Annotated in this window: 220 protein-coding genes, 2 tRNA genes, 2 other RNA genes and 1 riboswitch (1 of these 225 cut by a window edge); of the genes, 105 read left to right on the top strand and 119 right to left on the bottom strand. The window is 57.7% G+C overall.

Going from position 1 to position 228,226, the window contains the following annotated elements:
• Positions 1-572: the 3' portion of an outer membrane permeability protein SanA gene (sanA, locus tag ACCC84_RS01120; RefSeq protein WP_004965313.1), read on the top strand. Its footprint begins 175 nt before the window's first position; only the last 572 of its 747 coding nucleotides appear in the window; the start codon falls outside the window, past its left edge; it ends in the stop codon at positions 570-572.
• A 78-nt stretch (positions 573-650) separates the two neighbouring features.
• On the opposite strand, the gene mglC is transcribed toward sanA, so the two are convergent.
• The 7 genes from mglC to ACCC84_RS01085 all read right to left on the bottom strand — a co-directional run bounded on the left by mglC (position 651) and on the right by ACCC84_RS01085 (position 9,072).
• Positions 651-1,661, bottom strand: a complete 1,011-nt coding sequence (mglC, locus tag ACCC84_RS01115) for a galactose/methyl galactoside ABC transporter permease MglC (protein ID WP_088499630.1) — start codon at positions 1,659-1,661, stop codon at positions 651-653.
• A gap of 12 nt (positions 1,662-1,673) precedes the next feature.
• Positions 1,674-3,182 carry a galactose/methyl galactoside ABC transporter ATP-binding protein MglA gene (mglA, locus tag ACCC84_RS01110; RefSeq protein ID WP_004965317.1) on the bottom strand — a complete coding sequence of 503 codons (1,509 nt, stop codon included), beginning with the start codon at positions 3,180-3,182 and terminating at the stop codon, positions 1,674-1,676.
• Positions 3,183-3,344: 162 nt separating this feature from the next.
• Positions 3,345-4,334, bottom strand: coding sequence for a galactose/glucose ABC transporter substrate-binding protein MglB (mglB, locus tag ACCC84_RS01105; protein WP_004965318.1), 990 nt, complete (start codon positions 4,332-4,334; stop codon positions 3,345-3,347).
• Between the two features lie 254 nt (positions 4,335-4,588).
• Positions 4,589-5,626 (bottom strand): HTH-type transcriptional regulator GalS, encoded by a 1,038-nt coding sequence (gene galS, locus ACCC84_RS01100; RefSeq protein WP_004965320.1) that lies wholly within the window; start codon positions 5,624-5,626, stop codon positions 4,589-4,591.
• Between the two features lie 122 nt (positions 5,627-5,748).
• The gene (gene yeiB / locus ACCC84_RS01095; RefSeq protein ID WP_371901468.1) at positions 5,749-6,936 is read right to left on the bottom strand and encodes a DUF418 domain-containing protein YeiB; all 1,188 of its coding nucleotides are present in this window, start codon (positions 6,934-6,936) and stop codon (positions 5,749-5,751) included.
• 66 nt (positions 6,937-7,002) lie between these two features.
• Positions 7,003-7,668, bottom strand: coding sequence for a GTP cyclohydrolase I FolE (folE, locus tag ACCC84_RS01090; RefSeq protein WP_004965325.1), 666 nt, complete (start codon positions 7,666-7,668; stop codon positions 7,003-7,005).
• A 237-nt stretch (positions 7,669-7,905) separates the two neighbouring features.
• Positions 7,906-9,072 carry a YbfB/YjiJ family MFS transporter gene (locus tag ACCC84_RS01085; RefSeq protein ID WP_273867183.1) on the bottom strand — a complete coding sequence of 389 codons (1,167 nt, stop codon included), beginning with the start codon at positions 9,070-9,072 and terminating at the stop codon, positions 7,906-7,908.
• 105 nt (positions 9,073-9,177) lie between these two features.
• Here ACCC84_RS01085 and ptrR point away from each other — a divergent pair, with 105 nt between their 5' ends.
• From ptrR to fghA, 3 genes are read left to right on the top strand one after another with little or no spacing between them, the layout of a single operon-like run.
• The gene (gene ptrR / locus ACCC84_RS01080) at positions 9,178-10,071 is read left to right on the top strand and encodes a putrescine utilization regulator PtrR (protein WP_198772799.1); all 894 of its coding nucleotides are present in this window, start codon (positions 9,178-9,180) and stop codon (positions 10,069-10,071) included.
• A 26-nt stretch (positions 10,072-10,097) separates the two neighbouring features.
• Positions 10,098-11,222 (top strand): S-(hydroxymethyl)glutathione dehydrogenase/class III alcohol dehydrogenase, encoded by a 1,125-nt coding sequence (locus tag ACCC84_RS01075; protein ID WP_004965331.1) that lies wholly within the window; start codon positions 10,098-10,100, stop codon positions 11,220-11,222.
• Between the two features lie 19 nt (positions 11,223-11,241).
• A complete protein-coding gene (fghA, locus tag ACCC84_RS01070; RefSeq protein WP_371901467.1) occupies positions 11,242-12,084 on the top strand; it encodes an S-formylglutathione hydrolase in 843 nt (280 codons plus the stop codon).
• 351 nt (positions 12,085-12,435) lie between these two features.
• Here fghA and gsiD read toward each other — a convergent pair whose 3' ends face one another.
• The 6 genes from gsiD to ACCC84_RS01040 all read right to left on the bottom strand — a co-directional run bounded on the left by gsiD (position 12,436) and on the right by ACCC84_RS01040 (position 19,527).
• Positions 12,436-13,341 (bottom strand): glutathione ABC transporter permease GsiD, encoded by a 906-nt coding sequence (gene gsiD / locus ACCC84_RS01065; protein WP_004965334.1) that lies wholly within the window; start codon positions 13,339-13,341, stop codon positions 12,436-12,438.
• 9 nt (positions 13,342-13,350) lie between these two features.
• Positions 13,351-14,271, bottom strand: coding sequence for a glutathione ABC transporter permease GsiC (gene gsiC, locus ACCC84_RS01060; protein WP_004965336.1), 921 nt, complete (start codon positions 14,269-14,271; stop codon positions 13,351-13,353).
• 57 nt (positions 14,272-14,328) lie between these two features.
• Positions 14,329-15,861: a glutathione ABC transporter substrate-binding protein GsiB gene (gsiB, locus tag ACCC84_RS01055; RefSeq protein WP_198772800.1), complete on the bottom strand. Its 1,533-nt coding sequence runs from the start codon at positions 15,859-15,861 to the stop codon at positions 14,329-14,331.
• A 20-nt stretch (positions 15,862-15,881) separates the two neighbouring features.
• On the bottom strand, positions 15,882-17,759 hold the full coding sequence (locus ACCC84_RS01050; protein WP_004965340.1) for a dipeptide ABC transporter ATP-binding protein: 1,878 nt from the start codon (positions 17,757-17,759) through the stop codon (positions 15,882-15,884).
• Between the two features lie 19 nt (positions 17,760-17,778).
• A complete protein-coding gene (locus ACCC84_RS01045) occupies positions 17,779-18,741 on the bottom strand; it encodes an isoaspartyl peptidase/L-asparaginase family protein (protein WP_004965341.1) in 963 nt (320 codons plus the stop codon).
• 249 nt (positions 18,742-18,990) lie between these two features.
• On the bottom strand, positions 18,991-19,527 hold the full coding sequence (locus ACCC84_RS01040) for a DUF924 family protein (protein WP_039992302.1): 537 nt from the start codon (positions 19,525-19,527) through the stop codon (positions 18,991-18,993).
• Between the two features lie 191 nt (positions 19,528-19,718).
• Here ACCC84_RS01040 and moeA point away from each other — a divergent pair, with 191 nt between their 5' ends.
• The gene (gene moeA / locus ACCC84_RS01035) at positions 19,719-20,957 is read left to right on the top strand and encodes a molybdopterin molybdotransferase MoeA (RefSeq protein WP_004965346.1); all 1,239 of its coding nucleotides are present in this window, start codon (positions 19,719-19,721) and stop codon (positions 20,955-20,957) included.
• A 2-nt stretch (positions 20,958-20,959) separates the two neighbouring features.
• The gene (gene moeB, locus ACCC84_RS01030) at positions 20,960-21,715 is read left to right on the top strand and encodes a molybdopterin-synthase adenylyltransferase MoeB (protein WP_039992303.1); all 756 of its coding nucleotides are present in this window, start codon (positions 20,960-20,962) and stop codon (positions 21,713-21,715) included.
• A gap of 47 nt (positions 21,716-21,762) precedes the next feature.
• On the opposite strand, the gene ACCC84_RS01025 is transcribed toward moeB, so the two are convergent.
• Together ACCC84_RS01025 and ACCC84_RS01020 are read right to left on the bottom strand one after the other, a co-directional pair.
• Positions 21,763-23,355, bottom strand: coding sequence for an ABC-F family ATPase (locus tag ACCC84_RS01025; protein ID WP_071586689.1), 1,593 nt, complete (start codon positions 23,353-23,355; stop codon positions 21,763-21,765).
• 142 nt (positions 23,356-23,497) lie between these two features.
• Positions 23,498-24,433: a LysR family transcriptional regulator gene (locus ACCC84_RS01020; protein WP_004965354.1), complete on the bottom strand. Its 936-nt coding sequence runs from the start codon at positions 24,431-24,433 to the stop codon at positions 23,498-23,500.
• Between the two features lie 98 nt (positions 24,434-24,531).
• Here ACCC84_RS01020 and ACCC84_RS01015 point away from each other — a divergent pair, with 98 nt between their 5' ends.
• From ACCC84_RS01015 to ACCC84_RS01000, 4 genes are all read left to right on the top strand, one after another.
• Positions 24,532-24,972: a DMT family transporter gene (locus ACCC84_RS01015; RefSeq protein ID WP_004965356.1), complete on the top strand. Its 441-nt coding sequence runs from the start codon at positions 24,532-24,534 to the stop codon at positions 24,970-24,972.
• A complete protein-coding gene (locus tag ACCC84_RS01010; RefSeq protein ID WP_371901466.1) occupies positions 24,969-25,454 on the top strand; it encodes a DMT family transporter in 486 nt (161 codons plus the stop codon). The genes ACCC84_RS01015 and ACCC84_RS01010 overlap by 4 nt, the downstream gene beginning before the upstream one ends.
• A 213-nt stretch (positions 25,455-25,667) precedes the next feature.
• On the top strand, positions 25,668-25,928 hold the full coding sequence (locus ACCC84_RS01005) for a biofilm development regulator YmgB/AriR family protein (protein ID WP_004965360.1): 261 nt from the start codon (positions 25,668-25,670) through the stop codon (positions 25,926-25,928).
• Between the two features lie 118 nt (positions 25,929-26,046).
• Complete coding sequence (locus tag ACCC84_RS01000) at positions 26,047-26,295, top strand: hypothetical protein (RefSeq protein ID WP_004965363.1); 249 nt, start codon at positions 26,047-26,049, stop codon at positions 26,293-26,295.
• Between the two features lie 48 nt (positions 26,296-26,343).
• On the opposite strand, the gene ACCC84_RS00995 is transcribed toward ACCC84_RS01000, so the two are convergent.
• Both ACCC84_RS00995 and ACCC84_RS00990 read right to left on the bottom strand, forming a co-directional pair.
• Entirely contained in the window at positions 26,344-26,688 is a 345-nt protein-coding gene (locus ACCC84_RS00995; RefSeq protein WP_004965364.1) for an antibiotic biosynthesis monooxygenase family protein, read from the bottom strand.
• Positions 26,685-27,659: a cytochrome P450 family protein gene (locus ACCC84_RS00990; protein WP_371901465.1), complete on the bottom strand. Its 975-nt coding sequence runs from the start codon at positions 27,657-27,659 to the stop codon at positions 26,685-26,687. Before ACCC84_RS00990 ends, ACCC84_RS00995 begins: the two co-directional genes overlap by 4 nt.
• A 75-nt stretch (positions 27,660-27,734) precedes the next feature.
• On the opposite strand from ACCC84_RS00990, the gene ACCC84_RS00985 reads away from it, so the two are divergent.
• From ACCC84_RS00985 to ACCC84_RS00965, 5 genes are all read left to right on the top strand, one after another.
• On the top strand, positions 27,735-28,418 hold the full coding sequence (locus ACCC84_RS00985; RefSeq protein ID WP_004965367.1) for an ArsR/SmtB family transcription factor: 684 nt from the start codon (positions 27,735-27,737) through the stop codon (positions 28,416-28,418).
• Between the two features lie 76 nt (positions 28,419-28,494).
• Positions 28,495-29,199: a glutathione S-transferase N-terminal domain-containing protein gene (locus ACCC84_RS00980; protein WP_004965368.1), complete on the top strand. Its 705-nt coding sequence runs from the start codon at positions 28,495-28,497 to the stop codon at positions 29,197-29,199.
• A 50-nt stretch (positions 29,200-29,249) separates the two neighbouring features.
• Positions 29,250-29,654, top strand: coding sequence for a hypothetical protein (locus tag ACCC84_RS00975; RefSeq protein ID WP_127913611.1), 405 nt, complete (start codon positions 29,250-29,252; stop codon positions 29,652-29,654).
• A gap of 464 nt (positions 29,655-30,118) precedes the next feature.
• Complete coding sequence (locus ACCC84_RS00970; RefSeq protein WP_004965370.1) at positions 30,119-31,696, top strand: malate:quinone oxidoreductase; 1,578 nt, start codon at positions 30,119-30,121, stop codon at positions 31,694-31,696.
• Between the two features lie 197 nt (positions 31,697-31,893).
• Positions 31,894-32,352, top strand: a complete 459-nt coding sequence (locus ACCC84_RS00965) for a helix-turn-helix domain-containing protein (RefSeq protein WP_004965371.1) — start codon at positions 31,894-31,896, stop codon at positions 32,350-32,352.
• 67 nt (positions 32,353-32,419) lie between these two features.
• Here ACCC84_RS00965 and ACCC84_RS00960 read toward each other — a convergent pair whose 3' ends face one another.
• From ACCC84_RS00960 to ACCC84_RS00945, 4 genes are all read right to left on the bottom strand, one after another.
• On the bottom strand, positions 32,420-33,451 hold the full coding sequence (locus tag ACCC84_RS00960) for a fimbrial protein (RefSeq protein ID WP_004965372.1): 1,032 nt from the start codon (positions 33,449-33,451) through the stop codon (positions 32,420-32,422).
• Complete coding sequence (locus ACCC84_RS00955) at positions 33,448-35,997, bottom strand: fimbria/pilus outer membrane usher protein (protein WP_371901464.1); 2,550 nt, start codon at positions 35,995-35,997, stop codon at positions 33,448-33,450. The genes ACCC84_RS00960 and ACCC84_RS00955 overlap by 4 nt, the downstream gene beginning before the upstream one ends.
• Before the next feature lie 76 nt (positions 35,998-36,073).
• Entirely contained in the window at positions 36,074-36,802 is a 729-nt protein-coding gene (locus ACCC84_RS00950) for a fimbrial biogenesis chaperone (RefSeq protein ID WP_198772804.1), read from the bottom strand.
• 64 nt (positions 36,803-36,866) lie between these two features.
• Positions 36,867-37,424, bottom strand: coding sequence for a fimbrial protein (locus ACCC84_RS00945; protein WP_004965375.1), 558 nt, complete (start codon positions 37,422-37,424; stop codon positions 36,867-36,869).
• Between the two features lie 471 nt (positions 37,425-37,895).
• On the opposite strand from ACCC84_RS00945, the gene ACCC84_RS00940 reads away from it, so the two are divergent.
• The 3 genes from ACCC84_RS00940 (at position 37,896) to ACCC84_RS00930 (ending at position 41,200) form a co-directional block, all read left to right on the top strand.
• Positions 37,896-38,612: an EAL domain-containing protein gene (locus ACCC84_RS00940; RefSeq protein WP_088499629.1), complete on the top strand. Its 717-nt coding sequence runs from the start codon at positions 37,896-37,898 to the stop codon at positions 38,610-38,612.
• Between the two features lie 22 nt (positions 38,613-38,634).
• On the top strand, positions 38,635-39,225 hold the full coding sequence (locus ACCC84_RS00935; protein ID WP_039992817.1) for a LuxR family transcriptional regulator: 591 nt from the start codon (positions 38,635-38,637) through the stop codon (positions 39,223-39,225).
• 349 nt (positions 39,226-39,574) lie between these two features.
• The gene (locus tag ACCC84_RS00930) at positions 39,575-41,200 is read left to right on the top strand and encodes an FMN-binding glutamate synthase family protein (RefSeq protein ID WP_004965384.1); all 1,626 of its coding nucleotides are present in this window, start codon (positions 39,575-39,577) and stop codon (positions 41,198-41,200) included.
• Positions 41,201-41,306: 106 nt separating this feature from the next.
• On the opposite strand, the gene betA is transcribed toward ACCC84_RS00930, so the two are convergent.
• The 3 genes from betA to betI form a co-directional block, all read right to left on the bottom strand.
• The gene (betA, locus tag ACCC84_RS00925) at positions 41,307-42,971 is read right to left on the bottom strand and encodes a choline dehydrogenase (RefSeq protein WP_273867137.1); all 1,665 of its coding nucleotides are present in this window, start codon (positions 42,969-42,971) and stop codon (positions 41,307-41,309) included.
• 210 nt (positions 42,972-43,181) lie between these two features.
• Positions 43,182-44,654 (bottom strand): betaine-aldehyde dehydrogenase, encoded by a 1,473-nt coding sequence (gene betB, locus ACCC84_RS00920; protein ID WP_004965388.1) that lies wholly within the window; start codon positions 44,652-44,654, stop codon positions 43,182-43,184.
• Between the two features lie 23 nt (positions 44,655-44,677).
• The gene (gene betI, locus ACCC84_RS00915; protein WP_039992306.1) at positions 44,678-45,274 is read right to left on the bottom strand and encodes a transcriptional regulator BetI; all 597 of its coding nucleotides are present in this window, start codon (positions 45,272-45,274) and stop codon (positions 44,678-44,680) included.
• Between the two features lie 337 nt (positions 45,275-45,611).
• Here betI and ACCC84_RS00910 point away from each other — a divergent pair, with 337 nt between their 5' ends.
• On the top strand, positions 45,612-47,651 hold the full coding sequence (locus tag ACCC84_RS00910) for a choline transporter (RefSeq protein WP_039992307.1): 2,040 nt from the start codon (positions 45,612-45,614) through the stop codon (positions 47,649-47,651).
• 45 nt (positions 47,652-47,696) lie between these two features.
• Here ACCC84_RS00910 and ACCC84_RS00905 read toward each other — a convergent pair whose 3' ends face one another.
• The 8 genes from ACCC84_RS00905 to ygbI form a co-directional block, all read right to left on the bottom strand.
• Positions 47,697-48,359: a fimbria/pilus periplasmic chaperone gene (locus ACCC84_RS00905; RefSeq protein ID WP_039992308.1), complete on the bottom strand. Its 663-nt coding sequence runs from the start codon at positions 48,357-48,359 to the stop codon at positions 47,697-47,699.
• Positions 48,360-48,369: 10 nt separating this feature from the next.
• Positions 48,370-50,004, bottom strand: coding sequence for a fimbrial adhesin EcpD (ecpD, locus tag ACCC84_RS00900; RefSeq protein ID WP_004965397.1), 1,635 nt, complete (start codon positions 50,002-50,004; stop codon positions 48,370-48,372).
• Positions 49,994-52,489: a CS1-pili formation C-terminal domain-containing protein gene (locus ACCC84_RS00895; RefSeq protein WP_273867993.1), complete on the bottom strand. Its 2,496-nt coding sequence runs from the start codon at positions 52,487-52,489 to the stop codon at positions 49,994-49,996. Before ACCC84_RS00895 ends, ecpD begins: the two co-directional genes overlap by 11 nt.
• Before the next feature lie 105 nt (positions 52,490-52,594).
• On the bottom strand, positions 52,595-53,263 hold the full coding sequence (locus ACCC84_RS00890; RefSeq protein ID WP_039992309.1) for an EcpB family pilus assembly chaperone: 669 nt from the start codon (positions 53,261-53,263) through the stop codon (positions 52,595-52,597).
• 82 nt (positions 53,264-53,345) lie between these two features.
• On the bottom strand, positions 53,346-53,933 hold the full coding sequence (ecpA, locus tag ACCC84_RS00885) for a common pilus major fimbrillin subunit EcpA (RefSeq protein ID WP_088499628.1): 588 nt from the start codon (positions 53,931-53,933) through the stop codon (positions 53,346-53,348).
• A 687-nt stretch (positions 53,934-54,620) separates the two neighbouring features.
• The gene (locus ACCC84_RS00880) at positions 54,621-55,193 is read right to left on the bottom strand and encodes a helix-turn-helix transcriptional regulator (protein ID WP_050763135.1); all 573 of its coding nucleotides are present in this window, start codon (positions 55,191-55,193) and stop codon (positions 54,621-54,623) included.
• A 194-nt stretch (positions 55,194-55,387) separates the two neighbouring features.
• Positions 55,388-56,209: a winged helix-turn-helix domain-containing protein gene (locus ACCC84_RS00875; protein ID WP_371901463.1), complete on the bottom strand. Its 822-nt coding sequence runs from the start codon at positions 56,207-56,209 to the stop codon at positions 55,388-55,390.
• A gap of 485 nt (positions 56,210-56,694) precedes the next feature.
• Positions 56,695-57,459 carry a DNA-binding transcriptional repressor YgbI gene (gene ygbI, locus ACCC84_RS00870; RefSeq protein ID WP_039992312.1) on the bottom strand — a complete coding sequence of 255 codons (765 nt, stop codon included), beginning with the start codon at positions 57,457-57,459 and terminating at the stop codon, positions 56,695-56,697.
• 282 nt (positions 57,460-57,741) lie between these two features.
• Here ygbI and ltnD point away from each other — a divergent pair, with 282 nt between their 5' ends.
• From ltnD to ACCC84_RS00840, 6 genes are all read left to right on the top strand, one after another.
• A complete protein-coding gene (gene ltnD / locus ACCC84_RS00865; protein ID WP_004965412.1) occupies positions 57,742-58,656 on the top strand; it encodes an L-threonate dehydrogenase in 915 nt (304 codons plus the stop codon).
• Positions 58,656-59,921: a 3-oxo-tetronate kinase gene (otnK, locus tag ACCC84_RS00860; RefSeq protein ID WP_004965414.1), complete on the top strand. Its 1,266-nt coding sequence runs from the start codon at positions 58,656-58,658 to the stop codon at positions 59,919-59,921. The genes ltnD and otnK overlap by 1 nt, the downstream gene beginning before the upstream one ends.
• The gene (gene otnC / locus ACCC84_RS00855; RefSeq protein WP_004965416.1) at positions 59,918-60,568 is read left to right on the top strand and encodes a 3-oxo-tetronate 4-phosphate decarboxylase; all 651 of its coding nucleotides are present in this window, start codon (positions 59,918-59,920) and stop codon (positions 60,566-60,568) included. Before otnK ends, otnC begins: the two co-directional genes overlap by 4 nt.
• 2 nt (positions 60,569-60,570) lie before the next feature.
• Entirely contained in the window at positions 60,571-61,347 is a 777-nt protein-coding gene (locus tag ACCC84_RS00850) for an HPr family phosphocarrier protein (RefSeq protein ID WP_004965418.1), read from the top strand.
• Positions 61,348-61,460: 113 nt separating this feature from the next.
• Positions 61,461-62,831: a GntP family transporter gene (locus tag ACCC84_RS00845; protein ID WP_039992319.1), complete on the top strand. Its 1,371-nt coding sequence runs from the start codon at positions 61,461-61,463 to the stop codon at positions 62,829-62,831.
• A 64-nt stretch (positions 62,832-62,895) separates the two neighbouring features.
• Positions 62,896-63,426, top strand: coding sequence for a GNAT family N-acetyltransferase (locus ACCC84_RS00840; protein ID WP_371901462.1), 531 nt, complete (start codon positions 62,896-62,898; stop codon positions 63,424-63,426).
• Positions 63,427-63,587: 161 nt separating this feature from the next.
• Here ACCC84_RS00840 and ompX read toward each other — a convergent pair whose 3' ends face one another.
• Positions 63,588-64,106: an outer membrane protein OmpX gene (gene ompX, locus ACCC84_RS00835; RefSeq protein ID WP_004965424.1), complete on the bottom strand. Its 519-nt coding sequence runs from the start codon at positions 64,104-64,106 to the stop codon at positions 63,588-63,590.
• Positions 64,107-64,504: 398 nt separating this feature from the next.
• On the opposite strand from ompX, the gene rhtA reads away from it, so the two are divergent.
• Positions 64,505-65,389 carry a threonine/homoserine exporter RhtA gene (gene rhtA / locus ACCC84_RS00830; RefSeq protein ID WP_273867119.1) on the top strand — a complete coding sequence of 295 codons (885 nt, stop codon included), beginning with the start codon at positions 64,505-64,507 and terminating at the stop codon, positions 65,387-65,389.
• A 54-nt stretch (positions 65,390-65,443) separates the two neighbouring features.
• Here the strand turns inward: rhtA and ACCC84_RS00825 are convergent, their stop codons facing one another.
• A complete protein-coding gene (locus ACCC84_RS00825) occupies positions 65,444-66,649 on the bottom strand; it encodes an aldose 1-epimerase family protein (RefSeq protein ID WP_198772811.1) in 1,206 nt (401 codons plus the stop codon).
• Positions 66,650-67,430: 781 nt separating this feature from the next.
• Here ACCC84_RS00825 and dps point away from each other — a divergent pair.
• The 5 genes from dps (at position 67,431) to glnQ (ending at position 70,958) form a co-directional block, all read left to right on the top strand.
• Positions 67,431-67,934 carry a DNA starvation/stationary phase protection protein Dps gene (gene dps / locus ACCC84_RS00820; RefSeq protein WP_004965432.1) on the top strand — a complete coding sequence of 168 codons (504 nt, stop codon included), beginning with the start codon at positions 67,431-67,433 and terminating at the stop codon, positions 67,932-67,934.
• A 141-nt stretch (positions 67,935-68,075) separates the two neighbouring features.
• A complete protein-coding gene (locus tag ACCC84_RS00815) occupies positions 68,076-68,342 on the top strand; it encodes a DksA/TraR family C4-type zinc finger protein (protein WP_039992323.1) in 267 nt (88 codons plus the stop codon).
• Between the two features lie 390 nt (positions 68,343-68,732).
• Entirely contained in the window at positions 68,733-69,473 is a 741-nt protein-coding gene (gene glnH, locus ACCC84_RS00810) for a glutamine ABC transporter substrate-binding protein GlnH (RefSeq protein ID WP_039992324.1), read from the top strand.
• Between the two features lie 106 nt (positions 69,474-69,579).
• Entirely contained in the window at positions 69,580-70,239 is a 660-nt protein-coding gene (gene glnP / locus ACCC84_RS00805) for a glutamine ABC transporter permease GlnP (RefSeq protein ID WP_004965440.1), read from the top strand.
• Positions 70,236-70,958 carry a glutamine ABC transporter ATP-binding protein GlnQ gene (gene glnQ / locus ACCC84_RS00800; RefSeq protein WP_004965441.1) on the top strand — a complete coding sequence of 241 codons (723 nt, stop codon included), beginning with the start codon at positions 70,236-70,238 and terminating at the stop codon, positions 70,956-70,958. The genes glnP and glnQ overlap by 4 nt, the downstream gene beginning before the upstream one ends.
• A 74-nt stretch (positions 70,959-71,032) precedes the next feature.
• Here the strand turns inward: glnQ and ACCC84_RS00795 are convergent, their stop codons facing one another.
• The 3 genes from ACCC84_RS00795 to rlmF form a co-directional block, all read right to left on the bottom strand.
• On the bottom strand, positions 71,033-72,337 hold the full coding sequence (locus ACCC84_RS00795) for a methyl-accepting chemotaxis protein (protein WP_273867113.1): 1,305 nt from the start codon (positions 72,335-72,337) through the stop codon (positions 71,033-71,035).
• Between the two features lie 380 nt (positions 72,338-72,717).
• Entirely contained in the window at positions 72,718-75,333 is a 2,616-nt protein-coding gene (locus tag ACCC84_RS00790) for an autotransporter outer membrane beta-barrel domain-containing protein (protein WP_371901461.1), read from the bottom strand.
• Positions 75,334-75,532: 199 nt separating this feature from the next.
• Positions 75,533-76,519: a 23S rRNA (adenine(1618)-N(6))-methyltransferase RlmF gene (rlmF, locus tag ACCC84_RS00785; protein WP_182646454.1), complete on the bottom strand. Its 987-nt coding sequence runs from the start codon at positions 76,517-76,519 to the stop codon at positions 75,533-75,535.
• A 117-nt stretch (positions 76,520-76,636) separates the two neighbouring features.
• On the opposite strand from rlmF, the gene ACCC84_RS00780 reads away from it, so the two are divergent.
• Positions 76,637-77,272, top strand: a complete 636-nt coding sequence (locus ACCC84_RS00780) for a flavin reductase family protein (RefSeq protein WP_371901460.1) — start codon at positions 76,637-76,639, stop codon at positions 77,270-77,272.
• Positions 77,273-77,305: 33 nt separating this feature from the next.
• Here the strand turns inward: ACCC84_RS00780 and ACCC84_RS00775 are convergent, their stop codons facing one another.
• The 3 genes from ACCC84_RS00775 to ACCC84_RS00765 form a co-directional block, all read right to left on the bottom strand.
• A complete protein-coding gene (locus ACCC84_RS00775; RefSeq protein ID WP_039992325.1) occupies positions 77,306-79,159 on the bottom strand; it encodes a M3 family metallopeptidase in 1,854 nt (617 codons plus the stop codon).
• Between the two features lie 49 nt (positions 79,160-79,208).
• Positions 79,209-80,162, bottom strand: coding sequence for a DNA-binding protein YbiB (gene ybiB / locus ACCC84_RS00770; RefSeq protein WP_273867104.1), 954 nt, complete (start codon positions 80,160-80,162; stop codon positions 79,209-79,211).
• Between the two features lie 233 nt (positions 80,163-80,395).
• Positions 80,396-81,001, bottom strand: a complete 606-nt coding sequence (locus ACCC84_RS00765; protein ID WP_371901459.1) for an NAD(P)H-dependent oxidoreductase — start codon at positions 80,999-81,001, stop codon at positions 80,396-80,398.
• Between the two features lie 79 nt (positions 81,002-81,080).
• On the opposite strand from ACCC84_RS00765, the gene ACCC84_RS00760 reads away from it, so the two are divergent.
• The gene (locus ACCC84_RS00760) at positions 81,081-81,695 is read left to right on the top strand and encodes a TetR/AcrR family transcriptional regulator (RefSeq protein ID WP_004965459.1); all 615 of its coding nucleotides are present in this window, start codon (positions 81,081-81,083) and stop codon (positions 81,693-81,695) included.
• Positions 81,696-81,714: 19 nt separating this feature from the next.
• Here ACCC84_RS00760 and ACCC84_RS00755 read toward each other — a convergent pair whose 3' ends face one another.
• Together ACCC84_RS00755 and ACCC84_RS00750 are read right to left on the bottom strand one after the other, a co-directional pair.
• Complete coding sequence (locus tag ACCC84_RS00755) at positions 81,715-82,341, bottom strand: LysE family translocator (RefSeq protein WP_004965461.1); 627 nt, start codon at positions 82,339-82,341, stop codon at positions 81,715-81,717.
• A gap of 36 nt (positions 82,342-82,377) precedes the next feature.
• Entirely contained in the window at positions 82,378-83,322 is a 945-nt protein-coding gene (locus ACCC84_RS00750; RefSeq protein WP_371901458.1) for a DMT family transporter, read from the bottom strand.
• A 131-nt stretch (positions 83,323-83,453) separates the two neighbouring features.
• Here ACCC84_RS00750 and ACCC84_RS00745 point away from each other — a divergent pair, with 131 nt between their 5' ends.
• The gene (locus ACCC84_RS00745; RefSeq protein ID WP_004965465.1) at positions 83,454-83,885 is read left to right on the top strand and encodes an Lrp/AsnC family transcriptional regulator; all 432 of its coding nucleotides are present in this window, start codon (positions 83,454-83,456) and stop codon (positions 83,883-83,885) included.
• 3 nt (positions 83,886-83,888) lie between these two features.
• On the opposite strand, the gene dinG is transcribed toward ACCC84_RS00745, so the two are convergent.
• The 4 genes from dinG to ACCC84_RS00725 all read right to left on the bottom strand — a co-directional run bounded on the left by dinG (position 83,889) and on the right by ACCC84_RS00725 (position 87,677).
• Complete coding sequence (gene dinG, locus ACCC84_RS00740) at positions 83,889-86,090, bottom strand: ATP-dependent DNA helicase DinG (protein WP_004965467.1); 2,202 nt, start codon at positions 86,088-86,090, stop codon at positions 83,889-83,891.
• Between the two features lie 116 nt (positions 86,091-86,206).
• Positions 86,207-86,578, bottom strand: coding sequence for a tautomerase family protein (locus tag ACCC84_RS00735; protein WP_371901457.1), 372 nt, complete (start codon positions 86,576-86,578; stop codon positions 86,207-86,209).
• A gap of 3 nt (positions 86,579-86,581) precedes the next feature.
• Complete coding sequence (locus tag ACCC84_RS00730) at positions 86,582-86,914, bottom strand: carboxymuconolactone decarboxylase family protein (RefSeq protein WP_004965471.1); 333 nt, start codon at positions 86,912-86,914, stop codon at positions 86,582-86,584.
• A gap of 109 nt (positions 86,915-87,023) precedes the next feature.
• The gene (locus ACCC84_RS00725) at positions 87,024-87,677 is read right to left on the bottom strand and encodes a glutathione S-transferase family protein (protein WP_004965473.1); all 654 of its coding nucleotides are present in this window, start codon (positions 87,675-87,677) and stop codon (positions 87,024-87,026) included.
• Positions 87,678-87,918: 241 nt separating this feature from the next.
• On the opposite strand from ACCC84_RS00725, the gene ompC reads away from it, so the two are divergent.
• Both ompC and ACCC84_RS00715 read left to right on the top strand, forming a co-directional pair.
• Positions 87,919-89,016 carry a porin OmpC gene (gene ompC, locus ACCC84_RS00720; protein ID WP_004965475.1) on the top strand — a complete coding sequence of 366 codons (1,098 nt, stop codon included), beginning with the start codon at positions 87,919-87,921 and terminating at the stop codon, positions 89,014-89,016.
• A gap of 179 nt (positions 89,017-89,195) precedes the next feature.
• The gene (locus tag ACCC84_RS00715) at positions 89,196-90,038 is read left to right on the top strand and encodes a GNAT family N-acetyltransferase (RefSeq protein WP_371901456.1); all 843 of its coding nucleotides are present in this window, start codon (positions 89,196-89,198) and stop codon (positions 90,036-90,038) included.
• 18 nt (positions 90,039-90,056) lie between these two features.
• On the opposite strand, the gene ACCC84_RS00710 is transcribed toward ACCC84_RS00715, so the two are convergent.
• The 6 genes from ACCC84_RS00710 to ACCC84_RS00685 all read right to left on the bottom strand — a co-directional run bounded on the left by ACCC84_RS00710 (position 90,057) and on the right by ACCC84_RS00685 (position 94,609).
• Complete coding sequence (locus ACCC84_RS00710) at positions 90,057-90,575, bottom strand: GNAT family N-acetyltransferase (RefSeq protein ID WP_004965480.1); 519 nt, start codon at positions 90,573-90,575, stop codon at positions 90,057-90,059.
• Between the two features lie 2 nt (positions 90,576-90,577).
• On the bottom strand, positions 90,578-91,147 hold the full coding sequence (locus tag ACCC84_RS00705) for a helix-turn-helix domain-containing protein (protein WP_004965482.1): 570 nt from the start codon (positions 91,145-91,147) through the stop codon (positions 90,578-90,580).
• A gap of 65 nt (positions 91,148-91,212) precedes the next feature.
• Positions 91,213-91,527, bottom strand: coding sequence for an AzlD domain-containing protein (locus ACCC84_RS00700; RefSeq protein ID WP_004965484.1), 315 nt, complete (start codon positions 91,525-91,527; stop codon positions 91,213-91,215).
• Complete coding sequence (locus ACCC84_RS00695; protein ID WP_039992326.1) at positions 91,524-92,225, bottom strand: AzlC family ABC transporter permease; 702 nt, start codon at positions 92,223-92,225, stop codon at positions 91,524-91,526. The genes ACCC84_RS00700 and ACCC84_RS00695 overlap by 4 nt, the downstream gene beginning before the upstream one ends.
• 69 nt (positions 92,226-92,294) lie before the next feature.
• The gene (locus ACCC84_RS00690) at positions 92,295-93,137 is read right to left on the bottom strand and encodes an AraC family transcriptional regulator (RefSeq protein WP_004965488.1); all 843 of its coding nucleotides are present in this window, start codon (positions 93,135-93,137) and stop codon (positions 92,295-92,297) included.
• Positions 93,138-93,163: 26 nt separating this feature from the next.
• Entirely contained in the window at positions 93,164-94,609 is a 1,446-nt protein-coding gene (locus ACCC84_RS00685; RefSeq protein WP_039992826.1) for an MFS transporter, read from the bottom strand.
• 103 nt (positions 94,610-94,712) lie between these two features.
• Here ACCC84_RS00685 and ACCC84_RS00680 point away from each other — a divergent pair, with 103 nt between their 5' ends.
• The 4 genes from ACCC84_RS00680 (at position 94,713) to yedA (ending at position 97,790) form a co-directional block, all read left to right on the top strand.
• Complete coding sequence (locus ACCC84_RS00680) at positions 94,713-95,366, top strand: helix-turn-helix transcriptional regulator (RefSeq protein ID WP_004965492.1); 654 nt, start codon at positions 94,713-94,715, stop codon at positions 95,364-95,366.
• A 115-nt stretch (positions 95,367-95,481) separates the two neighbouring features.
• The gene (locus ACCC84_RS00675) at positions 95,482-96,249 is read left to right on the top strand and encodes a MerR family transcriptional regulator (RefSeq protein WP_039992327.1); all 768 of its coding nucleotides are present in this window, start codon (positions 95,482-95,484) and stop codon (positions 96,247-96,249) included.
• A complete protein-coding gene (locus ACCC84_RS00670) occupies positions 96,246-96,740 on the top strand; it encodes a DUF2878 domain-containing protein (RefSeq protein ID WP_004965495.1) in 495 nt (164 codons plus the stop codon). Before ACCC84_RS00675 ends, ACCC84_RS00670 begins: the two co-directional genes overlap by 4 nt.
• 138 nt (positions 96,741-96,878) lie before the next feature.
• Positions 96,879-97,790 carry a drug/metabolite exporter YedA gene (gene yedA, locus ACCC84_RS00665; RefSeq protein WP_004965498.1) on the top strand — a complete coding sequence of 304 codons (912 nt, stop codon included), beginning with the start codon at positions 96,879-96,881 and terminating at the stop codon, positions 97,788-97,790.
• Positions 97,791-97,817: 27 nt separating this feature from the next.
• On the opposite strand, the gene ACCC84_RS00660 is transcribed toward yedA, so the two are convergent.
• Positions 97,818-98,753 carry an aromatic alcohol reductase gene (locus ACCC84_RS00660; protein ID WP_371901455.1) on the bottom strand — a complete coding sequence of 312 codons (936 nt, stop codon included), beginning with the start codon at positions 98,751-98,753 and terminating at the stop codon, positions 97,818-97,820.
• A gap of 83 nt (positions 98,754-98,836) precedes the next feature.
• Between ACCC84_RS00660 and ACCC84_RS00655 the strand changes: the two genes are divergently transcribed.
• Positions 98,837-99,244, top strand: a complete 408-nt coding sequence (locus ACCC84_RS00655; protein ID WP_004965503.1) for a winged helix-turn-helix transcriptional regulator — start codon at positions 98,837-98,839, stop codon at positions 99,242-99,244.
• A gap of 135 nt (positions 99,245-99,379) precedes the next feature.
• Positions 99,380-99,553: a YohO family small membrane protein gene (locus tag ACCC84_RS00650; RefSeq protein ID WP_004965504.1), complete on the top strand. Its 174-nt coding sequence runs from the start codon at positions 99,380-99,382 to the stop codon at positions 99,551-99,553.
• 13 nt (positions 99,554-99,566) lie between these two features.
• On the opposite strand, the gene ACCC84_RS00645 is transcribed toward ACCC84_RS00650, so the two are convergent.
• The 6 genes from ACCC84_RS00645 to ACCC84_RS00620 are packed head-to-tail and all read right to left on the bottom strand — an operon-like array spanning position 99,567 to position 105,314.
• A complete protein-coding gene (locus tag ACCC84_RS00645; protein ID WP_371901454.1) occupies positions 99,567-100,346 on the bottom strand; it encodes a phosphate/phosphite/phosphonate ABC transporter substrate-binding protein in 780 nt (259 codons plus the stop codon).
• Positions 100,347-100,356: 10 nt separating this feature from the next.
• A complete protein-coding gene (locus ACCC84_RS00640; RefSeq protein ID WP_004965509.1) occupies positions 100,357-101,154 on the bottom strand; it encodes an ABC transporter permease in 798 nt (265 codons plus the stop codon).
• Positions 101,151-102,086 (bottom strand): ABC transporter ATP-binding protein, encoded by a 936-nt coding sequence (locus tag ACCC84_RS00635; protein WP_004965510.1) that lies wholly within the window; start codon positions 102,084-102,086, stop codon positions 101,151-101,153. The genes ACCC84_RS00640 and ACCC84_RS00635 overlap by 4 nt, the downstream gene beginning before the upstream one ends.
• Positions 102,083-103,273, bottom strand: a complete 1,191-nt coding sequence (locus ACCC84_RS00630; protein ID WP_050763136.1) for an ABC transporter permease — start codon at positions 103,271-103,273, stop codon at positions 102,083-102,085. The genes ACCC84_RS00635 and ACCC84_RS00630 overlap by 4 nt, the downstream gene beginning before the upstream one ends.
• A 39-nt stretch (positions 103,274-103,312) precedes the next feature.
• Entirely contained in the window at positions 103,313-104,245 is a 933-nt protein-coding gene (gene osmF / locus ACCC84_RS00625) for a glycine betaine ABC transporter substrate-binding protein OsmF (protein ID WP_198772822.1), read from the bottom strand.
• A 16-nt stretch (positions 104,246-104,261) separates the two neighbouring features.
• The gene (locus ACCC84_RS00620) at positions 104,262-105,314 is read right to left on the bottom strand and encodes a fatty acid desaturase (protein WP_273867068.1); all 1,053 of its coding nucleotides are present in this window, start codon (positions 105,312-105,314) and stop codon (positions 104,262-104,264) included.
• A 149-nt stretch (positions 105,315-105,463) separates the two neighbouring features.
• Here ACCC84_RS00620 and ACCC84_RS00615 point away from each other — a divergent pair, with 149 nt between their 5' ends.
• Positions 105,464-106,504 carry an NAD(P)-dependent alcohol dehydrogenase gene (locus tag ACCC84_RS00615; protein ID WP_273867066.1) on the top strand — a complete coding sequence of 347 codons (1,041 nt, stop codon included), beginning with the start codon at positions 105,464-105,466 and terminating at the stop codon, positions 106,502-106,504.
• A gap of 144 nt (positions 106,505-106,648) precedes the next feature.
• Positions 106,649-108,130 carry an MFS transporter gene (locus ACCC84_RS00610; RefSeq protein ID WP_273867064.1) on the top strand — a complete coding sequence of 494 codons (1,482 nt, stop codon included), beginning with the start codon at positions 106,649-106,651 and terminating at the stop codon, positions 108,128-108,130.
• 79 nt (positions 108,131-108,209) lie between these two features.
• On the opposite strand, the gene ACCC84_RS00605 is transcribed toward ACCC84_RS00610, so the two are convergent.
• Complete coding sequence (locus tag ACCC84_RS00605; protein ID WP_004965525.1) at positions 108,210-109,115, bottom strand: LysR family transcriptional regulator; 906 nt, start codon at positions 109,113-109,115, stop codon at positions 108,210-108,212.
• 141 nt (positions 109,116-109,256) lie between these two features.
• On the opposite strand from ACCC84_RS00605, the gene ACCC84_RS00600 reads away from it, so the two are divergent.
• Genes ACCC84_RS00600 through ACCC84_RS00590 form a run of 3 tightly spaced genes read left to right on the top strand, consistent with a single transcriptional unit; the run spans position 109,257 to position 112,392 of the window.
• Positions 109,257-109,901 (top strand): hydrolase, encoded by a 645-nt coding sequence (locus ACCC84_RS00600; RefSeq protein ID WP_004965527.1) that lies wholly within the window; start codon positions 109,257-109,259, stop codon positions 109,899-109,901.
• A gap of 53 nt (positions 109,902-109,954) precedes the next feature.
• Positions 109,955-110,500, top strand: a complete 546-nt coding sequence (locus ACCC84_RS00595; RefSeq protein WP_004965529.1) for an antibiotic biosynthesis monooxygenase — start codon at positions 109,955-109,957, stop codon at positions 110,498-110,500.
• Positions 110,501-110,520: 20 nt separating this feature from the next.
• Entirely contained in the window at positions 110,521-112,392 is a 1,872-nt protein-coding gene (locus ACCC84_RS00590; RefSeq protein ID WP_004965531.1) for an amidohydrolase, read from the top strand.
• Positions 112,393-112,586: 194 nt separating this feature from the next.
• On the opposite strand, the gene ACCC84_RS00585 is transcribed toward ACCC84_RS00590, so the two are convergent.
• Complete coding sequence (locus ACCC84_RS00585; RefSeq protein WP_004965532.1) at positions 112,587-113,717, bottom strand: Gfo/Idh/MocA family protein; 1,131 nt, start codon at positions 113,715-113,717, stop codon at positions 112,587-112,589.
• 376 nt (positions 113,718-114,093) lie between these two features.
• On the opposite strand from ACCC84_RS00585, the gene ACCC84_RS00580 reads away from it, so the two are divergent.
• On the top strand, positions 114,094-114,609 hold the full coding sequence (locus ACCC84_RS00580) for a 2-thiouracil desulfurase family protein (RefSeq protein WP_004965534.1): 516 nt from the start codon (positions 114,094-114,096) through the stop codon (positions 114,607-114,609).
• Here ACCC84_RS00580 and ACCC84_RS00575 read toward each other — a convergent pair.
• Positions 114,591-115,010: an NUDIX hydrolase gene (locus ACCC84_RS00575; RefSeq protein ID WP_004965535.1), complete on the bottom strand. Its 420-nt coding sequence runs from the start codon at positions 115,008-115,010 to the stop codon at positions 114,591-114,593. The two genes, ACCC84_RS00580 and ACCC84_RS00575, sit on opposite strands and share 19 nt — an antisense overlap.
• Before the next feature lie 147 nt (positions 115,011-115,157).
• On the opposite strand from ACCC84_RS00575, the gene sseA reads away from it, so the two are divergent.
• The gene (sseA, locus tag ACCC84_RS00570) at positions 115,158-116,003 is read left to right on the top strand and encodes a 3-mercaptopyruvate sulfurtransferase (RefSeq protein WP_004965537.1); all 846 of its coding nucleotides are present in this window, start codon (positions 115,158-115,160) and stop codon (positions 116,001-116,003) included.
• Here sseA and ACCC84_RS00565 read toward each other — a convergent pair.
• Entirely contained in the window at positions 116,000-116,869 is an 870-nt protein-coding gene (locus ACCC84_RS00565; protein WP_371901453.1) for a LysR substrate-binding domain-containing protein, read from the bottom strand. The two genes, sseA and ACCC84_RS00565, sit on opposite strands and share 4 nt — an antisense overlap.
• Positions 116,870-116,974: 105 nt before the next feature.
• Here ACCC84_RS00565 and ACCC84_RS00560 point away from each other — a divergent pair, with 105 nt between their 5' ends.
• Positions 116,975-117,538, top strand: coding sequence for a DUF4865 family protein (locus ACCC84_RS00560; RefSeq protein ID WP_004965540.1), 564 nt, complete (start codon positions 116,975-116,977; stop codon positions 117,536-117,538).
• A gap of 20 nt (positions 117,539-117,558) precedes the next feature.
• Here ACCC84_RS00560 and urtE read toward each other — a convergent pair whose 3' ends face one another.
• The 14 genes from urtE to ACCC84_RS00490 all read right to left on the bottom strand — a co-directional run bounded on the left by urtE (position 117,559) and on the right by ACCC84_RS00490 (position 135,080).
• On the bottom strand, positions 117,559-118,257 hold the full coding sequence (gene urtE, locus ACCC84_RS00555; RefSeq protein WP_004965542.1) for an urea ABC transporter ATP-binding subunit UrtE: 699 nt from the start codon (positions 118,255-118,257) through the stop codon (positions 117,559-117,561).
• Between the two features lie 24 nt (positions 118,258-118,281).
• Positions 118,282-119,079: an urea ABC transporter ATP-binding protein UrtD gene (gene urtD, locus ACCC84_RS00550; RefSeq protein ID WP_371901655.1), complete on the bottom strand. Its 798-nt coding sequence runs from the start codon at positions 119,077-119,079 to the stop codon at positions 118,282-118,284.
• An 8-nt stretch (positions 119,080-119,087) separates the two neighbouring features.
• Complete coding sequence (gene urtC / locus ACCC84_RS00545) at positions 119,088-120,161, bottom strand: urea ABC transporter permease subunit UrtC (RefSeq protein ID WP_004965547.1); 1,074 nt, start codon at positions 120,159-120,161, stop codon at positions 119,088-119,090.
• Positions 120,161-121,741 carry an urea ABC transporter permease subunit UrtB gene (urtB, locus tag ACCC84_RS00540; RefSeq protein ID WP_039992334.1) on the bottom strand — a complete coding sequence of 527 codons (1,581 nt, stop codon included), beginning with the start codon at positions 121,739-121,741 and terminating at the stop codon, positions 120,161-120,163. Before urtB ends, urtC begins: the two co-directional genes overlap by 1 nt.
• A gap of 93 nt (positions 121,742-121,834) precedes the next feature.
• Positions 121,835-123,103, bottom strand: a complete 1,269-nt coding sequence (urtA, locus tag ACCC84_RS00535; protein ID WP_004965553.1) for an urea ABC transporter substrate-binding protein — start codon at positions 123,101-123,103, stop codon at positions 121,835-121,837.
• A gap of 39 nt (positions 123,104-123,142) precedes the next feature.
• Positions 123,143-123,832, bottom strand: a complete 690-nt coding sequence (locus ACCC84_RS00530; RefSeq protein WP_004965556.1) for a GntR family transcriptional regulator — start codon at positions 123,830-123,832, stop codon at positions 123,143-123,145.
• Between the two features lie 58 nt (positions 123,833-123,890).
• On the bottom strand, positions 123,891-127,514 hold the full coding sequence (uca, locus tag ACCC84_RS00525; RefSeq protein WP_198772830.1) for an urea carboxylase: 3,624 nt from the start codon (positions 127,512-127,514) through the stop codon (positions 123,891-123,893).
• A gap of 79 nt (positions 127,515-127,593) precedes the next feature.
• Positions 127,594-129,456, bottom strand: coding sequence for an allophanate hydrolase (gene atzF / locus ACCC84_RS00520; RefSeq protein WP_273867045.1), 1,863 nt, complete (start codon positions 129,454-129,456; stop codon positions 127,594-127,596).
• 226 nt (positions 129,457-129,682) lie between these two features.
• A complete protein-coding gene (locus ACCC84_RS00515; RefSeq protein WP_371901452.1) occupies positions 129,683-130,147 on the bottom strand; it encodes a YehS family protein in 465 nt (154 codons plus the stop codon).
• 105 nt (positions 130,148-130,252) lie between these two features.
• A complete protein-coding gene (phnE, locus tag ACCC84_RS00510; RefSeq protein WP_088499916.1) occupies positions 130,253-131,149 on the bottom strand; it encodes a phosphonate ABC transporter, permease protein PhnE in 897 nt (298 codons plus the stop codon).
• Positions 131,149-132,012, bottom strand: a complete 864-nt coding sequence (phnE, locus tag ACCC84_RS00505) for a phosphonate ABC transporter, permease protein PhnE (RefSeq protein WP_004965566.1) — start codon at positions 132,010-132,012, stop codon at positions 131,149-131,151. Before phnE (ACCC84_RS00505) ends, phnE (ACCC84_RS00510) begins: the two co-directional genes overlap by 1 nt.
• Positions 132,013-132,114: 102 nt before the next feature.
• Positions 132,115-133,047 carry a phosphonate ABC transporter substrate-binding protein gene (gene phnD / locus ACCC84_RS00500; protein WP_198772831.1) on the bottom strand — a complete coding sequence of 311 codons (933 nt, stop codon included), beginning with the start codon at positions 133,045-133,047 and terminating at the stop codon, positions 132,115-132,117.
• Positions 133,048-133,064: 17 nt separating this feature from the next.
• Positions 133,065-133,898, bottom strand: coding sequence for a phosphonate ABC transporter ATP-binding protein (phnC, locus tag ACCC84_RS00495; protein WP_004965570.1), 834 nt, complete (start codon positions 133,896-133,898; stop codon positions 133,065-133,067).
• 156 nt (positions 133,899-134,054) lie between these two features.
• The gene (locus ACCC84_RS00490) at positions 134,055-135,080 is read right to left on the bottom strand and encodes a zinc-binding alcohol dehydrogenase family protein (RefSeq protein WP_273867037.1); all 1,026 of its coding nucleotides are present in this window, start codon (positions 135,078-135,080) and stop codon (positions 134,055-134,057) included.
• 140 nt (positions 135,081-135,220) lie between these two features.
• Here ACCC84_RS00490 and ACCC84_RS00485 point away from each other — a divergent pair, with 140 nt between their 5' ends.
• A complete protein-coding gene (locus ACCC84_RS00485; protein ID WP_004965574.1) occupies positions 135,221-136,126 on the top strand; it encodes a GntR family transcriptional regulator in 906 nt (301 codons plus the stop codon).
• Between the two features lie 228 nt (positions 136,127-136,354).
• Entirely contained in the window at positions 136,355-137,644 is a 1,290-nt protein-coding gene (locus ACCC84_RS00480) for an MFS transporter (RefSeq protein ID WP_164844338.1), read from the top strand.
• A gap of 56 nt (positions 137,645-137,700) precedes the next feature.
• Here ACCC84_RS00480 and ACCC84_RS00475 read toward each other — a convergent pair whose 3' ends face one another.
• Positions 137,701-138,621 (bottom strand): LysR family transcriptional regulator, encoded by a 921-nt coding sequence (locus ACCC84_RS00475; protein ID WP_371901451.1) that lies wholly within the window; start codon positions 138,619-138,621, stop codon positions 137,701-137,703.
• A 122-nt stretch (positions 138,622-138,743) separates the two neighbouring features.
• Here ACCC84_RS00475 and ACCC84_RS00470 point away from each other — a divergent pair, with 122 nt between their 5' ends.
• Positions 138,744-139,493, top strand: coding sequence for an SDR family NAD(P)-dependent oxidoreductase (locus tag ACCC84_RS00470; RefSeq protein WP_004965581.1), 750 nt, complete (start codon positions 138,744-138,746; stop codon positions 139,491-139,493).
• Positions 139,494-139,526: 33 nt separating this feature from the next.
• On the opposite strand, the gene ACCC84_RS00465 is transcribed toward ACCC84_RS00470, so the two are convergent.
• A complete protein-coding gene (locus tag ACCC84_RS00465; RefSeq protein ID WP_371901450.1) occupies positions 139,527-140,054 on the bottom strand; it encodes a cysteine hydrolase family protein in 528 nt (175 codons plus the stop codon).
• Positions 140,055-140,080: 26 nt separating this feature from the next.
• Complete coding sequence (locus ACCC84_RS00460) at positions 140,081-141,184, bottom strand: suppressor of fused domain protein (RefSeq protein ID WP_371901449.1); 1,104 nt, start codon at positions 141,182-141,184, stop codon at positions 140,081-140,083.
• Positions 141,185-141,500: 316 nt separating this feature from the next.
• Between ACCC84_RS00460 and ACCC84_RS00455 the strand changes: the two genes are divergently transcribed.
• Complete coding sequence (locus ACCC84_RS00455; protein ID WP_371901448.1) at positions 141,501-141,941, top strand: GNAT family N-acetyltransferase; 441 nt, start codon at positions 141,501-141,503, stop codon at positions 141,939-141,941.
• A gap of 40 nt (positions 141,942-141,981) precedes the next feature.
• On the opposite strand, the gene ACCC84_RS00450 is transcribed toward ACCC84_RS00455, so the two are convergent.
• Entirely contained in the window at positions 141,982-142,626 is a 645-nt protein-coding gene (locus ACCC84_RS00450; RefSeq protein WP_004965590.1) for a TetR/AcrR family transcriptional regulator, read from the bottom strand.
• Between the two features lie 173 nt (positions 142,627-142,799).
• Here ACCC84_RS00450 and bhsA (ACCC84_RS00445) point away from each other — a divergent pair, with 173 nt between their 5' ends.
• The 4 genes from bhsA (ACCC84_RS00445) to ACCC84_RS00430 all read left to right on the top strand — a co-directional run bounded on the left by bhsA (ACCC84_RS00445) (position 142,800) and on the right by ACCC84_RS00430 (position 146,343).
• Positions 142,800-143,057 (top strand): multiple stress resistance protein BhsA, encoded by a 258-nt coding sequence (gene bhsA / locus ACCC84_RS00445; protein WP_004965593.1) that lies wholly within the window; start codon positions 142,800-142,802, stop codon positions 143,055-143,057.
• Positions 143,058-143,258: 201 nt separating this feature from the next.
• Positions 143,259-143,516, top strand: coding sequence for a multiple stress resistance protein BhsA (bhsA, locus tag ACCC84_RS00440; protein ID WP_039992337.1), 258 nt, complete (start codon positions 143,259-143,261; stop codon positions 143,514-143,516).
• Between the two features lie 377 nt (positions 143,517-143,893).
• Complete coding sequence (gene amyA, locus ACCC84_RS00435; RefSeq protein ID WP_004965599.1) at positions 143,894-145,384, top strand: alpha-amylase; 1,491 nt, start codon at positions 143,894-143,896, stop codon at positions 145,382-145,384.
• A gap of 113 nt (positions 145,385-145,497) precedes the next feature.
• On the top strand, positions 145,498-146,343 hold the full coding sequence (locus ACCC84_RS00430) for a PA4780 family RIO1-like protein kinase (RefSeq protein WP_004965600.1): 846 nt from the start codon (positions 145,498-145,500) through the stop codon (positions 146,341-146,343).
• A 20-nt stretch (positions 146,344-146,363) separates the two neighbouring features.
• On the opposite strand, the gene ACCC84_RS00425 is transcribed toward ACCC84_RS00430, so the two are convergent.
• A complete protein-coding gene (locus ACCC84_RS00425; protein ID WP_004965602.1) occupies positions 146,364-147,275 on the bottom strand; it encodes an O-acetylserine/cysteine exporter in 912 nt (303 codons plus the stop codon).
• 105 nt (positions 147,276-147,380) lie between these two features.
• Entirely contained in the window at positions 147,381-147,674 is a 294-nt protein-coding gene (gene lsrG, locus ACCC84_RS00420) for a (4S)-4-hydroxy-5-phosphonooxypentane-2,3-dione isomerase (protein WP_004965604.1), read from the bottom strand.
• Positions 147,675-147,855: 181 nt separating this feature from the next.
• Between lsrG and lsrK the strand changes: the two genes are divergently transcribed.
• From lsrK to ACCC84_RS00390, 6 genes are all read left to right on the top strand, one after another.
• The gene (gene lsrK, locus ACCC84_RS00415) at positions 147,856-149,421 is read left to right on the top strand and encodes an autoinducer-2 kinase (RefSeq protein WP_004965606.1); all 1,566 of its coding nucleotides are present in this window, start codon (positions 147,856-147,858) and stop codon (positions 149,419-149,421) included.
• Between the two features lie 152 nt (positions 149,422-149,573).
• Entirely contained in the window at positions 149,574-150,758 is a 1,185-nt protein-coding gene (locus ACCC84_RS00410) for an MFS transporter (RefSeq protein ID WP_039992339.1), read from the top strand.
• Positions 150,759-150,812: 54 nt separating this feature from the next.
• The gene (locus tag ACCC84_RS00405; protein WP_088499624.1) at positions 150,813-151,706 is read left to right on the top strand and encodes a LysR family transcriptional regulator; all 894 of its coding nucleotides are present in this window, start codon (positions 150,813-150,815) and stop codon (positions 151,704-151,706) included.
• A 71-nt stretch (positions 151,707-151,777) separates the two neighbouring features.
• Complete coding sequence (yajD, locus tag ACCC84_RS00400) at positions 151,778-152,119, top strand: HNH nuclease YajD (protein ID WP_004965614.1); 342 nt, start codon at positions 151,778-151,780, stop codon at positions 152,117-152,119.
• 332 nt (positions 152,120-152,451) lie between these two features.
• Complete coding sequence (locus ACCC84_RS00395) at positions 152,452-153,087, top strand: AAA family ATPase (RefSeq protein ID WP_004965616.1); 636 nt, start codon at positions 152,452-152,454, stop codon at positions 153,085-153,087.
• Positions 153,084-153,386, top strand: coding sequence for a hypothetical protein (locus ACCC84_RS00390; protein WP_004965617.1), 303 nt, complete (start codon positions 153,084-153,086; stop codon positions 153,384-153,386). Before ACCC84_RS00395 ends, ACCC84_RS00390 begins: the two co-directional genes overlap by 4 nt.
• Positions 153,387-153,557: 171 nt before the next feature.
• Here the strand turns inward: ACCC84_RS00390 and bglX are convergent, their stop codons facing one another.
• Both bglX and ACCC84_RS00380 read right to left on the bottom strand, forming a co-directional pair.
• Positions 153,558-155,858, bottom strand: coding sequence for a beta-glucosidase BglX (gene bglX, locus ACCC84_RS00385; protein ID WP_004965619.1), 2,301 nt, complete (start codon positions 155,856-155,858; stop codon positions 153,558-153,560).
• Positions 155,859-156,155: 297 nt separating this feature from the next.
• Positions 156,156-157,085, bottom strand: a complete 930-nt coding sequence (locus tag ACCC84_RS00380; protein WP_371901447.1) for a LysR substrate-binding domain-containing protein — start codon at positions 157,083-157,085, stop codon at positions 156,156-156,158.
• 114 nt (positions 157,086-157,199) lie between these two features.
• On the opposite strand from ACCC84_RS00380, the gene ACCC84_RS00375 reads away from it, so the two are divergent.
• Both ACCC84_RS00375 and ACCC84_RS00370 read left to right on the top strand, forming a co-directional pair.
• Positions 157,200-158,354 (top strand): methionine aminotransferase, encoded by a 1,155-nt coding sequence (locus tag ACCC84_RS00375; RefSeq protein WP_273867011.1) that lies wholly within the window; start codon positions 157,200-157,202, stop codon positions 158,352-158,354.
• Between the two features lie 33 nt (positions 158,355-158,387).
• Positions 158,388-159,170 (top strand): transporter substrate-binding domain-containing protein, encoded by a 783-nt coding sequence (locus tag ACCC84_RS00370; RefSeq protein ID WP_004965626.1) that lies wholly within the window; start codon positions 158,388-158,390, stop codon positions 159,168-159,170.
• 43 nt (positions 159,171-159,213) lie between these two features.
• Here ACCC84_RS00370 and ddlA read toward each other — a convergent pair whose 3' ends face one another.
• Positions 159,214-160,320, bottom strand: a complete 1,107-nt coding sequence (gene ddlA / locus ACCC84_RS00365; RefSeq protein WP_004965627.1) for a D-alanine--D-alanine ligase — start codon at positions 160,318-160,320, stop codon at positions 159,214-159,216.
• A 170-nt stretch (positions 160,321-160,490) separates the two neighbouring features.
• On the opposite strand from ddlA, the gene ACCC84_RS00360 reads away from it, so the two are divergent.
• The 5 genes from ACCC84_RS00360 to ACCC84_RS00340 all read left to right on the top strand — a co-directional run bounded on the left by ACCC84_RS00360 (position 160,491) and on the right by ACCC84_RS00340 (position 166,063).
• Positions 160,491-160,694: a ParD-like family protein gene (locus tag ACCC84_RS00360; protein ID WP_004965629.1), complete on the top strand. Its 204-nt coding sequence runs from the start codon at positions 160,491-160,493 to the stop codon at positions 160,692-160,694.
• Entirely contained in the window at positions 160,691-161,485 is a 795-nt protein-coding gene (map, locus tag ACCC84_RS00355; protein ID WP_004965631.1) for a type I methionyl aminopeptidase, read from the top strand. Before ACCC84_RS00360 ends, map begins: the two co-directional genes overlap by 4 nt.
• A 35-nt stretch (positions 161,486-161,520) precedes the next feature.
• Complete coding sequence (gene dld / locus ACCC84_RS00350) at positions 161,521-163,239, top strand: D-lactate dehydrogenase (protein ID WP_198772839.1); 1,719 nt, start codon at positions 161,521-161,523, stop codon at positions 163,237-163,239.
• A gap of 165 nt (positions 163,240-163,404) precedes the next feature.
• Positions 163,405-164,778 carry an NAD-dependent succinate-semialdehyde dehydrogenase gene (locus tag ACCC84_RS00345; RefSeq protein ID WP_273867005.1) on the top strand — a complete coding sequence of 458 codons (1,374 nt, stop codon included), beginning with the start codon at positions 163,405-163,407 and terminating at the stop codon, positions 164,776-164,778.
• A gap of 433 nt (positions 164,779-165,211) precedes the next feature.
• On the top strand, positions 165,212-166,063 hold the full coding sequence (locus ACCC84_RS00340; RefSeq protein WP_004965637.1) for a DMT family transporter: 852 nt from the start codon (positions 165,212-165,214) through the stop codon (positions 166,061-166,063).
• A 59-nt stretch (positions 166,064-166,122) separates the two neighbouring features.
• Here ACCC84_RS00340 and ACCC84_RS00335 read toward each other — a convergent pair whose 3' ends face one another.
• Positions 166,123-166,713 (bottom strand): Yip1 family protein, encoded by a 591-nt coding sequence (locus tag ACCC84_RS00335; protein WP_004965639.1) that lies wholly within the window; start codon positions 166,711-166,713, stop codon positions 166,123-166,125.
• A gap of 203 nt (positions 166,714-166,916) precedes the next feature.
• Here ACCC84_RS00335 and ACCC84_RS00330 point away from each other — a divergent pair, with 203 nt between their 5' ends.
• The 6 genes from ACCC84_RS00330 to ACCC84_RS00305 all read left to right on the top strand — a co-directional run bounded on the left by ACCC84_RS00330 (position 166,917) and on the right by ACCC84_RS00305 (position 171,652).
• Positions 166,917-167,384, top strand: a complete 468-nt coding sequence (locus ACCC84_RS00330) for an acyltransferase (RefSeq protein WP_004965641.1) — start codon at positions 166,917-166,919, stop codon at positions 167,382-167,384.
• Positions 167,384-167,923: a GNAT family N-acetyltransferase gene (locus ACCC84_RS00325; protein ID WP_004965644.1), complete on the top strand. Its 540-nt coding sequence runs from the start codon at positions 167,384-167,386 to the stop codon at positions 167,921-167,923. Before ACCC84_RS00330 ends, ACCC84_RS00325 begins: the two co-directional genes overlap by 1 nt.
• Positions 167,924-168,032: 109 nt before the next feature.
• Positions 168,033-168,857, top strand: coding sequence for a DUF1460 domain-containing protein (locus ACCC84_RS00320; RefSeq protein WP_371901446.1), 825 nt, complete (start codon positions 168,033-168,035; stop codon positions 168,855-168,857).
• 114 nt (positions 168,858-168,971) lie between these two features.
• Positions 168,972-169,784 carry a MetQ/NlpA family lipoprotein gene (locus ACCC84_RS00315; protein WP_198772842.1) on the top strand — a complete coding sequence of 271 codons (813 nt, stop codon included), beginning with the start codon at positions 168,972-168,974 and terminating at the stop codon, positions 169,782-169,784.
• Positions 169,785-169,919: 135 nt separating this feature from the next.
• Positions 169,920-170,948 carry a MerR family transcriptional regulator gene (locus ACCC84_RS00310; protein WP_371901445.1) on the top strand — a complete coding sequence of 343 codons (1,029 nt, stop codon included), beginning with the start codon at positions 169,920-169,922 and terminating at the stop codon, positions 170,946-170,948.
• Between the two features lie 152 nt (positions 170,949-171,100).
• Positions 171,101-171,652, top strand: a complete 552-nt coding sequence (locus tag ACCC84_RS00305; RefSeq protein ID WP_039992344.1) for a GNAT family N-acetyltransferase — start codon at positions 171,101-171,103, stop codon at positions 171,650-171,652.
• Between the two features lie 36 nt (positions 171,653-171,688).
• Here ACCC84_RS00305 and ACCC84_RS00300 read toward each other — a convergent pair whose 3' ends face one another.
• The gene (locus ACCC84_RS00300) at positions 171,689-172,606 is read right to left on the bottom strand and encodes a DUF808 domain-containing protein (RefSeq protein ID WP_004965652.1); all 918 of its coding nucleotides are present in this window, start codon (positions 172,604-172,606) and stop codon (positions 171,689-171,691) included.
• A gap of 367 nt (positions 172,607-172,973) precedes the next feature.
• The gene (pbpG, locus tag ACCC84_RS00295; protein ID WP_371901654.1) at positions 172,974-173,903 is read right to left on the bottom strand and encodes a D-alanyl-D-alanine endopeptidase; all 930 of its coding nucleotides are present in this window, start codon (positions 173,901-173,903) and stop codon (positions 172,974-172,976) included.
• Positions 173,904-174,195: 292 nt separating this feature from the next.
• Here pbpG and ACCC84_RS00290 point away from each other — a divergent pair, with 292 nt between their 5' ends.
• Positions 174,196-174,762: a DedA family protein gene (locus ACCC84_RS00290; protein WP_004965659.1), complete on the top strand. Its 567-nt coding sequence runs from the start codon at positions 174,196-174,198 to the stop codon at positions 174,760-174,762.
• 75 nt (positions 174,763-174,837) lie between these two features.
• On the opposite strand, the gene ACCC84_RS00285 is transcribed toward ACCC84_RS00290, so the two are convergent.
• Positions 174,838-175,719: a LysR family transcriptional regulator gene (locus tag ACCC84_RS00285; RefSeq protein WP_004965661.1), complete on the bottom strand. Its 882-nt coding sequence runs from the start codon at positions 175,717-175,719 to the stop codon at positions 174,838-174,840.
• A 134-nt stretch (positions 175,720-175,853) separates the two neighbouring features.
• On the opposite strand from ACCC84_RS00285, the gene ACCC84_RS00280 reads away from it, so the two are divergent.
• Both ACCC84_RS00280 and ansP read left to right on the top strand, forming a co-directional pair.
• Entirely contained in the window at positions 175,854-176,291 is a 438-nt protein-coding gene (locus ACCC84_RS00280) for a PACE efflux transporter (protein ID WP_004965664.1), read from the top strand.
• A gap of 558 nt (positions 176,292-176,849) precedes the next feature.
• Positions 176,850-178,316 (top strand): L-asparagine permease, encoded by a 1,467-nt coding sequence (ansP, locus tag ACCC84_RS00275; RefSeq protein WP_039992830.1) that lies wholly within the window; start codon positions 176,850-176,852, stop codon positions 178,314-178,316.
• 36 nt (positions 178,317-178,352) lie between these two features.
• On the opposite strand, the gene dusC is transcribed toward ansP, so the two are convergent.
• Together dusC and rhlE are read right to left on the bottom strand one after the other, a co-directional pair.
• Positions 178,353-179,288, bottom strand: coding sequence for a tRNA dihydrouridine(16) synthase DusC (dusC, locus tag ACCC84_RS00270; protein ID WP_198772843.1), 936 nt, complete (start codon positions 179,286-179,288; stop codon positions 178,353-178,355).
• A gap of 122 nt (positions 179,289-179,410) precedes the next feature.
• Positions 179,411-180,754: an ATP-dependent RNA helicase RhlE gene (gene rhlE / locus ACCC84_RS00265; RefSeq protein ID WP_004965671.1), complete on the bottom strand. Its 1,344-nt coding sequence runs from the start codon at positions 180,752-180,754 to the stop codon at positions 179,411-179,413.
• Between the two features lie 307 nt (positions 180,755-181,061).
• Between rhlE and ACCC84_RS00260 the strand changes: the two genes are divergently transcribed.
• From ACCC84_RS00260 to ACCC84_RS00235, 6 genes are read left to right on the top strand one after another with little or no spacing between them, the layout of a single operon-like run.
• Positions 181,062-181,760: a transcriptional regulator gene (locus tag ACCC84_RS00260; protein ID WP_004965672.1), complete on the top strand. Its 699-nt coding sequence runs from the start codon at positions 181,062-181,064 to the stop codon at positions 181,758-181,760.
• 18 nt (positions 181,761-181,778) lie between these two features.
• Complete coding sequence (hlyD, locus tag ACCC84_RS00255; RefSeq protein ID WP_371901444.1) at positions 181,779-182,774, top strand: secretion protein HlyD; 996 nt, start codon at positions 181,779-181,781, stop codon at positions 182,772-182,774.
• A 17-nt stretch (positions 182,775-182,791) separates the two neighbouring features.
• Positions 182,792-184,540, top strand: a complete 1,749-nt coding sequence (locus tag ACCC84_RS00250) for an ATP-binding cassette domain-containing protein (RefSeq protein ID WP_371901443.1) — start codon at positions 182,792-182,794, stop codon at positions 184,538-184,540.
• Complete coding sequence (locus ACCC84_RS00245) at positions 184,537-185,709, top strand: ABC transporter permease (protein WP_198772844.1); 1,173 nt, start codon at positions 184,537-184,539, stop codon at positions 185,707-185,709. Before ACCC84_RS00250 ends, ACCC84_RS00245 begins: the two co-directional genes overlap by 4 nt.
• Positions 185,710-185,718: 9 nt before the next feature.
• Entirely contained in the window at positions 185,719-186,825 is a 1,107-nt protein-coding gene (locus ACCC84_RS00240; protein ID WP_004965679.1) for an ABC transporter permease, read from the top strand.
• A 56-nt stretch (positions 186,826-186,881) separates the two neighbouring features.
• Positions 186,882-187,199, top strand: coding sequence for a hypothetical protein (locus ACCC84_RS00235; RefSeq protein ID WP_039992349.1), 318 nt, complete (start codon positions 186,882-186,884; stop codon positions 187,197-187,199).
• Between the two features lie 51 nt (positions 187,200-187,250).
• Here ACCC84_RS00235 and ACCC84_RS00230 read toward each other — a convergent pair whose 3' ends face one another.
• The 7 genes from ACCC84_RS00230 to moaA all read right to left on the bottom strand — a co-directional run bounded on the left by ACCC84_RS00230 (position 187,251) and on the right by moaA (position 191,440).
• Positions 187,251-187,679 (bottom strand): DUF2628 domain-containing protein, encoded by a 429-nt coding sequence (locus ACCC84_RS00230; protein WP_004965682.1) that lies wholly within the window; start codon positions 187,677-187,679, stop codon positions 187,251-187,253.
• A 200-nt stretch (positions 187,680-187,879) separates the two neighbouring features.
• On the bottom strand, positions 187,880-188,590 hold the full coding sequence (locus tag ACCC84_RS00225; RefSeq protein WP_039992351.1) for a Bax inhibitor-1/YccA family protein: 711 nt from the start codon (positions 188,588-188,590) through the stop codon (positions 187,880-187,882).
• Positions 188,591-188,711: 121 nt separating this feature from the next.
• On the bottom strand, positions 188,712-189,164 hold the full coding sequence (gene moaE, locus ACCC84_RS00220; RefSeq protein WP_039992833.1) for a molybdopterin synthase catalytic subunit MoaE: 453 nt from the start codon (positions 189,162-189,164) through the stop codon (positions 188,712-188,714).
• 2 nt (positions 189,165-189,166) lie between these two features.
• The gene (gene moaD, locus ACCC84_RS00215; RefSeq protein ID WP_004965690.1) at positions 189,167-189,412 is read right to left on the bottom strand and encodes a molybdopterin synthase sulfur carrier subunit; all 246 of its coding nucleotides are present in this window, start codon (positions 189,410-189,412) and stop codon (positions 189,167-189,169) included.
• Positions 189,405-189,887 carry a cyclic pyranopterin monophosphate synthase MoaC gene (gene moaC, locus ACCC84_RS00210; protein ID WP_004965692.1) on the bottom strand — a complete coding sequence of 161 codons (483 nt, stop codon included), beginning with the start codon at positions 189,885-189,887 and terminating at the stop codon, positions 189,405-189,407. The genes moaD and moaC overlap by 8 nt, the downstream gene beginning before the upstream one ends.
• 4 nt (positions 189,888-189,891) lie before the next feature.
• Entirely contained in the window at positions 189,892-190,404 is a 513-nt protein-coding gene (gene moaB, locus ACCC84_RS00205; protein WP_371901442.1) for a molybdenum cofactor biosynthesis protein B, read from the bottom strand.
• A gap of 49 nt (positions 190,405-190,453) precedes the next feature.
• Entirely contained in the window at positions 190,454-191,440 is a 987-nt protein-coding gene (gene moaA / locus ACCC84_RS00200) for a GTP 3',8-cyclase MoaA (protein ID WP_039992353.1), read from the bottom strand.
• A riboswitch (molybdenum cofactor riboswitch) is annotated at positions 191,427-191,569 on the bottom strand. (Overlaps the previous gene by 14 nt.)
• A 382-nt stretch (positions 191,570-191,951) precedes the next feature.
• Between moaA and yvcK the strand changes: the two genes are divergently transcribed.
• A complete protein-coding gene (gene yvcK, locus ACCC84_RS00195) occupies positions 191,952-192,869 on the top strand; it encodes a uridine diphosphate-N-acetylglucosamine-binding protein YvcK (protein WP_004965696.1) in 918 nt (305 codons plus the stop codon).
• On the opposite strand, the gene ACCC84_RS00190 is transcribed toward yvcK, so the two are convergent.
• Positions 192,866-193,111 carry a VF530 family protein gene (locus ACCC84_RS00190; RefSeq protein ID WP_004965697.1) on the bottom strand — a complete coding sequence of 82 codons (246 nt, stop codon included), beginning with the start codon at positions 193,109-193,111 and terminating at the stop codon, positions 192,866-192,868. The two genes, yvcK and ACCC84_RS00190, sit on opposite strands and share 4 nt — an antisense overlap.
• A 107-nt stretch (positions 193,112-193,218) precedes the next feature.
• The gene (uvrB, locus tag ACCC84_RS00185) at positions 193,219-195,231 is read right to left on the bottom strand and encodes an excinuclease ABC subunit UvrB (protein WP_004965698.1); all 2,013 of its coding nucleotides are present in this window, start codon (positions 195,229-195,231) and stop codon (positions 193,219-193,221) included.
• Between the two features lie 1,173 nt (positions 195,232-196,404).
• On the opposite strand from uvrB, the gene ACCC84_RS00180 reads away from it, so the two are divergent.
• Positions 196,405-197,115: an ATP-binding cassette domain-containing protein gene (locus tag ACCC84_RS00180; protein WP_004965699.1), complete on the top strand. Its 711-nt coding sequence runs from the start codon at positions 196,405-196,407 to the stop codon at positions 197,113-197,115.
• Between the two features lie 29 nt (positions 197,116-197,144).
• Here ACCC84_RS00180 and bioD read toward each other — a convergent pair whose 3' ends face one another.
• From bioD to bioB, 4 genes are read right to left on the bottom strand one after another with little or no spacing between them, the layout of a single operon-like run.
• On the bottom strand, positions 197,145-197,834 hold the full coding sequence (bioD, locus tag ACCC84_RS00175) for a dethiobiotin synthase (RefSeq protein ID WP_004965700.1): 690 nt from the start codon (positions 197,832-197,834) through the stop codon (positions 197,145-197,147).
• Positions 197,824-198,591, bottom strand: coding sequence for a malonyl-ACP O-methyltransferase BioC (gene bioC / locus ACCC84_RS00170; RefSeq protein ID WP_004965701.1), 768 nt, complete (start codon positions 198,589-198,591; stop codon positions 197,824-197,826). Before bioC ends, bioD begins: the two co-directional genes overlap by 11 nt.
• Positions 198,566-199,726, bottom strand: a complete 1,161-nt coding sequence (gene bioF, locus ACCC84_RS00165; RefSeq protein ID WP_004965702.1) for an 8-amino-7-oxononanoate synthase — start codon at positions 199,724-199,726, stop codon at positions 198,566-198,568. The genes bioC and bioF overlap by 26 nt, the downstream gene beginning before the upstream one ends.
• The gene (bioB, locus tag ACCC84_RS00160; protein ID WP_004965703.1) at positions 199,726-200,763 is read right to left on the bottom strand and encodes a biotin synthase BioB; all 1,038 of its coding nucleotides are present in this window, start codon (positions 200,761-200,763) and stop codon (positions 199,726-199,728) included. The genes bioF and bioB overlap by 1 nt, the downstream gene beginning before the upstream one ends.
• Before the next feature lie 89 nt (positions 200,764-200,852).
• Here bioB and bioA point away from each other — a divergent pair, with 89 nt between their 5' ends.
• The gene (gene bioA / locus ACCC84_RS00155) at positions 200,853-202,127 is read left to right on the top strand and encodes an adenosylmethionine--8-amino-7-oxononanoate transaminase (RefSeq protein ID WP_004965705.1); all 1,275 of its coding nucleotides are present in this window, start codon (positions 200,853-200,855) and stop codon (positions 202,125-202,127) included.
• Between the two features lie 2 nt (positions 202,128-202,129).
• Here the strand turns inward: bioA and ACCC84_RS00150 are convergent, their stop codons facing one another.
• Both ACCC84_RS00150 and ACCC84_RS00145 read right to left on the bottom strand, forming a co-directional pair.
• The gene (locus tag ACCC84_RS00150; RefSeq protein ID WP_004965707.1) at positions 202,130-202,531 is read right to left on the bottom strand and encodes a YkvA family protein; all 402 of its coding nucleotides are present in this window, start codon (positions 202,529-202,531) and stop codon (positions 202,130-202,132) included.
• Between the two features lie 2 nt (positions 202,532-202,533).
• The gene (locus ACCC84_RS00145; RefSeq protein WP_004965709.1) at positions 202,534-202,809 is read right to left on the bottom strand and encodes a metal/formaldehyde-sensitive transcriptional repressor; all 276 of its coding nucleotides are present in this window, start codon (positions 202,807-202,809) and stop codon (positions 202,534-202,536) included.
• A 78-nt stretch (positions 202,810-202,887) separates the two neighbouring features.
• Here ACCC84_RS00145 and dmeF point away from each other — a divergent pair, with 78 nt between their 5' ends.
• Together dmeF and ACCC84_RS00135 are read left to right on the top strand one after the other, a co-directional pair.
• The gene (gene dmeF / locus ACCC84_RS00140; RefSeq protein WP_081445088.1) at positions 202,888-203,874 is read left to right on the top strand and encodes a CDF family Co(II)/Ni(II) efflux transporter DmeF; all 987 of its coding nucleotides are present in this window, start codon (positions 202,888-202,890) and stop codon (positions 203,872-203,874) included.
• Between the two features lie 48 nt (positions 203,875-203,922).
• Positions 203,923-204,405, top strand: coding sequence for a kinase inhibitor (locus tag ACCC84_RS00135; protein WP_004965713.1), 483 nt, complete (start codon positions 203,923-203,925; stop codon positions 204,403-204,405).
• A 223-nt stretch (positions 204,406-204,628) separates the two neighbouring features.
• Here ACCC84_RS00135 and pgl read toward each other — a convergent pair whose 3' ends face one another.
• On the bottom strand, positions 204,629-205,633 hold the full coding sequence (gene pgl, locus ACCC84_RS00130) for a 6-phosphogluconolactonase (protein WP_371901441.1): 1,005 nt from the start codon (positions 205,631-205,633) through the stop codon (positions 204,629-204,631).
• Between the two features lie 176 nt (positions 205,634-205,809).
• Here pgl and ACCC84_RS00125 point away from each other — a divergent pair, with 176 nt between their 5' ends.
• Positions 205,810-206,631: a pyridoxal phosphatase gene (locus tag ACCC84_RS00125; RefSeq protein WP_004965715.1), complete on the top strand. Its 822-nt coding sequence runs from the start codon at positions 205,810-205,812 to the stop codon at positions 206,629-206,631.
• Positions 206,632-206,661: 30 nt separating this feature from the next.
• Here ACCC84_RS00125 and modC read toward each other — a convergent pair whose 3' ends face one another.
• The 4 genes from modC to ACCC84_RS00105 all read right to left on the bottom strand — a co-directional run bounded on the left by modC (position 206,662) and on the right by ACCC84_RS00105 (position 209,509).
• Positions 206,662-207,729, bottom strand: a complete 1,068-nt coding sequence (gene modC / locus ACCC84_RS00120; RefSeq protein WP_004965717.1) for a molybdenum ABC transporter ATP-binding protein ModC — start codon at positions 207,727-207,729, stop codon at positions 206,662-206,664.
• A 1-nt stretch (position 207,730) separates the two neighbouring features.
• Positions 207,731-208,420 carry a molybdate ABC transporter permease subunit gene (gene modB, locus ACCC84_RS00115; protein ID WP_004965720.1) on the bottom strand — a complete coding sequence of 230 codons (690 nt, stop codon included), beginning with the start codon at positions 208,418-208,420 and terminating at the stop codon, positions 207,731-207,733.
• On the bottom strand, positions 208,417-209,190 hold the full coding sequence (gene modA / locus ACCC84_RS00110; protein ID WP_039992836.1) for a molybdate ABC transporter substrate-binding protein: 774 nt from the start codon (positions 209,188-209,190) through the stop codon (positions 208,417-208,419). The genes modB and modA overlap by 4 nt, the downstream gene beginning before the upstream one ends.
• A gap of 175 nt (positions 209,191-209,365) precedes the next feature.
• Positions 209,366-209,509, bottom strand: coding sequence for an AcrZ family multidrug efflux pump-associated protein (locus ACCC84_RS00105; RefSeq protein WP_004965725.1), 144 nt, complete (start codon positions 209,507-209,509; stop codon positions 209,366-209,368).
• Positions 209,510-209,707: 198 nt separating this feature from the next.
• On the opposite strand from ACCC84_RS00105, the gene modE reads away from it, so the two are divergent.
• The 9 genes from modE (at position 209,708) to gpmA (ending at position 218,917) form a co-directional block, all read left to right on the top strand.
• Positions 209,708-210,502 (top strand): molybdenum-dependent transcriptional regulator, encoded by a 795-nt coding sequence (gene modE, locus ACCC84_RS00100; protein ID WP_004965730.1) that lies wholly within the window; start codon positions 209,708-209,710, stop codon positions 210,500-210,502.
• 90 nt (positions 210,503-210,592) lie between these two features.
• Positions 210,593-212,065, top strand: a complete 1,473-nt coding sequence (modF, locus tag ACCC84_RS00095; protein WP_039992355.1) for a molybdate ABC transporter ATP-binding protein ModF — start codon at positions 210,593-210,595, stop codon at positions 212,063-212,065.
• Positions 212,066-212,181: 116 nt separating this feature from the next.
• Positions 212,182-212,754 carry a cysteine hydrolase family protein gene (locus ACCC84_RS00090; protein ID WP_371901440.1) on the top strand — a complete coding sequence of 191 codons (573 nt, stop codon included), beginning with the start codon at positions 212,182-212,184 and terminating at the stop codon, positions 212,752-212,754.
• Positions 212,755-212,939: 185 nt separating this feature from the next.
• Positions 212,940-213,761, top strand: coding sequence for a CPBP family intramembrane glutamic endopeptidase (locus ACCC84_RS00085; protein WP_198774143.1), 822 nt, complete (start codon positions 212,940-212,942; stop codon positions 213,759-213,761).
• A 297-nt stretch (positions 213,762-214,058) separates the two neighbouring features.
• On the top strand, positions 214,059-215,108 hold the full coding sequence (gene galT / locus ACCC84_RS00080) for a galactose-1-phosphate uridylyltransferase (protein ID WP_004965741.1): 1,050 nt from the start codon (positions 214,059-214,061) through the stop codon (positions 215,106-215,108).
• A gap of 11 nt (positions 215,109-215,119) precedes the next feature.
• Positions 215,120-216,271 (top strand): galactokinase, encoded by a 1,152-nt coding sequence (gene galK, locus ACCC84_RS00075; protein ID WP_004965743.1) that lies wholly within the window; start codon positions 215,120-215,122, stop codon positions 216,269-216,271.
• Positions 216,265-217,308: a galactose-1-epimerase gene (galM, locus tag ACCC84_RS00070; protein WP_198774142.1), complete on the top strand. Its 1,044-nt coding sequence runs from the start codon at positions 216,265-216,267 to the stop codon at positions 217,306-217,308. Before galK ends, galM begins: the two co-directional genes overlap by 7 nt.
• Positions 217,309-217,622: 314 nt before the next feature.
• Positions 217,623-217,964, top strand: a complete 342-nt coding sequence (locus ACCC84_RS00065) for a PsiF family protein (RefSeq protein ID WP_004965748.1) — start codon at positions 217,623-217,625, stop codon at positions 217,962-217,964.
• A 200-nt stretch (positions 217,965-218,164) separates the two neighbouring features.
• On the top strand, positions 218,165-218,917 hold the full coding sequence (gene gpmA, locus ACCC84_RS00060; protein WP_004965750.1) for a 2,3-diphosphoglycerate-dependent phosphoglycerate mutase: 753 nt from the start codon (positions 218,165-218,167) through the stop codon (positions 218,915-218,917).
• A 60-nt stretch (positions 218,918-218,977) separates the two neighbouring features.
• Here gpmA and aroG read toward each other — a convergent pair whose 3' ends face one another.
• Complete coding sequence (gene aroG, locus ACCC84_RS00055) at positions 218,978-220,033, bottom strand: 3-deoxy-7-phosphoheptulonate synthase AroG (RefSeq protein WP_004965752.1); 1,056 nt, start codon at positions 220,031-220,033, stop codon at positions 218,978-218,980.
• 229 nt (positions 220,034-220,262) lie between these two features.
• On the opposite strand from aroG, the gene ACCC84_RS00050 reads away from it, so the two are divergent.
• The 4 genes from ACCC84_RS00050 to zitB all read left to right on the top strand — a co-directional run bounded on the left by ACCC84_RS00050 (position 220,263) and on the right by zitB (position 225,433).
• Positions 220,263-220,592: a protein YbgS gene (locus ACCC84_RS00050; protein ID WP_004965756.1), complete on the top strand. Its 330-nt coding sequence runs from the start codon at positions 220,263-220,265 to the stop codon at positions 220,590-220,592.
• Positions 220,593-220,670: 78 nt separating this feature from the next.
• Positions 220,671-221,276, top strand: coding sequence for a response regulator (locus tag ACCC84_RS00045; protein ID WP_004965759.1), 606 nt, complete (start codon positions 220,671-220,673; stop codon positions 221,274-221,276).
• Entirely contained in the window at positions 221,276-224,479 is a 3,204-nt protein-coding gene (locus ACCC84_RS00040; protein ID WP_371901439.1) for an ATP-binding protein, read from the top strand. The genes ACCC84_RS00045 and ACCC84_RS00040 overlap by 1 nt, the downstream gene beginning before the upstream one ends.
• 3 nt (positions 224,480-224,482) lie before the next feature.
• The gene (gene zitB / locus ACCC84_RS00035; protein ID WP_371901438.1) at positions 224,483-225,433 is read left to right on the top strand and encodes a CDF family zinc transporter ZitB; all 951 of its coding nucleotides are present in this window, start codon (positions 224,483-224,485) and stop codon (positions 225,431-225,433) included.
• 33 nt (positions 225,434-225,466) lie between these two features.
• On the opposite strand, the gene pnuC is transcribed toward zitB, so the two are convergent.
• The 6 genes from pnuC to ACCC84_RS00005 all read right to left on the bottom strand — a co-directional run bounded on the left by pnuC (position 225,467) and on the right by ACCC84_RS00005 (position 228,199).
• On the bottom strand, positions 225,467-226,192 hold the full coding sequence (pnuC, locus tag ACCC84_RS00030) for a nicotinamide riboside transporter PnuC (RefSeq protein WP_004965765.1): 726 nt from the start codon (positions 226,190-226,192) through the stop codon (positions 225,467-225,469).
• Between the two features lie 27 nt (positions 226,193-226,219).
• Positions 226,220-227,281, bottom strand: coding sequence for a quinolinate synthase NadA (nadA, locus tag ACCC84_RS00025; protein WP_371901437.1), 1,062 nt, complete (start codon positions 227,279-227,281; stop codon positions 226,220-226,222).
• A 376-nt stretch (positions 227,282-227,657) separates the two neighbouring features.
• Positions 227,658-227,788, bottom strand: a non-coding RNA gene (locus tag ACCC84_RS00020) — RtT sRNA.
• Positions 227,789-227,860: 72 nt separating this feature from the next.
• A tRNA-Lys gene (locus ACCC84_RS00015) sits at positions 227,861-227,936 on the bottom strand.
• Positions 227,937-227,942: 6 nt separating this feature from the next.
• Positions 227,943-228,018: transfer RNA gene (locus tag ACCC84_RS00010), tRNA-Val, on the bottom strand.
• 58 nt (positions 228,019-228,076) lie between these two features.
• Positions 228,077-228,199, bottom strand: a non-coding RNA gene (locus ACCC84_RS00005) — RtT sRNA.
• Positions 228,200-228,226 lie beyond the last annotated feature (27 nt).

The raw sequence follows: 228,226 nt of genomic DNA, 5'->3' as shown, positions 1-228,226 counted from the left end.
CCGGTGTGATCAATCAGTATTACCGCTACCGCATTCAGGGAGCGATAAATGCCTACAACAGCGGCAAGGTAAAATACCTGCTGCTGAGCGGCGATAACGCACTGCAGAGCTATAATGAACCGATGACCATGCGGCGCGATCTGATCGCCGCCGGCATCGCGCCGAGCGATATCGTGCTTGATTACGCCGGATTCCGTACCCTGGATTCAATTGTACGCACCCGCAAAGTGTTCGACGCCAATGATTTCACCATCATTACCCAGCGTTTTCACTGCGAGCGCGCGCTGTTCATTGCCCTGCATATGGGCATCCAGGCGCAATGTTTCGCCGTGCCGTCGCCAAAAGACATGCTGACGGTGCGGGTGCGCGAGATTTTCGCCCGTCTGGGGGCGCTGAACGACCTGTATATCCTGAAACGCGAACCACGCTTCCTCGGCCCGCTGATACCGATTTCCTCGATGCACAAGGTGCCGGAGGATGCACAGGGCTATCCGGCGGTGTCGCCGGAACAGCTGGTAGAGCTGGAACATAAACTGGCCGCAGAGAAACAGAAAGCGCGCGGCAAATCATAATCGCACGCGCGCCATCGGCGCGGCACAAACAACAACGGCCAGCAATTGCTGGCCGTTGTGTTGTTACTGCGCAATTGATTACTTTTTCTTGGCGTACTTGAGCGAATCCAGCGCCACGGCGAAAATAATGATGCCGCCCTTGATAATGTATTGCCAATACGGATTGACGCCGATATAGGTCAAACCGTAGTTGATAACGGTGAAAATAATAACCCCGGTCACAACCCCCAATACCGTGCCGACGCCGCCGGCAAATGACACCCCGCCGACCACGCAGGCAGCAATGGCATCCAGCTCATACATAAAGCCCAGATTATTGGTAGCGCTGCCGATACGCCCGGCCTCCAACATGCCGCCGAAGGCATAGAACACCCCGGACAAGGCATAAATCAGGATCAGGTTAAGCGGAACGTTAACGCCGGAGACTTTCGCCGCCTCGGGGTTACCGCCGATGGCGAAGATGTTTTTGCCAAAGCGGGTCTTGTTCCACAGGATCCAGACAAAAACGATGGCGATCAACGCATAAAAGGTGATGTACGACAGTTTGAAATCGCCGAACTTCAAGAAGCCCTGCGCAAAGCTGGAAAAACCGGGATCAAAGCCCGCCACCGGCGACGCACCGACCGAATCGTAATACAGCGAGTTGATGCCGTAGACGATGATCATGGTGCCCAGGGTAGTAATGAACGGCGTCACGTTCAGGTAGGCAATAATCAGGCCGTTAACCAGACCGATCAGCGCACCGATGGCGCAGACCAGCAAAATCACCAATGGAATCGACCAGGTCTCCATCTGCGGGAACACCTTGTTGACGTTATCCATCGATTGCAGCAGCGTTGCTGCCACCACCGCCGCCAATCCCACCTGGCGACCGGCCGACAGATCGGTACCCTGGGTAACAATCAGCCCCGCCACGCCCAGGGCGATGATAATACGTACCGAAGATTGGGTCAGGATATTGCTCAGGTTCATCAAGCTGAGAAAGGTCGGATCCTGAATAATGATGATTGCCAGTAAAACCAGCAACACCATATAGATGCCACCCTCTTTAAAATAGGTGAATAACGTTTTTTTGTTTAGCGCGCTCATAATTCGTTTCCCTTAAAGATGCAAGGAGGCTAAGCGTAAGATTTCATTTTGCGAGGTCTGTTTGGTATTAACGATGCCCGCAACCTGACCATTACTCATCACCAATATTCTGTCGGTAATCCCCAAAAGCTCCGGCATTTCGGACGAGATGATAATGATCCCCTTGCCCTTTTTCGCCAACTCGGTCATCAACTGATAAATTTCAAACTTTGCGCCAACGTCAATACCGCGCGTCGGTTCATCCAGCATCAATATTTCCGGCTGGGTCAGCAGCCAGCGACCAATAATCACCTTCTGCTGATTACCGCCAGACAGGGAACCGATATTGGTACGATGCCCCGGCGTTTTTACCCGCATCGCGTCGATCACCCATTGGGTATCGCTTTTCATGCGCGCATTATCCAGCAGGCCGATCTTATTTTTATAATTGCGAATATTGGAAATCAGCGAGTTAAAACCGATATCTAGAAAAGCATAAATACCGGTCGAACGCCGCTCCTCGGTTACCAGGGCAAATCCGTGGTTGATTGCTTCGTTGGCGCTGTGGTTATTAATCGCTTTGCCGTGCAGTGTGATGGTGCCGCTCACTTTCTCGCGAATACCGAACAGGGTTTCGACAATATCGGTACGCTTGGCGCCAACCAACCCGGCGATACCCAGAATTTCACCCTGGTGCAAATCAAACGACACGTCGCGGATCGACGGTTGGCGCAGTGATGTCAGGTTCTTCACCTGTAAAATCACCTCTCCCGGCGTATTCTGGCGATCGGGAAAACGCTGGCTCAGTGAACGTCCGACCATCATGGCGATGATCTTGTCCATATCCAGCCCTTCCAGCGGCTGGGTAGCAATCCATTGGCCGTCGCGCAGGATGGTTATTTCGTCGCACAGCTGGAATATCTCCTCCATCTTGTGCGAGATATACACGATGCCGCAGCCGCGCTGTTTCAATTTACGGATAATGGTGAATAAATGATTGACCTCCTTTTCTGTTAATGACGAGGTTGGCTCATCCATAATCACTATTTTTGCGTCATAGGAAAATGCCTTGGCAATTTCAATCATCTGCATCTGCGACACCGACAGCGTACCGACCTTGGCGCGCGGATCAATATCAATATCCAGCTCGTCGAAAATGCTTTTGGTATCCTGGTACATCTTGTGCTGATCGACAAACAGACCTTTGGTGGGGTAACGCCCCAGCCACATGTTGTCCATGACGGTACGCTGCAATACCAGATTCAATTCCTGATGTACCATGGAAACGCCATGCTCCAGCGCTTCTTTGGAACTTTTAAAATCGACTTCCTTCCCCTGAAAAACAATGCTGCCCGAATCTTTTTTATAAATGCCAAACAGACATTTTAATAACGTCGATTTACCGGCGCCGTTTTCTCCCATTAATGCATGAATGGAGTGTGGACGAACGCGTAGATTGACATTATCCAATGCCTTGACGCCGGGGAATGACTTATTGACGTCGGTCATTTCCAGCAGATATTCGCGAGAACTGTCGGCCATAGATATACCTTAATGTACTGAAATTCCCCGCCGCACGGCCAATGGGTGTTGGCGTCAGGTCGCCGCCGGCGGGGAACGCTAGTCTCTACCCGTGCTCGTTTACGCTGCATCCTGGCCCTGGCCGATCGATGCAACGCGCATAAGCCCGGGTATAACCGAAGTTTATTTAACGAATTGTGACAGGTTGTCTTTATCTACGCCGACGTAAGGAATACGCACCACTTTATTGTCGATCTTGTAATTGGTGCCTTCAGCGGCCGGTTTGCCCGCCGCCAGATTCTTCGCCAGTGCAAAGGTAGCTTTCGCCTGGTTGTCGGCGTCGTTCAGCACGGTACCGGCCATCGCTCCCGATTTCACCAGCGCCAGCGCTTCTGGCAGCGCATCCACGCCGAACACCGGAATAGCCGACTTGTTATGCGCCTTCAGCGCCTCAATGGCGCCCATTGCCATGGCATCGTTGTTGGCGATGACCACTTCAACCTTGCTGGCGTTCGGGCCCGACATCCAGGCATCCACCTTGTCTTTCGCCTGGGCGGTATCCCACATGGCGGTGTCCATCTGCAGCTGCTGGGTCTTAATGCCCTTTTCATTCAGCGTCTTCACTACGTAAGTAGTACGCGCTTCGGCATCCGGGTGGCCCGGTTCGCCTTTCAGCAACACGTATTGAATTTGGCCGTCTTTGTTCAGATCCCAGTTCGGATTGGCCTGCCAATGCTTGGCAATCAGCTCGCCCTGGATAACGCCGGATTCTTTGGAGTCGGTGCCGACATAATAGGCTTTGTCATAGCTGTCGAGCGCCTTGCGCGAAGGTTCCTTGTTGTAAAACACCACGGGAATGTCGTTGGCACGCGCCTTGTCGATCACCACCGGCGCCGCGGCCGGGTCAACCAGGTTGATCGCCAGCGCTTTAACCCCCTTGGCAATCAGCACATCGATCTGATCGTTTTGCTTGGATTGGTCATTCTGCGAATCATTCATCAGCAAAGTGATATCCGGTGCCGCCTTGGCATCTTTTTCCAACGCCTTACGCACCACCGACATAAAGTTATCATCGTATTTGTAAACGGTAACGCCAATGCGGGTATCTGCGTGCGCAGCGCCAAACAGCATGCTGGCGGCCAGTGCGGCCAGGGTGAAAACCTTCTTATTCATTGTGTGTCTCCGGTTTATAGAGGGTCGTTCTCGATGTAATAAGCCAGATTTCACGGCGTGCGCACACGACCGAGCCTGGCAGGATCCCTGTCATCCTTGAATCATGTTATTCCTGAAAATGCTGTGTCAGCGCGCGGATAAATAATCGGTGGCAAGAGCCTTTGCGCCGGAAAACGCCTAGAGCATAAACGGCACTATGTTAATAATCTGTGAATTTTCTCACAGATTGAAAACGGTTACACAAGATTAAATGTTCAGAGAGTGACCACCGCCTCACTTTGCCACGGCGCCACCGAATGGCGTCGTACCAGCGTCGGCATGAACAGATGGCTGGCCTGGGGTTCCAGCTGCCCGGCGGCCCCCTTGAGCGCCAGCTCGGCCGCCAGAGTGGCCATGGATACAATGGGATAGCGTACGGTAGTGAGTTTGGGACTGGTGTAACGCGCAATCGGAATATCATCAAAGCCGATCAGCGAAAATTGCTGCGGTACCGTGATACCGTTTTCTTTTAGCACCGCCATGGCGCCTGCGGCCATGGCGTCATTGTAGGCGAACACCGCGCTTAAACGCAGATTGCGCCCCAGCAGCTCGACCATCCCCGCTTCGCCACCCTGCAAGTCCGGCGAATTAAAGGCGCACCAACTTTCCCCCACCTGCACCCCGGCTGCCGTCATGGCCTGCAGATACCCTTGCTGGCGCAGCGGGCCGTCCTCGATGCCATGGTTGGAGCCCAGGTAGCCGATACGCCGGTGCCCTTGCGATAACAGCAACCGCAGCGCCATTTCCGCGCCGCAGACGTTGGCCAGCCCCACGCAGCGGTGCTCGTAACCGGCCACGATACGGTTAACCAGCACCATGCCGGGCACCTGGTCCATAAACGCCGCCAGTTCGTCGTCATCCAGCGCTTTTGCATGCACTATCAGCGCATTGCAGCGCTGGCGCAGCAACACTTCAATGGCATGTCGCTCTTTTTCCGCCTGATGATAACTGTTGCCGATCAGCAAATATTTGTGATGCTGCTGCGCAACGGTATCAACCGCTTTCACCAGCGCGCCGAAGAACGGATCCGACACGTCCATCACCACCACGCCAATGGTTTCGCTGTTCTGCGTCGCCAACGCCTGGGCATTGGCATTCGGTCGATAACCCAGCGCCGCTGCCGCCTGCAACACTCGCTCGCGCGTCTGTGGGCTGGCCACCGCGCTGTTGTTTAATACGCGAGAAACGGTCGCCACCGAAACGCCGGCACGTTCGGCAACGTCACGAATAGTGATGAGATGGGCTGGACGCATCAAGGATCCTGGTTCGGGGTAAGCTACGTGTGGCGCTATCCTACCCCGAGATCCCGCTCTCCCTACGCGAATTGCGTCACATAAAAGAAAACGTTTACATACATTTTTTTAACTTAACCAGTTTACATCTCGCTTTGCCGCCGGCGATCGCTGTTACCTGCACCAAGCGCTGTCAATTTACGCCATAACCATTCCATCGGTCCCTGGCTAAAATAACGTAGCCACAGGGTAGAAAACAGCAGATTGATTACCCATACCAGCGGTACCAGTGCCAGCAGCTGCAGGCGATCAAACTGCTGATACCAGCCGAAACGGTAGAACAGCGTGGTGCACACCAGCGTTTGCAGCAGGTAGTTGCTCAGTGCCATGCGCCCTACCTGCGTCAGCCAACGGCCAAGCGACAGCCGCGCCAGCTGCGGCCAGAAACCGTAGCACAATGCCAGATAGCCCATCGCCTGCAACGGCGCGCCCAGTTCGCGTGGCACTTGCAGCAGGAAGCCGCTCCAGCGGTAATCCCACTGCAAATGCCATTGCAGCACCACTGCGGGCAGTTGGATCGCCAGCGCCAGCGGTATCAGCCAGGCGGCCTGCCGGCGATAATACCCCGGCGAGAAATGACCACGCAGCCAACCGCTGCGCATCAGGCCCGCACCGAACAGCATCATGCCAGCCAATTCCCAACCGTACTGCGCGCCAATCGCCAACAGGCTGGAAGAGAGTAGATCGACACGATTACGCCAGGCCTCCATCCCGCCCTGCAACTTCCAGAACTGCTCATATTGCAGAACCGCCGGGCCAGGCTGCCAAAAGCTGCCGGGCTCTCCGCGGCTGATAATCCCCAGCAGCAACAGCACCGCGACGCCGATCAGATACAGCACTACGCCGGTTTTCAGCAGCGTAAACGTATCTTTCGCCTCACGGATCATGCGCCAGCACACCAGCCCGATCAGACCATAAGCCAGCAAGATATCACCGTCCCACAGGAAAATGGCGTGCCCCAGGCCAAACAGCACCAACCAGCTCAAACGTGCACGCATCCAGCCCTTGCCGCGGTGCAGCAACAGCTGCAAACCGGCACCAAACAGCAGCGCAAACATCGCCAGAAACTTGGCCTGTGCCAGCAGATCCAGCAACGCCCAGGTCCAGGCGTCATGGAGTGCCGGCAGCCCGGCATAGGCCGGGTTGAGATAGGCTGCTTTTGGCAAGCCAAAGGCGCTGATATTCAGCAACAGAATGCCGAGAATGGCGATACCGCGTACGCAATCCAGGGTTGCGATACGCGGCAAGGGGGCTGTCGATTGGTTATTCATCTGTTTCGCCGTATTTCGCTCATTAAAAAGGCGCCCGCAGGCGCCTGTCGCGTAACGCTGTAACCCTTACCCCTGATGATGGCGTACCGCACGCAGGAATTCCTGACGGGTATTCTGGCTGGACTTGAACAGTCCGCCCAACGAGGTGGTGGTCGTGGCGCTGGTCGCATCGCGGATACCGCGCGCCTTGACACAATAATGGACCGCATCGATAGATACCGCCACATTATTGGTGCCCAGCAGCGTTTGCAAAGCCACCAGGATTTGCTGCGTCAAACGCTCCTGCACCTGAGGGCGCTGGGCGAAGAACTGCACAATACGGTTGATTTTCGACAGGCCAATCACCGCATCTTTCGGAATATAAGCCACGGTGGCCTTGCCGTCGATGGTGACGAAGTGGTGTTCGCAGGTGCTGGTCAATGTGATATCACGCACCGTCACCATTTCATCTACCTTCATTTTATTTTCAATGACGGTGATTTTAGGGAAGTTGGCGTAATCCAGGCCGGAGAAAATCTCGTCGACGTACATTTTGGCGATACGATGAGGGGTTTCCGCCAGGCTGTCGTCGGTCAGATCGAGGTTCAGCAGTTGCATGATTTCCGTCATGTGCTCCTGAATACGACGCTTGCGCGTTTCACGATCCAGCATTTCGCCGCGTAACGGGGTTTCCAGACCGCGCGATTCCAGCGCGGCATGAACCAATGCCGCTTCTTTACTTAATGTAGTCATTTTGTGTGTGTCTCCAGCAGGCTACCCTGATTACCCGTCCAGACTGTTGCCGTAACGTTGAATGATGGAGCAGGGATTGATTCTTGTCTCCGACCGACATTTAACGCCAACAGCGTGAAGCCGATCAAGATTTTGCCCACTGTAAATGAGAGTGAGTCGTTTATCCAGTGATTGTGTTTCAACCAGTGGTGAAAAATCCGCATATAGCACGATCGGGCTGGTTGCGGATTTTTGTTGCTATTTTGTACAATTGCGCGACAAATTGCCCACTGCGGCACGCGCCGGGGTGTTCACCACCAGCAAACCGGCCACCATCAAGCTGACCACGGCGACATACAATGCTGGCTCCAGACGTTGGGTCAGCGCGCTGGACAACGCCGACAGCATCGGCCCCACCAACTGACCGACGGCATAACCGGTAGTCAGCAGGCCGGCCATGTAGCGCGCATGGTTTGGCGCCAGTTCACGGCCATGCTGCAACGCCAGCTGCACCACGCTGAGAAAACCGCCGCCGGTGAACAACGCCCCCAACGCCAGACCGGTGACGCCCGGTACTACCTCCGCACACAGCACCCCCAGCGCCTGTACCCATAACGTCAGCGCCAGACGGGTCTGGGTGGTCAATCGGTGGCGAGTCAGAATACCCAACACAATTCCCAACACCGCCGCGCCGCCAAACACCGGCCAGACAAACTGGGCAAATACGCTGCCCGGGAAACGCTCGCTGGCCATTTGCGACAGAAACGTCGCCGGCAGAATATAGCCGAAGCCGGCCAGGCTGTAGCTCCACACCAGACGTTTCAGCGCCGGCGTCAACACCAGTGGCTCCGGCGTCAGGTTCGGTCGATGCAGTTCCCCAGCGCGCGGTAAATTGACGCTGATGGCGCCAATCAACAGCAATGCCAATACGCCGTACACCAGCCAGGCCTGGCCGGCACTCAGTGCCAACCCGTGGATGCCCACCGCCAGCATGCCGCTGATAAAGATCCCCGCACCGGGGCCGGCAAATACCGCCGCACTCAGCGCCGGACGGCCGTAATGCGCCAAACGCTCGTTGGTCCATGCCGCCACCAGCACCATCGCCCAGCCGCTGGCCCAGCCAATGGCAAAACGCACCGCGCCGTGCCACCACGCGCCTTCTACCCAGGCGGACAGCAGCGTCAGCGCTACCGCACCCCATACGCCCAGCCACAGCCGACGTTCGACATGTCGGCTGGCGCGCATCGCATCGTAGGCTCCGCACAGATAACCCAGGTAATTCAGCGCCGCCACCAGCCCGGCGCTGGTCAGCGTAAACTGATGTTCGGCAATCATCAGCGGCACCTGCGGCGTAAACGCGAAGCGGCCGATCCCCATCGCTACAATCAGAGCCACAAATCCACTCAATGCAATTCTCAATGCCATTTGGCCATCCCAACGGTTAAAAGAAAGTTGCCAGTATCATGCCGCAGTATTACACTCACAAAAACTGAATAATTATCACAAAGTTCATCACGAAAAGAGAAAGGCATGGATCTGACCCAACTTCGCATGTTTTGCAGCGTCGCCGAAACCGGCTCCGTCGCGCGTGCCGCCGAACAGCTGCATCGGGTGCCGTCGAACCTGACCACCCGTCTACGCCAGCTCGAGCACGAGCTGGGTGCCGATCTGTTTATTCGCGAAAAACAGCGCCTGCGTCTTTCGCCGATGGGCCATAATTTTCTGTGTTACGCCAACCGCATTCTGGCGCTGAGCGAAGAGGCGATGAGCATCACCCACGCTGGCGAACCGGCGGGTAACTTTGCGCTAGGCTCGATGGAAAGCACCGCCGCGACGCGCCTGCCCACGCTGCTGGCAGCCTATCACCAGCGTTTCCCTCGGGTTTCCCTGTCGTTGATCACCGGCACCTCCGGCGAAATCACCGAACGCGTGCGCGCCGGTACGCTGGCGGCGGCGCTGGTCGATGGTCCGCTGCAGCACGACGAACTGAACGGTTGTGTCGCCTTCGAGGAACGCATGGTGGCGATCTCCTGTCTTGACCATGCGCCCATCCACAGCGCGCAGGATGCCAAGGGCGAAACGCTGTTTGCCTTCCGCCCCAGCTGTTCCTATCGACTACGGCTGGAATCGTGGTTCAAGCGCGATGGCGCATTGCCCGGTCAGATCATGGAAATTCAGTCATATCACGCCATGCTGGCCTGCGTCGCCAGCGGTTCCGGGCTGGCGATGATCCCCCATTCGGTGCTGACGCTGTTGCCGGGGCATGAACGGGTCAGCATCCATCCCTTGCCGCCCGACATTGCCGAAACCGCCACCTGGCTGCTGTGGCGTCGTGACGCCTTCGGCCCCAACGTACGCGCCTTGAAACAACTGATTATAGAACAGGCTGAAACCCCAGCCGTCGCACACAGCGAACTCGCTTAAAAATCTATACCACTGAGGAGAATGTAATGGAAATGATCAAAACCCGCGCCGCCGTCGCCTGGGGCCCCAACCAGCCGTTGAAGATCGAAGAAGTCGATCTGATGCCGCCGCAAAAAGGCGAAGTGCTGGTGCGTATCGTCGCCAGCGGGGTATGTCATACCGATGCCTATACCCTCTCGGGCAAAGATCCGGAAGGCGTTTTCCCAGCGATCCTCGGCCATGAAGGCGGCGGCGTGGTGGAAGCCGTCGGCGAAGGTGTCACCAGCGTCGCGATCGGCGATCACGTCATTCCGCTATACACCCCGGAATGCGGCGAATGCAAGTTCTGCAAATCCGGCAAGACCAACCTGTGCCAGGCGATCCGCTCCACCCAGGGCAAAGGCCTGATGCCAGACGGCACCACCCGCTTCTTCAAGGACGGTCAGCCGATTTTCCACTATATGGGCACTTCCACCTTCTCCGAATACACCGTTGTCCCGGAAATTTCGCTGGCGAAAATCAGCAAGGAAGCGCCGCTGGAAGAAGTTTGTCTGCTCGGCTGTGGCGTCACCACCGGCATGGGGGCGGTGATCAATACCGCCAAAGTCCAGGCCGGTGATACGGTAGCGATTTTCGGACTGGGTGGTATCGGCCTGTCGGCGATCATTGGCGCGCAAATGGCCGGCGCAGGTCGTATTATCGGCATCGATATCAATACCAGTAAATTCGATCTGGCACGCAAGTTGGGTGCCACCGATCTGATCAATCCGCGAGACTACGACCAGCCGATCCAGGAAGTCATCGTCGAGCTGACCGATGGCGGCGTCGACTTCTCGTTTGAGTGCATCGGTAACGTTAACGTGATGCGTTCCGCGCTGGAATGCTGTCACAAGGGTTGGGGCGAGTCGGTGATCATCGGCGTTGCCGGCGCCGGTGAAGAGATCGCTACCCGCCCGTTCCAGCTGGTAACCGGCCGCGTCTGGCGTGGTTCCGCCTTTGGTGGCGTCAAGGGGCGCTCACAGCTGCCGGGCATTGTTCAGCGCTATCTCGACGGCGAGTTCGCCCTGAACGACTTTATCACTCATACCATGGGCCTGGAGCAGATTAACCAAGCGTTCGATTTAATGCATGAAGGCAAATCGATTCGTTCTGTAATTCATTTCGATAAATAAGCAGGGAGGCAAATCCGGCATGAATACGTCACTTGAACTTCTCGAAGAGCACCGCATGTTCGGCGGCTGGCAACAGCGCTACCGCCACGCGGCGCAAAGCCTGAACTGCAATATGACGTTCAGCATCTATCTGCCGCCACCGCGTGATGATAACCCGCCGCCGGTGCTGTACTGGCTGTCCGGTCTGACCTGTAACGACGAAAACTTCACGTTGAAGGCCGGCGCACAGCGCATCGCAGCCGAACTGGGACTGGTGCTGGTGATGGCCGATACCAGCCCGCGCGGCGATGAGGTGCCGGATGACGAAGGTTACGATCTCGGCCAGGGCGCGGGATTTTATCTCAACGCCACCCAGGCACCGTGGAACCGGCATTTCCGCATGTACGACTACATCAATGACGAGCTGCCGGCGCTGATCGGCCAGCATTTCAGCGTCAGCGATCGCCAGTCGATCTTTGGCCACTCGATGGGCGGCCATGGGGCGCTGATGATGGCGTTGCGCAATCCGCAGCGTTACCGCTCGGTGTCGGCGTTTGCGCCGATCGTCAATCCGTGTCAGGTACCCTGGGGGCGCCGAGCCTTTAGCGCCTATCTCGGCGACGACGAAAGCCAGTGGCTGCAATACGATAGCTGTCACCTGCTGGCCAGCGGCGCGGAAAAAATGCCGGTGCTGGTCGATCAGGGCGATGACGATCAGTTCCTGGCCGATCAGCTGCAACCGGCCAAGCTGGCCGAACTGGCGCGCCAGCGCGACTGGCCGTTAACGCTGCGCATACAGCCGGGTTACGATCACAGCTACTTCACCATCGCGACCTTTATTGAAGACCATTTGCGCTTCCATGCGGAACACCTGTTCCGCTGATAGCCAGACCGCTGCTTGCGCTAAGGATGGTCGCAAGCAGTTATTACCGATAGCGACAATTTTCGGCGCTTTAATCCATAATAATTGTTGTGGCATAACCTCCGTAACCCCAGCGCTCGTCACCCTGTAGCTATAATTTATCTAATGACGCCAATGAAAAAGCTACGCTCATCCGTCACAAACGCGGCTTACTGCGGTGGAACGTCTGAATACCAACGATAAAAATTGACAAACAATAACAGCTTGTTATTGATTACGACGCGTTGCGCCGGGTGACTGACGCTGAACATCAATCGGTTGCTTATCCTGCCAGGCGGCACGCTTATCGCTCATGCCTTTGAATTATCACCGTTAACCCTTCAATTTTGGATCCAGCGCATCGCGCAACCCGTCCCCCAGCAAATTAAACGCCAGTACGGTCAGGAAGATCGCCAGACTCGGAAAGATCGCCACGTGCGGTGCAATCACCATATCCGCACGCGCTTCGTTGAGCATCGCACCCCACTCCGGCGTTGGCGGCTGCGCCCCCAGCCCGAGAAACGACAGGCTGGCGGCGGTAATGATCGAGGTGCCAATCCGCATGGTGAAATAGACTACGATCGACGAAATGGTGCCCGGCAGGATATGGCGCATGATAATGGTCCAGTCAGAGGCGCCAATGCTGCGCGCCGACTCGATATAGGTTAAATGCTTCAATACCAGGGTATTGCCGCGCACCAGTCGGGCAAACGCCGGAATGCTGAAAATCGCCACCGCAACGATAACGTTCGCCATACCACTGCCCATCACCGCCACTACGCCGATCGCCAGCAAAATACCGGGAAAGGCAAACAGCACGTCACTGATACGCATAACGATCCGGTCCCACCAGCCTTCATAGTAGCCGGCCAACAGCCCCAGCAGCGTGCCAATCACACCGCCAACCAGCACCGAAAATACCCCGGCGCTCAGCGAAATACGCGTGCCCATCAGCACCCGACTGAAAATGTCACGCCCAAGCGAGTCGACCCCCAGCCAGTGCACCAGCGACGGCCCCTCATTCAGCCGGTCATAATCGAAGTAGTTTTCCGCATCGTACGGCACCAGCCACGGAGCGAACACCGCCGCGGCCGCCAGTAACAGCACAAACAGCGCCGCTATCACCGCCACCCGCTGTTGGCGAAAGCGCCGCCAGAACTCATGCCACGGCGTACGTACCGCCTGCGGGTTCAGCACCGGCAGCGTGCTCATTGCGGCATTGCGTCGCCAATTAATCATGCCGTGCCCTCATTTGTAGCGTATTGCCGGGTTGATCGCCGCATACAGCATATCCACCAACAGGTTAATCAGAATAAATTCCAGTGAGAACAGCAGCACTTCAGCCTGAATCACCGGATAATCGCGCATCTCTACCGAATCGACCAGCAAGCGCCCCAGACCCGGCCAGTTGAACACCTTTTCCACCACGATCGAACCGCCGAGCAAAAAGCCGAACTGCAAGCCCATCATGGTGATCACCGGGATCATCGCATTACGCAGACCATGCTTGACGATCACCGCCGTTTCCCGCACGCCCTTGGCGCGCGCCGTGCGCATATAGTCTTCCTGCATCACTTCCACGAACGAGGCTCGGGTAAAACGCGCCATCACCGCCGCCACCGCAGCCCCCAGGGTTATCGACGGCAAAATATAGTGCTGCCAGCTGTCGGCGCCCACCGTCGGCAACCAGCCGAGTTCAACCGAGAACACCTGCATCAACAGCATGCCAAGCGCAAACGCCGGGAACGAAATACCGGACACCGCCAGCGTCATGCCCAAACGGTCAGGCCAGCGATTGCGCCACACCGCCGACACCATGCCAATCGCCATGCCGATGATCACCGCCCAGAGCATGCTGCTCACGGTCAGCCAGAAGGTCGGCATAAAACGGCTGGCGATCTCTTCGCTGACCGGCCGTTTGGACACTATCGAGTGGCCGAAATCCCCTTGCAGCGCATTAACGAAGAAATGCACGAACTGCTGCGGCAGCGGTTTGTCCAGCCCCAGGTCTTTACGCACCAGCTGCACCACCGACTCGTCGGCCTCGGGCCCGGCCGCCAGCCGCGCCGGATCGCCCGGCAGCAGGTGAACAAACAGGAACACCAGCACCGCGACGATCAACAGCGTCGGGATAAGCCCGAGCAGCCGTTTAACAAAATAATTAAGCATCGGTTGGTTAACCCCTCATACCGCCCTCCCCGCACGGAGAGGACGGCAATGCAGCGCTTACTTGAGATCGGCGTTTTCAAAGCTGAATGACGTATCAGGCATCACGTAAAAACCGCTGAGCTGTTTGTTGTTGGCGGACAGCAAGCGCTCGGTGGCCAGGAAGATCCACGGCGCATCGGCCCAGATGCGATCCTGCGCGTCCTTGTACAGCTGCTGCTTCCTGGCTCGATCGGTGGTTGCCAGCGCATCGCCCAGATCCCGATCGACCTGCGGATTGCTGTAGAACGCGGTATTGAACAGCTTCGGCGGCGCCGACTGGCTGGCAAACAGCGGCGATAGCGCCCAGTCGGCCTCGCCGGTCGAAGCCGACCAGCCGGTATAGAACAGGCGCACGCCGGTATCCTTGACGCCAACGCTTTCAACCTGCGCCGCTCGCTGCCCGGCGTCCATGGCGGTGACCTTCACTTTTACCCCCACCTGCGCCAACTGCTGCTGGGCGAACTGCAACACTTTTTGCGCGGTACTGTGGTTATGCGAAGACCACAGCGTGGTGGTAAAACCGTTCGGGTAACCGGCCTGTTTCAGCAATTCACGCGCCTTGGCCGGATCGTACGGCCACGGTTGATAGCGGGTGGCAAAATCGATCGACGGTGGCACCGGCCCCTCCGCCGGCACCGCATAACCAGCAAACGCCACTTTAATCAGCGCCTGCTTGTTGATGGCGTAGTTCAAGGCCTGGCGTACTTTCGGGTCATCAAACGGCTTCTGGGTGACGTTGATACTGATGTAGCGCTGCATGATCGACGGCGCGGTCACCACCGCCAGTTTGTCGTTGTTTTGCAAAACCTTGGCCTGCTCATACGGGATCGGGAAGGCAAACGTCGCCTCGCCGGTTTGCAACATCGCCGCCCGAGTATTGTTGTCGACCACCGGGCGCCAGGTAATGCTGTCGAGTTTCGGCAGTCCCGGCTGCCAGTAACCGGCAAATTTCTTCACCTTGACGTAGTCGGTCTGGTTCCAGGTGTCGAACTGGTACGGCCCGGTGCCCACCGGGTGGAAACCGATCTCCTTGCCGTACTGCTTCAGCGCCGCCGGCGAAATCATCGCGGCAGCCGGGTGCGCCAGGTTATTGATAAACGCCGAAAACGGCGCTTTCAATACGATCTTCACCGTGGTCGGATCGACCACCTCGGTTTTGTCGATCATTTTGAACAGGTTATAGCGTTTCAGGTGGCTGTCCGGATTGCTGGCGCGATCCAGGTTGGCCTTTACCGCCTCGGCGTTGAACTCGCTGCCATCGTGGAACTTTATCCCGGAGCGCAACTTGATGGTGTAGCTCAGGCCGTCGGCGCTGGCCTGGTAGCTGTCGGCCAGCACGTTGACCAGCTTCATGTCCTTGTCAAAGCCGAACAGCCCCTGGTAAAACGATTTCGCCACCGCCTGCGACAGCGTGTCGTTGGCGTCATAGGGATCGAGGGTGGTGAAGTTGGAGGCGACGGCGATCACCGCATCTTTCGCTGCCCAGGCCGGCGCTGCGCCGGTTACGGCCAATAGCACGGCAACGGCCAATAAACTGCGTTTCTGAGTCATGTGGCTTGTTCTCCCAAAGATTAATAGATGCCGGCAATAGGATGGCGTGCGACAAAATGCGCAGGACCGACCTCGACCAGCGGTGCAGTCACCGGTTCATCGCCTAACGGGCGAATCGGGCTGGGTATTTCATCCACCAGCAACGGCTGGCGCAGGTGTGCACGGCGCGGATCGGCCACCGGCACTGCGGCCATCAGCTTGCGGGTATAGGCATGCTGCGGGTTTTCAAACACCGCTCTGCGCGGGCCGATTTCGACAATCTGGCCAAGGTACATCACCGCCACCCGGTGGCTGACGCGTTCCACCACCGCCATGTCGTGCGAAATAAACAAAAAGGCAATGCCGAATTCACGCTGCAGATCCAGCAGCAGGTTGACGATCTGCGCCTGAATCGACACGTCGAGCGCCGATACCGACTCATCGGCGATCACCACTTTCGGGTTGAGCGCCAGCGCGCGGGCGATGCAGATCCGCTGGCGCTGGCCGCCGGAAAACTCGTGCGGGTAGCGGCGCGCGTGTTCCGGCCGCAGGCCAACGCGCTCCAACAGCCAGGCGACCCGCTGTTCCGCCGCCTTGCCGCGCGCCACGTTGTGCACCAGCAGCGGCTCCATGATGGAAAAGCCCACCGTCAGTCGCGGATCGAGCGAAGCATAGGGATCCTGGAAAATGAACTGAATATCGCGCCGCAGGTGCTGTAACGCTGCGCCTTGCAGTTGATTGATGGTTTGACCGTTGAAGGTAATGGTACCGTGCTGGCTTTCCACCAGCCGCAACAGCGAGCGGCCGGTGGTCGATTTGCCGCAGCCGGATTCGCCCACCAGCCCCAGCGTTTCCCCGGGATAGAGATCGAAACTGACGTTTTCCACCGCATGCACTCGCCGCGTAACGCGGTTGAAAATGCCGCTGCGCACGTCAAAACGCGTAACCAACCGGTCGACGCGTAGAATCGGCTGCGCGTCGCGTGGTACGGTATCCTGCGGCTGAACCGCCTGCTCGTCGCCCGGCAGTGGAAATTTTGCCGGGAAATCTGCGTCGGCCATCGCGCCCAGCTTGGGCACCGCGGCCAGCAGTGCCTGAGTATAAGGTTGTTGCGGCGCGGCAAATAGCGGGCGCACGCCGCCAGCTTCCACCTTTTCACCCTGTTTCATCACCAGTACCCGATCGGCGATTTCCGCCACCACGCCCATATCGTGAGTGATGAAAATCACCCCCATCTGCATCTCTTGCTGCAGCACGCGGATCAATTGCAGAATTTGCGCCTGAATGGTGACATCCAGCGCGGTGGTTGGTTCGTCGGCAATCAGCAGCGCCGGCTTGCACGACAGCGCCATGGCGATCATCACCCGTTGGCGCATACCGCCGGATAGCTGGTGCGGATAGCGGCCAAGCACGTTGCCAGCGTCGGGAATACGCACCAGATCCAGCATCTGCAACGCTTGGCGACGGGCAGTACGGTGATCCATCGCCTGATGCAAGCGCAGGGATTCCGCAATTTGCTCGCCGACCGGAAATACCGGGTTCAGCGAGGTCATCGGTTCCTGAAAAATCATCGCCATATCGGCACCGCGCAGTCGGCGCATCGCGCTCTGACTGGCCTGCGCCAGATCGAGCAGCGCGTCGTTGCGGCGGCGAAACACCATGCTGCCCGCGGTCAGTTTCCCACCGCCCTGCTCCACCAAACGCATCAGCGCCAGCGAGGTTACCGACTTGCCGGAACCGGATTCACCGACGATTGCCAGCGTTTCACCGCGATCGACCTCAAAGCTCAATCCACGCACCGCGTCGACGGTTTCACCCTCACGCTGAAACCGCACGCTGAGATCGCGCACCGACAGCACGCGCTGCGGCGGCAGCAACAACCCGCCGCCGGCCTCCGGCGTCAGAACAGTCTCGGACATCTTGCCTCCCGGCCGCCGGTTAACGGTAAATTCCCACCGTAGGCGCATCACCAACATAGCCGAAGCCGCGGTACATGCCTTCGCTGTTGAACGGCAATGCCACGTTGCCGTCGCGATCGATAGCGATCAGCCCGCCGCTGCCGCCCAGCGCCAGCAGCTTCTCCTGCACCACTTTATCGCTGGCCTGCTGCAAGCTGAGCCCGGCGTATTCCATCAGTGCGGAAACGTCGTAAGCCGCCACGCTGCGCATGAAAATTTCGCCGGTGCCGGTGCTGGATACCGCCACGGTGGCGTTATTGGCATAACAACCGGCGCCGATAATCGGCGTGTCACCCACCCGACCGGCCTGCTTATTGGTCATGCCGCCGGTGGAGGTCGCCGCCGCCAGATTACCGAGCGCGTCGAGCGCCACCGCACCTACGGTGCCGAATTTACGGTCGGCATCGAGAGGATCGCCAGCCTGTGACGCCGCCGCGCCGTCATGATCGAGCAACACCCGACCCTGCTCCGCCTGAGCGCGGTGCAGTTGATCAAAACGTTCCTGGGTAAAAAAGAAATCGGGCGTGACCATTTCCAGCCCATGGGCTGCGGCAAACTTCTCCGCGCCTTCGCTGGCAAACAGCACATGCTGACTGTTTTCCAATACCGCACGCGCTGCCAGTATCGGATTGCGCACCCGACTGACGCCGGCTACCGCGCCGGCATCGCGGGTGCGACCGTCCATCACGCACGCATCCATTTCATGGGTGCCCTGATGGGTAAATACCGATCCCACGCCGGCATTGAACAACGGACATTCTTCCAATAGCCGCACCGCTTCGGTTACCGCATCCAGCGCGCTGCCGCCCTGCGCCAGTATTTGCTGCCCGGCTGCCACCACCGACGAGAGCGCCTGAATATAACGTTGTTCTTTTTCTGCATTCATTGCCGCGCGCGTAATAGCGCCCGCGCCGCCATGAATGGCAATCACTGGTTTGCTCATTTGCCTGCCACCCTGTGTCAACTCGATTATATCCGCAACAGAAGTGCGGTGATTTATTATGCACTCTTTTCTGACTATATTTAGCCCGACAATCGATGTAAAGGCTTAATATCACACCAAGAATTTCCTGCCGTCGCCTAAGATTTTTTTGGCGAGATATATTATTTTCAGGAATAAAAACAGCTCGTTAATTAATCTTGTTCCCGGGAAACGGCTATTTCACCGTTTGCCGGCGCTCGGCAGGCAATATCAGAATGACGAGCCAGGCTGGCGTAAAAAATCCTGTTCTTCGGCGGTACTGGTACGCCCCAATATCGCATTGCGATGCGGATAACGACCAAAACGATCGATAATCGCCTTATGGCGCAATTCGTATTCCAACTGGTCGCCATTATTCAGTTCACGGTACAGCGCCAGCGCCTGTTGATGCACCAGGGCCGATTCCGAGTGCATAAATGGCAAATAAAGAAAACCGCGCTGTTCCACGCTGAGCCGGGCGCATTGCCCACTGCGCACCGCCTCCTGCGCCAGCACCAGCGCCATGCCATCGCAGGAAAACGCACGCGGCGTGCCGCGAAACAGATTACGACTGAACTGATCGAGCACGATGATTTCCGCCAGCCGCCCCTCGATGGTATCGCGCCACTGCGCCAGTTCCCCCGCCGCCGCCGCATGCCATAGTTCGGCAAATCGCCTATGCAATTGACGGTCAAACTCATCATCTTTTTTAAACCACATTACCGGGTCGATTTCCTCGAACCAAAAGTCGATTATCTGTTTGTGCATCGCCGTTCTCTCCAGTCCAAATATCATTGTATAGCGCAAAAGCCGCCCGACCGGCGTGCGCTGCGTGCGCAACCTGCCCCAGCACCGGCAGGGCATTACCCGTTGGCGGCATTCTCCCGCGCGGGGTTATCTGCCATAATGACCACACTTTGCCGCTTATTTTCGCGCACATTGATTACGGAGTTCTCTTTATGGATCATTGCCATACTTCCGGTCTTATCTCCCTTGAACAGGCGCTGGACACCATGCTCGGCCAGGTGGTACCGCTTGACGAAACCGAATCCATCGCGCTCAACGACGCCTGTGGGCGCATTACCGCCACGCCGGTCATTTCACCGATTGACGTGCCGCCGTTCGCCAATTCGGCGATGGACGGCTATGCGGTGCGTATCAGCGAACTCAACGCCAACGCGCCATTGCCGATCGCCGGCAAGGCGTTCGCCGGCGCACCGTTCAATGACGCCTGGCCGGCAAACAGTTGCATACGCATCATGACCGGCGCACCGATACCTGCCGGTACCGAGGCAGTGATCATGCAGGAACAGGCAGAGGTCAGCGAAGCAGGCGTACGCTTTAACGCCGTAGTGCACGCCGGGCAAAACGTGCGTTTGGCGGGCGAAGACATTCAGCAGGGTGCCAGCGTACTGCCAGCTGGCGTCAGGCTGGGTGCCGCACAGCTGCCGTTACTGGCCTCCCTGGGTATCAGCGAGCTACGGGTGATGCGCAAATTGAAAGTCGCGGTGTTTTCCACCGGCGACGAACTGCAACCGGTCGGCCAACCGCTGCAGGACGGCCAGATTTACGACACCAACCGCTTTGCGGTGCGGCTGATGCTGGAACAGATGGGCTGTGAGGTCATCGATCTGGGGATCATCCGTGACGATCGGACGGCGCTGCGCGCAGCGTTCGAACAGGCCGATCGCAGTGCCGATCTGGTGATCAGCAGCGGCGGTGTTTCGGTGGGCGAAGCGGATTACACCAAGCAGATGCTTGATGAACTGGGTGAGGTCGGTTTCTGGAAACTGGCCATCAAACCCGGCAAGCCGTTCGCCTTCGGCAAATTGCAGCACGCCTGGTTCTGCGGCCTGCCGGGCAACCCGGTATCCGCCGCGCTGACCTTCTACCAACTGGTACAGCCGCTGCTGGCCAAGCTGGCTGGTCACCACGAATGGCATCTGCCGCCGCGCCTGCGCGCCCGTGCGCTGACGCCTTTGAAGAAAGCCCCCGGCCGCCTCGACTTTCAGCGTGGCGTATTCGCCAGCAACGCCCTCGGCGAGCTGGAAGTGAGCACCACCGGCCATCAGGGATCGCACGTCTTCAGCTCGTTCAGCCAGGGCAACTGTTTTATCGTGCTCGAACGCGATCGCGGCGCGGTGGCGGCGGGGGAAATGGTTGAGATTGAGCCGTTCAATATGCTGCTGAGGAACTGATGATGCTGCCGGAATTAACCGATGCCGAAGCGCTGCGCTATAACCGTCAGATCGTGCTGCGCGGTTTCGACTTTGACGGCCAGGAAAAGCTGAAGGCCGCTCATGCGCTGGTGATCGGCCTTGGTGGATTGGGCTGTGCCGCAGCCCCCTATCTGGCTGCGGCTGGCGTAGGGCGACTGACTCTGGTTGATTTCGACAGCGTGGCGCTGTCCAATTTACAGCGCCAGATCCTGCATAACGACAGCCGTATCGGCATGGCCAAAGTCACCTCGGCACAGCAGGCACTGCAGATGATCAATCCACATGTGCAGATCGACACCGTACAACAGCAACTGGACGAACGGCAGATGACGGCGCTGGTAGCCACCGCCGACGTGGTGCTGGACTGCAGCGACAACGTAGCGACCCGCGACCAGTTGAACCGGGTGTGTCATGCGCAGCGCAAACCGCTGGTGTCAGGGGCGGCAATCCGCATGGAGGGGCAGCTTAGCGTGTTCACTTATCAACCTGGCGAACCCTGCTATCGCTGCCTGAGCCGGCTGTTTGGCGACAATGCCCTCAGCTGCGTCGAGGCCGGGGTGATGGCCCCTCTGGTCGGCACCATCGGCACGCTGCAGGCGATGGAAGCGATCAAGCTGTTGGCGAATTTTGGCCGTCCGCTGGTTGGCAAGCTGTTGATGTTCGATGCGATGTCGATGCAGTTTCGCGAAATGAAGCTGCCGAAGGATGCGCAGTGCGAGGTGTGCGGAAAAAGCTAGCAATCCCTCACGCTACGCTCGGCAGAACATAGCGTGAGGGCGGGCAATTAAACGATGCCCTGGCTACGCAGGTAATCTTCGTAGTTGCCGCTGAAGTCGATCACCTTGTTCGGCGTCATCTCCAGGATGCGGGTCGCCAACGAGCTGACGAACTCACGGTCGTGGGAAACGAAGATCAGTGTACCTTCATACATTTCCAGCGCCATGTTCAGCGATTCGATCGATTCCATGTCCATGTGGTTGGTCGGTTCATCCATAATCAGGATATTAGGGCGCTGCATCATCAGCTTGCCGAACAGCATACGGCCCTTCTCCCCCCCTGACAGCACCTTCACCTTCTTCTTGATGTCGTCCTGGCTAAACAGCAGACGACCCAGCACGCTGCGTACCGCTTGCTCGTCGTCCTTTTCCTGTTTCCATTGGCTCATCCAGTCGAAAACGGTCAGGGTTTCATCAAACTCGTATTCGTGATCCTGCGCGTAATAACCGATGCGCGCGTTTTCCGACCATTTGACGGTACCGCTGTCCGGCTGCGCATCACCCACCAGCGTTTTCAGCAGGGTAGATTTACCGATACCGTTCGGGCCCAGCACCGCCACTTTCTCACCCACTTCAACCATCAGATTGAACTTGCTAAACAGCGGGCCATTGTCGAAGCCCTTGGACAGTGCTTCCACTTCCAGCGCGTTACGGAACAGTTTCTTGTCCTGCTCGAAACGGATGAACGGGTTCTGACGGCTGGAAGCCTTGACCTCTTCCAGCTGGATCTTGTCGATCTGGCGCGCGCGCGAGGTCGCCTGCTTGGACTTGGAGGCGTTGGCGCTGAAGCGGCTCACGAACGATTGCAGTTCGTTGATCTGCGCCTTCTTCTTGGCGTTGTCGGCCATCAGACGTTCACGCGCCTGGGTTGCCGCCGTCATGTATTCGTCGTAGTTACCCGGGTAAACGCGCAGTTCGCCGTAATCCAGATCCGCCATGTGCGTACAGACCATATTCAGGAAGTGGCGGTCGTGCGAAATGATGATCATGGTGCTGTTACGTTCGTTAAGCACCTGCTCCAGCCAACGAATGGTATCGATGTCCAGGTTGTTGGTCGGTTCGTCAAGCAGCAGGATTTCCGGATCGGAGAACAGCGCCTGAGCCAGCAACACGCGCAGCTTGAAGCCCGGTGCGATTTCGCTCATCGGGCCGTAGTGCTGTTCAACCGGAATACCGACGCCCAGCAGCAGTTCGCCGGCACGCGCTTCGGCGGTATAACCGTCCATTTCGCCGTATTCGACTTCCAGATCGGCCACTTTATAGCCGTCTTCCTCGCTCATTTCCGGCAGGGCATAGATGCGGTCGCGCTCTTCCTTCACCGCCCACAGTTCAGTGTGACCCATGATCACGGTATCAAGCACGCTGAATTGTTCAAAGGCGAACTGATCCTGACGCAGTTTACCCAGACGCTCGTTCGGATCGAGGAACACGTTGCCGCCGCTCGGCACCAGATCGCCGCCCAGGATTTTCATAAAGGTCGATTTGCCGCAACCGTTGGCGCCGATCAAACCGTAGCGGTTACCGCCGCCAAACTTGACGGAAATGTTTTCAAACAGCGGCTTACTGCCAAACTGCATAGTGATGTTGTTAGTACTTAACACAACGCTCGCTCTTCATTGGGAATGTGATTTGGCGCGCATTATGCCATAACGAAACACAGAGATCGTCGGAAGTTTTGGTGAAGATTTGTGCGGCTTGCGCTGATGGCAGCATTGGGTGGCTAAATTGTCAGCCCCACGGCGCTCAGCGGTATTGCCAATAGGCCGGCGAGCCGTATTTCTCGACGAAAAAGTCAATCACCGCACGAACCTTCAATGGCGGCCGGCGGGCGTTGGGATAGATGGCCGCGATCGCCTGCGGCTCCAGCGTGGTGGATACGGCAAACTGCGGCAAAACCGGCACCAGCGTGCCGTTCTTCAACGCGTCGCCAATCAGCCAGTCCGGGAACACCACCATCCCCATGCCGTTCAGCGCGGCGCTGACCAGCGTTTCGGCATTATTCGAGGTCAGCGATCCGCTGAACGTATGCGGCTGCCAACGCTGGTCGCTATCGAGAAAGAACCAGCGTTGCGGCCCGGTAAAGCCGCGATAGACCAGACAGTTGTGTTGATACAGATCTGCGGGCTGCGTCAGCGCGGGTGCATGCGCCAGATACGCCGGGCTGGCCGCCAGATGATATTGTGGCGTGGCAAACACCCGCGCATGCAAAGTCGAGCTGTTAAGCACGCCAATACGAAACAGCAAATCGGTGGCATCACGGTGAGGATCGATAAACTCGTCGGTTTGCATCAGTTCGATGTTGAGCTGCGGGAACCGTTCGCCCAACTCCGCCAGCCAGGGCGCAATGTGCCGCTGGCCAAACACCACCGGAGCATTGAGCCGCACCAGCCCGCTCGGCTCGTGCTCCTGTTGCTGCAATTCCCACTGCGCTTCGTTCATCTGATCAAGCATCGAGCGGGCGTAACGGGCAAATAGCCGCCCGGCTTCGGTCGGCACTACCGCCCGCGTATTGCGATACAGCAGTTGCGTCTGCAAGGCGCTTTCCAACTGCTGTACTACCCGCGAAACCGAGGAGGCGGCGATGCCTTCTCGCCGGGCCACTTCAGAAAAGTTCCCCAGTTCGACGATGGCCACAAACAACCGCATGGTGCGGATAGTGATCTGTTGCAAGTCTTCCATTTGTGCAAATCCTGCAAAGCTGTTTCTCTTATTATGCTGTTTTTCGAAACGATGCAACAGCCTACAGTGTGCGACTGGTTTTTTTGGAGCAACAATTGATGAATATCGTCTTGATCGCACTGGTGGTATTAGGTGGCATGGGACTGTCGGTGGAAGCCGGTCTGCTCGGGCCGCTGGGGGGCGAAGTCGGCCATTTATGGGCTACCTTCAGTATTTTCAGCGTCGGCGCGGTGCTGTCTCTGCTGCTGGTGATCTTCTTCGGTCCACGCAATGCGCCCTCCTATCTGGCGCAGCCGGGCTGGCAACTGCTGGGCGGCATTCTCGGCCCGGTATACGTGGTGGTATTGACCCTGGCGACACCCACCATCGGCATTGCCATGACGATGATCGCCATACTGGCCGGACAGGTGGGTAAAAGCCTGCTGATCGACCATTTTGGCTGGTTCGGTACCCCGGCACGGCGGGTTAACGGCAAACGTATGCTGGCGCTGGTATTTATCATCGCAGCCTTGGCACTGATCGCAGGAGACAAGCTATGACATTGATCATGATTATGCTGGCGGTGCTGGCCGGTGCGGTATTAAGCATGCAGGCGGCAATAAACGGCCGATTGGGCCAGAGCGTCGGCGTGCTGAAAAGTGCGTTTCTCACCTTTTTCCTCGGCTCGCTGGTCACCGCGTTGCTGATTCTGTTTTTCGCCCAACCGATGAGCGCCACCCTGTTGAGCGTTCCTAAGTGGCAACTGCTTGGCGCCCTGTTTGGCGTGCCTTACATCATCATTATGGTGTTGGCGGTACAGCGCATCGGCACCGCCGTAGCCACCGTGGCGGTGATTTTCGGCCAGTTGGCGATGAGCGTACTGATCGACAGCTTTGGCTGGCTGGGCAATGCGGAAATCCCGTTTTCCCTTAACCGTGCGCTGGCGCTGCTTTGTCTGGCAGTGGCACTGGTGCTGATCTATCGCAGCAACGTACCGGCCAAACCACGGCCTGAAACGGCATCTGAGGCCGGCGGCGCTTAAAAACAGCACAAATTGATTGCCAACATATTGTACAAATCAACACTTGTTGTATAAGTTTACTCGCGGGGATTGCCACATCCCTGTAACGAAAGGTGCAGTTGCATCGCCTCTGGAGGCGATAACTCTTTTTGCCTCCAGTGGTTTTATTTTCCGGCGCCGTGACCGCCGGGCTTAGCACAGCGAGTGAAGACCCCTTCATGTTGGAGAACGATCATGCGGCACAGCATTCGCCAAACGGCCAAAGAAATTAGCGAGTACTTCAATACCTCCGATGCCGAAACCAGGCAGCATGCGCCAACCCTGACTGCCCTGGTCAGCGAAATGGTGCAGGATGGACAGCCGGTATCCAATAAAACCCTGGTGGCACGACTGGTACATAAACTGGAACTGGAGTCGGACGAACGCCAGCTCCACAACTATCGACTGGTTCTGGAGCATTTGCTGATAAAAAATGCCGACGCCGCAGGGCAATAAACCGTTTCTATCGGCGTCGATGCAATACTTGAACACATTTTAATCGCGCGGCGACCCGCGTTCTCAACTACCTTTAAAACTGTGCCCGCCCCGGGCTGACCTAAACCAAGGAGGCAATATGTTCGATAAGGCTAATGACAAGATCGATGAAGCCATCGGCGCAGGACAGGAGCAGTTTGGCAAAACCTTTGACCAACCTGAGCACGAATTCAAAGGTAAAGTTCGCAAACAGCTCGCACGCGGCGCCTATACCGTGGATGACGTGATTGAATCGGTTAAGGATCAAACCAAATCGTCACCGCTGGCCGCATTGCTGATTGCCGCCGGTGCAGGTTTCATTCTGGGTAAAATCATCACCCGCAAATAACCCTGTACAGCTTCAGCCCGCATATGGCGGGCTGTGGTTTTCAGCGCCTCAACCATGCAGCTGCCGACTGTCGCCCGGCGCCTGCTCGCGTTGTTCCAGCCCGTAATCCCTGACCACCTGCGCTACCCGCAAACGATAATCCGCCAGCAGTTGACTGCGACCTCGCCCCTGTGCCACCCGGTGCGCTTCCAGATTACGCCATTGTTGCACCGCCGCCTCGTCGCGCCAGAATGACAACGACAGCAATTTCTGCGGCTCGGCCAGGCTTTGAAAACGTTCGATTGAAATAAAGCCGTCAATCTGCGCCAGCAGCGGTTTCAGTTCGGCAGCCAGTTGCAAATAGCCGTCGCGCTGGCCGTCGGCCGCCTGTAATTCAAAAATAACTGCAATCATGGCTGTTCCTCCAGAGTATAAAATTCAGCGACGCGCGCATTTTGCGACTCGCGCCAGCGAACATGCAGCAGCAGCCGGCGGTCGATCTCCAATGCCGCCAGATGGTGCAGGCCGTTAAGCGCGATGATGGTGGCCCAGCCTTCTCCTGGGCAGCGATGAGCGCCATGGCCGAAGGCGAAACTGGCCTGCGGCGTGTACAGCGGCACCCGTACGCTTTGCCCAGCCGCCAGCCATTGCCCTGCCAGCCACGCGCCGTCGCGACCGGCAAAGCGCCGGGTGTTCTGGATCGGTGGCGTATCGCGCAGTACCTGCTCAATGGCGGTTTCTGCATTGACGACCGTAGCGGCGCCGGCCAGCAATGCCAACCCCATCAGCCCCGCGGTGCCTTCACAGGCCTGGAACAGCAAACCCACCGCGTTGGCCAGCGCGCTATGCCTGTCGCTACCGTATTGCCTGCAACGGTTCAGCAGCGCGACGCACAGCGGCCCCTGCCCCTGACTGACCCGTTGATACAACCGGCCAGCGGCGACCGCCCCGCTCGCCATTTGCGCTGGCGTTCCCCCTGGCGCGATACAACGCACAAAATCCAGCACCTCATCCACCAGCGCGACCCAGTGTGGTGGTTCAATCCCCAACGCCAGCCCCAACACGCACACCGGCAACGCATAATTGAACCGCGTCAGCGCCTCGGCGTCAGGCATCTGTGGCGCCAGCTGCTGCGCGACGTGTCGCGTAAACCGTTCAATCTGCTGCGCACTGATATCCGCCAACGCCTGGCTGACCGCCATCTTCAGCCCCCGGTGCACCTCGCCGTCGCGCATACGCACCATGGCAGCAAAAATGCTCTGCGCCGGCGTGTCGATCAACGGTAGCGGTACCGGCTGCTGCCACGGCCGTACCGTCAGTTCGGCATGACTCAGCGCGGCCTGCACCCGTTGGGCATCAGTCAGATGAAAAGGACAATGACTCATTGGCATACTCCTTGTTGATCGGTTGATGCCAGCCTAAACTCAGCGCATCCGCAACGCTTCGCTGAGGAACGAAATATGCATGACGGAGATATCGAAGACCGACTGGCGGCGTTGAGCGCCGCCATTGCCGACCGTACCCGCGCGCGCATGCTGTGCCTGCTGATGGACGGTCGCGCCTATACCGCCACCGAACTCAGCGTGGCGGTAGAGGTGGCTGCGTCTACCGCCAGTAGCCATTTGGCGCGCCTGCAACAACAACAGCTGATCGTTTGCGTCAAACAGGGGCGCTATCGCTATTTCCGCCTGGCCGGCAACGCCGTGGCGACCACGCTGGAATCATTGATGGCGCTGGCCGGCGTCGAGCGGCCGCGGGTCAAAAGCAGTACGCCGAACTCACTGCAGTTCGCCCGTACCTGTTATGACCATATGGCCGGGGAAGTGGCGGTAAAATTGCACAACCGGCTATTTGAACTGCAATGGCTGCACGGAGACAGCGACTATCAACTCAGCGAAACCGGCCGCACGGCGTTGCACCAGTTGGGCGTAAACTGCGCACCAACGCCTTCCCGCCGGCGCTTTGCCTGCGGTTGCCTTGACTGGAGCGAACGGCGCGAGCATCTCGGCGGTGCGCTGGGTGCGGCGCTGCTGGCCACCTTTGAACAACGTGGTTGGTTACGTAAACGGCTCGACGGTCGCGAACTGCAACTGACAACCGCCGGCAAAAAGGCGCTGATGGCGCATTTTGGTCTGGCGTTGTGATGATGGACTGCGTTAGCTTTACTGCAATACTTGAACGGTACGCTTAACCTGAACCCGCAAACGGTGAGGAACCATCATGTTTGATCCCAACCAATTCCCGATTACCACACGTTGGCCGGCGCAGCATCCTGAGCGGCTGCAACTTTATTCGTTGCCAACGCCCAATGGCGTCAAGGTGTCGATCATGCTGGAAGAGATCGGCCTGCCTTACGAAGCCCATCTGATTGATATCGGCAACAACGAAACCTGGACGCCAGAATTTCTGACGCTGAACCCGAACGGCAAAATACCGGCGATCCTCGATCCGGCCGGGCCAGATGGCAAGCCGCTGGCGCTGTTTGAATCCGGCGCCATCCTGCTGTATCTGGCAGAAAAGTGCGGCCAACTGCTGTCCGACCATCCGGTACAACGAATCGAAACTCTGCAATGGGTGTTCTTCCAGATGGCGGCGGTCGGCCCGATGTTTGGCCAGCTCGGTTTCTTCCACAAGTTCGCCGGCCGTGAGTATGAGGACAAGCGCCCGCTGCAACGCTATCAGAAAGAGTCCAAACGCCTGCTCGGCGTGCTGGAAACCCGACTGGCAGGCCGCGAGTGGATCATGGGCAACGAGTACAGCATCGCCGATATTTCACTGCTCGGCTGGGTGCGCAACCTGATAGGCTTCTATGAGGCGCGGGAATTGGTGGAGTTCGACAGCTTCCCACAGGTGGCAGCCTGGCTGGCTCGCGGGCTGGCACGCCCGGCGGTACAGCGCGGATTGCTGATCCCGGCGCGCGATTGACCCGCTCAGCGGTATAAATCAGCGACGGTTAATTCATGAGAGGGATAACCATGTTTAGATGTCGAATAGCGGTGCTGGGGGCCGTTTTGCTGTTGGCTCAGTCGCTCATCAGCCCAACGGTGCAGGCGCAAGATGCGATAGCCCCGTTCCATCTGGATTCGGCCTGCGATTTCACCGCGGCCAGCATCAGACTGATAGAGCCGCAGCAGGCTTCACCTGATTTACGCCTGCTGGAGATTACCTTGACTGCCGAGGCCGGCAAACGGCTGACCGCATTTACCCGGCAGCATGTAAAACAGCAAATGGCGCTGTATATCAATCAGCAATGGATCAATACCGTGATGATTCAGCAGCCGCTGGATACCGCCGATCTGCGTATTGCACTGGATGATGCCAAAGCCGAAAAACTGTTCCCCAGCCTGCTGCATGGCCACTGTCGACAGACAATGCCATAATCCGCGGGAAAATACCGTTTATCGAGCAGATAAACGGTATTTTCTTTTTGTTACCGTCTGGCGATTGCCATTTACCGTTAATTGCGCTGAGATGACGCTAAATAACCCCGTTACCGCACGGTGGCCGCGTTAATTAACGCAAGCCGGCGCGAAATCACGCTAAACCGCTTATTACTGCACCAATACCCCTACCCTGCCTACCGAATTAAAACTTTTTTTAGTTACAAAAGTAGTTTTTAACATTCTTGCAAACAATAATACCCCGTCCGTAAACGTGAATAGCACAATTAAACGGCGACATCGTGGCAATCAGATCGCTTTTCGTTAAATACCCTATTAACCAAAAGGATTTTCTTGGCTATTTCGCTAGCCGCCGCGTCATGCCTTTCACGTATTCCAGGGTAATCCCGCTAATTCTTTTCACCTGCAGATGTAGAGAATTTACACACAAGAGATTTGATTTAATGAGAAAATTAGTCGTCCTGTTTTTCTGTCTTAACCTGTTTGGCCTGGGCCAAAATGCGGTAGCGGCAGAAAACAAAAACGTTGACGTTGTCTTGATCGGCGGCGGTATCATGAGCGCCACGCTGGGTACTTACCTGCGTGAGCTGGAGCCGAACTGGACCATCGACATGTACGAGCGTCTGGACAGCGTGGCAGAAGAAAGCTCGAACGGCTGGAATAATGCCGGTACCGGCCATTCGGCATTTTGCGAAATGAACTACACCCCGGAAAAAAAAGACGGCAGCATTGATATCAGCAAAGCCGTGGTGGTGAACGAATCATTCGAAATTTCCCGTCAATTCTGGTCATATCAGGTTAAAAACAATATCCTGCGCGACCCGAAAAGCTTTATTAACAACGTACCGCACATGAGCTTTGTCTGGGGAGATGACAACATCAACTTCCTGCGCAAGCGTTATGCCGCCCTGCAACACAGCACCTTATTCCGTGGTATGGAATATTCGGAAGATGCTGCGCAAATCAAACAGTGGGCGCCGCTGGCAATGAACGGTCGCGATGCGACGCAGAAAGTTGCCGCCACCCGCATGCCGCTCGGCACCGACGTCAACTTCGGCGTGATCACTCACCAGCTGGTAGACTCCCTGTCAAAGGACAAAAACTTCAAGCTCAACCTGAGCCATGAAGTGCGCGATATCAAACGCAACCCGGACAATACCTGGGCCGTTACCGTTGCCGATCTGAAAAATGGCGAGCAGGAAACCACCGTTAACGCCAAGTTCGTCTTTATCGGCGCAGGCGGCGCAGCGCTGCACCTGCTGCAAAAATCCGGCATTCCGGAAGCCGACGGTTACGGTGGGTTCCCGGTTGGCGGCCAGTTCCTGGTCACCTCCAACCCAGCGGTTGCCAACCAGCATCTGGCGAAGGTTTATGGCCTGGCCAGCGTCGGTTCACCGCCAATGTCGGTTCCTCACCTGGATACCCGCATGCTCGACGGCAAGCGCGTACTGCTGTTCGGACCTTTCGCTACCTTCTCGAGCAAATTCCTCAAGAACGGTTCGCTGTTTGATCTGGTACTGTCCATGAACAGCTCAAACGTGATGCCGATGACCCACGTTGGCCTGGACAACTTTGATCTGGTGAAGTATCTGCTGGGCCAGTTGATGATGAGCGACGATGACCGTTTCGCCGCGCTGAAAGAATACTACCCGGATGCCAAGCAGGAAGACTGGAAGCTGTGGACCGCAGGCCAGCGCGTGCAGATCATCAAGAAAGATGCGGATAAAGGCGGCGTACTGCAATTCGGTACCGAAGTGGTCAGCTCTCAGGACGGCAGCATCGCTGCACTGCTGGGCGCATCACCGGGCGCCTCAACCGCTGCGCCTATCATGCTGCACCTGATGGAAAAAGTGTTCAAGGATAAAGTTGCCACGCCGGAATGGCAGGGTAAGCTGAAAGAAATTATCCCGTCCTACGGCAGCAAGCTGAACGGCGACGTGGAAATGACCAACAAGATCCGTCGCTACACCAGTGACGTATTGCAGCTGAACTATATCGATGTGAAGCCGGAAACCCACTGAGTTTTCGCTTCAGCCCAAGGCCGCCACGTGCGGCCTTTTTTATTCCCCTGCTGCTGACGGAGCATTTTTCGCTACCGCCATTTACCAAGTTTACGCTTGCATAACCGCCATTGCGCACCTATTATCAAAGAACAAACTTGGATAATTAGACTTATCTGCTGTGACCTGAATGTCGTACCTGCGGGAGAATTTAAATAATGGATCGCGCCAATATCATTCACGACTTGCTGGATTGGATTGAAACTCATCTGGATCAACCGCTGTTGTTAGATAACGTGGCGGCCAAGTCTGGCTACTCGAAGTGGCATTTGCAACGTATGTTCCGTAGTACCACCGGCCACGCGCTGGGCAGCTACATCCGTGAACGACGTCTGTCCAAGGCGGCGCAGGCGCTGCGCTCTACCCCTAGACCGATTCTGGATATCGCCTTGCAATTCCATTTTGATTCCCAGCCTTCATTTTCTCGCGCGTTCAAGAAACAGTTTGGCAAAACGCCGGCGGTGTACCGCCGCACCACCCGTTGGGACGTGGTCGACGCGCAACCTTTGCAGGCCAAACCGCTGCAGGAACATCACCACGAATCGCCCGGCTTGCAGTTGCTGTTTGCCAATAAATGCGTCGACGGCAAGTGCAATAGCTGGATGGGGCAGCACTGAGTTCACGCCGACGTCAAAAAAGCCAATACGGTTGCCCGCATTGGCTTTTTAACCTTCTGGCCGCCGATCAGTTATATTCGATGGTGAAGGTGGCGATCGATTTAATCACCCCCCCCTTGATGCGGGTGCCGGTCTGATAGTAACGCGCCTTGAGGGGCAGCGTGATGGTATTGGTCTGGTTGGCGATGGTGTGACCGGCATAGACCGACTCACCGTTTTTGATCGGCGCCGAGGTGCTGCCGTTCAGCAACTGCACGGAAACGCCGCTTGCCGCGTTGGTATCCTGCAACGACTTCAGCACGCCCGGCGCGTTGGAACCATCCGGCGTATAGTCGAAGCGTACGTTTACCAACCCTTCTCCACCGCCGCCCGGCAGAAACTCGGTGCCAGTCCCGCCAACGCAGTTGATGTTCAAAGAAAAATCCTGCTCGGCTGCGGTACTGCCTACCCCTCTGAACGTGGCGGACGGCACGGTGGCCAGGTTGATCACCTTGTTTTTCGAACCGGTGTCGACCGAGCACGACGAGGTAACGATGGTGATACTGTTGGCCAATACGTGAGAAATCAGGATCGGCCTCGAGGGGCCGCTGCCATCAACATAGTACGTGGAGTATTGCCCCGGCGCCAACGAGCCGGTACCGGTTTGTTCGGCAATCTTGATCACTTCCACCACAAAATAGCCTTCCGCCAGATACACCCCGCCGTTACGGTAGAGCTCATGCGGATAATAGGCTCCTTCCTGGGTGCCGATCTGGCGATAAAGACGAATACCGACGCCCGGCACGTTGGTGGTCCAGATTTTATCGCTCAGGGTACTTGGCCCCCCCTGCAAAATCCGTCCGTACAGGGTACTGCGACCAGAACAGGAGATACTGTTGTCCCGGCGAATGTCGAACTTGCCGGTGGCCAGCACGTCTCCCACCTTGGTGGTGGGCGTAATCAACACCCGACCGACGTTCATGATGATGTCTTGCGGGTTATTGGTGGTGACATAGCAGGTGGCATAAGCCTGCGGGCCCACGGCGCACAGCAGCAGCAACAGCGCGGCCTGCCGGGCACGCTTGCCCAGATGGGCCAATGTGCGGATACGGTTTTTCATTTGCAACTTGCCTCGATAAATTCGTAGTCGGCGCTGTTGTTGGCTGTAGCGCGATAACTGACGGAGCACTGCTGCGTTGGCTGCGTACCCCATTTAACCTGCAATAATCCTTGCTGCGATTCGCTGCGCAGATAAATACGGCTGCCCTGGCCAACAATCCCCACCACCTGGTTGCGCGTATCCAGCACTTCCGCGCCGAACGGCAATGCGCTGCCATCTGGCGCCAATGCATGGATCACCATGGCCTGGCCTTTGTTGGTCTTGAATTCAAGACGTGCAATCGCTCCCGCATACGGAGCAATTTGCTGGCTATTGCTTTCCAGCTCGACATCGCGCGACATGCCACTCGGATCGAGCGTCACATTGGTCATGCGGTATGGTGCGACGTAAGGCACCACCGCATAGCCATTGTTATCAATGCGCACCCCCGGCGAGTTGGTGACAATCGCGCCAGCGGCGTCTGGCGCTTCTACCAGCACCATGGTCTGCCCGCGCTGCGGCGTCATGGTCACGCCGCCGCTGTGCGCCACGATGCTGCCCGAGGCGCCGACCGAAGACTGGCGGTAATCCTTGCCATAGCTGTAGGAACCGTTCAGCGTTGAGAAGCGGCTACGGTATTCACCGCTGACGCTGGTATTGGTGCCGCCGGTGCGATCGTTCGCCAGCGTAGCGCTGTAGCTGATGTTGTTATCTTCGCCGGTTGAACCGTTAACGCCGATACGGCTGCTGTCATAGCCGTTATCACTGTAACCCAGCGAACTGTTCAGGCTCAGCATCTGCGAGCCAACGTTGAACGGCACCGAGAAGTTGAGGTAATAACGCGTTTCGTCGCGGTTGTTGGCATCGGTGGTGCGCATGGCGGAAAGCCCATAGGTCACGCGGCCAAAGAAGTTGTTGTAACCGACCTGGTATTGCTTGGTGCTGCCGCCACGGTTCCAGTAATCGCGCACCGAACCGGTGATGTACAGCGATCCCCAGCTGTCACCCAGTCCCTGATTCAGCGTCAGCTGATATTCGCTACGCTGGCGGTTAACCGCGTCGGCGCTCAGCCCCTTGCGTTCGTTGTCGCGGGAATACAGCGCATCGCGTAGCGACAGATAGCCGGAGGTGGAATAACGGTAAGCCGCGATGGTGAAGTTGGTATTGGTTTCACTCATCAGTTTGCTGTAGCTGAGCTTGTAGCTCTGGCCTGACTGATCGCCCTGCTTCAGTCGGGTATTTGCCTGCGTCACGTCGAGGGCAAAGGCGCCGACCGGGGTGGCCACCGCGCTGCCAATCAGCACGGCGCTGTAGCCATCGCTGACCGTGGCGCCGGTATAGCCGGTGAAAATATTGGTGAACCCGCGTTGATAAGTCGCCTGCAGCATTTCCGGCTCCTTGCTCAAATTATCATCGCGTACTCGGCCCGCAGTCAGCGCATAGCGCGCAATGCCCGGGCGCAGCATCTGTGCCACCGAGGCATAAGGTACGCTGAACTGGCGCTTGCTGCCGTCGGCTTCGTTGATGGTGACGTTCAGATCGCCACCGTAGCCGGTGGGGTACAGATCGTTAATCACAAACTCGCCGGGAGCGACCGTGGTCTGGTAAATCAGCTGATTGTTCTGACGGATTTCCACCAGCGCGTTGCTCTGCGCTACGCCACGTACCACTGGGGCATAGCCGTTCAGCGAATCGGGCAACATACGGTCATCGCTGGCGATCTGAGCGCCACGAAAACCGATGGAATCAAAGAAGTCGCCATTGGTATAAGCGTCCCCCAGCGTTAGCATGCCGCGTACTGACGGAATGGCGCGCTGGGCATAGGTGGCGGTGTTCTGCCAATGGGTGCTTTCCTTCGAACGCCAGTTGACGTTGGAATCGTGGCGCAATTGCCAACCTGCAATATTTAACCCGGCGTTCAGCGTCAGGTAGGCATTGGTCGAATCCTGACTGTTGCTGCCGCTGGAGCTGTGGGTGTTGAAGGCGTTGAAGTTATACGACAGGCTGCCGGCGGTAATGCCGCGATCCCAGAACTTGGGATCGACATAGCCACGCGCGGTGCGGCGCAGCGCCGCCTGCGGAATACTGATGTCCAGACGCAGGGTGCTGGTATCGAAACGGTAATACGCTTCCGGGATCCACTGCCCCAGCGGCTGGCAGGTGGAGGTCGACACCGTTGGGTCGCTGCTCATCGCTGCGGTATCCACGCCAAACTCGTCGAGCGCCAGCAGCGAAAAACAGGTGTCGGCACTGTTTTTACCCGGCACGTTTTTAAACTCAACGTTCTTTTTGCCTTTCCATTCGCCGTTGACGTAGATATCCAATGAATATTTGCCGGCCAATACCGGGTTGCCGTCGCGGAAACGCGAAAGGTCAACGCCCTGAGCATCACCGATCAAAAAGTTACTGTTGAACGTGGCCTCGACCGGCGCAGCCGGCTTTTCGGCGGCAGGCGCGGCGGCGCGAGCCAGCGCCGGCAACGCCAATAACGATGCCGCCTGAATAACGCAGGGAAGATAAGTGAATAATGCCGTTCTTACCGCGGCTGATAGAGGTAACTCTTTCATATATAAGCATTCCTTTACCAAATTAAGCTCACTCCGCCATCCGCTTGCGCAGCGGCCCGAGGCGCTGTTCCAAGAGTTACTTTTGTTTGTTTTTCGTCCGTGTTACGCGTCCGCCAAAATCGTTGATGGTGGTGAATTCCACATCGGCGATACGCGTGCTGTCACCCGAGAACGCCAGCGTTTTTTCCTGGCCTGGCGCCAGCATGTCGCCGTGTGGCGCTAACGGCAGCTTTTTCTGGTTAACCACGGCGTTGATTTCGGTGAACGAGACGTAATACGGCGTTGGGTTTTTGATGCTGACGCCGGCGGCGCTAAAGCGCCATTGCAGTTTCTCCGGGGCATCGTTGGCCTCACCGCTCAAACCTGCCGGGCGATAGATCAGCTTCACGCGGGTACGAAACGCCACTTGCAGGAAGTTTTCCGGCGCACTGTCTTTGGCTCCGGTCGGCGCCGGCGGTATTTCCAGCACGTTCAACCAGAACAGGGATTCTTTGTCTTGCGCCAGCGAGCTGCTGGTGAGCGATACCCGCAGCGCCTGGCCGGTTTTCGGCTCTACGCGGCTGATGGGTGGCGTCAGGATAAACGGCGCCTTGCTGTTTTCCGGCGTGGTTTGCGGATTGCCTTCGTCGATCCAGGATTGAATCAGGGCCGGAGACTGGCCGTTATTGGTTAATTGAACGGTAACTTCCCGCTGTTTTCCCGGATAAATAATACGCGTACCGTTGATAATGACACTGGAAAAAACGCTGCTGCTGAAAAGCGTTGCAACCAGCAATACACTGTATTTTTTAAATGACATTTTCATTTTTTATCACTGAGGTAGGGAATATTGGCGGGGATATATTCCCCGCCAGAATTAAGAATATTACTTATTGGTAGATAATGGTGTACTGCACGTTAGACGTCACATCACCCGCGCCCGCAGCAGCGGTAGCGTAATATTCAGCATAATAGTTCAGGTCGGCAGAATCACCTTCGTTAGCCACGGTAACCCATTGGGAGTTAGCCTGAGCGCCGTTATTGGTCGCCGCCAGGATTGGCAGGAACTGGTTATTGCTCCCCAACAGTTGAATTTGTACGTTGGTTGCCGCATCAGCCTGCGCCTGGTTATTCAGACGGCCGGTGTTGAAATCAACGGTTGAACCTGGTTCGAAATAGGTTGCAACCTGGCCTTTAGAGCACTGAGTCAGGTTAATAGCGAATGGGGTACGGCCTGCTGTTGCGCTCTGCGCTGCCAGAGTGGAAGAAGAAACGGTTGGCAGAGTTACGGTGAAATCTTTACCGCCTGGGGTGCTAATAGTACAAGTCTGGTCAGTAACCTTGCCATTAAAAGTAATAGTGCCATCCGCAGCCTGCGCCGAGAAAGAAGAAATTGCAGCAGTGCTTACTGCCAATGCCAATACAGCAGACAATTTGGTGATTTTCATATTTAGACTCTCGATGAATTAATACAACTATTAAGTACATTCAACGATGCTACTCCTTGTCAGGAATGAAGCCCGATGAATCCATTGCCGGCGAAATATAAACTAAGCGGATTCTTATTGTTAAATCGTTTAAAACATTCATAACACCCTCCTTGATAGGAACAAACTATCAACAAATACCTATCGATCGATGTTGACGATTCAACGGAATAGGAATAATCTGTGTTTTGAAAAGCTTACAGGTCATAGATATCAGTAATAGCCCCTAAAATCAGGATATTATCCCGTAAAGTTACACATTGTAACGCGTTGATATTTTTTGACATTGCGAGTCGGCATGCATTTTGTTGACGAAAAACACCGCGTCGCCAAGCGGGCCGAAAATATAAGAATATTACCTATAAAATACGCGCCGTTAATTTATTTAACCATCAAAAACAGTCAGTTAAAATTCAATCCAAGGATTGGGAAATGAAGGGTTCTTTTAGATCGAAAAATAACGGAATTTATTTTGTTTTCCAGCCAATGTTTGGAAGAACGGGGCAACTGCTGGCTGTCGAATGCTTATCACGCTTCACGTTTGACAGTGAATATGCGCACTTTTCTCCCGAGCAGTTTTTCCAGCATGCCGATAGTGCAATGCGCGTCGGGATTTTGCTGGAACAGGTAGAACTGATTGAGAAATACCAAAGCTGGTTCGATAAAAATCAGGTCATCGTCACGCTTAACGTCGATGACGCTACGCTGCATTCATTAGCCAGCAGCCAGTTGGCTGAAAGAATCAGGGCGGTTCATTGTATTCATTTTGAAATCAGTGAAAGCGCCACGCGTCTGGTAAAAGATCGGGTTCATGGCGATCCGCTATTGAACGGTTATTCATTCTGGCTCGACGATTTTGGTTCTGGCTACGCCGGATTTTCCGCGCTTTATAACAGCCAGTTCCGTTTTGTTAAGCTAGACCGTTTTCTCTTGTGGAACTTTATGAAAAAACCCGGCGGTGAAGGGTTGATGCGCGCGTTATTGCGTTTTTTTTACTTGAATCATTACAAAGTGATTATTGAAGGCGTGGAAACCACCGACCATAAAAAATGGCTGGATGAAATGCCCTATTACGCATTGCAGGGAAAGCTGTGGAAGGAGTCCAATATCAAGGATTTAAACTCGCTTCTTACCGCTGAATACTTTTAACTCATTTATGGTGTTAACCAGTATGTCGAAAAATAGTGTCCTTGTAATCAGTGAGTGTAAGTACAGTTACGTTGGGCTGTCCGTATTGCTGAAAAAAAATTATGGCCAGTACGATCTGCGCCTGTTTTCAGACTTTATGCGGGGCGGTTCGAAGGCGGAAAAAATAACAAGGCATGATATTGCGTTGATTTTTACCTCGCAGAATCTGGAACAAAGCGTCAACGTGATTGAAAGCCTGGTGGCGATGCATCAGCAATACCGTAGCAAAACGCGGATCCTGGTGTTCTATGATGACGAGCGGGTGGTGAAACTGCTGTCGATTTTGGGCATTTCCGTTGAACTGGTCTCTACCCGCATGCCACTTTATTCGTTGCAGGAAAAATTGCAGCAGCTGTTGGACAGCAAGGCACCGGGCGGGATCCGGGTACAAAAAACCCGCGAGCTCAGCCCGGCGGAAAGCGATGTGATCTTCAATCTGTTGCGCGGCGACAGCCTGTTGCATATTGCCGAAAAACGCGGCACCCACCCCAAAACCATTTTCTCGCAGAAATACAGCGCGATGCGCAAGCTACGGCTGCGCAGCATGAGCTCGATTTTCGTTGCGGCGAAATAACCCATTGCACCACGCCGCAGTCGGTGTGCAAACCGGCTGCGGCTCTGCCGCACACACCGCCGCATCGGATGTTCCACCACCATGATGCCGTAGGCGCAACGGTATTGACACAGGCGTCGGCCACATCGGTGCCACGCCTGCGTTCATGAGCCCATGGCAATCGCAGCCTGGCGCATGACGTTAAATTAGTGTAACAAATGATGAGCCAGCAGTAACAGCCACATAACATACAAGCCGATTGTTTACCATTCGTCCACGGCAGCCCCACGGCCGCGGGCAGCGTTTATGCGTGACCAGCCCCGCCAACTGCAACGTCGTCTGGATTAAAAAACCAATATCGGGAGATGTTATGAAATCCTCTTTATTCAGCCGTTATACCTGCTTTGTGCTGAGCATCATCGTTACCCTCGCCTGCTTATTCAGCACCGTCGAACAGCCGTGGTTCTGGTTGCCGAGCCTGATTTTTGGCGCATTGACCACCTTGGGCATTTACGATCTGGCTCAACGGCGCCACGCCATTTGCCGCAACTATCCGATCATCGGTCGCCTGCGCTTCTTGTTTGAATTTATCCGCCCCGAACTGCGTCAGTATCTGCTTGAGGAAGACGACGCACAGATCCCTTTTTCGCGCACGCAGCGCACGCTGGTGTACCGTCGCGCCAAAAACGAAATGGGTGACAAGCCGTTTGGCACCATTCTCGACGTGTACCAGACCGGTTATGAATGCATCGGCCATTCGATGTGCCCGGTGCCGGTGGCCGATCCGGCCAGCTATCGCGTATTGATTGGCGGGCCGGACTGCCGCCAGCCGTACTCGGCGTCCATCTTCAACATCTCGGCGATGAGTTTTGGCGCGCTATCGGCCAACGCCATTCGCGCCCTCAACCTTGGCGCCGCCAAAGGCAACTTCTATCATGACACCGGCGAAGGCAGCATCAGCCGTTATCACCGCGAGCACGGCGGCGATCTGGTGTGGGAACTGGGTAGCGGCTATTTTGGCTGCCGCAGCGCCGATGGCCATTTTGATCCGCAACGTTTTGCCGAACAGGCGCAAAGCCCACAGGTAAAAATGATTGAAATCAAGCTCAGCCAGGGCGCCAAACCGGGTCACGGCGGCATACTGCCGGCTAAAAAGGTTGATGCGGAAATCGCCGCCACCCGCGGCGTGCCTGAGGGTGAGGATTGTATTTCGCCGTCATCGCACAGCGCCTTCCGCACGCCGGTGGAAATGATGCATTTCATTGAGCAACTGCGCGAGCTGTCCGCTGGCAAGCCAATCGGCTTCAAACTGTGTATTGGCCACCCATGGGAATTTGTCGCCATCGCCAAGGCGATGCTGCACACCCGGATCCTGCCGGATTTTATCGTTATCGACGGTAAGGAAGGCGGCACCGGTGCCGCGCCGCTCGAACTGTCCAATTACATGGGGATGCCGCTACGCGAAGGGCTGCTGTTCGTGCACAACACCCTGGTCGGCTGTGGTTTGCGTGACAAAATCAAACTCGGCGCCAGCGGCAAAATCATCAGCGCCTTTGACATTGCCAGCGTGATGACGCTGGGCGCCGACTGGGTGAATTCCGCCCGTGGTTTTATGTTCGCCGTGGGGTGTATCCAGTCGCAGAGCTGTCACACCAATCATTGTCCAACCGGCGTCGCCACCCAGGATCCGTTGCGCCAGAAAGCATTGGTGGTGCCAAACAAGGCCGAGCGGGTCTATCACTTCCAGCAAAATACGCTGAAAGCGCTGGCGGAAATGCTGGCAGCGGCGGGCATCAGCCGGCCAGAGCAGCTGACGTCACATCATATGCTGCGCCGTATTACCGCTACGGAAATCAAGGTGTATGCCGATATCTACTATTATCTGGCACCGGGTGCCCTGTTGCAGCAAGAGATCGAAAGCGAGTTTTATGCCCGTATGTGGCGCATGGCTACGCCATACAGTTTTGATGCGCAGGTGATTGCGCTGGCAGGATAAATTGACGGGAATTGCCCCCTCGCCTCAGGGAAGAGCGTTGGAGAGGGGTGCTTGCTACGGCTGCCCTCCCCCTCGGCGGCGAGAGGGCATGTTGCAAAAATCGGGGTTATTTGCGCACTGGCGCATCGCCCGCCACATAGTAATCTGCGCTGCTGCGCGGCAACGCGGCGCGGTTGCGAATACGGTCGGCGATCTTTTCCGCGATCATGATGGTGGTGGCGTTCAGATTGCCGGTGATGATCTGCGGCATGATCGACGCATCCACAACCCGCAGCCCTTCCATGCCGTGAACCCGACCCTGGCCGTCGACCACCGCCATGTCATCTTCGCCCATTTTGCACGAACAGGACGGGTGGAAGGCGGTTTCCGCATGTTCGCGGATAAAGGCGTCCAGCTGTTCGTCGCTGGTGACGTCGGCCCCTGGGCTGATTTCGCGACCACGATAGGGATCCAGCGCCGGTTGCGCCATGATTTCACGCGTAATGCGGATCGCATCGCGGAACTCCTGCCAATCCTGTTCACTGGACATATAGTTGAACAAAATGCTCGGGTGCTGGCGCGGATCTTTCGACTTCACCTGAACCCGGCCGCGGCTCGGCGAACGCATCGAGCCAACGTGTGCCTGAAAACCATGTTCTTTCACCGCATTGCTGCCGTTGTAGTTAATCGCCACCGGCAGGAAATGGTACTGAATGTTCGGCCAGGCGAACTCTTCGCGGCTGCGGATAAAGCCACCGGCTTCAAACTGGTTGCTGGCACCGACGCCGCTGCCGTTAAACAGCCATTCTGCGCCGATCTTCGGCTGATTGAACCATTGCAGCGCCGGATACAGCGACACCGGTTTCTTGCAAGCGTACTGCAAGTACATTTCCAGGTGATCCTGCAAGTTTTCACCGACGCCCGGCAGATCGTGCACCAGTGGGATATCGAGGCTGTTTAACAACGGCGCAGGGCCGACGCCGGAGCGTTGCAGAATCTGCGGCGAGGCGATTGCGCCGGCGCACAGCAACACTTCCCGACGCGCACGCGCGCTGTGGATGCGATTACCCTCGCCCTTCAGGTAGCTGACGCCAACCGCACGCTTGCCGGCAAAATCAATATGATCGGTCAGCGCATGAGTGACGATGGTCAGGTTGGGCCGTGAGCGTGCCTGATCGAGATAACCGCGAGCGGTGCTGGCGCGGCGGCCTTTTGGCGTCACGGTACGATCCATCGGGCCAAAGCCCTCCTGCTGATAGCCGTTCAGATCGTCGGTACGCGGATAACCGGCCTGCACGCCCGCTTCAATCATCGCGTGGAACAGTTCGTTGTTGCCGGTCTTCGGCGTGGTGACGCTCACCGGACCGTCGCCGCCATGGTAATCATTAGGCCCGATATCGCGGGTTTCCGCCTTGCGGAAATAGGGCAGACAGTCGAGATAACTCCAGTCTTCCAGACCCGGCGCCGTAGCCCAGTTGTCAAAGTCCATCGCGTTACCGCGGATGTAACACATACCGTTGATCAGCGACGAACCGCCCAGCCCCTTACCACGGCCACACTCCATGCGGCGATTGTTCATGTGCGGTTCAGGATCGGTTTCATACGCCCAGTTATAGCGGCGGCCCTGCAGCGGGAAGGCCAGCGCGGCCGGCATCTGGGTGCGAAAATCCATCCGATAATCCGGGCCGCCAGCTTCCAGCAGCAGCACGCTGACGTCGGCGTCTTCGGTTAAACGGGTGGCGAGTACGTTGCCGGCCGAGCCGGCGCCGATAATGATGTAATCAAATTCCATTCATTATCTCCTTGATAATTATTTGCCTGCATGCGCAATGTGGCCAGAAAGCCCTGCACATGATGGTCAGGCCAGATTTCATTCAACATCTGGGGGCATTATTCCCCCGTGGATTTCGCGTTACCGCCAGGCGGTCAGAAAGCCCGGGCCATTGACGCAGCCAGTGACCGGGCTCTGCTAACGCTGTAGTTGGAAATGCGGCGGGGAGATTCAGAAGACCGAAGCGAAGTCGCCCAGTTCTACCTGTACCGATTTGATTTGCGTGTAGTGTTCCAGCGTGGCCAGACCGTTTTCCCGGCCAACCCCTGAATGCTTGTAACCGCCGACCGGCATTTCCGCCGGTGATTCTCCCCAGGTGTTAATCCAGCAGATGCCGGCTTCCAACTGATGAATCACCCGATGGGCACGGGCCAGATCGCGTGTAACCACGCCGGCGGCCAGACCATAGGTGGTGTCGTTGGCGCGTTTGATCGCTTCAGCTTCGCTCTGGTAGCTGAGAATGCTCATCACTGGCCCAAAGATCTCTTCACGTACGATCTCCATCTCGTCGGTGCAGTCGCTAAACACCGTTGGCGCCACAAATGCGCCTTTGGCGTATTCACCGTCGGTCACCCGCTCACCGCCGCACAGCAGGCGTGCGCCGCTGTTTTTGCCACTTTCGATAAAGCGCAGTACCGACTCCATGTGCGGGAAGCTGACCAGCGGCCCGAAGTTGGTGCTCGGATCGGTAGGATCGCCCAGGCGAATACGTTTGACCCGCTGCAGGATTTTGTCCTCAAACTGCGATTGCAATGCCGCAGGGACGAAGACGCGAGTACCGTTGGTGCACACCTGTCCGGAACTGTAGAAGTTGGCCATCATGGCGATATCCGCCGCGCGATCGAGATCGGCATCGTCGAAAACGATCAGCGGCGACTTGCCGCCCAGTTCCATGGTGACTTCTTTTAGCGTCGAGCTGGAAGCGTTGGCCATCACTTTCTTACCGGTCTTCACGCCGCCGGTAAACGAGATTTTGGCAATGCCCGGATGATCGGTCAGGTACTGGCCAACCTCTGCCCCGCTGCCGGTGACCACGTTGAACACGCCGTCTGGCAGACCGGCTTCGCTGTAGATTTCCGCCAGCTTCAGCGCGGTCAGCGATGTCACTTCGCTGGGTTTGAAGATCATCGCGTTGCCCGCGGCCAGCGCCGGTGCCGATTTCCACAAGGCAATCTGAATCGGGTAGTTCCAGGCACCAATACCGGCGACCACGCCGAGCGGTTCACGGCGGGTATAGACAAAGGAAGTATCGCGCAACGGGATCTGCTGCCCTTCGATGGCCGGGATCAGGCCGGCATAATATTCCAGCACGTCCGCGCCGGTCACAATATCAACCGCAGTGGTTTCGGACAGCGCCTTGCCAGTGTCGAGCGTTTCCAACTCGGCCAACTGGTCGTTGCGCTCACGCAGGATATCTACCGCGCGACGCAGGATCCGCGAGCGTTCCATTGCCGTCATTGCCGCCCACACCTTCTGCCCGCTGGCTGCACTCGCCACCGCACGGTTGACGTCTTCAGCGCTGGCAGCCTGCACTTCGGCGATAACCTCGCCATTGGCCGGGTTGATGGCGTTGAAGGTTTTCCCTTCGCTACTGTCTACATAAGCACCATGGATATAGAGCTTCTGTAAGCCAAAACGGGACATAAGGTTCTCCTTTATTACAGTCCTCAGGGCGGCGTATGCCCCCGGAGTTGAAACATGATGTAGTCGGTGGTCAGCGCTAGCGCCTGAGCCTGATTGAAGGCGGAACCGCGCAATGCGCTGCGCAGCCACAGGCCGTCAATCAATGCCGCCAACCCTTTGGCTGCCAGCCGCGCCTGCGCCTGCGGCAGCGCGCGCTGGAATTCGGCACTGAGATTGGAATACAGCCGGCGGCCGTTCACCTGCTGCAACCGGTTCAGCTGCGGCTGGTGCAGACTGCTGGCCCAAAATGCCAGCCAGGTTTTCATCGCCGCGCTGTTGATCTGGCTGTCGTCAAAATTGCCGGCGACGATGGCCTGCAAGCGCGACGCCGGGCTGTTATCTTGCAGTGCCTGCAACCGCAGCTTTACCGCTTCGCCCAGATGGCTGATCAAATAGCGCATCGTGGCTTCCAGCAGGCCGTTCTTGTCCTTGAAATAATGACTGATAATGCCGTTCGATACGCCGGCCCGACGCGCAATCTGCGCGATGGTGGCGTCGTGCATTCCCACTTCATTTACCGCAGCCAACGTGGCATCAATCAATTGCTGCCTTCGTATCGGCTGCATTCCTACTTTTGGCATGGCTCCGACTCTCAAAACAGGTCTTAACGTTAACTATTAAACTTTTTTTTGATTGAACGTTCAATAAAAATTGCATATATTTTATTGCCGCTTGGTTACAAAAATGTACTTTTCGGTTGTGGAACTGGCTGATTTTTGTGAGGTATTTAACGAATCTGACCAAAATCAGTGGCTGTAAGCGGTTCCCACCTCGCAGTGCTGGCTGGCTGCGTTAACGGCACCTTCGGCAATATTTGGCAAGAAAAAGTAATGATTGCCGCGGGTCTGTCGACCGCGCCCTGTCGGCTGTTCGGCAGGTGCTCGATTTTACTCAGTTGTTAAAAACCAGAGGAAGACGATGACAACACGCGAAACCTCCTCAAAACCGCTACAGGATCGACTAAATCCGGTGGTTTTCTTTACCTCGGCAGGGCTGATACTGGCCTTCTCGCTGATGACGATATTTTTCACCGACTTCTCCGGTCAATGGCTTACCCGGACGCTCAATTGGGTTTCAACCACCTTTGGCTGGTATTACCTGCTGGCCGCGACGTTGTATATCGTATTTGTGGTGTTCATTGCCGCCTCTCGCTTCGGTTCGATCAAGCTGGGGCCAGAACAGTCCAAACCGGAATTCAGCCTGTTAAGCTGGGCCGCCATGCTGTTTGCCGCCGGCATCGGCATCGATCTGATGTTCTTTTCGGTCGCTGAACCGATCACCCAATACATGATGCCGCCGGAAGGCCAGGGCCAGACGCTGGAAGCCGCGCGCCAGGCCATGGTGTGGACGCTGTTCCACTATGGCCTGACCGGTTGGTCAATGTACGCGCTGATGGGCATCGCGCTGGGATACTTCAGCTATCGCTACAACCTGCCGTTGACCATTCGTTCGGCGCTGTACCCGATCTTTGGTAAACGCATTAACGGGCCGATTGGCCACAGCGTGGATATTGCCGCGGTAGTTGGCACCATTTTCGGTATCGCCACCACCCTGGGCATTGGCGTAGTGCAGTTGAACTATGGTCTCAAGGTGCTGTTCCATCTGCCGGAGAACCTGACGGTTCAGGCGGCGCTGATCCTGCTGTCGGTAGTGATGGCGACCATTTCCGTCACCTCCGGGGTCAACAAGGGCATTCGTATCTTGTCTGAGTTGAACGTCTGGCTGGCGGTGGGGTTGATGGCGTTTGTGCTGTTCTTCGGCAATACCGAATTCCTGCTGAACGCGCTGGTACTGAACGTCGGTGATTACATCAATCGCTTTATGGGCATGACGCTCAACAGCTTCGCCTTCGATCGTCCGGTCGAGTGGATGAACAACTGGACGCTGTTCTTCTGGGCCTGGTGGGTTGCCTGGTCGCCGTTTGTCGGGCTGTTCCTGGCGCGTATTTCACGTGGGCGCACCATCCGTCAGTTCGTGGTCGGCACGCTGATTATTCCGTTTGTGTTCACCCTGCTGTGGCTGTCTATCTTCGGCAACAGCGCGCTGTACCAGGTGATTCACGGCAATATCGGCTTTGCGCAGGAAGTGATGCAGTACCCTGAGCGTGGCTTCTACAGCCTGCTGGCACAGTACCCGGCCTTTACCTTCAGCGCGTCGGTGGCGACCATTACCGGTCTGCTATTTTACGTCACCTCCGCCGACTCCGGCTCGCTGGTGCTGGGCAACTTTACCTCGCGCCTGGCCGACATCAACAACGATGCGCCGAACTGGCTGCGCATCTTCTGGTCGATTGCCATCGGTCTGTTGACCATCGGCATGCTGATGACCAACGGCGTGTCGGCACTGCAAAACGCCACGGTGATCATGGGGTTGCCGTTCAGCTTCGTGATTTTCTTTGTGATGGCCGGTTTGTACAAATCGCTGCGGGTCGAGGATTACCGCAAGGCCGGTGCGCTGAACACGTCGGCGCCAACGCCGGTATCCAGCAACGATGTGCTGAACTGGAAACAGCGCCTGTCGCGGGTGATGAACTACCCGGGCACCAAATACACCCAGAAAATGCTCGATCTGGTGTGCCGCCCGGCGATGCAGGAGGTGGCGCGTGAGCTGGAACTGCGCGGCGCCAAGGTCGATTTTACCGAGGTTCCACCCAGCGAAGAAGAGCGTTTGCCGCATCTGGAATTACTGGTGCGTCTGGGCGAAGAACAGAACTTTGTCTACCAGATCTGGCCGCAGCGTTATTCGGTGCCGGGCTTCACCTACCGCGCCCGTTCCGGTAAATCACACTATTACCGGCTGGAAACCTTCCTGATGGAAGGCACCCAAGGTAACGACCTGATGGACTACAGCAAAGAACAGGTGATTGGCGATATTCTTGACCAATATGAAAAACACCTGAATTTCCTGCATATTCATCGTGAAGCGCCGGGTAATACCCTGACCTTCCCGGATATGTAACCCCGATGGCGGGGGAGCAACCGACGCTCTCCCCGCTTTCCCCCGTCACTGCTCGCAACTGCGATCGATATTGATAAACCTGTCGTTATAGATAATAAATTTCTGCCCACGCAAGCTCAGCGTCTTTTCCGTCAGCCGGTCCCCCGGCCGCAAATAATAACTGCGACCGTCTTCATCGCTACTGTCACAGCCCGGTTTAATCAACAGTTTGAAGTAGGTATTGCCGGTATTGCTCAGAGAACCACCTGTTTTATCAAGCTGATAGGCGAAGTTTATCTTGCGCGGACGTACCACCAGAATGGTGTCCATCACCACCACCGGCTCCAGTCTGGCACCGTTGCGACTGCGTTGCGACACATCAAAGTAACTGGCAGGTATTTCACGAAACGAAATGCGATAGTAACGTTCGCGGTTGTCTTGCGGGCCATGATAGAAAAACTTGTAGTATTCGTCCTGTCCGGCTTGCAGCATCAGCTGTTTTGGCGCATACAGCATTTCACCGTCGGCCGGCCGGCTACGCACTTCCTGTTCGCCGGGTCGATCGACGGCGCGAATGGCAACCTGGTAGATGCGCGCGCTTTTGTTGTTATTCAGCACCCGCTTGGAGACAAACGTCTGGTGTTGATCCATGGCAAACGTCAGGGTTCCGACATTGATGGCGCTGACGGAAAAGGGCAATAACAACAGCCACGGCAACAATCCCTTCATCATCCCTCTCCTAGTTGATATTACGCCAGGTTGCTTCCACGTGGATCTCGCCCGCCGCACTGACATTGCCGTACCAGCCATTGCCCTCCACCGTTTTCAACGAGATCGGATCGTTCATCGGCAGGGTAAACCTGACGTTGGTTTTATTCATTACCCCGACGTCGCCGGAAATATCATTCCATGGCGTGCTGCTCCACAACGCATTGGTGATGTCATGCCACTGACCGTCACAACCGGCATCGAACACCTGTTGACCGCCGGTGCTGGTACGAATGCTCAGTTGCGCCGGAAAAGGTACCCGCGCAGAATTATCCGGCGAAGAAAAAATGCAGTAATTGATGCCGTTGAGCGCCTGGGTTGGGCCGGTGGCCATCATCCGCACGCTGTCGGCTGAGGTTTTACCGCTGGTGGTGACAATATAATCAAACGCCAGCGCCGGCTCCGTCGGGCCAACATAACCTTCACGATGCGGATTATTTTCATAGTCATCAGAAATGATACTGATGCTGAAATCACGCGGCTTGATGATCAATTGGTTAGAGGTAGAAAATTCGTACCAGCCGGATTCCGCCGAGCTGGTGTTCTGGAAACGGAAATTGATCAAATCTCGCGTGCCGCTGTCGGAAATCCCCAGCCGCACCATCTGCTTGAAGAAGTTACTCGAGAAAAAGACGTAAATGGCGTTACTGCTCTTCAAGTCGTTAAAATTGTAGTAGTTGGCGATGCCGGAGGTCGACTTCCAGCCGTTGCCGTCGAGGCTGAACTGCAGATCGGCCGCCGCCACCGCGGAATTCAGCGGGGCATTGTTGATCGCCGGGAAAATGTGAATCGAGGTGTTACTGACGCTGCCGTCGGTCTGGAGGTCATAGCTGACCATCTTGCACATAATGCCGGAGCGGGTACCGACGCTCTGGTTCTTACAGTCGGCATTGCCTTCACCGATGATCGGCACACCGTCGCTGTTGACGAACACTTCCGACACCGCATTGGTGTTGATAAAACGCAGGTGCGCCGCCTTGATGTGCGTTACCTTGCGTTTGTACCAGTTACCGCTGGCCTGATCCTGGCAGCGGCCGCCGGCTGCCGCATCATAGGCGGCGGAAGTCTGGCAGCCGTTAATCTGCATGCTGAAACTGTCGCCTGGCGCCATCTGTTTCAAGTATTGGTAAAAACTCGGCGACATCATGCCATGCATCCATTTTTGCCCACCGCTGGGCACCGTCACCGCATAAAAGCCTTTTTCATCGGTGGTTTGCGGCAGGATCAGGCTGGTGTCCATATTGCACCCGCCGTACCAGTTGATGCAGCGCAGGCCAAGGAACGGATTTTTAATCGGCGCATTTTCCAGCCACATATCAAAACGGTAATTGGCCACCAAACCGGTGTTATAGCCGTTGTCCACATAGCCCAGACTTTGCTGGTAAATGGTGCCCGATCCGCCGTATTTCAGCCCGGTCCACTGATTGGCGCCGGTCATGCGTGGATCCAGCGCGCCGGCGGGCGTGACAAAATAGTTATCGTCGGCATTGTTCTCGACAAAGGCAAACTTGGTCGCTGTCGCATCCGCCCAGGTGGTGACGCTGACCGCCGCCTGCGCCGCCGGGGCAAGCAATGCCAGAGCCAATAGCACCTTATCAACTCTCATTATTCTTTTCTCCTGTCAGCTGACGATCGGCATAGGTTTTCAACCCGACGCACACCACGTCACCGACCCAAATCGCCCCGCGTGCCTTGCTCAGGTCCAAATCCACCTCGCAGCGCTGGTTTTCACCGTGCTCAAAGTCGATCACCGGGAATTTCTTGTCGACGTCCATCACGAATTCGCCCTTGTCGTCGGTGCGCGTGCGGCCGATGTGATTCTTGATATCGGCATGGGTCAGCAGCGTACCGTCCTCCGCCTTGATGCGGCCAAACACCGTCACCATCTGCTTTATTTCGGGCGTAATGACCGCCACGTTGCCCGGGTACAACGTCAGTCGGCTCTTGCGTTTGGTGATAATGTCGAAGCTTTCTGCCGAGTTCTTGTTGTTCATCAGTTCAATGTCATATTGGCCGTAGGGGGACAGCGGCAGATAGTTTTTGTTGCCGCTCAGCTTGACCACGCGCCCATCGACGCGCGCCGCCAGCAGCCCATCGTTTTCGATGCCGGTATTGAAGATGATGCCGGCGTTGCCCTCATTGCGGCCGCTGGCGGCAATGTTTTTCCCCTGCCAGCCCAGGCTGCCATTCGCGCTCAGGCTGGTATTGACATAACCGTCGGCGGAACTGCTGACGTTGACCGTCCCGGTGGAATATTTGGTATCGAAGCGGACATAGCCGCCGCCATTCAAGCTACTGTCACCCTGGGTGTCACCGGAAATGGCCCGTGACAGGTTGGCACCAACGGTACGAATTGGCCCATCCTGCAGCTCTTTACGTGCGGCAAGGTTAGCGGTGGTATAACCGTTCTGATTGGAAATGCCGGCGCTGAACCAGTTCCCCAGCGGCAATGAGAAGTCCAAGGCAATATATTTACCGGTATCGGAGCCTGAGCGGCCGTTATTGTAACGCTGAACGCCGGCGCGCACGCCGAGCGTGCCATAGCGTCCGGTAAAAACATTTTGGTAAAAATCAACGTTATAGTAACGCGTATCGTTTTTGACATCGTCGTTATAGCTGACGCTCAAGGTACCCAGTTTGGGGGTTAACGCACCAAAGTTGAGCGTGCCGCCAATCGCACGGTTTTCCGCATCGCTTTGCAACAGCCTGCTGCCAATGCGGGTTTTCTCCTGATTCAGCCAGATCGAGCTGAAGCCGCCCGGCAGCGATGCGCTGAGGCTGTTCACCAGACTCCATGAACTGTCCGATGCCGCCATGTTTTGCAGGGTAAACTGGATAGACTCGGTCAAGGGAAGCGAGAAACGCCCCTCGCCAACCGAATTGCCGTCAAACGAATAGCCGGACAGCGCCCAGTTGAGCGTTTGCAGGTTGCCGGTGGCGGATATCCCCGCCAGATAGGCATCTTTGGCAGCAATGTCATGGTCGTCTTGCCGCCGCCAGCGATCCATGCGGATCATCCCGCCCCAAACCTGCCAGGATAACGCGGCATTGGCGCCGCGATCGGGGCTGTACAGCTTATTGACGCGCTGCCGATGCCGGTTGACCACCTTGCCATTCACCACTACCGATACCTCCACGTCATAAATGCCGTACGGCAGATTCGCGGTATCCACTTCGTGGTTACCCATGGTGAAGTTCTGTACGCTGAGCAAGCGTCCATCACGAGACAAATGCACTTCGCCGGCCGAGGGGAAAAACACCACGATCGGCGTCAGCGACTGCGAATTGTCAAACACGGTGGAACTGGCGCGGTTGCCATAGGAAAAACCGTATATCTTACTGGCGTTAAGCGCGGTAACCGGCCCAAGCGACTGCAGGTTCCAGCTATCGAGCATACCGACGGCAAAGCGCCGGCCGGCAAAATCACGCTCGTACATCGCCTTGTACCAGGTGACATCCTGATTATTGCTGCCAATGCCATACAGCGAACCGTTCAACTCGACATGATGCTCACGCAACGCCGTCACGCTGTTTAGCGAAAGGTAGCTCGAGGTATTGCCTTCACTGGCCTTGGCGCGGTAATCATAAATTCCCAGATCGTAATTGAGCGTGCTGCTGAGGGTATCGACGCTGGACGCGCCAATATCATTGGAACGCGCGCGCAACACCGTGCCAATCGCCGATTCTTTTACCACCAGTTGCAGATTGAGCTGACGGAAATTCAACGCCAGCCAGGCGTTTTCCGTCAGCTCAATACGTTGCTGCGGGTTAAAGCCGACGTTATTCAGCGCCTCAATCTGCCGGATGGTATCTTCGGTCAGACGGGCGCCGCCCTCATTATCTTCCAGCGTTATTTGGCGTATTTTCACCCCTTGCGCGTCGAGAAACAGCAACGCATGGCCGATACGCTGATCGTCTTTGATGCCTTTATTTTTCTCATAGTGCAGCAATAACGGGATACTCATGCCTTCGCGCAATGCCTGGCTGAAAGCCTGCGGTATCAGCACGCCATCAATTTGCGTCAACCCTGCTGCCATCGCCGTTTGTGCCGGTAAAAGCGCAACAGGAATCATCACCGCGCCAGTCACCATCAACGAGTGGGTCAATACCTTACGCAGAGTCCTTTTCACATCGGCCTCCCTTGTTCCATTGTCATGGCGCCCCTTCCTTGGTCATTGCACATCGGGTGTCGACGCTTATTTCACCGGAATAAATCGCTCACCGTGCCACAGGGCCACTCGGCCTTTCTTGTCATTGACGTCAACCCGGCTAAAGGCCTTTTCTCTACCGGGCATCACGAAATAGTTTTCCTTGCACCCTTCGGGGGTTTTGTTGGTCCGGCAGGTGCCATAGGCCACCACCTTGAAGGTGGCATTGCCGGTATTTTTGATTTTTCCGTTGGTAAACTGGTAGTCGAAGCGGTCCTGGCGCGGCGCTACCACTAAAATGGTGCCGATACGCGCAGAAGTGGTCGCCACGGCATTGCGCCTGGCGTTATTTTCTTCTGCATCGCTCAAGGCCTGATCGAACCAGACAATGCGGTAATAACGCTCCTGGGCATCGCTCGGCCCGTTGTAATAAAAACGGATCACCTCGCGGGCGTTGGCTGGCAGCATCACGCTGGCCGGCGACAGCAGCATTTCGTCTTTCGACTCCATTGCCATCACCTGGCCGGATTCCAACGGGTTGGTAATGCGTTCAACGTTGATATTCACCAGACGACCGCTGTCGGTAGTATTTTTAATTTCTTTCGTCAGGCGTGCCTGGTCGCTGTGCATAAAGGCGCTGATTTCCCCAACGTCGAGGGCAAAGGCGGCCGGGCTCAGGGGAAGCAGCAGATAAAGGGCAAGATGGAATCGTTTCATGGCGCTATTCCAGATGGCAGTCATCAACAACGTGAATAAGCAGGGGGAAGTTCCCCCCTGCAAAATTCAAAAGCTCAGCGGATTAGATAGTCCAGGTGGCGTTGAACTCGACGCTGACGTCACCGCTCCAGATCCCTTCTGGCAGCGTGGAGTAATCGGTAACTGCCGTGGTGCCATCGGTAGTTGCGCCAATAATGCTGAAGGTGAACTGATCCTGTGCACTACTACGGCTGGCCACGTTATAGCCGTTTGACAGCGCGCTCAGGTTGCCGCCCAGAATACCGTTGGCGGTATCAATCATGGTGGTTTCTGCCGTTTTCACTACCTCGGTACCGTTATAGTTCACGCCCACATCCAACGTCGAGCCAGAGGTGTCGAGCTGCGTCAGCGTGTTGGAAACCAGCTTGGAAGTCAGTTTGAACGCCGTCGCCGTGGCATCACCTTCTACCGTGACGTCGAACAGGCCTTTCTGGCTGTTAAAACCCTTGATGCCTTCCGCGTACTGGAAAGTCAGACTGCCAATCGGCGTTACTACCAGTTTGCTGCTGGTGTCTTTCTTGGCGGTTGCCGACCAGGTTGCCAAGGCCTGCGCGGTAACGTCGGCAGCTTGAGCGGCGTTCACCGCGACAAATGCAGAAACGATAGCCAATGCCAGTGTCATTTTTTTCATGGTAAAACTCCCTTAAATGTTGAATGCGTTCTCTTTCGTCCTTTGACGTGACGTGCTGTGTCATCTCCACTTTGCTCTGGCAAGCCAGCTGCCAGCGGGACATCTCTCCCGGCGATATCCGCCAAAACGATGATGTCGACGAATGACAGGAAAAATCTTAACGCCAAACCAATCCAAAAGAATCATTAACTATTAAAAGTCAAAAATTTAGTAATTAATTCTATTTTTAATATAAATAAATGTAATTTAAGGTATAAAATACAAACCGAGAGATTCAAAGCAGAACAAGCCCCTTGAGATTTTGCCTACCAAGCAGCAATTAACCACGCTCGTTGCAAGGGATCATGTCCCGCACTGCACACCATGCCGCGCGGTAAGTTATCGGACCGTGGACCTTATCTTCAGCATGGCTACGCGTGCCCTATAGCGGCACACCCCACATCCAGCCGACGTGTCATCAGGGCAACGGCAGGCAAGACTGTGCACATTTGCCGGATGGCCGGGTTTATGCATAGGCACCAGGGGCTAACGACAGGGAATAGTCTGAGAGATGCTCAGCATTGATGGCCTGGTATCGGTTGTCTGCTGCGCTTCGGCGGGGGGAGCGATTTTATGCCGCAGCAGCAAAATGCCGGATAGCGCATCCGGCATTCAAAACGTACCGATCGGAATCAGCAAAGGAGGGAGTTATATGGCACGTTTACGCAGTGTCAGTAACATCTTGATAAAACCGGTCCGCGTCGAACACAATTTGTTCAAGATATTGCGTTTATGGCTGCTGACCGTCTTATACGCCAACCGCGTGCTGATGGCGATGCGTTGCGGGGTCAGGCCAGCGACCATCATCGCCATGATGCGCCATTCGCTGCCGGAAAGCCCTTTCACCGGTGCAGGACAAGGGTGGCGCAGCAGCGTTTGTGCAATGCACGGGCTTTGATAACCCTGCCCGGCACGGGCGGATTCGATACCGGTCAGTAATAACGCCATGCCATCGCGTTTTGATACGAGCGCTATCTGCGGTATCGATGCCAATAGATGCAACACGCTGTAATTTTCTATATCGGTAAATACTACCCAGGCGGTTTCCGGCCACAGATTTTTTGCTTCCAATATAAAACGTACGCCGTCGATCACCCGTTCGTTGACACCGTAAAGCTCCATAATCACCGTTTGACGTGGCTGCATTTCCAGAGCCGCGGTGATCTGATTAAAGGCTACCGCTTGGTATAAACCAATAATGCTGGGCTGTAACAGCACCATTAATCCCTCATGAACCCAGGAAACCGGGTCATAAAATATAAAATTACCTGCTTCCATCTTTATTTGCATAGGTTCCATTGCGATATCATCCTTGCAGAATGGCACCGGTTGGCGTCGCGGCTTTATTGTTCGGCATCACGCCTGAACTTTAGCCATACGTCAACACACGTCCCAGATTTAAATGTTTTACCCATTCAGTGAAATTGTTCATCTTGCAGGCCATAACAGACCTCCACGCGATATTCGCGTAATATTTTGCACTTCAGAAGAAACAGGCGAGATATGCCCGATATGTAGGTATGAACCTGATTACTGCGTACCGCCAAAATATACTCATCGGCATTACAATTGCCGGGCTTGGTGTTGGCATACGATAAAATATCGCGATTAAAAGAGCCCTGAGCGGTAAAAGCCAAGCCGGAGGTCGACATAAATACCTTGCAGCGATCGGTCGCACCGATAAACCGTTCCTGGTTACTGCCGTAACTGGTGAAGTAAATGGTCATGCCGACTGCCAGAGCGATCAGCAGCACCAGGGCAACGCCGATCGCCGCCCAACGGCGCCACGGCCGCCTTTTCTTCCGTGGGGGTGCCACGCGCGCTTCCACCGTGGGCAACCGATCCGACACCGCGGCGGCGATAATGTCTTCTTCGCTTATCGCCGATGTGGTGGACGGCTCATCCGCGCATTCGATTGCTATATCGCGGCTAAGCATAAATCCAACCTTTGGTACGGTAATAATCACCTCGTCATCAATCCCCAATGTCTTGAGTATGCGACGTAATTTACTGACACACTGATTGAGATTATTATTACTTGATACCATGCCGTAATCATCCCACACCTTACGAAATATCACTTCACGGCTAACCGGTTCCCCATGATTGATAATCAATAGCAACAACAGGCGTTTAGTGGGATTGGAAACGGCAAGAGGATCATCAGAAAAATCCATTAAACTCAGGCTTCCGCTGTCTGCATCAAAAAGAACATGTCCATTGATTCTATATTTCATGGTATCCACTGTTGTATCTGGCGATGGGCGTTGTATGTTTTAAAAACATTAATCAATGCCTAAAAAAGTTAATTAAATTATAATAATTATCTAATTTTGATTTAAATCAATTAATTAGCCGCCATCCCCATAGCGCTCCACCCAAAGACTTTCGTTGGTATAGGAAAATTCTCATAGGTATTAATTCAAGGTTATACAAACCCGAGGCTTATTGATATAATTAATTTTAAATTTAGATAAAGTTAGTTTTTTATTTTGCCGATAAGGTTATTTTACGATTTAAATTCTTATAGAGTGCACTTATCAGTTTCTTTTAATGCCAAAATCATTTACATAAAACGATAAATAAATCTACATATCGGATTAAAATCGCCGTATGCAAATGCCGTTGTCTGAGCGGCATGGTAACCCGCTCACCGCCAGCGGTAACAAATTAGGGGTAAAACGAAACTAACCCGCTTCGTTCTACCCCGACAAAGGGGCTTTTACTCTCCCGCGATCATCAGCGCGATATTTGCCTGCAAGATTGCGTCGCGCGCGCTTTCCGGCAAATGGACGTCAGTAATAATGGTATCAAAGACGCCGATCGGCAACGCCAGATAGGTTGCCACCTTGCCATACTTTGAGCTGTCGCTTAACAGTACCCGGCGTCGGCTGGCGTCGATAATCGCCTGCTTGACCATCACCTTGTCTTCGTTTGGCGTTGACAGGCCGCGCATGCTCCATGACGAAGCGGAAATAAAGGCCAGATCGATGAACAGATTGCGTAACGCCTGAGCGGCGGCGGCTCCAACGCAGGAACGGTTCTCGCGACATACCGTACCGCCGGTGTGAATGATTTTGCACTGGCTGGTTTCTATCAGGTAGCCGGCGATAACAAAGTCATTGGTCACCACCGTTAAATCATCACGTTCGCCAATCTGCCTGGCCAATGCCAGCGTGGTAGTGCCTGCGTCCAGATAAATACAGCTGTTGGGCGGGATCTGGCGCGCGGCCAGCGCGCCGATGGCCGCCTTCTGCTGGCTGGACATGCCTTCTTTATCTTGATGGGAAGGTTCAATCGCCACCCGCTCTGCAGACTGCACACCGCCGGACACCGTTACCACCGCCCCCTGCTCTTCCAGTTTCTGCAGATCCCGGCGGATGGTCATATGCGACACCGCCAACCGTTCGGTCAGTTCTGCGATACTGACCACGCCACGTTCAGCGACCAGAGCCAGAATTTGTTGATGACGTTCTACAGGGATCACGGCTTTCACTCGTCTCGTTAGTGATAATAAATGTGATTTTACGTCAATTTTCGTGCTGGCACAGCTCCACTTTATCAGCACGTGATCGTCATCCCAATGAAAACATTCATTACATAACATTTAAAAACAAAAGGTTAAATCATCCACCTTGTGACACTCTGCCCTATTCCCTGATAAATTTAACTGTTAATTATTGTGAAGACGATCACCTACACGACGTAAAAAAACGCTTATATTTAACACAACAAAACAAATTATCACTAAAATTAACACGAGGTAGTTATGACACAGCCAGGTGATTACGCCGTTTGCATCGTCGGTTTGGGATCAATGGGCATGGGCGCAGCACAGTCGTGCGTCAAGGCCGGTTTGTCCACCTACGGTGTCGATCTTAACCCGCAGGCATTAGCGACGCTGCAACAGGCTGGCGCCAAACAGGCCGCCACCAGCGCAGAAGCCTTCGCCAGCGACCTGAACGCCGTGGTGTTGCTGGTGGTGAATGCCGCGCAGGTCAAACAGATTCTGTTTGGCGATAACGGACTGGCTGCGCGACTGAAACCCGGCACGCCGGTGATGGTGTCTTCAACCATCTCCGCCGCCGATGCCCAGGAGATCGAGCGCCAGCTGCTGGCACAGGGACTGCTCATGCTGGATGCACCGGTGTCCGGCGGCGCAGCCAAGGCGGCCGCTGGAGAAATGACCGTCATGGCCTCCGGCAGCACGGAGGCGTTTGCACTACTGCAACCGGTGCTGGATGCGGTGGCCGGCAAGGTGTATCGCATCGGCGAACAGATCGGTCTCGGCGCTACGGTGAAGATTATCCACCAGCTACTGGCCGGCGTGCACATCGCCGCCGGCGCCGAAGCGATGGCGCTGGCCGCCCGTGCCGGTATCCCGCTGGACGTGATGTACGACGTGGTCACCAATGCGGCCGGCAATTCCTGGATGTTTGAAAACCGCATGCGCCACGTGGTCGACGGCGACTACACGCCAAAATCGGCGGTAGACATCTTCGTCAAGGATCTGGGACTGGTGGCCGATACCGCCAAAGCGTTGCATTTCCCGCTGCCGCTCGCCTCCACCGCCTTCAATATGTTTACCTCCGCCAGCAATGCCGGCTACGGTAAAGAGGACGATAGCGCAGTGATCAAGATTTTCTCCGGCATTAACCTGCCACAGAAGAAGGAGCAGCCATAATGTTGCTGGGGGTTATTGCAGACGATTTTACCGGCGCCACCGATATCGCCAGTTTTCTGGTGGAAAACGGTCTGCCGACGGTACAGCTCAACGGCGTGCCGCAGGATGACAGCCCGCTGGCCGCGCAGGCGGTGGTGATCGGCCTGAAGTCACGTTCATGCCCAGTGGAACAGGCGGTCGAACAATCGCTACAGGCGCTGGCCTGGCTGCAACGCCAGGGTTGCCAACAATTCTATTTCAAATATTGCTCCACCTTCGACAGTACCACGCAGGGCAATATCGGCCCGGTTACCGACGCGCTGCTCAACGCGTTGGGCGAAAGCCAGACGGTGATTTCACCTGCACTGCCGGTGAACGGCCGCACGGTATATCAAGGCTATCTGTTTGTTATGGATCAGTTGCTGTCTGAATCCGGCATGCGCCACCACCCGGTGACGCCGATGACCGACAGTAACCTGCTGCGTTTGATGGAAGCGCAGGCAGAAGGCCGCTGCGGCCTGGTCAACGCCAGCGAAATCGATCGCGGTGCCACGGTGGTTCAGGACAAACTGCGCCAGCTGGCGCAGCAGGACGTGCGCTATGCGGTGCTGGACGCCCTGAACGAACAGCACCTGCTGACACAGGGCCAGGCGCTGAAAGACATGAAACTGGTGACCGGCGGTTCCGGCCTGGCGATTGGCCTGGCGCGCCAATGGGCGCAACCGGGTCACAGCAAGGCACAGGCCGCCGGAGCACCGCAGGGAGCCAAAGCGGTGGTACTGTCCGGATCCTGTTCTACCATGACCAACCGGCAGGTCGCCTGCTATCGTCAACAGGCAGCCTCACATGCCATTGATGTGGCACGCTGTATCACCGCCGACGATCGTGCGGCCTATGCTGGCGAATTAAGTGCCTGGGTACAGCAACACGCCGACACCAACGCGCTGGCCCCGCTGGTGTACGCCACCGCCGAACCGGACACCCTGCAACAAATCCAGCGCCAGTATGGGGTAGACGCCGCCAGTCATGCGGTCGAAGCGCTGTTCGCCGCACTGGTGAAACAGCTGCAACAGGCCGGATTCAGCCGCTTTATCGTTGCCGGTGGTGAAACCTCCGGCGTGGTGACTCAGGCGCTGGCCATCCGCGGTTTCCACATTGGGCCATGCATTTCACCCGGCGTGCCCTGGGTGCGCGCCATCGAACAACCGGTCTCACTGGCCCTGAAATCGGGCAATTTTGGCGATGAAAACTTTTTTGCCAGGGCACAAACGGAGTTTCCGCTATGACGTTGACTACTGAGCAACTGCTCGCCGCCGAACAACGCTCGCGTGAAGAGATGGTGCGTCTCGGCGCGTCGTTCTTCCAGCGCGGCTATGCCACCGGCTCCGCCGGCAACCTGTCGCTGCTACTGGCGGACGGTACGCTGTTGGCAACGCCGACCGGCTCCTGTCTGGGGGAACTGCAGGCCGAGCGCCTGTCGAAAGTCAGCCTGAGCGGCGAGTGGCTTTCCGGCGACAAACCGTCAAAAGAGATCAGCTTCCACCGGGCGCTGTATCTGAATAACCCGGCATGCAAAGCGGTAGTGCACCTGCACTGTACCTATCTCACCGCCCTGTCCTGTCTGCAGGGGCTGGATACCGAGAACGCCATCAAGCCGTTTACGCCGTACGTGGTAATGCGGGTGGGCAAAGTGCCGGTAGTCCCGTATTACCGCCCAGGCGACGAGCGACTGGCACACGACCTGGCCAAACTGGCCCCGACGCACCGCGCCTTCCTGCTGGCCAACCACGGCCCGGTAGTGACCGGCAAGGATCTGCGCGCCGCAGCCGACAACACCGAAGAAATGGAAGATGCGGCAAAGCTGATTTTCACGCTTGGCGACCGCCCGATCCGTTATTTGACCGATGACGAAATTGCCGAGTTACGGAGTTAATCATGCCTAAATTTGCTGCCAACTTATCGATGATGTTTAACGAACTGCCGTTTCTGGATCGCTTCGCCGCCGCCGCGGACGCCGGTTTCAACGCGGTAGAGTTCCTGTTTCCCTATGACTATCCGGCCGATCTGCTGGCGGAAAAACTGCGCCAGCATGGTCTGCAACAGGTACTGTTCAACACCGCGCCGGGCGATGTCGGTGCCGGCGAGTGGGGGCTGGCGGCGTTGCCGGGCCGCCAGCAGGACGCGCGGGCCGACATCGATCGTGCGCTGAGCTATGCGCTGGCGCTCGACTGCCCGAACGTGCACGTGATGGCCGGGGTAGTACCGCCGGGCGAAGACGCCCAGCGCTATCGCGATACCTTTATCGACAACCTGCGCTACGCGGCCGATACCTATGCGAAACACGGCGTCAAGGTCATGATCGAAGCGCTCAGCCCACAGGTGAAGCCGAACTATCTGTTCTCCAGCCAACACCAGGCGGCGGCACTGCAGGCGGAGATCGATCGCGCTAATGTGTTTATCCAGTTCGATTTCTTCCATGCCCAACTGGTCGACGGCAACATCAGCGGGCTGATCGCCTCGTTGGCGGGTCGCTACGGACATATTCAAATCGCCTCGGTGCCCGATCGTCATGAGCCGGACAGCGGCGAGCTGGACTATGGCTGGCTGTTCGAACGGTTGGACCAGCAGGGTTATCAGGGCTGGATCGGTTGTGAATACAAGCCACGCGGCGAAACCCGCGCCGGGCTGGCCTGGGTAACCCCCTATTTATAATCGGCGAGCGCGCCAACACCAGATTACTACCCAATAGCAAACATAAAAACTAAACGCATCCGTATCGCCCCGCCAGGCGATCGCGGTGCCGAACGCTTACCCGAGGCTACACCATGTCTACCACAATGTTACTGTTAATCGCCCTGGCAGGCGTATTGCTGCTCCTGCTGATGGTCATCAAGGCCAAAGTGCAGCCGTTTGTCGCGCTGCTGGTCGTCAGCCTGCTGGTGGCGCTGGCCGCCGGCATTCCAACCGGTGAGGTCATGAAAGTGATGACCGCCGGCATGGGCGGCGTGCTCGGCTCGGTTACCATTATTATCGGCCTCGGTGCGATGCTCGGCCGGATGATAGAACATTCCGGCGGTGCTGAATCGCTGGCCCAGCGCTTCAGCCAGGCGCTGGGGCCTAAACGCACCATTGCCGCACTGACTCTGGCGGCGTTCATTCTCGGCATACCGGTATTCTTTGACGTCGGATTTATCATTCTGGCGCCGATTATTTACGGCTTCGCCAAAGTGGCCAAAGTCTCGCCGCTCAAGTTCGGCCTGCCGATGGCCGGCGTGATGCTGACGGTACACGTCGCACTGCCGCCGCACCCGGGTCCGGTGGCCGCCGCCGGTCTACTGGGTAGCGACATTGGCTGGTTGACCATCATCGGTATCGCCATCTGTATTCCGGTTGGCATCATCGGCTACTTTGTGGCGAAGTACCTCAACCGCAAAACCTATCCACTGTCCATCGAAGTATTGGAACAACTGCAGCTGGCGGCGCCGGAGCCGGCAACGGCAGACCAGGCACCGCTCAGCGATCGCCTGAACCCGCCAAGCGCCGGGCTGGTGTCGGCACTGATCGTCATTCCCATCGCCATTATCATGCTGGGTACCGTTTCCGCCACGCTGCTTGAACCGGGTAATGCATTACGTGACGTGCTTTCACTGATTGGCGCGCCGGCAGTAGCGCTGATGATTGCCCTGGCGCTGGCCTTTTACTTCCTGGCGGCACGTCGTGGCTGGAGTCTGCAACACACCAGCGACGTAATGGGCGCAGCGCTGCCTACCGCGGCGGTGGTGATTCTGGTCACCGGTGCCGGCGGCGTATTTGGCAAAGTGCTGGTGGAATCCGGCGTCGGCAAGGCGCTGGCGGAGGTGCTGACCACCGTTGGATTGCCGCTGATCCCGGCGGCGTTCATCATCTCGCTGGCGCTGCGGGCATCGCAAGGTTCTGCGACGGTGGCGATTTTGACCACCGGCGGCTTGTTGTCTGAAGCCGTAAGTGGGCTGAACGCCATTCAGCTGACGCTGGTGACGCTGGCCACCTGCTTCGGTGGGCTGGGACTGTCGCACGTTAACGATTCCGGCTTCTGGATCGTCACCAAATATCTCGGTCTGTCGGTTGCCGACGGCCTGAAAACCTGGACCGTCCTGACCACCGTCCTCGGCGTTAGCGGCTTCCTGTTTACCTGGTTGGTGTGGTTAATGATATAACGTTTGTCATCCCTTTGATGCGGGCGGCGTTGGTAGGCCGCCCGCGTATATGCTGGAGCAGCAAATGAACCTCTACACCACCGCCCCGTTGTTAGTCACCGACCGTTTGATCCTGGATAGCCATACCATTGACGATTTTGACGCGATAGCCGCCCTGTGGGCCGATCCGCAGGTGGTGCGCTATATCGGTGGCACGCCGCGCGATCGCGAAGACAGCTGGGGCCGCCTGTTACGCTACATCGGCCACTGGCAGCTGTTGGGCTACGGCTGCTGGGCAGTGCGTGAGAAAGCCAGCGGAGCCTTTATCGGCAGCATCGGCTTTATCAACTTCCAACGGGATATCACCCCGCCGCTGGATGCGCCGGAAATGGGCTGGACGCTGGCCTCGGCAGCGCACGGCAAGGGGTACGCCACCGAAGCGTTGCAAGCGGCACTGGGCTGGGCGCAAGCGCACCTGCCGGCCGATAAACTGCTGTGTATCATTTCGCCCGAGAATCGCGCTTCGCTAAAGCTGGCGGCCAAGGTCGGCTTCAGCGAAAGCCACCGCAGCGAGTATCACCAGAAGCCGATCGTCGTTATGCAACGCCCGCATTAAGGCGCGGTGTGCTGTCCAGCCGTCGTTGCCCGCAGCGTGCGCTTTTCGCAGCAGCCCACCAATACCAAGGGACAATAGCGCCAAACCGCAGGCAAAAAAAATCCGCCCGAAGGCGGATTTTTGTCGCGGAAGCCACCGAAGCGGCACACCGACGGGAATTCTTAGAAACGGTAGCCTACGCCAACGCTCCAGATGCCAACGTCCACGCTGCGGATACGGCTCTGCTCGTAGCCTACGTCCAGAGCAACATCCTGGATTGGGTTGAACTGCAGACCAGCACCGTAGCTGAAGCCGTAATCGCTGCTGCCGCCACGGCTAGAACCGTTTTGTGCGTTATCAACGTTTTTACCGTAGCCTACACCGATAACACCGTAGATGCTTGCCCAGTCGTTGAAACGGTAAGCTGGACCTGCGGTGATGGAGTTGTACTGAGCTTTCTTGTATTGGCCAGCTTCAGCACGATCTTTTTCCAGGTGAGTGAAGGAACCGATAACACCCAGTGGGCTGTTGTCGAACTCGTAACGGTATTTCAGGTTGAAACCGTCTGCTTTGTTAGCAACACCTTGAAGGTCGCCTTGAGCATAGCCACCGGAGACGGTGCTCTGACCAGCGAAAGCGGTACCTGCGGTCACTGCTAATACACAAGCTGCTACTGCGGAAAGACATGCAATTTTTTTCATAACCACCTCAAACGCGTTTTATTATTAAGTACATCCATTTGTCATGCATTGAAAATATAACAAAAATCAGCGTGAAACTCTGCCCTGAAATCGATGTCTAATACTTAGTATCGTGTAACAGAAGATTTCAAGAACAACGCATCTGCTTCATTTCGCTTAATTTTCGGGCGTATTCTAAACTTTTATGTGACAAAAATCACCTATTTAATATCCAGATAATTCTTAAACAATTGCGCACTTTTTGCACTAAACCACCACTTTTGCTTAAACGAAACGTTTAATTCCCTGCTTTCCACGCTTTTCTCAGACAGATAGACAGCATTTCATTTACACTCAAGGACCTCTGTTTAGTGTGCTCCTGCCAGCCGGTGGGGGTGGTGTTCAAGAAGGCTGAAAGGATGTCGTCTCCTACTGCAAAAACCTCTGCCAGACTGCTGCCGATCTGTCTGCTACTGGTCGCCATGGTATCAATTCAAGGTGGTGCGTCACTGGCGAAAAGCCTGTTCCCGCTGGTGGGTGCCGAAGGCATTACCACGCTGCGCCTGAGTATCGGCACCCTGATTCTGTTTGTCATATTTCGACCGTGGCGAATGCGCTTCGCCGCCGGCAGCCGCTTGCCGCTGCTGATTTATGGCCTGTCGCTTGGTGCCATGAACTATCTGTTTTATCTCTCGCTACGCACCGTTCCGCTAGGTATTGCCGTCGCGCTGGAGTTCACCGGGCCGCTGGCGGTGGCGATGTTTTCTTCACGCCGGGCGGTTGATTTCATCTGGGTCGCGCTGGCGATGATCGGGCTGTGGTTCCTGTTGCCGCTGGGTCATGACATGGGCAGCATCGATCCGCTTGGTGCGGCCTGTGCGCTCGGGGCCGGCGCCTGTTGGGCGGTATACATCATCTTTGGGCAAAAGGCCGGGGGCGATCATGGTCCCGGCACCGTCGCCGTGGGGTCGCTGATTGCCGCGCTGGTGTTCTGCCCGATCGGTGCCTGGCAAACCGGCAGCGCGCTGCTCAACCTAGATATCCTGCCGCTGGCGCTGGCAGTAGCGATCCTGTCCACCGCGCTACCTTATTCCCTCGAGATCATCGCACTGCCGAAGATCCCGGCGCGTACCTTCGGCACGCTGATGAGTCTCGAACCGGCGATGGCGGCCCTTTCCGGCATGATCTTCCTCAATGAGCACCTCAACGGTATCCAATGGTTGGCGCTGGCGGCCATTATCATGGCGTCGATGGGGTCCACGCTGACCATTAAGCCCAAGCCGCAAATCGAACAGCTCAGCTGAGCACAGTCAGCCGGTGTGCTGACCGGCTGACCTGGCGCAGCTGTTGACGCGCGGTTATTCTACCGCGATCGGCTGTGGCACCAGCTTGACCTGATGCCCCCCTTGCAATGCCTTGACTTTTTGCTGGTACGCCTGCACCTGTTCAGCATTTTTCAGCAGGGTATAGCTCAGTTCAAAATCAGCACTCTGGCCCGGCTGCAGCTGCTTGATACGCCCTTGCTCGCGTTCTATTTTCACCGGATACGCATAGTTGGTGCCCGGTTCAATGCCGGTCACGTAGCCTTGCCGTTCGGTATCGGTATTCTTCCACAGCGTCAGTAATGGCAACTGCCGGGTATCAAAACCGATGGCCACGCCGCGATCGCCCTGTTTGTTGTTCAGCATCGCCAGCGTTTTACCCTGGGCATCGGCGTATGGCACGATATTGAATACCATCTCGTCATAACCCTTGGTTGGTCCCTGATAACGCTGCCATTCCTGCAACCCAGCCTTGGCGTAATCATTAAACGGTGAAATTTCCTTGATTGGCGCACTGAATATCGCCCCCTCTTCCAGCAACGGTTTGCCGAAATTGCTGTGGTAGATGATTTGGTAATCGCGTGGGTAATCCGCCCGGTTGGTTAACCTGTCGTGGAGGGTAAAGCTCTCCTCTCCCGGCACGTAACGCAATTCTGTCCAGGTTTCCAGATTGCTTTTCTTGAAGGTGTTTTCCTTCAACAAGCCGCGGATACGCACGGCATACGGCGCCTTGTCATCAATCTCCACCACTACCTTGGACGCTGGCGTATTGCCAGCCCGGCCATGCAGGGTATACAGCGTGCCATTTTCCACTCCCGGGTGGCCGGTCCATTCAAATCCGCAACGCACCATCATTTCATTAAAACCGTCCAGCCAGCCGAGACCGTTGCGGCTATCAAGATTGATATATGCCGGATTGACCACCTCGGTAACCGGCGAATCCCAGCCCAAACGTACCCCAGATCCATTCACATGCAGAATGTCCATGCCTCGTGTGGGGCTGAGCGCAATGGTCAGGCCCGGGCTGGTCAAGGTGATCACTTTCGACCCCTCCTGTTTGCCGCCATGCAGGATCTGCTGCTGCACGCTGAAACGTGGTCCCGGCAAGTTCAGCTTTTGGCTGTCGGTTTGCCAATTGCCTTGTTCAATGCCTTTTTCACTGTCGGTCAATACAAAGGTCTGCGCGCCGGCATACCCGGAAATCAAAGAGATAGTTATTGAAACTGCGATTAGCGTCTTCATTTTTCCTGCCCTTGTGGTTAGCTGAAAGGTTTTAGCTAAAGTCAGCACAAAGTAGATTTTCATCGTGGGTGAAAATGCGAAGCGGGTCACTTTTCGAAAAAAGGTCGATTTCCGAACGATTAATACGTGATGCATGGCAAATTTAATTGAAATTAATAATTAATTCTCACAATTAACTGTGCATAAAATCACCATTCATGCTGAAAATGCTGAAATGTATCAGCTTGGCGCTCCCTGTGGTGGTGATATGACAGCCCATATCCTGGCCGACGCTCAACCCATGCATCGCAAGGTGCGCCTCATCAGACGGGTGTGCGGCCGTGACGAGCGGGTTTATCGGCAACCAAAGGCTACGCCATGGTGACTGATGCCAGCATCGGCATCGGCAGGTGATTGCCATTGCCTGGCCGCTGCAGTTTTGCTGACCAACGGCTGGCCGGATTAGCGGCATGGTAATTGCTTGTTAAATAAATCCGTCGGCGGGCTATGATTACTCGGAGAATAACTCAGAGGGATGTTCAGAGAACTGATTGTAATATTTGATAAAGCGTTGTTAACTATTATTAACATTCGCTCAGCGCCAGACAGCGGTAAAATTACAAATAATTAAAATACAAACAGTTAGATATAATCCTTTTTATCTTACTCCTGTTAAAAGTAATTTAACAATGGATTAAACCGATTTAATCCATCGCTTTTTTCATCCAGCAAAATGCGCAGTCACTGCTATAATTACTCCCGTAGCAAATTAGGACAACGACTAATCAAGAGGATATCTGATATGAGCACCGCTAAACTGGTTAAAACGAAATCTTCTGACCTACTTTACACGCGCAATGACATGGATGAAAAAACCAAACTGGAGGCCATCAAAGCCCTGAATCATCAGGTAGTCCAGTTTATCGACCTGTCGTTGATCACTAAGCAGGCTCACTGGAACATGCGTGGCGCCAACTTTATCGCCGTGCATGAAATGCTCGACGGTTTCCGTACCGCCATTATCGACCACCAGGATACCTTTGCCGAGCGCGTGGTGCAGTTGGGCGGCGTAGCACTGGGTACCGTGCAGGTGGTTAATGACAAAACGCCGTTAAAAAGCTACCCAACCAATATTCACAGCGTGCAGGAACACCTGAAGGCGCTGGCGGATCGCTACGGCGCCGTAGCCAACGACATTCGCCAAGCGATTGGCGAAGTGACCGATGAAGATACTGCAGACATGTTCACCGCTGCCTCACGCGATCTGGACAAGTTCCTGTGGTTTATCGAATCCAATATTGAATAACCGCGATAGGGTTGTTTGGCACACATCCTGCGTGTTGTAGGGTGACAGAACAGGTTGCGGCTGATGCCCAACCTGTTTTTTCGTTTCGCGTCAACGCGCAAACCGATAACGCCCCTAATATCCGGCGTAAGCGAGGTGAGCATGGCAAGTGGATGGGCAGCAGATGGCGCAGTTCAGGATCAGATAGATTCGACCGTCGACGATGCCGTACAGCGAGCGCGGGGAGCGCTGGGCCACGGCGAAAGCGCACAATATTGTCATGAATGCGGCGAAGCCATCCCGCAGGCGCGTCGCGACGCATTGCAAGGCGTACGCTATTGTCTGGCTTGCCAGAACGCGCTGGATAAACAGCACGCGGCAGCCAGTCTGTACAACCGGCGCGGTAGCAAAGATAGCCAGTTGCGCTAGTTTCCCCGTTGTCCCAGCCGGGTCTGATCGTTAGCGCTCGACCGCCCTTTCCTACCTGAATGCCAATCCCATCGGCACGGGTTGCACCTGTTTGTGCCGTATCGCACCGCTAAAGTTAGAGTTAGTTATCAGTATTGATGCATAATTGTTAATTATCGGTTGTTTCCCAGCCATAAATTGGTTAATTATAACCAAATGCACCATCCAGGCTCGCAGAGCACCATTTCAGGGCCTCCTTTTGGTGCATTACCTTAAAAATTGGCCAATTCGGCACAACATCACATCACAACCCCTTGTTTTTATAATAATTGCAACTATGGCACGAATATTTCATGGCATGTATGCAATAACAAAATGGGTAAACCGCAACCTGTACAGGAAATTCCTCTTATGAAGTCAATTTTTAACGTCTCGCTGGCCGCACTGTCGCTGGCCTTTGCAGTAAGTTCCCACGCAGCAGATAAATTGGTGGTCGCCACCGATACCGCTTTCGTCCCATTTGAATTCAAACAGGGCAACCAGTACGTCGGTTTCGATATCGATCTGTGGGCCGCCATCGCCAAAGAGCTGAAGCTGGACTACACCCTGAAACCCATGGATTTTGGCGGCATTATCCCGGCCCTGCAGACCAAGAATATCGATCTGGCGCTGGCCGGCATCACCATCACCGACGAACGTAAAAAAGCCATCGACTTCTCGGACGGCTACTACAAGAGCGGCCTGCTGGTGATGGTCAATGCCAACAATAACGACGTGAAGAGCGTCAAGGATCTGGACGGCAAAGTGGTGGCGGTGAAGAGCGGCACCGGTTCGGTGGACTACGTTAAACAAAACGTGAAAACCAAGGATCTGCGCCAATTCCCGAACATCGACAATGCCTATATGGAACTTGGCACCCAGCGCGCTGACGCCGTGGTTCACGATACGCCAAACATTCTGTACTTCATCAAAACCGCTGGCGCCGGCAAGTTCAAGACGGTAGGCGATTCGCTGGAAGCACAGCAGTACGGCATCGCGTTCCCGAAAGGCAGCGATCTGCGTGAAAAAGTGAACGGCGCGCTGAAAACCCTGCGCGAAAATGGCACCTATAACGAAATTTACAAAAAATGGTTCGGCACCGAGCCGAAGTAATCGTAATGGCTTTAGGCAGTTAACGTATCAAACGCGGGGGCGCCGCACGGCCCCTGCGCTTTGCCGTATCTGATACCCAGATTTGGGATCACCGGGAGAAAATACCATGCAGTTCGACTGGAGTGCCATCTGGCCCGCCATCCCCATTCTGTTAGAAGGCGCCAAAATGACCCTGTGGATTTCGGTCCTCGGTCTGATTGGCGGCTTGATCATCGGCCTGGTTGCCGGGTTCGCACGCACCTACGGCGGTTGGATCGCCAACCATATCGCACTGGCCTTTATCGAAGTGATTCGCGGTACGCCAATTGTGGTGCAGGTGATGTTTATCTACTTCGCCTTGCCAATGGCATTCAGCGATTTACGCATCGACCCGTTCACCGCGGCGGTGGTGACCATCATGATCAACTCCGGGGCCTATATTGCGGAAATCACCCGCGGGGCAGTGCTGTCGATTCACAGCGGCTTCCGTGAAGCCGGGCTGGCGCTGGGCCTGTCGCGCCGGGAAACCATCCGCTACGTCGTGATGCCGCTGGCTCTGCGCCGCATGCTGCCCCCACTCGGTAACCAGTGGATTATCAGCATCAAGGATACCTCGCTGTTTATCGTTATCGGCGTGGCAGAACTGACCCGGCAGGGGCAGGAAATCATCGCCGGCAACTTCCGTGCGCTGGAAATCTGGAGCGCGGTCGCGGTTATCTATCTGATTATCACCCTGGTGCTGAGCTTTGTTCTGCGTCGTCTGGAAAGAAGGATGAAAATCCTGTGATTGAATTTAAAAACGTCTCCAAGCACTTCGGTAAAACCCAGGTGCTGCATGATATCGATCTGAAGATCAATCAGGGCGAAGTGGTGGTGATTATCGGGCCTTCCGGCTCGGGAAAATCTACCCTGCTGCGCTGTATCAACAAACTGGAAGAGATCACCAGCGGCGATCTGATCGTCGACGGGTTGAAAGTCAACGATCCCAAGGTCGACGAACGACTGATCCGCCAGGAAGCCGGCATGGTGTTCCAGCAGTTTTATCTGTTCCCACACCTGACCGCTTTGGAAAACGTCGCCTTCGGCCCGATTCGCGTGCGTGGTTTGAAGAAAGCCGACGCCGAAAAGCTGGCGCGCGAGCTGCTGGCGAAAGTCGGGTTGGCGGAGCGTGCGCACCACTATCCGTCCGAGCTGTCCGGCGGCCAGCAGCAGCGCGTCGCCATCGCGCGGGCGCTGGCGGTCAAACCGAAAATGATGCTGTTTGATGAGCCGACCTCGGCGCTCGATCCGGAACTGCGTCACGAAGTATTGAAAGTGATGCAGGATCTGGCGGAAGAAGGCATGACCATGGTGATCGTCACCCACGAAGTCGGCTTCGCCGAAAAAGTCGCCTCGCGTCTGATCTTTATCGATAAAGGGCGTATCGCACAGGATGGCGATCCGCATACCCTGATCAACACCCCGCCAAGCCCGCGTTTGCAGGAGTTCCTGCAACACGTTTCCTGACGCGGGCCCTGCTCTGCCACGGCGGCCTTTGCTGGCCGCCGTTCATCCCACCCGGCGTATTGCTGGCGGCGCCGTCAGGACAACGTCTCCTCCTGCTTCACCGTTCTAAACGTCTGCATCAGCCTGACCACATCCTGCATGCCCACGTTCACCTGCTGGATTACCTGACCGGCATCCTGGGTCAACGCCACGCCGCCGCCGGCCTGTTCGACGCAGGTGGTCATGCCGGCTATCGCCGCGGCGACCCCCTGTTGAATCGATTTTGTCATACCTTCGATTTCAACCGCGGCCTTGCGAGACTGCTCCGCCAGCACGCGGACTTCATTGGCTACCACCGCAAAGCCGCGTCCATGCTCACCGGCATGCGCCGCTTCAATCGACGCGTTGATCGCCAACAGGTTGGTTTGCGCGGCAATCTTGCGCATCGCCGCGACAATGCCGTCAATCTGTTGCGAATAGTCACCCAGATCGCTCACCACCCGTGACGTCTGGCGGGCGGCCTGTTCCACCTGTTGCATGCCGTTGACCGCCTGCTGAACGATGGTCGCTCCTTGTGCCGCGCTTTTATCGGTCGCCAGCGACAGATGGTGTACATCGCGAACCAGAGCCTCTTCCTGTTGCTGCTGTATCATCAGTCGCGTGATGTCCTGGGCAATCTTCACCACCTTGATCACCCGCCCCTGCTCATCGAGTATCGGGTTGTAGCTCGCTTCCAGCCAGACCCGCTCACCACGGCGATTAAGCCGCTCAAAGCGACCGGTAATAAATTCGCCATCCGCCAGGCGCTGCCAATGCTGCTGATATTGCGCCGAGGCGGCCAGCTCTGCCGAACACAGCACGCTGTGTGCCTGGCCGCGCGCCTCTTCAAGATGGTAGCCCATCAGCGTCAGCATGTTGTCATTGGCATCCACAATCACTCCCTGCGGGGTAAAGGTGATGATCGCCATCGAACGATCCAATGCCGCCAGCAAGCTGCGCTGCTGTTGTGCCTGCACTAGGCGGTCGGTAACGTCGCAGGCCAGCTTGACTATCGCCGACACGTTCCCTCGACGGTTAATAACCGGGGTATAGGTAGCTTGCAGCCAGAGCAGCTCGCCATTCTTGCGCCGCCGCTTAATATTATCCGTAATTGATTCACCCTGATTAAGCCGCTGCCAATGCTGGCGATAAGCGGCGCTGGCGGCGTATTGCTGGTCGCAGAATATACGGTGGTGTTGGCCGATGACGTCGCTACGTTCAAACCCCAGACATTGCAAAAATAGATCGTTGGCACGCAGCACGGTGCCATCGGGTTTAAATACGATCATCGCCACGGCATGTTCAATGGCGCGCAGCTCGCCGCGCCAGGGAATAGTTAACTGACTGAATCGTAACAGCATAAAGTGGGCATCCTTCTGACAGGTGATTTAACGTTCGGATATTTTTAATGCCGTACGTTTAGCCCACACTAACGCACTGCCGCTGGCGAGCAAACGCTCACCCGCCGTTATGTAACCGCAGAGAAATAATAAATAAAAGTAATTATTAAATTTAAAATAGTAATTTTTAATTGTGCAGAGAAAATAATGCTGATTTGAGAATAACGTAAAGCAGAAAAAAGAAAAGGGACCGACAAACTATTTATTTGCGCAGGCCGCGGCCGAGCCCTCCCTCCATTGCGCAGCCTGCGCCGCCGTGATGGCGCGCCCCGTCAACAGGTAACTGAGGGTCAGCGACATGATGCCGACAGCGCGCCGGCACCATGGTTACGGCTGGCGGGCTACGCCGCCAGATCGCTTGACGGGTCGGCAACGCCATTTATCGCCAACTGCTGCGGCGCATAGTGCAATCCATCAAGCAGCGCCTGGTGTTCCAGTCCCTGCAACATGATGACGCTGTCCGCCGCGTCCAGCGCCTGATTGTCATTGTTATCGACAATCAGGTAGCTGCTGCTTACCTCCCCCAGCACGCTGCTGATGCCCACTTTGGCGCTGAGCGCGCCGGGCTGCTCCAGATCCAGCAGTGCAGCCAACAGCGCGCTGGCACTGAGCGGTTGTTCACTCAATACACCAATCCGCGCTTCAATGTCCTGCGCGTCACTGACGCCATAATCCGTCAACGCGCTACCGCTTTGCGTCGAGAAACGCAGGTTGGATAAGGCATCGCTGATACTGCCGCTGGATAGCGAAAAATCGCGCAGCGTTACGCCGGATTCGGCGGTGCTGGATTGCAGAGAGAAACTGTTATTACCGCCGCCGCCGACGAGGGAGGTATCCCCGGCAACGCTGAACCGATCGTCGCCGTCGCCGCCCCTCACCAGCAATTGCTCCCCGTGCAGGCCAAGATCGGTCAATATCGGCGCCAGCGCCGCCTGCGCGCTATCGCTTAACGGTAGCAAGTCCAGCATTTGAATCAGCATACCGTCTCCGCTACCGCCGTCACTGGCTGTCAGATTGAGCGCATTACGATCGAACGCCGAGGCATCGACTAGCGCCAGATTGTCGTAGCCGTCAGACAGGTGCAGCGTCAGGGCAGCCTTGCCGTCGAGGATAATTTCCCGTACCTGCTGATTATCGCCCGCCAGCGTCAGCTCGCCGCTGCGCCAGGCCCCGGTGGTAATGGCAATCTGGCTAAGCGGATTGTCATCGCCGCTGCTGTTGAGCACCAGCGTACCGGCATTGTTGCCGCCGGAGAACAGCACCTCAAAGCGGTTGAGCGCGTTGGCCAGAAAATCGATCTGCAACAGACTGTCAGCCTGGTTGCCGACGCTGTCGATCTCCAGCTTACCGGCGGCTGCGCTGGCATTGATCACCTTGACGTTATCCGCCTTGCCCGACAGCAACAGTCCTGCACTGCCGAGATCCTCCGGCAGCGTATGCTGAATCACATAACCGCCACGGCTGCCTTCTGCCGTGGCATTGCCGGTCAACAAACCATAGTCGAACACATGGGCCTGGGTGGCCACGCTGTCGGTTTTGCTGCCGCTCCAGTTGATGCGTTGCAGCGTGGCCTCCGCCTGGCCGATGTAGCCGGCCATATCCAACTGCTCAAAATGGCGGAAATTGTCCACGTTACTGTCGATGGTGGTCACCCGTGCGCCCCACAGATCGATACTGGCGATCGATTTGACGATCAGATTGGCGGACAGCACGTCGCGCCCCGCGCCGCCGTCGGCGCTCAATTCAGCCCCGACCTGGTTGGCGCCGCCATCACCGTTGCCGGCCCACAGCAAGCGGTCATTACCGTTGTTGAGCAAGAAATTACCGCTCGCGTCGTTGAGCTGCGCCAGTGCGCTAATCTGTAGCGTATCGTCGCCGTAAGCGCCGTTAAGCGTGACATTGGCATTGTTGAGGATAATGTCGACGCCATAATTCACATACTGATTGTTATGCAGCGTAATATTGGCGGCGCTGCTGCCGTTGACGGTCAGCGACGACAGTTGATAGGCATAGCTGAGATCCACCGATACCGCCGCATCGGCGTCAAGAAAGACGCGGTACAGCACTGCGGTTTCCGCATCGCTCAAGCTATGGCCGCTGTGGCTGTTCACCGTGCCGTAGGCATTGCCACCGTCCTCGCTGGTGCTGAGCGAAGCGGTACTTTTATAGGTCAGGCTGTTGCCGATATCACGGGCGAACTGCCATTGCTCATGCTGCGTGACCGCATCAGGCGAGTCGGCGCCGCGCAGATCCTCCACCACCCGCTGTACGATCAGTGCCTGGTCATCTCCCAGCTCGCGGTACACCGCCAGTTGCTCGGCGTTCGCCGCACGCCCGTGCACGGCCTGATAGATATGCTGAATAAACGCGTCACCCTGCAAATCGCCGATCTGCTGCTGAAACTCCGGCGTCGCCAGCAATGCGCCAATCAACTGATGGTAGTTCATTTCGCCCGATGCCAGCGTGTTGCTCCAATGATCGAGCGAACCGGCATCAATTGCGCGTTCGGGCACCGCCAGGAAAACCGCGGCGACCTGCTCCTGATACAGACTGCCCGGCAGATCGTTCGGGAACAGCGCATCGTCAATCTGCTGTTCCAGCGTCTGCTGCTGCGCCAGCAGCGCCGGGTCATCGCCCAGATAATTAAACAGATCCATCACCACGCTGGCGACGGCGGCGTTAAAATGCCCCATTTCGAGCAAGGAATTAATGTAATCAGCATCGGCGGGTTGCTGGTAAATCGAGCTATAGACCGTGCTGAGAATGTCAAAATCACTTTGCCCGTTCATCCAGTCGGCGTCGGGTTGACTCATCAGAACCGTGGCAATATAGGCGGGCGGCAGGCTGCCAAGATCGTATTGGCTATCAAGCTGGTTGATTTCGGCCAGCGTCGGCTGTCGGCCATAAATGCCGATAATCAATGCGCCAACCTCTTTCTGCGTTGATAAAGAAGTCATGGGAACTCTCGCTATGTGAAGGGTAGCAACGCGGCGTCAGGCGCCGTGATCCTGTCTCCTGCGGCATAAACGGAGACGCTGCACACTGCTGGAAAGGCGTATTGTAGGTATGGATACAGTTAAGGAACCGTTAAGCATTCTGTCAACCAAACGGTGACAGCAAAAGACCAGTCTGGGAGTTGCCTCCCAGACTGGTTGATTAGCCCTGCGCTAGCGGGGCGTTTTGCCAGCGTTCGGCAGCCCAGGCTGCTTGCTGTTCAGCGTCGTGGAATGTCCAGGCGACGAAGCGGCTGATTTTCTGCCCCTGGGCCATTTCGATGGTACGAACCTGTTGGGCACCGGCCAGCTTCAGCGCGTGGTAAATCGACGGCAGCGTGGTGTTTTTTGAGATCAACGAAGTAAACCACAGGCAGTTTTTTGCCTTGGCGACGCTTTCTTCCACCATGCTGCGCACGAAGGCTTCTTCGCCGCCGTCACACCATAGTTCATTATTCTTGCCGCCAAAGTTCTGCACCGGTTTATCCGCCACGTTGCCCTTGCCCAATTTATGCAGCTTCAACCGGGTGCTGGCGCGTGCTTCCTGTTCGGAGGCGTGGAACGGCGGGTTGCACAGTGTGGCATCAAAACGCTCGGCAACGCCGATAATGCCGTCAAAAATGCGTGTCGGCTGTTTTTGTAACCGCAAGCGCACGCTGTTTTTCAACGTCGGATTCATCGCCACGATCATTTTGGCCGAGTTCAGCGAAACCGGATCGATTTCCGAACCGGTAAAACGCCAACCGTACTCACGCAGACCGACGATCGGATAAATGCAATTGGCGCCCACGCCAACGTCGAGGATCGCCACGCTCTTGCCGCGCGGGATCTCGCCGCCGTTGCTGGTCGCCAGCAGATCCGCCAGATGGTGCAGATAATCCGCACGCCCAGGGATCGGCGGACACAGGTAATCGGCAGGAATATCCCAATGCTCAATACCGTAAAAATGCTGTAATAGTGCGCGGTTAAGCATTTTCACCGCGGCCGGATCGGCAAAATCCACCGACTCATCGCCCCATTCGTTGGCTTTGACAAACGGCGCCAGCGCTGGACAACTGGCGATCAACGCCGGGAAGTCGTAGCGGGAACGGTGGCGGTTACGGGGATGCAGGCCTTTTTTCTGCTGCGGGAAGGTTTTCTTTTTTTGCACCTGACTGACTCTTGCTGGCGGGTTCTGGCGCATAAGATAACATATCCCCCGACCAAACTTGCAGCCTGTGACAAACCGGTCAGAATAAAAGCTTCGTTTACCAGGACAAGGGACGCTATGAGCAGTGAAACGCATTACTACTATGAGCCGGCCGCCGGGCATGGCTTGCCGCACGATCCGCTGAATGCCATCGTCGGGCCTCGGCCGATCGGCTGGATCTCGTCCGTCAGCGCCGCCGGACAACGCAATCTGGCGCCGTACAGTTTCTTTAACTGCTTCAACTATCGCCCGCCGATCATCGGCTTCGCCAGCTCTGGCTGGAAGGACAGCGTGGCGAACATCGTCGAAACCAGCGAATTCGTCTGGAACCTCGCCACCCGCCCGTTGGCGGAAGCAATGAACAACAGCTCGGCGTCGCTACCGCGCGATGGGGATGAGTTTGCCTTTGCCGGCGTCACGCCGCTGCCGGGTCGCAAGGTCGCGGTCGATCGGGTGGCGGAAAGCCCGGTCCACTTTGAATGCCGACTGAGCCAGTGCATCCAGTTGCAAACGGCGGCCGGCGAGCAGGTGGAAACCTGGCTGGTGCTGGGGGAAGTAGTGGCGGTGCATATCGATCGCACGTTGCTGGATCAACATGGCCTGTATCAAACCGCCGCTGCCCAGCCGATTCTGCGCGCCGGTGGGCCGACGGCGTATTACGGTATTTCTGAGCAGCAGCGTTTCGATCTGGTGCGACCGGACGCGCGTAAATAACCCTGGCGCCGGGGCCGGCCGGCGGCAAACGACCTACAGCCGGGCGGCGATCGCGGCGGCAAAATCCTGGCACATCTTCTGGTCGCCGTCGGCGTTGTCCGCCAGCAGCACATCGCCGTCTACCACCCGAATGCGTGCTGCCAGGTCAAAGTCGGCTGCCGGTTGCGGACGCTGCGCCGCTGCCGCCATGGTTGCCTGCGCCGCCAGCCACGCCTGTTCTACCGTCTGGTTACAGGCCGCGGCCAGATAATCCGGGTTGAAGCCTTCGCCGGTCAGGCTACGCAAGGTGTCATCATGGCTGACGCTATTGCCCGGCCGCCAATAGTGCTGCGCCAGATCGGGGCCTATCGCCGGGTTGTCGGTCAAATAGCCGTCGCGCTGCAAGAAGAACTGACGCGTCTGTTCTACCGCCATCAACGCCAGTAGGTAGCCCTGATAAGAGCAGGCCGATTCCAGCGACAGCAGGTGCGGTATCGCCAGCGTCGGTCGCGGGCTGCCGCTGATACCGAGGATTTTCTGTTCGGTGTCGCGCGCCAACTGGGTAATCGCCTCTGGCGTCAGCTGTGCCTCATCCCATTGATACAGCGCCCATTCAAAATACGGCACCAGCAAAATATGGCGCTCGTTGAAAGCGCGCATCGGCTGACGTGCCTGAATGCTGGCCTTGATCAGCGCATCCGGCACCGTTTCACCGGCGGAATTTTTGGCATAACGTTTCAGCCAGTCTGCGTCATCCAGCAGGCTGTCGCAGAACATCGACTGTGTTTCGGCATAGGCCATTGAGGTTGGCGGGAACTCCTGCGAGAAACAGGGAGCGTTTTGACAGATATTGGCAAAGTGCGCCGCGTGCCCGCCCTCATGGAACAGGGTATTCAAGCCATGGGCGCCGCTACCGACCTGCCCCGGCTGCGCCAGACTGGTGAAATTGAGCCTGGCCGGCTGCCACTCGCCCTGCAGAAAAAACGGCGGCTGCGGGCCATGCATAAAGCCATTTTCATACTTGCCTGCGCGCACCAACAGATCGAGGTTCATTTGCGCGCCGCGAAAACCGATATGCAGCCGCTTGAAACTGTCGACCCAACGCGCCAACGACAGGGCGAACGGCAAATACGGATCCAGTTGGCGAGTAACATCGCCAGCGCTGGCAAAGCGCAGGTTCCACGGCTCTAGCGCCTGTGCGCCTTTCTCCGCCGCCAGCTGTTGCAGACTGCGCGCATTGGCGTCGCGGGTTTGCTGCTCGAAACGGTCAAGAATGGCGAACAGCTGCTCCGGCGTCATGCGTTCGGTCTTGTTCACCTTGTAATCAAAATAGTTGCGATAGCCCATCTGGCGCGCAAAGCGATTGCGCAGCCCGATCAGCGCCGGCAGGCCGTTATGCAGCAGCCACTGCTCCAGCTCGCGCAGCGCGGTTTGCGAACTGCGGCGATACTCTTCGTTCTGGTTGGTGGCCTGGTTGGTCAGCAGCTCGCCCAGCGACGCCGCCACCCGCTGCCCTTTGGCATTCAGGTGGGTTAACTGATGGCCTTTGCGGCGATCGTACAGATCGGCTTCGGCGGCAATGATCTGATCGAGCAACGCCTGCGCCTGCGGATCCTCAATCACGTTACAGTCAAAGAACCGCAGCCAGCCATTTAGCCCATGCTGCAACGCCAGGCGTTGCTGCGATGGCGGCAACGCCTCCAGTTCGGCCAGCAGTTGCCGAATCGCCGACAGACGGCGCGGCTCGGCGATAAAACGCTTATAGGCGCTTTCAGCAGCGGCAAAGCGTGCCGACACGTCTGCGGCGCCGACCCCCATATAGTTCTGCCAGAACAGATCTTCCTTGGTCTGGTGAACGCGCAAATAATCCTGGTTCAATTGATTGAAATAGTCGAGAGCCTGTTGCATAACCCTCCTTCCGCTGCGCGATGAAAGCAATCAGTATAGCCGCCGGCAATCATGCCAGGCGTGCCAACCCCTGTTCGAACGTGTCGACTTCGCCACTGGCCAGCAGACAACAGGCCACCTGACGCGCCAAGGCGTCCGGAATAGCCACCTCGCCGGCCAGACAGCGTTCCATCCAGCGCGCGGTGGTTTCAGCATCTCTGGCCGCCGGCAGCTGCGGCGCAGCTTCCTGCGCCGGGCGTTCCAGCATAATCTGCTGCTCACCATTGACGATATAGTGGATCTGCGGGCAACGCAGCGGGTTGGCGTAGGCTTCGCCCTCGGTGCCATGCATCAACAAACCGCGGGCGCCGATCTGGCGGAAAAACGACGCCACGCGGCCCACGTATTCCGGGTGCGAAACGCTGGCGATGCGCAGCACGTCTGCATCGCCAAATGGCGTCGCCAGTTTGGCCAGCGTATGGGCGCTGTTGCGTACCCCCATGCGCCAGCGCAGGCTTAACTGGCGATCGAGCGCGGCGGACAACGCACCAACCGGCATAAACACCGGCTCGCCGCTCTCCAGCCGCTGCTGGGCATCGGCAGCATTTTCCGACCAGTCGATTCCCAACGCCTGGAAGATTTCGGCGCTGGTGACCCGCGTGCTGTCATCCAGCACGCCGTGCACCACCACCGGTAAGCCAACGCGCGCCAGTAGCAGCGCCAACAGTGGCGTCAGGTTGGCCTGCTTGCGCGCGCCGTTGTAGCTCGGCAACACCACCGGCATCGGCCGACCGTGCGGTTTTTGCAACCGCAGCACCTGCTGCTGCATCGCCTGGTAAAAGCCGAGCATTTCGGCTTCGGCCTCTCCTTTGATGCGCATGGCGATCAGCACGCCACCCAGCTCCAGCTCCGGTACTTCGCCGGTCAGCATCGCCTGATAAAGCGCAAATGCCGTCGCTTGATCCAGATCGCGTGCGTGATTTTTGCCACGCCCTATTTCTTTGATAATTTTGGTGTAATCCATGCAGGCCTCCCCTGGTGCGTCTGTTTAGCATACCCTATCCGCGAGCGTGCTCAACCTCATTCATGGCCGCTGCCAGGGGCAACGCTCGTTTTGCATCGACGGCGCGGGCGAAGTGACCTTTGAACGCGCCTCCTTCGTGGTGGATGAGGAAAATCATCAGCGGCTGGTAATGTACAGCGCGCTGGCCGATGCACCGGCCAGCGCGGCATTCGAGGCAATATTATCGCGAAACGCTAGAGTGCCATCTGCGACTGGGCGACGCCAGCCATCTTGCTGCCCAGCGCCTGCGCCGACGCCAGCAGCGCCTCGATATGCGGAAACTCCGGCGTCAGCAGCAGTTCAGACGTCACCACCTGCGCACCACAATAATCAAAGATGCCGTGATCGATCTGGGTCTGTATAGCGCTGGTATAGCCATGGCGGTCGTAGGTGCTCCGATCGGCGGCACCAATCGCCGCCAGATGCACCCGCAGATGCGACAGTTTCTTTTTCACCTTGCCATCACCACCGTCTTGATACGCCCAGCCGTTGGTGAACACCCGATCGATCCAGCCCTTGAGCTGGCCTGGCATCGACCACCAATATACCGGATAGACCAGTATCACGGCGTCGGCGCGATCGATACGCTGCTGCTCGGCCAGCACGTCCGCCGGGATCGGTGCCTGTAATTGAAATGCGCTGATATCATCGGTAGAAAAACGCGGGTCAAACCCTTCCGCCGCCAAGTCGGCGATCTCGACGCTGTGGCTGCCCTCGGCAATGCCCGCTGCGATGCGCTGCACCACGCCGTGAGTCAACGAGCTCTGAACCGGGTGTGCGGTAACGATAAGATAATGCATGTTAACCTCTCTGATTGCCGTTCTTCAGTAACTGGCGTAAACTATATACCATTAGTAACCTACCATTAGTATATTAGCAATGACCAAATTTTCCACGCAACAAAAATCCGCCACGGCAATGCCGCGGCAACGTCTGTCACGCGAGGAGCGCAACCGTCAACTTTTGGATACCGCATGGCAGATAATCGGTCAGGAAGGAACGGAAAACCTGTCGCTGGGCAGGCTTGCTGAGCAGTCTGGCGTAACCAAACCGGTGGTGTACGATCACTTTGGTACGCGCCTTGGACTGTTGGCAGCGTTGTATCAAGAGTTCGACGCGCGCCAGAACGCGCTGTTTGATGAGCTATTACAAGCCAGCGAAGCCACGCTGATTGGCCGCGCCACGCTGATTGCCACCGCGTACGTCGATTGCGTGCTGCTGCAAGGACGCGAGATCCCCGGCATTATCGCCGCGCTGGCCGGTACGCCGGAGCTTGAAAAGATCAAACGCGCCTATGAAGTGGCATTTATCGAAAAATGCCGGCAGATGCTGGTGCCGTTCGCCAGCGGCAAGCAGATTGCCGCCGCGGGGTTATGGGCGATGCTGGGGGCGGCAGAAGCGTTGTCCTGCGCGGCGGTCTGCCAGCAAATCAGCGCCGATGAAGCCAAACGCGAGCTGCTCATCACCATCGTGGCGCTGGTAGAAAGAAGCTGAGACGCCATGCGCCCCGCGCTTATTTACGACTGTCGAAAATCAGCTTGCAGGCCAGGCCGGCAAACACGCCGCTCAGCAGATAGTTTGGCCAGCGAGCGCTGAACTGCCGCCCGGCGAAGCGGCTTTTCATCCCGCCGATCAGCAAAATGACGCCACCATTGATCGCCAGACCGATCACGTTCAGCACCGTCGCCAACAGTAGCATCTGCACCACCACCGATCCGGCCTGTGGATTGATAAACTGCGGAAACAATGCCAGCACGAACAGCGCCATTTTGGGATTAAGAATATTGGTCCACAGCCCTTGCTGCAAAATGCGCCCGACCGCTACCGTCTGCAAGCCGGCGGTGGCCTGCAAATTGCTGCCCGTGCGCAGCGTTTTCCACGCCAGATACAACAGATAAGCCGCCCCCAACAGGCGAACCGCATCGTAAGCCAGCGGTACCGCCACAAACAGCTGCGACAACCCAAGCGCGGCGGCCAGAGCGTGGCAATAGGTGCCAAGCTGGATACCGGCCAGCGAGGCAAAGCCGGCGCGCCGCCCCTGGCTGAGACTACGCGAGGCGATCAACAACATATCCGGCCCTGGCGTAACGGCCAGTGCCAGGCAGGCGGCGGAAAACAGCAACAGCGTTGCAATGTCCATTCGATGCTACCTTATCATTCAGCGGGGAAGTTGCCTTCAATCATAATCCGCACTCGGCGTTTTACTAGAGCCACACGGCAAATTATTACACCCGGTGCTCAAGGCGGTTGGCGCCCGCCGCTCCCCCAGCAGATTCATTCCGGCCGCTGCCAGCAGGATCAGCGTCGCCCCGGCCAGTTGCAGCGCAACCAGTTGATGGCCGAAGGCAAACCGGTCGACCAGCATGGCCGCAAGCGGATAAATAAACGACAGCGAACCGGTGAGGTGGGTCGGCAATTTCTGGATACCGCCGTACAGCAACACGTACATCACGCCGGTGTGCAACACGCCCAGGGTAATCAAGAGCCCCCATTGTCCAGCGCTGGTTGCCACCCCAAAGTCCACCAGCGGCAGTAGCATCAGCGCGCCGACGCTGACCTGGATCAGTGCAATCACATGCGGCGGCGTACCGGTCAGGCGTTTGGCTGCCAGCGCCATCAGCGCATAGAAAAATGCCGCGCCAAGCGACAGCAAAATGCCCAACAGATAATGTTGCTGTTCGCTCTGCTGCCCTGGTTGCGACAGTACCACCAGAGCCATGCCGATAAACGCCAGCGTCAGCCACAGCATTTTACGCGCCGTCAGCTTTTCACCGAGCAATAGCGCCGCCAATACCACCAGCATAAACGGTTGGGTGTTGTACACCGCAGTAGCGATGGAAATAGAGGCGTAGGCATAGGCGGCAAACAGCAGCAGCCAGTTGATCACCAACGCAATACCACCCGCCACCGCCGTCAGCAATATGGCACGGTTCAACGTCGAGCGGCGCAGTTGTCCCCGTAGCCCACATACCACCAACAGCACCGCGGCGCCAAACACACAGCGCCAAAACACCACGTTGACCACCGGCTGGCCCGACATCAGCACAAACCAGCCAATGCTGCCGGAAATCAGCATCGCCGCAATCATCTCCAGCGAGCCGCGTTTAATTTCTGTCTTCATCTCGTTCCCCCGTGTTCAGAGGAAATAGTGTGCAACGATTTCTGCCGACAATACATGGTATAAAAAAGGCATTATCGTTTAAACTCCTTTTTATTGAAGGAAATTACCTAAATTAACCTAATGGAGTCGCTATGGACGATATCGATCGCCAAATGCTGGCCTTGCTGGCCGAGGATGCGCGCATGTCGCTGAAGATGCTGAGCGCCAAAGTGGGCCTGTCGTCGCCGAGCACTTCGGAGCGGTTGCGGCGGCTGGAAGAAAGCGGCGTGATCCAGGGCTACACCCTGAACGTCAATCTGCCGGCGCTGGGCTACGCGTTCCAGTCGCTGGTGCGCGTCAAGCCGCTGCCGGGCATGCTGAAGAAAGTGGAACAGATGATCGCCGAGACGCCCGAGGTGATCGAATGCGACAAGGTCACCGGCGAAGACTGTTTTATCGTGCGCCTGGTGGCTCACTCACTGGAGCAGCTCGACCAGATCCTCGATCGGCTGGCCGAACGGGCGCAAAGCAACACCTCGATAGTGAAAACCACGCCGGTGAAACGCCGCCTGCCGCCGCTGTGATACTCAGCGGCGTCGGCGTCGGGCAAACGGATTGGCGGCTTTTTTCTGCTTTTTTGCCGCCTCGGCCACCGACTTCAGCGCCGCTTTATGCGCCTTGTCAGCCTCCGGCACCTCGCGCTGCTCTATCGGGAATACCGGCAGCGCCGACAGCAGGCGCGCGCCGTAGCTCTTGGTCAACAGCCGGCGATCGTAAATCACGATTTCACCGCGGCATTCGTTGCTACGGATTAATCGACCGACCTGCTGGATCAAATTAAACGACGCGCTGGGCAGGCTTTGCACCTCAAAGGGATAACGTTTCAGGGTTTTCAGCCATTCACCTTCGGTGAGGATCACCGGGCTGTCGATGGGGGGAAACGCAATCTTGTGGATATGCACCTGAGTCAGCAGCTCGCCCTTGAGATCCAGCCCTTCGGCGAACGATTGCAGGCCGACCAGTACGCTGGCCACGCCTTTTTCCACCCGCTTGCGGTGTTCTTCCACCAGACGATAGCGTGGCTGATCGCCCTGTACCAGCAACATCAGACGCAGATCGGTCACGTAGCCAAGGAAGGTTTGCATCGCCCGGTTGCTGCTGAACAGGATCAGCATGCCCTTGTGCTGCGCGCCAGCTACCTGCGCTCGGAAGAAGCGCGCCATCTCCTCCAGATGTTCCGCTTCGGTGGCGATCGCCGGTTCGAACGTCATTTGCGGAATGACGATCTTGCCCTGCTCGACGTGGTTAAACGGCGAAGCCAGCACTTCGAAGCGATCGCCGGCCTTTTCGTTCAGCCCGCTCATCTCCTGCAGCCGCGCAAAGCTGTTGAGCGAACGCAGGGTGGCCGACGTTACCACCACGTGCGGAACATTGCGCCACAGCAGTTTTTCCAGCTGATCGCTGACGCGAATACCGACGCAGTGCAGATACAGATGGCTGACGTTATCGCGCAGCTCGCGCGTCACCCATTTGGAAATCGGTGCATTGGAGGATTTTTCCAGCGCGGCCAGCTTCCACAGTTTGCTCATCGCCTCCAGATAACCCAGCGTGCGACTCATTTGTAAAATGGCGCGATGCAGCCTCACGATGTCATGCTTGCCGCTCTGCTCGGTCAGATCGTTAAGAATAAATTCCGCCAGCCCACGCAGCGCATCGGTCAATTTGAACAGCCGCGCGCTCGCCTCGACCATCTCCGGCGGCAGCGCACCCATCTCGAAACGGTATTCCGCCTCGCTGCCGTCGCCCGGCAGGTAGGCGCTCACCTGGTGTTCGAAGAGCTGCACCCGTTCGCGCAGCTCTTCGCAGTGGTTCTTCAAGCGTTCGCTATTCGACAGGCCTGGCGGGTTTTTCGGCCGGTACTGCACCATGCACTGTTCCACCTGACGCACGATCATATCAAGTTGCAAATTGGTCGACAGCGCGGTGATTTCGCCTTCAATTTCCAGCGCGTCGCGCGCCACCTCCGGCAGGTGGTGCCCCTCGTCCAGCACCAATAACAGCTCTTTCGGATTCGGCAGCACCGATTCGCTTTCCAGCGCCGCCATCACTAACGCATGGTTGGCCACCACCACGTCGGCGCTTTCGATTTCCTTGCGGGCAAGGTAAAACGGGCATTCGCGAATATAATGGCAGTTACGCCCGAGGCAGTTAACCTTGTCGGTGCTCAGCTTGGCCCACAGCGTGTCGTCGATCGACTGGGCGTAGTGATCGCGCAGGCCGTCCCACTGATGGCGGCTGAGCGAGGCGGACAGTTTCTGGCACAGCGCCTGCTCTTCGCCATTGGACGGCAGCCGTTCGTCGTCATCCAGGTAGAGCATCAAATCGCCCTGCTCGGCCACGTCGGTACTCATCGACGCCAGATTGCGTGGACACACATAGCGCCGGCGGCCAAACGCCCCGGTGAATTTCAGATCGGGAATGATCTTCTTCAGCAGCGGCAGGTCTTTGCTGAAGATCTGGTCCTGCAATGCCACGTTAGCGGTGCTGACCACCAACGGCTTGCCTTCGTCGCGCCCGACGGCGATGCCGGGGATCAGATACGACAAGGTTTTGCCCACGCCGGTCGGAGCTTCGATCGCCAGATGGCGCGGGTAATCGCCGGCCAGGGTTTTCGCCACTTCGGCAATCATCTGCCGTTGCGGCGCGCGGGAAATAAAATCCGGTATTTGCTGTTGCAGGGCTTTATACCACTGACCGATCTGAGTTTTAACTGAGGTAGAGAGCGCCATTCAACTCTTATCTAAACGAAATGATGGCGCTATTGTCCCACAAGCGCTGCGTACAGTCAGCCCACGTCTCGCCCAGCGTTCAATATTGCGCAGCGCCCCGCGTGTCGTGGCGGGATTCAGACATCATCGGGACCAAATAACCAGTCTTCTCGCTGCGAGCTCACCACCACCACCATCACATCCTGCGGCGACAGTTGCAGGTTTTGCTGCAATAGCGCCGCCAGTCGCTGGTAGAAACGCTGCTTGGTCGCCGCAGTACGCGCCCGCCCCACGGTAATGTAAAACAGCACGTAATCCTCGGAGCGCGGCCCGCCAAGGTAATGGGCATCATAAATCAGTTCACCGGGACGATATTGGTCAATAACCTGAAACCTGTCGTCCGGCGGCACCTCGAACGCTTCAACCAGCGCCTGATGCAGCGAGTCTGACAGCGTACGCAGATAGGCCGGCGTTTTACCATTATGCAGTGCGATGCGGGTAAACGGCATGGCTCACTCCTCCATTTCGCGCAGGCGCGCTACCGCCGAGGCCGCCGCCGGCCAGCCGGCATAAAAAGCCAGATGGGTGATAAGCTCGGCCAACTGTTCACGGCTGACGCCGTTGCGCTGCGCCAGCTGCAAATGGAACGGCAGTTGCTCCAGCCGATTAAGCGCCACCAGCGCCGCCACGGTGATCAGACTGCGCTCACGCGCTCCCAGTTCGGGCCGCTGCCAGACGTCATCGAACAACACCGCATCGCTGAGCTGCGCCAGCTTGGGTGCGATATCGCCAAAGGCCTGTTGGCCGGCGCTTGATTGGGGGTTAGGGGTGTTTTGCATCTGCATGATGTCCTCCGGACAGTGATCGATAGCCTTACGCTACCCGTCGCCGACCGCGAGGAAAATCGGTATTTTCAGCACCAATGATTCAGAAAAACAGGACGATTATGCGCCACTACTCCAACGGGGCGACGTGATCGAAGTGCGCATGAAACAGCGCATTCAACTCCGGCAGTTGCTCCACCCTTTCAGCAATCGCCACCAGCCGCGGGCAATGCTGAACGAACCAGCGGCGTCCCGGACGCCAATTGCACATGACCGCAATATACAAATCCAACGCGCTGAAGGTGCGCCCGAGGAACCAGGGTCCCGTATCGCTGGCGGCGGCGGCAAACGCCCGCCACAGCTGTTCGCGGTGCGGCCCGATGGTCTCCTCCAGCCGTTCCGGATGACGGGTTTTCGGCAGCCATTTTTCCGGGTTGTCGCCATAGGTAAAGGTCGGATAGATGGCGCAATTGATGAACATCAGCCAACGCAGAAAGCGCGGTAACATGGCCGCGCCGGCATCGGGCACCAATTCGGCATGCGGCGCCCGGTCATGCAGCAGCAGAATAATTGCCGCGCTTTCGGTCATTATCTCGTCGTCCGGCAGGATCAGCGTCGGTACCTGCCCCAACGGGTTCATCGCCAGCAGACGGTCACGTTCGGGGCTGTCGACATCGTAGTCGACCTCTTCATAACCCCAGGGAAAGCCGGTCAATTCCAGTGCGGCGGCAACGATAGTGGAACCGCAACCACGGCAACCGAGTAATGTATAAGCCTCACGCATGATTCCTCCGCAGACCAATAAACCGTACCGTTAACTGTAGACCACCGTTTTGGCCTTGTCCGGCAGCGAATCGTGCCTTTGGCGGCGTTTTTTTCATCATTCAACATAGAAATAAATATTCTGTCATAAATACATCACACAACCTTGGTAAAAATTCTGCGCTGCGATAAATCCGACAGCAAACCTAACAGAAATAAGCTTGATGATAAGCGTCTTTTAATAGAGAAAAGCAGGGATAAATATGAAAACGAAACTTCTTGCCGTTATTATTCCGGCACTTTTGATCGCGCCTTCGACGTACGCAGCAGAAATTTATAATAAAGACGGAAATAAACTCGACCTGTACGGAAAAGTCAAAGGGCTGCATTATTTTTCTGATGATGCTGGCAGCGACGGTGACAAATCCTACGTCCGCTTTGGCTTTAAGGGTGCCACGCAAATCAACGATCAACTGACCGGCTATGGCCAGTGGGAATACCAGATTTCCGCCAACCATACCGAATCTGACAGCGCCAAGGACACCAAAACCCGTCTGGGCTTTGCCGGTCTGAAACTGAAAGACGTCGGTTCTATCGATTATGGCCGCAACTACGGCATTATTTATGACGTCGGCGCCTGGACCGATATGCTGCCGGAGTTCGGTGATGACGCCTACGTCAAGACCGACAACTTTATGAACGGCCGTACCAACGGCGTCGCCACCTACCGTAACAATGACTTCTTTGGTCTGGTCGACGGCCTGAAGTTTGCCGTACAGTACCAAGGCAAAAATGAAAACGACGGCCGCTCCAGCAGCAAGGCCAACGGCGACGGTTGGGGCTTGTCATCCAGCTACGAAATCATCGACGGCTTCAGCGTCGGTGCAGCCTATGCCTCGTCCAACCGCACCACAACCCAGAAACAGGGCAGCTTCGGCAAAGGCGATAAGGCCGACATTTGGGCCGCCGGCGTGAAGTACGACAATAACAACGTCTATCTGGCAGCGACCTACTCGGAAAGCCGTAATATTGTACCCATTTCCGGCACCGCCACCATTAACAGTTCCGCGACCTCAGTCAGCGGCTTCGCCAATAAAGCCCAGGGCTTTGAAGTGGTAGCACAATATCAATTCGACTTCGGCCTGCGTCCGTCAATTGGCTATGTGCAATCCAAAGGCAAGGATATTGAAAATCTCGGCGACGTAGACCTGGTTAAATATGTCGATATTGGCGCCTATTATTACTTTAATAAAAACATGTCTACTTACGTGGATTATAAAATCAACCAGCTGGATAGCGATAATAAACTGGGTCTGACCGATGATGATGTGGTCGCCGTAGGCCTGGTTTACCAGTTCTAAACCGTCATGCATAACCACCACTGCAATTTTTAGCTACGGCTAATTAACCTGTTCATGCATCTTTTACCGGGCGGCTGCGCCCGGTTTTTTTGTTTTCTGCCATCAGTCGGCAACGCGGCTTGTCATCGCTGGCAATCCGGTCTACATGTATAGCTTCTGTCGCCATCCGGAGTCATTCCATGCACGCCACCGACGTTGAATACCATACTGCCCTGCGATACAGCAGCGATCGGCTGGCGCAAATTCTTACCCACTGTTTTGAAAACTATATCGTGCCGTTTGCCATGGAGGGCATCGCCTTTGCCAGTCGTTTCCACGCCGAAGACCTCAGCCTGAACCACAGCCTGGTGGTCACTTATCACCAACGGCCGGTGGCCCTGGCGCTGATCGCCCGTCGCGGTCGCCACAGCCGGATAGCCGCCCTGTCGATTCGCCCCGAAATGCGCGGTCAGGGGCTGGGCAAGGCGCTGATGGCGCGTCTAATCACCGACGCGCGGGCACGCGGCGACCGGCAGCTTTCTCTTGAGGTGATCGACGGTAACCATGCGGCGCTGGCGCTGTATCAACAGGCCGGGTTAGCCGTCAGCGGCACGTTACGCGGTTTTCATGCGCCACTCGACGCCGTGCCGCCTCCGCAACCGCTGCAAGAGATCGACCCACTGCTGCTGTCACGCCGCCTGATTGCGGACAACATCCTGTCATTACCATGGTTAATCGCCCCAGAAACGCTGTACAAATTAGCGGGCGGATCGCGCGCCTTTACCCTGCATCAGCAGGCGTTCGCCCTGGTGGCACCCAGCGCCGAACGATGCGCCCTGCGTATGGTTTACGTCCCGCAGGCGCTGCGTGGCAAGGGCTATGGCCGTGCGCTGCTGCAGGCGTTGCAGCACCAGTACGCGCCCTTGCCGCTAATGGCCAACGTCTACGTGCCGGAGTGCGCAGCCGGTTTCTTTACCCGTATCGGCTGGCGCGAGGAGCCGCTGCGGCAATGCGAAATGACCCTAACGTTCGGCGTGCCCTGAAAAGCGCCGGCGGCCAACCTACAACAATTTGTACATATAGCTGGTCGCATCCAGCGTATCGCCAAGGCTGGCACGGGCATACTGCGGGATGCGCCCTGCCAGCTGGAACCCCAGCAGACGGTACAGGCTCTCCGCCGGTGAATCGCTGACGGTATCCAACACCAACAGCTGACGCTGATGCGTTATGGCCAATTGCTCGGCCTGCTGCATCAGACGGTGGGCGATGCCCTGACGACGCGCCTGCGGATGCACCATCAGCTTAACGATCTCCGCCCGGTGGGCGCCATTAGCCGGCATCGCCAGCAGCAGTTGCACCGTGCCGACAATGCGTTGCCCGTCCCGTGCCGCCAGCATCAACCGCTCGCCGCTGGCGATCGCCGGCAGCAGGCCGTGCCAAAATGCCGCCGCCTGCTCGACGCTGAACGGCGTAACAAAGCCAATGCTGGCGCCCTGCCAGACGCTGGCGTGCAGCACCTGTGCCAGATCGGGGATAGCCGCTTGCGCTGCGGCGGCGTCCAATTGCTGAATGTCAATCATGGTTATGGCCTGCAAATGATAATGGTGTAATGGGCCGGCTGTGTGCCGGTGGCGTGAAACTGCGAACTGCCGGTCAGGCGATAGCGCAGGCAATCTCCAGCCTGCAGTCGAAACGGCCGCGCGTCGAGGGTCAACGTCAGCTCGCCGTCTATCATCCACAGATGGTGTTCCAGACCGTGAATCGACGGCGCGTCGTACTCGATGCGTGCGCCGGACTGTAATGTACCTTCGATAAATTCGGCCTGGTACAACGCGGTAGGCGGCGACACCGAACGCCGATGAAATCCGCTGGCGTGATCGACCCACACCGGCTGCTGTTGGCGTGATAACAACTCCGGCGGCTCATTATCCAGTTCGCTCAGCAAGCGTGACATGGTCAGGCCATATGCCGCGCACAGCGTGTTCAGCAGCGACGCCGTCGGGCTGGTTTCCATGCGCTCAATGCGCGACAGCGTCGCACGACTGATGCCGGTTTGCTGCGCCAATGCCTCCAGCGACCACCCCCGTTGCTGGCGCAATGCCACCAACCGCTGCGCCAGGCGCTGGTCAATGTCGTTCTGTATCTGCTGCATGCTTACCCTCTTAATATCTCAATTAAGAGAAATTATCTCAAATCAGGGAATTTGCAAGCGTATTTTCACATCATCCCGCGCAGGGTGATAAAAATCAGCATGCTGAACAGCACCACCAGCAGCATATTGCGTAGAAAGAACGCCAGAATAACCGCAAACAGCGCGCCCCAGAGGTAGGGATTTTCCGCCACGCCGCGCCAGCGATCGTCGCTGTACATCACGATCGGTCCACAGATGGCACTCAACACCGCCGGCACCGAAAATCCCAGCAGCGTATGCATGCGTGCCGACAGCCGCAAACGCAGGCTCGGCGCCAGAAAAAAGTAACGGTTGAAAAACACCACCAGCGCCATCAGCACGATAATTAGCCACACCATCATTGCGCCCCCTTACTGCAGAGCAGCCCCACCATCATTGCCGTCAGGGTGGCAATCACCAGCGCGCCGGGGATTTGATAGTGGTGCAGCACCACCGACAGCAATAGCGCGCTCAGCGAACAGGCCAGTATCGGCAAGGTGCGGATCAGCGGAACCACGATGGCGATAAAGGTGGCGGCAATGGAAAAATCCAGCCCGTAACCGTCAAGGTCGCCGAGGCTGGCAGCCGCGATCCCAAGCCAGGTGGCCAAAAACCAGCAAATATAAAACGTCAGCCCGGCACCCAGCGCATACCAGCGGTTAAAACGCGCCGGCCCTTGCTCGCCGGTCAGGGCAAACAGCTCGTCGGTGAGCAAAAAGCCCAACAGCAGTCGCCAACGCAGCGGCAGAGGCGCAACACAGTCTCGCAATCGCAGCGCATAGAGAAAATGCTGTGCGGTAATAAAAAAGGTGGAAACCAGGATCGCCAGCAACCCGGCACCGGTTTTAAGCATGCCCAGCGCCACCAACTGCGAGGCACCGGCAAAGACGATGGCCGACATGCCCAGCCCCTGTGCGGCGGTCAGGCCACTTTGCATCGCCATCGAACCGGCCAGCATGCCCCAGGGCAGCACCGCCAGACACAGCGGTAGCATCGCAACCGCCCCCTGTAACGCAGGCCGTAATATTGGCGTAGGTGTCAGTGTAACGGGATGGTGCATGGCTCTCTCCGGCAAAAAAGAGCAGCCTAGGTGATGGAGGCGGCGCCGGTATTGCACGCCGTTGCGCAGTTAGCGCAGTGAATTGACGTAATCGCCGGGGGTGACGCCCATCGATTTACGAAAATGGCGGTGAAAATGGCTCTGATCGTGAAAACCGCAGGCCAGTGCGCTTTCCAGCACCCCATGCCCGCGTTTTAACATGTCGCGTGCTTTGCGCAAGCGCGCCTGGATCTGATAGGCATGCGGCGGCAAACCGGTAACCCGTTGAAACTGGCGCAGCAGATAATACGGGCTGAGCGCCACTCGATCGGCCAGTTCGAGCAGCGAGATGTCAATCTCCGGAAAGTCGTCGAGCAACGCCTTGACCAGTGCCACCTGGCGTTGCGCCCTGCTCTGCGCCGCCGGCTCAATGCGGCTTTTGCCATGGCGCAACATTAGCCAGGTCAAGGCGGAGAACAGCATGGTTTCCTTCAGCAGGCGGTTTTCCTTACCGTGCAACAGGCCAAACGCCAGCCGCAGTTGCTCCGCCAGTCCAACGTCATGCACCACCGCCTGCGGGAAATGGGGCGCGCCGCCGCCGCTGGTTTTCAGGTCACGCGCCAGAGTGGCCAGCAGTTCCGGTGTGGGATACATCGCCTGGTAGGCCCAGCCGTTTTCTGCTGCCGAGCTGCCGGTGTGGACTTCGTCAGCATTCACCAGAATGATGCTGCCGTGCGGCGCTACGTGCTCGCCGCCGGAACGGTAGAATCGCTGCGCACCATCGTCGATAACGCCAATGCAGTAACCTTCATGACTGTGACGGGAAAACGACTGGCGCAGATAACTGGCCTGCAATACCTCCAGCCCACCGAGTTCATCGAGGTGCATAAAGTGCGTTTGTTCTTGTCGTCCCGCCTGGGCTTGCCTGGTCATCGTTACCTCCGCCAATGCCAGCTATTCTAGCATTGGTCGGAAGTCGGGTTTTGTACAAAATTGCTCGCGTTGTGCGGCAGATAGGCGCAACGCCAGGCAGAATAGACCGCCATCAATGGCGCCAGGGCAAACAGCAGGAACAGCCAGCGAGCGGCCGAGCTTGCGCCTGCGCTGCCACCCGGTACGTTCAGCCCTGCCAGGTTGGCTATCAGGCCAGCCAGCGCGGCGCCGAAGGCGGTGGCAAACAGTTGTACCGTGGTGATCGACGCGCCGGCGATGTCCCTGTCGCTTTCCGGCGCCGTCTGCAGTATCCGCGTCAGCAAATGCGGCCAGCCGAAGCCGATGCCAAAACCGACCAGCGTCAATGCAATAACGATCGGCGCCAGCGTCGTCCAGTGACCACCAGACGCGATCGGCATCAGCAGCCCCAATGCCAGCAAGCCTGCCATCACCAGCAGCGGCCCGCTGAAAATCGCCCGGCGAATGCCCGCACCGCGCCAACCGGAACTGAGGATTTCGGCCAGCGTCCAGCCGGCGGCCATGGTAGCGGCAATATAACCGGCGATCAGCGGTGACTGGCCGTGCAGTATCTGCAGGAAATACGGCACGAAGATCTCGCTGGTCATGCCGACCACCAACAGCGAAACGGTCAGGTACAGCGCTGCCTGGGTCGATCCACGCCGCAGCGCGCCCTGTGGCAGCAGGCGGGCGCGGGAATGCGCCTCACGCCGCAACAGCCACGCCATTAGCAGCAGTGCCAACGCAATGCCGCCCACGTTGACCCATAGGTTGCTCGCCAGACTGCCGGCCGAAACGATCAACACCGAGGCCGCCAACAGTGTCAACTGCGCCAGCGGCAACGGTGCTGCCGCCTGCTGCGCTTTGCCCTTCGGCAGAATGCTGAAGGTAAACGCCGCATAGAGCACCATGATCGGCAACAGAATACCGAATGCCCAGCGCCAGGCGTGCAGCTCGGCAAAGATGCCGCCGACCGCCGGCCCGATCAACGTCGCAATACCCCACATGGCGGACACCAGCGCCATGGCGCGTGGCCAGAGCGATTGATGAAACACCAGATTGATCATCGCATACGACAGCGCAAAGATCAGGCCGCCGCCAAACCCCTGCACGGTGCGTCCAATCAGCATCACCGGCATCGACGGTGCCAGCGCGCACAACGCCGCGCCGATGATGAAAAACAGCGACGCCACCAGATAGGCGCTGCGGGCGCCGTAAGCACTCAGCAACCGCGCCGACAGGGCGGAACCCAGAATCGACGCCACCACGAACAGCGTGGTGTTCCAGGCATACAGATTCAGCCCGCCGATATCCTGCACCACCGATGGCAAAATGGTAGTAGCCACCAGAATGTTGACGGCATGCAGCGCCACCCCGAGGGACAGCGCAATGGCACTGGCGGCGTTTTTACCGGAGAACAGGTCGCTCCAGCGAGTTTCATCATCAGTTATCACGTTTATCATTCCGTTTCAGCGTATCGGTGATTGAGTTAAAGGTTAGATTGCGTTAAATTTAACAAGTGTTAACTTGGAATAATTAAGGGTGAGGCGGTGAAATATGTCAAGGATTAGCTTGGAAAATGGCGAATGCACAGCACATTCTGTCAGCGACCGTTTATTGAAGCTCTTGAAAACCCGTGGCCCGCAACAAGCATCCGACGCAGGCAAAGCCCTCGGCACCACCGGCGAAGCCGCACGCCAGCAGTTCGTCAAACTGGCGAAAGAGGGGCTGGTGGAAGCCAAGGCGGAAACCCGCGGCGTGGGCCGCCCGGTACAGCTGTGGCAGCTCACGCCGGCCGGTGACGCCCGCTTTCCGGACACCCATGCCGAACTGACGGTGCAACTACTGCGCACGGTACGCGACAAGCTGGGGGAAAACGCGCTGGATGTGCTGATTGAAAGCCGCGAGCAGGAAAACCGCATCAATTATATTCAGGCGATGGTGGGGGCCGCCACGCTACAGGAACGCGTGGCGCGACTGGCGGCCATCCGCTGCCGGGAAGGCTATATGGCCGAATGGTGCCAACTGCAGGACGGAACTTTCCAACTGGTGGAAAATCACTGCCCGATCTGCGCGGCAGCCAGCGTATGCCAAGGCTTCTGTCGCACCGAGCTGAGTATTTTCAGCGAGGTGCTACGGGCGCAGGTCGAACGCGTTGAACACATTCTTGCCGGTGCGCGACGCTGTGCCTATCACATTTCTCCCGTTTAATCGGCCGCCACCGGGTGAATTAGGAACCCAAGCAGTTGTACCACTGTTGCGAGTTGTATAAGTTTACCTTTCGTCACCCTGTTTCCTGCGGTGGCGCATGCAACGAGGAGACGCAATGGCGGTTTACAGCATTGGCGAAGTGGCGCAGCTGTGCGGAATCAATCCGGTGACGTTACGCGCCTGGCAACGCCGTTATGGGCTGTTAAAGCCGCAGCGTAGCGAAGGCGGCCATCGTCAGTTTGATGACAGCGACGTGGCGCGCATCCGCGCGATAATCAGCTGGATCGCCCTTGGCGTACCGGTTAGCCAGGTCAAGGCATTATTGGCCGGTGATGCGCCGGCCAGCAGCCAGGCCAACTGGGCTCTGCTGCAGCAGCAGTTGATGGGTCTGCTGCATGCGCCGGCGGCCAACGCGCTGCGCAACCGCCTCTACGAATTGGGCCGCGAATATCCGGTCAATGCGCTTATCGACCACGTACTGCGCCCGTTGCGTGCCCAGTTGAGCGCGGCAAATCCCCTGTTGCAATCCCTGCGCGCGTTGCTAGACGGCATCATCATCGAATATGCGGCGTTTTGCATGACCGCCGCGCGGAAAAAACCGGGGCAGAACGCACTGTTGCTGGCGTGGGGAGCAAGCGCCGATCGCACCGAGCTATGGCTGGAGGCGATCATTCTGGCCAAGTCCGGTATGCGGGTCGATCTGCTGCCGGAGCCGTTGGCGCAGCCGCAGCCGCAGTTGTTCAAGGCCGATCGCTATTTTCTGCGCGCCGAAGGGGCATTGAGCGCCCCGCAGCGCAAACAGCTCGCCGTCTGGCAGGAGCTCGGGCTGGATATTACCCTGATCGGCAGCAGCGCGTTATTGACCGAGATGGAGCAGCCATGAGACTGCACGCCGGATTCTGGTTGGCAACGCTTGGCCTCGGCGCCTACTGGGCGCTGGCAGTGCTGAGCCGAGACACCACGGTAGCGCTACTGTTGGCGGGCGCGGCCTTGTCCCTGATGTTCACCGCTGCGCCGCGCCGCAAGTGGGTGCTGTTGGCAACGTTGGGCGGTATCGCGATGGACGCGGTCTGGTGTTACACCGGGGTGTTGAAATTCAGCGGGCATGGCAGCGTGCCGCTGTGGATGATGGCGCTGTGGCTGACCTTTAGCTGCTGGTGGTGCTGGTTGTTGAGCCTGGTAAGAAGTGCGAGCTGGCCGGTAGCGGTATTTGGCGCAGTCTTTGGCCCTCTCAGCGCTCTGATTAGCTGGAAACTGACCGCCATCACGCCGCTGATGGCCCCCGAGTTGATGTTATTGGTGCTGGCCATTGGCTGGGCCATTTACCTGCCTGCGGTAAGCTGGCCGCAGATGCGCCAATCCACCGCGCGCTGACGCCGACACCTTGCGCGGATTTTATGCTGCCATCGGCGTGTTTTTACCAAATTTTAACAATAAAATTCGTTGCTTATTACATGCCGCTTGGGGTTTACTAACCCCCTTCCCACTATTTTAGCCTACCGATAAAAACCCATGTTGAGTCAACAAAGTCGTAGTCTGTTACCGCTGATTGGCGCTCTGTTTACGTTGTATATAGTCTGGGGATCGACCTATTTCGTTATTCGCATCGGGGTCGCCAGTTGGCCGCCATTGATGATGGCCGGCATCCGTTATCTCAGCGCCGGCATTATTCTGTTCGGCTTTCTGGCACTGCGCGGCCATGCCTTGCCGACGCTGAAACAATGGTTCTCCGCCGGTGCTATCGGCATTCTGTTGCTGGCGGTCGGCAATGGCCTGGTCACCGTGGCGGAGCATCAGGAGGTGCCTTCCGGCATCGCGGCGGTGATGGTAGCGACGGTACCGCTGTTTACCCTGTGCTTCAGCATGTTCTGGGGCATCCGCAACACCAAACTGGAATGGGCCGGCATTGTGCTCGGACTGGTAGGCATCGTGCTGCTCAACACCGGCAATAACCTGGTTGGCAATCCCACCGGTGCGCTGCTGATCCTGCTGGCTTCCGCCAGTTGGGCATTTGGCTCGGTGCTCGGGTCACGCATTTCGCTGCCCGCCGGGCCGATGGCCGGCGCCGCCGAAATGCTGGTGGCTGGAGCGGTGTTGCTGCTGGTCAGCCAGCTCAGCGGTGAGCGCTTGACCAGCATGCCAACCGCCGGCGGCTTTTTCGCACTCGGCTACCTGATTGTTTTCGGCTCGATGCTGGCGATCAGCGCCTATATGTTCCTGCTGAAAAACGTACGTCCGGTGGTAGCAACCAGCTACGCCTATGTCAATCCGGTGGTGGCGGTACTGCTCGGCGTCGGCTTCGCCGGCGAGACGCTGGAACTGCGCGAATGGCTGGCGCTGCTGGTGATCGTTTCCGCCGTGGTGCTGGTGACGCTGGGCAAGTATCTGTTCCAGCGCCCAAGCCGCGTCGAATCGCTGGAGTGACCGACAGCGGCCGCTAGGCCGCCTGATTCAGCGGGCATTGGCGACCAGCCAATCCTTGACGTCAGTGAGCGCAATGCCATGGCGCGCGTTGTAGCTGGTCGACAACGGCCAGGCTACGCCATCGGGGCGGGCAAACGCCAGCCGATACGCGGCGGCGCTATCGTCGGGACGAGCATCAACCGCCGCGCGCAGCGTTTGCCGCTCCGCCACCACCAGGGTAAACCGCTGGTGATAATGCCGGCTCAATAGCTCGGCCAGTTGACGGTAGCTCAAGGTATCGCCGGCAACATAGACCACCTGGTTTTGGTACTCGGGGCGATGACAGAATATCGCCGCCGTCAGGGTGCCGATATCCTGCGGCGTCGTCAGAGTCAAGGCATAATCCGCATCACCGAGCGCAAGTACCCGGCGTGCCGGCACATCTACTACCCCAAAAGCAGGCTCGAACAGGTAGCTGGTAAACATGCCGGTCGACACGATAACCCAGCGTGTTTGCTGCTGGCTGCGTAACAGCTCACGCACCTGCAGTTGTTCATCCCACACCGGTTGCCCACTGCCTTGGCCAATGCGGTCATAATCAACGCCAAACTGCCAGGGGATATAACGGCCGACCCCGGCGGCCAGCACCGCACGGGTGATCTTCAACTGCGTACCGGGCCCGCCGACGAAGCCACTGCAGTTGATCACTGCATCATACTCGGCAAAGCACTGCGCCAACTGTTGCGTTGATTGGCGGCTGAAATCAGCGCTAACGATGGCAATATTCCAGTCAGCCAATTGCCGGCGTCGAGCCAGATCGCTGGCCTGTTGTCGCTGCAACGATGCCGGCCGCAACAACACGCTCAGGCGCATCTCCGGATGCATCTCGCGCTGTTTGACAAATCCCTCAAGCACCGCCATTCCCAGTTCACCTGCGCCGAGAATCAGTATGTCGCGCCATTGACGCTGCGTGGTATCGTTCATATGCTCCTCCTGTGATTGCGGCCTCATGCTGCCAACCCAGCGCAGCAGTTGCAATCAGGTACACCGATGATACCGGGGAATTTATGAAACTCAGTGCGGCGCAGGCAGCCCAATTTTCACGCATTTGTGATGCGCTCAGTGAACAGGACGACAGTCTGAAACGCGAAGTATTGACCCATGCCGGCAACCGCTGGTCGCTGGGAGTGATTTACGCACTGGGCACCCAAGGCACGCTGCGTCATGCGCAACTGGCGCGCGCCTTGCCCGGCGTGACCCAGCGCATGTTGACCAGAACCCTGCGCCAGTTGGAGCGCGACGGTTTGATCTCCCGCCACGACCATCAACAGAAAACGCCGCATCCGCGGGTGGATTATCAATTGACGTCATTGGGCGAAGGCATGCTGCTTAATATGTTGCCGCTGTGGGAATGGATTGTGGGTCATAGCGAAGCATTTCGTCAGGCACGAGAGGCGTTTGGCCCGCAGAATTAGCGCTTAGTCGCAACAACGCTCTCGGTAGGCTTTTGAATTTATTGCAATAAAAATCAGCGCTTGGCAAGGGACTTCACAAAGCACGCACAAGGATTATAATTGCCGCTGTTCTAAGCAACCTGCGAAAATAATTCCATGCTGAAAAAAGCGTTCGTCATCATCATCGCCCTGTGCGCCTTTGGTTCCCTTGGCGGCGTATTCCTGGCCGGGCTGAACATCTATACCCGCTCCACCACGCCACAGCAAGAAACCACCAGCGAAAGCGCTGCCCCGAGCGTAACCCCTGCGCCAGTGGTCGACACGCACTGATCCTCAGGCGGCGCTATAGCGCCGTTACGCCAGCCTCGGCGGCCTGCTGCTCCAATTGTGCAATCACCTGATACTCCGCACGCGTCACCAGGCTAAAATCACCGATCAACAGGCTATCGCTGGCCGGATGGTTGACCATTTCATTGGCCGCAGCGCGCAATATTTCCAGCTGTGCCGCCGGGGTGCCCGCCGCAGTGATTAACGGCAGACCGGGTACCGACGCGGTACGCCCGATGATCTTCAGCCCGGTCAACGCCTGCGGCTGCGCGCGTTTCAACAATTCCAGACTGACGCTGTCGATGGCGGCAATATCCGCCTTGCCGCGCTGAATCAGCTGCAATGACTGATAATGCGCGCCGGAGGCGATCGCCTTGCTGAAGAAACGGCCGTTGTCCGCCAGCGGCGCAATCAGGGCGCGCAGACTGTTGTAGCCGGATTGCGAGTCGGTGCTGTTGTAGGCGGCTACCCGGCCGCGAAAATCCACCAGCCGCTGGCCGGGATCGTTGTCCCGTACCACCAGCCAACTGCTGTAGTTCGGGCCGTTGCACCCTTCTACCCGAAAGTGATAGGTACCCACCAGCTGCACCTGCGGCAGATAGGCCACCAGCGGATAACCACAGGTTTGGCTGAGCAGCAGGTCCGGCCGCTGCCAGTGTTGCGCCAGATCCTGCGGCCAGTTCAAGGTTTCCGGCACCTCCACCAGGCCAAGCCGCAGCAATTTGTCACGCAGCGCGCGCCAGAACGGTTCAACCTGTTGCCGAGTGACGCCATACATGGGCAAAGAGACCTGCATGATAATTCCCTCATCCTACGGTAGACGATGTGGTCAGCGTCTGCTGACGCCAGGCGGTGAGATGATTCACCCAACGCTCAAAGATCCTATCGATAATGATAGCCAGTAAAGCCACCACCAGCGCGCCCTGAATCACATAGGCGGTATTAAAACCGCTCAGGCCGATAATAATCGGCGATCCCAGCGATTTGGTACCGACCGTAGAGGCGATCGCCGCGGTGCCGATATTGATGATTACCGACGTGCGAATACCGGCCACGATCACCGGGGCGGCCAGCGGCAACTCGACGCGCCACAGAATCTGCCGTGGACTCATGCCAACGCCTTGCGCTACCTCGCGCGTGGCGGCGGGTAGCGAATCAATGCCCGCCAGCGTACCCTGCAGGATCGGCAACAGGCCATACAGCACCAGCGCGATAATTGCCGGCTGTTCGCTGAATCCCATTACCGGTACCGCGATCGCCAACACCGCCACCGGTGGAAAGGTCTGGCCAACCGCCACCACCGTTTCCACCAGCGAACGAAACTCTTTGCCGGCCGACCGGGTTACCGCCACGCCGGCCGTCACGCCGATCAGCACCGCGATCAGGCTGGAAACCGCTACCAGCAGCAGGTGCGCCAGCAGCAGCGAAATAAAGCTGTCCTGCTGGTAGACCGGCCGTTGCAGATCGGGGAACCAGGCGGCAAACAGCCCCTGCAGATGGTTCATGCCGAACACCAGCGCCAGCAGCAGCGCGATCAGCCACGGCAACGGATCGCGCCATCCGCGTCGCCCGCCAGCGCCCTGCGGCGCGCCGACGCGGCTCATGACAGCGCCCGCTGCGCAATCAGATCGGCAAAATGCAGCACGCCAAGCGCTTCGCCGCGCGCATTGACCACCGGCAGGCAATCACTGCCGCGCGCCACAAACACCGACAGCGCTTCACGCAGGTTCATCTCGGCCGCAATCGGCTCTCCTTGCGCCTGCCCCGGCCGTACCCGTTCACCGACGCTGCCCAGCGCCAGCAGTTTGATGCCGCGATCGCTGCGGCCAAAGAAATCGCGCACAAAGTCGTTCGCCGGCGCGGTCAGCATTTCCAGCGGCGTGCCCTGCTGCACCACCCGACCGGCGTCCATCAGCACGATACGATCGGCCAGCGCCAGCGCCTCGTCGATATCGTGCGTCACCAATACGATGGTTCGCCCGGACAGCTGGTGAATACGCGCCACCTCGGTTTGCAGTGCCGCGCGGGTCACCGGATCGAGCGCGCCGAACGGCTCGTCCATCAGCAATACCTCGGGATCTGCCGCCAGCGCGCGTGCCACGCCGACGCGCTGCTGCTGCCCGCCGGACAGCTGATGCGGATAGCGCCGTCGGAACAGCTCGGCATCCAGATGCAGCAATTCCATCAGCTCGGTTACCCGGTCGCGAATGCGCGCACGCGGCCACTTCAGCAACTGCGGCACCGTGGCAATGTTCTCCTCCACCGTCCAGTGCGGGAACAGGCCTATCGACTGGATGGCGTAGCCCATGCGTCGCCGCAGATCCTGTGGTTTGAACTTGTGGATCTCTTCACCGGCGAAATAAATCTTGCCTTGGTCATGCTCGATCAAGCGGTTGATCATTTTCAAGGTCGTTGACTTGCCGGATCCGGAGGTGCCGATCAGTACGGTGAAATCCCCTTCGGCAATGTTCAGCGACAGCGTATCCACCGCCGCTTTGCCCTGAAATATTTTGCTTACCTGGTCAAAGTCAATCATCGGCGCTTCACTTCCAAAGCTGAAATAATGAATTTAAACAGCGAGTCGACCATCACGGCCATCGCGATCACCGGGATCACGCCGAGCAGCACCAGATCGAGCGCGCTGCTGAGCAATCCCTGGAAAACGATGGCGCCGAAACCACCGGCGCCGATCAGCGCCGCCACCACCGCCATGCCGACGGTTTGCACCGCCAGAATGCGCACACCGGTCAAAAACAGCGGCAATGCCAGCGGCAACTGGATACGCAGGAAAATCTGTCCGCGCGTCATGCCCATGCCAAGCGCGGATTCAATCACGTTGGCCGGCACGCTTTGCAACCCCGCCACCACGCTGCGCACCAGCGGCAGCAGCGCGTACATCACCAACGCCACGATCGCCGGCGCCAGGCCAATGCCGTTGATACCATGCTGTGCCAGCCAGGGAAACGCCGCCGCCAGCCCGGCCAGCGGTGCGATCAACAGCCCGAACAGGGCGATCGACGGCACCGTCTGGATGATGTTCAAGGTCGAGAAAATCGGCGTCTGCCAGCGTTGCGAACGGTAGCACAGCACCCCGAGCGGTGTGCCAATCGCCAGCGTCGGCAGCACGGTAAGCAGCAAGATGGTCAGGTGCTGCAACAGCGCGGCGTCGAACACCTCTTGCCGGTTGCGGTACTCCTTCAGCAGCGATAGCCCGTCCAACTGATGGCTGAACAGCAACGCCACCGCCGGCAACAGCACCAGCGTATTGCCGACAATGCGCCACAGGTGCGAGGGGGTGATGCGCGCGATGGCGTCTGCCGCCATCAACAGACTCAGCGCCAGCATCAGCCAGCAGCCGCTGCCCCAAGAGGTGCGCGCCAACCGGGAACCCTCCAGCGCCAGCTGCTGCGCGCCATGACCGCTGAGCCAGAAAATCAGGCCCAGCAGCGCCGATGCGCAGATCGCCGTCAGCAGCGCAAAGCGCCGCAGCGGCGGCAGCAGGCTGAGCAGCGCCAGTGCGCCCAGCGGGAGCAATAGCCACAGCGCAGCGCCGTGTAACAGCGAGAGCAAGCCGATGCTTTTGCCCGACAACAGGCGATTGGGGGCATAACTCAGAAATGGCAGGCTGAACGCTGCCAGTATCAACAGGATAAACAGCGTCAGTAAGACGCGGTTTTTCAGGACGCTAGTCAAACAAACTCTCCGGCTCCATGGTGTGCCCATGTCGCCGGGACGAAGACCGTGCTTCGCCCCGACGATGTATTATCCCTTGATCAACCCTTTTTGTTTCAGATAGCTTGCCGCAACCTGTTTCGCATCCTGCCCTTCTACGGCTATCTGCGCGTTCAGTTGCTGCAGCGTCGGGCCATCCAGGGTGGCGAACACCGGCTTGAGCAACTGGGCAATATTGGCATGCTGTTTAAGCGTCGCCTCGCGGATCACCGGCGCCGGCGCATAAATCGGCTGGACACCCTGCGGATCTTCCAGCGTCTGCAGACCAAGCGCCGCCACCGGACCGTCGGTACCGTAGGCCATCGCCGCATTGACGCCAGAGGTTTGCTCCGCCGCCGCCTTGATGGTCACCGCGGTATCACCGCCGGCCAATGACAGCAACTGATCCTGGTTCAGCGTGAAGCCGTAGGCGTTTTGGAAAGCCGGCAACGCATCCGGCCGTTCAATAAATTCCGCCGAGGCTGCCAGTTTGAACTTGCCGCCGCCGTTGATCCATTTGCCAAGATCGGCCAGAGTTTTCAAGTGGTTGGCATTGGCGACGTCCTGACGCACTGCGATGGTCCAGGTATTATTGGCCGGTGCGGCGTCCAGCCACACCAGCTTGTTTTTGTCGTAATCGAGCGTTTTGACCTTGTCAAAACCGGCCTTGGCGTCCTTCCACGCCGGATCTTTCTCATCGGCAAAGAAAAACGCCCCGTTACCGGTATATTCCGGATAGATGTCAATCTCACCGGCGACGATCGCCCCGCGCAGCACTTTGGTGGTACCAAGCTGTAATTTATTGGTGGTTTTGATGCCGTTGGCTTCCAGTACCTGAACAATGATATTGCCCAGCAGCGAGCCTTCGGTGTCGATTTTTGACCCTACGCGCACCGAGTCGGCAGCCTGTGCCGTGCCAGTGGCCAACGTGACGATGCCCAGCGCCAACGCCAGAAAACGGCCGCGTGAAGAGATAAATGCCATTGTTGCTTCCCCTTGATTATTTTTCGATGCAAAAATCCGCTACGGCCCGCTTCCCGCGAGCCACGATCGCCGCCGATGGTGCGACGACCCCCTGATGTTCCGTCGACTCCCCGGCTAAAAACGGGTGCACGGCGACGCTGACCGGCGCAACGGCATGGTCAGCCAACCACCTGCCATAGCCTTGCACCACGAATCCCTGGCTACGTTGTCGGTAGGCAACGCGTTCTGCCTGATAGACTTTTCTCAGTCCGTACCACGGCAAACCGGGTAAGTCATGATGCACTAAATGATAGTTCAAATTGAGGAACAGCAGCCGCCACGGCCAGCCGGCCTCGTTGATAACCGAACGGGCCGGCACGGCTCTCTCTGCACGATGTTCATAAAACGAACGAATTTTGGTGATGGCTAACGCCGGATAACTGACCGCCAGCAGATAAAACAGCGGCGATACACCCTGCCGCTGCAGCCAGCCCAGCAGGCATGTCAGCAGCGCACCGTGGATCAACCACATCATCAGCGCACGACCATCGCCAGCCGCTACGCTTTTCAGCGCGCCAAACGCCGTGCTGCCAATATCCCATAGCGGGCCAAGAAAAATTCGCCCGGGCAAGGTGTTACGAATTGTTACCAACCAGACGACGGCAGCGGGCAAGCGTTGCCATTGCGCGGCCGTAAAGTAGTAGCTTTCCGGATCGTGCCGCGGATCGGTCAGGTGAGAATTGCGGTGGTGCTGCAAATGCGTATCGCGATACAAACCATAGGGATACCACACCGCCAACGGCGCCAGGCCAAACAGCTGATTGAGTCGTGGCCAACGCGTCGGGTGACCATGGATCAGTTCATGCTGCAACGACATATAGCCGGTGGTGAGCAAAATCAGCAACGGTGTCCCCAGCCAGGGGCCGAGGGTTTGCCAACACAGCACCACGCCGAACCAGCCACCATACACCAGCGCCATCACCCACCAGGTCGGCAGTTCCAGCCGCCATAGCCACTGTCGCTTCAGTTGCTGGATCCAGGCCCGCTGCGCGGGGTGAAGGTAGTGGCTCTGACGTGGTGGCGTTGACATCGGTTAGCGGCTCGCTGGCGATAATTTGCCACAGTATCCGCGAGCCGGATCGGCGCGCAAAATAAGCAAAATGGCAAAGCTTAGTGAAAACCTGCCCGTTGTTCGAAAACTATACTGAAGAGATACGCCGCCAACGACGAGGAGATCCCATGAGCGCAAAACGCCGTGCCGCGGTGGTTGATGCCGCCGGCACCCCGTTGGTGATGCGGCCGCTGCGCCTGCGGCCGCCCCGGGTCGATGAGCTGCGGGTGCGCCTGGTGGCCTGCGGTATCTGCCACACCGACCTCGATATGTGCGCCAGCGCCGCCGCCGGTTCGATACTCGGCCACGAGGGGGCTGGCATCGTCGAGCAAACCGGCAGCGCGGTACGCGCCGTGCAGCCCGGCGATGCGGTGCTGCTTTCCTATCAGTCCTGTGGTCGCTGCGCCTCCTGCCGGCAGCAACGCCCTGCGCACTGCGACAATTTTTGGCAGTTGAACTTCGACTTTCAGCGGCTCGACGGCAGCAGCGGCTATCTTGCCCCGCTGCACGGCCATTTTTTTGGTCAGTCCTCTTTTGCCAGCCATGCGCTGGTCAGCGAACGCAATGTGGTACGCGTTGCCAATACCCTGCCGCTGGCGACGCTGGCGCCGCTCGGCTGCGGGCTGCAAACCGGCGCCGGTACGGTACTCAACTCACTTAACCTGCAGCGCGGCGAGCGCCTGCTGGTGCTGGGCGTCGGCACCGTTGGTCTGGCGGCGGTGATGGCGGCCAGACTGCGGCGAGCGACGTCGATCGTCGCGCTCGATAGCCAGGCGCGACGCCTGCAGCTGGCAAGCGAACTGGGAGCAACCCAAACGCTGCAGGCGGCGCAACGGTTGCAACAGTTGGCGCCGTTGGATTACGTCATCGACACCACTGGCAACGCGGCGCTGGAAAAACAGGCGTTGGATCGGTTACGCCCCGGGGGCACGCTGGTGCGCCTGACCGGCGGCGGCGCGATGAAACTTTCTCATCATCGGCAGATTATCAGCGTTATTCAGGGGGACGCCGTCCCGCAGCGTTTCATTCCCTATCTGATCGCGCAGTGGCAGGCCGGGCATTTTCCCTTCGATCGCTTGATTGATTTCTATCCCTTTGAGGCGATTAATCAGGCGCTGGCCGCGGCGCGGTCCGGTGAGAGCATCAAGGCGGTGCTACGCTTTGCCTGAATGCAAAAAACCACACCCTTAACCCGTGTTTAACATGATGATTTTTCAACATCTTCTGGTTGTATGCTTATAACCAGAAAGAATTGGTTGAACGCCGAGCCGCGCCGTTATGCTCGGATTTTTGCCTATAAAAGTAGAATCATTATGTCGACAACCATTGTGGCGCCTGACGCCACTGTTTCAACCGGGAACCCACAGGTCAGCAGCAACGAGGTGATAGCGATCCGCAGCGCCGCCGACGTCGCCCGACTGGTCAACGGCGGTGCCGCCAAGCGTAACGACGCGCGCATTGTCGTCGCCATCGCACTGGGCGGAGTGTTCCTTGATGCCTACGATCTCGGTGCGCTGGCATTTGGCATCAAGGACGTGGCGCGCGAGTTCAATCTGTCGCCAACCGGCACCGGGCTGGTGGCCTCGGCCATCACCTTCGGCGCCATTATCGGCGCATTTATCGGCGGTTACCTGACCGATAAAATCGGCCGTTATCGGGTGTTTATGGCCGATATGTTTTTCTTTGTGGTGGCCGCGCTGGCCTGCGCGTTTGCCCCCAACGAATGGGTATTGGGCGGCGCACGGTTTGTCATGGGGCTGGGGGTCGGCATCGACCTGCCGGTAGCAATGGCGTTTCTCGCGGAATTTTCACGCCTTTCCGGCCGTGGCAACAAGGCTGCGCGCATTGCCATGTGGTGCCCTACCTGGTACGCGGCGATCAGCGTTTCCTATCTGCTGGTACTGCTGCTTTACGCCGTACTACCAGAAAGCCACACCGACTGGCTGTGGCGGCTGATTCTCGGCTTTGGCGCGGTGCCGGCACTGCTGATTATCGCCATTCGCAGCCGCTATATGAGCGAATCCCCGGTCTGGGCGGCCAATCAGGGCGATTTGCCGGGCGCGGCGGCCATTTTACGCCGCTCGTACAACGTCAACGTGGTGGTGGCCGATGATGCCGAAACAGGCCGACCGTCGCAGACGCGACAAGCGTCGTGGCGCAACTACGGCACCCTGCTGCAAGGCGTATATTTGCGGCGGACGATACTGGCGACCATCATCGCTATTGCCTCTTCCTTCGCCTATAACGCAGTGGCGTTTGGACTGCCGGTGATCCTGTCGACCTTCCTGGCGCAGTCCATGCTGAGCACCATTCTGGTGTCGCTGGCGCTTAACCTGCTGTTCGCCTTTGTCGGCGGCCTGCTGGCGGTACGGCTGGTGCCAACCTTCGGCGCCTGGAAGATGACGGTGCTCGGTTACGCCTGCCAACTGGCGGCACTGCTCGGGCTGGCGCTGATTGGTCTGCCGGACAATGGCGGACAGGCGGCATTTTCCATCGCCATGCTGGCGCTGTTCCTGCTCGGGCAGGGTTTTGGCCCCGGCTCGCATAGCATGACGTTTGCCTCCTTGAGCTATCCAACGTCATTGCGCGGCGTCGGCGTCGGCTTTAACCAAACCCTGATGCGTTCCAGCTCCACCCTGTCGCTGTTCCTGTTTCCGGTGCTGTCGGCAGCGCTCGGCACCGGCGTGTTCTGGGTGATTGCGCTAGCACCGTTAGCCGGCTTGATGGCCCTGCTGGCGATCCGCTGGGAACCGGCCGGTTATGACGTCGACGCGGAGGACTTCCAGCAGGGCTGACCGTAGCCTGCGAGCATTCTCCCCCCTCGTTCCCCGGCGCCGCGCACCTGATATCGCTGCGCGCAGCGCCGGGCAATGATTAGCCTGGATAGGCCTGTTCACCGTCGGCGTAAGCCTGCAAGCGCTCACGCCACCACTTCACCGCCAGCCCGGTGGCACTTTCACGCCAGCCGAAATAAGCCGCATCACTGCAATATTCCCCTTCAACGCTCTTCGCCACCAGCTCGCCGCGCGCCAGATAAGGTTGTGCCAAATAGCGCGGCAGATAGCCGCAACCGAGCCCGGCAAGCTGTGCGGCCAGCTTGGCGTCGAAATTAAACACCGTCAAAGCGTCTTGCTCATCCAGAATATGCAGGTTTTGCGGCGTATTGATTCGTGAGGTGTCACGCACCACCACCGCGCGATGCTGGCGCACCGTGTCTTTGGCCAACGGTTCAGGCAGCGCCGCCAACGGGTGCTGCGGCGCTACGGCAAACACGTATTCCAGCCTGCCCAACGGCTTGAAGGCAAAGCCGGCGCGTGACGGCGGTTCGCAGATGGCGCCGATGATAATGTCGGCGCAGCCGTAAATCAGCGACTCCCAGGAGCCGGCCAACACTTCATGGCTAAAGCGCAAACGCGTATGGTGATGCTGGCTGTAAAACCTGTCGATCAGCGGCAGCAGACGCTCAAAGGGAAACGAAGCATCGATACCAAGAGTGATTTCACTTTCCCAGCCGCTTTCGACATAGCGCGCCTGTTGTTCCAGATCCTGCGCCGCCCGCAGCAGTAAACGGCCTTTTTCCAGCATCAGCTTACCGGTATCGGTAAATTTGGCGCGGTGACCGGAGCGATCCAGAATCGTCACGTCGAGATCGCTTTCCAATTTCTGCACCATGTAGCTAAGCGCCGACGGCGTTTTATACAGCCGGGCCGCCGCCGCGGCGAACGAACCGTAACGGTCAAGCGCATCAAGAATTAGCAACGCATCCAGATTTAATCTCACACTGTTCCCCTGTGTATAAAAAAACTTAACAAGACCACAAAAATTCTACGCTATCTTTGAAATCACCACCTGCCTACCATGCATTCCATTGCAGCAATGCTGAAAGTTCGTTCAACCGACGTACCATCAGGAAGGTAAAACATGTCCAAGTTTCAATTGCTTGACCCAACCAATTCCGCATTGATTTTTATCGACCATCAACCGCAAATGGCTTTTGGCGTTGCCAATATCGATCGCCAGCAGTTGAAAAACAACGTGGTGGCGCTGGCAAAGGCCGGTAAAATCTTCAATGTGCCAACCCTGTTCACCTCAGTTGAAACCGAAAGCTTCAGTGGTTATATCTGGCCGGAATTATTGGCGGTTCACCCGCAGGTGAAACCCATTGAACGTACCTCAATGAACTCATGGGAAGACGCGGCATTCGTGCGCGCCGTCGAAGCCACCGGCCGCAAAAAACTGGTCATTTCGGCGCTCTGGACCGAAGTCTGTCTGACCTTCCCGGCATTGATGGCTCTGGAAGCCGGCTATGAGGTGTATGTGGTAACCGATACCTCGGGCGGCACCTCGGTGGATGCGCATGAACGTTCGATCGATCGCATGGTACAGGCTGGCGCCATCCCGGTGACCTGGCAACAGGTGCTGCTCGAGTACCAACGCGACTGGGCGCGCAAGGAAACCTATGACGCGGTCATGGAGCTGGTTCGTGAACACAGCGGCGCCTACGGCATGGGCGTTGACTATGCTTACACCATGGTGCACCACGCGCCGGCGCGCGAACTCAAATAATATGCCCCTCCCCGGCCTGCCAGCCGGGGAGACGGCTTCAGGAGCGCGCGTTTATGTCACACCCCCAACATGTCACCCTGGTGATCACCCATCGTCTGGCGCCAGGCCAGCAACAGGCCTATGAGGCCTGGCTCAAGCGCATCATGCCGGACGCCGCCGAATACGACGGACATCTTGGCGTTAACGTGATTCGCCCATCCAGCACTGAGCAGGCCTATACCATCCTGGTGCGTTTCGACAATATCGACAACCTTTACCGTTGGCTGCATTCGCCCAAGCGCAATCAATATATTGCCGAGGTATCGTCGCTGCTGCAGGAACAGGATCATATTGAAATCCGCCCCGGCGCGGAATTCTGGTTCACGCCGGCCAATGCGCAGGTACGCCCGCCCGCCAAGTGGAAACAGTTCCTGATCACCCTGCTGGTGATCTTCCCGTCGACCAATCTGGTGCCGTGGTTTTGGAGCTCGCTGCTGCCGAATCTGCAAGGGACGCTCGGCGGCCACCTGCTCAACGACGCCAGCGTGGTGGCATTAGTGGTGTTCCTGTGGATGCCGATCGTGACGCGCGTCTTTCATCAATGGCTGACCCGTCATTGAGACGGCGTCGGGAGAAAAGTATGAGTAATATCGCCTCATTGATTATCACCAATGGCAAGTTTCATACCGTCGATCGTGACAACCCTAGCGCACAGGCGGTCGCCATCAAGGACGGCAAGTTCCTGGCGGTCGGCAGCCAAAGCGAGGTGATGCGCCACGCCGGTCCACAAACGCAGGTCATCGACTTGCAGGGCCATACCGCCATTCCCGGCCTGAACGATTCCCACCTGCACCTGATTCGCGGTGGGCTTAACTACAACCTGGAACTGCGCTGGGAAGGCGTGCCTTCGCTGGCCGACGCCCTACGCATGCTGAAGGAACAGGCGTTACGCACGCCAAGCCCGCAATGGGTGCGGGTGGTCGGCGGCTGGAGCGAATTCCAGTTTGCCGAACGCCGCATGCCGACGCTGGAGGAAATCAACCAGGCCGCGCCGGATACGCCAGTATTCATCCTGCACCTGTACGATCGCGCTCTGCTCAACCGGGCAGCCCTGAAGGTGGTTGGCTATACCAAAGACACGCCAAACCCGCCGGGCGGTGAAATTCAGCGCGATCGCAACGGCAATCCGACCGGCATGCTGATAGCCAAGCCCAACGCCATGATCCTGTATGCCACGCTGGCAAAAGGGCCGAAACTGCCGTTGGAGCAGCAGGTGAACTCAACCCGTCAGTTTATGCGCGAACTGAACCGCCTCGGTTTGACCAGCGCCATCGACGCCGGCGGTGGCTTCCAGAACTACCCCGACGATTATCAGGTGATTGCCGAACTGCATGAAAAACAGCAGTTGACCATCCGCATCGCCTACAACCTGTTTACCCAACGACCAAAACAGGAGCTGGAGGATTTTCAGCAGTGGACCGATATGCTCAAGCCGGGCCAGGGCACGGATTTTTATCGCCATAACGGTGCCGGCGAAATGCTGGTGTTTTCCGCCGCCGATTTCGAAGACTTTTTGCAGCCACGTCCGGATCTGCCGGCAGGCACCGAGGATGAGCTGGAGCGCGTAGTACGCCACCTGGTCGAACACCGCTGGCCGTTCCGCCTGCATGCCACCTACGACGAATCCATCAGCCGCATGCTCAACGTGTTTGAAAAGGTGAACCGTGAAATCCCGTTTAACGGGCTGCACTGGATTTTTGATCATGCCGAGACCATTTCCGAACGCAATATCGAACGGGTCAAAGCGTTGGGCGGCGGCATTGCGGTACAGCATCGCATGGCCTTCCAGGGGGAGTATTTTGCCGAACGCTACGGCCAGGAAGCCACCCGTCACACCCCGCCGGTGGCGAAAATGCTGGCAGCGGAACTGCCGGTCGGACTGGGTACCGACGCCACCCGCGTTGCCAGCTACAACCCGTGGACCGCGCTGTACTGGCTGGTTTCCGGCCGTACCGTCGGCGGCATGGCGATGTACCACGACGATGCACGGCTGGATCGCGACACTGCGTTGATGCTGTGGACTCAGGGCAGCGCCTGGTTTTCAACCGAACAGGGCAAGAAAGGACAAATCAAGGTCGGGCAACTGGCGGATCTGGCGGTGCTGTCGCAGGACTATTTCAGCGTGCCGGAACAGCAGATCAAGGACATTGAATCGCTGATGACGGTGGTCGACGGCAAGGTGGTGTATGCCGCCGGCAGCTTCTCGCCGTTGGCACCGCCGCCGTTACCGGTGCTGCCGGAATGGTCGCCGGTCAGCCAGGTTCCGGGACATTACCGAGCCGCACCAGTTGCTGCAACGGTCGGCACCGGCGTGCTGAGTCAGGCACATCAATGCTGTGGCCCGTGCGGCGTACACGCACACCAGCATGACCTTGCTCGCCGCTCCAGCATCCCGGTGGCCGATGAACATGCGTTCTGGGGCGCCTTTGGCTGTTCCTGCTTTGCGTTCTAAGCACTGAAGCGGCTAATTGCACGGGCTGCCAGCGTCATACTCTGGCAGCCTGTCAGCTTACTCACCGCCTAACTTGCCAATTCGATAACTCAATAACTTGATAACTTATTAACTAATTAACTAATTAAGCCAGCAGCGTCGCACCTCGCCAAGCCGCCATCGCCACTTGCCAGCCTATTAACTTAACAGGTTAATCATTTATTATTGACCTCCAGCCAGCGACGCTGCTGCGCCGACGCGGCAATAGCGTCCAGCACGCAAGAAACTTTCCAGCCTTCTTCAAAATCCGGCCACAGGCGATCGCCGGCGGCGATGCCGTTTACCAGATCGCGCACTTCCACGGTTTTTTGATCGTTGAAACCGATGCCATGCCCGGCGCTGATACAGAATGCGGCATAGTCCGGGTGCTTTGGCCCCACCAGCAGCGTCTTGAACCCTTGCCGTTCGGCGGGTTCATCGTGGCGGTATATCTTCAGTTCCGCCATCCGCTCCTGGGTATAGCTGAGCGTCCCCTTGGTGCCGGTAACCACATAGGTCAGTCCCATCTTGCGACCGCAGGCAATGCGCGAAGTTTCAATGGTCCCCATGGCGCCACTGGCAAAACGAACCAGTGCGCTGGCCTGATCCTCGTTTTCCACCTCGCACAACCGGGTCGGATGCTGCGGGTCAGGCCGCTGTTTGATCAGGGTTTGCATGTCGCCAGAGACCGCCACGATGTCACCCACCAGATAATGCGCCATATTGACGATATGAGCCGCCAAATCGCCCAATGCCCCAAGGCCGGCGCTGGCCTTGCGGCAATGCCAGTCAATCGGCGTGCGCGGATCGGCCAGATAGTCTTCATTATGGGTGCCGTAAAAATGCACCACCTCGCCGATTTCACCGTTGGCGATAATTTCACGCGCCAGCTGGCTGGTCGGGTTCTTCATATAGTTGAACCCCACCAGCGTCTTGACGCCCCGTTCGCGCGCCGCCTGCACCATAATCGCCGCATCATCGGCATCCAGCGCCAGCGGTTTTTCCGAATAGACATGCTTGCCATGACGAATCGCTTCCAGCGCCATTTCCTTGTGCAGGAAATTGGGCGCACAGATATCCACCACGTCAATGGCAGGATCGGCCACCAACTGCCGCCAATCGCCGGTAGAACGTGCAAAACCAAACTCCACGGCGCGCTGGCTGGCCAGTTCCGGCGTGACTTCCGCCAGCATTTCCAACACCAACTCACCTTTCAGTGGAAAAACCGTGCTTGCCTGTGCATAAGCAATGGCATGGCAGCGGCCGATATAACCGGTGCCAATTAATCCGACGCGAACCTGCTTCATCGTTGTTTCCTCAGCGTTGGGCCAGCCTGTCGCCAGTCGGCCATTAAATGGAACATTTAATTTATTAAAGATTTATATGGAATTAATAATCCAACATCAAGTTAAATGGAAAACAAACGTTGCTATTCGTGATGGCGTTCATGATTCGCCGATTATCAGAAGGAAATTGGATTTTTAGCAGGGTATTGCATCTATCCAAGATGAAACGCAATTGAATATAATGAATTGGAAATTTCATTTTGTGCCGTCATCATGGCCATCTCTGGCGTGCTGAAGGGGATGACAGGTGTGTTGCCTGCGCGATTTTGCTAGCATAATGTCGCGCGTGCAGCGGCCATGCCCTGCACTTCCGCCCTCGCGATTAGAGACGTTAACCATGTCAGCCAAAATACTCATCAGCGCCTGCCTGGCAGGTTTTAAAGTACGTTATAACGGTTCTGACAAGCCGATGGTCGATGCTACGCTGGCTCGCTGGCAGCAGGAAGGCCGTCTGGTGGTATGTTGCCCGGAACTGGCCGCCGGCTTTGCCACACCGCGCCCGCCGGCGGAAATCAGCCCGGCGGCCGACGGCGACGCGGTGCTCGCACAACGGGCACAGGTGATCGAAGCCACCGGCAACGACGTCACGGCGCAATATCTGCTTGGCGCACATCTGGCGCTGGAAACGGCCCGTCGACAAGGCTGTCGTTTCGCGCTGCTCACCGACGGCAGCCCGTCCTGCGGCAGCCAGTTGATTTATGACGGCGCCTTCGCCGGGCGCAGCAAGCCCGGCAACGGCGTCACCAGCGCATTGCTGCGTCAACACGGTATTGAGGTGTTCTCGCACCGTCAGATAGCGGCGCTGATCCGGCGCGTCGAACAGCATGAACGGGCTCAGCGCCCGGCAAGATAACTCGACAGCCGCTGGCGCAGGTGGGGGATCCCTTGCGGATGGTGCACGAATTGCTCAACCGCCATCATCTGCCAGTATTGACCTTCCTCACCAAATTGCACTGCGGCAATTTGCTGTGCCGTGATGGTGCCGACCATAAACCAGGTGGCGGGAGAGCCGGCTTGAATGCCGTGATAACGGCGCTGCCACAGCACTTGCTGTGGCGGTAACAGCAGCCCGAACTCTTCCAGCGTTTCTCGCTGTACGCACTGCAACGGCGTTTCGTTGCCTTCGCGTCCACCACCGGGAAGATCCCACAGGCCAGGCCAGGGGATGTCTGAGCGCTCATCGCGTAAATAAACCAGTAGCCGATCCTGATGCAGCAAGGCAATTTTTGCCCCACCGAAACTCTGCGCTTGCATGCCTGCTCCCCCTGACGCCCTGCGCCGTCGATGATAGTCAGCCGCTAGAAATAAACCTCGATGGCATTTCAAGCCATACAGCCCTGATGCAAGCCGAATAATTTAGGGTATAGTAAAAAACGGTTTTTCTACAGGCGAACAGGATCGATGAACTCTCCTTTTTTAGTGACTCCTCAATGGCTTGAACAACACCTTAACGACAGCGATCTGCGGGTGGTCGACGTGCGTATGTCGCCAGTCGGGCTGGTGCCGAAAAAAGACATGCGGGCAGAATTTGCCGCCGGCCACATCCCGGGCGCAGTGTATTTCGACATCGACGCGGTCGCCGACACCGCCACTACCCTGCCGCATATGCTGCCTGATGCCGAGACCTTTGCCGCCGCCGCCGGTCAATTGGGCATCAGCGAAAACAGCACCATTGTGTTTTACGACCAGGGCAATCAGTTTTCCGCACCGCGCGGCTGGTGGACCTTTCGCAGCTTCGGCGCGAAACAGGTTTATGTGCTGGACGAGGGGCTGGACGGCTGGCAAGCGCGCGGCAACGCGTTGGCAACCGGTGATGGCGCTCGCGCGCCGACCCAGTTCAACGCCCGCTTCAACGCCGATGCGCGGGTAAATCTGCGTCAGGTTGAACAGGCGCTGGGCGGCTCGACGCAAATACTCGACGCCCGCGCCGCGCCGCGTTTTTATGGCGACGCGCCGGAACCACGCCCGGGCCTGCACCGTGGCCACATTCCCGGCAGCATCAATATTCCCTATCCGGAGCTGCTGGAAAATGGCCGTTTCAAGTCGTTGGAGGCGATGAGACAACTGTTTAGCGATAAGGGGGTCGATCTCAACGGCCCGATTATCACCAGCTGTGGCTCCGGGGTTACCGCTGCGGTGCTGGCGTTTGCGCTGCTTTCACTGCAAGCGCCGCAGGTACGGCTGTACGACGGCTCCTGGACCGAGTGGGGAGCGCTGGACGGCAACCAGCCGATAGCCACCCGCTAAAGCGCCAGCCGTTCAACCACGATCTGCGCCAGACGCTGCACCGCGGCATCTGGCTGATCCTCGGCGCGATGCAGCACCACGCCCAACGGGCTGAGCGCCGGCAACTGCCCGGCAGGCAACGGCGTCACGCCTGTCGGCATGCCGGCCTCGGTACGCACCGTGACTCCCAAGCCAGCGCTGACGGCTGCCCATATGCCATTCAAACTGCGGCTGGTGAAGGCAATACGCCAGGGGATGCCAGCACGATCCAACGCCTGCGTCGCCGCGCTGCGCATCAGGCAGGGTGCATCAAACACCACCAGCGGCAACGGCTGCCCACTGGCTTGCCATGGCGCCACGGCAAACTCCGGCGGCGCTATCCAACGCATCATGCGTTGCCCCAGCGCCTGCTGAAAGGGGGTACTGACGCCGCTATCCCAGGCCAGCGACAAATCAAGCTGCCCGTTGATCACCCAATCAAGCAATTCGGCGTTGCGGGCAATGCGCGCTTCAATGCGCACCCGTGGATGCGCCCGGGCAAAACTGCCAAGCACCTGCGGCAAGAAGGTTTCGCCAAAATCCTCCTGTAACCCGAGCCGTACCGTGCCGTGCAGATCCCAGCCGCGCACCGCGCAGGCGGCTTCATCGTTCAACTCCAGCAGCCGACGGGCATAGCCGAGCAGCATTTCTCCCGCTTCGGTCATCACCATGCCACGCCCGGATTTGCGCAAAATCGGCGCCCCCACCTGCTGCTCCAGTTTTTTCAGATGCGCGCTGACGGCGGAAGTCGAACGCCCCAGGCGTTGCGCCGCCCTGGCAAAGCTGCCCAACTCAATGCCGGTGACGAAGCTGCGCAAGTCGTCGAGATCAAAGGTGATACGCCCCATGCTGACCATCCTGATTTTATGGACTATTAGTCAAAATAATGTCGATTTTAATCACAAACATCGCGTGTCAGGCTGGAGCTGTCAACGACTTTCAGGAGAATCATCATGCTTGCCATGCAATACCGCTTTACCCTGCCGGCCGACTATCCGATGGAGATTATCCGCCAACGCATCGCTACCGCCGGCCCGCTGCTCGACAACTGTCCACAGCTGATGATCAAAGCCTATCTTTATGCGCTAAAGGGGGAGCACGGCGCGGAAAACCGCTATGCGCCATTTTATCTGTGGAACAGCAGTCAGGGCATGAGCGCGTTTTTGCTCGGCCAGGGTTTTGTCGGCTTGACCCAGTCGTTCGGCTGGCCGCAGGTCGACCATTGGCTGCCCTGGCTGGCGCACATCGATCGCGCGCAGTTGACGCACGCGCGCTTTGCCAGCATTGAACGCCGGCCAATCGCTCCCTTCAGCGACCTGTCACGCTTGCGCAGCCGGCAACGCGCCGATCCTCAGGCCGTGGCCAGCATCAGCGCGTTCGACCCCGCCGCCTGGCAGTTGCTGCGCATGCGGCTGTGGCGAACGGCGCCGGCACGGTTGAGCGGTGCGGCCCAGTGGTATGCCGTCGGTCACGTCAGCGCCCCTTTTGACAGCTCCGCAGTAGCCAATCCTCTCTAGCCTCCACCGGGGGCTGGCGATCAAATCGCCACCAGTCCCCGTACGCCGTCCCGCTCCATCTCGCCGCCGCTACCGCGCTGTACAATCTGGCCGCGCGACATCACCAGATAGCGATCCGCCAGTTCGGCGGCGAAATCATAGAATTGTTCCACCAGTAAAATGGCCATGTCTCCCTGCGCCGCCAGCTGTGTGATCACCGTGCCGATCTCTTTGATCACCGAAGGCTGGATACCTTCGGTCGGCTCATCAAGGATCAGCAGCCGTGGCCGACAGGCCAGTGCGCGGCCAATCGCCAACTGCTGTTGTTGCCCACCGGACAGATCGCCGCCACGCCGCTGCTTCATCTGTTCCAACACCGGGAACAGCTGGTAGATCTGCGTCGGTACCCGTTTCGCCGCGCCGCCGGAAAAGCGCGCCAACCCCATCAGCAGGTTTTCCTCTACCGTCAGGCGCGGGAATATCTCGCGCCCCTGCGGCACATAGGCGATGCCGGCCTGTACCCGCTGGTGCGGTTTACGGCTATTGATGGTTTTGCCCTGCCAGACAATGTCGCCGCTCTTCGCCGGCACCAGCCCCATCAGGCACTTCAACAGGGTCGTTTTTCCCACGCCGTTACGCCCCAGCAGGCAGGTGACTTCACCGATCGGCACCTCAAAAGACAGCCCGCGCAAAATATGACTGCCGCCGTAAAACTGATTCAGTTCGCTAACGTGCAACATGGCTATGTTCCCTCTTTGATTGGCTCAGCGCCCCAGATAGACCTCGATCACCTGCTCGTCAGCCTGTACCTGCGCCAGGGATCCCTCTGCCAGAACCTGCCCCTGATGCAGTACCGTCACGTGGTCGGCAATGCTTTCGACAAACCCCATGTCATGCTCCACCACCATCAGCGAATGGCTGCCGGCCAGCGATTTGAACAGTTCAGCGGTATATTCGGTTTCGGCATCGGTCATACCGGCAGCCGGTTCATCAAGCAGTAGCAGGTGCGGCTCCTGCACCAACAGCATGCCGATTTCCAGAAACTGTTTTTGCCCGTGCGACAGCAGCCCCGCCGGGCGGTGTCGTTCATGGCTCAGCCTGAGGGTTTTCAGCATCTGGTCAATGCGATCGCGCTGTTCGCCGTTCAGTTTGGCACGCAGACAGGCCCACACCGATTTCGGGTTTTTCTGCGCGATCGCCAGATTTTCAAACACCGTCAGCGCTTCGAATACCGTCGGCTTTTGAAACTTGCGGCCAATGCCGCTCTGCGCGATGCGGATCGGATCCATCGTCGTCAGATCGCGCGTTTGATCGTAAAACACCCGCCCGCTGTCCGGCCGCGTTTTGCCGGTGATCACGTCCATCAAGGTGGTTTTACCGGCGCCGTTAGGCCCGATCACACAGCGCAACTCGCCGACGCCGATCTGCAACGACAGATCGCGCAGCGCGTGAAATCCGTCGAAGCTGACGTTGATCTTGTCCAGCAGCAGGATCGGATCGGTCTGCGTGCGACGTTTGTCGGCCGGCAGTGGGTGGGTAAACAGTGGCTCGCTAATCTGCATCGAACTCATCAGGACTTCCTCCTGCGCAGCAAACCCATCACGCCGCGCGGTAGAAACAGCGTCACCAGGATAAACATCAGCCCGAGGAATAACTGCCAATATTCCGGTATCGCCATGGTGAACCAGCTTTTGGCGCCGTTGACGATACCCGCGCCGAGCAGCGGCCCCACCAACGTGCCACGCCCGCCGAACGCCACCCAAATCGCCGCCTCGATCGAATTGGTCGGCGACATTTCGCTCGGGTTGATGATACCGACCTGTGGGACATACAGCGCGCCGGCCAGCCCACACAGCACCGCCGACAGCGTCCAGACGAACAGTTTGAATCCCTTTGGATCATAGCCGCAGAACATCAGGCGATTTTCTGCGTCGCGTACCGCCGTCAGCACGCGGCCGAATTTGCTGCGCGCCAGCGCAAAGCCTAACGCCAGACTGGCGACCAGCAGCAGTACCGTGGCCAAAAACAGCGCCACGCGCGTGCCGGTAGCGGTGATGGAGAAGCCGAGCAACGTGGTGAAACCGGTAAAACCGTTGTTGCCGCCAAAGCCGGTTTCATTACGAAAGAACAACAGCATGCCGGCATAGGTCAGCGCCTGGGTCATGATAGAGAAATAGACGCCCTTGATTTTGGAGCGGAAGGCAAAGTAACCAAACAGCCAGGCCAGCCCCCCCGGCACCAGTACGATCAGGCACAGCGCCCAGGCAAAGTATTGCGTACCGCTCCAGAACCACGGCAGTTCGCTCCACGACAGGAAGGACATAAACGCCGGCAGGCCGTCGCCGGCCGCCTGGCGCATCAGGTACATGCCCATGGCATAGCCACCGAGCGCAAAGAACAGCCCATGGCCAAGCGACAGCAGTCCGGCATAGCCCCACACCAGATCCAGCGCGACGGCCACCACCGCATAGCACAGGATTTTGCCCACCAGCGTCAGCGTATAGGTGGAGATCGCCAGCGGGTGTTCCGCCGGCAGTAGCGCCAGAAACGGCATGCTCATCAGCGCCAGCAACAGCAGTCCGCCGAGGCTCCAGGCGACGCGCGGCGCTTTTTGCAGTCCGGTCACGGTCAATGGTTGGCTCATCAGTCAATCACCCTGCCCTTAAAGGCAAACAGCCCTTGAGGACGCTTTTGAATAAACAGAACGATCAGCGCCAGGATCAGGATTTTGCCCAATACGGCGCCCAGTTGCGGCTCGAGGATTTTGTTGACAATACCGAGTCCCAGCGCGGCCACCACCGTGCCGGCCAATTGCCCAACGCCCCCCAGCACCACCACCAGAAATGAATCGATGATATATCCCTGCCCCAGTTCCGGCCCAACGTTACCGAGCTGCGACAGCGCCACGCCGCCCAACCCGGCGATGCCGGAACCGAGACCGAACGCCAGCATGTCAACACGCCCGGTCGGCACGCCGCAGCACGCGGCCATGGCGCGGTTTTGCGTTACCGCACGCACGTTCATGCCGAGCCGGGTTTTATTCAGCAACAGCCAGGTAAACACCAACACCAGCGCCACAAACACCATTACCGCGATGCGGTTCCACGGCAGCACCAGGTTGGGCAACAGTGCGATCCCGCCGGACAGCCAGGCGGGGTTGGCCACCTCCACGTTCTGTGTGCCAAACAGCATCCGCACCAGTTGGATCAACATCAGGCTGATGCCCCAGGTCGCCAGCAACGTTTCCAGCGGCCGGCCATACAAGTGGCGAATCACCGTGCGCTCGAGCGCCATGCCAATCGCCGCGGTCACGGCAAACGCCACTGGCAGCGCCACCAGCGGATACAGCGCCAGCCACTGCGGTGCGAACTGCTGAAACAGCCCCTGAACCAGATAGGCGGCATAGGCGCCGAGCATCAGCATCTCGCCGTGAGCCATGTTGATTACCCCGAGTAAACCGTAGGTGATCGCCAGTCCGAGCGCCGCCAAAAGCAGGATCGATCCCAGCGACAGCCCGGCAAACGCCTGACCGATCAGATCGCCGATCATCAGTCGGTGCTTGATGCTGTCCAGACTCTGCTGCGCGGCGGCCCGCACCGCGGCATCCGGCTCGTTGGCCGCCTGTGTCAGCGTTTGCAGACGCGCCAGGGTTTGCGCATCGCTCGAACTGCCCAGCAACTTCACCGCGTTCAGCCGCACCTGCGGGCTGTCGGCAGCCAGTTGCAGGTTGGCCAGCGCCACGCTCAACGCCAGGTGAACCTCCGCGTTCTGCTCCACCGCCAGCCGTCGGCTTAGCAACGGCAACTGGTCGCTTTGTGCCTCGCGTTGCAGCGCGGTGGCCGCCTGCAATCGCAGTTGTGCATCGTCACTGACCAGGCGGTGCGCCGACAGGGCATTGGCGATCAGGATGCGCAGCCGGTTATTCAGCCACACTTTTTTCACCGTCCCCTGCACTGCGGCATCCCCCTCCAGCGGCAGCAGTTTATCGCCCTGCTGGACGAACGCCTGCCCGGCGCCGTCAATCACCACCTTTTCCTGCTTCAGCGCCTGTAACAATGGCAGCCGCGCAGCGTCCGGCTCGGCGGCCCACGCCTGCAGCAATCGCGCCTGCTGAGCGCGGCTGGCGGCGGCAAAATCACTGGCCGGTCCGGCCTGTGCCCAGAGCGGCAGGCAACACAGCAGCCATAACCACGGCCGCAGTCTGGATAAGCTCAATAATGGCATTGGCTGTCTCTCCGTTGCGCCGGGCGTACCCGGCCTTGGCTTTGCCTGGTCGGCAAACGGCGCGGCACGCCGCGCCACTGCCGACCAATGGCATTACTTACCGCCCTTCACCGGGCTGTCTGGCTTTTTGTCGTTGCCGGCAATAAACGGGCTCCACGGTTGCGCACGCACCGGCTGGTCGGTCTGCCACACCACGTTGAACTGCCCGTTGTCTTCGATTTCACCGATCATTACCGGTTTGTGCAGATGGTGATTGGTGCTGTCCATGGTCAGGGTAAAGCCCGACGGCGCGGCAAAGCTTTGCCCGGCCATCGCGGCGCGCACTTTATCCACGTCGGTGGTGCCGGCTTTTTCCACCGCCTGCGCCCACATATGGATGCCGACGTAGGTCGCTTCCATCGGATCGTTGGTTACGGCACTGGCGTAATTTGGCAGGTTATGCGCTTTGGCATAGGCGCGCCATTCGGCGACGAACTTGCGGTTGACCGGGTTATCCACCGACTGGAAGTAGTTCCACGCGGCCAGATTGCCCACCAGCGGCTTGGCGTCGATGCCACGCAGCTCCTCCTCGCCGACCGAGAAGGCGATCACCGGTACCTCGGTGGCTTTCAGTCCCTGATTGGCCAGTTCTTTATAGAACGGCACGTTGGAATCGCCGTTGATGGTGGAGATCACCGCAGTTTTGCCACCGGCGGAGAACTTCTTGATGTTGGCGACGATGGTTTGGTAATCGCTATAGCCGAATGGCGTATACACTTCCTCGATATCTTTATCCTGTACCCCCTTCGAATGCAGGAAGGCGCGCAGGATCTTGTTAGTGGTGCGCGGGTAGACATAGTCGGTACCCAGCAGGAAGAAGCGCCTGGCGCTGCCGCCGTCTTCGCTCATCAGGTACTCCACCGCCGGGATCGCCTGCTGGTTTGGCGCCGCGCCGGTATAAAACACGTTGGGTGACATTTCTTCGCCTTCATACTGCACCGGGTAGAACAGCAGGCCGTTCAGCTCTTCAAACACCGGCAGCACCGATTTGCGCGACACCGAGGTCCAGCAGCCAAACACCACCGCCGCTTTATCCTGCGTCAGTAACTGGCGCGCCTTTTCGGCGAACAGCGGCCAGTTGGAGGCCGGATCGACCACCACTGGTTCAAGCTTTTTGCCCAATACGCCCCCCTTGGCGTTGATATCCGCAATGGTCATCAACGCCACGTCTTTCAATGGCGTTTCAGAAATGGCCATGGTGCCGGACAGCGAGTGCAGGATACCGACCTTGATGGTGTCGGCGGCCTGTACGCTCCAGGCGATTCCCATGCCGATCACGCTGGCGGACAGAGCGAAAGCCTTGATAAAATGACGACGTTGCATAGTGCGACTCCTGGTGAAATGAGATGAATGCCTGCCCTGTCAACGCCGCGCCTGATGCAGCATATGCAGGGTTATTTTTCGTACTTCGGCCTTGCTGACGGCAATGTGATTAGCGAGCAGCGTTTGTGCCTCCTCAGTGCGGTGTTGCAAAATCGCCTGCAAAATCGCGGCGTGTTCGTTATAGGTCGCCTCGATACGCGGCCCCTGGGTAAAGTCCAGCCGACGAATGATGCGAATCTTCTCGGTGACGTCACGATGAATGCGCGCCATTTCCCCGTTACCGGCGGCAGCGACCAGCGTCAGGTGAAATTGCTCATCGTGCAGCGCCACGGTTTTGCCCTCTTCCAGCCGCGGGTCATGCAGCCAGAACGCCGCCAGTTCCGTCAGCGTCGGCGGCGTTTCCCCCACTGACCGGGCACACAGGCGCTTCACCGCTTCCCGCTCCAGCACGATGCGCAGGTCGTACAGCTCCTCGAAATAGGCAAAATCGAACGGGCGCACCTGCCAGCCGCTGCGAAAATGCACGTCGACATAGCCCTCCCGTTCCAGCCAGAACAGCGCCTGGCGTACCGGCGTACGGCTGACGTCCATACGTGCGGCGACGTCGCTTTCGCTGAAACGGTCGCCCGGCAGCAGCCGAAACTCAAAGATGTCGTCCTTGAGCTGCAAATAGATGCGCTCCGCCAGCCCCTCCGGCCGTGTCTTGTTGTGGTGATTGGCGATTTGCATACGCTTCCTCTCTGTCCCGTGGGTATTCGCCCGGCTCCGCAAAGCCTGTGCGCGTCGCTCAGCTGGCGTGTTCCAGCCACAGCAACGCATCGCCCGGGCCTACCGGCCTACCGGGCTGGCAACTGATGCGCTTGACCACGCCGGCGCGCGGCGCGGTGACCGCCAGTTCCATTTTCATCGCTTCCACCACAATCAGCGGTTGGCCCGCTTCGACCGACTGGCCCGGTTCGACCAGGATTTTCCACACGTTGCCATTCAAATCGGCGCTGACCAGATAGCCGTCGATCTGGCTGTCGTCCTCCACCGGCGGCAAGAGTTGCGCTTCCGGCTCGGCATCTTCAGCCTGCCAGCGCGCCACTTCGCTGCGAAATGCCTGCTGCTGACGCTGCTGGAACTCGGCGATCTGCCCGGCGTTATCCACCAGGAAACGGTTGTATTCGGCGAAGTCGAACTCACCGGGTTCAATGCGGATTTGCATGCGCCCCTCACGGAACGCCTCGCGCTGCTGTTCCAACTCCTGTTCGCTGACCGGATAAAAGCGCACCTGGTCGAAGAAGCGCAGCAGCCACGGCTGCCCGGCGGAGAACTGCGAGTTTTTCAGGTACTTGTTCCAGATCGGCAGCGTGCGCCCGACCAATTGATAGCCCCCCGGCGAATCCATGCCGTAAATGCACATATACATACCGCCGATGCCTACCGTCCCTTCGGCGGTATGGGTTCGCGCCGGGCTGTATTTCGAACTCAGCAGGCGATGACGTGGATCGACAGGCACCGCGCAAGGCGCGCCGAGATAGACGTCGCCAAGCCCGAGGATCAGGTAACTGGCGTCGAAGATGATGTCACGCACCCGTTCACGCTGGCTCAGCCCATTAATCCGCTGAATGAAATCGACGTTGTTGGGCAGCCATGGTGCGCTGGAGCGCACGGTTTGCTGATAGCGATCCACCGCCCCCAGCGTGGCGGAATCCTCAAACGCCATCGGTAAATACACGATGCGCGTCGGCACCTTCAGGTTGCTGACGTCAGCCAACGCCAGTTCGCGCGTCAGCAGGCGCGCCACCAGATCGCGCTGACCGATAACCCGACTGTCGTAGCGAACCTGCAGCGAGCGAACCCCCGGCGCCAGCTCTTCCACACCAGCGATCGGCTGCTGCTCCAGCGATTGCATCAGCAGATGAATACGCAGCCGCGATGCCAGATCCAGCACGTTGTCGCCGTACTCCATCAGCAGGTAGCCGTCCCCCGCCTGGCGATACACCACCGCCGGTCGCCCCTGCTCTGCGGGCAGCGCGGCAACGATGGTCGCCGACGCCGTATCGCCCGGCGTCAACGCCGGAGCCGGCAGAGTAATGGCCTTGATCGCCGCCAGCGCTTCAATGCTGCCGAGCTGCGCCTGCTCCAGCGACTGCGCCTGCTTGAAGCCAATCGGATGGAAACGGATGCGATCGCCCGGTTTCACCTGACCGACTTTCCACAGTTCGGCCTTGGCAATGGTTACCGGGCAGACGAAACCACCGAGGCTCGGCCCGTCGCGAGTGAGGATCACCGGGAAGTCACCGGTGAAGTTGATGGCGCCGATGGCGTATTCACAATCATGCACGTTGGAAGGATGCAGCCCCGCTTCGCCGCCGTCCTGCCGTGCCCAGTCGGGTTTTGGCCCGGATAGCCGCACGCCAAGACGGTTGGAGTTGTAATGCACCTGCCATTCGCTGGCAAAAAAGGTTTCAATCGATTGTGGGGTGAAGAAATCCGGCGCGCCGTGCGGCCCATACAGCACGCCAATATTCCAGACCTCGCCATACTGCGGGATCAGGCTGTCGTCCATCGCCTGCGGCGCGGCGATCGGTGCCGGCGTGCTGCTGGCAGACAGCTCTGGCTGGGCGATGGCCAGCATGTCGGCAACCCGCAGAATGCGGCCGGCATGGCCGCCAAACTGGCCGAGTGCGAAGGTGGAACGGCTGCCGAGATACATCGGCACGTCAAAGCCGTTGCGCACTGCCAGATAGGTTCGGCAGCCGTGGCGCGCCCGGCCGAGCGTCAGTCGCTGCCCGGCACGCACCGCGATCGGTTGCCAATAGGTCAATGGTTCGCCGTCCAGCTCTGCCGGGCAGTCGGCGCCGGTCAGGGCAATGGTGGCCGCGCAGTGAAAACGCAGCGTCGGGCCTTGCAGGGTGAACTCCAGCCCGGCGGCACTCGGATGGTTGCCGACGATGCGGTTGGCCAGACGGAAAGCAAAATCATCCATCGGCCCGGACGGCGGCACGCCGATATCCCAATACCCCAGCCGGCCGGGATAGTCCTGTACACTGCTGTAAGTGCCGGGTTGCAGCACTTCAATGCAGTGCGCCTGGTAACTGAAGTCGTCGAGCATCCTCGTCCAGACGTCGCCGTGACGGAACGCCTCGGTCGCCACGATCTGGCGCAGGTAATCCAGATTGGTGGCAATGCCGTGCAGTTGCGTGGCGCCCAGCGCCTGCTGCATTTTCGCCAGCGCCTGCGCCCGATCGTCGCCATACACGATCAGCTTGGCGATCATCGGATCGTAAAACGCCGATACTTCGCTGCCGGTACTGACCCAGCCGTCAACCCGCACGTCAGGCGGGAAACTGACCTCGGTCAGTACGCCGGGGCTTGGCTGGAAGTTTTTCAGCGGGTCTTCGGCATAAATGCGCACCTCGATCGCCGCGCCCTGCGGAGCGCGTTGCAACGCCGCCCAGTCCAAATCGTCACCCGCCGCCACCTGTAGCATACATTCGATCAGATCCAGGCCGGTTACCGCTTCGGTCACCGGGTGCTCAACCTGTAGTCGGGTGTTCACCTCCAGAAAGTAAAACTCGTCGCGCTCGCCGTCATAGATAAACTCCACCGTGCCAGCGCTGCGATAGTTGACCGATTCACCCAGTGCAATCGCCGCGCGATGCAGCGCCTGCCGGGTCGCCTCGGGCAGATTTGGCGCCGGCGTTTCTTCCACCACTTTCTGGTTGCGCCGCTGCAATGAGCAGTCTCGTTCGCCAAGCGCCAGCACGCGCCCCTGACCATCGCCAAAGATTTGCACTTCCACGTGGCGCGCCCGTTCGACGCAGCGTTCAACAAACGCACCGGCGTCGCGGAAGAACTGTTGTCCCATACGCTTCACACCGTCGTAGGCTTCCCGCAGCGCGGCCTGATCATCGCAGCGCGACAGGCCAATACCGCCACCGCCGGCGGTACTTTTCAGCATCACCGGGTAACCGATGTGTGCCGCCGCTTCAACCGCTGCCTCTACGCTATCCAGCAGACCGGTGCCCGGCGTCATCGGCACCCCGGCGAGCGCCGCCAGTTCACGGGCGCGGTGCTTGAGGCCAAATTCGCGGATCTGCCGGGCGGTCGGGCCAATAAACGCGATGCCGGCCGCCTCGCAGGCCTCGGCAAATTCGGCGCTTTCCGACAGGAATCCGTAACCGGGATAAATCGCCTGCGCGCCGCTCTGCGCCGCCGCAGCCAGGATCTTGTCAATGCACAGGTAACTGTCTGCGGCCTTTTCGCCACCCAGCGCTACCGCGCAATCGGCGTCGGTGACGTGTGGTGCATGGCGATCGGCAGCGGAATACACTGCGACGCTGGCGATCCCTAGACGTTTCAGGGTGCGGATCGCGCGGCAGGCAATTTCGCCACGATTGGCAATCAATACGGTGGTAAACATTATGAAATCCTTATGTATCCAGAACGTTTCCGGCCCCGATCGCCGTCGACAAACGGGGAGCATCCGGCCATCAGCGATGTCAGCAACCGGGAGCGTCGCTTGCACCCACGTCATCGCGGCTCGCCAGTTGGCGGGTGTAATTTCTCCAGCCACCGAAGTCGGTAATATCCACGGCGGCGGTCAACGCAGCCGGCTCGCAGATAAAACCCTTCACCCGGCGACCATCCGCCAGCAGCAGCGTACCGATACCCAACGGCGCCGGGATCTCGGCCAAAAACTCGCCAACGCGCGCCAGCGGGATATCCCACAGTTCAACGTCGATCGCCGCGCCGCTCTGCGCCTTCACCAGCCCCGGTTTGGGTGGCTGGGTGTCAGCCAGCGCATACAGCCGGTAGCACGGCGCGGTGGTGGTTTGCTCCACCCACACCGCCTGGCGCCGGGTTAATTGGCCGTTGAGCGGCATACCGCTAAGGTGAGCGCCCACTACGGCCAGCCGCAGATGCTGTGGGGAAGGCGCCAGCGCCGGCTGCGGCGACATGCCGCGAGCGGTAGCCCCCAGCGGCCAGTCTTGACCTTGCTGCCAGCGCCGGCCAAACGCCGCCAGCGCCCGATCGTGCCAGGCCGGTGCGATCAGCGTGATACCCGCCGGCAGACCGTCGGCGCGCATCGGCGCCGGCAGCGCCAACGCGCAAAGGTCAGCCAGATTGGTGAAATTGGTATAGGTGCCAAACTGTGAATTAAACAGCACCGGTTCCTGCGCCATTTCCGCCAGAGTGCGGATGGTCGGTGAGGTTGGCACCACCAGCGCATCAAACTGCGCCAGTTGCCGGTTAATCTGGCGCGCCAGTTCGGCACGCAGGTATTCCGCCTTGTAGGCGTCGCAGGCGCTGTATTGCTGGCCGTTACCGAGGATGCCGCGCACCACCGGATCGATGGCGTCGGGGTGGCTGCTGAGCAGGCCTTCCACCGCCACGGTGCGTTCTGCCACCCACGGGCCGTAGTAGAGCTGCTCCGCCAGCACGCGAAACGGCGTAAAATCCAGTGGTTCTAGCCGCACGCCGGCGGCCTGTAATTGGTCCAGCGCCGCCTGGAATGCCCGTTCGGCCTGTTTGTCGCCAAAGAACTCCAGCGTTTGCGGCACGGCAAAGCGCGGCGCGTGTGGCAAGTCCGCCGGGGCAGTGGCCGGATTGGCGCGAGAATAGGCGTCGTCGGCGTGATAACCGCCGGCCAGCTCGGCGACCAGCGCCGCATCGGCCACCGTCAGCGCAAAAACCGATACGCAGTCATTGAGTCGACACGCCGGCACCACGCCACGATTCGACAGCCAGCCTTTGGTCGGCTTCAGCCCGACGATGTTATTGAAGCCGGCCGGTACACGTCCGGAACCGGCGGTATCGGTGCCCAGCGAAAAAGGCGTCAGCCCACGCGCCACCACCGACGCCGAACCTGAGCTGGATCCGCCGCTGACGTACAGCGGGTTAATGCTGTTGACCACCGCACCGTGCGGGGAGCGAGTACCTACCAATCCGGTAGCGAACTGGTCAAGGTTGGTCTTGCCGATAACGATGGCACCGGCGGCACGCAGCCTGGCAACCACTTCTGCATCCGCCTTGGCCTGATAGGCGAACGCCGGGCAGGCAGCCGACGTTGGCCAGCCGCCCACGTCGATATTGTCTTTCACCGCGAACGGTATGCCAAACAGCGGCAAGCGGCTGAGATCCCCCGCCACCGCCTCCAGCCGTTGTGCCAATTGGCGATACTGCGCCTGGCGGCGCTCGGCGTCAGCCAGACAGATCCAGGCGTTGTCTTGCGCGTCGAGGCCGTGCAACAGCGCATCGATGGTCAGGCGCACGCAGGCGATACGTTCGGCGCTCGGCTGGGTCTGGTAGTAATGCTGCCATTCGCTGAGGGTAAAACCGTGTTGCTTTACTGGCTGGGTCATCGGCTGAATTCCATCTAGTACACAAGATTGAATTCAGCTGAGCAACCCGCGTGCCAGTTTTTCATCCACATGATTTTAAATGATTAAATAAAAATTCATTACGAAACGGACAAAAAGCATGCACCAGCGGCGCGCAGGGGGCGAACAAAAAAGGTGCAAAAAAAAAGCACCTCGAGAGAGGTGCTGGAGATTGCCACGAGCCGATGCGTTAGCGGCCCGGCACGGATTATGCGCCGCGTACGCGCTGCGCCAGCCCTTTCAGGAAGTAGCGCAGCATCTGATCGCCGCATGGGCGGTAGTTCTTGGTGCCCTGCTTGCGGAACAGCGCGCTCAGCTCCGGCTTGGAGATACGGAAATCAACGGCGGTGAAGATCTGGAACAGATCGGTGTCTTTCAGTTCAAACGCCACGCGCAGTTTCTTCAGCACCAGGTTATTGGTGATCGGCAGCTCTACCGGCGGTGCCGGGAATTTGTCATCCTTGCCGCGTTTAAAGAACACCAGGCCGTTCAGGAAATGCGCCATCACCTCGTCGGGGCATTTTTCAAAGCCCGGTTCGCCTTCTTTGATGACATAAGCGCCCATCGCCGCGACATCAACGTCAAAACCGTCCAGTTTGACGATCTCAACCATTTTTACGTCGTTAATGCTCAGCATGTAGCGCACACTGCGCAGGACGTCATTGTTAATCATGGAATTGCCTTTAGCTGGTAAAGCGGGAAGACGCGCGGCGCGACATGGAAAGGCTGCCGCACGCCTTGAATATGTGCGGCAGTATAGGGATCGGTAAGGGGTTTCTCAATCGATTTGGCTTTTTTGCTGATACAGCGGAATGTCTTCGCCAATAATGTATTTGTTGCGCAGTACCGAAGAAACCTTGTCCATGGTCATCACCACCGCCACCAGCAGCAGCGTGATAAACATCACCACGTCCCAGTTCCACAGCCGCATGTTTTCGGCATACACCAGCCCGATACCGCCGGCGCCGACAAAGCCCAGCACCGCCGCAGAACGGGTATTGGATTCAATCTGATACAGGCTGAGTGCCAGAAAAGTAGGAAACGACTGGGTAAAGATGCCGTAGCGATGTTTCTGCAAACCGTTGGCGCCCACTGCCGTCAGGCCACGCCCCGGCGACTTGTCCACCGCTTCATGCCCTTCGGCATACAGCTTGCCCAGCAAGCCGACGTCCTGCACCACAATCGCCAGCACCCCGGCCAGTGGCCCCATGCCGACGGCGCGCACGAAAATCAGCCCCCAGATCGCCATATCGATGCCACGTAGCAGATCCAGCAAGCGGCGCACCAGCGCAGCGATCGGCCGCAACAGCGGCGTCGACATCACGTTGCGTGCCGCCAGGAACGACAGCGGCAATGCCAGCAGCGTCGCGGTCAGCGTGCCGGCAAACACAATGCCGATGGTGATGAAGATCTGCTGGAAATAATAGCCGAACGGCCAGTTGACGAAGTCATGCCAGACGAACATACGCATAAAATAGCGGCCGATTTGCTGGCAGCCATTCAGCAACTGCGGCCAGGAAATGCCGAAGAACAGAAAGAAGAACAGATAATATACGCCGATCGCCGCGGCAATCAGGCCCAGGGTACGCAGGTAACGGCGCTGCTGCGAAAAAATGACCGTATGCTGCCGTTGCAAGGTCTGTAACCGTTCTGCGGAAACCGTTTGTCCGAGCATCATTTGCCCCCCTCCACCACGCGTTTGCGCAGTTCGCCGGAGATGTAGTCCAGCAATGATACCACCACGATAATCAGCAGCAGCGTCATGCTGACCTGATCGTAACGGTCCAGTTTGATATTGGTCATCAGTTCCTGACCGATGCCACCCGCCCCCACCAATCCCAGAATGGTTGACTGGCGGAAGTTGATTTCCAGGCGCATGAAACTGTATGACAGAAACACCGGCTTGACCTGCGGCCACAGGCCAAAACGCATGCGTTGCAGCGGCGTCGCACCACAGGCGACCAGTCCACGCACCGGTTTGTTGGAACTGGTTTCCAGCGCTTCGTAAAACAGCTTGGTCAGGCTGCCGATGGTGTGCAGCGCCAGCGCCATAAAGCCCGGTATCGCGCCAATGCCAAACGCCATCACAAACATCACCGCCCAGGCCAGCTCCGGCATGGTACGCAAAAAGGCCACCAGTGTGCGAATGGCCATGCGCAGCGACGCCGGGCTATGGGTGTTGTTGGCAGCCAGAAACGCCAGCACGCCGGCAACCAGCACCGACAGCAGGGTTGCCGCCAGCGCCAGATTCAGTGTCTCCCACAGCAACGGCAGCTGGATATGCAGGCGGTAGCCCCAATAGGCCAACGAGCCTTCGGTATGGCCATCGGCGAACAGGCGATCCCAATGCAGGATCGGCAGCGTTTCGGCAAGGTAATCAAAGAAATTCGGTAGCGATACCCATACGGTATGCAAATTGAACTCGGCCAGCTTGCCGGCGCCAAGATAGAGTACCGCCAGCGTCAGCGACCATATCAGCGTTTCACGCTTTTGTTTGCTGCGAACCCGCTGGTAATAATGCGCAAAATCTGTATTCAAAATAACTCACCGTCAGAGACTGAACCGCACGGTCCACGTTAACCTGTTGATGCCAATCGGGCGCGGCGTACCGCGCCCCGTGCTTGAACCTCCGGCGCTGGTTTAACGTTCGCCTTTCGCCAACGCGCGCTTCAGGTCAATCACCGGCTGGTATTCCGCCAGCGTGGTTTCGCCAATGTGCTGCTTACCGCCCATCGCCTTGATAAAGCAACCGTGATCTTCCTTATCCAGCTTTTTGATCGCCGCCACGACCTTGGCCTTGAAGTCGGCCGGCAGTGCATTGCGCACCAGGATCGGGCCGTTCGGGATCAGCGGGGATTGCCAGATGATGCGGATCTTTTTCATCAGATCCGGCTGATCCATGCGAATCATGCGGGTGAACGCGCCACTGGTATAACCGGTGTTGTAATCGCCAATCAGCGATGTCCAGGTGACGGCGCCTTCAAACTGGCCGTTCAGCACGCCGAGAATGTCCTGCTCATGGCCGCCGGAAAAGGTCACGCTAGAGAAAAAGCCGTTGTATTTATTGTCCGAGTTACCGCCAAACAGCTGTTTGAAGCTGTGATCCGGCATCAGGAAGCCGGAGGTAGAATCCGGATCGGCAAAACCGAACGATTTGCCTTTCAGATCTTCCAGTTTCTGGTAAGGACTGTCGGCTTTGACCACCACCACCGAATGGTAACCCCGCGACTGATCGACATCGTCGACGGCAATGCCGACCAGATCGACCGCCTGCGGATCCTTGATATACACCGAGGCGAACGACGCTGGCGACATGCTGAGCACCAGGTCGATCTTGCCGCCCAACAGCCCCTGGATCACGCCGGAATAGTCGGACGAGTTACGCAGTTTGGTATCAACGTTCAGCTCCTTGTCAAAGAACTGCTTTACGCACTGGTTGTCGCCAATCTGCTGGGTGGCGTTCTGACCGCCGAGAATGCCTAAATTAAGCTCTTTGGGCGCGTCCGCAGCGCCAGCGTTAAATACCATCATCGCGCCGGCCATCATGGTGGTCAGACTGAATACTTTTTTCATTGCTGTAGCCTTTTAAATTAATGTATTTGATTAACGTCTTCGCCGTACAACTGGTGCAAAATCCGGTCATTCAGCTGTGATGGATGACCGTCAAAAACAATTTTCCCCTGCGCGATACCAATCACCCGCGTGCAGTATTCCTGCACCAGTTCCACCGAGTGCAGGTTCACCATCACCGCGATGTCGTTCTCGCTGACTTTCTGCAATGCGTCCATAATGCGGCGGGTGTTCTTCGGATCCAGCGAGGCAACCGGCTCGTCGGCCAGCAGGATCTTCGGGTTCTGCATCAATGCGCGGCAAATCGCCACGCGCTGCATCTGCCCGCCGGACAGGTTTTCGGCCCGCTGCAGCGCATGCGGCAACATATTGAGCCACTGCAACAGTTCGATGGCGCGCGCACGATCGGCGTCGTCGAATACTTTAAAAAAGGATTTGAGCGTAGAGGTATGGCTGAGCCGCCCGAGCAACACGTTGGTAATCACGTCCAGACGCGGCACCAGGCAGAAATCCTGGAAAATCATGCCGCAACAGGCACGCCATTGGCGCATCTGGCGGGCGGAAAGTTGCGCGATGTCCTGCGCCACGCCGGCTTCGTCAAAGTGCAGCATTTCACCGCAGCTGGAAGGAATGGTGCCGTTGAGCGTGTGCAGCAGCGTGGATTTGCCGGCGCCAGAGCGGCCGATCACCGCGACAAATTCGCCGGCGTGCAAATCGAAATTGATATCGTCCAATACCCGCTGCTGGGATTTATAGGCTTTACCCAGCCCTTTGACCGCCAGGACTTTGCGCAGTGGGATCGGCTGTTGCCCTGGGAAATCGGTTGTTGCAAGTTTTAACTGTGCCTGAGCCATAAGCCATCTCTCATTGGTTAGGTTGGCTATTCGTTATCGGCACCTATTAAGGGATAAGTTTATGACATCTGGATGATGGTTTTATGGCCGGAAAATGACGGCCGAGCGACGGGTGCCGTATGCTGCGCCCGTCGCTGGCAAGCGGGAAGGCATTGTTCAGCTGAAATGAATTACGCCTTTAATCAATGATTTATTGTTGATCACGTCGCTTTCATAACGTTGTGCCAGGGTGTCGAAGTCAAAATGATGCGACAGCATCATGTCAGCGGTGATGCTGCCGGCTGCCATCAATCGGCCTACCTTGACGAAGTCCTCATGGGTGGCGTTGCGGCTGCCCATCAAGGTGGTTTCCTTTTTATGGAACTCCGGATCGGAGAAGCTGAATTCGCCTTTGAACAGCCCAACAAACACGATGCTACCGCCATGGCGGATCAGGTTAACGGTGTTATTCATCGCCCGCTGATTGCCGGTGGCATCAATCACCTTTGCTGCCAACCGGCCATCAAACTGCTCGCGTAGCGCCGCGTCGAACCCTGCCTGCGCCGGATCCAGCGTGGCGACGCCGAGCACCTGCGCAACATGCGCCCGCCGCTGTTCACTGGTATCGGCCACCACGACCCGGGCGCCGTCCGCCAGGGCAATCGCCGCCACGCCAAGACCAATCGGCCCGGCTCCGACCACCAGCAGATGATCGTCGGCAACGATGGCTGCCCGTCGCACCGCATGGGCGGCGATGGCAAACGGTTCGATCAGCGCCGCGGCCTCCGGCGCGATATCCCCCACCGGCAATAAATTGCTGGCCGGTACGCTAAGATACTGGCAGAAACCGCCGTCCTGGTGCACGCCGATCACCGAAATGTTTTCACAACAGTTGCTGCGGCCGCTGTGGCAGGCCCCGCACTGGCCACAGGACAGATACGGGATCACCGCCATGCGCTGCCCGACACGCAAACCGCTGACCTGGCTACCCACGCTGACGATATCGCCACATATTTCATGGCCCAATACTCGGGGATAGCTGAAATAAGGCTGATGACCCGACCAGGCATGAATATCCGTGCCGCAGATACCCACGGTAATCATTTTAATCACTGCCTCATCCGCCGCCGGCGTCGGTATCGGCCGCTGCTGATAAACCAATTGTGTGGGTTGCTGGCAAATCAATGTATTCATTGTGGTCATTATGGTTCCTCCAGTTATCTGGAGTTGGTTATTAAATAAAAATAACCGGCTGGCGTTTTAATTATGATGATTTGTGATTCAGCGCCAAATAAACCGTTTTAAATTGGTTTTAAATTCATAAAAAACAGCTGAGATACGCCATGAGCCGAAGCCAAAATTTGCGACAAAATGTGATTAACCAGATGATCGATGGCCTGATTCACGGACATATCCGCTCGCCGCTGCCCTCCCAGGCGGCGCTGGCCGAAATGTACAACATCAGTCGCACCACGGTACGCCATGCCCTGGACCACTTTCAGCGCTGCGGGGTGTTGGCAAAGGTGCAGGATAATTATGCGATCCTGCGTTTGCCGCAGGCGGAAGACGGTTTCGACTGCATGGCACAGACCCTGGACGCGCAAAGCACGCTGTTTGAAAAGGCGTTTTATCAGATGATTAACCAAAAACAGCTGCGCGCCGGCGACTGTTTCAGCGAACTGCAACTGTCGCGGCTGGTCAACGTCAGCCCGGTTGTGGTCCGGGAATTTTTGCTGCGCTTTAGCCGCTACAATCTGCTCGACAATGTCAAACGCGGCCAGTGGCGCATGAAGCAGTTCGATCGGCACTACGCCGAGCAACTGTTTGAACTGCGGCAGATGCTGGAAACCCACGCCCTGTCACGCTTTTTGAATCTGCCGTCGCATGATGAACGCTGGTTGCAGGCCAAAGAACTGCTGAGCCGTCACCGTGAGCTGCGTGAAACCATCAGCAGCAATTACCGGCTGTTTTCGCAACTCGATCGGGATCTGCACGGGCTGATCCTTTCTGCCGCCAACAACCCGTTCTTCAACCAGTCGCTGGAGATTATCTCGGTGATTTTCCACTTTCATTATCAATGGGATGAAACCGATCTCAAGCAGCGAAACATCATTGCCATCGAGGAGCACATGGCGATCCTCAGCGCGCTTATCTGCCGTAACGATCAGGAAGCCATCCGCGAGCTGCACCATCATCTCGACACCGCCAAACAATCGATGATTCGTTCGATTAATCAGTCCGTCGCCTGACGCCCTCCCTTTTATTTACCATCGGCATATTTAAAACCGATAAAAAACAGTAAAAGCCTATCCGGCGCACGGAATGCGCATTAATCACACCACCAAATCGCAGCGCCCTCTATACCGATTACTTGCAGTCACATACAAAATACACATCTGGAGATAAAGATGGAAAAAGTGAGCCCTGCCAGCACCGGTGATGGAAAACAGGAAAATTACACGGATACCATTATTCCTATGCCACCTGACGGTGCCATCGTTCGTTCAGCCAGAATAAAAAAAATCCAGACCACCTCAATGATTTTATTATTCTTGGCGGCAATCATTAACTTTCTCGATCGCAGTTCACTGTCGGTTGCCAACTCGACAATTCGCGAAGAAATGGGGCTGAGCGGTACCGAAATCGGCCTGCTGCTTTCGGCGTTTTCATTGGCCTACGGCATAGCGCAACTGCCCTGTGGCCCGCTGCTGGACCGCAAGGGGCCGCGTATCATGCTCGGACTGGGGATGTTTGTCTGGTCGCTGTTCCAGACCCTGTCCGGCATGATCCAGAGCTTTACCCAATTTATCTGGGTACGCATCGGTCTGGGCATTGGCGAAGCGCCCATGAACCCGTGTGGCGTAAAAGTGATTAACGACTGGTTCAACATTAAAGATCGCGGGATGCCGATGGGCATCTTCAACGCCGCCTCGACCATTGGCCTGGCCATCAGCCCGCCAATCCTCACCGCGATGATGATCGCGTTTGGCTGGCGTGGCATGTTCATTACCATTGGCGTGCTGGGCATCGCGCTGTCGATCGGCTGGTACATGATTTATCGCAACCGTCAGGATCTCGATCTCAGCGCACAGGAGCAAACCTACCTGAACGCCGGCAGCGTCAGCGCGCGCCGCGAACCGATGAACCTGAAGGAATGGCGTGCGTTGTTCAAGAATCGCACCATGTGGGGCATGATGATCGGCTTTAGCGGCATCAACTACACCGCCTGGCTGTATCTGGCCTGGTTGCCCGGCTATTTGCAAACCACCTACCATCTGGATTTGAAAAGCACCGGGATGCTGTCAGCCATTCCGTTCCTGTTCGGCGCCGCCGGCATGTTGTCTAACGGCTTCGTCACCGACTGGCTGGTCAAGCGCGGCATGGTGCCGCTCAAGAGCCGCAAGATCTGCATCGTTGCCGGCATGCTGCTTTCCGCCGCCTTCACCTCGGTGGTGGCGCAGGCCACCACCACCTACAGCGCGGTATTGCTGATCGGCATGGCGCTGTTCTGCATTCACTTTGCCGGCACCTCCTGCTGGGGGTTGATCCATGTGGCGGTCACTTCGCGCATGACCGCCTCGGTGGGCAGCATCCAGAACTTCGCCAGCTTTATCTTCGCCTCGTTTGCGCCGGTGATCACCGGTTGGATCCTCGATACCACCAACTCGTTTAGCCTGGCGTTGACGCTGTGTTCCTGCTTTACCCTGATTGGCGCCCTGTCGTATATCTTCGTGGTCAAACACCCGATTACCGATAGCCCGGCCTAACCCGCAACGCCGCTGCCATTCCCGTTGCCGATGCGGCAGGAATGGCGCTTGTCGCCTTAGAGCACCAGAGGCAATACCTGTTGCTGATACTCCGCCGCGTGCCGCACCGCAAGCTGGATGAAATCGTCGATCAATGGCGATGCCTGCCGGTAGGCCAGAGCCAGTGAATACGCCACCGGCGTACCGATACCGCTAAGTTCGCGGAATACCACCCCGGGCGGCCGCAACGCCGCAAACAGCGACGGCATCAGCGCAACGCCCTCCCCACCGGCCACTAACCCGCCAATGGTTTGCATTTGCCGCGCCTGCTGTACTACCCGCGGAGTGAAACCGGCCATCGCGCATGCCTGTAGAATCGCCGCGTGCATCCCCGGCCCATAATGCGCCGGGAACAGCACCCAAGGTTCCTCCGACACGTCTGACAAACCGATCTGCGCGGCGTTCGCCAACGGATGGTGTTCCGGCAACGCCAGCATCATGCGCTCCAACAGCAACGGCGTTAACTGTATGCCCTCTTGCGGTGCAAACGGCAGCACCACCAGACCGACATCGGCGCGATCGTCACGCAAGGCCACCAACTGTTCCGCCGTGGCGGCTTCCTGCAACTGAAAATCTATCTGCGGATAACGTTGACGAAACTGACGCAGCAGCCCTGGCAACAGTGCATTGACCGTGCTGTCGACAAAGGTCAGCCGCAGCGACGCCGTTTGCCCCTGCGCAGCACGCTGGGTATGTAACAGCGTGCGCTCGAACTGCGCCAGCGTGCGCCGCGCTTCGAGCAAAAACACCTGCCCGGCGTCGGTAATACGCGTAATGCGGTTGCCACGCTCCAGCAGCCTAACCCCCAGTTCCTGCTCGATTTTACGGATTGCCGCCGTCAGCGGCGGCTGCGCCATATGCAAGCGTTGTGCGGCGCGGTGAAAGCTCATCTCTTCAGCCACGGCAATAAACTGCCGCAATTGGCGTAGTTCAATCACGCGATACCTTTTTCATATTATCAAATCATAAAAACAGTATTGGCGGTATCAACGGTAAATACCAATACTTTCCCTCGACATCACCGGCGCAGACGCGCCATCGGCAGTTGGAGGAGTTTCACATGACACAACCTACGGTCGTGATTAGCGGTGGCTCAAGCGGCATTGGCCTGGCCACCGCGCAACGAATGGCAATGCAGGGCTACCGTGTCGCCATCGTGGCGCGCAGCCTGCAACGTTTGCAGGCTGCGGCGCAACGGATCGGCAGCGGCACGCTGCACTTTTCGGCGGATCTCAGCCAGCGCGCCGAGATTGACGCACTGATGCCGCGTCTGATCCAGGCTTTGGGCACGGTAGATGTGCTGATCAATAACGCCGGATTTACCCGCGTTATCAGCGTCGATACGCCATTGGCGCAGGCTGAACAGCAGTGGAATGCGGTGATTGACGGTAACCTGAAGAGTACCTTTCTGTTTACCCAGGCCATGCTGCCGCACCTGCGCAAGCCGGGCGGACGCATCGTCAATATCAGTTCAATCGCTGCGCAATGCGGCAGTGGCAACCCCGGCGCGCTGGGCTATTCCGCCGCCAAGGCCGGCGTGGTTGGCCTGACCGTCAGTCTGGCGCGTGAACTGGGGCCGCAAGGCATTACCGTTAACGCCATTGCGCCTGGTTACATCGCCGATACGCGTTTTTTTGGCGATGGTCTGCCAGCCAGCGTTATTGACGCCATTACCGCCGACACGCCGCTGGCGCGTACCGGTCGGGTGGAGGACGTTGCCGAAGCGGCGTTGTGGCTGGCGTCGCCGGCAGCGGCATTCATTACCGGTACGCTGTTACCGATTAACGGTGGAGCCCGCGTCGGCAGCTAGGGACAGGGAGCGCCGGTCTGGCGCTCCGAGGGATCAGAAACGGATATCTCTGCTGGCAACCGCGCGGATCGGCACGCCGAAACTCTCCATGCTCGACAGCGCGGCGTTATGGTGCTGACGTATCCACTGACCGCTGGCGTGCGCCTTGTCATGGCTGGTGTGGGCATCGGCTGCCAACACCACCGGATAACCGTGCCCGGCGGCGCGGCGAGTAGTGCTGTCAACGCAATATTCGGTCGAGTAACCGCAAATCACCAGTTGCGTAACGCCGTGCTGTTGCAACAGCGCTTGCAGATTGGTACGCAAAAAAGAGTCCGGCGTGGTTTTTTCTACCCGCAAATCCCCTGCGACCTGCTGTAAGCGCGGATCAACCTGCCAGGCATCGCTGCCATGGGCCAGTTCATCATCGGCGGTCTGATGCTGGATGAAAATCACCGGCACCTGCGCCTGGCGCGCCGCGGCGCTCAGCATGTTGATCCGATCAATCACCGCATCGGCATCGGCCGGTGGCGGCATAAACAGGCCTTTCTGCACATCAATAATCAACAGCGCTGCGGTCATTGGGGTCTCCATCGATAAGTTTCACATCAGCATAGCGGTTGGCGCGGACGAAAGATATGGTCAACCCCCTGCTCACGCAGGCCAGTCACCAGCTCATGTCCGCCGTTCGGCGTCGCCTGAGTCTGGATGCGTTCGTTTTCAAATACCGGGCTGGCCCAGTAAAGATTGACCGGATCGCCGTACTGGGTCGGCAACGTCAAATGCTGCTGATAAGGGTAGAACCGCGAAGACAGCACATAGCCTGCATAACCCTGTGGTGCCACTTCCGACGCCAGGGTGTGCCCTTCTCCCATCCAGGTGATCTGCGCCCAGGGCACGTGGGCAAAGCCCGCCAGCGCACTGGCCATCTGTATCGCGTTGTCTTCGGTCATGTACTGACCGTCAATGGCGATACCCAGCTCCATGCGCCGGTACTGCGTGGCGTCATCATTGAACAGGATCTCGACCCACGGCATCGGTCGGATGCTGATCCCCATGGTCAGAAAATAGTAAATGCCGTCGCGTTCATGTTGGCTGATGGCCATCGGCGGCCACTTGCCCTGATCGATCGCGTAATATTTAACCGACGGACCGAAATGCTGTTCATACTGCGCCAGATAGTCGCGCTGCATTTTCGGCCACGGGTTGCCTTCTTCACGCTGCCAACTGCGCCAAAACTGGCGGGTGTTTTCCGCCAGCGCATATTGCGTATTGGTCGATGCGGAGCCCAGTGGATGAGCTAACGGGCTTTCCTTGATGCAGCTGGCGGAATAACACACCGAATGGTCGATATACAGGCTCCAACCGGGGATCACCGACAGCAGCTGGCCGTAATACCACAGCGCGGCGCCGTCATCGCTTTCATTCCACACCACCTGCAACCCTTCCGGATTCAGCGGCGCTTCCCCCTCCAGGTTGCGGCAAAATTCCGCGGCCAGCATCGGCGGCTGGCCAAGTTCCAGCGCGGCGCGATCTTCCTGCTGCGGCGCAGCCGCCAGGTTACGCAACCAGCAGGCGCGTACCTGAAAACGTTCGCTGAACGCCTCCGCGGGATAAATATAAAAATAGGCTGCCCGGTGATCTTGCTGAACCACCGCTACCAGCGTTTGGTTTTCATTACTGACTTCAGCAAGTACATATGACTGGTTCATATCGCCTCAATAGGGTCACTGCGCAGACAAGGAAAATAATCCTGCGCGAAATAGAAATCTGCTTTTTGCCAGTGTAAAACGCATTCGCCAACCGGATCACGCGTAAAACTCTCAAAATTCCGCTAAGCAGTCGATTTTTTACCGTTTTTCACCGCCCGGTTGCGCACTCTGGTCGGATACGGCAAGTAACGACGCCATGGCGCTGGCGAATTCCCGCCCGCTCAGAGCATGCCGCGCAGTATAGGGTGACGGGGCGTTCCCCGTGGTTCGGCTTTGTTATAGAGTAGCCGGTGGGCTAATACAGGAGGTAGAAAAGATGATTATCAGAGCCGGCACCCCCGACGATTACCCACGATTGCTGGCGGTCTGGCTGAGTTCTGTGCGCGCAACCCATCATTTTCTGACGGAAAGGCAGATTGCCGATCTGCGTCCGTTGATCGCCAATGACTATCTGCCCACGCTGGCCGTTTGGGTCGCTCAGGATCACACCGGTCGGATTGGCGGCTTCATCGGCATGAACGCCAACAAGGTCGAGATGCTGTTCGTTGCCGCCGAACAGCGCGGCAAAGGCATCGGCAAATCGCTGTTGGCGTTTGTCGAGCAGCAACATGATGTGCTGTTGCTCGACGTCAATGAACAGAACCCAAAGGCCATGGCGTTTTATCGGCATTACGGCTTCAGCGTTATCGGCCGCTCAGAGCGTGACGGTCAGGGTAAGCCGTTCCCGCTGCTGCACATGAGACGTGGCACACCTTAGCGAGGCCTCGATGACCTGCAAGTTGCCGGCGCTGCCGGCATCAAACCTTGTTGCCCACCTGGCTCAGGCGTGGCCAAATCATCATCAGCGTCTCCACCAGGCGTAGCAAATCGTCACGGCTGGCTCCTTCACGCGCCTGAACCGACATGCCTTCAATGGTGCACATAATGTACTTGGCCAGTAACGCGGTGTCGGTTTTCGCCAACAGCTCCCCCTGCTGTACCTTGCGATCGAAACAGGCCTTGAGGCTGGCTTCCTGCGTATGATGTTTGCGGCGCAGCATTTCGGCCACGTCGTCGGATGCCGGAGACAATGCCGCGGAAGCACACACCATAAAGCAGCCCGACGGCGTTTGCGGATCGGTAAATACCTCCGCCGATGAGCGCACGTAGGCTTCAACCACTTCGGCTATCGGTAACGTCTGTTCCAGCAACTGGTTGGTACAGGTGGTGTACTTGCTCAGATAACGTTCAACGGCGGCACGAAACAGCCCCTCTTTGTTACCGAACTCGGCGTACAGCGTCGGCGCTTTGGCGCCGGTGACCTCGACCAGATCGGCCAGCGAGGTTGATTCATAACCGTGGCGCCAAAACAGATCGAGCGCACGGTCCAGCGCCTGGTCGCGATCAAACTGTTTCGGTCTGCCGCGCGTTTTCTTCGCACATACCTCTTCTTTGATAGTCATAGACCCTCGCGTGTTGCGCCCCGAATCAGGGCTTGCCAATTAAATTAACGATCATTATAAAAAAATATTGCGCCGGCGTCGAGAAGCGATTACCATTTAGTTATCGATCGTTATTTAAATGTAACGACAAAGACAAAATGACTCAATCGAATTCTCGGATAGGAACCAACTTTATGAAAAACTTAAAAATAGCATTAACCGCACTGACTCTGGCCAGCCTCTCCTTCGGCAGTTTCGCCGCAGAACAGGTCAACAGTCAACCGGCAAACCAACAGAAAATCGGCGTCGTCAGCAGCAGCGGCGCGTCGGATATTACCTCTCTGCAAGCCAGCCTGGCAAAAAAAGCCGAGCAACAAGGCGCCTCGTCATACCGCATCATCGGTGCCGGTGGTAACAACCAGCTGCACGGAACGGCAGTTATTTATAAATAACAGTAAGTTAATTTAATTCCAGCGCCGGGAAATGCCGTTTTACCCTTCGCAGAGATACGAAAAACCAGGAATTAATTAACGAACATTAAAAAATAACTTGCAATTCGCCAAACCGGCGTCTAACATTAAATTATCGATCGTTAATTAATTTAACGACCAACAGAACAAACTTCATACCGAACATAAGATAGGAATATGATTATGAAAAACCTGAAAATGACCATCGCTGCTCTTGCTCTTGCTTCTGTTTCATTTGGTAGCTTCGCTGCCGAACTGGTTAACAGCCAACCTGCCGATCTGCAAAAAGCCGGTGTGGTAACGGTAAGCGGTGCTTCTGACCTGACTAGCCTGGAAAACAAACTGGCAGCCAAAGCGGATGAAGCCGGTGCAAAATCATTCCAGATCATTTCAACTGCCGGTGACAACAAACTGCACGGCACTGCGATCATCTACAATTAATCAATTGCTGACACGGCAATTGCGCAAAGAGGCGGCCCTGGCCGCCTTTTGTGTTTTCTGGAAAACCCCGCCACCCCGTCGCGTGATGAACTCATCGCCGTAATCCGGCTGCGCGCCAATGCCCCGGCTTGCCGTCCCCCAACACCAGCGCCATGGTGCTGAACATTCAGCGCCAGCGAGGCCGGTTCCGCATCTGGTTTGCTAGCGTTGTCTCGACTATCGCTACGCTATGCGCCAAACCTGGTGCGCATTGATAGCCGTGGGTGATTTTCCCTTTTGCCAATTTTGGCCCATGCTTAAATGAGGCCAGCCGCGGCAGGTAAACGGTCAGTTGCGGACGCCCTCCTCTTTACTTTGGCTAAGCGGGATGCCGGCTCATGACGAAAAAAACCACTTTATTGCAGTTTTTCCATTGGTATTACCCCGATGGCGGCAAGCTATGGCAAGAAGCGGCGCAGCGCGCTGCGCAGATTGCCGAGATCGGCATCACCGACCTGTGGTTACCACCGGCCTACAAAGGCGCATCCGGCGGCTATTCGGTTGGCTACGACAGCTACGATTTGTTCGATTTGGGCGAGTTCGATCAGAAAGGCAGCCGCGCCACCAAATACGGCGACCGGGAATCGCTGATCCATGCCGCCAATACTCTGCGTGAGCACGGGGTACGCATCATTTACGACACGGTGTTCAACCACAAGATGGGGGCTGACGAAACCGAACGGGTGCATGTTTACCGCACCGATACGCAGGATCGTAATGACATTGACGACCGCGGTTTTGACGCCACCGCCTACACCCGTTTCACCTTTCCAGGCCGTCAGGGGAAATATTCCGCCTTCGTTTGGGACTACACCTGCTTTAGCGGCGTAGATTACCTGGAAGATCCGCAGGAAAAAGGCATCTTTAAAATCGCCAACGACTACGGCGATGACGGCTGGAACGAGCAGGTCGATGACGAGAAAGGCAATTTCGATTATCTGATGGGCGCCGACGTGGAGTTACGCAATAGCGCGGTGGCAGAAGAGTTGAAATACTGGGGGCGCTGGCTGCTGGAAACCCTGCCCTGTGACGGATTCCGCCTCGACGCCGCCAAACACATTCCGGCCTGGTTCTTCAAACAGTGGGCCGACCACGTGCGAGAAGCGGCACAGCGCGATCTGTTGATCGTCGCCGAATACTGGTCGCACGATTTGGCGTCGCTGCAACAATACATCGACATGGTAGACGGCAGAGTGATGCTGTTCGACGTGGCACTGCATCTGAAATTCCACCAGGCATCGAAACAGGCCGATCAATTCGACATGGCGCAGATCTTTACCGATACCCTGACCGCCACCCATCCCAGCCACGCGGTGACGATTGTCGCCAACCACGATACACAGCCGCTACAATCGCTGGAAGCGCCGGTTGAACCCTGGTTCAAACCGCTGGCCTACGCGCTGATCCTGCTGCGCGAACAGGGCGTACCCTGCGTGTTTTATCCGGATCTGTATGGCGCAAGCTATCAGGATACCGGCCGTGATGGCGGCGAGTACCCGATCGACATGCCGGTCATCACCGAGTTGGAAAAACTGATCGTCGCCCGCCAGCGTTTTGCCAACGGGGCACAAACCGATTACTTCGACGATAGGCACTGTGTCGCCTTCAGCCGCAGCGGTACCGCAGAGGCACCGGGCTGCGTGGTAGTGCTGACCAACGGCGCAGAAAACAGCAAAACGGTGACGCTGGGCAATGCGCTGGCGCATCGGCAATGGCGCGACTTCCTTGGCAACCGCGCAGAGACGATCGAAACGGACCAGGAGGGCCGCGCCGACTTTCCGGTCAACGGCGGCAGCGTCAGCGTATGGGTATTGGCGGAAAATGTCTGACAGGCCGCAGCAACGCCGGCGGCGGGCAAACTAATTACCCGCTTTCTGGTCTAATTGGCAATTCTGACCAGGCAAACCATTCACACCAGAGCCTAAATAGGGTACAAGGCTGCATGAAAATTCCAAAACGACTCCAGCCATTGGTAGATGATGGTTTAATCGACGACGTCATTCGTCGTTTGAAAAGCGGTAAAGAGGCCGACGTGTTTATCGTGCGCTGCGGTAACGACATCCGCTGCGCCAAAGTGTACAAAGAAGCGGACAAACGCAACTTCAAACAAGCGGTGCATTATCAGGAAGGCCGCAAAGTGCGTAACAGCCGCGATGCGCGTGCGATGAGCAAAGGTTCCCGCTTTGGTCGCCAACAGCAGGAAGAAGCCTGGCAAAACACCGAGGTCGATGCGCTACACCTGCTGGCAAAGGCCGGTGTGCGCGTGCCACAACCGGATATCTGCCTTGACGGCGTGCTGCTGATGGAGCTTATCACCGATGAAGAAGGCCTGGTGGCCCCGCGCCTGAGCGACATCACGCTGGAGCCGGCGCAGGCGCTGGCCGATCATGCATTGATGATGAACTACGCGGTGCGCATGCTGTGCGCCGGGCTGGTGCATGGCGATCTGTCGGAATTCAACGTGCTGATGGATAAAAACGGCCCGGTGATCATCGATCTACCGCAGGTGGTCGACGCCGCCGCCAACAATCACGCCAAAAGCATGTTTGAACGTGATATCAACAACATGACGCAATATTACGGCCAGTTCGCGCCGCAGCTGCTGGGCAGCAAATACGCCAAGGAAATCTGGGCGCTGTATCAGGAAGGCAAACTGACGCCAGAAAGCACGCTGACCGGCCACTATCAGGAAAGCAGCAAAAGCGCCGACGTGGGGTCGGTGCTGGACGAAATACAGGCCGCCAGCGACGCCTACCAGCGCCAGCAGATGGCGCGCAACGAAGAGTAAACACGCGCCGTCTGCGTTGGTTATTTGCCGGCAGCGGCGACCGGCCGCCAACGCGGCAAGCCAAACATATTGACTGCCATGCCGGCCAGCACGCACAGCGCACCGGCAATTTGCAGCGTGGATAATGTTTCCCCCATCAGCAACCAGGCACTGAGCAACCCAACCAACGGAACCAATAGCGCCAGCGGCGCCACTCGCCAGGTTTCATAACGCGCCAGCAGGCTGCCCCAGATAGAATAGCCGAACAGGGTGGCGGCAAACGCCAGATAGGCAATCACCAATACGCTGCTTAAGCGCAAATGACGCAGGCTGTCGATCGCCAACTGACGGTCGTCGAACAGCCAGCTACAGGCAAAAAATGGCAATATGGGAATCAGCGCGCTCCATACCACCAGCGGCAGGATACCCTGCTGGCGAAAGGTGCTCATGATTTTCTTATTGGCAACATTACCCAGCGCCCAGGACAACGCCGCGCCGAGCGTCAGCAACAGTCCGGCCAGCGGCACCGCGCCGCTCCCCTGCTGTTGCAGGCTGGCCTGCGCCAGCAACAGCATGCCGGCGGTGGCGATAACGATCCCCACCAGGTGGTTGGCGCGCAGCCGGTCTCCCAGCAGCAGCATCGCCAATAACAGCGTAAAGAACACCTGCGCCTGTAGCACCAGCGACGCCAGCCCGGCCGGCATGCCGACCTTGATGGCCAGAAACAACAGCGCAAACTGGCCAAAACTCATGCTCAGGCCGTACAGCATCAGCCATTTCCACGGCAGTTGCGGGCGGGGAATAAAAAATATCGCCGGCAGCGCCACCAACAGGAAACGCAGCCCGGCCAGCAGAAAAGGCGGCATGCTCTGTAAGCCGTACTTGATAATGACGAAATTCACCCCCCAGATAATCACCACCAACAACGCCAATAACCGATCGCGGACTGCCATGTTTGCTCCAGAGCAACGGGATAGTTGATAGGTATAACGTTAGCGGTGATGTACCCTGCAACTCAATTAAATTTTCTGCGAGCCGACGACGCGCGGCGATAAAGGCTACGCCGGCATCACGCCGATAAACGAGGTTTTCTTGCGCGGCTCGGTCATCAGCGCCTCCAGTTGCTCTACGCATTGCAGGTAATGCGGCGTTTTTTTATGCGCCTCCACCGCGTGCCGATCCTTATAGGCTTCATAGATATAAAAGCGCGTCGGGATGTTCTCATCCTGCAGTACGTCAAATCGCAGGTTGCCCGGCTCGGCAATGGCGCCAAGATGGTTGGCGCGAAACACCGCGAGAAACTGCTCCACTTGGTCGGGTTTGACGTTGATTTCGACTAACGTAACCTGCATAACGGCTCCTTGCTGACACGGGGATATCCCCCAATGCTAGGCGCTATTGGGCGGATTTCCGCCTCAGCTCGGCGTTTTTGCAGCCCACCTCACAGTTCTTAAACCTCACGCCCGCGTCGCCTGCCTCGTCAATCCCACCCGCCATCTATAGTTAAGACTGGTCTTCCAGAGAGTGTGAACTATGCGCAATTTATTGATGGCATTGGACGCAGGTACGGGCAGCATTCGAGCGGTCATTTTCGATCTGGAAGGCCAGCAAATCGCCAGCGGCCAGGCGGAATGGCGCCATCTGGCGGTGCCGAACGTGCCCGGTTCGATGGAGTTCGATCTCAGCCACAACTGGCAACTGGCCTGTCAGTGCATACGACAGGCGTTGCAGCAGGCCAACGCCGAGGCGCAGGAGATCCGTGCGCTGGCATGCTGTTCGATGCGTGAAGGTATCGTGCTGTACGATAGCGACGGCGCAGCCATCTGGGCCTGCGCCAACGTCGACGCTCGTGCCAGCCGCGAGGTCAGCGAGCTCAAGGAGCTGCATAATCACGGCTTTGAGCGCGAGGTTTATCGCTATTCCGGCCAGACGCTGGCGTTGAGCGCCATGCCGCGCCTGCTGTGGTTGGCGCATAATCGCCCTGACATCTATCGCCGCGCGGCGACGGTCACCATGATCGGCGATTGGCTGGCAAACTGTCTCAGCGGTGAACTGGCGGTGGATCCGTCCAATGCCGGCACCACCGGCATGCTGGATCTGACCAGCCGCAACTGGCGTCCCGAACTGCTGGATATGGCCGGTCTGCGCGCCGATATGCTGTCGCCGGTAAAGGAAACCGGCAGCCTGCTGGGCCAGGTCACCGCGCTGGCGGCACAACAAAGCGGGCTGCTGGCCGGCACGCCGGTGGTGATGGGCGGCGGCGATGTGCAGTTGGGCTGTCTGGGGCTGGGGGTGGTGCGCGCCGGGCAAACGGCGGTGCTGGGCGGAACCTTTTGGCAGCAAATCGTCAATCTGCCCCAGCCGCTGACCGATCCCGAGATGAACATTCGCATTAATCCGCACGTTATTCCCGGCATGGCGCAGGCGGAATCCATCAGTTTCTTCACCGGCCTGACCATGCGCTGGTTCCGCGATGCATTCTGTGCAGAAGAAAAACTGCTGGCGCAGCGGCTGGGGGTCGATGCCTATGCGCTGCTGGAGGAGATGGCGGCACGGGTGCCGCCCGGCGCCTACGGCGTGATGCCGATTTTTTCCGACGCCATGCATTTTAACCACTGGTATCACGCCGCGCCGTCATTTATCAATATGTCGCTGGATCCCGAGCGTTGCAACAAGCAGACGCTGTTTCGCGCATTGGAAGAAAATGCGGCGATCGTTTCCGCCTGCAATCTGCAGCAAATTGCACGCTTTTCCGGCGTACAGCCGCAATCGCTGGTATTCGCCGGCGGCGGTGCCAAAGGCAAGCTGTGGAGTCAGATCCTCAGCGACGTCACCGGCTTGCCGGTGCAGGTGCCGCTAGTGAAAGAGGCGACCGCACTGGGCTGCGCCATTGCCGCCGGGGTTGGCGTCGGGCTGTATCCCTCGCTGGCGGAAACCGGTGAACGGCTGGTACGCTGGGAGCGGCAATATCAACCGGATATGGCCCTGCATACCTTGTATCAACGGCAGAAGGAGACCTGGCTGGAAGTGTATGCCGATCAACTGACGCTGGTGGATCACGGCCTGACCACCTCGCTGTGGAAGGCGCCGGGGCTCTAGTCTGGCCGCCGTACGGCACGATTGTTCCTGTACAGAAACAGTGTAATTACCGCAAACGGATTTATCTGGCGCACAACGCTGCGTAAATTGTGATCTCCGTCACTCGCTGCCGGTGCGAGCGAATCACAATATCTCCTGAGACGAGCGGTATTATGCTGAATAATAAAGATAAACCTGCATCATCAGCCTGGCTGGCCATTTTTTCACTGACGGTCGCCTGTTTTGTTATGGTGACAACAGAATTCCTGCCGATCGGTTTGCTGACCAATATCGCCCCTTCCCTGAACGTCAGTACCGGTACCGCCGGCCTGATGGTGACCATGCCCGGCATCGTCGCTGCGGTCGCCGCGCCGGCGCTGAGTCTGGCCTCCGGGCGGCTCGATCGTCGCCTGTTGATGCTCGGTCTGTCGCTGCTGTTGATCGTCTCCAATCTGGTTTCCGCGCTGGCGGTCAACTTCCCGATGATGCTGCTCGGCCGCGTGCTGCTCGGCGTTTGCGTCGGTGGCTTCTGGTCATTCGCCGCCAACTATGGCCGCCATCTGGTGCCGGAAGCCAGCCAGGGTCGGGCAACGGCGCTGATCCTGAGCGGTATTTCGGTCGGTGCAGTATGCGGCGTGCCGGCGGGTGCGCTGATTGGCGATATGTTCGGCTGGCGCGCCGCCTTCTTTGGCAGCGCCGTGTTGGCACTGGCGGTGCTGATCGCGCAAGCGCGCCTGTTGACCTCGGTGCCGCCGAGCCGCGCGGTGACGCCGCGCGATCTGTTGTTGCCGCTGCGCCTGCCGTTGGCGCGCATTGGCCTGATCGCCATCGTACTGCTGTTTATCGGTCACTTTGCCGCCTACACCTATCTGCGACCGCTGCTGCAACAGGTGTTTGTGCTGAGCCCATCGGCCATTTCGATGCAGTTGCTGGCCTACGGCGCGATCGGTCTGCTGGGCACCTTCGCCGGCGAGCGTCTGGCTGAATACAGCCTGCGCGCCACCTTTATCCTGATTGCCGTTATGCTGGCGGGCATTCTGATTGTGTCACCACTGCTCAGCGGTATCCCTGGCGCAACGCTGATGGTACTGATCTGGGGACTGGCGTTTGGCGCAGTGCCGGTTTGCGCCACCAACTGGATGTTCAACGCCGTACCGCAGGCACCGGAAGCCGGTCAGGCGTTACTGGTGTGCGTCATTCAGATCGCCCTGGCCTCGGGCGCGCTGCTCGGCGGTGAAGTGGTTGACTGGCAAGGCGTCAGCAGCGCCATGCTGTTCGGCGGTGCGCTGATCCTGTCCGCGGCGCTGGTGTTCGGTTTGTCCTTGCGCTCCGGCATGGTTGACGCTAAACAATCCTAGAAGCAGAGTGAAAATCTCCCCGGCTAGCGCCGGGTTCTGGGCCTTGGGAGCATTATGGATCATCATTTACTTGCCATCCGCGTGTTTACCCGCGTGGTTGAAACCGGCGGATTTACCCGGGCGGCAGACTCGCTGCGCATGCCGAAAGCCACCGTCACCAAGCTGGTACAAAATCTGGAAAACCACCTGCAAACCAAGCTGTTCCAGCGCACCACCCGCAGCGTATCGGTAACGCCGGAAGGCGAATGCTATTACCAACGCACGGTGAAATGGCTGGCAGAGCTGGAACAGATGGAGGGCAGCATGACGGAATCACAAAGCGCGCCGCAGGGGGTGCTGCGTATCGACGTCGGCGGCGGTTCTGCACGCCAGCTACTGTTGCCTGCCCTGCCGGATTTTTTTGCTCGCTATCCGCAGATTCAGATCGATCTGGGGGTTGGCGATCGGCAAATTGATTTAATCAGCGACAGCGCCGACTGCGTGCTGCGCAGCGGGCCACTGGCGGATTCCAGTCTGATCGCCCGCCGGCTGTTGGCGCTGGAGTGGGTCACCTGCGCCACGCCGAGCTATCTTGCCCGCCACGGCACACCTCGCCATCCGTGCGATCTGGAACAAGGCTTTCCGCTGGCGCATTATCGCCACGCGGTGAACGATCGCATTCAACCACTGCATTTTGTCGACGGCGGCAAAGCCATCGATATTCAGCATCGTTATCAAATCAGCGTCAACGAAGGCAACGCGTTGATCGCAGCGGCGCTGGCCGATCTGGGCATCGTACAAACGCTGCGTTTTATGGCCCAGCCGCAGCTGGACAGCGGCGAACTGGTCAGCATTCTGGCCGACTGGCAGCCACCGGCCGATCACCTGTATGTGGTCTATCCGTCCAACCGCCATTTAAGCGCCAAACTGCGAGTGTTTATCGAGTGGGCAGTGGAGCGGTTCAGTTAACGGCCAACCGTTGTCAGCAGAAACTTTGTGGTATTATTGCGCCAATATCGTTTCCTATCGGCAGGCATACCATGGCATATATCCCAAAAAACTACGCGAAACTGGAAGTCGGCTATCGCGAAAAGGCACTGAAACTGTTCCCGTGGGTCTGTGGCCGCTGCTCACGCGAATTTGTTTATTCCAACCTGCGCGAATTAACGGTGCATCACATCGATCACGATCACAGCAACAACCCGGAGGATGGCAGCAATTGGGAAATGCTGTGCCTGTACTGCCACGATCATGAGCATTCAAAATACACCGAAGCAGACCAGTACGGTTCGACGGTGGTGGCCGGCGAGGATGCGCAGCAGGACGTCGGCATCGCCACGCACAATCCGTTCGCCAACCTGAAAGCATTGATGAAAAAGTAACGCAACGGGCGCTGCGCCAGCGGCGCCCGACCGGCCGGCTGCGCCACACTCGCCATAAGCTGCCAGGCCAATAACGTAATTACTTATTAAGCTAATAACCTAACAACCAACCAGACCCGTAAGCTGCCAACCTCTCCCATGCTTATTCCCAGAGAATTCCTACTTACCTGCCTGGCCGCTTGCCAGCAAAATAATGCGTTAAGTTAGCAGGATAGCCGCTTGGCAAGCTCGGCGGCTTCGGGCATATTGTATCCTGTTAACCTGTTTGATTATCAACCTAATAAGCAACTAACTTAATAAGTTAACAGCTTAATAACTTGAGAGATGGCAGCATGATTGTTTTGATTGGCTCGCAGAAAGGCGGCGTAGGGAAATCAACCAAGGCGGTAAATATCGCCGGGTATCTGATCCTCAAGGAAGGCAAAACAGCGATAATCGTTGACGCCGACGACCAAAAATCGATCATGACCTGGTACAACGATCGGCAAAACGGCGATGGGCTGCCACATATTCCGGTGGTGGCGGCGTCCGGCAAAATCAAGGAGACCTTGCTGGAGCTGAACCGCCATTACGATTACGTTATCGTCGATACCGCCGGCCGCGACAGCGCCGAACTGCGCTCCGGCCTACTGGCCGCCGACCTCTTCCTGTCGCCGCTGCGTCCGTCGCAGATGGATCTCGACACCGTCGGCTATCTGTCAGAGATGTTCTCCACCGCGCAGGAATACAATGAAAAAGTGAAGGGCTACATTGTGCTGAACATGTGTCCGACCAATATCTTCATTAACGAAGCCAATGAAGCGGCTGCGGTGTTAAGCGAATACCCGCAATTCACGCTGGTGAGCAACCGCTTGTGCGATCGCAAGATTTATCGTGACGCCTGGGGCGAAGCAAAGACCATTCATGAAGCGCATAACCCCAAAGCGCAGCACGAAATCGAAAGCCTGGTAAAAGAGGTGATCTTATGAAAAAGCGGACGCCGACCCACCGCATGTCGGAAGACGAGTTTATCAACAGCGCCACATCGCATACGCTGATCCCTACCGCCACCGCCAGCGAAACCAAAACCCAGGGCCGTAAACGCACCTATAAAGCCATTTCTGTCAGCCTGACCGACAGCCACGTCGACGCTATCGACGACATCATCGTACTGGCGGCGCGCAACGGTCTGGTACGTATCACCCGCTCCGACATTATCAAGCTGGCGATCGACGGCCTGGCCGACAACACCGAAGCCCAGTTGCTGGCACTGCTGAAAAAGAACTGAGCAAGCCATCAAGATAATAGCTTACTAAGCAAGTAAGCTATTAAATCAGCAAGCTAATAAGTTAATAAAATGAAGATAACCGATTAAAATAAAAGGTTATCTTCAGAATCCCTACGACCAGTGGGAATGCCACGCGGGGCGCAGGATCAGACTGCGCCCCCGTGCGGCGGATTACTTCAGCGTAAAGCTCTGCTGTTGTACGTTATCGGAATCCAGTCCAACAAATACGTTGAACTTGCCCGGCTCGGCGCCCCATTGCAGCTTGGCATTGTAGAACTTGAGATCGTCTTCAACGATCGGCAGTTCCACCGTCTGCGCCTGGCCGGCTTTCAGCATCACCTTCTTGAAGTTGCGCAGCTCCTTCACCGGGCGACTGACCGTTGCCGTTTCATCCTGAATATACAACTGCACCACGGTGGCGCCGTCGTACTTGCCGGTATTTTTCAGCGTGACGCTGGCGGTGATTTTGCCGTTGCGCGCCATGGTGGGGCTGGAAAGCGTGAAGTCCGACAGCGCAAAGCTGCTGTAACTCAGGCCATAGCCAAACGGATACAGCGGGCCGTTCGCCGAGTCGAAGTAACGCGAGGTGTACTTGCCCGGATTTTCTTTATTGAACGGACGACCGGTGTTCAGGTGGTTGTAATACATCGGGATCTGCCCCACTGAACGCGGGAAGGTCATCGGCAGTTTACCGGACGGGTTATAGTCGCCAAACAGCACGTCGGCCACCGCGTTACCGCCTTCGGTGCCGCTGAACCAGGTTTCCAGCATTGCATCCGCCCGCTGGCTTTCCCATTCCAGCGCCAGTGGTCGGCCATTCATCAGCACCAGCACCAGCGGTTTGCCGGTGGCTTTCAACGCCGCGATCAGATCGCGCTGGCTCTGCGGGATAGTGATGTCGGCACGGCTGGAGGCTTCATGCGCCATGCCCTGCGACTCCCCCACTACCGCCACTACTACGTCGGCCTGTTTGGCGGCATTGACTGCTTCATCAATCATTTGCTGCGCAGGACGGGGGTCGAACTCCACCGCCGGCTCGTACAGATTCAGATAATCGATGATGCTTTTGTCCTGGGTGATATTGGCGCCTTTGGCGTAGATGATTTTCGCCTTGTCGCCGACGGCGTTTTTCATGCCTTGCAGCAGCGTTACCGATTGTTTGGCGACGCCCGCCGCCGACCAGCTGCCCATCACGTCACGCTGACTGTCGGCCATCGGCCCCACCAGCGCAATGGTGCCCTGCTTGTGCAGCGGCAGCGTCTGATGTTCGTTCTTCAGCAGTACCATGGTCTTACGCGCCACCACTCGCGCTTCGGCACGGTGCAGCCGGCTTTCGGCATTGGTATCCTGTGGATCGGACCCCACCGGCCCCAGATGGGTGTACGGATCTTTAAACAGCCCCATGTCGTACTTGGTATTCAGCACGTCGCGGCAGGCACGGTCGATATCGCTTTCCGACACCAGCCCTTCCTTGATCAGCCCCGGCAGGTATTTGTCGTAATACTCGTCACTCATGCTCATATCGACGCCGGAGGTGATCGCCAGCCGCACCGCATCGCGCGCATCCTGCGCCACGCCATGCTTGATAAGTTCCTTGATCGCACCGTGATCGCTGATGGTAATGCCGCTAAAGCCCCACTGGTTGCGCAGCAGATCTTTCAGCAACCACGGGTTGGCGGTGGCTGGAATGCCGTTAATCGCATTGAGCGACACCATCACCCCGCCGCTACCAGCGTCAATCGCCGCCTTGTATGGCGGCAGGTAGTCTTGCTGCATGCGCAGCGGACTCATGTCAACGGAGTTGTAGTCACGGCCGCCTTCGGTGGCGCCATACAGCGCGAAATGCTTGACGCTGGCCATCACCGAGCCTGGTTTGGACGGGTCGCCGTTCTGGTAGGCATCCACCATCACCCTGGCGATTTTCGACACCAGCCAGGTATCCTCGCCATAGCCTTCCGACACCCGCCCCCAGCGTGGATCTCGGGTGATGTCGACCATCGGCGAAAAGGTCATGTTCAGGCCGTCGTCGCTGGCTTCCTGCGCCGATACCCGGCCGCTGAGCGCGATGGCTTCCAAATCGAAACTGGCCGCCAGCCCCAGGCTGATCGGGAATACGGTACGCTGACCGTGCAGCACGTCATAGGCGAAGAATAACGGGATTTTCAGGCGGCTGAGCTGCATCGCCTGATCTTGCATCACGCGGATATCCGGCCGGGTGACGGTATTGAAAATCGCGCCGATTTGCCCCTGGCGAATGCCTTCGCGAATGGCTTCTTTCGGGTTGTCCGGTCCAACGCTGATCAGCCGCAACTGGCCAATTTTTTCTTGCAGCGTCATTTGCTTCATCAGATTACTAACGAACGCATCGCGCTGTTGCGCGTGGATTCCTTGCGTTGCGCTGGAGGTGTCCTGCGCAAATGCCGGGCTGATGGCCAGACCGGACAACAGACTCACTACACAAAGCCATTTCATATTGTTATCTCAGGCATGTTCCCGCCACAGACACGGCAGGAAAATTAAACAGGAAAACGGATGCGGTTGATGGCAAAGCGAGCTGTCCGCTCGCCTCCGGCGCACTCGGCAGACAAACGAAGCGCGTTTCATCCCCTGGGCCAACCACCGGGAACACACACTGGCTACCGGCAAATGCAATGGCGCTGCATGCCGCTGTAACCCCAGCGCAGACGCTTGTCATGCGCCGGCTTTATCCGCTGTCTGACAGTGTGCCACACTCTTTTTCTCAGCAGAAACAATTCGTAACGTTAATGGTTACAAGCTGTTAGAGGTGGTAGACAGGTAGCGATTGAGCCTATTGCGACTGTGTTGTGCTTCCTCGGTCAAGAAATCCACCAATTGTACTAATGTCGTCGGCAGTACCGCATGTTCAGGATAGACCAAATAATAGCCGCTACCACTGGCGACGCTAAGCGGGAATGGCGTGATGATGCGACGCGCCTGCAGATCGTCTTCCAGCAGGCACAGATCGCCAATGGCGATACCAAAACCTTGCAGCGCCGCACTCATCGCCAAATCGAGGGTATCGAAATGCTGTGATTTGGCATCCGGCAACGGTGCCTGCCCAGCCGCCGTTAGCCAGCGTAGCCAGTCGCGTCGGTCACGGGTCGGATGCAACAGGGTTTGCTCCGCCAGATCGGCGGCAGTCAAAGGCTGGCTGGCGGCGGCCAGATAATCCGGCGTACATACCGGCGTCAGCACCTCGTCAAACAGCGGATGGACGCTCAGGCGTTTGCCGCGCGGCACGCCGAACACCACTGCGGCATCGAACGGCTCGCTGGCGAAATCCAGCCCGTGCGACACCGAGGCGGTTAATTCGATACGCATTTCCGGCCTGTCGTTCTGCAGGCGAATAATGCGCGGCAACACCCAGCGCATGGCGCAGGTCGGGCATTTGATACGCAGTACGCCGGGCTGCGCAGCAACGCGTTCCAGCGCCTGCGCCAGTTGCTCCAGCGTCTGCTGTACCGGCACCAACAGCTGCGCCCCCTGCGGCGTCAGCGTCAATCCACGGGCACGCCGGCTGAACAGCGCATAGCCCAGCTGTTGCTCCAGTCCCAGCACCTGGCGGCTCACCGCCCCCTGCGTCAGATGCAGCTCCAGCGCGGCATGGGTGAAGTTCAGCCGTTGCGCTACCACAACAAAGGTTTTTAAAACGTCGAGTGACGGCAGTGATGTTCGCATATTGGCCTCTCCAGCCATGATCAAAACGCATGGCAAGCATGACAAAGTTTCTCTTGTCGCGCCATGCAGACTGATGCTTAATCACTCAATCTCTCACCGTTGCCAGGAGACGCCATGCTCAGCGCCTGCTCGCCGCGTTCGAAATTACCCGACGTCGGCACCACCATTTTCAGCGTTATCGGCCAATTGAGCGCCGAACATCAGGCGCTTAACCTGTCACAGGGCGCCCCCAACTTCGCCTGTGCCCCACAGTTGATCGCGGATGTGACGCAAGCCATGCGCGCAGGTCATAATCAATATGCGCCCATGAGCGGCGTGGCGGCATTGCGCGCTGCATTATCCGACAAAGTTGAACGATTGTATGGCGCACGTTACCACCCTGACGATGAAATCACGGTATTGGCCAGCGCCAGCGAAGGTTTATACTCCGCCATCAGCGCACTGGTGCACGCCGGCGATGAGGTGATTTATTTCGAACCGGCGTTCGACAGCTATGCGCCGATCGTGCGCCTGCAGGGCGCCACCGCGGTGCCGATCGCCATGTCACTGCATAACCTGCAGATTGACTGGGAGCGGGTGGCTGCCGCCATCAACGGCAAAACCCGTATGATTATCGTCAACAGCCCGCATAACCCCACCGGTAGCGTGTTCGACCAGCATGACATCGAGCGGTTGACGGCGCTGACGCGTGACACCGATATCATCATCCTGTCGGATGAAGTCTACGAACATGTGGTATTCGACGGCGAAATCCACCACGGCATGGCCCGCCATCCACAGCTGGCCGAACGCAGCGTGATCGTCTCCTCCTTCGGTAAAACCTACCACGTCACCGGCTGGCGCGTCGGCTACTGCATGGCGCCGGCAGCGTTGATGGAGGAAATACGCAAAGTACACCAATTTATGGTGTTCTCCGCCGATACGCCGATGCAATACGCCTTTGCAAACGCCCTGGCAGATCCGCAACAGTACCTGGGGTTGGCGGCGTTTTATCAGCAAAAGCGCGATCTGCTGGCGACCGCGTTACAGGGTTCGCGTCTGCAGCTGCTGCCAAGCCGCGGCAGTTTCTTTATGCTGGCGCGCTTTAGCGGCTTCAGCCAGGAAAGCGACAACGATTTTGCGGTGCGGCTGATCCGCGAAGCCAAAGTCGCCACCCTGCCGCTGTCGGCGTTTTATAGCGACGGCAGCGATACCGGCATCATTCGACTGAGTTTCTCCAAAGATAACGAGACCCTGCTGGAAGGCGCCCGTCGCCTGCACCGCGTATAACCGACCGTATCTCACCATGGGAAAGGGGCACTGATGAAAACGACTTTGAAAACGCTGATCGCCGCCGGCTGCCTGTTGGCCGCCGGTTCTACCCTGGCCGCCGAGCATGGCCTGCGCTTTGGCGTAGAGGCGCTGTACCCGCCGTTTGAGTCAAAATCCGCCAGCGGTCAGCTGGAAGGATTTGATATCGATCTGGGCAATGCGGTGTGCGCCGCCGCCAAGCTGCAGTGCAGCTGGGTAGAAACCTCGTTCGACAGCCTGATCCCGGCGCTGCAGGCGCGTAAGTTCGACGTCATCAACTCGGCGATGAACGTGACTGAACAGCGCAAGCAGGCTATCGACTTCACCAAGGCGATTTATCAGGTGCCAAACCGCCTGATCGCCAAAGCCGATAGCGGCCTGACGCCAAACGCCACCGCACTGGCCGGCAAACGCGTCGGCGTGCTGCAAGGGTCGATTCAGGAAAACTACGCCAAAGCTCATTGGGCGCCGCAGGGCGTGGAGGTCGTCGCTTATCAGGATCAGAACCAGGTCTATCTGGATCTGACCGCCGGTCGCCTCGACGCTACGCTGATCATGGCACCTGCTGGGCAGAGCGGCTTCCTGGCACACCCAGACGGCAAGGGCTTCGCCTTTGTCGGCGACGCGGTACAGGACGAGAAAATCTTCGGTTCCGGCATCGCCTTCGGTTTGCGCAAAGACGAGCGGGAATTGAAACAGCGGTTGGATGCGGCCATTACCCAGGTGCAGCAACAGGGTACGGTGCAGGCGTTGGCGAAGAAGTATTTCGGCGACATCGACGTCACGGTGAAGTAGCATTTTGCCCCTCGGCCAGCGACCGAGGGGCGACATAGCCGCGTTATGCGCGCTCAAACACCGAGCTTTGCAACCCGCGATCCTGCTGATGGCGCTCCAGCGCCAGTTCGATAAGCCTAGTGATCAACTGCCGGTAGTCCACGCCGCTGGCGGCCCACAGTTTCGGGTACATGCTGATGTTGGTGAATCCAGGCAATGTGTTGATTTCGTTAATTATAACGTTATCGTCCGCCGTCAGGAACACGTCGACACGCGCCATACCGAGGCAGTCCAGCGCACGGAACGCCTTGAGCGCCACCTGACGGATCTTGTCGCTGGCCGCCTCGGAAATGGCCGCCGGCACCACCACCTGAGCGCCCTGCTCGTTGATGTATTTGGTGTCGTAGGAATAGAATTCATCGTTCAGCACAATCTCGCCGCACACGCTGGCTTGCGGTTGATCGTTGCCCAGCACCGCGCATTCGATTTCACGCCCGACGATCGCCGACTCCACCAGCACTTTATGATCGAAGCTGAACGCCAGCGCGACTGCCGCCTCATACTGCTGGCGATCCTGTACCCGGCTGACGCCAACCGACGAGCCCTGATTCGCCGGCTTGACGAACAGCGGCAATCCCAAGCGTTCGCTCAACTGCGCAAAATCGTATTTGTTGCGGTTGGCGCGCGTCAGCGTAACAAACGGTGCTACCGCCAGCCCGGCGTCGCGCAGCAGGCGCTTGGTGACGTCTTTGTCCATACTGACCGCCGAACCGAGCACGCCCGCGCCGACGAACGGCAGGTTGGCCATGCGCAGCAGTCCTTGCAGCGAACCGTCTTCGCCCAGCGTACCGTGTACGATCGGGAACACCACGTCAAGCTGACCAAGCGCACCGGCGCCGTCGGCGGCGATCAGTTGCCGGCTTTGCTGACCGGGCACCAGCGCCACATTGTTATTGGAATGGTTAAGCGCGATCAGCGCCGGGTTTTCCGCATGCAACAGATAATTGGATGCGTCGTTGATATGCCACTGCCCCTGCTTGTCGATCCCCAACAGCGTGACCTCGAATTTTTCCTTGTCGATAGCATCGACAATGTTTTTGGCCGATTGCAGTGAAACCTCATGCTCCGCCGATTTACCGCCAAAAATTACCCCAACACGCAGTTTAGTCACGCCAGAAATCCTTCTAAAAAAGTGATGCCAATACCTCGACAAACACAATAGACGCATTGCCAGGCCACGGCAATCGGCGCCGAGCAGAAAATTCCGACGCCACAAACGGCCACACCGCCACCATACGAAGCGTATACAATTCGTATATTTTCCACTGAGGGAGCACCGAGATGGGGATTGTGAAAATCACCGACGCCCTGCACGACGATCTGCGCCTTGCCAGCCTGACCATGACGCGTTCCATCAACGCGCAGGCCGAATACTGGATCAAGATCGGCATGCTGGCCGAATTCAACCCGGAACTGACCTATCCACAACTGGTCAAGAAAATGATGAAAGATAACGCGCTGACGCTGAAGGAGATTGTCGGGTGAAACAGATTGTGATCAAGACGCCGGAACAGATTGCCAAAATGCGGCACTCTGGCGCACTGTTGGCCAAGGTGTTTGCTATGCTTGATGGCGCGATCCGTGAAGGCATCTCCACCATGGAGATCAACGACCGCGCCGAGGCGTTCATCGTCAATGAGCTGAAGTCGCGCCCGGCCAGCAAAGGCCAGTACGATTTCCCTTATGTGCTGAACACCTCGATCGACGAAGTAGTGTGCCACGGCATCCCGTCCGCCAGCAAAATCCTGCGCAGCGGCATGATTGTCAACGTCGACATCACGCTGGAAAACGACGGCTATATCGCCGACTCCAGCAAAATGTATTGCATCGGCCAACCGTCGCCGGTTGCCAAACGGCTGGTAAACAATGTCTATCAGTCGATGTGGGCCGGCATCCGCGCGGTGAAGCCGGGCGCGACGCTGGGCGATATCGGCCATGCCATACAACAACACGCCGAACAGGCCGGCTACAGCATCGTGCGTGAATATTGCGGCCACGGCATCGGTCGCGAGATGCACGAAGAGCCGGCGGTGCTGCACTTCGGCCAACCGGGTGCCGGCATGACGTTGCAGGAAGGGATGGTATTTACCATCGAACCGATGATTAACCAGGGCGATCGCCGTATCAAACAGAAGAAAGACGGCTGGACGGTGATCACCCGCGACAAAAAACTGTCAGCCCAATGGGAGCACACCGTGGCGGTCACCGCCGACGGAGTGGAAATTCTGACGCTGCGTGAAGAAGAACGTCAGAACGGGTTTTCAGAACGCTATTAATCCGAACGCCAAGATAACGTGACAGGGAGATCGGCATGACGCAGTCCGCCAGCAGCGAAAAGCAGGCTTTTATCAGTCAGTTGAAAAACATCGTCGGCGGCCCGCAGCTGCTGACCGACGCACGCAGTACCGAACGCTACCGTAAGGGGTTCCGCTCCGGCGTTGGCAACGCGCTGGCGGTGGTGTTTCCCACCCGATTACTGCAACTGTGGCAAATCCTCCAGGCCTGCGTCGCTGCCGACAAGATTGTCATCATGCAGGCGGCAAATACCGGTTTGACCGAAGGCTCTACGCCGAGCGGTAATGACTACGATCGCGATGTGGTGATCGTCAGCACCCTGCGGCTCGATCATGTCCAGGTGCTGGATAATGGCAAGCAGGTGGTCGGCTTTCCGGGCAGCACGCTGAACCAGTTGGAAAAGTTGCTAAAGCCCTATGGCCGCGAGCCGCATTCGGTGATCGGTTCGTCCTGTATCGGCGCGTCGGTGATCGGCGGCGTGTGCAACAACTCCGGCGGTTCGCTGGTCAAACGCGGCCCGGCCTACACCGAAATGGCGCTGTACGCCCAACTGGGCGCCGATGGCCAGTTGCGGCTGGTCAACCATCTGGGTATCCGGCTTGGCGATACGCCGGAAGAAATTCTCACCCGGCTGGAACAGGGCGATTACCGTCCGCAGGACGTGGAGTACGGCGAGCTGCGCGCGTCGGATAACGAATACGCCGAACGGGTGCGCGACGTGGATGCCGACACCCCTTCGCGCTTCAACGCCGACCAGCGCCGGTTATACGAAGCCTCCGGCTGCGCCGGCAAACTGGCGGTGTTCGCGGTGCGGCTCGACACCTTCGAAAAGGAAACGCAGGAACAGGTATTTTATATCGGCACCAACGACACGGCGGTACTGACCGAACTGCGTCGCCATATGCTGAGCCAGTTCGAAAACCTGCCGGTGGCCGGTGAGTATATGCATCGGGACATTTTTGACATCGCCGAAACCTACGGCAAAGACACGTTCCTGATGATCGACAAGCTCGGCACCGACCAGATGCCGCGCTTTTTTACCCTCAAGGGCCGCGTCGATGCCACGTTCAACAAACTGCCGCTGCTGCCGCACAACCTGACCGACCGCCTGATGCAGGGGTTGAGCCATCTGGCCCCCAGTCACCTGCCGAAACGCATGAAGGCATATCGCGAGCGGTTTGAACACCACCTGCTGTTGAAAATGTCCGGCGCCGGCACCGAAGAGGCCTATGCCTATCTGAAGCACTACTTTGCCAGTGCCGACGGCGACTTTTTTGTCTGTACCGCCGACGAAGGCAAAAAAGCCTTCCTGCATCGCTTTGCCGCCGCGGGCGCCGCGGTGCGTTACCACGCGGTACATGCCGATAAGGTGGAGGATATTCTGGCGCTGGACATCGCGCTGCGCCGCAACGACAACCAATGGTTCGAAACGCTGCCGCCGGAAATCGACAGCCAACTGGTGCACAAACTGTATTACGGCCATTTTATGTGTCACGTGTTCCATCAGGACTACGTGGTGAAGAAAGGCGTCGACACGCACCAACTGAAACAGCAGATGTTGGCAATCCTCGATCGGCGTGGCGCGGAATATCCGGCCGAGCATAACGTCGGCCACCTGTACTACGCCAAACCGGCGTTACAAACCTTCTATCAGCAGGCCGATCCCACCAACAGTTTCAACCCTGGTCTGGGTAAAACCAGCAAGCTGAAAAACTGGGGCAGCAATACCCGGTAACATCTGCGTCTGCCGCTGTAACCCGGTGATACGGGGCAGCGGCAGCAATTTGCCGATGCCCGCCAGTTTCCCCCTACGCCGTTGACCTAAACTTGATGATGGACGCGGCAGCTATTCCTGCGTCATTGCGTTTGCACCATTCTGCACGACGAAAGGAGCTATTTCATGGCATACCAGACCATCAATCCGTTTAACAATCAGCTGATCAAAGCATATACGCCGCACAGCGACCAACAAATCGAACAGGCGTTGGCGCAGGCCGACGCACTGTACCATTCCACCTGGGCGAAGGGCGAGATCGAGCAACGCCTGCCGGTACTGCATAAACTGGCCGATCTGATCGACAGCCGGCAGGAAGCACTGGCGAAGATCGCCAGCGTGGAAATGGGCAAGCTGATTAAGCAAAGCCGCGGTGAAGTCGCCCTGTGCGCGCAAATCGCCCGTTATTACGCGGAGCATGCCAAGCAGTTCCTGGCACCGGTACGCTATGACTCCAGCCTCGGCGAAGCCTGGGTGGAACATCATCCGATTGGCGTGCTGATGGCGGTGGAGCCGTGGAACTTTCCCTATTATCAACTGATGCGCGTACTGGCACCGAACCTGGCCGCCGGCAACCCGGTGATGGTCAAGCATGCCAGCATCGTGCCTAACTGTGCCGTTGCGTTTGAACAGTTGCTGCTGGATGCCGGAGCCCCTCAGGGTGCCTATACCAATCTGTTTATTTCAGCGGATCAGGTGGCCAATATCATCGCCGACCCTCGGGTACAGGGCGTGGCACTCACCGGCTCGGAAAAGGCCGGCAGCATCGTTGCCGCACAGGCAGCGAAAAAACTGAAGAAGGCCACGCTGGAGCTCGGCGGTAATGACGTGTTTGTGGTACTCGATGACTGCGACCTGGACAGAGCGGCAACGGTGGGCGCCCAGGCGCGGCTGAACAATGCCGGACAGGTGTGTACCGCAGCGAAGCGTTTTATCGTGCATCAGCAGGTCGCCGAGGCATTTTTGCAAAAACTTACCGCGCGCTTCCGCGCGGTCACCCTCGGCGATCCCCTGGATGAAGCCACCACACTCGGGCCGTTATCGTCAACATCGGCGCTCGACGGGCTGATCGCACAGGTGAAAAACGCCGTCGATCATGGTGCAACGCTGCATTATGGCGGCGAGGCGCCGCAGCATGACGGCAATTTCTTTCAACCCACCATTCTGACCAATATCAGCCGGGAAAATCCGGCCTATTTCGAAGAGTTCTTCGGCCCGGTGGCACAGGTTTACGTGGTGCAAGACGATGACCACGCGGTGCAACTGGCCAACGACTCGCACTACGGCCTCGGTGGCGCGATATTCAGCGGCGATATCGAGCGCGCCAAACGGCTGGCCTCGCGCATTGAAACCGGTATGGTGTATATCAATTCGCTGACCGATACCGCACCAGAATTGCCGTTCGGCGGCGTGAAACGCTCCGGCTTTGGCCGTGAACTGTCGGATTTGGGCATCAAGGAATTCGTTAATCAGAAACTGGTGGTGGTCAGTCGCCACTAACCGCCCTCTACGGCACTCTCTTTGCGGAGCGTGCTGTTAATTTATTGTTGCAAACCAGCGCCAGAACGCATAATTTACTTTAATCACCGCTGGTGGTGTTCCGGGTCTAGCGCTATTCCACGCTTCGCCTTGAGACACCGTCGGTTGTTTACCTGGTTAAATCCATCCTGACGGGCATCTCAATGAACGCTTTCACACCGGCAACCGATCCAGCATCAGCGACCTTCCCGGCCGCCGTTGTGCCCTGTGTTTGCGTCTCCCCTCCTGCCGTTTCATCTGTCGTGGTCGCCGTCACGGCTGGCGTGGTTTCACCGCCGCGCCGCGTGGTAGTGCGTTAAATCCACACTGAATTTATCCCTCCGGTTACCTGATTGCGTATGACCTAACGCGTCGTCTGCGCCGGAGTCTGTTATTCCCTGACAGGTGAAATTGAATGCGAATTATCTCTCAGCCGGCCAATGCCGGCCTGGCAACGCTGTTCGTGCTGCTGTGGAGCAGCGGTGCCATCTTCTCGCGTATGGGGCTGGAGCACGCCTCCGCTCTGGCATTTCTAAGCCTGCGCTGCGCGATTGCGCTCGCGCTGCTGATCGCGCTCGGCCTGTGGCAACGGCGGTTATTACCGGCGCCCGGCAGCCGCTGGCGGGTCGCGCTTGTCGGCCTGCTGATGATCGGCAGTTACCAAACGGCCTATCTGCTGGCGCTGCAATTGGGCATCACCCCCGGGGTGCTGGCGACCCTGCTCGGCGTCCAGCCGATCCTCACTCAGGTCATTACCGAACGGCGCTGCGCCGGGCTGCGCGCAGTTGGCCTGCTGCTGGCGCTGGGGGGATTGACGCTGGTGGTATATCAGAGCGTGATGGTGGCGCATTTCTCGCCGGCCGGCATCGCCTGCGCGTTTATCGCCCTGGGCTGCATGACCGCCGGTACGCTGCTACAAAAAGGGATGGATCAACCGCCGCTGGCGGTGCTGCCGTTGCAGTATGCCATCGGGCTGCTGGTGTGCACGGCGGCAATGCCGTTTACGCCGCAACACATCGACTGGCAACCGGCGTTGCTGGTAGCGCTGCTGTGGATGGCGGTGGTGATTTCGGTACTGGCCACGCTGCTGCTTTACCGGCTGATCCAGCGTGGCAATCTGGTGCAGGTCACCAGCCTGTTTTATCTGATCCCCGCCGTCACCGCGTTGCTGGATTACCTGCTGCTCGGCCACCGTCTGGCAGCGCTGAGCCTGGCCGGCATGGCGGCGATTGTCTGCGGCGTGATGCTGGTGTTCCGTAAGGCATAAGCAACAAGCCGCGCATGCCAAACCGGCATGCGCGGCGATTCACCGGCAGGGAGTAACGGTCAAAACAGCCAGACACCGTAGCCCCACATCAGCACCGTCAGACCCAGCAGCAGTTCCAGCAACAGAATGCCGATGGCGAAGGTGGAACTCGAAAAGATAAACCCTTCCCGGCTGTCGATGCCCAGGAAATGCGGAATGCCCAGATACAGCAGATAGCCAGAATAACACAGGCCGACAACGCCGACGAACAGGCATAGCCATACCACCGGATACAGCGCCACCAGGCCGCTGAGGAACATCGGCGTGGCAACATAGCCGGCAAACACCATGCAGCGATGCAGGCTCGGGCGGGATTCATAACGCCGAGCCATCCAGTGGATCACCTTGCCCATCACCGCCACACCCGCCAGCATCAGCAGATAAAAGGCCACCGCGGTATACAAGGCGGTAAACATATCCAGCTGAATGGCATGTCCGTCACCGGATAGCCAGCCCAGTTGGGTGGTGCCGATAAACGCGCAGATTACCGGAATGGCTGCCATTAACAGCACGTGGTGGGTATAAAGATGCGAGACGCTTTCGTTCTCGCGCTGAATTTCCTTGAACTCGGTGTTGGGATGAGTCAACAGCCCCCAAACATGATTAACCATGAAACACCTCCTCATCTCGCCGTAGGCCGCACTCGGCGAGGAGAAACACACCTCTGACGGACATTGATCCGCTTGAGGACAGCGGCCACAGGGCTCTCCCCCTGACAATATTATAGTCTTTTGTTGAAAAAACGTTCGCGGGCGCGGGTTCGTCGGGCCGTTTACTCTATAATCAAACTGTTAGCACTTTGGGAGGAAATACCATGACGCCAAAACTTCGTACCCGCCAAAGCGGTATTGCCGACGTTGAGGTCGGGCAAAACGTAATGGTGGTTGAACCCAGCAATTTGTACGGCTGCTATCTGGGGGACGACGTATTTGTCGGGCCGTTTGTCGAAATACAAAAAAACGTCTCCGTCGGCGCACGCAGCAAAATTCAATCGCACAGTTTTATTTGCGAATACGTCACGCTTGGCGAGGACTGTTTTGTTGGTCATGGCGTGATGTTTGCCAACGATCTGTTCAAGCAGGGCGCGCCGGACGCCAATGCCGAGAACTGGCGACGCTCGCAGATTGGCAATCGGGTATCTATCGGTTCCGGTGCGACCATTTTAGCGGTAGATATCTGCGACGGCACGGTGATCGGCGCAGGCGCGGTGGTAACAAAAAATATCACGCGCAAGGGTATCTATGCCGGCAATCCGGCCAAACTGCTGCGGGAGTTGCCGTAATGAGCGAGATCGTGATTGAACGCATCACCGACTTGCCTATGGGTTATCTGGAAGATAACGATTTTACCTTTTACGTCGAACAGTACGCCCAGCCCTGCTTTGACACACCGCTGGAACAGTGGCCAATGCTGCCGGTGGTACCGTTTCGCAAAAACTACCCGCTGGCGCCGTTCGTCAATGACGAAGGCGATACCTTTCTTGCCCGTCAGCGCGGCGTAGCAGTCGGCCATATTACGCTGAGCAAAAACTGGAACGATTACACGCTGATTGAAGAGGTGGCGGTCAGCCGCCAGGCACGGCGGCGCGGCATCGGTACCGCGCTGCTGAATGCGGCGCAGCAATGGGCGCGCGAGCGCGACACCGCCGGCCTGATGCTGGAAACGCAAAATAACAACCTGACCGCCTGCCGCTGCTATCAGCGTTACGGTTTTACCCTGGGGGGAATCGATCGCTTGCTGTACCGCGGCCAGCCGGATATCGCCGACCATGAAATCGCGCTATTTTGGTATTTGCCCTTCAACAATCAGGTCGGATATTAGCCTCAGGTGGTATCAACGCACGGTGGTTTGGTCATGGTGTAGACTTTATCCGTCACGGTGGAGTGATAATTACCATCATTCGACACCACAGGCCACCGGCGGGGGATACATGGGCAAGGCAGCACAATGGATGTTAATGCTATTATTGGGCGGATGCGCCGGGCAGCCACCGCTTGCCCCCCACGCCCCGCAACCCACACAATCCACGGACAGCCAGGTGAATATTGACCCTTTAACGCGTGCCAAGATCGACGCCATACTCGCCCTGCGCAATTCGCAGCCCTCGCTGAACGATGGGCAACGCATTGCCCTGATTTCACAACAGTTTCTCGAAACGCCTTACCTGGCGGATAGGCTGATCGGCTCCGCCAGCAACGCAGAACGGCTGACGATTGATTTTCGCGCGCTGGATTGCTTCACCTTGCTGGATTACGTTGAAGCGCTGCGCAACGCCGAGGATTACCCGCAGTTTATCCACCAGCTGACCACTGCGCGTTACGTCAACGGCGAGATCGGTTTCCTGACCCGCAAACATTTCTTCAGCGACTGGTCACAGCCGCCGCACGCCAGCGCCAAAGACATTAGCGCCCAACTCAGCCCGCAGGCGGTCACGCTGCACAAGACGCTGAACCACAAAGCCGACGGCGGCCAATACCTGCCCGGCTTGCCAAACGTCACACGTGCCATCAGCTATATCCCCAGCGGTTACGTTGACGACCATCTGCTGAGTCAGTTGCGTACCGGCGACTATATCGGCATTTACAGCAATCTGCCCGGGCTGGACGTCAGCCACGTCGGTATCTACGTCATGACCCCCAGCGGTCCGGTACTGCGCAATGCCTCCTCGCGCGAACATAACCGCCGGGTGGTGGATTCACCCTTTATTGACTATGTGATTGTCACCCCCGGCATCGTGGTTCTGCGGCCGCTTTAAACGGTTATATTTTATAAGCGAATGTGCTGAGGCCGGGTTTGACTTCCCAACGCGGCTGCGCTTATCTGTCAGGACAAAACGACTGATTTTCTTGTTTTTTTCAGGGAGTGACAGATGGCGATTAACTGGCGTTACGGCGCATTGGCGGCCGCATTGGCGGCAACGGTGTTACTGCAAGGCTGTGAGCAAAAGTCCGATCAAAACCATATCAAGGTCGGCGTGATCAACGGCGCCGAGCAGGACGTTGCCGAAGTGGCCAAACGGGTGGCAAAGGAAAAATACGGCCTGGAGGTCGAACTGGTGGGATTCAGCGGTTCGCTGCTGCCCAATGATGCCACCGACAAGGGCGAGCTGGATGCCAATGTGTTCCAGCATCGGCCGTTCCTGGCACAGCAGAACCAGGATCATGGCTACAAGCTGGTTGCGGTCGGCAACACCTTCGTCTTCCCGATGGCCGGTTATTCGAAAAAATACGCCTCGGTCAGCCAATTACCGGACGGCGCCACCATCGCCATTCCCAACGATCCCACCAACCTTGGCCGCGCGCTGCTGCTGTTGCAAAAAACCGGCCTGATTACGCTCAAATCAGGTAAAGGGCTGCTGCCGACCGCTTTGGACATCAGCGCCAACCCGCACAATTACCGCATCATGGAACTGGAAGGTGCGCAGCTGCCGCACCTGCTGGACGATGCCAAGGTGGCGGTGGCGATCATCAGCACCACCTATATCAATCAAATCGGCCTGTCGCCCACCCGAGACAGTATTTTCATTGAGGATAAACAGTCGCCCTACGTGAATATCGTGGTAGCGCGCGAAGACCATAAAAACGCGCAAAACGTGCAAAACTTCGTGAAAGCCTATCAGTCGGACGAGGTCGCCAACGCCGCGGCCACCCTGTTTAACGGCGGCGCCGTCAAGGGCTGGTAAACCGCAACGCCCGATCGGCTATCGGGGTGGCATTCAGCCCCCCGATAGCCGGACAAAAAAAATGGCGATCCTCCGCTTGACCCTGACGTTACGTCAGGCTGTAGTCTTTCTGCACGCATAAGGGAGGAATACAGCATGTTATTGAAAGTCGGTGAACTGGCACGCCGCTCCGGTATTACCGTTCGCACCCTGCATTATTACGACAATATTGGCCTGCTGGTCCCTTCGGCGCGTTCCGACGCCGGTTATCGTTTGTATAACCGTGCTGATGTCAGCCGTCTGCATCAGATACAGGCGCTGCGCCGTATGGGCGTTACGCTGGCGGAAGTCGGGACGATTCTGGCACGTTCGGAGCTGGCTTTGCCGGCGGTGATTGAAAAGCAGATTGCCATGCTCGATCGGCAACTGACACAGATCGCCACGCTGCGCCATCGCTTGCAGCAGCTGCACACACAGCTGACCGTTGGCAATGAACCGGCGCTGAACGACTGGCTGACCACGTTGGAGTTAATGACCATGTACGACAAGTATTTTACCACTGACGAATTGACGCAACTGCCGTTCTACCACCCTGACGCCGAGCGTCAGCAGGAGTGGGCATCCATGGTGGAGCAGGTGCGCCAACTGATGCAAAACGGCGTTGCGGCGCAGGATCCGCAGGCGCAGGCCATCGCACGGCGCTGGATGGTGACGCTGGAACGCGACACCGCCGGCAATCCGGCGTTTCTTACCCGCCTGAATACCATGCACGCCGACGAACCGTCCATGCGCCAGCAAACCGGCATTACGCCGGCAATGACCGATTACATTACTCGGGCATTTGCCGAAACCAAATTGGCGATTTACCAAAAATACCTGTCCGCCGAGGAATATGCCTACGTGCGCCGGCATTATTTTGATCGGATGCAGGAATGGCCGGCGCTGATCGCCAGCTTTCAACAGGCGGTTGACGACGGCGTCCCCCCAGATGGCGAGCACGCCCGCCAGTTGGCGTCCCAGTGGCTGGCGCTGTTCCGTTCCTATGCCGGCGACAACCCGGCAACGCAGATGAAAATCCGCCAGGCGATGGAGCAGGAACCAACGCTGAGCGAAGGCACCTGGCTGACGCCGGCGCTGCTGACCTATCTGCGCCAGGCGGTGAACAACCTGATGCGCGGCCAATAGGTTTCCCGCCGTTACTCGCCGTGGCGGGTAACGGCCTCCCCGGCGGTCAGATCGCTTGCTTATAACGCGATAACAAAGAGCAATTTACCTTGTCGTTTGGCAGCACGCATAATGGTTTCCCGTCTGATTTCATTCAGTAAACAGGATATACCATGTCACTTTCCGCAATGCCGCAGGCGCTGCTGTCGATTACCGATGCCACGCCGGCAGACCTCGTCGCCGTGGCAGATATTTATCGTCACCATGTGTTGCATGGCGCAGGTTCATTTGAAGAAACGCCACCGACGCTGGCAGAAATGCAACAGCGCCACGATAGCGTGCGGTCTGCCGGGTTGCCATGGCTGGTGGCGAAGCTGGAGGGTCAGGTGGTGGGATATTGTTATGCCACGCCGTATCGCCCGCGCCCCGCCTATCGGTTTACCGTGGAAGATTCGGTGTATATCGCCGCCGGCATGCAGGGCAGAGGCATAGGTAAAGCGCTGCTTGGCGCATTGATTGCCCGTTGCGAACGCGGCCCGTGGCGCCAGATGCTGGCAGTGGTCGGCGACTCGGCAAACAATCTCGGCTCACTGGAGCTGCATCGCAAACTGGGTTTTGCCAGCATTGGCACCTTGAACGCCGTCGGCTTCAAGTTCGGTTGCTGGCGCGATACCCACCTGATGCAGCGGGCACTGGCAGCAGGGAATACCACTCTGGCAGAGTAGGCGACAGCGCACGGACGCGCCCTGCCGCACGTCGGGTCAGTTTTTGAAACGGCCGCGGATCGCGCCAAGGGTCGATACCAGCAACAGCACCACGCCGCCGGCAACAAAGCCGAACGCCACGTTGAGCAGCGAAGGTACCACGCCCTGCACAATGTGATCGAATGATGGCATCACCGTGATATGCGACGCCCAGTCTTCAAACAGGTGATGCACTGACGGCAAGCCATGGGTCAAAATGCCGCCGCCGACCATGAACATGGCGATGGTGCCGACGATCGACAGGGTTTTCATCAGATACGGCGCCGCACCGACAATGGCCCGACCAACCGCCTGCGCCAGCGAGCTGGTCTTGCGGCTGAGGTACAACCCCAGATCGTCCAGCTTGACGATGCCGGCAACGATGCCGTACACGCCGACGGTCATGACAATGGCGATGCCACACAGCACGATCACCTGCTGGCTGAAGCTGGCAGCGGCTACGGTGCCGAGCGTAATGGCGATGATTTCCGCCGACAGCACAAAGTCGGTGCGTACCGCCCCTTTCACCTTGCGCTGTTCAAAGGCTGCCACGTCTTCATTCAGGTTCAGCGGTTCACTGTGCTCCCCTTCGCCCTTTTTATGCGTCAGGCTATGGAACACCTTTTCAAAACCTTCGTAACACAGGTAGGCGCCACCCACCATCAGCAACGGCGTAATCGCCCAAGGCGCGAAGGCACTGATCAGCAGCGCCAGCGGTACCAGAATCGCCTTGTTGATCAATGAGCCTTTCGCCACCGCCCATACCACCGGCAATTCACGATCGGCTTTTACCCCGGTGACCTGCTGCGCATTCAGCGCCAGATCGTCCCCCAACACCCCGGCGGTCTTTTTAGCCGCCATTTTGGTCATCAGCGAGACATCGTCCAGCAACGAAGCGATGTCATCAATCAGAGTCAGTAAGCTACTTCCGGCCAATTTGGGTCATCCTTATCAAAAAGAAAATCAAATGCGACAAAGCCAGACTGCCGACAACGTCAAAGAGTCGGGAGAACGTGCCGTTGGGCGCGTTGCGGCATCAACCGTCGGACAAATTTGCCGGGAGCAAACTTGAACCACCGGCACACCGGGATCTGTCCCAGCATGCCCCTGGCTGCGTCAGGTCCGGGTATCTCGCCCCAACGGTCGACTTTGTCACCAATCTCACAAAGCAATACCTTGTAAGCATAACGGGATTTAACAACGGATGCGTGGCTATCTTATGAATCAGCCAGCGTTTGATTAAGCATAGAACATCTTGCGGCAGGAGATGGCCGGCCCGTGGCAATCCGGGCCGGGATACGGCTTATTCGGCGGCGTTGCTCGCCAGACGTGCATCCTTCTGACGGCGGTAATCGCGCGCGGCGGCCGGAATTGGCGTCACCTTGCCGGTTTCAATCCAGCTGCGCAGTCGGCTGGCATCGGCAAAGTGGGTGTACTTGCCGAACGCGTCCAGCACCACCAGCGACACCGAGCGGTTGCCGATCATGGTACGCATCGCCAGACAGTGACCAGCCTGATTGGTAAAACCGGTCTTGGTCAGTTGGATATTCCATTTCGGGTTATACACCAGATGGTTGGTGTTACGGAACGGCAGCGTGTAATTGGGATCCTTGAAGCTCGCCATGCGTTCGGTGGTGGTGCTGAGCTGGCCGATCAGCGGGTACTGCTTGGTGGCCAGCAGCAGCTTGCTCAAATCGCGCGCGGTAGACACGTTGTGAATCGACAGACCGGTCGGTTCAACGTAATGAGTTCGGGTCATCCCCAGCGCCTTGGCCTTGGCATTCATCGCGCTGATAAACGCGTTATATCCGCCAGGATAATGGTGCGCCAGACTGGCGGCAGCACGGTTTTCCGACGACATCAACGCCAGCAGCAACATATCCTTGCGGCTGATTTCACTGTTCAACCTGACGCGGGAATAGACGCCTTTCATTTCTGGCGTCTGATGAATGTCCACCGTTAACATCTCATCGAGCGGCAAATGCGCATCCAGCGTCACCATGGCGGTCATCAACTTGGTGATCGAGGCAATCGGCACCACTTCATCCGGGTTACGCGCATAAAGGACTTTATGATTGCTCATGTCCACTACCATCGCGCTGCCAGAGGCCAGCTCAGGCTGGGTGGCATGCAGAGCGGTAGCACTTTCGCTGGCCAGTGCGCGTGGCGCCAAACCCACGCCAGACTGCAATGCCAATAGGGTCAGAACCAAAACTCGGATTTTCACATGAATTACTCTGTCACAGATAGAGGGGATAGCTTGAGAAACTGCGAGGAAGTATAAATTAGCACTAGGGTCTTGGCACTGTGAATATGCGCACCTATTTGTGACAAATTCTGTCGGCGGCAAACAGGCACAAAGCGCCAGTCTGGCGGGCTTGTCGGCCTGCGTTAAAAAGTGACAGCGCCGCTGGCCGCAGTCGATCAAGCCCAGTCGCTGGGCCGATGGCGCACCGTCAATCTGCCCGGTTGTCACACTGACGCGTATACTTAACGCCAACTGTCGGCAATACAAGGAGTCTGGGATGAACGAACTGGCCCACTATATTACGGATTACGGTTACTGGGCGTTATTCATCGGCTGCCTGGCGGAAGGGGAAACCATTACCATGCTCGGTGGCATGGCCGCGCATGAAGGGTTGTTGCAACTGCCCTGGGTGTTGGCGGTGGTGGCGCTTGGCGGCACGTTGGGGGATCAACTGCTGTATTTCGCCGGCCGGCGTTTTGGCGGCAAGGCGATCGCCCGCTTGAAGAGCCAGCAGCAGCGCATTGAGCGCGCGCAAAAACTGATCGCTCGCCATCCGATGCTGTTTGTCATCGGCGTGCGTTTCATGTACGGCTTTCGCATTATCGGCCCGGTATTGATCGGTGCCAGTCGATTACCGCCGTCGCGTTTTATCCCGTTGAATCTGCTCGGGGCACTATTATGGGCAACGATTTTTGTGCTGATCGGCTACTTTGGCGGGCAGGCAATGGAAGGCTTTCTTGCCGGCATCGACAAAAAGTTCTCCGCTCTGCTGCTGGTGGTCGTGGCGGTTGCCCTTATCTGGCTGCTGCGCTATTGGTGGCGCCGCCGCCATGCAAATGAATAGTCATTTATTCAGCATCAGCGTCAGCCCGAGTCATGCCAGTACATAATCGGATAACGCCGGTGAACCACCGGCCGGTTATTGCTGACGCATCAGTGCCACCAGCTCGCGGGCGGCTTTATCCAGCGGCTGATGCTTCAACCAGATCAGGTGGATCGGCAACCGCAGCGCGTTCTTGGTATTCTTGAATTTCAGGCGTGTCAGCCGCCCCTGCGCCAACAGCGGAGCGATCAGCGACTGCGGGAAGTTACCCCAGCCCAACCCGGCTTCCACCATGTTCAGCGCCATCTGCAAACTGTCGGTCCGCCAATAGGATTCCGCCACCCGCGGCCGCAGATCGGCCATCGGCAAGTCGCGGCTGGCGATGATGATTTGCCGCACATTGACCAGATCCTCCAGGTACAGCGCCGCATCGGCATGCCGCAACGCGCTATGTTGCGCCGATAGCGTGGCGATCAGCGATTCACTGCCGACAAAGTGAAACTGCTCGTTGATATTGACGTTCAAACCACCGAACGCCAGGCAAACGCCCACCCGCCCCTGATGCAACATATGCAACACGTCGTCCTGTGGCGCAGTCAGCACTTCGATATTCAATAGCGGATAACGTTCGGCAAGCGTGGTTACCGCCGTCAGCAACGCGCTGCTGTTAATGTCAGACGCCACGCCGATCGACAAGGTGCTTTCCAGCCCTTGCGAAAGCTCGATAGCGTGGATATGCAACTGCTTCAGCTGGTCGGCAATCAGCCGCGCATGCGGCGCCAACGCCAGAGCCATCGCCGTCGGCACCGGTTCGCGATGCGAGCGGTCGAACAGCTGAAACCCCAGCTCTGCCTCCATGTTGGCAATGCCCATGCTGACCGCCGATGGTACGCGCCGTAGCGCCCGGGCGGCTGCGGAAAACGAACCGCGATCGAGCACCGCCAGAAACAGCTCAATATTGTCACTGGAAAAATTCATAACAGCCAATCTATCAGAAAATCTGACAGCTCCTGACTTTTTCTATCAATAGCATTGACGCTATCTTAGCCGTCCGTTGGCCGGCCGTCACCCGGCGATCCGCTTATTGGCCAAAAATAAAGGAGCAAGGCACCATGCAAGGCGTTAAACGCAAACTGGTTTATGTCACCGCCTATGAAATCATCGGTATGGCAATTTCGGCGCTCGGGCTGGCGCTGCTGTCCGGCAGCGCCCCCAGCAGTACCGGACCGCTGGCAGTGGTGATCACTACCATCGCGGTCAGTTGGAATTTCATCTACAACTGCCTGTTTGAATTCTGGGAAAGTCGCCAGGCGTCGCGCACCCGTACGGTCAAGCGCCGCATTGCCCATGCGGTTGGTTTTCAATTGACGCTGGTGGTGTATTTGATACCGCTGATTGCCTGGTGGATGGAGATTTCACTGTGGCAGGCGCTGCTGCTGGATATGGCGCTGATTGTCATTATCCCCTGCTACACCTTCGTCTATAACTGGGCATTCGATAAACTGTTTGGCTTACCGGCGTCGGCATTGCCAGCAGAAGAAACCGCCTGAACCACCGGCCGTGGCGCAGCCAGACGATGCGCCACGTCTCGGTTAATCTGCCAAGCCCGCGCGACTCACCGCCACCGTTGCCCTGCTTGCCAACATGAACTGACGGATCCCCCTCTCTCTCCAGCAGAAACTGCTGATTACTAAGGTGGCTAATATTCTCCCTTGTCACCAGTTTTAAATATCAGACAAATATATTTTATAACAAGCATCCTACTGCCACCGTATTATTTCCCCGACGAAAATGCGGTTTATTTTTGCGATACTCATCACATTATTCTATTTATCGATAATATTTTTATACATATTTCATCCTTTTGATAAATATATCATTTCATTCAATTAACAAATAATAAACACAATTATTCACGATTTCGTGCAGGGAACTTTTGCCTCATTTAAACAGAAAAGGTAGCATGCTCCGCCGTTATTTAATGGCAGATGTACAAACAATAAACAGCAGAATGACGCCATGACCTCATTCTCATGCGATTGCCAATAGCAATCGTTTGCTTGCAGTCAGAGCAAACTCAACGATAGACAGGAAAAACAGGACGGATGATGAAATCACACACAAAGTCGGCGCATGACAAGCACGCGGCGAGAAGACGTTGGTTAGACTCACATGAATCCGGTTATCACAAAAGTATGGGCAACCGGCAAATACAAATGATCGCCATCGGCGGCTCCATCGGCACCGGTTTGTTCCTCGGTACCGGCGGGCGCCTCGAAATGGCCGGACCGGCGTTGGCGCTGGTGTATCTGGTATGCGGGATCTTCTCGTTCTTTATTTTGCGTGCGTTGGGCGAACTGGTGCTGCATCGCCCTACCAGCGGCAGTTTTGTGTCTTATGCTCGCGAATTTCTCGGCGAAAAAGCCTCTTACGTCGCCGGCTGGATGTACTTCCTCAACTGGGCGATGACCGGCATCGTCGATATCACCGCGGTAGCGCTGTACATGCACTACTGGGGTACCTTCGCCGACGTACCGCAGTGGCTGTTTGCGCTGTGCGCGCTGGGTATCGTCGCGACCATGAACATGATCGGCGTGAAATGGTTTGCCGAAATGGAGTTCTGGTTTGCCTTGATCAAAGTGGTGGCGATTGCGCTGTTTCTGGTGGTGGGCGTGGTGTTCCTCGGCGTCGGTACGCCGATTGACGGCAACAACACCGGTCTGCACCTGATTACCGATAACGGCGGCATGTTCCCACATGGCCTGCTACCGGCGCTGGTATTGGTGCAAGGAGTAATCTTTGCTTTTGCCGGTATCGAGCTTATCGGCACCGCGGCCGGTGAATGCAAGGATCCGGAAAAAATGTTGCCCAAAGCGGTCAACAGCGTGATCTGGCGTATTGGTCTGTTCTATGTCGGTTCGGTGGTGCTGCTGGTGATGCTGCTGCCCTGGAACGCCTATCAGGCCGGTCAAAGCCCGTTCGTCACCTTCTTCAGCAAGCTTGGCGTGCCGTACATCGGTACCATCATGAATATCGTGGTGCTGACCGCCGCGCTGTCCAGCCTGAATTCGGGGCTGTATTCCACCGGGCGCATTCTGCGTTCACTGTCGATGGGCGGCTCGGCGCCGAAATTCATGGCCCGGATGAGCAGCCAGCAAGTGCCGTATGCCGGTATTCTGGTGACCTGTGGCATTTACGTGATCGGCGTACTGCTGAACTATCTGGTGCCGTCGCGAGTCTTTGAGATCGTGCTGAACATTGCCTCGCTGGGCATCATCAGCTCATGGGCATTTATCATCGTCTGTCAGATGCGTTTGCGTAAGGCTATCAAAGAAGGCAAAGCCAAACCGGTTTCCTTCAAGATGCCGGGGGCGCCGGTCACCTCCTGGCTGACGCTGCTGTTCCTGCTGGTGGTGGTGATCATGATGGCCTTCGATTACCCGAACGGCACCTGGACGGTTGGTACCATTCCGGTGTTGGCGATATTGCTGATTCTGGGCTGGTTCGGTCTGCGCAAACGCGCAGCGGAAGTCAAACTGGAACAACAGGCGCACGAAGAGCAGCCCCAGCAGTAAGCGCCGGGTTATCCGGGGCGCCGCCATGGCGCCCCATTATTTTTGCGCGCTAATCACCCGCGCAATATCGGCTGACGTCGCCAATGCGCGAACCTCGGCAAACAGATCGCTGGCCTCGGCGTATTCCTTACGTAAATAGCCCAACCACTGCTTGATGCGCGCCACGTGATACAGGCCGGTATCGCCCTGCTTTTCCAACCGTACGTATTTTTTCAGCAACTGCACCACCTGCGGCCACGGTAGCCGTGGTTCGTTGTATTTCACCACCCGGCTCAAATTGGGAATGTTAAGCGCACCGCGTCCGAGCATCACCGCGTCGCAGCCGGTGATCTGCATACATTGCTGTGCACTGGCGTAATCCCAGATTTCGCCGTTGGCAATCACCGGGATCGTCAGCCGTTGGCGAATCTCGCCAATCGCCGCCCAGTTGATGCGCTCGGCCTTATAGCCGTCCTCCTTGGTACGGCCATGTACCGCCAGCTCGCTTGCACCGGCCTGTTGCACCGCGTCGGCGATTTCAAGGCTGTGCTGGGGCGAATCCCACCCCAGCCGCACCTTGACGGTTACCGGCAGCTCCGCCGGCACCGCTGCGCGCATGGCTTTGGCGCCCTGGTAGATAAGTTCGGGATCTTTGAGCAGCGTCGCGCCGCCACCGCTGCCGTTGACCGTTTTCGACGGACAGCCGCAGTTGAGATCCACGCCGTAGGAGCCGAGTTCTACCGCGCGGGCGGCGTTTTCCGCCAGCCATTCGGGGTACTGACCCAACAGTTGGATACGCACCAGCGTACCGGACGGTGTGCGACTGGCATGGTGCAATTCGGGGCACAGGCGATAGAACGATTTCACCGGCAGCAGTTGATCGACCACGCGTAGAAATTCGGTGATGCACAGATCGTAATCGTTCACTTCGCTGAGCAATTCGCGGACCAGGGAGTCGAGAACGCCTTCCATCGGCGCCAATAAAACGCGCATTAACACCCACTCCAGTTAAAAAAGAGGCGCCATGATACGGGGGAACCCCGGCGCCAGACAACGTAATCTCAGCATAAAAAAAGCCGCCGATAAACGGCGGCCTGATGATTTACACGGTGAGCTTACTCAGCCGGTTTACTGCGACGTGGGCGACGCGCCGGTGGCGCACCACGACGTTGGCCATCGCCCTGTGGCCGCGCGTTGCCATTGCCACGGTTTTCACGCTGACCGCCGCCGTTGCCATTGCGCTGGCCGCCGCCGTTGCCGCGTGGCGCACCGCGCCCGCCGCCTTGACGACCGTTGATGATCGGCTCCGCCTTGATGGTCGGATCCGGTTCATAACCCGGCAGGGCAATACGTGGAATTTCACGCTTGAGCAGGCGTTCGATGTCGCGCAGCAGTTTATGTTCGTCGACGCACACCAGTGAGATCGCTTCGCCGGTACGCTCGGCACGCCCGGTACGACCGATGCGGTGCACGTAATCTTCCGGCACGTTCGGCAGCTCGTAGTTCACCACGTGCGGCAGCTGGTCGATATCCAGACCGCGTGCGGCGATATCAGTGGCGACCAACACGCGAATTTTGCCGTCCTTGAAGTCGGCCAATGCACGCGTACGCGCACCCTGGCTTTTATTGCCGTGGATCGCGGCGGCGGTGATGCCGTCCTTGTTCAGCTGTTCAGCCAGGTGGTTGGCACCGTGCTTGGTGCGGTTAAATACCAGCACCTGACGCCAGTCGCCTTCGCCGATCATCTGCGACAACAGTTCCCGCTTACGCTTCTTGTCAACGAAATGCACGCTTTGTTCGATCTGTTCGGAGGCGGTGTTGCGACGTGCAACTTCCACCGACGCCGGGTTGTGCAGCAGCTTGCTGGCCAGCCCTTTGATTTCGTCAGAGAAGGTGGCGGAAAACAGCAGGTTTTGGCGCTTCGGCGGCAGCTTGGACAGCACGCGACGGATATCATGGATAAAGCCCATATCCAGCATGCGGTCGGCTTCGTCGAGCACCAGAATTTCGATTTTGGACAGGTCAACGGCGTTCTGATGTTCCAGATCCAGCAGACGGCCCGGCGTTGCCACCAGAATGTCCACGCCGCCACGCAGTTTCATCATCTGCGGGTTGATGCTGACGCCGCCAAACACCACCAGCGAACGCAGACGCAGGTGTTTGCTGTAGGCTTGCACGTTTTCGCCGATTTGCGCCGCCAGTTCGCGGGTTGGCGTCAGGATCAACGCACGCACCGGACGACGGCCTTTGACCGCATGGTCATGCTTGCTCAGCAGTTGCAATACCGGCAGGGTAAAACCAGCGGTTTTGCCGGTACCGGTCTGGGCGCTGGCCATCAAATCACGGCCTTCAAGCACCACAGGGATCGCCTGACGCTGGATTGGCGTAGGTTCGCGATAGCCCTGTTCTTCAACAGCGCGCAGGATTTCAGCACTTAAGCCGAGGGTTTCAAATGACATAGTAGAGAAAGACTCCAGATCCCCCCTAACCTAAACAAAGTTCGGTGCAGTTTCCGGGGAGGACGATCAGACGGGACATTAAGCATGACCACGAGGGATTGGCACAAACTGCAGTGCACCAAGCGGCCGATTGTAGCAGAAGTCGAACAAGAAAAGGCAATTTTAGCGCGCGATAGCACATTATGCCGGAAAACTGGCCAGGCGACGACTCATTGACTTACTAAATGAAGGGGTATAGTGCTTGCATTCTCACGCAACCCGCCTAAAGTTAATCATACGATTGATTAACTTTTGCAGGCGATGCCGTATGCCTCTTGCTGAAAGTACGCCCCCGAACAACCGCCCACGCGGCGAACAGGCGCGCGAACAGTTGATTAGCGCTGCCATCGACGTGTTTGGCGAATTCGGCATTCAGGGTGCCACTACCCGCGTTATCGCCCAGCGAGCCGGCCAGAATATCGCCGCCATTACCTACTATTTCAGCTCCAAAGAAGGACTTTATCTGGCGGTCGCACAATGGATTGCCGATTTTATCCAACAGGCTTTCCGACCGCTGGCCGACGAAATCGACCGTTTCTGGCTGCTGCCAGCAACGGAACGCTTGCCGGAACACTATCTCTACCACCTCAAGCGCGGACTGCTGGCCTTCAGTGAACTGATGACCCAGCCGCATACGCTCAATCTCAGCAAAATCATGTCGCGCGAACAGCTCTCCCCCTCAGACGCCTATCCGCTGATCCATCAGCAGGTCATCGCGCCGCTGCATGACAAACTGTGCCGACTGCTGGCGGCCTACAGCGGTATCGACGCGCAATCCACCAAAATCGTGCTGCATACCCATGCGCTGCTCGGAGAGGTGCTGTCGTTTCGCGTGGCGCGCGAGACCATCCGCCGTCAGGCCGGCTGGCAGCATATTGGTCCGAATGAAGCGGCGCAAATCGCTGAGGTACTGGCTGAACATATCGATCTTCTGGTTAATGGCTTACGCCACCGTTATGGCGCATAAACTTTGGCAGGGAGTGTTATGAACAACAAAAGAGTCATTTTGATGCTGGCGATTGTGGCACTGCTCGCCGCCGCGGCCGCCGGGTGGTGGTATTACCAGCAGCAACAGCACAAGCCCTTGACGCTGTATGGCAATGTGGACATCCGCACCGTCAATCTGGGCTTTCGCGTCAGCGGGCGGTTGTCCTCGCTGACGGTGGATGAAGGCGATACCGTGCAACCCGGTCAACTGCTCGGCAAACTGGATGACGGCCCTTATCGCAATGCATTGCAGCAGGCCAAGGCCAACGTTGGCAGCGCTCAGGCCAGACTGGCGCTGTTGCTGGCCGGCTATCGCGCCGAAGAGATAGCCCAGGTGCGATCCGAAATGGCGCAAAAACTCTCCGCCTTCAACTATGCCGACAGTTTTCTAAAACGCCAGCAGGGATTATGGGCGAAAAGCGCCACGTCCGCCGATGCGCTGGAGGATGCACGCACCGCGCGCAACCAGGCACAGGCCAACTTGCAGGCGGCAAAGGACAAACTGGCGCAATATCTCAGCGGCAATCGGCCGCAGGAAATCGAGCAGGCCAAAGCGGAAGTGGCACAGGCGCAAGCCTCACTGGCTCAGGCGCAGTTGGACGTCCAGGACACCGGCTTGTTGTCACCGTCCGCCGGCACCGTACTGACTCGGGCGGTGGAGCCGGGCACCATGCTCAGCGCCAGCAGTACGGTATTCACCCTGTCGCTGACCACGCCGGTGTGGGTACGCGCCTACGTCAGTGAAGCCAATCTCGGCCAGGCAGCGCCGGGGACCGAACTGGAAATCTATACCGATGGGCGTCCGGGCAAACCGTATCACGGCAAAATCGGCTTCGTGTCGCCAACCGCCGAATTTACGCCGAAAAGCGTCGAAACCACCGACTTGCGTACCGATCTGGTGTACCGCCTGCGGGTGATCGTCACCGACGCCGACGACGGATTGCGCCAGGGCATGCCGGTCACCCTGCGCTTTGCCAACGGCCAGCAACCCTAGGTCATAATCTGTTGGGAATGGTGATGGAACAACAACGGGCACATACCATCGATCTGGAGGCGTTGGAAAAACGCTTCCCTGCGCTGGATAAACCGGCGGTAGCCAGCCTGACCATCCAGTTGCGCAGCGGCGCGGTGACCGGGCTGGTGGGGCCGGATGGCGCGGGTAAAACCACCCTGCTGCGCATGCTGGCCGGTCTGTTGAAGCCCAGCAGCGGCACGCTGCGCGTCGCCGGGCTGGATCCGATCGCCCAGGATCGTCAATTGCACGCCATTCTTGGCTATATGCCGCAGAAATTCGGCCTGTATGAAGATCTGACGGTGATGGAAAACCTGACGCTGTATGCCGATCTGCGCGGCGTTATCGGCGAACAGCGCCGCACCACCTTCGAACGCCTGCTGGCGTTTACCGATCTGACGCGTTTTACCGATCGCCTGGCCGGCAAGCTGTCTGGCGGCATGAAGCAAAAGCTGGGGTTGGCCTGTACCCTGGTTGGCGAACCGCAGGTGCTGCTGCTGGATGAGCCAGGGGTCGGCGTCGATCCGATTTCGCGCCGCGAACTGTGGCGCATGGTGCACGAGCTGGCTAACGACGGCATGCTGATCCTGTGGAGCACCTCCTACCTCGACGAAGCCGAGCAGTGTCGCGAAGTTTTGCTATTGAACGAAGGCGAACTGCTGTTCAGCGGCGCTCCCAAAGAGCTGACCCAGCGCATGGCCGGGCGAACGGTACTGATCGCCGTACCGGCCGGCAGCCATCGCGCGCTGCTGCAACGGGCGATCTGCCTGCCGACGGTCACCGACGGCGTCATCCAGGGCAAGTACCTGCGGTTGATCCTGAAACCGCATGTCGATCATCGTCAGGTGCTTGACGATCTGGCGGTTGCCGATGCGCAACTGATGGAAGCGAAACCGCGCTTTGAAGATGCGTTTATCGATTTGCTCGGCGGTGGGCCAAACAGTCGTTCGGCGCTGGCGGATATCATGCCCAGCGTCGAGGGCAACAGTACGGAGACGGTGATCGAAGCGCAGAGCCTGACCAAAAGGTTCGGCGACTTCGCCGCCACCGACCATGTGGATTTCAAGGTGCAGCGCGGTGAAATCTTCGGCCTGCTGGGGCCGAACGGTGCCGGCAAGTCCACCACCTTTAAAATGATGTGCGGCCTGCTGGTGCCCAGCGACGGCAAGGCGCTGGTACTGGGGATGGATCTTAAAACCGGTTCCGGCAAGGCGCGTCAACATCTGGGCTATATGGCGCAGAAATTCTCGCTGTATGGCAACCTGACGGTGGCGCAGAACCTTAAATTCTTTTCTGGCGTCTATGGGTTGAGCGGCAGGCGACAGCGCGAGAAAATCAACGAAATGTCCAGCGCCTTCAATTTCGCGCCCATCCTCAACCAGACGCCGGATGCGCTGCCGCTCGGTTTCAAGCAGCGTTTGGCGTTGGCCTGTGCGCTGATGCACGAACCGGACATTCTGTTTCTCGATGAGCCGACCTCCGGAGTCGATCCGCTGACCCGGCGCGAGTTCTGGCTGCATATCAACGGCATGGTCGATAAAGGCGTGACGGTGATGGTCACCACCCACTTTATGGACGAAGCGGAATACTGCGATCGCATCGGGCTGGTGTATCGCGGAAAAATCATCGCCGCCGGCACGCCGGACGATCTCAAACAACGCATCGCCAGCGACCACAATCCGAATCCGTCAATGGAGCAGGCGTTTATCGAACTGGTGCAGGGTTACGATCGGGAGGAACAGCCGTGAACGACAAGGTGGCCAATAACCGCAATTCGTTGCCGACGGGCGACAGCCGATTCTCCTGGCGACGGCTGCGCGCACTGTGCCTCAAGGAAACGCGACAGATGCTGCGCGATCCCAGCAGCTGGCTGATCGCGTTTTTAATCCCGCTGATGCTGCTGTTCATCTTTGGTTATGGCATCAATCTGGATTCCAGCAAGCTGCGCCTCGGTATTCTGCTTGAGCAGCAAAGTGAAGACGCGCGCGATCTGGCCAATGCCTTTGCCGGATCGCCGTATATCGATCCCACCATCAGTGATAATCGTCAGGCGCTGATCGAAAAAATGCAGGCCGGCACCATCCGCGGTCTGGTGGTGATCCCGGTGGATTTCGCCCAGCGCATGGCGCGGCCGTTCGATCAGGCGCCGATCCAGATCGTCACCGACGGCAGCGAGCCCAACACCGCCAATTTTGTGCAGGGCTACACCCAGGGGGTATGGCAAGTGTGGCAGCAACAGCGCGCCACCGACGCCGGGCGTGAGGATCGGCCGCTGATCGAGGTGCAGATGCGCTATTGGTTCAACCCGGCGGCCATCAGCCAGCACTTTATCATTCCCGGCGCCATCACCATCATCATGACGGTAATCGGCGCGATCCTCACCTCGCTGGTGATCGCCCGCGAATGGGAACGCGGTACCATGGAGGCGCTGCTGTCAACGCAGGTGACGCGCAGCGAGCTGTTGCTGTCCAAACTGGTGCCCTATTATTTCCTCGGCATGATCGCCATGGCGTTGTGCATGGTGGTATCGGTGTTTATCTTTGGCGTGCCGTACCGCGGTTCGCTACTGCTGTTGTGGGTCATTAGCAGCCTGTTCCTGATCGGTACGCTGGGCATGGGACTGTTGATTTCCACCGTTACCCGCAACCAGTTTAATGCGGCAATGGTGGCGTTGAACGCCGCCTTCCTGCCTTCGATTATGCTTTCCGGTTTTATTTTTCAGATCGACAGCATGCCGGCAGTGGTGCGCGCCGTTACCTATATCATCCCGGCACGCTACTTTGTCAGCACGCTGAAAACGCTGTTTCTGGCGGGCAATATCGGCTCGATGCTGCTGATCAACCTGCTGTTCCTGGTTGCTTCAGCGGTGGTGTTTATCGGTCTGACCGCCTGGAAGACCCAGCGACGACTGGATTAAGGGGAAACCATGTTCCATCGGCTTTGGACATTGATTATCAAGGAAATGCAGTCGCTGCTGCGCGATCCGCAGACCCGCGCCATTCTGGTACTGCCGGTCATTTTGCAGGTGCTGCTGTTCCCGTTCGCCGCTACGCTGGAAGTGACCAATGCCACCATTGCAGTGTACAGCGAGGACAGCGGACACGCGTCGGTCGAGCTGACCCAACGCTTCGCCAAAGCGAAAGCCTTCCCGCATGTGCTGCTGTTGCGCAGTCCGCAGCAGATCCGCGATACCATCGATAATCAGCGGGCGCTGTTGCTGATCCGCTTTCCGGCGCAGTTTTCACGCGATATTGCCAACGGCAACCCGGCACCGCTGCAGCTGATCCTCGATGGCCGCAACTCCAACAGCGCGCAGATTGCCGCCAACTACGTTCAGCAGATCGTGCAGGATTATCAAAATGAACTGATTGGTCAACGGCAGAAACCCAATAACAGCGAGCTGGTGGTACGCAACTGGTATAACCCGAATCTCGATTATAAATGGTTTGTCGTGCCGTCGCTGATTGCCATGATCACCACCATTGGCGTGATGATCGTCACCTCGCTGTCGGTGGCGCGCGAACGGGAACAGGGCACGCTGGAGCAGCTACTGGTTTCCCCGCTCAATACCTGGCAGATATTTATCGGCAAAGCGGTGCCGGCACTGATGGTCGCCACCTTTCAGGCCTCGATCGTACTGCTGATTGGCATCTTTCTCTATCAGATCCCGTTTGCCGGCTCACTGCTGCTGTTCTATGCCACCATGCTGATCTACGGGCTGTCGCTGGTGGGCTTCGGGCTGCTGATTTCATCGCTGTGCGCGACCCAGCAGCAGGCGTTTATCGGCGTGTTCGTGTTTATGATGCCGGCCATTCTGCTTTCCGGCTACGTTTCGCCGGTGGAAAACATGCCGGTGTGGTTGCAGAACCTGACCTGGGCCAACCCGATTCGCCACTTTACCGACATCACCAAACAGATCTACCTGAAAGACGCCAGTTTTGCCATTATCTGGCACAGTCTATGGCCGCTGCTGGCGATCACCGTGACCACCGGCAGCGCCGCCTATGCCATGTTCCGCCGCAAGATTGCCTGACGGCACGGCGATGCGGCTCGGTAACCGCGCCCGTCGCCCCCCACGGAGAAACGGTGATGAGCGATAATCCGACGATAAAAAACGACGAATTCAACAGTATGATCCGCTTTGCCTTTCGGCTGGCCATCATCAGCCTGCTGATGGTGGTGATTATCTATCTGGCCGGCGTACTGCTGCCGGAGGACAGCGCGGAATGGGTCAATCTGGCGATGCTGGCGCTGGTCGGCGGCAATCTGATCGCCAATCTGGCGGTGTTTTACCTGGCGCTGGTCGGGCTGTTCAAATCGTCGTTGAAATGGCGCGCGCTGCTGTCATTGCTGACTGCGCTGGCGGTGTTCGCGCTCTACGCCATTGCCCTGTTGCTGGTGACCTAGCCGGCAGTGGCAGCCTGGCCATGGGCAACCCGCCTTGCCGATGGCTGGCGCTTAGCGTTGCGCGATGTTGGCCGCTGAGCTTTTGCTAAAGCCTTCAAACGGGTTCCAACCCTGGATACCCTTCGTTTCCTTCAGGTAGTAGGCGTAATTGGCGGTCATTGCGCACATCACCGCATAGGCGATATTCACCCCGCGTACCAGCCCGTCCAGATCGTTGCCGGTCGAATATTCCACCATGCCGATGATCACGTTAACTACGCACATGCCGACGAACAGCACCAGCCCTTTCTTCCACAATCCGAGAATGCAGAAATAGATAATGCCGAAGAAAAAAGCGAAAAAATTCATCATGTACTTCAAGCGGCCAAAGAAACCCAGCTCCTTGATTTTCTGCCGGTATTCGTCAGACGTGATATCGCCGCCGACGCTATCGAACAGCGCAAAACGCGCCTGCCATTTTAGGCTTAACTCTTTATGCATAAACACCTCTTTACCATCACTGTAATTTTTAAATTATGACCTTTCCATAGAGCTTAGTCATTCAACGAAATAGCCCTATTGATGTCAATAAAACAGCAAAGAATTATTAATGTATTATACGCTGGCGCAAAAAAAGGCGCCGTCGTCAGACAGCGCCCGGGGGTCGATCGTTTGCGCGCCGCTATGACGCGCTCCGACTATTAGCGGCGGTTGCCGAAAATGCGCAACAGCATCAGGAACAGGTTGATGAAATCCAGGTACAGCGTCAGCGCGCCAACGATGGCGTATTTGCGGAAACCGTCCTTGTCATCCGGGTTGAGCTGCTCGCCCATCGCTTTCAGTTTCTGGGTGTCATAGGCCGTCAGGCCAACGAACACCACCACGCCGATATAGGTGATCGCCCACATCAATGCGGTGCTCTTCAGCCAGAAGTTGACCAGCGAGGCCAGCACGATGCCGATCAGCGCCATAAACAGCATATTGCCGAAGCCGCTAAGATCGCGCTTGGTGGTGTAGCCATACAGGCTCATGGCGCCAAACATGCCGGCGGTAACCACGAAGGTGCTGGCAATCGAACTGTAGGTATAAACGATAAAGATGCTGGATAACGTCAAGCCGGTCAGCGCCGAATACAGCATGAAGAGCGAGGTGGCCACCGCGCCACTCAGGCGGTTCACCATGCCGGAAATAACGAACACCAGCGCCAACTGCGCGATGATCAGGCCAAAGAAGGTGATCTGGCTGGAAAAGATGAAGTTGAGTATCGCCGGCGTGTTCGCCGCGTACCAGGAAACAAAAGCCGTTAACAGCAGGCCACAGGTCATCCAGCCATACACCTGCGCCATATAGGTTTGAATGCCGCTGCCGGCACGTTCGACGATCGAACCATTGGAACGTGGATATCGGTCCATGACGGTTACCTTTTACATGTAAAACCAAAGTTCGGGGAAAGCCCCCACCGGTATTAAGCGTACCACAGAATATGTAACCCGCTGCGGACAAAGGTATGGATTTGTTACCCCAGCCTGCGGCCTACCAGCGTTTTGCCGCCTGCCGATCGCTGTCACGCGCGTCAACCCAGCGTTCACCCTGTCCGGTGGCTTCACGCTTCCAGAACGGGGCGCGGGTCTTCAGATAGTCCATGATAAATTCGGCGGCGTCGAACGCCATGCTGCGATGTGCGCTGGTGACACCAACGAACACGATTTCATCACCAGGGAACAGTTCGCCCACCCGATGGATGACGCTGACGCGCTGCAGCGGCCAACGCTCGCGCGCTTCCACCACGATGGCGGTCAAGGCTTTTTCGGTCATGCCGGGATAATGTTCCAGCGTCAATGCGCTGACGTCAGCGCCCAGATTATGATTGCGCACCTTGCCGGTGAAGGTCACTACCGCGCCATCATCATCGCACTGCGCCAGCCACTGGTATTCCTCGCCCACGCCAAACGGCGCGCTACCCACGCGAATACGCGTATTTTCCACGCTCATCCTCCGGTTACCGGCGGAAAGAAAGCGACTTCATCACCGGCGTTCAGCGGGTGCTCCGCGCCCACCAGCGACTGATTTACCGCCATCAGCAACTTGCCTGACTCCAGCGCCAGCGCCCAGCGATCGCCGCGCTGGCACAGCGCCTGACGCAGTGCTTCGACGTTGGCAAACTCCGCCGGCAGGCTCAGGCTTTCAGTGCCAATCAGTTCACGTACCTGGGCGAAAAACAGAATATCAATCATATCTCACCTCAAAATCGCCGGATTTTCCGCCGCTTTTCGCCAGCAGACGCACCGGGCCAATCACCATGTCCTTCTGCACCGCTTTGCACATGTCGTAAATGGTCAGCGCAGCCACCGACGCAGCGGTCAACGCTTCCATTTCCACCCCGGTTTTGCCGCTCAGGCGGCAGCGGGTTTCGATACGCACCCGGCTATGCTCCGGCTGTGCTTCCAGTTGGACTTCGACTTTGCTCAACATCAGCGGGTGGCACAGCGGGATCAGTTCCCAGGTGCGTTTCGCCGCCTGAATGCCGGCAATGCGCGCGGTGGCAAACACATCGCCCTTGTGGTGGCTGCCGTCGACGATCATCGCCAGCGTAGCGGCATGCATCTCGACAAAGGCTTCGGCTCGCGCTTCGCGTACCGTTTCCGCCTTGGCCGAAACATCGACCATATGCGCTTCGCCGGCGGCGTTTATATGAGTTAGCTGCGTCATGGGGTTACTTCTTCAGATGTGGATGAAAATTGCACGGGCGGTTACGCGCATCCAGCTGCGATTCGATAATGCGTTCCCATGCGGTACGGCAGGCGCGGGTAGATCCCGGCATGGCGAACAGCACCGTCTGGTTGGCAATACCGGCCAGCGCGCGCGACTGAATGGTCGCCGTGCCGATGTCTTCATATGACACCATGCGAAACAGTTCGCCGAAGCCGTCGATCTGACGGTCGAACAGCGGCAGCAGCGCTTCCGGCGTGTTGTCACGCGTGGTGAAGCCGGTGCCACCGGTAATCAGCACCGCCTGCACCCGATGGTCGGCGATCCAGGCGGAAACCTGCGCGCGAATCTGGTAAATGTCGTCTTTGACAATGGCGCGCGCCACCACCTGATGCCCGGTTTCCAACGCCGCTTGCTGCAAATAGTGACCAGAGGTGTCCTCTGCTTCACCGCGACTGTCAGAGACGGTCAAAATGGCGATACGCGCCGGGATGAATTCGCTGCTGGCATGGCTCATGTCGCTGCTCCTGTACTGTAAGATCCTGATTGCCTTGGCAAACGCCGGATCAGCCGCCAATGAAAGAAAGGTTCTGGGTAATGCCGCTGTTGCCCTGATGCAGAAAATGGGTCTGTTTCTTGCTCAGCAAGCCGCTCTGAATACGTTGTTTCAGCACCTGCAACTGTCGATCGTCAGCCAGCAGGTCGCGCAGCGGGATCCCCTGTTCACCAAACAGGCACAAATGCAGATTACCGATGGCGGAAACCCGCAGCCGGTTGCAGCTGGCGCAGAAGTCTTTTTCGTATGGCATGATAAGCCCGACTTCGCCCAGGTAATCCGGATGGCTGAACACCTGCGCCGGGCCATCGCTGCGGCCACGCGGTTGCCGCTGCCAGCCTTGCCGTTCCAGTTGCTGGCGCAGCACTTCTCCCGAAACGTGGTGTTTGCGGAACAAATCGCCGCCTTCGCCGGTTTCCATCAGTTCGATGAAACGCAGTTGAATCGGGCGTTGGCGGATCCAGTTGAGGAAGGTGTCAAGCTGGTGATGGTTGACGTCGCGCATCAGCACTGCATTGACTTTCACCTTGCTGAAGCCGGCAGTAAAAGCGGCATCGATTCCCGCCATCACCTGGTGGAACTTGTCCTGACCGGTAATGGCATGAAACTGGCGCGCATCGAGACTGTCGACGCTGACGTTGATGGCGGTCAAGCCGGCGTCACGCCACTGCGCAACGTCGCGCGCCATGCGATAGCCGTTGGTGGTCACCGCCAATTGGCGGATCGCCGGGTTTTCACGCACGGCGGCAATGATGTCGGTAAAGTCGCGGCGCAACGACGGCTCGCCGCCGGTCAGCCGCACCTTTTCGGTGCCGAGTTCGGCAAACGCCCGGCTGACGCGCCGAATTTCATCCAGCGACAGAAAGGCCTTGGGGCTGGCGGTCGGTTTGTAGCCATCCGGCAGACAGTAGGTACAACGGAAGTTGCACACGTCGGTGATCGACAGGCGCAGGTAATAGAACTTGCGCTCAAAAGCATCGGTAAGTTGCGGCACCATAACACCTTTCCAAGTCGGGAGATGCAGACATTTCTAGCTGCACCCTGGTGGCTGACTTCGCCACGGCCCAGGCGCCATATCATTCACGTGGAATAACGTAGGCCCAAGGGCTAGGAGTTTTGATTTCATCTGCCTGCGTCTGGCAAACCGCACCGCCAGTGACGGATGCTGTTTGCCACCTGCGGGGATACGACCATGCACGTAGCCGGAATGAAACCGTGGTTTTCAGCAGAATTCTAGCGCCAATTATCGACGATAGCCAATGTGCAATTTCGCTATATAATTGTCTATACAGCGATTTTAGGCTCTGCCAAACAAGTTAAGCATGATAACCGCTGCTTGTGCAGACGAATTGACCAGAATCAGGCAAATGACACTCTTCTTCGCCTTTTTGCGCCAAATCCGCTACTTTATGCGCTAAACAGCGTGCAGCGTAACGGGCATCTGCCGGTAAACCGTCTCAGAAATACGCCAGTCCAGCGATAGCAAACGGACAGGTATAAGGAATTTTATGCGTAATCGTACCCTCGCCGATCTGGATCGCGTGGTGGCATTAGGCGGCGGCCATGGCCTTGGCCGCGTGATGTCATCGCTGTCGTCTTTGGGATCCCGCCTGACCGGCATCGTCACCACCACCGATAATGGCGGCTCCACCGGGCGGATCCGTCGCTCTGAGGGCGGCATTGCCTGGGGTGATACCCGGAACTGCCTGAACCAGCTGATAACCGAACCCAGCGTCGCCTCCGCCATGTTTGAATACCGTTTCAGCGGCAACGGCGAGCTGTCGGGACATAATCTGGGTAATCTGATGCTGAAGGCACTCGATCACCTGAGCGTGCGGCCGCTGGAAGCGATCAACCTGGTTCGCAGTCTGTTGAAAGTCGATGCGGCGTTGATCCCGATGTCGGAACAGCCGGTGGATCTGATGGCACACGATCACGAAGGCAATCACGTCTATGGCGAAGTCAATGTCGATCAACTGACCGCGATGCCGCAGGAATTGATGCTGTCGCCGCATGTGCACGCCACCCGAGAAGCGGTGGATGCGATTGCGCAGGCGGATTTGATTCTGATTGGCCCGGGCAGTTTCCTGACCAGCCTGATGCCGCTGCTGTTGCTTGACGATTTGACCCAGGCCCTGCGCCGCAGTAGCGCCAACCTGATTTATATCGACAATCTGGGGCGCGAGCTCAGCGTTGCCGCCGCCGCGCTGTCGCTAAAAGACAAGCTGGATCTGATGGAAGAAAAGATCGGCCGTAAAATGATCGACGCAGTGATCGTCAGCCCGGCGATCAATAGCGCTTCGGTGCAGGATCGGGTTGTGATTCAGCAAAACCTTGAGGCCAGCGACATTCCCTACCGTCACGATCGCCAACTCCTGCGCCAGGCGCTCGAAAGGGCGCTGATTGAACTGGCGGCACGCCCTTAGTCTTTGCCCTGATACCATGGATTCTCGCCGATCATGGCGAGATAAAGATCTTCTACCTGCTTGCGCGCCCACGGCGTGCGGCGCAAAAACTTCAGGCTGGACTTGATGCTCGGATCGCTGCTGAAACAGTTGATGCGGATGCGCTCGGCCAGCCCGGACCAGCCGTAGGTCGCCACCAGCCGGTTTAACAACTGCTCCAGCGTGATGCCATGCAACGGATCTTTGGATTTATGTTCGCTCATCGTGCAATTCAACTCATTTGGCTTGGCATATTCGGCCGCACACCTTAATCAGCTTTGCCGGGCGCGACAAGAAATTTGTTACTTTATCGCCCCCGGCTACGGCTGCGTCAGGAGATGGCGATAAACTGCTCGCGCAACTGATGGATTTCATCCCGCAACGCCGCCGCCTGTTCGAACTCCAGATTCTGTGCGTGGGTGTACATCTGTGCTTCCAGCTCGCGGATCTTCTGATCCAGCGCTTTAGGGGTGAGCTGCTGATACTGGGTAGCGTTTTCTGCCGCCTTGCTCTTCCCTTTGCCCTTGCCACGCGATGACGGCTGACCCAGTTGCAGGATATCGGCAATTTTCTTGTTCAGCCCCTGCGGCACAATGCCATTTTCCTGGTTGTACGCCTGCTGTTTGGCGCGGCGCCGCTCGGTTTCGCCGATCGCTCTGGCCATCGAGTCGGTGATTCTGTCGCCATACAGAATCGCCTTGCCGTTCAGGTTACGTGCCGCACGGCCGATGGTCTGGATCAACGAGCGTTCGGAACGCAGGAAGCCCTCTTTATCTGCGTCGAGAATCGCCACCAGCGACACCTCAGGCATGTCCAGGCCTTCTCGTAACAGGTTGATGCCCACCAGCACGTCAAACTCGCCCAGACGCAAATCACGAATGATTTCGACGCGTTCGACGGTGTCGATGTCGGAATGCAGATAACGTACGCGCTCGCCGTGCTCTTCAAGATATTCGGTCAGATCTTCCGCCATGCGTTTGGTCAGCGTGGTCACTAGCACCCGCTCGTTGACTGCTACCCGTTTACGGATCTCCGACAGCAGATCGTCGACCTGGGTCGTCACCGGCCGCACTTCCACTTGCGGATCCAGCAGACCGGTCGGCCGCACTACCTGGTCGATCACGTCGCCACCGGATTTTTCCAGTTCGTATTTGCCCGGCGTCGCCGAAACGTAAATGGTTTGCGGTGCCAGCGCCTCGAACTCCTCAAAGCGCATGGGTCGGTTGTCCAGCGCCGAAGGCAGGCGGAAACCATATTCCACCAGCGTTTCCTTGCGCGAACGGTCGCCTTTGTACATACCGCCAATCTGCGGGATGGTGACGTGCGATTCGTCCACCACCAACAGGCCATCAGCAGGCAGATAATCGAACAACGTCGGCGGTGGCTCACCCGGGCCGCGACCGGACAGATACCGCGAATAGTTTTCGATGCCCGAACAGTAGCCAAGCTCGTTCATCATTTCCAGATCGAACTGGGTGCGCTGCGTCAGCCGCTGCTCTTCCAGCAGTTTGTTATTGGCCAGCAGCACCTGACGACGCTCGGCCAGATCGACCTTGATCTCTTCCATCGCCTGCAGAATGCGTTCACGCGGCGTGACGTAATGCGACTTCGGGTAAATGGTAAAGCGCTGCACCACCTGTTCGACCTGACCGGTGAGCGGATCAAACAATGACAACCGCTCGACCTCCTCGTCGAACAGTTCAACTCGCAGTGCCAGCTCGTCGGATTCCGCCGGGAAGATATCGATCACTTCGCCACGCACCCGGAAGGTAGCGCGCTGGAACGCCTGATCGTTACGGGTATATTGCAGCTCCGCCAGTCGGCGCAGGATCGAACGCTGGTCGATGATCATGCCCTTGGTCAGGTGCAGCATCATCTTGAGGTACAGATCCGGATCGCCCAGACCGTAGATCGCCGAGACCGACGCCACCACCACCACGTCACGCCGCTCCAGCAGCGCTTTGGTCGCCGACAGGCGCATTTGCTCAATATGTTCGTTTACCGAAGCGTCCTTTTCGATGAAGGTATCCGAGCTCGGCACGTAGGCTTCCGGCTGGTAGTAATCGTAATACGAGACAAAGTATTCCACCGCATTCTCGGGGAAGAACTCTTTCATTTCGCCGTACAGCTGCGCCGCCAGCGTTTTGTTGGGCGCCAGCACCATCGTTGGCCGGTTCAGATCGGCGATCACGTTGGCAACGGTGAAGGTTTTCCCCGAACCGGTAACCCCCAGCAGCGTCTGGTGCGCCAGGCCATCTTCCAGCCCTTCTTCCAGCTTGCGAATGGCCTCCGGCTGGTCGCCGGCCGGTTTGAAGTCTGAATGCAGTTTAAAAAGTTTACTCATATACCCTTCATCATTCCCGTCGCCGCAGGGTTGCCTGCGCCTACCCCAACCGCGGATGCGAACCCGTCGGCACAGCGGCCTGTAAGTATGGAAAGTCGCGGCGATTTTCGCCAGTGCCTATGATACTGGATATAAAACCAGCTTCAAGCGGATTAGTGGCTTTGTCGTACCCGGCCAAAAACCCGTTGCACCGCCAAGGTTACACTGCGGTGACATTTTTATTGTCAATAACCGTTTTATCCCCAGAATTTGTCGCGAATTAACTTATTGATAGCGGCGAGGCGAAAAATCATACATAGGATTGCCAGCAATGCCTTCGCATATTGCTTTTAATTAAGTACTTGATAAAAAAAGACTTTAGTAAAAAGACGAGAATCCGGACAATGCGAAGACAACCCGCGCCGGCTCTCGCTTTAAACCGCTTTTCTAAATCTAATACACAAGGTTATCCACAGGAATGGTGGATAACTCTCACCGCCCCGCCAGCCACGGGAGTTACAGAAAAATCGTTTTTTCGCTGGCATCGGCTTCGAGGCGGCTTTTTTAGTTATTTTTTGACACTTTTATTGCTTTGTTTATGCCTATAAATACTAAAAATGCCCATTGCCATAAATGCATTTCACTCATTTGCCTCCGACGGTGGCGAAACGCCGACCATCGCCGCCACAGCCTTGCACCATGGTTCAACGAGGTGGCACCGTAACAGTGCAAAAAACGTTCGAATCAAGCTGCGTCGATATTTTGCCCTGCGCAGCGGCCCCGGTCGCCACAAGCGCTCAGCTTAACATAACAATAACAAGCTGCTTTTTTATTGACCGATAAAAGTTGGCCTGAGAGTTGCAATACTGAGTGGCAGACAAGTGCAGACCGCTTGCTTTTTATTGAGAGACGACAGGAATAACTGTTTGTCGTGACGCCGTCGCCATACAAAGGATGATGGCTCAGAGCGCCAAAAAAAGCGAATAGACGCGTTATTCGGTCATAAAGCACCATTTTTAGCCAAACATCGTTTTTTTAGCCCCAACCTGTACTGCAATTACCGCGCAGCCCAGGCGGCATTTTGTTCTGGACGTTAAACCACTCGGGAAAGAAATCGCTAACCGCGAAGGAAAGGAAAAAGCACGGAGGCACAGGTTGCATGAGTGTGAAACAGGTCTTTGAGGAGAATGCCGAATGTTAAGCCTACGTTCAGTAAATCAATTTTACGGGCAGAACCATACGTTGTGGGATATCAATCTGGAGTTGCCACGTGGCCAATGTACGGTGTTGCTGGGGCGCAACGGCGTGGGAAAAACCACGCTGGTGAACTGCATCATGGGACATTTGCCAGTGGTGAGCGGCAGTATGACCTGGCAGCTGGCCGACGAGCCGCCGCAAAATCTGTTGCAGCAGCCGGTCGAGACTCGCGCGGCGCTGGGCATCAGTTATGTGCCGCAGGGGCGGCAGATTTTTTCGCCGCTCAGCGTCGAGGAGAATCTGCAGGTTGCGCTGATGGCGGGACACGATAGAACCCGCCGTATCCCACCGCTAATCTACAGCCTGTTCCCGAATCTGAAAGCGATGCGCGGCCGCCGTGCCGGCGATCTGGCCGCAGGCGAACAGCAGCAGTTGGCTATTTGCCGGGCGCTGGTGCTGGAACCTGAGCTGCTAATCCTCGATGAGCCGACGGTTGGCATCCAGCCGTCTATCGCGGCGGAGATAGGCAACGTGATCCACAAACTCAACCGGGAACTCGGCATCACCATCCTGCTGGTCGAACACCGACTGCCGTTTATTCGCCGTGTGGCGGATCGTTTCTGCCTGATGGATCAAGGGCGCAACGTCGCTACCGGCACCGTGGAGCAACTGGACGAGGGGCTGATCAGCGCCTATCTGACGGTATGACGCAGCAGCAGGCGCGCTGCTGTGTCATATCATACTGCCGACGACAGCTGCGACAGGTTCAGATACTGCCCCAGCGGCTGACCTTCGGCCTGCGGCAGATGCGGAATTTCCCCCAGCATCGGCGCTGGCAGCATGCGACGCAGCGTGGTCAGATACTCCTGATGGCGTCGCCCCGGCGGCGCCACATCATTGGCGATCCAACCGGCCAGCGTCAAGCCGGCCTGCTGCACCGCCTGCGCGGTCAGTAGCGCATGGTTGATGCAACCGAGCTTCATACCGACCACCAACAGCACCGGCAGTTGCTCCTGCTGTACCCAATCGGCAAAGGTTTGCGTTTCGCTGAGCGGCGTATACCAGCCGCCGGCGCCTTCCACCAGCAGCCAGTCGGCGCGTTGCTCCAGCCTGCGTAAACCGGCAGACAGTCGCTCAAAGACGATCGGCTGTTGCAGCGCCGCGCTAACGATGTGCGGCGAGGTCGGTTCGGCAAAGGTATAAGGGTTGACGTCATGATAACCCAGCGCAATGCTGCTGTTGGCCTGCAAGGCCAGCGCATCGCTATTGCGCAGACCGTCCGGCGTCATTTCGCTGCCGGAAGCCACCGGTTTGTAACCGGCACAGCGGTAACCGGCCAACTGCGCCGCTTGCAGCAATGCGCTACTGGCCACGGTTTTGCCCACTTCGGTATCGGTTCCGGTGACAAACCAACGCTTAATCGCCATAAATCACTCCATAAACTAACTGATAACTGAGCGGGAATTGTCCCTGTTGGCAGGGATACGCCGCCTGTAACGCCTTCAGGCGGCGACGGGACATCAACCCGGCATCGCGCCCCTGATGCAAATGCGTCGCACCGATGCCTTTCAGCGATCGCATCACGGTCATCACATCCGGATAATTCAGCGTGCGGCATACCGCCTCAAGCCGGTGGCGATACGGCGCGCAGGCCGCTTCGATTGCCGACAGCGGCAAAAATTGGTTTACGTGGCGCTCGCCGTCAACCTGCTGCCAGGCATCACCCAATTCATGTAGCGATCCCTGTGCCAGAGTCGAAAACAGGGTCAGACCGCCCGGCCGCGTGACGCGGCGCAGTTCGGCCAATGCACGCGGCAGATCGCTGCACCATTGCACCACCAGACTGCTGAAGCTGAGATCAACGCAGGCGTCCGGCAGCGGAATATGCTCGATATCGCCGAGCAGATAGTCATCCGCCGCCTGCTGCTGACGGGCGAAGGCCAACATGCCCGGCGCCAGATCGAGCGCGGTGACCTGCTTGCCCAGCTCACGCCAGCGGCGGCTGAAATAACCGGTGCCGCAACCGGCGTCGAGCACCTGCCGCGACGGATGCATACTCCCCATCCCCAGTAAGCGCTCGCCAACCTCACGCTGCAGTGCTGCAGCGGCGTCATAACTTTGTGCCGCACGACTGAACGCCGATGCAACCGCATGTTTATCAATAGTTTTCTGTGCTGATATCATGCAATACCTCCAGCAGGCGATCGATGTCTTGCGGCTGATGCGCCGCCGTCAGGGTAATGCGCAGCCGCGCGCCGCCCGGCGGAACCGTGGGCGGCCGAATGGCGCTGACCCACAGCCCGTGCTGACGCAGTTGCTCTGCCAGATCGAGCGCGCGTTGGTTATCCCCTACCAGCAGCGGCTGGATAGCGGTGTGCGACTCGGTCAAGGTTAACGGCAAGCCGGCAACGCCGGCGCGAAAACGCTGAATGTTGTGGTGCAGACGGCGGCGTAATTCATCCCCCTGCTGCACGCAACGCAGCGCCGCCTGTAGCGCACAGGCCTGCGCCGGCGGCATGGCGGTGCTGTAAATCAGATGGCGGGCAAACTGCAGCAGGTATTCCGCCAACGGTTGGTCGCACAGTACCGCTGCGCCACTGGCGCCGAACGCCTTGCCAAAGGTGACGACCAGCACCTCCGGCCGCACCTGCTGTTGCCAACAGCTGCCGCGTCCCTGCTCGCCATGCACCCCGATGCCGTGGGCATCGTCGACCATCAGCCATGCGCCCTGCTGCCGGCTGAGTTGCTGCAACTCCGCCAACGGCGCCGCGTCGCCGTCCATGCTGAACACGCCTTCGGTCACCACCAACTGCTGCCCGCTACAGGGTTTTGCCAGCAGACCGGCCAATGACGACGGCTGGTTATGTTGAAAACGCCGCAGTTGCGCAGGTGAGTGAGCGGCCGCTTCCAGCAGCGAAGCATGGCTGAGCCTATCTGCCAGAATACGGTCATCAACCTGCATCAACGCCGCCAGCAATGCCTGATTCGCGGCATAACCGGAAATGAACAACAGCGCGCGCGGATAGCCGAGCCACTCCGCCAACTGAGACTCAAGTTGCTGATGCGGCAGGCTAAATCCGGTCACATGGCCCGATCCGCCGCTGCCGACGCCATACTGCTGCGCGCCCTGCTGCCAGGCAGCGATCGCCGCCGGGTGCCGGCTCAACCCCAGATAGTCATTGCCGGAAAAATTGAGATATTGCCGTTGGTCCAGCTGAATATGGCGGCCATTGCCGCCCTGATTCACCTGACGCGAACGATAAGCGGCTGCCTGTCGCCGCTGGGCCAGCGCCCTATCGATCCGTTGTTGCCAGCTCATTACAGCGCCGCGTTGTAATACTCGGCGGTATCGGCATTCAGCAATTGCTGCGCCAACACCTGCTGTTGCTGGTTATCACCGTGTTCCGTCGCGGTCTGCTCCGGATTAAGGCCCAGCTTGCGGAACAGCAGCAAATCCTTGTCTTCTTCCGGGTTCGGCGTGGTCAGTAATTTGCAGCCGTAGAAGACTGAGTTGGCGCCGGCCATAAAGCACATCGCCTGCGTCTGTTCATTCATTTGCTCACGACCGGCGGACAGCCGCACGTAAGAGCCAGGCATCATGATGCGCGCCACCGCGATGGTACGAATGAAATCAAACGGATCGACGTCGTCGTTATCCGCCAGCGGCGTCCCCTTCACCTTCACCAACATGTTGATCGGCACACTTTCCGGCGGTTTGGGCAGGTTGGCCAGCTGTACCAGCAGGCCGGCGCGATCGCGTACCGTTTCCCCCAGGCCAACAATGCCGCCGGAACAGACCTTGATGCCTGCGTCGCGCACTTTATCCAGCGTATCCAGTCGCTCCTGATAGCTGCGCGTGGTGATGATATTGCCGTAAAATTCTGGCGAGGTGTCCAGGTTATGGTTGTAGTAATCCAGCCCCGCGTCGGCCAGACGTTCGGCCTGGGTACCGTCAAGGGTGCCCAGTGTCATGCAGGTTTCCATCCCCATTGCCTTCACGCCCTGCACCATCTGTTGCAGATACGGCATATCGCGCTCGTGCGGGTTTTTCCACGCCGCGCCCATGCAGAAACGGGTCGAGCCGGCGGCTTTGGCCTTGCGCGCCGATTCCAGCACCTGCTCAACCTGCATCAGCCGCTCAGTTTCCAGCCCGGTTTTATAACGTGAGCTTTGCGGACAATATTTGCAGTCTTCCGGGCAGGCGCCGGTCTTGATCGACAACAGAGTGCTGACCTGCACCTGGCGTGGGTCGAAATGCTGGCGATGAATGGTCTGTGCTTCAAACAACAGCTCGAGTAACGGCTTGTCAAACAGGGCTTGGGCTTGCCCTACGGTCCAGTGAATGCGGTCAGCCATGACGGCGTCTCCAAAACGAAAAAAGTGTCGTCAGTTTAGATATTGTGGATATACTGTCAACCATTCAGTAATTGATTTGGTTTACAAGTATGTCTATCTCCGCCGCCGACCTTGAATTTGATCAACGCCACATCTGGCACCCCTACACTTCGATGAGTCACCCGCTGCCTTGCTACCCGATCGAGGCCGCGTCGGGCGTCGAGCTGCAGTTGGCCGATGGCCGCAAACTGGTCGACGGCATGTCCTCGTGGTGGGCGGCGATCCACGGTTACAACCACCCTCGGTTAAATCAGGCGGCAAACAGCCAACTGGAAAAAATGTCCCACGTGATGTTCGGCGGCATTACCCACCCGGCGGCCATCGCCCTGTGCCGTCAGTTGGTTGACATTACGCCGGCGGCGCTGGAATGCGTATTCCTGGCCGATTCCGGCTCGGTAGCGGTGGAAGTGTCGTTGAAAATGGCGTTGCAATACTGGCAGGCGCGTGGCGAGAAACGCCAGCGGATCCTTACGCTGCGCCACGGTTATCACGGCGATACCTTTGGTGCCATGTCGGTGTGCGATCCGGACAACTCGATGCACAGCCTGTATCAGGGCTATCTGACGTCACACCTGTTCGCTAGCGCGCCGCAATGTCGTTTCGACGACCAGTGGGACGAGCAGGATATCGCGCCGTTTGCCGCGCTGCTGGAACAGCATGCCGGTGAAGTGGCCGCAGTGATCCTGGAACCGGTGGTGCAAGGCGCCGGCGGAATGCGGATTTATCATCCGACCTATTTACGTCGAGTACGGGAACTGTGCGATCGCCATCAGGTGTTGTTGATTGCCGACGAAATCGCCACCGGCTTTGGCCGTACCGGCAAACTGTTCGCCTGCGAGCATGCCGGTATCACCCCGGATATCCTGTGTCTGGGCAAGGCGCTGACCGGTGGCTATATGACGCTCTCCGCCACGCTGACTACCCGCCACGTCGCTGAAACCATCAGTAACGGCGCGGCCGGCTGTTTTATGCATGGCCCGACGTTTATGGGCAATCCGCTGGCCTGCGCCGTTGCCAGCGCCAGCCTGTCACTGCTGGCGGAAAATCGCTGGCAACAACAGGTGGCGGCGATCGAACAGCAACTCAAGCAGCAGCTATTGCCGCTGGCCGCACTGCCCAAGGTGGCTGACGTGCGGGTATTGGGGGCGATTGGCGTGGTGGAGATGCATCAGCCGGTCGACGTCGCGCAACTGCAACGCCTGTTTGTCGAGCGCGGCGTGTGGATACGCCCATTTGGCAAACTGATTTATCTGATGCCGCCGTATATCATCCAGCCGCAACAGCTCAGCCGCCTGACCGACGCGATTGGCGCTGCGGTCGCCTAGCCTTACCAGTGCTGGTCCAGATAACGGGCCAGCCACACCAGGCACAGGATCCACAGCACCACGATCACCAGCGCGGCGAAACGCCCCCGCGGGTTGTCAATGCGCTTTTGCGCCTTGGCGCGCAGCTCCGCCATCAGCGGTTTGGGGATTAAACGTACCGCCAACATGATGCCCAGTGGTACGATAATCACGTCGTCCAAATAGCCCAGCAGCGGAACAAAATCCGGTATCAGATCGATCGGCGACACCGCATAGCCCGCCACCAGCAAGGCGATCAGCTTGGCATACCACGGCGTACGGCGATCGCGCGCCGCCAGCCACAGCGCTACAATGTCGCGTTTGATGCCCTTGGCCCAGCGGCGTAGCCAGCCAAACCACGGCGTGCGTTTTTTCAAAGAAATCATGTTTACTTCATATAAGAACGTAAAACCGTCATCAATTGCTCAATGTTCTGCTCACGCTGCTGCTGCGTCGAATCTTCAGCGGCGAGATGCTCGCGCACATGCCCTTCCAGCACCTGCGCCATCAAACCGTTTACCGCGCCGCGAACCGCCGCGATCTGTTGCAGAATAGCAGAACATTCGCACTGATTCTCCAGCGCTCTTTCCAACGCTTCCGCCTGTCCTTTGATTCGTCGCACCCGTGCCAGCAGTTTTTTCTGGTCTTTGATGGTATGGCTCATACTCACTTCCCATTGCTACTTACTATACTGGGGTATAGTATAATTGAAAATGGAGTTACGACAGGAAATCTCGCCGCCATGTCTTTATACGCCCCCACCCGCCAGCGTGAACACAGCCACGTTTTTGATGATGGTAACCCATTGGCCGAAAGAAACACACGCTGGGCGGTGCTGTTGACCGCACTGATGATGGTGATTGAAATCGTTGGCGGCTGGTGGTTCAACTCGATGGCCCTGCTGGCCGACGGCTGGCACATGAGCTCGCACGCGCTGGCGCTGGGCCTGTCGCTGCTGGCCTACGCTGCCGCTCGCAGGCTGGCGCGCGATCGCCGCTTCAGCCTCGGGACCTGGAAAATAGAAGTCTTGGCCGGCTATACCAGCGCGCTATTGCTGATGCTGGTGGCGGCGTTGATGCTGTTCCAATCGGCGCAACGGCTGCTCAACCCAAGCGCCATTCACTACAACCAGGCCATCGTCATCGGCATGGTCGGGCTGGTGGTAAATCTGGCCTGCGCCTGGCTGCTGCGCGATAGCGGCCATCACCACCATCATCAACATGGTCATCACGATCATTCCCCGGCACATACGCCGCCGGCTGGCGAACATCGGCAGGATCTCAATCTGCGCTCAGCCTATCTGCACGTTATCGCCGACGCGGCAACCTCGGTATTGGCGATCGTTGCGCTATTTGGCGGCAAGCTGTGGGGAGCGAACTGGCTCGATCCGCTGATGGGGATCGCCGGTGCCGCCCTGGTGGCGGTATGGGCCTTTAGCCTGATACGCGACTGCGGCAAAGTCTTGCTGGATGCCGAGATGGACGCGCCGGTGGTAACAGAAATTCGCCAACAATTGGCCGGCTGTGGCCATGCGCTGACTGTTACTGATTTACACCTTGGGCGCATCGGCAAAGGGAAATACCAGTGCGTTATCGCGCTGAGCAGCGCCGATACCACGCTGACCGCCGATCGGGTGCGCCAACTGCTGGCCGTGCATCATGAACTGGTGCACGTCACGGTCGAGATCAACCGACCGCCGCTGGCGCAGGGGGTTGTATTGTTCCGCTAAAACGATCTAGCTTAGGGGTTCAGCTTTTATCGACAACTGGGAGTCATTATGACTTTTCGTTTGTACAGCAACGATTTGCAAGACGGCACGAAAATGCCGGAGCGCCAGGTATTTAACGGCATGGGCTACCACGGCGATAACCTGTCGCCGCATCTGGCCTGGGATGGCGTGCCAGAAGGCACCAAAAGTTTCGTGGTCGCCGTTTACGATCCCGATGCCCCGACCGGTTCCGGCTGGTGGCACTGGGTGGTAGCCAATATCCCCGCACAGGTGCGTGAGCTGCCTCAGGGTGCTGGCTCCGGCAAGGCGGCACTGCCAGCCGGCGCCATTCAAACCCGCACCGACTTCGGCCAGGCGGGCTACGGCGGTGCGGCACCGCCGCAGGGCGAAAGCCACCGCTATCAGTTCACCGTGCATGCGCTGGACGTGGAAAGCATTGAGGTGGATGAAGGTTCCAGCGGCGCGTTGGTGGGCTTTAACGTGCATTTCCACAGCCTCGGCAGCGCCACGCTGACGGTAAAATACAACTGAGAACGCTCGGGACAGGTGTATCCGCCCCGACGGAAAGTTGATTCGGCGCAGATCATATGAGGCAGCTGCAAGTATCACGGGTATCTATACCCTAAATAAAGTATCTCGAGTATCTATACCCTAAATAATTGGAGCTGCATCAAGGCGGCAAATTTGTGAATCCCCAGAAGCTTACTCAAGTAAGTGACTGGGGTGAGCAAATGCAGCCAACACAGAGGCAGCTTCAAGTATGACGGGTATCTAACACGCTTACCCACATCGGGCCTTTGCCCACCGGATAACGCGCCAGCATAGTCAGCTGACCGCTGGCCTGATCAATTTCATGCACCGCGATGTGATCGGACTTCTGGCCGGACGAAATCACGAAGCGGCCGCTGTGATCGATATTGAAACCGCGCGGTTGCGCTTCGGTCGGCTGATGACCGACGACGGTCAGACGGCTGCCGTCTGCCGATACGCTGAAGATCGACAGGATGCTGGCGGTGCGATCGCTGGCATAGAGGAAACGACCGTTGGGGGTAATATGAATATCCGCCGCCCAGCAGGTGCCGTTAAAATCGGCCGGCATCGCGTCGAGGGTTTGAACGCGGGTATAGCTGTCGCCATGGTCGCCGATCGCCAGCACCTCAACCGTACTGTCCAGCTCATTCACCAGATAGGCATGGCTACCATTTGGGTGGAAGGCCATGTGACGCGGGCCTGCGCCGGCAACGGTGGCTACCGCCGCCTGCGTTTGCTCTGCCAGCGTGCCATCCTGCTGCAGATCGAACAGACGAACGCGATCTTCCTTCAGACAAGGGATCAGTACCCGCTGATTGGTGGGATCGATATTGGCGGAATGCGGCGCCGTCAGGCCATCAATCTGCTGTAGAGGAGCTGTCACCACGCCGTCATGACCAATCGGGCTAACGCTGGCGCAGTTGCCGCTGTAGGAAACCGAGAACACATAGCGGCCCTGTAAATCGGTCGACAGATGGGTCGGGCTGCCCGGGAGCGGCGCCATGCCGGCCTGCTGCAGTTGACCGTCGTGCGCAATGCGGTAGCTGACCACGCCAAACGCCGGGCGTACGCCGACGTACAGGTGGGTTTTGTCCGGGTGAATGGCCATCGGCTGTACTTGCCCTGGGACATCAACGGTTTGCAGTAGCGTCAGCGCGCCGTCATCCGCTAACTGCCAGACGTGAATCTGCTGGCTTTCCGGGCTGGCGACATAAACGATTTGCTTCATTTTGGCTCCTTGAAAGGGAAAAGAGAAACCGGTTGCAGGTTTTTCGGTTTCCCTTAGCTTACCTGACAAAGCTGACATAACAACCCCGGCTTGCAACAGAATTCGGCGCGGTTTTATCCCGCAAGGATCCGGTGTACCATCAGGTTAATTTTCTTGCTAACGATAATGGAACCGCTATGACCTACCGCGTAATCGCTCTCGATTTGGACGGCACCCTGCTGGACAACCAGAAACGCATCTTGCCGCAGTCCCTGGAAGCGCTGGCCGCAGCGCGCGCGGCAGGCATCAAGGTGGTGGTGGTGACCGGTCGCCACCACGTCGCCATTCACCCGTTCTACCAGGCGCTGCAATTGGATACCCCGGCTATCTGCTGCAACGGCACCTACCTGTATGATTTTCAGCAGAAAAAAGTGCTGGCTTCCGATCCGCTGCCCAAACAGCAAGCGCAGCTGGTGCTGCAAATGCTCAAACAGAGCGATATTCACGGCCTGATGTACGTTGACGACGCCATGCTATACCAGGAACCGAGCGGCCACGTGATCCGTTCCCTGGCGTGGGCGGAAACCCTGCCGGTTGCACAGCGCCCAACGCTGTTGCAGGTTGACAGCCTGACGCAGGCGGCCGAAGACGCGCAGGCGATCTGGAAGTTCGCCACCTCGCATGCGGATATTCCGGCGCTGCGCAGTTTTGCCGAGATGGTGGAAAAAGAGCTGGGTCTGGCATGCGAATGGTCGTGGCACGATCAGGTCGACATCGCCAAAAGCGGCAACAGCAAAGGCAACCGCCTGCAACAGTGGGTTACTGCCCAGGGGCTGCGTATGGATCAGGTGGTGGCGTTTGGCGACAATTACAACGATCTCAGCATGCTGGAAGCGGTTGGGCTCGGCGTCGCCATGGGGAATGCCGACGACGCCATCAAACAGCGCGCCGATCTGGTGATTGCCGATCACTTGCAGCCCGGTATCGCAGAGGTGATCCGCACGCGGGTGCTGGGTTAATCCGCTCTGCATTCACCGGGCAGCGAGGCGCTATCCCGTTTCACGGCTGATCGACACGCTTTTTATCTGCGCATACAGCCACTGCCCGGCTTTGATCGCCAGCTCATCACGCGCCCAGGGGGTAATGCGCGCCCACAGTACGCTGTCCCCTACCGCCAGTTTCACTTCGACCTGCCCGGCGCTTTCCAGACATTCGATGACCTTGGCCGGCAGGATATTGCGAATACTACTGTTGCTGGGCGGCTGCAATACCAGTGACACATCGGCCGCGTTAATGCGAATACGCAACGCGCTGCCAATCGGCGCAGCAATTGCGCTGACCCACAGGCGACGATCTCCCAGCCGCAATGCGGTCATCGCATAGCGCGGGTGATGTTCCAGCACGCTGACGCACAGCACGCTGCTCTGGTCCTCGCGCTGCAACCACGGTCGCAACGCACTGCTGGCCCAAACCTCTTCCAGGCCGCCGCAGGCCAGCACCCGCCCACCGTCCAGCACCATCACCTGTCCAGCCAGGCGCAGGATCTCATCCATACTGTGGCTAACGTACAGTATCGGGATGTTAACGTCCTGTGTCAGACGTTCCAGATACGGCAGCAGTTCGCGCTTGCGCGGTAAGTCCAGCGATGCCAGCGGTTCATCCATCAGCAACAGTTCCGGCGCGGTCAGCAGCGCGCGACCAATCGCCACCCGCTGTTTCTCGCCGCCGGACAGCGTCAGCGGCAGTCGGTTAAGCAAGGGTTCGATGCCCAGCAGCTCAACGATGCCGTCAAACTGTCCACGCATCGACGGCGCCATGCCGTATTGCAGATTGCCACGCACCCGGTAGTGCGGGAACAGGCGCGCGTCCTGGAATACATAGCCGATGCGCCGCTTTTCGGCTGGCAAACACAGGCCGGCAGCGGTGTCCACCAGCGTGCGGCCATTGAGCACGATGCGCCCGCGATCCGGCCGGGTCAGCCCGCCAATGGCGTTGATTAACGAGGTTTTACCGGCACCGGACAGGCCGAAAATCGCCGTGATGCCCTGCGCCGGCAGCTCAGCCTGCACCTCCAGTTGCAGTTCCCCCAGCCGTTGGCTGACATCCAGCGTAAGCATTTCAGCCTCCCATCCGTTTACGGCCCCAACGGGCCAGCCATTCCGACGCCATCAGCGCAACCAGCGACAGTACGATGGCGATCGCACATAAACGGGCGGCGGCGGTCTCAGCGCCGGGCGTTTCGATCAAGGTGTACATCGCCAGCGGAATAGTACGGGTTTCACCGGGAATATTGGATACAAAGGTAATGGTGGCGCCAAATTCGCCCAGAGAACGGGCGAACGCCAGTACCACGCCGACGATCACCCCGGGCAACGACAGCGGCAGCGTAATGGTAAAAAACACCCGCCATGGCGATGCGCCAAGGGTGCGCGCGGCCTGTTCCAGACGGCTATCGACCGCCTCCAGCGCCAGCCGGATGGCGCGAACCATCAGCGGGAATGCCACCACCGCCGACGCCAGCGCCGCGCCACGCCAGCTGAAACTGAAGCTGAAGCCGAACCAGTCATACAGCCACTCGCCTATCGCACCGCGTCGTCCCATGACGATCAGCAGCAGATACCCCACCACCACCGGTGGCAACACCAATGGCAAATGGATAATGCTGTCCAGCAGCGATTTACCGGGGAAGTCGCAACGTACCAGGATCCAGGCGATCAGAATGCCCAACGGCAAACTGCCTATCACCGCCAGGCTGGCGACTTTCAGGCTCAGTTCAATGGCCTGCCATTCATACTCGCTAAGCATCATTGACGTGGGGAGAACCCATAACGTTGGAAGATTGCCGCGGCTTGCGGACTCTTCAGATAGGTATAGAAAGCGCTCACGCTCGGACTGTCATGGCCTTTGACTATCGCCATCGGATATTCAACCGGTTTGTGGCTCTCGGCCGGGAACACGCCGATCACCTTCACCTTATCGCTGGCGACGGCATCGGAACCGTAAACGATGCCCAGCGGCGCCTCCTGGCGCTCCACCAGCGCCATCGCGCTGCGTACGTTATTGGCACGCGCCAGTGTCGGTTCCAACCGCGGCCAGGCCTTGAGGCTTTGCAGCGCTTGCTTGGCATAAATACCGGCCGGCACGTGATCGGGATCGCCCACCGCCAGTCGGCCGCCGTCCAGCAGTCGAGCCCAGTCGGTTTGCGCCGTGATGGCCACCTTGTCCAGTTTGGCGTCCCTGGCGGCGATCAGCACCAGATCGTTGCCAAGCAGGGTATAACGACTGTCTGCTACCATCTGCTCCTTGTCGATAGCGTAATCCATCCATTGCTGGTCGGCGGAGATAAACAGATCGGCAGGCGCGCCCTGCTCAATCTGCCGCGCCAGGGTGGATGAGGAAGCAAAGGAAGACACCACCTGCACGTTTTTACCCTGCTGATATTGCTCGGCAATATCCTGTAGCGCATTGGTTAACGACGCCGCGGCAAAAACGGTGATTTTATCTGCCGCCGAAGCCTGCATCACCATGCCGGATGCCAATACGATACCGCCGAGCCATTGAGTCCATTGCTGTTTCATCATTCCGCTCTCTTTGCCAATTATACGCCGGGTTAATTTTCGTTATATACAAAATGATATAACGTTGAGCAAAAGCTTGTCATGCGCTTTATGGTCGAATAATGCGTTTATCGGCAGTGGGGAAATTAACTTGAACAACGCCCGCCGCAGGCACGACGGGCGTCAGAAAAAGGGATCAGCTACGTTTTTCTTTTGAAGGGCTGGCTTTGGAGAAGATATTGAACACTTCCGCCAAGCCGTAGATCAGGCCGAGGATCACTGCCATGACGACGGGTACCATCACCACGGCGAACACTAGACTTTTCAATAATTCCAACATGTTAGCCTCACTTATACTGCGTATTTAAACAACGGCTCAACCTTTACTGTAAACTATATTCACGGTAAAAACGCGGGTATTTTAGCGACAGTGTGAAGTTAATCCTCAGCCAAACGTGCTGAAACCGCGCGATTTGGCGCTTATCGTCAGATCGGCGACAATGGCAAAATCAACCTTTTGCAGCCGACAGGATGTGTCATGCAGGCCGAAATTCTTCTTACTCTCAAGCTCCAGCAAAAACTGTTTGCCGATCCGCGCCGCATTGCGCTGCTCAAACAGGTGGCACAGACCGGTTCAATCAGTCAGGGCGCCAAACTGGCAGGTATCAGCTACAAAAGCGCCTGGGACGCGATTAACGAAATGAACCTGCTGGCGGAGCACACCGTGGTGGAGCGCGCGACCGGCGGTAAAGGCGGTGGCGGTGCGCAAATTACCCGCTACGGTCAGCGGCTGATGCAGTTGTACGATCTGCTGGGCCAGATCCAGCAAAAAGCCTTTGATGTGTTGCAACAGGATGACACGCTGCCACTCGACAGCCTGTTGGCGGCAATTTCACGCTTTTCGCTGCAAACCAGCGCACGCAACCAGTTCTTCGCCACGGTGATCGAACGTGATGGCCAGCAGGTGCAGCAGCATGTCCAGCTGTTGCTGGCCGATGGGCACAGCCGTCTGACCGCCGCCGTCACCGAACAGAGCGCCGAGCGCCTGAAATTGTCGCCCGGCAAAGAGGTACTGGCACTGATCAAGGCGCCCTGGGTAAAACTCAATACCGATCCGGCGCTGGCCGGCGCCGCAGACAACGCCCTGAGCGGCAAGGTGGCCAGCATCCAGCCGGGTAGCGATCACAGTGAAGTGCTGGTGACGCTGAACGGTGGCGAAACCTTGTGCGCGACGGTAGCCAACCCGGAGCTACAACAGCTCAAACTGCGGCCCGGCATGGCGGTCAATGCCTTGTTCAATGCCGATCGGGTGATCGTCGCCACGCTGTGCTGAACGCAATGTGTCGTTGCATTTTTGTCAATTGACATCCCATGACGATGCGCTTATTTCTAATCCTAATAATTGCATAAAAAGGAATAGATGATGTCATCGTTGCACATTTCGCAAGGTTCATTCCGGTTAAGCGATACCCGTACCCTGACGCTGGACGAGATAACGATCCGTTGCGGCGACAGTTGGGCGTTCGTTGGCGCCAACGGCAGCGGCAAGTCTGCTCTGGCGCGTGCCCTGGCGGATGAACTGCCGTTACTGCGAGGTGAACGTCGCAGTGACTTTCAGCACGCGGTGCGAATTTCGTTTGAACAGTTGCAAAAGCTGGTCAGCGACGAATGGCAACGCAACAATACCGATATGCTGAGTCCGGACGAAGAGGACACCGGCCGTACTGCCGCAGAAATCATTCAGGAAGAGGTAAAAGATGCCGCGCGCTGCGCACAGCTGGCCGCCCAGTTCGGTATCAGCGCCCTGCTTGAGCGACGCTTCAAGTATCTTTCCACCGGTGAAACCCGCAAAACGCTGCTGTGCCGCGCGCTGATGCCGCAGCCGGATCTGCTGATCCTCGACGAGCCGTTCGATGGACTGGACGTGAGTTCGCGCGCACAGCTGGCCGCTTTGCTGGCGACGCTGTCCCAGCAGGCCTGCACGCTGGTACTGGTCTTGAATCGTTTTGACGAAATTCCCGATTTTGTCCAGCAGGTCGGCATACTGGCGGATTGCACGCTGGCCAGCCAAGGTCCACGTGAGCAGGTGATGCGCGATGCGCTGGTGGCTCAGCTGGCACACAGCGAAAACCTCGCCGGTCTGGCGCTGCCGGAAAGCGACGATCCGCAGCAAACGTCGACGCTGCCGGCGGATCAGCCGTTGATCCTGTTACGCGACGGCGTGGTCAGCTACAACGATCGGCCGATCCTCAACCATCTCGACTGGCAGGTCAATCCCGGGGAGCACTGGCAAATCATCGGCCCCAACGGCGCCGGCAAATCCACCCTGCTCAGTTTGATCACCGGCGATCATCCACAGGGTTACAGCAACGATCTGACGCTGTTCGGCCGCCGACGCGGCAGCGGCGAAACCATCTGGGACATCAAACGTCATATCGGCTACGTCAGCAGTAGCCTGCATCTGGATTATCGCGTCAGCAGCAGCGTGCGCAACGTCATTACCTCCGGCTTCTTTGATTCCATCGGCATTTATCAGGCGGTTTCCGATCGCCAGCGGCAATTGACCGACCAATGGTTACAGCTGCTCGGACTGGACGGCGCACGCGGTGAAACGCCCTTCCACAGCCTTTCCTGGGGGCAGCAACGTCTGGCGCTGATCGCGCGCGCGCTGGTCAAGCACCCGGCGTTGCTGATTCTGGATGAGCCATTGCAGGGACTGGATCCGATCAACCGCCAACTGGTGCGCCGTTTTGTTGACGTACTGATCGGCCAGGGCGCTACCCAGTTGCTGTTTGTGTCACACCATGCGGAAGATGCTCCTCAGTGCATCACCCATCGACTTAGCTTTATTGCCGACGCCGACGGCTACCGGTATCAATCTGCTAGCCTGGCGTAACCTGTATGGATGCGTGGTATTCCACGCATCTGCGACATATTCGGCAACACTTCCCCGCAGCACGTCACATCTGGCCTTTTATGATAAGGGGATGGAGAGCCGTTGCAGGAGAACACATGTCTACCGCACTGATTATTATCGATCTGATCGAGGATCTGATCGGCGCCACCGGGCGCGCCAACCAATGTCACCAACAGGTCGAACAGCATGCGGTTATCGCGCACGTCAATACTGCTGCGGCCTACGCCCGAGTGCGTAAAATCCCGGTGGTCTGGGTACGGGTGGGTTTTGCCGACGACTATCACGACATTCCCCCCCGTTCGCCGCTGTTTGCTCGCTTAAAACAGGTAGGCGCTCTGCGCCGGAGCAGCCCCGGCTGCGAATGGGCGAGCGGGTTAGAGGTATATGAGCAAGATGTCTGCTTTGAAAAAACCGCCGTCTCGGCGTTTGCCGGTAACAATTTGTTAGTGTGGCTGCAGCAGCATCGTTACCATCATCTGTTGCTGGGCGGCGTCAGTACTCCGCTGGCGATTGAAAGCACCGCGCGACAGGCGCACGACCACGGCTTTCAGGTGACGGTACTGCAGGACTTATGCGCCGCGCCGAGCGAAGAGCTCCACCTGCAAAGTCTGGAAACGTTGCAGAATCTGGCAGAAATTACCCGCTCGCAACGCTGGATGAAGCGCTGATTTCAACATCACGCCAGCCGCCTCGGCCGGCGTTTTATCCTAATTGCTCACTGCACCGACCTTGTCGGGCATTTGCTTATGTTACTATCCGGTTTACTCTCACTTCATTGGCTCATTACATGCCGAGATCGCAATGACTGCCTTCGGTAATGAGCGCCGTGTATTAATTTTAAAGGGATACGATTATGTGGGGCGTACTATCGGCTTCGTTGTTTTTTTTGCCATTTAATCGCCTGATTGCCTGGTGCATTCTGGCTGCCGCGACGGGCATGGGCATCTATCATCATATACTGACGCCGTCCAGCCTGGCCTGTATGGCCGTTCTCGCCGGGTTGGCCGCGTTGCGCCATCATTACCGCTCACAGCGCGGATTGGCCAGCGTGCTGGAAGCATTGCTGGTCGCCGGCTGCGTCGCGCTGTTCTTTCATCTGCTGCCAGGATTCAATAATCCGCTGGCGATAGAGAACGTGAAAGCCGGCCCGCTCAGCGCGCCGTTCAATATGTACTACAACTTTGACAAGGCGCTGATACCGTTCCTGCTGTTTGCCTGTCTGCCCACCCTGTTCAACGCCGGCAAGGCGGAGAAAAACGTCGGCGTTGGGGCCTGGCTGGGGCTGTTCGCCAGCGTTCCGTTGCTGCTGCTGGTGGCGGTGGCGATCGGCGGACTCAAAATAGAACCTCATTTCCCGTACTGGATCCTGACCTTTAGCATGGCCAATCTGTTCTTTGTGTCGATGGCGGAAGAAGCGTTATTCCGCGGCTATCTGCAACAGCGGCTGGGCGCGTGGCTGGGAGCCTATCCGGCGCTGATCGTGGCATCGCTGCTGTTCGGTGCGGCACACTTCCCCGCCGGCATGCTGATGGTGACCTTCGCCACGCTGAGCGGGTTGATCTATGGCCTGGCCTGGATGTGGAGCGGCCGTTTATGGCTGCCTATCGCATTGCATTTTGGCCTCAACCTGATCCACCTGCTGTTTTTCACCTATCCGCTCTATCAACATCCATAAACTGTACACGTCGGCAGGGATTTTCCTGCCGATAATATGGATGAAAACGCTACCACCAATCGCTTCGCTATTGCTCACCGTGATGATATACGCCAATTAAAGAATCTGATTGACCTTGTCACACTTGGACGCCAGCCCGTGTAAACGATTCCATTTTTCGCGCTGGATCACCTTTTTATTGCCGCGAGCATGCTATCTTTTCAGCCATTAAATAGACAACGCCATCCGGCCGACGCCGGGCAACGGTGAATTGGAAGCGATTACACACCGCTGTGCAAGCATGCTGAAGGAAACGACATGACGGACTTTAATCCCATCGATCATCCACACCGCCGCTACAACCCGTTGACCGCGCAGTGGGTACTGGTTTCGCCGCACCGCGCCAAGCGACCGTGGCAAGGACAGCAAGAGGCTTCGGCGCCGGAAACGCTGCCGCAGCATGATGCGGACTGTTTCCTGTGCCCCGGCAATACCCGCGTCACCGGCGACCAGAATCCCGACTATCACAGCACCTATGTGTTCACCAACGATTTTGCCGCCCTGATGAGCGATACCCCGCAGGCGCCAGAAAGTGACGATCCGCTGATGCGCTGCCAAAGCGCCCGCGGTACCAGCCGGGTGATCTGCTTCTCGCCGGATCACAGCAAAACGCTGCCCGAATTGACGCTGGCGGCGCTGGAACAGGTGGTGGCAACCTGGCAAACGCAGACCGCCGAACTGGGGCGCGACTACCCGTGGGTACAGGTTTTCGAGAACAAGGGCGCAGCCATGGGCTGCTCCAATCCGCATCCGCACGGCCAGATCTGGGCCAACAGTTTCCTGCCCAACGAGGCCGAACGCGAAGACCGACTACAGCGTGAATATTACGCGCAGCATCGCTCGGCGATGCTGGTGGATTATGCGCAACGTGAACTGGCCGATGGCAGTCGTACGGTGGTAGAAACCGAACATTGGCTGGCGGTGGTGCCCTATTGGGCCGCCTGGCCGTTTGAAACGCTGCTGCTGCCAAAGGCCGCAGTGCAGCGCATTAGCGAACTCAGCCCGCAGCAAAGCGCCGATCTGGCGCTGGCGCTGAAGAAACTGACCAGCCGTTATGACAATCTGTTCCAGTGTTCCTTCCCCTATTCCATGGGCTGGCACGGTGCGCCATTCAACCAGGCGGATAACCGCCACTGGCAATTGCATGCCCACTTCTACCCACCGTTGCTGCGCTCAGCCACGGTGCGCAAATTTATGGTGGGCTACGAGATGCTGGCGGAAACCCAGCGTGACCTGACCGCCGAACAGGCCGCCGAACGCCTGCGCGCCGTTAGCGATATTCATTACCGTGAAGCCCAAGTGAAGTAAGGAACCGCATAATGAGTTTGAAAAACCTGACACAAACCGTTTTCAGCGAACGCTTCGGTTACGCACCGACCATGACCATCCAGGCTCCCGGTCGCGTGAACCTGATCGGCGAACATACCGATTACAACGACGGCTTCGTACTGCCCTGTGCCATCGACTATCAAACGGTAATCAGCATTGCCAAACGCGACGATCGCCAGATCCGCGTGCTGGCCGCCGACTACCATCATCAACTGGATCAATTTTCCCTCGACGCCGCTATCGAAGCGCATCCACAACTGCAATGGGCCAATTACGTGCGCGGCGTGGTGAAACATCTGCAAAGCCGCAACGCCGACGTTGGCGGTGCGGATCTGGTGATCAGCGGCAATGTGCCCCAGGGGGCCGGCCTCAGTTCCTCAGCCTCGCTGGAAGTGGCCGTCGGCCAGGCGTTGCAGGCGCTGTACCAGCTGCCGCTCGACGGTGTGGCACTAGCGCTGAACGGCCAGGAAGCGGAGAACCAGTTCGTCGGCTGTAACTGCGGCATTATGGATCAGCTGATTTCCGCCCTCGGCCAAAAGGATCACGCCCTGTTGATCGACTGTCGCACGCTGGAAACGCGCGCGGTACCAATGCCCGCGGATGTTGCGGTGGTGATCATCAATTCCAACGTCAAACGTGGACTGGTCGACAGCGAATACAACACCCGCCGCAAGCAGTGCGAAGCGGCAGCCCGTTTCTTTGGCGTCAAGGCGCTGCGCGACGTCAGTCCGGCGCTGTTTTTCCCGATCCAGCATGAAATGGATCCGCTGGTGGCCAAGCGTGCGCGCCATGTAATCAGTGAAAACCAACGCACGCTGGCAGCGGCGGAGGCGCTGGCGGCCGGCGATCTGAAGCGAATCGGTGTGCTGATGGCCGAATCGCACGCGTCGATGCGCGACGACTTTGAAATCACCGTACCGCCGATCGACACGCTGGTCGAGATCGTGAAAGGCGTGATTGGCGATCGCGGCGGCGTTCGCATGACCGGTGGTGGCTTTGGTGGCTGTATCGTCGCGCTGATGCCGCTGGATCTGGTGGAAGCGGTTCGTAGCACGGTACAGCGCGAATATCCTAAACTGACCAACGGACTACAGGAAACCTTCTATATCTGCACTGCTTCACAAGGAGCCGGCCGATGCTGAACCATGACGACCTATTGGCCCCCGACGGCCAGCCGTTTACCCTGACGACGCTGCAAAACGCCGGCGGCATGAGCATTACGCTGATGGACTGGGGCGCGACCTGGCTGTCTGCGTTGCTGCCGTTGCATGACGGCTCACAGCGCGAGCTGCTGTTGGGATGCGCGTCACCGGCGCTCTATCCACGGCAGGACGCCTACCTTGGCGCTACCGTCGGCCGTTACGCCAACCGCATCGCCCACGCCAGCCTGACCGTCGACGGCGCGCCTTGCCCATTGGTCGCCAATCAGGGCGAACATCAGCTGCATGGCGGACCGCAGGGGTTTCACGCCCGCCGCTGGCAGATTGCCAGCCAGGATGCGCAGCAGGTGGTCTATCAACTGCATTCGGCCGATGGCGATCAGGGCTTCCCCGGTAATCTGCAGGTCAGCGTCAGCTACCACCTCACCGACGATCACCGGTTGGAAATCCGCTATCAGGCGCAGACCGATCGGGCGTGCCCGGTCAATCTCACCAACCACGCCTATTTTAATCTTGACGGCGCCGGTCAGGATGCGCGTCTGCAAACGCTGCAACTGTTTGCCGATCGTTATTTGCCGGTCGACAGCGAAGGCATTCCCTGCGCGCCGCTCAACGAGGTCAGCGGCAGCGGCATGGACTTCCGTCAGCCAAAAACCATCATGCAGGACCTGCTGCGCGATCGCGACCAGCAACGGGTAAAAGGCTACGATCACGCCTATCTGCTGCATACTGGCTGCGGCGCGTTGGCAAACCCGGCGGCACACCTGTGGTCTGCGGACGGCAAGGTAAAAATGAGCGTGTTCACCGACGCGCCAGCGCTGCAATTGTACAGCGGCAACTACCTTGGCGGCGTACCGGCACGTGACGGCGGCAGCTATGCCAATTACGCCGGCGTGGCGCTGGAAAGCGAGTTCCTGCCCGACAGCCCGCATCACCCAGAGTGGCCGCAGCCAAGCTGTTGGCTACAGCCAGGGCAAACCTATCGCAGCGCCACCCATTATCAGTTTCTTGCATTATGATCGGCGTCCCCGTGCCATGCGGTGCGGGGCGTACTGTTATAAATCCTTACCGTTTTCCCTGCCCACGCCCCCCTCTGCCGCCTTTCCTTATCGTCAGGCGCACACTAGAATCAGGCTACCGTGATAGGCACAACGTCTTGTGCAACGTCACAATTTTCGGTCTTTATACCGCCCGTCATTGATGGTGCATCGCGGCGGCAGCCAGCTCCGTTTCGGCAACCGCCCGGTTCGGCGTCGAAGCAGACAGGCAGCGCCAGCAACGAGGCAGCGGCAACAACGGCTGTATAGCCCGGTTAATAGCTGAAGGAACACTTATGCGACTGATTACTGCACTCCCATTACTGGCCGGTTTACTGTTGAGCACTACCCTGATGGCAGCCGAAACGCCGGCCAAAACGCCGTCGCCGGCGCAGGCAGCCCAGCAAAAACGCATGACCGATTGCAATCAGCAAGCCACCACTCAATCACTGAAAGGCGCCGATCGCTCCACCTTTATGAGCACCTGCCTGAAGTCGGAAGGCCACAAGACTACCGATAAGGCGCTAACGCCACAGCAGCAGAAAATGAAGAGCTGCAACGCCGATGCCGCCAAGAAGAGCCTGAAAGGTGAAGAGCGCAAATCCTTTATGAGCGGTTGCCTGAAAAAAACCGCCTGACCGCCTTGCCCCTCGGCGCGCTACTGCGCGCCGTCATCCCTGTTTTGCCGCCTGAACGATTCAGCTTTTCCGCACGCCAACCCTTACTAAACGGCAATAAATTCGCTATGGTTTAACACTATCGATTGCCGCGCCGACCATGGCGGCAATATAATGATATTAGTTATCATTGAACTGTCAGATTATTAAGGAGTTAAGCTATGGCTGTAACTAAGCTGGTTCTGGTGCGTCACGGCGAAAGCCAGTGGAACAACGAAAACCGCTTTACCGGTTGGTATGATGTTGATCTGTCCGATAAAGGCCGCACCGAAGCGAAAGCAGCTGGCAAGCTGTTGAAAGATGAAGGTTTCGCTTTCGACTTCGCTTATACCTCCGTACTGAAGCGCGCGATCCACACCCTGTGGAGCGTACTGGACGAACTGGATCAGGCCTGGCTGCCGACCGAAAAATCCTGGAAGCTGAACGAACGCCACTACGGTGCGTTGCAGGGTCTGAACAAAGCGGAAACCGCAGAAAAATACGGTGACGAGCAGGTTAAGCAATGGCGTCGCGGCTTCGCGGTAACGCCACCAGAACTGACCAAGGACGACGAGCGCTACCCTGGCCATGACCCGCGTTACGCAGCGCTGACCGAAAGCGAACTGCCACTGACCGAAAGCCTGGCGCTGACCATCGATCGCGTTATCCCTTACTGGGACGCTGAAATCCTGCCACGCATCAAAAGCGGTGAGCGCGTGATCATCGCCGCCCACGGTAACTCCCTGCGTGCGCTGGTGAAATACCTGGACAACCTGAGCGAAGATGAAATCCTCGAGCTGAACATCCCGACCGGCGTGCCGTTGGTGTATGAGTTCGATGAAAACTTCAAACCACTCAAACGCTACTACCTGGGCAATGCCGACGAAATCGCTGCGAAAGCCGCTGCCGTCGCCAACCAGGGTAAAGCGAAGTAATTTTCGCCCCCATATAAAAAGCCCCCGGTTTGCGCCGGGGGCTTTTTTTATGCCGTCAATTTACAGGCTACGACGGGCTTTTACCGCCGCGGCCAGATTGCGCAGCACGGTTTCGGTATCGTCCCAACCGATGCAGGCGTCGGTAACGCTCTTACCGTAAACCAGCGGTTCGCCGCTTTCCAGATTCTGATTGCCTTCTACCAGATGGCTTTCGATCATCACGCCGATCACCGCTTTCTCGCCGCCGCTAATCTGCTGGCAAACGTCAGCGCTGACGTCCATTTGCTTTTTGAACTGTTTGCTGCTGTTAGCGTGGCTAAAATCGATCATCACGTTGGCCGGCAGACCCGCTTTGCCCAGCCCCTCTTTTACCGCCTTGACGTGAGCCGCGCTGTAGTTTGGCTCTTTGCCGCCGCGCAGAATGATATGGCAGTCGCCATTGCCGCTGGTGTTGACAATGGCGGAATGCCCCCACTTGGTCACCGACAGGAAGCAATGTGGCGCGCTGGCAGCGTTGATGGCGTCGATCGCCACTTTAATGGTGCCATCGGTGCCATTCTTGAAGCCCACCGGGCAGGACAGGCCGGACGCCAGCTCACGGTGCACCTGAGACTCGGTGGTACGTGCGCCGATCGCTCCCCAGCTCATCAGGTCCGCCAGGTATTGCGGGGTGATCATGTCAAGGAACTCCCCCGCTGCCGGCAGCCCGCTGTCGTTGATATCCAGCAGCAGCTTACGCGCCAGACGCAGGCCTTCATTGATCTGGAAGCTGTTGTCCATCAGCGGATCGTTGATCAGCCCTTTCCAGCCCACGGTGGTACGCGGCTTTTCAAAATAAACGCGCATCACCACTTCCAGCTCGCCTTGCAGTTCCTGACGCAGCGTCAGCAGGCGAGCGGCGTATTCCTTGGCCGCTTTGGTGTCATGGATCGAGCACGGCCCGATCACCACCAGCAGACGATCGTCGCTGCCACGGAGAATTTTATGAATTGCGCTACGCGCCAATGACACCGTTTCCGCTGCCCGTTCGCTGGCCGGGTATTTCTCCAACAGCGCCACCGGTGGCAACAGTTCCTTGATTTCTGTAATGCGCAAGTCGTCGTTTTGGTAGGTCATAACATTTCCATTCGGTATCAACAGGGGTAATTCGCAATGCGTAGATCCAACCAATCTAGCCTGTGCGACTGGCGCTGTAAATCACCTTTGACCAGCTGAATGAGAGCTGTCTGGTTGATCGTCATGACATATAAACTAAACTTACCAATTAACGGCAGCTCAGCGAGCGGCCACAGCATACAGCCGCTCACCATCAGTCACGAATCTGTAACAATGATGGAGAAACATTATGAATAAACTTGCGACCCTGCTCCTGACACTGTGTATGGCCTTGGCCAGCGGCGCGGCGCTGGCAGAAGATAGCGGCTCCAACAGCAATAATGGCCATGCCAATATGACCAAAAGCGAAGGGGCTAAAGACGCCATGCCGCCCAATAACGTTGATAACAGCCAAATCAACACCAACGGCGACAGCCAAAGCAATGGACAGAACAACAGTCAGAACATGAGCAAGGATGAAATGCACAAACGTGCAATGTGCAAAGACGGCCGCTGCCCGGATCCGCAAAAAAAGGATCAGGCTGAAAAAGAAGGGATGGATCAGCCGCCCCGGCAATGATCGACGGCGATCCAGGGGAGCATCCGCTCCCCTTTTTCGTTATGCTAACGCTCAGGACTCTCTGACTTGAGCACCATAATGCACTCTCTATTGTTGGTAGATGACCACCCGGTGGTTCATGTCGCATTGGAAGCGGCGCTGATGACTTCCCCCCACGCCTATGCGCTGCACGCCGTACATAACGATACGCAGGCGCTGAGCGAGCTGGCGGCCAACCGTTTTGATCTGGTGATTCTGGACATTGGTCTGCCGCAGGTAGACGGCCTGCAACTGCTGAAAAAAATTCGCCGTCATTATCCGCAACAGGCGATGCTGATTTACACCGCGCAGGAAGAAGAGGTGTATGCACGTATGGCCTACAGCGCCGGCGCCAACGGTTTCGTCCACAAGGGCAAGCCTTTGGAACAGCTGGTGCAGGCGATCGACGCGGTGCTCGGCGGCGCAAGCGGCTTTCCCGCCGACCTGCCGACTGACGAGACAGCGGCAACCGACAGCCCCCAGTTGACGCCGAAAGAGCTGCAGGTGCTCGGGCTACTCAGCAAGGGACTGTCGAATCTGCAAATCGCCGCAATGCTGAACATCAGCAACAAGACCGTCAGCACCCACAAAAAGAACATCCTGCGCAAGACCGGCGCCAGTAACCTGCTTGAACTGGTCGCGGTGTTCAAAGAGCTGACGCCATAATGCACCGCTGGCTGCTGCTGTTGCTGTTGTTATGCCTGTGCGGCACCGCGCGAGCCGAGCCGCCGCAGCGCTACCAGTTGATCAGCAATCTGATCCTCCCCACCAATATGCTGATCGCCGGAGAAAAAACGCCTTGGCGTGAGCGTACCGTACGGGTAGGTATCATCAGTGAAAATACCAGCCCTTATAACATTCTGGTGGATGAGGATTTATACGGTTTGAACGCCGATTACCTCGACTATATTCAACAGGTGACGGGCATTCGCTTCGCCATTTATGGCTTTGCCGACCTGCCGCAGCTAAAGCAGGCACTGCAGCGCGGCGACATCGATCTGCTGTACGGCATACCGCAACACGCGGCGCTGCACGGTTTGACGCTTTCGCAGCCGTATTACGTCAGTAATCTGCGCGTGCTGCGCGATCGTGCCAATAAGCGTCAGGTGATGCTCAATTCCGCCGATGCGCGCGTCGCCATCGGCGCCCTGACCGATATGCAGGCCGGTTCGGCGCTCCAGGCGGTAACGTCGCACCTGCAACGTTACGAAAATAATCTGCAGGCGGTGTACGCCTTGCTCAACGGCAGCAGCGACTATTTTATCGCAGACGAAGCCAGCGCCAGTTTTATCCTCGATCAGCTGCAATTGGGGCAACTCTACCAAATCGAAAGCAGCGTCAATCTTGGCAATTTATCGTTTGTGTTTGCGGCAGCCAACCGCTCATTAATAACCACGCTGAATACCGCTATCGCCAACACCCCAATGGAGCTGATGAATACCATCCAACGTCGCTGGAGTAAGAAAATCCCCAGCTACCTGGACAGCGGCAATGCCGATCTGACCCAAATGGAGCAGCAGTGGGTCGATCGGCACCGCAGCGTGACCTTTGCCGCCATCGAGAACGATTTCCCGTTTGCCTATCGCGGCTCCGATGGTCAACCACACGGTTATGCCATCGATATCCTCAATATCATTGCGCAAAATACCGGCATGCAGTTTGTTCCCCGCTGGGCGCGCAATGCCGAGCAGGCCGACCGGCTGGTGAGCGACGGCCATGCCAGTTTCCGTATCGCCCTGCCTTTGGCGCACGGGGTGAAGGCACGCTACGCGGCCAGCATGCCTATCCACCGTGCGTTATGGGGCGTGTACATCGGCCAATATGCCAGCGGCGTCTCAGGCTGGAGCAGCCTGCATGGCAAGCGCATCGGCTTTGTGCGCGGCGACCTCGGGCAAAGCCTGATCCCGGCCGACGGTGTCGCCATTGCCTTCAATGACGGCAAAGCAATGTACGACGCGCTGGCCAATGGGCAGTTGGATGCCCTGATCGACAATATCATTTCAGCCAATTTCGTTGCCCTTTCGCGTTACTCTGGTGCCATCAAGCTGGCGTTTGCCGCCAATAACGTTGCTTATCCCATCGCCTTCGGCGTTCAGCCGAACCAGCCGTTGCTGCTGGCGATCATCGATAAAAACCTGATGCAGATCCCGGCCGAAACGCTGCAATCGCTGCGCGACGAATGGATCGTCGATCGCAGCAGTTTAATTGACGCAGTGAATGATAACCGCATGCAACCGCAAACTACCTGGCTGCTGGCGCTGCTTGGTGCCTGCGTTGCGTTGTTACTGCTCTTGCTGCTACGCCGTTATATTCAACAACGCCGCGAACGGCGTGAGCGAGCGCAGCTGGAGTTGGCGCGGCAACAAGCCGAAGCGGAAAACCGCAGAAAGAGTAAATTCCTCGCCACCATCAGCCATGAATTGCGTACGCCGATGCATGCGATCCTCGGCCTGTTGGAACTGGAGCTGAAACAGCCATCGGCGGCCGGCAGCCTGCCGGTGATCTACAGTTCGGCATCCTCATTGCTGAACCTGCTGAATGACCTGCAGGATCACGCCAAGCTGGAAACCGGCTCGCTGACTTTGGCTCCGAAGGCGCTGGCACTGCGGCCCTGGGCGGAGCACCTTGGCGCGCTGTATCGTCCGCTGATCGGCCAACGGCCGGTGACGCTGGAGATTCATCTCGGCGAGACGTTGCCTGTCGCACTGATGCTTGATGGTGAGCGTTTACTCCAGGTAGCGAATAATCTGATCAACAATGCGATCAAATTCACCCCTCGCGGCAACATTGATATCAGCCTGGACTGGCAGCCGCAGGAGGCGCAACGGGGAGAATTACGGCTGAGCGTGTCCGATAGCGGTTGTGGCATCGCCGCCGGTGAAATTGACCGGCTTTTCCAGCCGTTTTATCGCGCGCGCAGCGCCCAGCGCATTTCAGTACAGGGCACCGGGCTGGGATTGTCGATTTGTAAAGAGATCGTCGAGCAAATGGGCGGGCATATTCAGCTGCAATCACAGGCCGGCGTTGGCACCCAGGTGCATGTCGTTATCCCTGCCTCGCTGGCGGAGAGTAAGGCAGACGGTCTGCCACAGGCCACACCGCCGACATTACCCACCCCGTCGCTGCGGGTGGCGTTGATTGACGACCACCCAACCAACCTGCTGCTGATGCAACGCCAGTTACAGCACTTCGGCCTTGCGCCCACGCTATTTGAACGCGGCCATGACCTGTTGAAAGCCCACCGTCAGCAGCCGTTCGCCATGCTGTTTATCGATTACAATATGCCTCGTCCAGACGGCCTGACGTTGGCGCGGCTAATACGCCGCGACGAGCAACGACGTGGACTGGCCGCCAGCCAAATCGTGCTGTGCTCGGCCGACGTGCAGGAGTTTACCCGTATTCCAGCCGAGTCGCTGGCGGTCGATCGGTTGCTGACCAAACCGATCCCGCTGGCGGTCCTTGGTCAACTGTTGTCTCAGGCCGCACCTGGGGTAAGATCGCAGTCAGCCCTTACTGACCTAAAAAACGTACTGTCCACCATGGCCGGCCACCACCCGGCGATGCAACACAAGCTGGCAACCACGCTAGTGGCCACCCTGCGCGAAGATCGTCAGCGTGCCAGCGAGGCGGCCGAGCGGCAGCAATGGGCGCTATTGGGCCAGGCGGCACATCGCATCAAGGGCAGTGTGCTGATACTGCAACTGCCGCAGGCGGCCCAAGCGTGCCAACAGGTGATCGATGCCGCACATGCGCAACGGTTAGCGCCAGATGCCTATACTGATATGATGGCGTCGGTGGCAGAAATACTGAGCGGACTGGATAGCCTGCTCAGCGCTGGCGAATCATGTTTTTATCACGCAAAGGGATAACAGATGTCGGAAACCTCTCACGTTCACCTGCCGAAAGACAGTAATAGTAAACGCCTACTGACCGCTTTTCTGGTCACTGCCGTCTTTATGATCGCCGAAGCGATCGGCGGACTGCTTTCCGGTTCGCTGGCGCTGCTGGCGGATGCCGGACATATGCTCACCGACGCCGCGGCCCTGCTGGTGGCACTGATGGCCGTGCACTTTTCGCAACGCAAGCCCAATGCACGCCACACCTTTGGCTATTTGCGACTGACCACCCTGGCCGCGTTTCTCAACGCCGCTGCACTGCTGGTTATCGTGGTATTCATTCTGTGGGAGGCGATACGGCGCTTCTTCGAACCACAGCCGGTAATGGGCACGCCGATGCTGATTATTGCTATCGCCGGCCTGTTGGCCAATCTGTTCGCCTTTTGGTTACTGCATCGCGGCAGTGAAGAAAAAAACATCAACGTTCGTGCCGCTGCGCTGCACGTGTTGGGGGATTTGCTCGGCTCGGTCGGAGCCATTGCCGCTGCGGTGGTCATTCTCACTACCGGCTGGACGCCGATTGACCCGATCCTGTCGGTGTTGGTGTCATGCCTGGTATTGCGCAGCGCCTGGAAACTGCTGAAAGAAAGTTTCCATGAACTGCTGGAAGGGACACCGCAAGAAGTGGATATCGCCAAACTGCAAAAAGACCTGTGCCTGAATTTGCCGGAGGTGCGGAATATTCACCACGTGCACGTGTGGCAAATCGGTGAGCAACGACTGATGACGCTGCATGCCCAGGTTATTCCACCGCACGATCATGACGGGCTGCTGCGGCGTATCGAAGCCTATTTACTGATGCATTACCAGATTGGCCATGCCACCATTCAGATGGAATACCAACACTGTGACGCGCCGGATTGCGGTATCAACCGCGCCCCAGAGCCGAGTGAACACTCACATTCTCATCTGGGGCATCACCATTGAGCCAACGGGGCGCATTGCAGCGCCCCTAGCGGTTTACTCGCCTGAAGACAGCGGTCGGGATTGGTTCCTGGCCGCGCTACGTATCCACAGCCAGGAACCGTTGAGCGCAATCAGCGTCAGGATCACGTATTCCAACGCCATGGCGTAAACTCCCTGATAGGCAAATATGGCTACGCTGATAACGTCAATTACCACCCACAGCAGCCAGTTTTCAACGTATTTGCGCGTCATCAGGATCATCGCCACAATCGACAGCACCATCATGGTGGAATCCCAGAACGGGAAGGCGTCCGGCTGTAGCTCTGGCTGCTGTACCTGTATACCGAGCATTTGCATCACCGCCACTGCAATCTGCGTCAACCAGGCAAATACCCGGTCGATGTTGAAGGTCATCAGCAAGATACCGAGCACGCATACCAGCGCCCAGCCGAGGGCCTTTGGCAGCGACAGCCAGCGAATTTGCAGCTCCGCCTGATGATCCGCCGTCTGGCGGCTCCAGGCATACCAGCCGTAAATATTGGCGCCAAAAAAGAACAGCTGCAGCAACAGACTGGCGTACAGCTGGATCTGGAAGAAAATCACCGCAAACAGCGTAACGTTGATCAAGCCGAACAGGTAGTTAATGATTTTTTCTTTGCTGGCATACCAGATGCATAGCAGACCGAACAGGGTACCGATGGCTTCAATCCACGACAGATCGTAGCCACCGGCACCCAACGGGATGTGCACCATGATATTGCTGGTACTGAAAAAGCTCATCTGGCCTTCCTTATCTCGTGGTGAGTTTTATGCGTTCCCTTTAACCTGCATTTTCAGCTGTGCGGCAAAATCTAACATGCGGTTGAGCGGTATCAGCGCCTTGGTGCGCAGTGCGCTATCCACCAGGATCTCATGTTGTACACCGCCTTGCTCTAGCCCCTCGGCAATCGCCTGCAAACCGTTCATCGCCATCCATGGACAGTGCGCGCAACTGCGGCAGGTCGCACCCTCGCCCGCCGTCGGCGCTTCGAACAGCTCTTTGTCCGGACATGCCTGCTGCATTTTGTAGAAAATACCGCGATCGGTGGCAACAATCAGTTGCCGATGCGGCAGTTGCCGTGCGGCCTGAATCAGCTGGCTGGTGGAGCCGACGGCATCAGCCAGTTCTACCACCGCCTGCGGTGACTCCGGATGCACCAGTACCGCCGCGTTCGGATATAACCCCTTCATGCGCAGCAACGCCTGGGTTTTAAATTCGTCATGAACGATGCAGGCACCCTGCCAGCATAGCACGTCGGCAGCGGTTTGTTTCTGTACGTAATTACCGAGGTGGCGATCCGGCGCCCAGAGGATTTTTTCCCCCAGGCTGTCGAGATGTTCAATCAGTTCAACGGCGATGCTGGAGGTCACTACCCAGTCGGCGCGCGCTTTTACCGCCGCGGAGGTGTTGGCGTAAACCACCACCGTACGGTCCGGATGCTGGTCGCAAAAGGCATTGAATTCTGCTTCAGGGCAACCGAGATCCAACGAGCATTCAGCAAACAGCGTCGGCATCAGCACGGTTTTTTTCGGACTAAGAATTTTGGCGGTTTCGCCCATAAACCTTACGCCGGCCACCAACAGCGTCGAGGCCGGATGCTGGCTGCCAAAACGTGCCATTTCCAACGAGTCCGCCACGCAGCCACCGGTTTCTTCCGCCAATGCCTGGATTTCAGGATCGGTATAATAGTGCGCGACCATCACCGCATCGCGCTGTTTAAGCAGCTTTTTTATTTTTTCGCGATAGAAGGCTTTTTCCGCCTGGTCCAGCGTTGCCGGTTTGGGCGGGAAAGGATAAATCGCCGCGTTGACATCAAACATTTCACTCATCACCGTCATCTCGTGCTAGGCTGGGCGCCTGCCGGACCTGTGTTGCTATCCTCTTCGCGCCCTTGTTTTACATACTAAACAAAATACCTAATTCATAGCAAAAAGTCGCTGTAATTTTCATCTATTGGCGAAAAATGTTTATTTTGCAGAACATGAGGCGCCATTTGCAGTCATCACCGAGCCGGTGCTGCCTTACTTAAACAACAATGCGTCAGGGTACTGGCGGCTGGTATCAACGAGCTTGCCGGGTAGCGGAGATGCTGGCGAACCTCAACCTAGGTATCTGGCATGGCATCTTTGCGTATGGTAGGTCGGCGTTCGAGATTACACCGAGCTCAAATGCAAAAAAAGCGCCTAAAGAGTGCGGTTACGGGTAGAAGAAATCGTGCAGGATTGACTCGGCCGTTGGCCTCGCCCTGCGGGCCAGCGCAAGCGCTGTTCAAAATCGCTCCCGGCGATTTTGTCGAACCTGAACGCAGGTCCTCACCCACACGACATCTTTGCTTATGGTAGGTCGGCGCTCGAGATTACACCGAGCTCAAATGCAAAAAAAGCGCCTAAAGGCGCTTTTTTCTAAATTGGTGGGTCGTGCAGGATTCGAACCTGCGACCAATTGATTAAAAGTCAACTGCTCTACCAACTGAGCTAACGACCCATGCAGTGGTGGGTGATGACGGGCTCGAACCGCCGACCCCCTCCGTGTAAAGGAGATGCTCTACCAACTGAGCTAATCACCCACTGACGTGGTTTACTGCTAATCCGTCTGAAGCCGTTGCTTGCCAATCCGTTAAGAATTGGTGGGTCGTGCAGGATGACACGGCTTGCGCCTTGCCCTTCGGGCCATCACTGGGTGATGTTGTCTCGCTTACGCTCGACTCGAACCTTGACGGTTCTCATCCTTTCCGACTCAACGCTTGCCAATCCGTTAAGAATTGGTGGGTCGTG

This window comes from Serratia odorifera (assembly GCF_041448735.1).
Lineage (GTDB): Bacteria > Pseudomonadota > Gammaproteobacteria > Enterobacterales > Enterobacteriaceae > Serratia_F > Serratia_F odorifera.
This window is presented reverse-complemented; position numbering and strand designations above follow the sequence as displayed.

Bases quoted from the DNA above. Each gene is read 5' to 3' on its own strand.
- ACCC84_RS00645 (WP_371901454.1), bottom strand. From the start codon at position 100,346: ATGCAGGTCTCTTTGCCCATGTATGGCGTCACTCGGCAACAGGTTGAA.
- ACCC84_RS00575 (WP_004965535.1), bottom strand. From the start codon at position 115,010: ATGCAAGCGCAGAGTTTCGGTGGGGCAAAAATTGCCTTGCTGCATCAG.
- ACCC84_RS00150 (WP_004965707.1), bottom strand. From the start codon at position 202,531: ATGATTTCTTTGAAAAAACGCACGCCGTGGTTTGGCTGGCTACGCCGC.
- ACCC84_RS00995 (WP_004965364.1), bottom strand. From the start codon at position 26,688: ATGATTGCAGTTATTTTTGAATTACAGGCGGCCGACGGCCAGCGCGAC.
- ACCC84_RS00340 (WP_004965637.1), top strand. From the start codon at position 165,212: ATGCGAATTATCTCTCAGCCGGCCAATGCCGGCCTGGCAACGCTGTTC.
- ACCC84_RS00795 (WP_273867113.1), bottom strand. From the start codon at position 72,337: ATGCTGTTACGATTCAGTCAGTTAACTATTCCCTGGCGCGGCGAGCTG.
- ACCC84_RS00760 (WP_004965459.1), top strand. From the start codon at position 81,081: ATGACCAAATTTTCCACGCAACAAAAATCCGCCACGGCAATGCCGCGG.
- ACCC84_RS00775 (WP_039992325.1), bottom strand. From the start codon at position 79,159: ATGCAACAGGCTCTCGACTATTTCAATCAATTGAACCAGGATTATTTG.
- dmeF (WP_081445088.1), top strand. From the start codon at position 202,888: ATGTCTTTATACGCCCCCACCCGCCAGCGTGAACACAGCCACGTTTTT.
- glnP (WP_004965440.1), top strand. From the start codon at position 69,580: ATGCAGTTCGACTGGAGTGCCATCTGGCCCGCCATCCCCATTCTGTTA.
- ACCC84_RS00700 (WP_004965484.1), bottom strand. From the start codon at position 91,527: ATGATGGTGTGGCTAATTATCGTGCTGATGGCGCTGGTGGTGTTTTTC.
- ecpD (WP_004965397.1), bottom strand. From the start codon at position 50,004: ATGAGAGTTGATAAGGTGCTATTGGCTCTGGCATTGCTTGCCCCGGCG.
- ACCC84_RS00765 (WP_371901459.1), bottom strand. From the start codon at position 81,001: ATGCATTATCTTATCGTTACCGCACACCCGGTTCAGAGCTCGTTGACT.
- ACCC84_RS00750 (WP_371901458.1), bottom strand. From the start codon at position 83,322: ATGAAGACAGAAATTAAACGCGGCTCGCTGGAGATGATTGCGGCGATG.
- ACCC84_RS00725 (WP_004965473.1), bottom strand. From the start codon at position 87,677: ATGCGTGAGGCTTATACATTACTCGGTTGCCGTGGTTGCGGTTCCACT.
- ACCC84_RS00840 (WP_371901462.1), top strand. From the start codon at position 62,896: ATGAACCTCTACACCACCGCCCCGTTGTTAGTCACCGACCGTTTGATC.
- urtE (WP_004965542.1), bottom strand. From the start codon at position 118,257: ATGTTGCACGTTAGCGAACTGAATCAGTTTTACGGCGGCAGTCATATT.
- urtD (WP_371901655.1), bottom strand. From the start codon at position 119,079: ATGCAGATTAGCGAGCCACTGTTTACCCACCCACTGCCGGCCGACAAA.
- betI (WP_039992306.1), bottom strand. From the start codon at position 45,274: ATGCCAAAAGTAGGAATGCAGCCGATACGAAGGCAGCAATTGATTGAT.
- glnH (WP_039992324.1), top strand. From the start codon at position 68,733: ATGAAGTCAATTTTTAACGTCTCGCTGGCCGCACTGTCGCTGGCCTTT.
- ACCC84_RS00225 (WP_039992351.1), bottom strand. From the start codon at position 188,590: ATGGACCGATATCCACGTTCCAATGGTTCGATCGTCGAACGTGCCGGC.
- ACCC84_RS01010 (WP_371901466.1), top strand. From the start codon at position 24,969: ATGACATTGATCATGATTATGCTGGCGGTGCTGGCCGGTGCGGTATTA.
- mglC (WP_088499630.1), bottom strand. From the start codon at position 1,661: ATGAGCGCGCTAAACAAAAAAACGTTATTCACCTATTTTAAAGAGGGT.
- ACCC84_RS00960 (WP_004965372.1), bottom strand. From the start codon at position 33,451: ATGAAAAACCGTATCCGCACATTGGCCCATCTGGGCAAGCGTGCCCGG.
- aroG (WP_004965752.1), bottom strand. From the start codon at position 220,033: ATGACCTACCAAAACGACGACTTGCGCATTACAGAAATCAAGGAACTG.
- ACCC84_RS00620 (WP_273867068.1), bottom strand. From the start codon at position 105,314: ATGTCAACGCCACCACGTCAGAGCCACTACCTTCACCCCGCGCAGCGG.
- ACCC84_RS00315 (WP_198772842.1), top strand. From the start codon at position 168,972: ATGGCGATTAACTGGCGTTACGGCGCATTGGCGGCCGCATTGGCGGCA.
- ACCC84_RS00710 (WP_004965480.1), bottom strand. From the start codon at position 90,575: ATGATTGACATTCAGCAATTGGACGCCGCCGCAGCGCAAGCGGCTATC.
- ACCC84_RS00650 (WP_004965504.1), top strand. From the start codon at position 99,380: ATGCTGAAAAAAGCGTTCGTCATCATCATCGCCCTGTGCGCCTTTGGT.
- bioA (WP_004965705.1), top strand. From the start codon at position 200,853: ATGTCTATCTCCGCCGCCGACCTTGAATTTGATCAACGCCACATCTGG.
- moeA (WP_004965346.1), top strand. From the start codon at position 19,719: ATGGATCATTGCCATACTTCCGGTCTTATCTCCCTTGAACAGGCGCTG.
- betA (WP_273867137.1), bottom strand. From the start codon at position 42,971: ATGGAATTTGATTACATCATTATCGGCGCCGGCTCGGCCGGCAACGTA.
- ACCC84_RS00815 (WP_039992323.1), top strand. From the start codon at position 68,076: ATGGCAAGTGGATGGGCAGCAGATGGCGCAGTTCAGGATCAGATAGAT.
- ACCC84_RS00460 (WP_371901449.1), bottom strand. From the start codon at position 141,184: ATGAACCAGTCATATGTACTTGCTGAAGTCAGTAATGAAAACCAAACG.
- ACCC84_RS01075 (WP_004965331.1), top strand. From the start codon at position 10,098: ATGGAAATGATCAAAACCCGCGCCGCCGTCGCCTGGGGCCCCAACCAG.
- ACCC84_RS00450 (WP_004965590.1), bottom strand. From the start codon at position 142,626: ATGACTATCAAAGAAGAGGTATGTGCGAAGAAAACGCGCGGCAGACCG.
- bglX (WP_004965619.1), bottom strand. From the start codon at position 155,858: ATGAAATGGCTTTGTGTAGTGAGTCTGTTGTCCGGTCTGGCCATCAGC.
- ACCC84_RS01045 (WP_004965341.1), bottom strand. From the start codon at position 18,741: ATGAGCAAACCAGTGATTGCCATTCATGGCGGCGCGGGCGCTATTACG.
- ACCC84_RS00635 (WP_004965510.1), bottom strand. From the start codon at position 102,086: ATGATTGACTTTGACCAGGTAAGCAAAATATTTCAGGGCAAAGCGGCG.
- ACCC84_RS00780 (WP_371901460.1), top strand. From the start codon at position 76,637: ATGAGCAGTGAAACGCATTACTACTATGAGCCGGCCGCCGGGCATGGC.
- ACCC84_RS00705 (WP_004965482.1), bottom strand. From the start codon at position 91,147: ATGCAGCAGATACAGAACGACATTGACCAGCGCCTGGCGCAGCGGTTG.
- ACCC84_RS00990 (WP_371901465.1), bottom strand. From the start codon at position 27,659: ATGAGTCATTGTCCTTTTCATCTGACTGATGCCCAACGGGTGCAGGCC.
- ACCC84_RS00755 (WP_004965461.1), bottom strand. From the start codon at position 82,341: ATGGACATTGCAACGCTGTTGCTGTTTTCCGCCGCCTGCCTGGCACTG.
- yajD (WP_004965614.1), top strand. From the start codon at position 151,778: ATGGCATATATCCCAAAAAACTACGCGAAACTGGAAGTCGGCTATCGC.
- ACCC84_RS00745 (WP_004965465.1), top strand. From the start codon at position 83,454: ATGGACGATATCGATCGCCAAATGCTGGCCTTGCTGGCCGAGGATGCG.
- ACCC84_RS00230 (WP_004965682.1), bottom strand. From the start codon at position 187,679: ATGCATAAAGAGTTAAGCCTAAAATGGCAGGCGCGTTTTGCGCTGTTC.
- rhtA (WP_273867119.1), top strand. From the start codon at position 64,505: ATGTCGTCTCCTACTGCAAAAACCTCTGCCAGACTGCTGCCGATCTGT.
- ybiB (WP_273867104.1), bottom strand. From the start codon at position 80,162: ATGGATTACACCAAAATTATCAAAGAAATAGGGCGTGGCAAAAATCAC.
- ACCC84_RS00310 (WP_371901445.1), top strand. From the start codon at position 169,920: ATGTTATTGAAAGTCGGTGAACTGGCACGCCGCTCCGGTATTACCGTT.
- ACCC84_RS00560 (WP_004965540.1), top strand. From the start codon at position 116,975: ATGCTTGCCATGCAATACCGCTTTACCCTGCCGGCCGACTATCCGATG.
- ACCC84_RS00980 (WP_004965368.1), top strand. From the start codon at position 28,495: ATGTTTGATCCCAACCAATTCCCGATTACCACACGTTGGCCGGCGCAG.
- ACCC84_RS00395 (WP_004965616.1), top strand. From the start codon at position 152,452: ATGATTGTTTTGATTGGCTCGCAGAAAGGCGGCGTAGGGAAATCAACC.
- modA (WP_039992836.1), bottom strand. From the start codon at position 209,190: ATGAAACAGCAATGGACTCAATGGCTCGGCGGTATCGTATTGGCATCC.
- gpmA (WP_004965750.1), top strand. From the start codon at position 218,165: ATGGCTGTAACTAAGCTGGTTCTGGTGCGTCACGGCGAAAGCCAGTGG.
- ACCC84_RS00085 (WP_198774143.1), top strand. From the start codon at position 212,940: ATGTGGGGCGTACTATCGGCTTCGTTGTTTTTTTTGCCATTTAATCGC.
- ACCC84_RS01040 (WP_039992302.1), bottom strand. From the start codon at position 19,527: ATGCACAAACAGATAATCGACTTTTGGTTCGAGGAAATCGACCCGGTA.
- uca (WP_198772830.1), bottom strand. From the start codon at position 127,514: ATGTTTACCACCGTATTGATTGCCAATCGTGGCGAAATTGCCTGCCGC.
- bioB (WP_004965703.1), bottom strand. From the start codon at position 200,763: ATGGCTGACCGCATTCACTGGACCGTAGGGCAAGCCCAAGCCCTGTTT.
- dinG (WP_004965467.1), bottom strand. From the start codon at position 86,090: ATGGCGCTCTCTACCTCAGTTAAAACTCAGATCGGTCAGTGGTATAAA.
- urtC (WP_004965547.1), bottom strand. From the start codon at position 120,161: ATGAGCCAACCATTGACCGTGACCGGACTGCAAAAAGCGCCGCGCGTC.
- ACCC84_RS00045 (WP_004965759.1), top strand. From the start codon at position 220,671: ATGCACTCTCTATTGTTGGTAGATGACCACCCGGTGGTTCATGTCGCA.
- modF (WP_039992355.1), top strand. From the start codon at position 210,593: ATGTCATCGTTGCACATTTCGCAAGGTTCATTCCGGTTAAGCGATACC.
- ACCC84_RS00590 (WP_004965531.1), top strand. From the start codon at position 110,521: ATGAGTAATATCGCCTCATTGATTATCACCAATGGCAAGTTTCATACC.
- ACCC84_RS00330 (WP_004965641.1), top strand. From the start codon at position 166,917: ATGACGCCAAAACTTCGTACCCGCCAAAGCGGTATTGCCGACGTTGAG.
- ACCC84_RS00190 (WP_004965697.1), bottom strand. From the start codon at position 193,111: ATGAGCGAACATAAATCCAAAGATCCGTTGCATGGCATCACGCTGGAG.
- sseA (WP_004965537.1), top strand. From the start codon at position 115,158: ATGAACTCTCCTTTTTTAGTGACTCCTCAATGGCTTGAACAACACCTT.
- bhsA (WP_039992337.1), top strand. From the start codon at position 143,259: ATGAAAAACCTGAAAATGACCATCGCTGCTCTTGCTCTTGCTTCTGTT.
- moaB (WP_371901442.1), bottom strand. From the start codon at position 190,404: ATGAGCCATGCCAGCAGCGAATTCATCCCGGCGCGTATCGCCATTTTG.
- ACCC84_RS00615 (WP_273867066.1), top strand. From the start codon at position 105,464: ATGAGCGCAAAACGCCGTGCCGCGGTGGTTGATGCCGCCGGCACCCCG.
- ACCC84_RS00040 (WP_371901439.1), top strand. From the start codon at position 221,276: ATGCACCGCTGGCTGCTGCTGTTGCTGTTGTTATGCCTGTGCGGCACC.
- uvrB (WP_004965698.1), bottom strand. From the start codon at position 195,231: ATGAGTAAACTTTTTAAACTGCATTCAGACTTCAAACCGGCCGGCGAC.
- ACCC84_RS00845 (WP_039992319.1), top strand. From the start codon at position 61,461: ATGTCTACCACAATGTTACTGTTAATCGCCCTGGCAGGCGTATTGCTG.
- moaD (WP_004965690.1), bottom strand. From the start codon at position 189,412: ATGATTGATATTCTGTTTTTCGCCCAGGTACGTGAACTGATTGGCACT.
- ACCC84_RS00250 (WP_371901443.1), top strand. From the start codon at position 182,792: ATGGTGATGGAACAACAACGGGCACATACCATCGATCTGGAGGCGTTG.
- ACCC84_RS00585 (WP_004965532.1), bottom strand. From the start codon at position 113,717: ATGAAGCAGGTTCGCGTCGGATTAATTGGCACCGGTTATATCGGCCGC.
- gsiD (WP_004965334.1), bottom strand. From the start codon at position 13,341: ATGATTAATTGGCGACGCAATGCCGCAATGAGCACGCTGCCGGTGCTG.
- ACCC84_RS00320 (WP_371901446.1), top strand. From the start codon at position 168,033: ATGGGCAAGGCAGCACAATGGATGTTAATGCTATTATTGGGCGGATGC.
- ACCC84_RS00610 (WP_273867064.1), top strand. From the start codon at position 106,649: ATGTCGACAACCATTGTGGCGCCTGACGCCACTGTTTCAACCGGGAAC.
- ACCC84_RS00910 (WP_039992307.1), top strand. From the start codon at position 45,612: ATGACAACACGCGAAACCTCCTCAAAACCGCTACAGGATCGACTAAAT.
- ACCC84_RS00970 (WP_004965370.1), top strand. From the start codon at position 30,119: ATGAGAAAATTAGTCGTCCTGTTTTTCTGTCTTAACCTGTTTGGCCTG.
- ansP (WP_039992830.1), top strand. From the start codon at position 176,850: ATGAAATCACACACAAAGTCGGCGCATGACAAGCACGCGGCGAGAAGA.
- ptrR (WP_198772799.1), top strand. From the start codon at position 9,178: ATGGATCTGACCCAACTTCGCATGTTTTGCAGCGTCGCCGAAACCGGC.
- bioD (WP_004965700.1), bottom strand. From the start codon at position 197,834: ATGGCGATTAAGCGTTGGTTTGTCACCGGAACCGATACCGAAGTGGGC.
- ompC (WP_004965475.1), top strand. From the start codon at position 87,919: ATGAAAACGAAACTTCTTGCCGTTATTATTCCGGCACTTTTGATCGCG.
- ACCC84_RS00370 (WP_004965626.1), top strand. From the start codon at position 158,388: ATGAAAACGACTTTGAAAACGCTGATCGCCGCCGGCTGCCTGTTGGCC.
- ACCC84_RS00565 (WP_371901453.1), bottom strand. From the start codon at position 116,869: ATGGGGCGTATCACCTTTGATCTCGACGACTTGCGCAGCTTCGTCACC.
- ACCC84_RS00345 (WP_273867005.1), top strand. From the start codon at position 163,405: ATGGCATACCAGACCATCAATCCGTTTAACAATCAGCTGATCAAAGCA.
- ACCC84_RS00425 (WP_004965602.1), bottom strand. From the start codon at position 147,275: ATGGCAGTCCGCGATCGGTTATTGGCGTTGTTGGTGGTGATTATCTGG.
- ACCC84_RS00965 (WP_004965371.1), top strand. From the start codon at position 31,894: ATGGATCGCGCCAATATCATTCACGACTTGCTGGATTGGATTGAAACT.
- ACCC84_RS00945 (WP_004965375.1), bottom strand. From the start codon at position 37,424: ATGAAAATCACCAAATTGTCTGCTGTATTGGCATTGGCAGTAAGCACT.
- ACCC84_RS00640 (WP_004965509.1), bottom strand. From the start codon at position 101,154: ATGAGCCGCGTCGGCGCGCCGCAGGGCGCTGGCGGGCGACGCGGATGG.
- ecpA (WP_088499628.1), bottom strand. From the start codon at position 53,933: ATGAAAAAAATGACACTGGCATTGGCTATCGTTTCTGCATTTGTCGCG.
- nadA (WP_371901437.1), bottom strand. From the start codon at position 227,281: ATGAGTGAAATGTTTGATGTCAACGCGGCGATTTATCCTTTCCCGCCC.
- moaC (WP_004965692.1), bottom strand. From the start codon at position 189,887: ATGACGCAGCTAACTCATATAAACGCCGCCGGCGAAGCGCATATGGTC.
- atzF (WP_273867045.1), bottom strand. From the start codon at position 129,456: ATGACCCAGCCAGTAAAGCAACACGGTTTTACCCTCAGCGAATGGCAG.
- ACCC84_RS00905 (WP_039992308.1), bottom strand. From the start codon at position 48,359: ATGAAGGGATTGTTGCCGTGGCTGTTGTTATTGCCCTTTTCCGTCAGC.
- ACCC84_RS00480 (WP_164844338.1), top strand. From the start codon at position 136,355: ATGCCACCTGACGGTGCCATCGTTCGTTCAGCCAGAATAAAAAAAATC.
- ACCC84_RS00950 (WP_198772804.1), bottom strand. From the start codon at position 36,802: ATGAAAATGTCATTTAAAAAATACAGTGTATTGCTGGTTGCAACGCTT.
- galS (WP_004965320.1), bottom strand. From the start codon at position 5,626: ATGCGTCCAGCCCATCTCATCACTATTCGTGACGTTGCCGAACGTGCC.
- ACCC84_RS00410 (WP_039992339.1), top strand. From the start codon at position 149,574: ATGCTGAATAATAAAGATAAACCTGCATCATCAGCCTGGCTGGCCATT.
- phnD (WP_198772831.1), bottom strand. From the start codon at position 133,047: ATGAAAAAAGTATTCAGTCTGACCACCATGATGGCCGGCGCGATGATG.
- ACCC84_RS00595 (WP_004965529.1), top strand. From the start codon at position 109,955: ATGTCACACCCCCAACATGTCACCCTGGTGATCACCCATCGTCTGGCG.
- phnE (WP_088499916.1), bottom strand. From the start codon at position 131,149: ATGCTCGGACAAACGGTTTCCGCAGAACGGTTACAGACCTTGCAACGG.
- mglA (WP_004965317.1), bottom strand. From the start codon at position 3,182: ATGGCCGACAGTTCTCGCGAATATCTGCTGGAAATGACCGACGTCAAT.
- ACCC84_RS00325 (WP_004965644.1), top strand. From the start codon at position 167,384: ATGAGCGAGATCGTGATTGAACGCATCACCGACTTGCCTATGGGTTAT.
- ACCC84_RS01085 (WP_273867183.1), bottom strand. From the start codon at position 9,072: ATGGCATTGAGAATTGCATTGAGTGGATTTGTGGCTCTGATTGTAGCG.
- osmF (WP_198772822.1), bottom strand. From the start codon at position 104,245: ATGGCATTTATCTCTTCACGCGGCCGTTTTCTGGCGTTGGCGCTGGGC.
- ACCC84_RS00470 (WP_004965581.1), top strand. From the start codon at position 138,744: ATGACACAACCTACGGTCGTGATTAGCGGTGGCTCAAGCGGCATTGGC.
- ACCC84_RS00825 (WP_198772811.1), bottom strand. From the start codon at position 66,649: ATGAAGACGCTAATCGCAGTTTCAATAACTATCTCTTTGATTTCCGGG.
- ACCC84_RS00380 (WP_371901447.1), bottom strand. From the start codon at position 157,085: ATGCGAACATCACTGCCGTCACTCGACGTTTTAAAAACCTTTGTTGTG.
- ACCC84_RS00675 (WP_039992327.1), top strand. From the start codon at position 95,482: ATGGCGGTTTACAGCATTGGCGAAGTGGCGCAGCTGTGCGGAATCAAT.
- betB (WP_004965388.1), bottom strand. From the start codon at position 44,654: ATGTCCCGTTTTGGCTTACAGAAGCTCTATATCCATGGTGCTTATGTA.
- ACCC84_RS00465 (WP_371901450.1), bottom strand. From the start codon at position 140,054: ATGACCGCAGCGCTGTTGATTATTGATGTGCAGAAAGGCCTGTTTATG.
- galM (WP_198774142.1), top strand. From the start codon at position 216,265: ATGCTGAACCATGACGACCTATTGGCCCCCGACGGCCAGCCGTTTACC.
- ACCC84_RS00715 (WP_371901456.1), top strand. From the start codon at position 89,196: ATGCACGCCACCGACGTTGAATACCATACTGCCCTGCGATACAGCAGC.
- ACCC84_RS00975 (WP_127913611.1), top strand. From the start codon at position 29,250: ATGTTTAGATGTCGAATAGCGGTGCTGGGGGCCGTTTTGCTGTTGGCT.
- ACCC84_RS00580 (WP_004965534.1), top strand. From the start codon at position 114,094: ATGTCAGCCAAAATACTCATCAGCGCCTGCCTGGCAGGTTTTAAAGTA.
- ACCC84_RS00485 (WP_004965574.1), top strand. From the start codon at position 135,221: ATGAGCCGAAGCCAAAATTTGCGACAAAATGTGATTAACCAGATGATC.
- mglB (WP_004965318.1), bottom strand. From the start codon at position 4,334: ATGAATAAGAAGGTTTTCACCCTGGCCGCACTGGCCGCCAGCATGCTG.
- ACCC84_RS00405 (WP_088499624.1), top strand. From the start codon at position 150,813: ATGGATCATCATTTACTTGCCATCCGCGTGTTTACCCGCGTGGTTGAA.
- ACCC84_RS00930 (WP_004965384.1), top strand. From the start codon at position 39,575: ATGAAATCCTCTTTATTCAGCCGTTATACCTGCTTTGTGCTGAGCATC.
- ACCC84_RS01015 (WP_004965356.1), top strand. From the start codon at position 24,532: ATGAATATCGTCTTGATCGCACTGGTGGTATTAGGTGGCATGGGACTG.
- dps (WP_004965432.1), top strand. From the start codon at position 67,431: ATGAGCACCGCTAAACTGGTTAAAACGAAATCTTCTGACCTACTTTAC.
- ACCC84_RS00515 (WP_371901452.1), bottom strand. From the start codon at position 130,147: ATGATTAACAATGACGTCCTGCGCAGTGTGCGCTACATGCTGAGCATT.
- pnuC (WP_004965765.1), bottom strand. From the start codon at position 226,192: ATGAGCTTTTTCAGTACCAGCAATATCATGGTGCACATCCCGTTGGGT.
- yeiB (WP_371901468.1), bottom strand. From the start codon at position 6,936: ATGAATAACCAATCGACAGCCCCCTTGCCGCGTATCGCAACCCTGGAT.
- ACCC84_RS00940 (WP_088499629.1), top strand. From the start codon at position 37,896: ATGAAGGGTTCTTTTAGATCGAAAAATAACGGAATTTATTTTGTTTTC.
- ACCC84_RS00390 (WP_004965617.1), top strand. From the start codon at position 153,084: ATGAAAAAGCGGACGCCGACCCACCGCATGTCGGAAGACGAGTTTATC.
- ACCC84_RS01005 (WP_004965360.1), top strand. From the start codon at position 25,668: ATGCGGCACAGCATTCGCCAAACGGCCAAAGAAATTAGCGAGTACTTC.
- lsrK (WP_004965606.1), top strand. From the start codon at position 147,856: ATGCGCAATTTATTGATGGCATTGGACGCAGGTACGGGCAGCATTCGA.
- ACCC84_RS00240 (WP_004965679.1), top strand. From the start codon at position 185,719: ATGTTCCATCGGCTTTGGACATTGATTATCAAGGAAATGCAGTCGCTG.
- ACCC84_RS00935 (WP_039992817.1), top strand. From the start codon at position 38,635: ATGTCGAAAAATAGTGTCCTTGTAATCAGTGAGTGTAAGTACAGTTAC.
- modC (WP_004965717.1), bottom strand. From the start codon at position 207,729: ATGCTTACGCTGGATGTCAGCCAACGGCTGGGGGAACTGCAACTGGAG.
- otnK (WP_004965414.1), top strand. From the start codon at position 58,656: ATGTTGCTGGGGGTTATTGCAGACGATTTTACCGGCGCCACCGATATC.
- ACCC84_RS00305 (WP_039992344.1), top strand. From the start codon at position 171,101: ATGTCACTTTCCGCAATGCCGCAGGCGCTGCTGTCGATTACCGATGCC.
- ACCC84_RS00880 (WP_050763135.1), bottom strand. From the start codon at position 55,193: ATGGTGCTGTTACAGCCCAGCATTATTGGTTTATACCAAGCGGTAGCC.
- hlyD (WP_371901444.1), top strand. From the start codon at position 181,779: ATGAACAACAAAAGAGTCATTTTGATGCTGGCGATTGTGGCACTGCTC.
- ACCC84_RS00875 (WP_371901463.1), bottom strand. From the start codon at position 56,209: ATGAAATATAGAATCAATGGACATGTTCTTTTTGATGCAGACAGCGGA.
- ACCC84_RS00050 (WP_004965756.1), top strand. From the start codon at position 220,263: ATGAATAAACTTGCGACCCTGCTCCTGACACTGTGTATGGCCTTGGCC.
- ACCC84_RS00235 (WP_039992349.1), top strand. From the start codon at position 186,882: ATGAGCGATAATCCGACGATAAAAAACGACGAATTCAACAGTATGATC.
- ACCC84_RS00360 (WP_004965629.1), top strand. From the start codon at position 160,491: ATGGGGATTGTGAAAATCACCGACGCCCTGCACGACGATCTGCGCCTT.
- ACCC84_RS00790 (WP_371901461.1), bottom strand. From the start codon at position 75,333: ATGACTTCTTTATCAACGCAGAAAGAGGTTGGCGCATTGATTATCGGC.
- galT (WP_004965741.1), top strand. From the start codon at position 214,059: ATGACGGACTTTAATCCCATCGATCATCCACACCGCCGCTACAACCCG.
- bioF (WP_004965702.1), bottom strand. From the start codon at position 199,726: ATGAGCTGGCAACAACGGATCGATAGGGCGCTGGCCCAGCGGCGACAG.
- ACCC84_RS00690 (WP_004965488.1), bottom strand. From the start codon at position 93,137: ATGACCAGGCAAGCCCAGGCGGGACGACAAGAACAAACGCACTTTATG.
- ACCC84_RS00895 (WP_273867993.1), bottom strand. From the start codon at position 52,489: ATGGTGACTGGCGCGGTGATGATTCCTGTTGCGCTTTTACCGGCACAA.
- ACCC84_RS00890 (WP_039992309.1), bottom strand. From the start codon at position 53,263: ATGAAACGATTCCATCTTGCCCTTTATCTGCTGCTTCCCCTGAGCCCG.
- zitB (WP_371901438.1), top strand. From the start codon at position 224,483: ATGTCGGAAACCTCTCACGTTCACCTGCCGAAAGACAGTAATAGTAAA.
- ACCC84_RS00285 (WP_004965661.1), bottom strand. From the start codon at position 175,719: ATGAATTTTTCCAGTGACAATATTGAGCTGTTTCTGGCGGTGCTCGAT.
- ACCC84_RS00430 (WP_004965600.1), top strand. From the start codon at position 145,498: ATGAAAATTCCAAAACGACTCCAGCCATTGGTAGATGATGGTTTAATC.
- bhsA (WP_004965593.1), top strand. From the start codon at position 142,800: ATGAAAAACTTAAAAATAGCATTAACCGCACTGACTCTGGCCAGCCTC.
- amyA (WP_004965599.1), top strand. From the start codon at position 143,894: ATGACGAAAAAAACCACTTTATTGCAGTTTTTCCATTGGTATTACCCC.
- modB (WP_004965720.1), bottom strand. From the start codon at position 208,420: ATGATGCTTAGCGAGTATGAATGGCAGGCCATTGAACTGAGCCTGAAA.
- ACCC84_RS00850 (WP_004965418.1), top strand. From the start codon at position 60,571: ATGCCTAAATTTGCTGCCAACTTATCGATGATGTTTAACGAACTGCCG.
- ompX (WP_004965424.1), bottom strand. From the start codon at position 64,106: ATGAAAAAAATTGCATGTCTTTCCGCAGTAGCAGCTTGTGTATTAGCA.
- ACCC84_RS00530 (WP_004965556.1), bottom strand. From the start codon at position 123,832: ATGCAAATCGCCAATCACCACAACAAGACACGGCCGGAGGGGCTGGCG.
- ACCC84_RS00105 (WP_004965725.1), bottom strand. From the start codon at position 209,509: ATGTTGGAATTATTGAAAAGTCTAGTGTTCGCCGTGGTGATGGTACCC.
- ACCC84_RS00660 (WP_371901455.1), bottom strand. From the start codon at position 98,753: ATGAACGATACCACGCAGCGTCAATGGCGCGACATACTGATTCTCGGC.
- ACCC84_RS00955 (WP_371901464.1), bottom strand. From the start codon at position 35,997: ATGAAAGAGTTACCTCTATCAGCCGCGGTAAGAACGGCATTATTCACT.
- yvcK (WP_004965696.1), top strand. From the start codon at position 191,952: ATGCGTAATCGTACCCTCGCCGATCTGGATCGCGTGGTGGCATTAGGC.
- ACCC84_RS00985 (WP_004965367.1), top strand. From the start codon at position 27,735: ATGCATGACGGAGATATCGAAGACCGACTGGCGGCGTTGAGCGCCGCC.
- ACCC84_RS00065 (WP_004965748.1), top strand. From the start codon at position 217,623: ATGCGACTGATTACTGCACTCCCATTACTGGCCGGTTTACTGTTGAGC.
- ACCC84_RS00180 (WP_004965699.1), top strand. From the start codon at position 196,405: ATGTTAAGCCTACGTTCAGTAAATCAATTTTACGGGCAGAACCATACG.
- ACCC84_RS00670 (WP_004965495.1), top strand. From the start codon at position 96,246: ATGAGACTGCACGCCGGATTCTGGTTGGCAACGCTTGGCCTCGGCGCC.
- urtA (WP_004965553.1), bottom strand. From the start codon at position 123,103: ATGCAACGTCGTCATTTTATCAAGGCTTTCGCTCTGTCCGCCAGCGTG.
- galK (WP_004965743.1), top strand. From the start codon at position 215,120: ATGAGTTTGAAAAACCTGACACAAACCGTTTTCAGCGAACGCTTCGGT.
- bioC (WP_004965701.1), bottom strand. From the start codon at position 198,591: ATGATATCAGCACAGAAAACTATTGATAAACATGCGGTTGCATCGGCG.
- gsiC (WP_004965336.1), bottom strand. From the start codon at position 14,271: ATGCTTAATTATTTTGTTAAACGGCTGCTCGGGCTTATCCCGACGCTG.
- ACCC84_RS01000 (WP_004965363.1), top strand. From the start codon at position 26,047: ATGTTCGATAAGGCTAATGACAAGATCGATGAAGCCATCGGCGCAGGA.
- ACCC84_RS00600 (WP_004965527.1), top strand. From the start codon at position 109,257: ATGTCCAAGTTTCAATTGCTTGACCCAACCAATTCCGCATTGATTTTT.
- ACCC84_RS00280 (WP_004965664.1), top strand. From the start codon at position 175,854: ATGCAAGGCGTTAAACGCAAACTGGTTTATGTCACCGCCTATGAAATC.
- ACCC84_RS00125 (WP_004965715.1), top strand. From the start codon at position 205,810: ATGACCTACCGCGTAATCGCTCTCGATTTGGACGGCACCCTGCTGGAC.
- urtB (WP_039992334.1), bottom strand. From the start codon at position 121,741: ATGCCATTATTGAGCTTATCCAGACTGCGGCCGTGGTTATGGCTGCTG.
- fghA (WP_371901467.1), top strand. From the start codon at position 11,242: ATGAATACGTCACTTGAACTTCTCGAAGAGCACCGCATGTTCGGCGGC.
- ACCC84_RS00490 (WP_273867037.1), bottom strand. From the start codon at position 135,080: ATGACCACAATGAATACATTGATTTGCCAGCAACCCACACAATTGGTT.
- moaA (WP_039992353.1), bottom strand. From the start codon at position 191,440: ATGGTGCCGCAACTTACCGATGCTTTTGAGCGCAAGTTCTATTACCTG.
- ACCC84_RS01050 (WP_004965340.1), bottom strand. From the start codon at position 17,759: ATGTCCGAGACTGTTCTGACGCCGGAGGCCGGCGGCGGGTTGTTGCTG.
- pgl (WP_371901441.1), bottom strand. From the start codon at position 205,633: ATGAAGCAAATCGTTTATGTCGCCAGCCCGGAAAGCCAGCAGATTCAC.
- ACCC84_RS00680 (WP_004965492.1), top strand. From the start codon at position 94,713: ATGTCAAGGATTAGCTTGGAAAATGGCGAATGCACAGCACATTCTGTC.
- ACCC84_RS01020 (WP_004965354.1), bottom strand. From the start codon at position 24,433: ATGGAAGACTTGCAACAGATCACTATCCGCACCATGCGGTTGTTTGTG.
- gsiB (WP_198772800.1), bottom strand. From the start codon at position 15,861: ATGACTCAGAAACGCAGTTTATTGGCCGTTGCCGTGCTATTGGCCGTA.
- ACCC84_RS00455 (WP_371901448.1), top strand. From the start codon at position 141,501: ATGATTATCAGAGCCGGCACCCCCGACGATTACCCACGATTGCTGGCG.
- otnC (WP_004965416.1), top strand. From the start codon at position 59,918: ATGACGTTGACTACTGAGCAACTGCTCGCCGCCGAACAACGCTCGCGT.
- ACCC84_RS00630 (WP_050763136.1), bottom strand. From the start codon at position 103,273: ATGGGCACACCATGGAGCCGGAGAGTTTGTTTGACTAGCGTCCTGAAA.
- ACCC84_RS00655 (WP_004965503.1), top strand. From the start codon at position 98,837: ATGAAACTCAGTGCGGCGCAGGCAGCCCAATTTTCACGCATTTGTGAT.
- lsrG (WP_004965604.1), bottom strand. From the start codon at position 147,674: ATGCAGGTTACGTTAGTCGAAATCAACGTCAAACCCGACCAAGTGGAG.
- yedA (WP_004965498.1), top strand. From the start codon at position 96,879: ATGTTGAGTCAACAAAGTCGTAGTCTGTTACCGCTGATTGGCGCTCTG.
- ACCC84_RS00290 (WP_004965659.1), top strand. From the start codon at position 174,196: ATGAACGAACTGGCCCACTATATTACGGATTACGGTTACTGGGCGTTA.
- folE (WP_004965325.1), bottom strand. From the start codon at position 7,668: ATGACTACATTAAGTAAAGAAGCGGCATTGGTTCATGCCGCGCTGGAA.
- ACCC84_RS00375 (WP_273867011.1), top strand. From the start codon at position 157,200: ATGCTCAGCGCCTGCTCGCCGCGTTCGAAATTACCCGACGTCGGCACC.
- modE (WP_004965730.1), top strand. From the start codon at position 209,708: ATGCAGGCCGAAATTCTTCTTACTCTCAAGCTCCAGCAAAAACTGTTT.
- ACCC84_RS00135 (WP_004965713.1), top strand. From the start codon at position 203,923: ATGACTTTTCGTTTGTACAGCAACGATTTGCAAGACGGCACGAAAATG.
- dusC (WP_198772843.1), bottom strand. From the start codon at position 179,288: ATGCGCGTTTTATTGGCGCCGATGGAAGGCGTTCTCGACTCCCTGGTC.
- ACCC84_RS00090 (WP_371901440.1), top strand. From the start codon at position 212,182: ATGTCTACCGCACTGATTATTATCGATCTGATCGAGGATCTGATCGGC.
- ACCC84_RS00145 (WP_004965709.1), bottom strand. From the start codon at position 202,809: ATGAGCCATACCATCAAAGACCAGAAAAAACTGCTGGCACGGGTGCGA.
- phnC (WP_004965570.1), bottom strand. From the start codon at position 133,898: ATGGCTCAGGCACAGTTAAAACTTGCAACAACCGATTTCCCAGGGCAA.
- ACCC84_RS00735 (WP_371901457.1), bottom strand. From the start codon at position 86,578: ATGCCGTTTACCCGCATCGCACTGCATAATGGTAAAACGCCGGCCTAT.
- dld (WP_198772839.1), top strand. From the start codon at position 161,521: ATGACGCAGTCCGCCAGCAGCGAAAAGCAGGCTTTTATCAGTCAGTTG.
- ltnD (WP_004965412.1), top strand. From the start codon at position 57,742: ATGACACAGCCAGGTGATTACGCCGTTTGCATCGTCGGTTTGGGATCA.
- ACCC84_RS00730 (WP_004965471.1), bottom strand. From the start codon at position 86,914: ATGCAGATGCAAAACACCCCTAACCCCCAATCAAGCGCCGGCCAACAG.
- moeB (WP_039992303.1), top strand. From the start codon at position 20,960: ATGCTGCCGGAATTAACCGATGCCGAAGCGCTGCGCTATAACCGTCAG.
- rhlE (WP_004965671.1), bottom strand. From the start codon at position 180,754: ATGTCATTTGAAACCCTCGGCTTAAGTGCTGAAATCCTGCGCGCTGTT.
- ACCC84_RS00695 (WP_039992326.1), bottom strand. From the start codon at position 92,225: ATGCACCATCCCGTTACACTGACACCTACGCCAATATTACGGCCTGCG.
- ACCC84_RS00335 (WP_004965639.1), bottom strand. From the start codon at position 166,713: ATGGTTAATCATGTTTGGGGGCTGTTGACTCATCCCAACACCGAGTTC.
- ACCC84_RS00260 (WP_004965672.1), top strand. From the start codon at position 181,062: ATGCCTCTTGCTGAAAGTACGCCCCCGAACAACCGCCCACGCGGCGAA.